This window comes from Paracoccus indicus (genome assembly GCF_003056335.1).
Taxonomy (GTDB): Bacteria; Pseudomonadota; Alphaproteobacteria; order Rhodobacterales; family Rhodobacteraceae; genus Paracoccus; species Paracoccus indicus.
Window position 1 is genome coordinate 1 of the sequence record NZ_PYWA01000001.1, and the last position, 220288, is coordinate 220288.

The following is a 220288-nucleotide window of genomic DNA, read 5'->3' on the forward strand; positions in this document are numbered from 1 at the left end:
GTAGGCGCGGAAGTCGCCGAAGTACTTCGTGATCGCAGCCGTCAGCGTCGTCTTGCCGTGGTCAACGTGACCGATGGTCCCGATGTTGACGTGCGGTTTGTTCCGTTCAAACTTTGCCTTTGCCATGAGGGCCTCCTGATCCGCGGGGCATGGCTGTTCGGCCCCGAATTTGACGTGCGCAGCGATGTATAAGGCGGCCGGGGGAAAATCAAGGGCCGGAACAGCGATGCTTGACGCGATAAGGCATGCCGAACACAGCAGACACAAGACGTGATCGGACGCGCAAGGATTGTTCGGAACCGCAGGCCCCCCATATCATTGGTCACTGACGCCCGACCGGGCACCTGACAACATGAAGGGGGATTCGCATGAGCCTGATGAGAAGTCTGACGAAGGTCGCTGCCGGCGTGATGCTGGCCAAGGGCATTGGTGCCGTGATGAACAAGGGCCAACAGGGCGGCACGTCCGGCCAGTCGGGATCAACGCAGGGCGGGTTGCTGGGCAGCCTGCTGGGCAACAATACCGGCGGGTCGTCAGCCGGTGGCAGCCTGTCGGAGACCTTGGGACGTGCGCTCGGCGGGCGCTCGGGGCAGGCAGGCGGCGGACTTGGCGGTCTGCTGGACAGCCTTTCCGGCAAATCGGGTGCCTCGGGTGGCGGTCTTGGCGGAATGCTGGGCGGCCTGCTGGGGGGCGCTGCGGCAGGCGGCGCGGCGGGTAGCTTGGCGCAGAAGGGCGCGCAGCCCTCGAACAACGCGACCTTCGGCGAGCTGTTCAACGACTCCATCGCCAATGGAGGCGAGCCGACGACCGCCCCCACTGCCGAACAGAATGCCATTGCTGGCCTGATGCTGCGCGCGATGATCCAGGCGGCCAAATCGGACGGCAAGATCGACGACGCCGAAAAACAGCGCCTTCTGGGCCATGTGGGCGACGATCTGGACGATGACGAACGTCAGTTCATCCGCGACCAGATGGCTGCGCCCGTCGATGCCAAGGGTCTGGCGGCCGATGTTCCCAAGGGCATGGAATCGCAGGTCTACCTGATGTCCCTTCTGGCCATCGATTTCGACAGCGAGGCCGAGGCCCGCTATCTGAACGATCTGGCCGTCGCGATGGGTCTGGACCGCCCGACCGTCAACGGCATCCACGAGGAAGCGGGCGTCATGCCGCTTTACAACCAGGGCTGATGCCCCCTGACCGCTGCCCCGACCACGGGCAGCGGTCTTTCGCATTCGCGTGATGGCCCGCACGCCGGATTGATCCATGGCCGCCCCTCTGCCAAGCTGCCATCACGGATCAGTCATCGACAGGAGCCTTCCATGCGCCAGCCAATCCTTGTTGCAGCCCTCTGCCTTGCCGGCAGTGCAGTCCTTGCGTCGCCTGCCGAAGATGCGCTGGAGGCGCGTCACGGTTACATGAAGATGATCTCGATCGAGATGTCGACGTTGGCCGGGATGGCCAAGGGCGAGGTCGATTACGACGAGGCCGCCGCCAGTGCCGCCGCGGCCAACCTGATGGCCCTTGCTCAATACGACGCCCCCAAGCTGTTCGTCGAGGGCACCTCCTCGGACGATATGGACGGTTCCGATGCCCTCCCCGCAATCTGGGAGGACAAGGAAGATTTCAACGCCAAATTCGCCGCCTTTGCCGATGCCACGGCAGGCATCGACCAGGCCGTGATGGGCGATCAGGGCAATGTCGGCCCGGTCCTGCAGAAGCTGGGCACCACATGCCGCGACTGTCACAAGCCTTACCGCATGGATGACTGATGGCGCCCGCTGAGGCCAAGCGCGTCAAGGTCTGGGACCCGGCGCTGCGTATCTTCCATTGGTTGCTGGCGGGGCTTGTCATCGCGAACTGGCTTCTGGGCAAGTTCGGGCCCCCGGTCATGACGGTGCACTTCTGGATTGGCTACACGATCCTGGGGCTGGTGATCTTCCGCATCCTGTGGGGGATCATCGGCCCCGGCCCTGCCCGCTTTGCCAGCTTCATCCGCGGGCCGCGGGCAACCCTGGCCTATATGCGCCACCTGCCCAAACGCCGCCCCAGTCTGTCGCCCGGCCATAACCCCATGGGCGCGCTATTGGTAGTGGCGATCCTGCTGGTGCTGCTGTGGCAGGTCGGGACAGGGCTGGTGATGGACCCCGACGACTTCATCAATGTCGGCCCGCTGGCCGATCAGGTCAGCCGAGACGTGAACCGATCGGCCGTCGGCTGGCACGATCTGGGGTCGAACCTGATCTTCGCGCTGGTCGTCCTGCATGTGGCGGTCATCCTGTTCTACCGCATCTGGAAGCACGAGGATCTGATCCGGCCGATGATCACCGGCTGGAAGTGGGTTCGCAAAGGTTAAGGCCCCTTACAGGAACCACCTTGGACCGCCATCGTTGGCCTCGTGCAAATCAAGCGCACGAGGTCATCATGTCCGACGATTCCACGAACCCTGTGTTCCGCAGCGGAGCCATCGACAACCCCAGCCTGCCAAAGCCCGATTTTCCCTCGCAGGAACAGCGCTTCCCCGGCCTTGCCCGCGAGATGTCCCCCCTGCCCGACCATGGTGAGACCAGCTATCGCGGCAGCGGGCGCCTGAAAGGCAAGCGCGCCCTGATCACCGGTGGCGACAGCGGCATCGGCGCGGCCGCGGCCATCGCCTTTGCCCGCGAAGGTGCCGATGTCGCCATCACCTATCTGCCCGACGAACAGCCCGATGCCGACCGTGTCGTGGCCACCATCCGCGCCGAGGGCCGCACCGCCGTCGCCATACCCGGCGACCTGCGCGAGGAAGCCTTCTGCAAGGAGATGGTCGAAAGCGCCGCCTCGCAGCTGGGCGGGCTGGACATTCTGGTCAACAACGCCGGTCGTCAGCAATTCTGCAACAACCTCGAGGACCTGACGACCGAGGATTTCGACGCCACGATGAAGACCAACATCTATGCGCCCTTCTGGGTGACCAAGGCAGCTCTGCCGCATATGGGCAAGGGCGGTTCGATCATCGTGACTTCGTCGGTGCAGGCGTTTTCACCCTCGGCGCATCTGTTCGACTATGCGCAATCCAAGGCGGCCAACGTGGCCTTCGCGCAATCGCTGGCCAAGCAGCTGGCCCCGCGCGGCATCCGCGTGAATGCCGTCTGCCCCGGTCCCTATTGGACCGCGCTGCAGATCAGCGGTGGCCAACCGACGGACAAGGCAATGGAACACGGCAAGAGCCAGCCCTTGGGGCGTCCCGGCCAACCGGTCGAGATCGCGCCGATCTATGTGCTGCTGGCCTCGGACGAGGGCAGCTACATTACCGGCGAATACTTCGGATCGGTCGGCGGCGGCGGTCTTTGACGAAAAAGGGCGGGGATCATCCCCGCCCTTTCATCATCATGCGAACCTGTTGTCGCGCGGGAAGCCGCGCGGCGCCATCCGGCCCGTGGATCCGCGCTTGCCCAGCCATTCGGTCAGGTCCGGCTCGGTCCGGGTCTTGCCGCCGGTCATCGGCCAGGACAGCCCCTCGGCCAGCGTCAGGCAGATCGCGTCGCTCAGCATGTCGTCGCGGATCAGCCCGCCACCCTTACCATAGCGTTGCAGCCGGACTCCCTTGCCGCGGGACATCTCGGGCAGTTCGGCCAAGGGGAAGACCAGCATCTTGCGGTTGTCACCGACAACGGCCACGTGATCGCCCCGCACGGGACGGCACAGCAGCGCATCGCCGTTCAACACCTGCTTGCCGGTCTTGGTCTGCGCCAGGATATCGCCGGCATTGACGACGAAGCCGTCGCCCGCCTTCGAGGCGACCAGATATTTCTCACCCTCGCGCCAGGGGAACATGGCGATGATCTCGGCCTCGTTGGGCAGATCGACCATCAGGCGCAGCGGTTCGCCCATGCCGCGTCCACCGGGCAGCGTGCTGGTCGCCAGCGTATAGAAGCGCCCGTTCGAGGCGAAGATCATCAGCTTGTCGGTCGTTTCGGCATGCACCGCCAGGCCCGGACCATCGCCATCCTTGAACTTCAGCTCAGCGTCCAGCGGCTGATGGCCCTTCATGCTGCGGATCCAGCCCATCTTGGACAGGATCACCGTCACCGGCTCACGCTCGATCATGGCTTCCAGATCGATGACGACGGTTTCGCCTGCTTCCTTGATCAGCGTGCGACGCTGGCCTTCGGGGGTGGATTTGCCAAAGAGGTTGCGGACCTCCTTCAGTTCGTCGGAAATCCGCGACCACTGGGCATCCTCGCTGCCCAGCATGGCCTCCAGCCCGGCGCGTTCTTCCAGCAAGGCATCGCGTTCGGCACGCAGTTCGATTTCTTCCAGCTTGCGCAGGGCGCGCAGGCGCATGTTCAGGATCGCCTCGACCTGAACCTCGGACAGGCCGAACTCGGCCATCATCACGGCTTTCGGCTCATCCTCGTGGCGGATGATCTCGATCACGCGATCAAGGTTCAGATAGGCGACCAGATAGCCTTCCAGCACCTCAAGCCGACTGGCGATCTTGTCCAGCCGGAACCTCGTGCGGCGCAGCAGCACCTCGCGGCGGTGGTCCAGAAAGGCGCGCAGGACTTCCTTGAGGCTGCAGACCTTGGGCACGCGCCCGTCGATCAGCACATTCATGTTCAGGTTGAAACGGATTTCCAGATCGCTGGACCGGAACAGGGCGCCCATCAGCTGTTCGGGATCCACGGTGCGGTTCTTGGGTTCCAAGACAATGCGGATGTCCTCGGCCGATTCGTCGCGGATATCGGCCAGGATCGGGATCTTGCGGGTCTGTATCAGTTCGGCCAGACGCTCGATCAGCTTGGACTTCTGGACCTGATAGGGGATCTCGGTGACGACGATCTGCCATTGGCCGCGGCCCAGATCCTCCTGCTCCCACTTGGCGCGGACGCGGAAGGCGCCGCGGCCGTTGCGATAGGTCTCGGCGATGGTCTCGCGGCTTTCGACGATGACGCCGCCGGTGGGGAAATCGGGGCCCTGGATAATGCCGGCCAGCGTGTCGTCGCGGGCCTCGGGCGTCTTGATCAGATGCAGGCAGGCGTCCACGACCTCGTGCAGGTTGTGGGGGGGCACATTGGTCGCCATGCCGACCGCGATGCCGGACGATCCATTGGCCAGCAGGTTCGGGAATGCCGCGGGCAGCACGACCGGTTCATTCAGCGTGCCGTCATAGTTCGGGCGGAAATCGACCGAATCCTCGGCCAGCCCAGCCAGCAGCGATTCCGAGGCCTGCGCCAGACGCGCCTCGGTGTATCGGGCGGCGGCGGGGTTGTCGCCGTCGATGTTGCCGAAGTTGCCCTGACCGTCGACCAGCGGATAGCGCATGGCGAAATCCTGCGCCAGGCGCGCCATCGCGTCATAGATCGCCGCATCGCCATGCGGGTGATAGTTGCCCATCACGTCGCCGGTGATCTTGGCCGATTTGCGGAAGGCGCCGTTGGGTGACAGGCGCAATTCGCGCATCGCGTAAAGGATGCGGCGATGCACCGGCTTCAGCCCGTCGCGGGCGTCGGGAAGGGCACGATGCATGATCGTGGACAGCGCATAGGTCAGATACCGTTCACCGATCGCGCGGCTTAGCGGTTCTGTCTGGAAACCCTTGTCGGGTGCGGGAAGTTGATCATCGGACATGGGCATTGGATAGGCCGCGCGGCGATGACGGTCCAGACGGAAATGAACGGGCCGCGGTTGGCGTCTGCCACGGCTTTCGGTTAACCTGCGGGACGACGCGAAGCGAAGGGCTGCGATATGATCCGACTTGGACTGCTGATGCTGGCGACGCTGCTGGGACTGTTCCTGGTGCTGCAGAGCCTCGGGTCGGAAAACCTTCGCGCCGAGCGCAGGCCCGAACCCGCCCCTGCCGCCAGTGCGGCGCAGGATGCGGGGGGCGCACCCCTGACCGACAGCCCGCCCGAGGACAGCCAGCCGACCGCCCCCGTGGTCCAAGCCGAGGCGCAGACCCCGGAGAAGACGATCGACTATCCCGGCCCCGAGCTTGAACCCTCGCCGGAATATGCCGGGCAGACCCCCGACGAACCGGTGGTCGAACTGGGCGAGGACGGCCAGATCATGTATGTCACGGCATCGCGCCTGAACATGCGGTCGGGACCGGGGACGCAGAACAGCGTGCTGGACAGCCTGACGCGCGGCACCAGGGTCGAGGCGCTTGGTCCGCCCGAGGGCGATTGGGTGCAGATCCGCACCGCACAGGGGGTCGTCGGCTATACCTCGGGCGAATTCCTCTCGGCCGAGGCGCCATGAGCGCCGGACGCGTCCTGATCACCGGCTGTTCCTCGGGGATCGGCCTTGATGCCGCCCGTCGCCTGCAGGCCGAGGGCTGGTCCGTGGTCGCCACCTGCCGCAAGCCTGACGACATCGCCGCCCGTCAGGCCGAGGGGATGGAGTGTCTGCATCTGGACCTGTCCGACGAAGACAGCGTCACCACCTGCGTGATGCAGGCCTTGGCGGGTGGTCCCGTCGATGCGCTGGTCAACAACGCCGCCTTCGCTCTGCCCGGCGCGGTCGAGGATATGCCTCGCGGTGCCATGCGTGCCATCATGGAAACCAACCTGCTTGGGACCCACGACCTGACCACGCGGCTGATCCCGCATTTCCGCCAGCGCGGCGCGGGGCGGATCGTGACAATTAGTTCTGTCTTGGGGCTGGTGGGCATTCCTTGGCGCGGGCCCTATGTCGCCAGTAAGTTCGCGCTGGAGGGGCTGACGGACGTGCTGCGGCTGGAAATGCACGGCACCCCCGTCAGGGTCGTCCTGATCGAGCCCGGCCCCATCACCAGCCGCATCCGCGAAAACGCCATCCCGCATTTCGAACGATGGGTGAACTGGCAGGACAGCCCGCGCGCCGACCAGTATCGCGCCAGCCTGCTGAAGCGGCTATACGAACCCTCGGGCAAGGATCGGTTCGAGCTGCCCCCCTCTGCCGTCAGCGACCGCATCCTGACGGCGCTGACCGCCCCGAACCCCAAGGCGCGCTACTATGTCACGGCTCCGACGCGGATTTCGGCGGTCGGGCGGCGGGTTCTGCCCGGACGTGCTCTGGACTGGTTTGCGCGCCGCAGCTAGGGTCGGCGCGAAAGGTGGTGCGCCATGGAAGACAAAAGCCTGATGATCGTATCCCTGCTGGCGATCGGTGTGGTCGTGGCCATCCTGATGACCGGCATCGGCGGCTTTGCCCGCGGCGGGGATTTCAACAAGAAACACGCGAACAAGGTGATGCGCTGGCGGATCTATGCGCAGGCAGCGGCCATCGTCATCATGCTGGCATTCGTCTGGTGGAGGGCCTGATCGATGGTCGTGCTGAACAAGATCTATACCCGCACTGGCGACAAGGGCGACACCGCCCTGTCGGATGGCAGCCGCGTCGCCAAGCATGACCCGCGGGTCGAGGCCTATGGCACCGTGGATGAGCTGAACGCCACGCTCGGCCTCTGCCGTCAGCACGCGACGGGCGAATTGGCCGAACGTCTGGCCGTCATCCAGAACGACCTCTTCGATCTGGGGGCCGATCTGTCGCGTCCGAACATGGCCGCCGACGATCAGGCGGGATATCCGGTGCTGCGCATCGTCGATGCCCAGGTCGACAGGCTGGAGGCCGAGATCGACGCGATGAACGCCGATCTGCAGCCGCTGCGCAGCTTCATCCTGCCCGGTGGCAGCGCGCTGGCGGCCCATCTGCACCTGTCGCGCACCGTCGCCCGCCGCGCCGAGCGCCGCGCCACCGAGATGCTGGCGGGGGGCGATGTGAACACCGCCGCCATCCGCTATCTGAACCGCCTGTCGGACTGGCTGTTCGTGGCGGGTCGCGTGGCCAACAACGGCGGTGCCGATGACATCCTCTGGGTGCCCGGAGCCAGCCGTTAGCGCCTGAAATCAATGAGGTTCCGGCGGCATACAGCCGTGAACGCAACGTCTTGTGACGTTTTTGCCCTGTTACTGCCGGTTTCTCATGTCTAACACTTTGCCCAGACAGATGACGCAACAAAGGGAGAGAGGCCGATGAAGGTGCTCGTGCCAGTCAAGCGCGTGATCGACTATAACGTGAAGGCCCGCGTGAAAGCGGACGGATCGGGGGTCGATCTGGCCAACGTGAAGATGTCGATGAACCCATTCGACGAGATTGCCGTCGAAGAGGCCATCCGTCTGAAGGAAAAAGGCGTCGCAACCGAAGTCGTCGCCGTATCGGTGGGCGTCAAGCAATCCGCCGAGACGCTGCGCACCGCGCTGGCGATGGGCGCGGATCGCGCCATCCTGGTCGTGGCGGCCGATGACGTCCATCAGGACATCGAGCCGCTGGCCGTCGCCAAGATCCTGAAGGCCATCATCGACGAGGAACAGCCCAAGCTGGTCGTCGCTGGCAAGCAGGCCATCGACAACGACATGAATGCCACCGGCCAGATGCTGTCGGCCCTGCTGGGCTGGAGCCAGGCGACCTTCGCCAGCAAGCTGGAGATCGAAGGCGAGGCCGCGAAGGTCACCCGCGAAGTCGACGGCGGCCTGCAGACCATCGAGGTCACGCTGCCTGCCATCGTCACCGCAGACCTGCGCCTGAACGAACCGCGCTATGCGTCGCTGCCCAACATCATGAAGGCGAAGAAGAAGCCCCTGGATGAAAAGACCGCCGCCGATTACGGCGTCGATGTCACGCCGCGCCTGACCGTCGTCAGCACACGCGAACCCGAAGGCCGCAAGGCCGGGATCAAGGTCGGCTCGGTCGATGAGCTGGTGTCGAAACTGAAAGAAGCGGGGGTCGTGTGATGGCAGTTCTTCTTCTTGCCGAAGTCACCAATGGTGAACTGAGCCGTGACGCGACCGCCAAGGCCGTCGCCGCCGTCAAACCCCTGGGCGATGTGACGCTGCTGTGTGCAGGGGCATCCGCCCGTGCCGCCGCCGACGAGGCCGCCAAGATCGACGGCGTGGCCAAGGTGCTGGTCGCCGAGGATGCACGTTACGGCCATCGTCTGGCCGAACCGACCGCCGCGCTGATCGTCAGCCTGGCGGGCGATTACAGCCACATCGTCGCGCCCGCGACGACCGATGCCAAGAACGTCATGCCGCGCGTTGCCGCGCTGCTGGACGTGATGGTGCTGTCGGATGTCTCGGCCGTCATCGACGCCGATACCTTCGAGCGTCCGGTCTATGCCGGCAACGCCATCCAGACGGTGAAATCCTCGGATGCGACCAAGGTCATGACCATCCGCACCGCCAGCTTCGATGCGGCTGGCGAAGGCGGATCGGCCGATGTTTCGGACGCGGCACTGGCCGATGATCCGGCGCTGTCGAAATGGGTCTCGGACGAGGTTGCCGAAAGCGACCGCCCCGAGCTGACCTCGGCAGGTCGTGTCGTCTCGGGCGGTCGTGCGCTTGGGTCCAAGGAACAATTCGCCATCATCGAGACGCTGGCCGACAAGCTGGGCGCCGCCGTCGGCGCATCGCGTGCCGCCGTCGATTCGGGCTATGCCCCGAACGACTGGCAGGTGGGTCAGACCGGCAAGGTTGTCGCCCCCGAGCTTTATGTCGCCATCGGCATCTCGGGCGCGATCCAGCACCTTGCGGGCATGAAGGACAGCAAGGTCATCGTCGCGATCAACAAGGACGAAGAGGCTCCGATCTTCCAGGTGGCCGATTACGGCCTGGTCGGCGACCTGTTCCAGATCGTGCCGGAACTGACCGAAAAGCTGTAAGCCGCAAAGCTGCAGCCCGACTGCGGGAAACCGCCCCCGGTGTGACCGGGGGCGGTTTTGCATTGCAGCACCTGCCGCCCCGCCCTATCGTCCGGCCCAAGAAGGATGGGGGTGCGGAATGGCAATTCAGTCGGTTGGCGTGATCGGTGCGGGTCAGATGGGCAACGGCATCGCCCATGTCTTTGCCTTGGCCGGGTTCGACGTGCTGATGAACGACATCAGCCAGGACGCGCTGGACAAGGCCGTATCCCTGATCGACCGCAATCTGGAACGCCAGGTCAGCCGCGAGAAGATCACTGCCGAAGCCAAGGCCGCGGCCATGGGGCGCATCAGCACCACGCTGAAGCTGTCGGATCTGGGCCGCACCGATCTGGTGATCGAGGCCGCGACCGAGCGCGAGACCGTCAAGCAGGCGATCTTCGAGGATCTGGTCCCGCATCTGAAGCCCGACACGATCCTGACCTCGAACACGTCGTCCATCTCGATCACCCGTCTGGCCAGCCGCACGGACCGCCCCGAGAAGTTCATGGGCTTCCACTTCATGAACCCCGTGCCCGTCATGCAGCTGGTCGAACTGATCCGCGGCATCGCCACCGACGAGCCGACCTACAAGGCGCTGCACGAGGTGGTCGAGAAGCTGGGCAAGACATCGGCCACCGCCGAGGATTTCCCCGCCTTCATCGTGAACCGCATCCTGATGCCGATGATCAACGAGGCGGTCTATACGCTTTACGAAGGCGTGGGTTCGGTCAGTTCGATCGACAGCGCCATGAAGCTGGGCACCAACCATCCGATGGGCCCGTTGGAGCTTGCCGATTTCATCGGGCTGGACACCTGCCTTGCCATCATGAACGTGCTTCACGACGGTCTGGCCGACACGAAATATCGCCCCTGCCCGCTTCTGACCAAATACGTCGAGGCGGGCTGGCTGGGTCGCAAGACCGGCCGCGGTTTTTACGACTATCGCGGGGATACGCCGGTTCCGACCCGCTGAGGTCCCCGATCTTTTCCGGTCCTGCTGCGGGATGCAGTCTGTCCCGCGACAGGCAACCCAACAGGAGCGACCATGAGCAGACCCATCACAGCCGCAGTCATCGCGCTGATCGCGATCTCCTCCTCGCCGGCACTCGCCGATGACGCCGGAACCTGCGGCACCGTCCGCCTGTCCGACCCGGGTTGGAGCGACATCTCGGCCACGAACGGCGTCGCCGCCGTCCTGCTGGAGGGCCTGGGCTATACGCCCGACATCGCGACGCTGTCCGTTCCCGTCGGCTACGAGGCGCTGAAAGGCGCGCAGACCGATGTGTTCCTTGGCAACTGGCTGCCCGCCCAGCAGGAATTCCGCGCCGATCTGGATGCCGATGGCAGCGTGACGGAACTGGTCCAGAACCTCGAAGGCGCCAAGTTCACGCTGGCCGTCAATCCCGCCGCCGCCGAACTGGGGGTCAAGGATTTCGCCGATCTGGACGCCCATAAGGACGCCTTCGAGGGCAAGATCTATGGCATCGAACCGGGCGCCCCGGCCAACCTGAACATCCAGTCGATGATTGACGCCGACGAATTCGGTCTGGGCGATTGGGAGCTGGTCGAAAGCGGCGAACAGGCCATGCTGGCGCAGGTCCAGCGCAACAGCGACACGCCCACCGTCTTTTTGGCCTGGGCGCCCCACCCCATGAACGAGGCCATCGACATCACCTATCTGTCGGGCGGCGACGACCGCTTCGGTCCCGATTACGGTGGCGCGACGGTCCACACCCTGGCCCGCAAGGAGTGGGTCGAGTCCTGCCCGAATGCCGCCAAGCTGTTCACCCAGCTGACCTTCGACGTGAAGATGGAAAACGTCCTGATGGGCGCCATCCTGAACGACGGCGAATCCCCCACCGATGCGGCCCGCGACTGGCTGGAAGCCAATCCCGAACAGCTGTCCGTCTGGCTGGAGGATGTGACCACGCTGGATGGTCAGCCCGGCCTGCCCGCACTCAAATCCGAACTGGAGGGCTGATGACCGACAAGCCGAACATCCTGATCCTGATGGCTGACCAACTGTCGGGGGTTCTTTTCCCCGACGGCCCCGCCGACTTCCTGCACACGCCGAACCTGAAGCGTCTGGCCGAGCGGTCCACCCGCTTTGCCAACGCCTATACCGGCAGCCCGCTTTGCGCACCGGGGCGGGCCAGCTTCATGTCGGGGCAGCTGCCAAGCCGCACGCAGGTCTATGACAATGCGGCGGAATTCGCATCCGACATCCCGACCTATGCCCACCATCTGCGCCGTGCGGGCTATCACACCAGCCTGTCGGGCAAGATGCATTTCGTCGGTCCCGACCAGCTGCATGGCTTCGAGGAACGCCTGACCACCGACATCTATCCCGCCGATTTCGGCTGGACGCCAGATTACCGCAAGCCCGGTGAACGGATCGACTGGTGGTATCACAATCTGGGGTCCGTCACCGGCGCGGGCGTGGCCGAGATCAGCAACCAGCTGGAATACGACGATGAGGTCGCCCATCACGCACGCCGCAAGCTCTATGATCTGGCGCGTGGGCATGACGACCGCCCGTGGTGCCTGACGGTCAGCTTCACCCACCCGCACGACCCCTTCGTGGCGCGACGCAAGTATTGGGATCTGTACAACGACGCGCCGGAACTGGCCGCGCCCGTACCGATCCCCTATGAGCAGATGGACAACCACTCGCAGCGCCTGATGGACGCCAGCGACTGGCGTGCGCTGGAAATCACCGAGGATCACATCCGCCGCGCAAGGCAGGGATACTTTGCCAACATCAGCTATGTCGACGACAAGATCGGCGAGATCCTGGACGTGCTGGAGGCGACCCGCCAGGATCCGATCATCCTGTTCCTCTCGGACCACGGCGAGATGCTGGGCGAACGCGGCATGTGGTTCAAGATGAGCTTCTTTGAACAATCCGCCCGCGTGCCGCTGATGATCTCGGCCCCCGACATGCCCGCGGGGCTGGTGGAACAGCCGGTCAGCACCATCGACGTGCTGCCGACGCTGTGCGATCTGGCAGGGCTGCCGATGGATGAGATCGCGCCTTGGACCGATGGCGTATCCCTTGCCAAGGGCGGCACGCGCGAACCCGTGCCGATGGAATATGCCGCCGAGGGAAGCATCACCCCGCTTGTCGCGCTGCGCGACGGACGCTGGAAATACATCGCCTGCATGGCCGATCCGGAAATACTGTTCGATCTGGAGGCCGATCCCGACGAACGGGTGAACCTTGCGGGCGATCCCGAACATGCCGAGACGCTTGGCCATCTGCGCTCGCTGGCGCATCAGCGGTGGGATCTGGAGGCCTATGACGGCCAGGTGCGCCAATCGCAGGCGCGTCGCTGGATCGTCTATGAGGCGTTGCGCAACGGGGCCTATTACCCTTGGGACCACCAGCCGCTTCAGCTGGCGTCCGAACGCTATATGCGCAACCACATGGATCTGAACGTGCTGGAGGAAAACCAGCGCTTCCCGCGCGGGGAATGATCAGGCGGCGGGGCCGGTCATCCCGGCCCCGCTTATCGCGTCAGGCAGCGTCCTTGGGACCGCGGCTGTCCATGAACTGATCGAATTCGGCCTTGTCCTTGGCTTCGCGCAGCTTCTGCAGGAAGTCGACGAATTCGTTGTGCTCATCCTCAAGACGCTTCAGCGTCTGTTCGCGATAGGCGTCGAAGGCGTGATTGCCCGTGCTGGGGGCGGTATAGCGGGTCCGCGCGGTGGCGGTGCGTTTGCTGCATCCGAACATGCGATTGCTCCAGATCATATAGACAAGAAGTGCGAGGCCCACGGGCCAGGCGGCGATGAAGCCAAGGATCATGGCGGCGATCCAGGCGATGCGGCCCTTGCTGTCCAGCCAGTCGCGTCCCCGTGCAAGGAAGTCGCCGAAGCGGGCCTTTGCGGGTTCGGCCGGATAAAGGGCCTGGGTGGCGGTGTTCATTTGTCATCTCTCCTAATGTTAATGTTAATCACATTTACATAGATTGGGGTTGAGCATGGCTTCGTCAAGTATCGGGCGACGAATTTTACTCGGGGATCAGGCCAAGCCCGCGCAGATAGATGATCGCGCCGCTTTCCAGCATCTCGGAGGGGGCGACGGGGCTGCGGCTGCCGGGCTTGCCGCGGGAAAACAGCTCGACCACGCCATGGCTGAGGGCCCAGATGTGGTTGGCGACCATCCGCGCCGGCGGACGCTTGTCGGCGGGCAGACGGGTGGCCAATGCCTCGGCTGCCGAGATCAGCACCCCCTGCGCACGATCCGATGCCGCCGCCAGATCCGGATTTCCCGCGACCGAGATGCCGGATTCGAACATGGCCATGTAATATCCGGGGCGGTCGGCGGCGAAATCCAGATAGGCCTGCCCCGTGCGCAGGAACGCGGTCAGGGCGCGGGGCTTGCCGTCATCAAAGGCTGCGGTCAGCCGGTCGGCGAAATCGACGAAGCCCTGGCGGGCGACCTCTTCCAGCAGGTCGTCGCGGCCCTTGAAGTGGCGATAGGGGGCGGCGGGGGACACGCCGGCAAGACGCGCAGCCTCGGCCAGCGTGAAGGCCTGCGGACCTTTTTCCTGGATCAGGGCCGCAGTGGCATCGACCAGCGCCTGTCGCAGGTTTCCGTGGTGATAGGATTTGCGGTCGGCCACTACATGCCTTCGCCGAAGCAGTCCTTGACCAATGCTTCCAGCGCGTCCGCCAGTTCGACCGCCTGCGGGCCGGTGGTGGTGACGCGGATGTCGCTGCCGCGCGAGGCTGCCAGCATCAGCAGCCCCATGATCGAATCGCCGGAAACCGAATGACCGTCCTTTTCCACCTGCGCCTGCGCATCGAAATTCTCGACCACGTCGACGAACTTGGCGCTGGCCCGCGCATGCAGGCCCTTGACGTTGATGATGGAGAGGTCGCGTTCAATCGGTCCGGTCATCGGGCGTGGGTTCCTGTAGCGATCCCCGCCTCGGGCGGGACGTTATAGGAATTGATGTACTTGCGCCCGGCCTCCTTGGCAAATGCCACGGCATCGGCGACCCGAAGCTTGCGCGACTTTGCCAGTTTGACCAGCATCGGCAGATTGGCACCATAAAGGATGGTGCGATCCTCGACCGCGCAGGCGGGAAGGGCAAGGTTCGCGGGCGATCCTCCGAAAAGATCGGTGACAAGGACGACCCCGTCGCCCAAGTCGACGGCATTGGCCGCCGCCTTGATTTCCGCAGTCTTGGCCGCGCGGTCGTGATCGTCCTCGATCGCGACGGCAACGATGCCAACCTGCGGACCCACGACATGTTCGACCGCCGAGAGATATTCCCGTGCAAGGCCGCCATGCGCTACGATGACAATTCCGATCAACGCGCCCCACCAAGTCCAAAAGCCCGCGTCCTCATGACGCCTGCCTCTGCGTCGGTCGTGCCTCGCCACTGGGCGGAGCATCTCCGGCAGAATGCAGCGCCGCATTGCGACGCTCGAGTTCCCTATGTCTTATTGACACCGGCCAGCCAGCATCCGCAAGCGCCACGGCCATCTTTTCGACCAAAGTGACGGAACGGTGTTGTCCGCCGGTACAGCCGAACCCTACGGCAAGATGGGATTTACCCTCTTGCAGATGTGCGGGCAGCAGGAATTCAACCAAACCGCGGGTTCGTTGAAAAAACTCGTCGAATCGGGCGTCGGCTGTCACATGGTCCTGAACGCGCACGTCGCGACCGTCCAAGGCGCGCAAGGCAGGCTCCCAATGCGGGTTGGCAAGGAAGCGGCAATCGAACATCACGTCGACGCCCCGCGGCACCCCGCGCTTGTAGCTGAAGGAATGCAGCGACACGCTGAGGCTCTTGCCGGGGCGCAGATCGAACCAGCGGGTCAGCTCGGCCTTCAGATCGTGGGGTGACAGCTCGGACGTATCCAGCAGCACGTCGGCCCTTGCACGGATCGGGGCCAGAATGTCGATTTCGGCCAAGACGCCTGCCATGGGTTCGCTGTCGGGCGTCAAGGGATGGCGGCGGCGGGTTTCGTTGAAACGTCGGACCAGCACGTCGGCCGCGCAATCGAGGAAAAGCACCTCGGGCGAATAGCCGGGCATGCGTGTCAGCCGGTCGATCAGCTCGATCACGTTCGAGGATGAGAAGTCGCGGTTGCGCACGTCCAGACCAAGCGCCAGCGGCACGGGCCGCGCAGGACCGTCCAGCAGGCGCGGGATCAGGGACAGGGGCAGGTTGTCGATGGCCTCGAAGCCCAGATCCTCGAGCACATTGATGGCGGTGGACCTGCCCGCGCCGGACGGGCCGGTGACCAGCACCAGTCGTTGCACGCCCTGAGGCGCATCATCGGGGGTCGGATCGTCTTGGGCCATCCGTCTTCCTTCGCATGTCGGGTCGGGCGGCTATGCCAGGCGTCGGCCCAGCATCAACTGCCGCAGCGCAGCGTAAAGATGCGGGCGATACGGTCCCGATACAAGCAAAACCCGGATGCCCAGCCATTCGCGATGTCGCACCTGTGGCAGACGATCCTTTTCCTCCAACCCCAGATCGACCGCTGCATGTACCGGAACCGGAGCGGAGGGCACTGCCGAAAGGATGCCCACGCCCCGCGCCTCGATCTTGCCCAACAGCGGTCGCGGCGCCTGGGCAATCAACTGCCCGGCAGACAGTCGCAGGTCGGTCCTGTCATCGGCTACCAGCTGTGCCCCCACGGCCATCAACTGCAGGGCCAGCGTCGATTTCCCACTGCCCGAGGGACCGATGATGACCAGTCCCCGGCCTTCGAATGCGACACAAGTGGCGTGAATCTGATGCATGCGAATCACCTTAGGGAAAAAATGGCTTCCGTTCCGGTGATGATCCACCTCACAGGGGCCGAAAACCATGCTGATGGCGATAACATTCACAGTTTGCGCTAACCGTTTGCGCTGACTTGTTTCGCGCGAAAACCGCCATGCTATAGCCGATTCCATTGCATAGCACTTGACGGCGAACATTCATGGATCAGGAGCCCCAGATGACAACGCGCGTGAACCCGAACTGCCGGTTGGAAGATCAAGGCATCACCGGGCTGGGCCAGGTCCATTACAACCTTCTGGAACCCGCCCTGATGACCGAGGCTGTCGCCCGCGGCGAAGGCAAACTGGGGCTTGGCGGCACCTTCCTGGTCTCGACAGGCGCGCACACGGGGCGGTCCCCCAAGGATAAATTCGTCGTCCGTACCCCTTCCGTCGAAGACACGATCTGGTGGGAAAACAACGCCCCCATGCAGTCCGACGCCTTTGATCGCCTGCATGCCGACATGTTGGAGCATATGAAGGGCGGCGATTACTTCGTCCAAGACCTGTTCGGTGGCGCCGACCCCGCGCATCGCCTGGATGTCCGCGTCATCACCGAGCTGGCATGGCACGGGCTGTTCATCCGCCACCTGCTGCGCCGCCCCGAGGCGGACGAGCTTGCGACCTTCGCGCCCGAATTCACCATTATCAACTGCCCGGGCTTCAAGGCCGATCCGGCACGCCACGGCTGCCGTTCGGAAACGGTCATCGCGCTGAACTTCGACAAGAAGCTGATCCTGATCGCCAATACCGCCTATGCCGGCGAGAACAAGAAATCGGTCTTCACGCTGCTGAACTACATCCTGCCGGGCAAGGGCATCATGCCCATGCATTGCAGCGCCAACCACGCCCCCGGCGACCCCGAGGACAGCGCCATCTTCTTCGGCCTGTCGGGCACCGGCAAGACGACGCTTTCGGCCGATCCGTCGCGCGTGCTGATCGGTGACGACGAACATGGCTGGTCGGACGATGGCATCTTCAATTTCGAAGGTGGCTGCTACGCCAAGACCATCAACCTGTCGCCCAAGGCCGAGCCCGAGATCTTTGCCACCACCTCGCGCTTCGGCACCGTGATCGAGAACATGGTCAGCGATCCCGACAGCCTTGAACTGGATTTCGAGGACAACTCGATCACCGACAACATGCGCTGTGCCTATCCGCTGGACGCGATCTCGAACGCATCGCCGACCAGCTTGGGTGGCAATCCGAAAAACGTCATCATGCTGACCTGCGACGCCTATGGCGTGCTGCCGCCCATCGCGCGGCTGACACCCGCGCAGGCGATGTATCACTTCCTGTCGGGCTTCACCGCCAAGACGCCGGGAACCGAGGTTGGCGTGGTCGAGCCGATCCCGACCTTCTCGACCTGCTTCGGCGCGCCTTTCATGCCCCGCCGCCCCGAGGTCTATGGCAAGCTGCTGCAGGAAAAGATCGCCCAGCACGGCGCGTCCTGCTGGCTGGTGAACACCGGCTGGACCGGCGGCGCCTTCGGTACCGGGTCGCGCATGCCCATCGCAGCGACGCGCAACCTGCTGTCGGCGGCCTTGGACGGCAGCCTGAACGACGCGGAATTCCGCAAGGATCCAAACTTCGGCTTCGAGGTTCCCGTCAGCGTCCCCGGCGTTAGCGACGTTCTGCTGGACCCGCGCCGCACCTGGGACGATCCCCTGGCCTATGACGCGCAGGCCAACAAGCTGGTGCAGATGTTCTGCGACAACTTTGCGCAATACCTGGACGGCATCGACGAAGAAATCCGCGCTGCTGCCATCGGCTGAGCGTGAAAGACCCGGATCACCGTCACGGTGACCCGGGCCCGAAAATAAGCGGCATTCAAATGAAATGCCCCGACGCGGCATGATCAGGCGCGTCGGGGCATTTGTCCATCATGACGCGTGCTACCGTTGCAGGCAATGGCGCATGATCGCTTTTTGGGCATGCAGCCTGTTTTCCGCTTCGTCGAAGATCACGGAATGGCGGCCGTCCATCACCTCGCTGGTGGCCTCGTCGTCGCGATGGGCGGGCAGGCAATGCATGAACAGCGCATCCTCGCGCGCCTTGGCCATCAGGTCGGCGTTCACCTGATATCCGCGCAGCTGGTTGTGGCGGCGTTCCTTGGCCGATTGCGGGTCGTGCATGCTGACCCAGGTGTCGGTCACGACCAGATCGGCGCCGACGACGGCCTTGTTGGGATCACGCTCGATCGTGATCGGATGCCCCTTCGAGGCCGCGTAATCCAGCCATTCGCGTTCCGGGTCCAGCGGCGGCGGCCCGGTGAAGGTCAGATCGAAGCCGAACTGCCCGGCGGCATGGGCGAAGCTGGCGAAGACATTGTTGCCGTCACCCGACCAGACCACCTTCTTGCCCGCGATGGGGCCGCGATGTTCCTCGAAGGTCATGATGTCGGCCATGATCTGGCAGGGGTGGGTGCGGTTCGTCAGTCCGTTGATGACCGGCACGGTGGCATGTTCGGCCATCTCCAGCAGGGTCGCCTCTTCGAAGGTGCGGATCATGATCAGATCGACATAGCGCGACAGCACGCGGGCCGTGTCCGCGATGGTCTCGCCGTGGCCCAGCTGCATTTCCGATCCCGACAGGATCATCGTCTGCCCGCCCATCTGGCGCACGCCCACATCGAAGCTGACGCGCGTCCGGGTCGAGGGCTTTTCGAAGATCAAGGCCACCATGTGTCCGGCCAGCGGCTGGTCCTGGTCGGGCGTTCCTTTCGGAAGACCGCTGCGGGCCTGCTTCATCGCCTTGGCGTTGTCGATGATGGTCCGCAGATCATCGCGGTCGGTCGTGTGGATATCCAGGAAATGGGTCATCTGTCTGTCTTTCGGCGATTTTCGCAAGCAAGCCCGCTTGAGGCCCCGGGGTCAAGAGGTGCCTGCCCCCGGGGAAAGGTTTCACGACACGGATGCCCTCATCGGAGGCGGCGATGCGACGGGCCGCCCATCTCAGGCCGCCAGGGCGCTGGCGGCGCGGTCCAGACGGGCCACGGCCTCGGCGATATCCTCATCCGTGATGTTCAGTGGCGGCAGCAGGCGCAGCGTGTTGTCGGCGGCGGGCACGGTCAGGATCTGCTGGTCATAGCCCGCCTTGACCAGATCGACCGGCGCGATCTTGCATTTCAGACCCAGCATCAGCCCCTGCCCGCGCACGGCCTCGAAGACATCCGGATGGGCGGCGATCAGCCCCTCCAGCTTTTGGCGGAACAGACCGCCCTTGCGGTTCACCTCCGACAGGAACTGCGGGTCGGCGACGATCTGCATCACCCGGTTGCCCACCGCGCAGGCCAGGGGGTTGCCGCCATAGGTCGATCCGTGGCTGCCCGCCGCCATGCCCGAGGCGGCCTCTTCGGTGGCCAGCACGGCCCCCAGGGGGAAACCGCCGCCGATGCCCTTGGCAACCATCATCACGTCAGGGGTGATGCCTGCATATTCATGCGCGAACAGACGCCCGGTCCGGCCAACGCCGCATTGCACCTCGTCCAGAACCAGCAGGGCGCCGATTTCGTCGCACAGCTCACGGATGGTACGCAGGTCTTCATCGGGGATGGGGCGGATGCCGCCCTCGCCCTGCACGGGTTCCAGCATGACGGCTGCAGTGCGGTCGGTGATGGCGGCCTTCAAAGCCTCCAGATCGCCCCAGGGCAGCGTGCGGAAGCCGGGCATCAGCGGGCCGAAGCCCTTGACCATCTTTTCCGCCCCCGATGCCGCGATGGCCCCGGTCGAGCGTCCGTGGAAGGCGCCTTCGAAGGTGATGATCTCAATCCGCTCGGGGTCGCCTGCGTGGTCCCAGTATTTGCGGACCATCTTGATGGCCAGCTCGGCGGCCTCGGTGCCGGAATTGGTGAAGAAGACGGTATCGGCGAAGGTGTTTTCCACCAGCGCAGTCGCCAGCTGTTCCTGCTGGGGTATCTGGTACAGGTTCGAGACATGCCAGATCCGGCCCGCCTGTTCGGTCAGCGCCGCCACCAGGTCGGGGTTGGCATGGCCCAGCACGTTCACGGCAATCCCCGCGCCCAGATCCAGGTATCGCGTCCCGTCGGCGGTGAAGGCCCAAGCTCCCTCGCCGCGTTCAAAGGACAGGGGTGCGCGATTATAGGTCGGCAGGACATGCGAAATCATGGAAATGCTCCGGCAGCGGGATCAGGGGAGGCGTTCAGGCAAACGGGGGCGGGACACGGCCCGCGGGGGCTGCGTCAGCGTCGGTTGATGCGGGCACGTCGTTTGCTCATGCCCGGAAAGATGCGCAGGATGGCCCCGCGACGCAAGCGCTATTTGCGCGCCCGTCACGGTTTCATGCGATAGCCGGTCTTGAGCCAGCGCCACGCGATATACAGGACGACCGCAGCCACTGCCGTGCAGATCAGGGCGCCGCGCAGGGGCGGTGCGTCGCTGACCCCCGTGACGCCATAGCGTGCGCCGTCAATCAGGTAGAAGATCGGGTTCCAATGCGACAGCGTGTTGAAGGGCTGCGGCAGGGTCTGCACCGAATAGAACGTCCCCGACAGGAAACTGAGCGGCGTGATGATGAAATTCGTGATTGCCGCCATCTGATCGAATTTCTGCGCCATGATCCCGGCCAGGATGCCAAGCCCGCCCAGCAGCACCGCCGCCAGCAGCACGAAGCACAGCGCCCACAGCGGATGGCTGATGCCGCGCTGCGTCACCAGCATCATGCCGGTGCCGATCACGGTTGCGACAAGTCCCGCCCGCACGACCGACCCCGACAGGTATCCCGCCAACAGTTCCCCCGCCGACAGGGGCGGCATCAGCGTGTCGACGATATTGCCTTGGACCTTGGCGGCGGTGATGCTGCTGGAGGTATTGGCAAAGCTGTTCTGGATGACCGTCATCATCAGGATGCCCGGTCCCAGGAAGACGAGGTAGGGCAGGCCCATGATCTGACCGCGTCCCTGCCCCAGGGCCAGCGCGAAGACCACCACGAACAGCCCCGCCGTCATCAGCGGCGCAAAGATGGTCTGCTGCCAGACGGCCATGAAGCGCATCACCTCGCGCGTGGCCAGGGTTCGCAGGCCAAGCCAGTTCACGCGGCCAAAACGGCGGACACCCATCGCGGGGCGGTCGGGGATCATTTGCGGGGTCATCATGCGGTCCTTGAATTTCTGCGCACCGACAGCTAAATCTCGGCATCCCGTTTCTGACGGGACCAATCGCAGGTTACAAGATGGGGCGGCAGGTCAGACCCGCCCGGAAAGGCAGCCATGTCCTGGACGGATGAACGTGTCGAGACGCTGAAGCGCATGTGGTCCGAGGGCCAGTCGGCCAGTGCCATCGCAAAGGAACTGGGGGGCGTCACCCGGAACGCCGTGATCGGCAAGGTGCACCGCCTTGGCCTGTCCAACCGCAACGAGGAGGCAGAGGCCACCCCTGCCCCCGCAGCGGCAGCCCCCGCACCCGAACCCGCGGCGCCCAAGAAACCCGCAGCCCCCAAGGCCGCGGCCCCCGCGCCCCAGCCCGCGGCCCCGGCACCCAAACCTGCCGCCCAGCCAGAGCCTGAGCCCGAGGAAGACGAGGAAGCCGCGCCGCAGCCGGTCTTCACCCCGGTGCCGCGCCGCCCGATCGTGCCCGCAGGCCAGCCCCTGCCGCCGCAGCCCTCGGCGAATGAGATCAGCCCCGAAGCGCTGGCCTCGGTTCGCGAAGTTGAAAAGCGCGCCCGCAAGCTGTCGCTGATGGAATTGACCGAGCGGACCTGCAAATGGCCCATCGGCGATCCGGCGACCGACAAGTTCTGGTTCTGCGGCCTGCCCAGCCAAGCGGGCAAACCCTATTGCGAGGCCCATGTCGGCGTCGCCTTCCAACCCATGAGCTCGCGTCGCGACCGTCGTCGCTGAGGCATGTCGGAAATGATGAAAGCCGCCCCTCGGGGCGGCTTTTTCACGCGCGGTGCCGGTTGTTGCCGATCAGGATGACCGCCTGCAGGATCAGGATCGCGGCGATCAGCTCCAGCGCCTCTTCGCTGCGGCCGGCGACCTTGTTGGTCCAATCGGCCAGCTCGATCCCCCAAGGGGCCAGCTTGCGACCCAGCCCGTCCAGCGACTTGGCGACCGCGTGCAGCGCAAGGATCAGCGCGATGGTCCACGCAAGCATCTGTCCGGCCCGCAGCCCGCGCAGCCACGGCACCAGATCGCGGCGCAGCAGCCGGATACCCGCGGTGATCAGCACCGCCAGCACCAGCAAGCCGACGACCTTCTGCACCAGCGGCGCTTCCCCCGAATAGAGGCGCAGCGACAGCACGCCGCTGTCGGTGAAAGCCTTGTCCCAGTCCAGCTCGCGCAGTCCGGCGGCCGCGACCAACACCACCTGATGCCAGCGCGAGGAACCGGGCAGCACCGCCAGAAGCAATGCCGAAAGGATCAGGTAGGCCGCCGAGAGACGCTCGATCGGGCCGCTTTCGGCAAAGACCTCCTTGGGGGTGTGGGACAGGACCAGTCCGGCCATCAGGACCACCAGCGTGATCATGCAGGTGGCGGCCAGGGTCAGACGCGGGTCGGGGAATCGAAAGGGGGTGCTATGCGCCAAGGGAACTCTGTGACAGTTGTGTGAAAGCTTGCGCTTGTGCCGCATCGGGCCGGATTCTGCAATCGGCACCGCCTGCTGACGTCAGGTAAGACACCCTTGGCCGCGCATCTGCCCCGCAGATCAGCGCGGATCTTTCATTTGCGCCCCACAAGGGCTAGAGATGCGCCGACTGAAAAGGACGCATTCCATGGCCCGCCATCTGATCACCTCTGCCCTGCCCTACATCAACGGCATCAAGCACCTGGGGAACCTTGTCGGGTCCCAGCTGCCCGCCGATCTGTTCGCCCGCTATCAACGCGCGCGTGGCCACGAGGTGATGTTCATCTGCGCCACCGACGAACACGGCACCCCCGCCGAACTGGCCGCCGCCAAGACCGGCGAGGCCGTGGCCGATTACTGCGCACGGATGCATGCCGAGCAGGCGGAACTGGCGCGCGGCTTCGGGCTGTCCTTCGACCACTACGGACGCTCCTCCAGCGACCGCAACCGCGCCCTGACCCAGCATTTCGCAGGCCAGCTGGCCGATCGCGGCTATATCCGCGAAGTGTCCGAAAAGCAGGTCTATTCCATCACCGACGGCCGCTATCTGCCCGATCGCTATATCGAGGGCACCTGCCCCAATTGCGGGTACGACAAGGCGCGCGGCGATCAATGCGAAAACTGCACCAAGCAGCTGGACCCCACCGACCTGATCGACCCGCGCAGCGCCATCAGCGGCAGCACGGATCTGGAGGTGCGCGAGACCAAGCACCTCTATCTGCGTCAGTCGGAACTGAAATCCGACATCGCCGCCTGGATCGACAGCAAGACCGACTGGCCGATCCTGACGACCTCGATCGCCAAGAAATGGCTGAACGACGGCGACGGCCTGCAGGATCGCGGCATCACCCGTGATCTGGACTGGGGCGTCCCGGTCAAGCATGGCGACAAGGACTGGCCGGGGATGGAGGGCAAGGTCTTCTATGTCTGGTTCGATGCGCCCATCGAATATATCGCCGGAACCGCCGAATGGGCCGATGCGAACGGTCGCAGCGATGCCGACTGGCGCAGCTGGTGGCGCACGGACGAAGGCGCCGACGACGTGACCTACACCCAGTTCATGGGCAAGGATAACGTCCCCTTCCACACGCTGTCCTTCCCCGCGACCCTGATCGGATCGGGCGAGCCGTGGAAGATGGTCGATTACATCAAGTCCTTCAACTATCTGACCTATGACGGCGGGCAGTTCTCGACCAGCCAGGGACGCGGCGTCTTCATGGACCACGCGCTGTCGATCCTGCCTGCGGACTACTGGCGCTGGTGGCTGTTGTCCCATGCCCCCGAGTCGGGCGACAGCGAGTTCACCTGGGAGAACTTCCAGCAGTCGGTGAACAAGGATCTGGCCGACGTGCTGGGCAATTTCGTCAGCCGCATCACCAAGTTCTGCCGCAGCAAGTTCGGCGAGACCGTCCCCGAGGGTCCGGCCTACGGCCCCGAGGAAGATCAGCTGATCGCCGATCTGACCACCCGCATCCGCAACTATGAGCGGATGATGAACGACATGGAGATCCGCAAGGCCTCGGCCGAATTGCGCGGGATCTGGGTGCGGGGCAACGAATACCTGCAGGCTGCGGCCCCTTGGGCGGCCTTCAAGACCGACCCCGAAAAGGCCGCGATGCAGGTTCGCATGGGTCTGAACCTGATCCGCCTTTACGGCGTGCTGTCCGAACCCTTCATCCCCTTCGCCGCGAAATCCACGCTGCAGGCGATGAACGCCGAGGACGCCGGCTGGCCCGACGATGTCGCCGCCGCGCTGCAGGTCCTGCCCGCGGGTCATGCCTTCACCGTCCCCGAGGTGCTTTTCGCCAAGATCTCGGACGAAAACCGTGCCGAATGGGAAGAACGGTTCAAGGGCGTCCGCAGCTGAGGTCGCATCCTTCCCGACCTTGGCCGGGCTGACCCAGGTAACGCGGTTTGTCTCTCTGGCCGCCGACCCCAGGCATTCTTGCTGTCGGAATGCCCCCGCAGGTGATGCGGGGGCGAAGTTCCCGGCCGCATTCACGCCGCGCGGTGGACATTCGCCGTCCCGGCGGGTCTTATCCGGGTATCAAGAACGGAGATCCGGATGACCCATTGCATCCTCATCGGCGCGCCCGTGGACGAAGGGCAGCGCCGCCCCGGCTGCCTGATGGGCCCTGCCGCCTATCGGACCGCAGGGCTGGCGGGCACCCTGGCCGCCCTTGGCCACAGCGTCGAGGACCGCGGCGATGTCGTCCCCGACGCCCCCGGCGACCAGACCTGCGACAACCCCGCCGTCCATCATCTGCCCGAAACCATCGCCTGGACGCAGGCGCTGTCTACCGCCACGCAGGCGGCGCTGCCGGACGGCATGCCGATCATCATGGGGGGCGATCATTCGCTGGCGCTTGGAACCGTCGCGGGGGTGGCTTCTCATGCGGCCAACATCGGACGTCCACAGTTCGTGATCTGGCTGGACGCGCATAGCGACTTCCACACGGTCGCCTCGACCACCTCGGGGAACCTGCACGGCACCCCGATGGCCTATGCCAACGGCCAGGCGGGCTTCGATCCCTTCCCGGCCTTCCCCAACCCGATACCCGGCGAGAATATCTGCATGTTCGGCATCCGCAGCGTCGATCCGGCGGAATATGCCGCGATGCAGGAAACCGACATCACCGTGAACGACATGCGCGTGCTGGACGAACAGGGCATCGTCGCGCCCTTGCGGGATTTCCTCGACCGTGTTCGCGCGGCGAACGGGCTGCTGCATGTCAGCCTTGATGTGGATTTCCTTGACCCCTCGATCGCGCCTGCCGTCGGCACCACGGTCCCGGGGGGTGCCACCTTCCGCGAGGCGCATCTGGTGATGGAACTGCTGCACGAATCGGAACTGGTCACATCGCTGGATCTGGTCGAGCTGAATCCGTTCCTTGATGAACGCGGGCGAACGGCCAAATTGATGGTCGATCTGGTCGGCAGCCTGATGGGCCGCAAGGTCTTCGACCGTCCGACCCGCAGTTACGGATGACCGTCACGGAAAAGGGGCAGGCAACCGCCCGCCCCTTTCCGGATGACACATCGGGGGCATCGCGCCCCCGGCTGTCAGCTTACCAAAGCTTTCCCTCGCGGGCATAGAACCGCATGGCTGCCGCCTTGACGAAGGCATCGGCATCAAGACCCGTCACACCGTCATCGGGTTCGACACCGGCCGCCTTCAGCAGCGGCGCCGCCGCATCGTCGCAACCGATCGCCTTGAGGTGCGCGAAGGCATCCGAGACGAAATCGATGGCCGGCTTGTACTTGGCGAACTTCGCCCCGTCGTCCTGCCCCAGAACCAGCGCTACCGCGTCCAGCAGAACCGAGGGCGTCCCGGCCAGCTGCGCTTCGGCCTTGCCGCGTTCCTTGGCGATCATGGTGACCATGCCGCCCTGTGCCTCGACCGCAGTCTTGATGGCATCGGCCTTGGCCATGTCGCCGCCATCGCCGATCAGGATGCCGACATTGCGGCCCTTCAACGTGTGCTTGGCGCTTTTCACGATCGACAGCGCGTCTGAGACCGGCATGTCCACCACCTCGCGGTGCGGCTTGGCGGGTTCGGGCAGATCCTCGGCCAGACCTTCGGCAACCATCTGGGCCAGATCCTCGTCGATGACGCGCAGATGGCTCAGGACGCGCTGGATCACGTGACCCAGACCAACCTTCGACAGCTCGAAGGTGATCGCGTCGGCGATGTGGCGCTGTTCCGGTTCGGTTTGGCTGCGATAGAACAGCCGGGCCTGGCTGTAGTGATCGCCGAACAGTTCGGGGCGCACGCGCAGCTTCTGGTCGGGTTCATTGCCCAGATCGGTCATCTTCTCGACCGTCTTGAAGCCCTGATCCGTAGCGCGGGGACCGGGATCCTCGCCCGCCTGATGCAGGCTGTTAGGTTCATAGTTCGCGCGACCCTTGGGGACGGCCATCTGCATCATGCCGTCGCGCTGGAAGTTGTGCATCGGGCATTTCGGCGCGTTGATCGGGATCTGGTGGAAGTTCACCGTCCCGAGACGCGACTTTTGCGTGTCCAGATAGCTGAACAGACGTCCCTGCAGCAGCGGATCGTCGGTGAAGTCGATGCCGGGCACGATATTGGCGGGGCAGAAGGCCACCTGCTCGGTCTCGGCGAAGAAGTTGTCGGGGTTGCGGTCCAAGACCATGCGGCCGACGATACGGACGGGGATGTCCTCTTCGGGGATCAGCTTGGTCGCGTCCAGCACGTCATAGGGCTGCTTGGCGGCCCATTCGGCGTCGAAGGTCTGGATGCCCAGCTCCCACTCGGGATAGTCGCCGGCCTCGATGGCCTCCCACAGATCCTGACGGTGGTAATCCTGGTTCGCTCCGGCGGTCTTGACGGCCTCGTTCCAGACCTGGCTCTGCAGGCCCAGCTTGGGCTTCCAGTGGAACTTGACGAAGGTGGATTTTCCCTCGGCATTGACCAGCCGGAAGGTGTGGATGCCGAAGCCCTCGATCATGCGCAGGCTGCGCGGGATGCCGCGGTCCGACATGGCCCACATGACCATATGCATGGATTCCGGCATCAGCGACACGAAGTCCCAGAAGGTGTCATGGGCACTGGCGGCCTGCGGGTAGCCCTTGTCGGCCTCCATCTTGACCGAGTGGATCAGGTCGGGAAACTTGATGGCGTCCTGAATGAAGAAGACGGGGATGTCGTTGCCGACCAGATCCCAGTTGCCTTCCTCGGTATAGAATTTGACGGCGAAACCCCGCACGTCACGGGGCGTATCGACGCTGCCCGCGCCGCCTGCCACCGTGGAAAAGCGCGTGAAGACCGGGATCTTGGTCTTCTTCGACAGCAGGCTGGCAGTGGTCAGTTCCGGAATGGGATCGGTGCATTCGAAATAGCCATGCGCACCCGAACCGCGGGCGTGGACGATCCGCTCCGGGATGCGCTCATGGTCGAAATGGAAAATCTTTTCGCGCAGAACGAAGTCTTCCAGCAGGGTCGGACCCTTGGCCCCGGCCTTCAGGCTGTTCTGGTTGTCGGAAATGGGAATGCCCTGGTTGGTGGTCAGCGTTTCGCCGCCTCGCTGGTGCAATTCGCCTGCTTTGCCGTGCTGATCGGTGATGTCGGACATGCTGGCCTCCTTGGTGCTGCTTGCGCATCTGGGTGGACAACTGGCGGGCAAGGACACCAGTTCCCGTCGATGATGCATGATAATGATCAAGTCCCTTGCCGAAGGAGGCGAGCTTTGCCATACGCAGGAATGGTCACGCGGACGTGGCGAAATCGGTAGACGCACCAGACTTTAAGGATTTGGAGTGCCCGTCGGGAAACCGGCGGAGTAGAACCGCTCAAATTCGGGGAAAGCTGAGGGGGGACCCCCCCTGCCAATCCCGAGCCAAGCCCGAGCGATCGGGAAGGTGTAGAGACTAGACGGGCGGCACCTGGGACCCCAGGCGGGGTGACGGTGAAGGGATAGTCCAGACCACGAACGCCCCGACGGGGCGGCGGCGAAAGTCGAAGTGGTACGAAAATCTGTTTTCCGTAAGGAAGTGCGGGTTCAAGTCCCGCCGTCCGCACCACCACTCTGCCGCTATCGACGCCCCGATGACATGGCGGTGGCCTGCGGCAGGCCGCGCAGGCGCAGCATGGCCCATGTGCCGATCGCGGGGCCGGGCAGCAGCGCCAGGAAAGCCCAACGCCAGCCGTCCAGCAGCACCGCCACATGCGGCATCAGCCAGATCGCCACGACCGTCAGGGCAAAGCCCACCGCCAGTTGCATCGTCAGCGCAGTGCCGACAAGCCGCGGGTCGGACAGTTCGGTGACGGCGGCCGAGAACTGGGCGCTGTCTCCGATGATGCTGATGCCCCAGATAACGGCCACTGCCACCAGCAGCCACGTCGGGCCGCCCCACGCCAGGCCGATCAGCACCGTGCAGGCGCCCGAGACCGTCATCATGCCCGCCGTCGTCAGGCACCGCCCGATGCGGTCCGACAGCCAGCCGCCAAGCGCGCAGCCGAACACCCCGGCAGCGATCACCAGGAAGGTCAGGACCGAAGCGCTGCCCGCAGGCAACCGTCCCGCCTGCATGGCCGCGATGGCGAAGGACAGGAACCAGGCCCACATGGCGTAAAGCTCCCACATGTGGCCGAAGTATCCCAGGTTGGCCAGGCGGACGGGGCGGTCGCGCAGCACTGCCAGCGTCTGGCGCGGATCGAAGCTGGCGCGGGCGAAGCCGTGCGGCCCCTCGCGGACCGTCAGGCCGAAGATGGCGGCCGAGGTCAGGGCAGCGATGCTGGCCCCGGCGACGACGATCCGCCAGTCCAGCCCTTGCCCCAAAGCGCGCAGCAGGTGCGGCATGGCGGACCCAAGCGCCAGGGCGCCCACCAGCAGACCCATTGCCAATCCGCGCCCCTTGACGAACCACGTCGCCATCAGCTTCAGCGCCGGTGGATAGACACCCGCCAAGGCAAAGCCCGTGGCCAGCCGCGCCAGCAACAGCCCGCCAAAGCCCGGTTCAAGAAGCACCGCACCATTGGCCAGCGCCGTCAGCAGGGCGGCGATGGTGATCAGCCGCGTCATCGGCATGATGTCGGGAAGGTTCACCGCCGAGGCCACCAGCGCCCCCAGCACGAAGCCGATCTGCACAGCATTGGTCAGCCAGGCGGCTTGGGTCGGCGACAGCCCCCAGTGCAGTGCAAGGTCGGGGCCGATGGCCGTGGTGGAAAACCAGCACGCCATGGCACCGATCACGCCGGCGCAGATCAGCGCCAGCGCACGCCAGCGATCTGGGGCGGCGGGGGTCAGGTCTCGACCTGTTGGGGTTCGCGCGGCGGGCGACCGATGATGTCGCGCAGGGCCTCCAGCTCGATGAAGTTGTCGGCTTGGCGGCGCAGGTCGTCGGCGATCATCGGTGGCTGGCTGCGGATCGTGGATACGACGGAAACCCGCACGCCCTTGCGCTGCAGCGCCTCGATCAACGGGCGGAAATCGCCATCGCCCGAGAAGATGACGACGTGATCCAGATGCGGCGCCAGTTCCATCGCGTTGACGGTCAGCTCGATGTCCATGTTGCCCTTGATCTTGCGACGACCTTGGGCATCGGTGTATTCGCGCGCAGGTTTGGTCACGACGCAGAAGCCGTTGTAATGCAGCCAGTCGACCAGGGGACGGATGGGCGAATATTCGTCACCCTCGACCAGGGCGGTATAGTAATAGGCGCGGGTCAGCTTGCCGCGCCGGTCGAATTCCTGCCGCAGCAGCTTGTAGTCGATATCGAAACCAAGCGCTTTCGCGGCCGCATAGAGGTTCGCGCCATCTATGAATATTGCCAATCTGTCATCTTTGTAAAACATCGTGTTGCCTTTGGTGGACTTGCTAGGTCAAGGCGCCTATCGAAGGTTCGGGGTGAGGGGCCCGATCGTATTCAATCCACGCCATGTTACCTGTAGGACGAAGGGGAAACGGTGGTTAACCTGTCTTTTGGTATTGTTGCGCTTGGCGCAAATCTTCCCGGCACGTCGCAGGACCTGTGGGACAGCCTGCGCAACGCATTGACTATTTTGCACGAACATCGTGATATTTCAATATCTTCCGTCAGCCGTTTCTGGCGGACCCCGGCATACCCGGCAGGCAGCGGACCCGATTTTGCCAATGCGGTGGCTGTCGTTGCATCACCCTTGGCCCCGGCAGACCTGCTGACGGCGCTGCATGAAATCGAGGCGGATTTCGGGCGCGACCGCAGCACCGGCCGCTGGTCGGCGCGGGTTCTGGACCTGGACCTGATCGCCCTGGATGCGGTGATCGCCCCCGATGCGGCGACGCTGAGCGACTGGATCGACCTGCCCGCGGACCAGCAGCGCCTCCGCGCACCCGACCGGCTGATCCTGCCCCACCCGCGCCTTCAGGACCGCGGCTTCGTCCTTGGACCGCTGGCCGAGATCGCGCCGGCCTGGCGCCACCCCCTGACCGGGCGCGACGTGGCCGTAATGCTGGCCGATCTGCCACCCGGCGCAATGGACGGAATGACGCCGCTGAACGCCCGCGACATGACAGCCCCGGCTTGACAAACGGCCCGCTTCTGCCCATCAGTCCTTTTTCGCCCCGAATATCCGATTCGCAACTGCACAGGTGATTCATGGCCCGCGTAACGGTTGAAGACTGCGTCGACAAAGTTCCCAACCGCTTTGATCTGGTGATGCTCGCCTCGCATCGCGCCCGCGAAATCACGGCCGGCTCTGCCCCGACCGTCGATCGCGACAACGACAAGAACCCGGTCGTCGCTCTGCGCGAGATCGCGGATGAGACCCAGCCCGTCGATGATCTGCGCGAGCGGATGATCGAATCCACCCAGACCCAGATCGAGGTCGACGAGCCGGAAGAAGACGCCATGGCGCTTCTGCTGGGCGCCGAGGTGGACAAGCCCAAGCCCGCCGACGAGGAATCCGAGGAGCGGATGCTGCGGATGATGCTGGAAGCCAACCAGCGCGGCTGATAGCAAACGAACGAAAGCACAGGGCAGACGAGGTCTTCGACACTATCATGATTGACGTCGAGGATCTGCTTGCCCTGGTGCGAAACTACAACCCGCGCAGCAATGCCGCGCTGATCCGCGACGCCTATGAATACGGCATGCGGATGCATGAGGGCCAGTTCCGCCATTCGGGCGAGCCCTATTTTACCCATCCCATCGCCGTCGCCGCCATCCTGACCGAAATGCGGCTGGACGATGCCACCATCATCACCGCCCTTCTGCACGACACGATCGAGGATACCCGCTCGACCAAGGAAGAGGTCGCGGGCATGTTCAGCCCCGAGATCGCGGAACTGGTCGATGGCGTCACCAAGCTGACCAACCTGGAACTCTCCAGTACCCAGTCCAAGCAGGCCGAGAACTTCCGCAAGCTGTTCATGGCCATGTCGCGCGACATGCGGGTGATCCTGGTCAAGCTGGCCGACCGGCTGCACAATATGCGCACCATCCGCTCCATGCGCCCCGACAAGCAGGTCAAGAAGGCGCGCGAGACGATGGACATCTATGCCCCCCTCGCGGGCCGGATGGGCATGCAGTGGATGCGCGAGGAGCTTGAGGACCTGGCCTTCAAGGTCATCAACCCCGAGGCCCGCAGCTCGATCATCCGCCGCTTCGTCAGCCTGCAGAAGGACAGCGGCGACATCATCGGCCAGATCACCGCCGACATCCGCGCCGAGCTGGAGCGCGAGGGGATCGAGGCGACCGTCTTCGGCCGCGCCAAGAAGCCCTTCAGCGTCTGGCGCAAGATGCAGGAAAAGCAGCTGGCGTTCTCGCGCCTGTCGGACATCTACGGTTTCCGCATCATCACCCGCAACGAGATGGACTGCTATCGCGTGCTGGGCATCATCCACCACCGCTGGCGCGCCGTGCCGGGGCGGTTCAAGGATTACATCAGCCAGCCGAAATCGAACGGCTACCGGTCCATCCACACGACGGTCTCGGGGCGCGACGGCAAGCGGGTCGAGATCCAGATCCGCACCCGCCAGATGCACGAGGTCGCCGAGGCGGGCGTCGCCGCGCATTGGGCCTATCGCGACGGCGTGCGGACCCGGAACCCCTTTGCCGTCGATCCGGCCGAATGGATCGCCAGCCTGAACGACCGCTTCGACACCGAGGACCACAACGAGTTCCTGGAACACGTCAAGCTGGAGATGTATCAGGACCAGGTCTTCTGCTTCACCCCCAAGGGCGACGTGATGCAGCTGCCGCGGGGCGCCACCCCTATCGATTTCGCCTATGCGATCCACACGCGGCTTGGAAATTCCTGCGTCGGTGCCAAGATCGACGGCATCCGCGTGCCCTTGTGGACCCGCCTGCGCAACGGGCAGTCGGTCGAGATCATCGCCGCATCCGGCCAGCGCCCGCAGATGACCTGGCTGGACATCGTGGTGACGGGCCGGGCCAAGGCCGCGATCCGGCGGTCGCTGCGCGAGGAAGACCGCGATCGCTTCATCCGCTTGGGGCGCGAGCTGGTGCGCGTCAGCTTCGAACATGTCGGCCGCAAGGTGACCGACAAGGCGCTGCGCACCGCCGCCAAACAGATGGGCCTGCCATCCGCCGAGGAACTGCTGGCCCGCATCGGCAGCGCCGAGAACTCCGCCAAGGAGGTTCTGGGCGTCCTCTATCCCGAACTGGCCGACCACGAGGATGAAATCGACAGCAAGCGACCCTTCGCGGGCCTCGAGGCCGACGCGAACTTCAAGCGCGCGCCCTGCTGCAACCCGCTGCCCGGCGAACGCATCGTCGGCATCACCTATCGCGGGGCGGGTGTCGTCATCCATGCCATCGACTGTCCCGTCCTGGCCGAATTCGAGGACAGCCCCGACCGTTGGGTGGACCTGCAATGGCGCGAAGGCCGCCATCCCGCCGCCTATTCCAGCATGCTGCATCTGACCATTCGCCACGATGCGGGCGTGCTGGGACGCATCTGCACCTTGATCGGGGCGCAGGGGGCGAATATCTCGAACCTGGAATTCATCACGCGCAAGTCGGATTTCTATCGCATCGAGGTCGATCTGGAGCTGCGGGACCACGAGCATCTGCACAACCTGCTGACCGCGCTGGAGGCGGAAAGCGATGTCGCCCATGTCGAACGGATCCGCGATCCTGCGCTGAAACCCTAGGGCCGGCGGGCCATCACAGATCGGGTGTCACTTGTTCAAACGACGCAAACCGCGCAGCTACGGGCAGATCGCCACCGAGATGATCTATCCGCGCGGCGGATGGCGTCGGGCCACGCGCTATGTGATGTACCGCCTGCGCCGGCTGCCCGACCATCCCCATCGCATCGCGCGGGGCGTGGCTGCGGGCGTCTTCGTGTCCTTCACGCCGCTCTTCGGGTTCCACTTCCTCTCGGCTGCGGCGACGGCATGGATCATCGGCGGCAACATCCTTGCAGCCCTGCTCGCGACCTTCATCGGCAATCCGGTGACCCTGCCCTTCATCGCCTTCGCCTCGACCGCCGTAGGGCGTCACATCTTGGGGCTGAAGGGCGATCTGTCGCCGCATTTCATCTTTCGCGAATTTTCGCGCGCCACGGGCGAGATCTGGCACAACATCCGGTCCATCTTCGGACCCGAGGTCGCGCATTGGAACATGCTGCACGATTTCTTCTTCCAGATCTTCTGGCCCTATGTGGTGGGCGGGACGATCCTGGGGCTGATCGTCTCGGTTGGGGTGCATTACGTGACCGTGCCGGTCTTTCGCGCCTATCAGCGGCGGCGCGAAAAGAAGATGGCCGACCGGATCGAGCGTGCCTCGCAGCGGGCGGCGGCGTTGGCGCTGCAGCGCGCGGCGGCGCTGCGGGACAAGGACGAAACTCCGCCCCGCCCCTAGTATCCCTTGGCGCGATCGACCAGGTTGGCGACCGGCTGCCCCGACATGGCACGGCGCAGGTTCTGGACGGCAACCCGTGCAGCCGTTTCGGGGCGCGTGTCTGCGGCGACATGCGGGGTGACGGTCACGCCCGGATGCGACCAGAAGGGATGGTCGCGGGGCAGCGGCTCGGTCCGGAAGACATCCAGCACCGCATGGGCGGGGCGACCGTGCTGCAACCCCTGCAGCAGCGCGTCATCGTCGATCAGTGTGCCGCGACCTGCATTGATGATCCACGCCCCCTTGGGCAGCAGGGCCAGCCTGCGGGCGTCCAGCAGGTTGCGCGTATCCGGCGTGTCGGGCAGCAGGCAGATCAGGATCTGCGATGCGGCCAGCACCCGATCCAGATCGGCCAGCGGATGCATGGCAATCCCCGGCACCGCCTTTCCCGATCGGCTGACGCCCGTGACCGCGAAGCCCACGCCCCTCAGCATGGCCGCGACAGCCTGCCCCAATTCCCCCACGCCAAGAATGGTGACCGCCCGTTCCGTCGCCAAAGGCGGGATCTGCCCGTTCCGCCATGTGCCGTCCTGCGCATAGCCGTCCATGCCCAGATGCGCCCGCATCGCCCAGCCCGTGCAATACTCGGCCATGCCCTGCGCCAGCCCCGGATCGACCATCCGCGCCAGCGGCTGCGTCAGGCTGTCATTGGTGACGATCCGTTCGACCCCGGCCCAGAGGCTCTGGATCAGGCGCACGTTCGCATAGGGGGTGAAATCGGTGATGTCACCGCCCGGCGCATAGATGATGGCGTCGAAGCTGGCCGGGTCGCCGTCGCGCTGCAGGTCCATCTCCGGGTCGGCGGCGCGCAGGGCGGGCGCCCATTCGTCCCAGGCTGCGGGGGATGCGGAAAAGCGGACCTTCATGGCGTCACCTCGGTCTGTGGACATGCGCGGATTGCACCAGGCCGAAACCCAGCATCAGGATCATCAGCGAGGTGCCGCCATAGCTGACCAGCGGCAGGGGCGATCCCTTGGCGGGAAGCAGCCCCATGACGGTCGCCATGTTGATGGCGAAATACAGGAAGAACGTGCCGCTGATCCCGATGGTGATCAGGCTGGCAAAACGGTCCCGGTTCGACAGCGCCGAATAGAGACAGAACCCCACGATGAGCATATAGAGCGTCAGCAGGGAAAAGGCCCCGATGAAACCGAACTCTTCTGAAAGAACCGTGAAGATGAAATCGGTATGCTTCTCGGGCAGGAAATTCAGCCGCGACTGCGTGCCCTGCATGAAGCCGCGCCCCGACCAGCCCCCTGACCCAAGCGCGATCTGGCTTTGGATGATGTTGTAGCCCGCGCCCAAGGGGTCGGCGGTGGGGTCCAGGAAGGTGTCGATGCGGCGGAACTGGTATTCCTTCAGCAATTGCCAATCGGTGCCGCGCGATTGCATCACGGCATAGACCATGCCCACGCCCGCCCCGATCACGACCGCGAAATACCACAGCGACACCCCGGCAGCGAACATCACGATGCCGCCCCCGGTGATCAGCATGATCGAGGTGCCAAGGTCCGGCTGCATCAGCACCAGCGCCGTCGGTGCCAGGATCAGCACCACCGGGATCAGCACCCACAGCGGGCGCGACACCTTCTTCAGATCTAGCCAGTCGTAATAGGCCGCCAGCAGCAGCACTTGCGAAATCTTCATCAGCTCGGACGGCTGGACGCGGATCGGCCCAATGTCGATCCAGCGCTGCGCCCCCATGCCGATGGCCCCGAACAGGTCCACCGCCACCAGCAGCAGGAAGCAGACCACATAGGCCGAGACGGATATCCCGCGCCAGAACCACATCGGCACGAAGGCCAGGCCCAGCATGATGACCATGCCGACCGCAAAGCGGTACATCTGCGGCTGCGCCCATGTCTCGATCTGACCGCCCGCCACGGAATAGAGCATCAGGAACCCAATGCAGCAGACGGCGGTGATCAGCAGGACCAGCGGCCAGTTGATGAAGAAGACCTTGCGCAGCCCGGTGGGGACCTGTGCGACCTTGTAGTCCAGATATGACATGGGCCCCTCAGGCGCGGCTGCGGCCGGGGCGCGGGGCCTCCGGCGTGTAAAGCTGCATGGCGTTGTGACGTTCTTCCATGGCGGCGCGCTGGTTCGAGGGCACGGCATCCAGCGGCGGCAGGCCGCCGTTCAGCGCGAACAGCAGGATGTCGCGGGCGATGGGCGCCGCGACGGTCGATCCGCCGCCGCCATGTTCCACCACGACCGACACGGCATAGCGCGGCGCCTCATAGGGCGCATAGCAGACGAACAACGCATGGTCCCGGCGTTCCCAAGGCAGTTGATCGTTCGAGATCACGCCCCGCGCCCGTTCGGCGGCGGTGATGTTGCGAACCTGGCTGGTGCCGGTCTTGCCGACCATGCGCCATTCCTCGCGCTCGATCCGGGCCTTGCGGGCCGTGCCGCGGGCGCTGTTCATCACCGCGTCCATGCCCGCGCGCGCCACCTTCAGCGAGGCCTCGCTGATGTCCAATGGCGGGAAATCCTCGGGCAGTTTCCTGACCCCGTCGATGGATCGGATCAGCTGCGGCTCGATCGCGCGGCCCGAAGCGACACGCGCGGTCATCACCGCCAGCTGCAGGGGCGAGGCCAGCACGTATCCCTGCCCGATCGAGGCGTTCAGGCTGTCGCCGATCTGCCAGGCCTGATCATAGCGCGCCTGCTTCCACGCACGGTCGGGTGCGATGCCTTCGGACACCGCCGACATCGGCAGGTCGTGCTTGACCCCGATGCCCAGCTTGCGCGCCATGATGGCGATGCGGTCGATGCCCACCCGCTGCGCCAGTTCATAGTAATAGACGTCACAGCTTTCCTCGAGGCTCTTGACGGCATCGACCGAACCATGGCCGCCCCTGCTCCAGCAGTGGAAGCGGCGACCGCCAAGTTCGGTATAGCCCGGACAGAAGAAACGGCTGCCGGAATTGATGACCCCGGCCTCGAGCCCTGCCAGCAGCGTCACCAGCTTGAAGGTGGAACCGGGGGGATAGACGCCTTGCACGGTCTTGTCGGCCAGCGGGCGGTGGTCGTGATCCATCAGCCCGCGATAATCCTTGGTGGAAATGCCGCGCACGAACTTGTTGGGATCGAAGCTGGGCGAGGAACAGATCGCGACCAGCTCGCCCGTGTGGCAATCCATGACGACGGCCGCGGCGCTTTCCTCGCCCAAGCGCTGCGCGCAATAGTTCTGCAATTGGGCATCGACGGTCAGCTGCACGGTCGCGCCCTGTTCGCCTTCCTGGCGCGACAGCTGGCGCATTTCTCGGCCGGTGCTGTTCACTTCGACCCGGCGGGCGCCGGCCTTGCCGCGCAGGACTTCCTCAAGCCGGCCCTCGACGCCGATCTTGCCCAGCTGGAAGTCGGGCAGGCGCAACACGGGGTCAGGATCCTCGATCCGCGACAGGTCGTAATCCGACACTGGCCCGACATAGCCCATGACATGCGCCAGATCGCCCGCCCGCGGATAGGCCCGCGACAGCGCCGATTCCGGCGTCACGCCGGGCAGCGAGGGCGCATTGACGGCGATGGTGCTGAACTGTTCCCAGGACAGGCGGTCGGCCAAGACTATGGGGGTGATGGCGCTGCGCTTGGAAAACTCGTCGCGCAGTTCGGACATCCGGGCGTCGCTGATGGGGATCAACTGTGCCAGCCGCTGCAGGACGGGTTCGACGTCGCCGCCCGCTTCCTCGCGGGTCAGGGTCACGCGGTAATTCTGTTCGTTCCCTGCCACGATCAGGCCGGTCCGGTCCAGAATCAGCCCGCGCGAGGGCGGCAGCAGCCGGATCTTGATCGAGTTGCCGTCCGCCAGCATGCGGTATTCATCGGCATGGTCCAGCTGCATCGACCGCATCTTCAGCGCCAGCGTGGTGACCGTGCCGATCTGGATGCCCGCCAGCAGCAGGCCCCGGCGCGTGATGCCACGGTTGCTGTCGACGATGTCACGTTGCGATTTCTTCATCGCGGAACCCTTCCTACGCGCCCTCGGGGCGACCCGTGCGGCGCAGGCCCAGCAACCACCGCGCCGCAAAGATCACCAGGGGATAGACCAGCACCGTCGCCAGAAACTGCAGGATCACTTGTCCAAGCGCCGGGACGGGCAGCATGAACAGGATCTGGACGAGACGGTTTCCCAGCATCATCAGACCGATCAGCATGGTCACCCGCAGCCATTCAACCATGAATGGCTGGTCGCGCCAACGGTGCTCTCGAACTCGTGCGGCCTCGCTGCCCATCAGGACGAAGGCGGTCCAGAGGCCAAGCGGGCGCATCAGCAGGACATCCTCGATCAGCACGGCGACGACGATGACGGGTGCGGACAGCTGGTCGGGACGGCGCAGTACCCAAGCCAGGATCAGCGCCAGCATCATGTCGGGACCGGGCCAGCCCATGATGCCACCCTTCAACGGCAGCAGGCGGATGAACAGCAGCACCGCGGCTGCCAGCAGGAACACCGCCGTGCCGGTCACGAAGCTGCGGCTTGGCAGTTGGATCATGGCGAGGTGCCCGGATCCAGCGCATCGGTGGCGGATGCGGCCTCGACGGGGCTGTCGGGCAGCATGGGGCCGATGAAGCCCTCGGGGCCGCGGCGGATGACGGCGGTGGTATCGACGACGGCCTCGGCGGAGTGGGATCGCAGGACGCGCAGGAATTCCAGCCGGCCATAGTCGGCGGCCATGCGCACGCGCATCCGGCCATCCGTGCCCTGCGCCACCTGCCCCACCAGCAGACCCGGCGGGAAGACCCCGCCATCGCCCGAGGTGACGATCCGGTCGCCCGGCCGCACGTTGTCGCCCGATTCGATGAATTCCAGCACCGGCAGCGGCGTGTTGTCTCCCGTGGCCAGCGCCCGTTCGCCCGTAGGCTGGACCACCACCGGGATGCGCGAAGACGGATCGGTCAGCAGCACGACGCGGCTGGTCCGCTGCCCCACGCCCGCGATGCGCCCCACCAGCCCAAGGCCGTCCATCGTGGCCCAGCCCTCGATGATGCCGTCGCGCGCGCCGACGTTCAGCAGCACCGACTGGCGAAAGGCCGATCCGCTGTCCATCGTCACCACGCCGGTGACGCTGGTCAACGCCGGATCAAGGCGCACGTTGTTCTGGGCCAACAGCTTGCTGTTTTCCTGTTCCAGCTGGACGGCGGCTTCCTTCCAGGCGGACATGCGCTGCAATTCGCGGCGCAATTCCTGGTTCTGTTCGTAGAGCCGGGCATAGCTCTGGAAGCCCGCGACCATTTCCGAGACGCGGGTCACCGGCACCAGCGCCCATTCGAAGCGCGGCACGATCCGGTCGATCATCGCGGTGCGCATCTGTTCGGCGCGCGGGCTGTCGATGCGCCAGAACAGGAACAGCGCCAGCAGGGCAAGCGCCATCACCGCGATCAGGACGCGCCGAACGGGGGTCGCGAAATCTGGTCCCTTGCGGGCCATATGCGATCAGCTGTCGTAGTCGATGACGTGGCGCAGCTGCTTCTCGAACTCCAGCGCCTTGCCGGTGCCAAGCGCGACGCAGCTCATGGGCTGGTCGGCAAGGCTGATCGACAGGCCGGTCTGCTCGCGCAGCGCCAGGTCCAGCTCGCCCAGCATGGCGCCGCCACCGGTCAGCATCACGCCGCGATCGACGATGTCGGCGGCCAGATCCGGCGGGGTCGCCTCCAGCGCGACCATGACGGCCTCGCAGATGGCCTGGACCGGCTCGGTCAGGGCCTCGGCGATCATGGCCTGGCTGACCTCGATCTCCTTGGGGATGCCGTTCAGCAGATCGCGGCCGCGCACCATCAGCGTGGCGCCGCGCCCGTCGTCGGGCATGCGGGCGGTGCCGATGCTGGTCTTGATGCGTTCGGCGGTCGAATCGCCGATCAGCATGTTCTGGTTGCGGCGCAGATAATTGATGATCGCCTCGTCCATGCGGTCGCCGCCGATGCGGACGGAACGGGCATAGACCACATCGCCAAGCGAGAGAACCGCGACCTCGGTGGTGCCGCCGCCGATGTCGACGACCATGCTGCCGGTGGGTTCGGTGATGGGCATGCCTGCGCCGATGGCGGCTGCGATGGGTTCGGCAATCAGGCCGGCCTTGCGCGCGCCTGCGGACAGGACCGACTGGCGGATCGCACGCTTTTCAACGGGGGTCGCGCCATGGGGGACGCAAACGATGATCTTGGGCTTCGAGAAGGTGGTGCGCTTGAACACTTTCTTGATGAAATGCTTGATCATCTGCTCGGCGCTGTCGAAATCGGCGATGACGCCTTCGCGCATGGGGCGGATGGCCTCGATGCTGCCGGGCGTGCGGCCCAGCATCAGCTTGGCGTCCTCGCCCACGGCCAGGACCTGACGCTTGCCGTCCTTGACGTGATAGGCCACGACCGAGGGCTCGTTCAGGATGATGCCCTTGCCCTTCACATAGATCAGCGTGTTCGCCGTCCCGAGGTCGATTGCGATGTCGGTCGAAAACAAACCGCCGAATGCCATGCCCGTATCCTTTTCGCGCCGGTTGGCCCGGCCTGCCCTGTTTTGAAATTTAGTCCAAGGGGCCGTGAAAGGCCCTGAATCGCCTTGCGGGTCCGGGTTCCGTATAGAACCCAGACCCGCAGCCGAAAAGCCCCGATACGCGCGAAACGCGGCAAAGGCGGCTTCTTGCGCGCAACGAAAAGGCCCGGACCCCGCAGGTCCGGGCCTTGGCCGATCAATGCGAATACATGCTGATCTGCTTGGCGTCGCTGCCCTGTCCGGTCATCGCGCGACGCAGGATCAGCCGGTTCAGCGCACCGACATAGGCCTTGACCGATGCCAGAATGGTATCCGTGTCGGCGGCCTGACCGGTGACGATGCGGCCCTCCTCCTCCATCCGGACGCTGACGGTGGCCTGCGCGTCGGTGCCCTCGGTCACGGCGTGGACCTGATACAGCTGCAGCCGTGCTTCGTGCGGGAAGATCTGGCGCACGGCCTTGAAGCAGGCATCGACCGGGCCGTCGCCGGTGGTCTCGGCCTGCTTTTCCTCGCCGTCGACCGTCATGGTCAGCTGCGCGGACTGCCCGTCGCTGCCGCAGACGACGCGCAGATGCTTGACCTGCAGGTGGTCGTCCTGGGTGTTGGCGGCGGCGTCCAAGACCAGGGCGACGATGTCCTCGTCGAAGACCTCCTTCTTGCGGTCGGCCAGCGCCTTGAACCGCACGAAGATGTCCTTCAGCTGGTTGTCGCCAACCTCGTATCCCAGATCGGCCAGCTTGGCGCGCAAAGCGGCGCGGCCCGAATGCTTGCCCATGGCGATATTGTTTTCGGTCAGGCCGATGTCGGCGGGGCGCATGATCTCGAAGGTCTCAACGTTCTTCAGCACACCGTCCTGATGGATGCCCGATTCGTGCAGGAAGGCGTTCTTGCCGACGATGGCCTTGTTGAACTGCACCGGAAAGCCCGACACCGAGGCCACGCGGCGCGAGATGCCCATGATCTTGGTGGTGTCGATGCCGGTCTGGAAGGGCATGATGTCGTTGCGGACCCGCATGGCCATCACGACCTCTTCCAGCGCGGTATTGCCGGCGCGTTCGCCCAGACCGTTGATGGTGCATTCGATCTGGCGGGCGCCCGCCTCGACGGCGGCCAGGGCGTTGGCGGTCGCCATGCCCAGGTCGTTGTGGCAATGGGTGGCGAAGATGATCTCATCGGCGCCGGGAACACGTTCCAGCAGCATGCGGATCAGATCGGCGCTTTCGCGCGGAGCGGTATAGCCGACGGTGTCGGGGATATTGATCGTCGTGGCACCGGCCTTGATGGCGATCTCGACGACGCGGCACAGATAGTCGTGCTCGGTCCGGGTGGCGTCCATGGGCGACCACTGCACGTTGTCGCAGAGATTGCGGGCATGTGTCACCGTCTGGTGGATGCGTTCGGCCATCTGGTCCATGTCGAGGTTCGGAATGGCGCGGTGCAGCGGCGAGGTGCCGATGAAGGTGTGGATGCGCGGGCTTTTGGCGTGCTTCACGGCCTCCCAGCAGCGGTCGATGTCGGGCAGCTGGGCGCGGGCCAACCCGCAGATGGTGCTGGTCTTCGCCAGCCTGGCGATCTCGCTGACGGCGGCGAAGTCGCCTTCCGAGGCAATGGGGAAGCCTGCCTCGATCACATCCACGCCCATCTCGTCCAGCATGCCGGCGATTTCCAGCTTTTCGGCATGGGACATGGTGGCGCCGGGCGATTGTTCGCCGTCGCGCAGCGTGGTGTCGAAAATCACGACGCGGTTCTTGTCGGTCATCTGTCTGGGTCTTTCTTACGGCCCGTCATCGGGCGTCATGCGTGTCTTGGGATGAACCCGGACCATGAACCTGACTGAGCGGCGGCCCGGACGACCCGCTCAGCGCAGCGTAAGACGCAACAGACCACGGGGATGCACGGCCGAAAGCGCCCCTTGGGGCGGCAGGATGGCGGCGGCAATGTCGTGCTTCCGGGTCATGGGGGCGAATATGCAGGGACGACCCGCGATTGGAAAGTCAAAAATGCGCCCCGTCGTCGCCGCGCGGCTGGAACGGGCTGCGCGAACGACAGGCAGATGTCCGGCATCGGTGCGCGGCGCGATATGTATCGCTACATTTCCTCTGGCCCTTGGCAAAAGCTGTGCCTATCCTTTCAGCACCGACATAACAAAACGAAAACCAACAGATGAGGGTAAGATGTCACGCAAACTGGTCGTCGGTTTCGACGGCAGCGATGCCTCGCTGCGGGCGCTTGATTTCGCCATCACACGGGCGCAGGCGCAGGGGGACAGCCTGCTGATCGCCCATGTCCTGGAATGGTCGCCCTACAGCTTCCTGACCCCGAGCGAGCTGGAGGAACGCCACCGCCGCCGCAAGGAGGAACTGCTGCGCGCCGAAACCGCCGTGATGCGCCCCGTGATGAAGCGCATGGAGGACGCCGGCATCCCTTTCGAGACGACCATGCGCTATGGCCATATCGCCGAAACGCTGTGCCGCGTCGCCAAGGACGCCGATGGCGCCATGATCTTCATCGGCCGGATGGGCAATTCGGGCTTTGCCACCCGCATCTTCGGATCGGTCGCGGCCACGCTGGCGCAGGTGGCGCCGGTGCCGGTCGTCATCGTTCCCTGAAGCCAGCGCGTCATCAATCAAGGACATCCATATCATGGAACATTCCACAAGGGCGCTGATGACGGCGGGCATGGCGGCAGGTCTGACCGCAGGCCCCGCCGCCGCGCAGGGGATCGACGAGACCATCAACACGGTGTTCGCCAATTCGACGGGCTGGTTCGTCAGCCTGATCTTTTCCAACTTTCCGGGCACCAGCTTTCCCTGGATCGTCGGCTGGCTGGTGATCGCGGCGATCATCTTCACCATCTACTTCGGCCTGGTGCAGCTGCGCTTCTTCGGCCATGCCATCGCGCTGGTGCGGGGCGATTATTCCGACCCCAATGACGCGGGCGAGGTCAGCCACTTCCAGGCGCTGACGACTGCCCTTTCAGGCACCGTGGGCCTTGGCAACATCGCGGGCGTCGCGGTGGCCGTGGGCATCGGCGGTCCGGGGGCGACCTTCTGGATGATCCTGGCGGGCCTGCTTGGCATGGCCACCAAGTTCACCGAATGCACCCTGGGCGTGAAATACCGCAACGAGTATGCCGACGGCACCGTCTCGGGCGGTCCGATGTACTACATGACCAAGGGCTTTGCCGAGCGCGGCAAGCCGGGCGGCAAGATCCTGGCCGTTCTGTTCGCGATCTTCTGCATTCTCGGGTCCTTCGGTGGCGGGAACATGTTCCAGTCGAACCAGGCCCATGCCCAGATCATCAACGTGGTGGGCGACTATCCGGGCTGGATCACGGGCGTCGTCATGGCGGTCATCGTCTTCCTGGTCATCGTCGGCGGTCTGAAGTCCATCGCCAGCGTGACCGAGAAGATCGTGCCCTTCATGGCCGCGCTCTATGTCGGCACGGCGCTGATCATCATCGCCATGAACTACGACATGATCGGTTCGGCCTTCGGCCAGATCTTCGCGGGCGCCTTCACCAATGACGGTGTCGTGGGCGGGGCCATCGGTGCGCTGATCCAAGGCTTCCGCCGGGCCGCCTTCTCGAACGAGGCGGGCGTCGGTTCGGCCGCCATCGCCCACAGCGCGGTGCGCACCAAGGAACCCGTGACCGAGGGCGTCGTGTCCCTGCTGGAGCCATTCATCGACACGGTCGTCATCTGCACCATGACGGCGCTGGTGATCATCATCACCGGCCAGCTGGTCACCGATCCCGAAACCGGGCTGTTCGTCATGAACGAGGCCGGCACCGCGATCCGCACCGTCGGCGACAACAGCGGCGTGGCCCTGACCTCGGCGGCGTTCAGCAGCTCGTTCGGGTGGTTCCGCTACATCCTGGTCGTGGCGGTCGTGCTCTTCGCCTTCTCGACCATGATCTCCTGGAGCTACTACGGGTTGAAGGCCTGGACCTTCCTCTTCGGCGAGGGACAGACCAAGGAGCTGGTCTTCAAGATCATCTTCTGCATCTTCGTCATCATCGGCGCCTCGGCCGGCCTGGGCCCGGTCATCGACTTCTCGGATGCGGCGATCTTCGCCATGGCCGTCGTCAACATCATCGCGCTCTACATGCTGATGCCCATCGTCAAGGCCGAGATGTCGCGCTATGCGGCGCGGCTGAAGTCGGGCGACATCCGCAAGTACGACTGACCGTCCATCGGACGCACAACCTTGGGGCGGGCGCGGTTTGCGCCCGCCCTTTTCGTTGCGATCGCCAGTGGCCCCTTCCGCGAATATGTGGCAAGGACGCGACCTGGTTGCACGCGAGAGAGAGGATCGGGACGTTGACCAAACCCAGTTTCGTTTATCAGGGGATGCGCCTGCCGTTCGCCCTTTTGGTCACGTGCTTTGCAGCATGGGGCATCGCCGCGAACATGACCGACCCCCTGGTGCAGGTCTTTTCGCGCGTCTTCTCGATGTCGACGCTGCAGGCGTCCTTCGTGCAGTTCGCCTATTACGGGGCGTATTTCCTGCTGGCCCTGCCCGCAGCCTTCATCAACCGCCGGTTCTCGTATCGTACGGGCATCCTGACGGGACTGGGCTGCGCGATCCTGGGCGCCTTCATGTTCTATCCGGCCGCCCATGCGATGACCTTCGGCTTCTTCCTGCTGGCGCTGTTCCTGCTGGCGGGTGGCCTGTCGATCCTTGAAACCTCGGCCAACCCTTTCGTCATGGCCATGGGCCCCGAGGCCAATGCCACGCGCCGCCTGAACTTCGCGCAGGCCTTCAACCCGGTCGGCACCAACATCGGCGTCTTCCTGGCTGCGACGCTGATCCTGCCGCAACTGAACACCGCTTCGGCCGAGGATCGCGCCTCGATGGCCCCCGAGGCCCTGCGCGCCGTCCAGCAGGCCGAACTGCAGGCCGTCATGGTCCCCTATGTCGGCTTCGCCTTCGTGCTGCTGGCCATCTGGATCGCCATCGCGCTGAAACGCATGCCCACCCGCTATGAGCAGGTCGTCGAGAACGAGACGCCGGTGCATTTCGGCGCCACCCTGCGCCGCCTGCTGTCGAACCGCCATTACGTCTTCGGCGTCGCGGCCCAGTTCTTCAACGTCGCCGCGCAGACATGCGCATGGACCTTCACCATCCAATACGTGATGGAGACCCTGCAGAACACCGAGGCTCAGGCCGGATGGTACCTGCAAGCCAGCCTGATCGTCTTCCTGATCTCGCGCTTCGTGATGGTCGGGCTGATGGGCGTGGTGCGTCCGGCGCTGCTACTGATGGTGATGGCGCTTGCGGGCACGGCGCTGTGCTTCTTTGCCGCCAGCGGACCGGGCATCCTGGGTGTCTGGGCCGTGGTCGCGCTGTCGGCCTGCCTGTCGCTGATGTTCCCCACCATCTACGGCCTTGCCCTGCACGGGCTTGGCACCGACACCAAGTTCGGCTCTGCGGGTCTGGTCATGGCCATCCTCGGCGGTGCCGTGATGCCGCTGGTGCATGGCGGGGTGATGGACGCCTATGGTGCGGCAGTGTCCTATGTGGTGCCGGGCCTGTGCTTCCTGGTGGTCGCCGGCTATGGCCTGTTCGATCTGAAATCGACCGACCGCATGGGGTGATCCCCCTGCGTGCCGCCATGCGGTGGGTGCAAGGCGGACCTGTCCGTTATCCGGCTTGTCCCCACCGCCGATAGCGCCAACATTAGGGGTGAACCTGAAAGGAAAGGAACGCCCCATGCTTGGACAGTTCGGAATCTACAACTCGGCACAGGGCCAGCGCCTGATCGCGCAGAAAAGCCCGCAAGGCCGCCGCTTCATGCTGCTGCCGCACGAGATCGGCGCCCTGAACGCCGCCTTCTCCACGCTGCGCCGCCTGCGCAAGCGCTTGGCAGAACGCAACCGCAACCGCATGCAACCCGCGCAGGCCTGAGACCCTCAGGCCTGACGCTTGTCCTGCCGTTTCTGCGGGACCAGCTGTTGGACGGCACCCGCCAGCAACAGCCAGACGGACGTCAGCACCAGACCCCAGATCGCCCAGCTTGACGGATGGAAATCGACCCATGCCGCACGCCCCGCGAACAGCACCCACAGAATGGCAATGGTCAGCGACACGGGGCGCCAACGCTCGGTCCTGACAGGGTGGATGAACTTGATGTTCGTGAACATTGCGATGCTCAGCGCGGTCACGATGGCCAGGATCACGGTCCAATGCGGCTGCGTGGCAAACAGCACCAACACGACCATGTTCCAGCAGCCCGGAAAGCCCGCGAAGGAATTGTCCTTGGTCTTCATCCGCGTATCCGCGAAATAGACGACGCTGCCGAAGACGATGACGATGATGGCGAACCAGCCCGTCCAGCCCGACAGCAGCCCCGACTGGAACAGCGCGAAGGCCGGGATGAAGACATAGGTCAGATAATCGATGATCAGATCCATCAGCACCCCGTCATAGGCGGGGAAGTTCGTCTTGACGTCATAGCGACGCGCAAGCGGGCCATCGATGCCGTCGACCACGAAGGCTACGACAAGCCACAGGAACATCAGCGCCCATTCGCCATTGGCGGCCGCCAGCATGGACAGCATGGACAGGACCGCGCCCGTGGCGGTCAAAAGATGGACGAACAGGGCTTTGTGTTGGATCTGCATGCGCAGGTTGTCGCAGGTTGCGCGGCGCGGTGCAACTGGACAGCAGGCGGCCTAGCGCAGGATCGGCGGTCCCTTGGGCTTGGGCGGGGCCACGACCGGTTCGGGTGGGGTCAGATCGAAAATCAGCGCGCCCCTGGGTGCGACGGCCTCGGCAAAGCTGATGTCCACGCCGCCCGGTTGCGGGGGCAGAAAGGCCAGTGCCTCGGACAGGGCCTTGGCGATGGCGGCCTGGCGGTCCGCCGGCGCCCCCGAGATCAGCAGCAGGTGCGAGGTCACCTGCCCGTCCTGCCCCGCGACACCCACCAGCGCCGCCCCCGCGATCAACCCGCGCATGTCCGCCAGCCGGTCGCCAAGCGGGCCGGACAGCGCTTCGACCGTTGCGGCATCGGGTGTGACAAGACGCAGGCGGGCCTCATCCTCTTGCGGGGCGCTTTCCAGCGCGCCGGTCAGCCAGTCCAGCGTCGCCGCATCCAGCATCATCTGCGAGGGATGGCCCGGGTTGACCAGCAGCCCCGCCCCGTCGGCCTTCAGCAGGGCCGCCAGCACCCGCCCCGGCATCGCGGCATAGGCCACCGCCTGCCCGAAGAAATCCGCCAGCCGATCCTCGCCGTCGCAGGCGATGGCCATGCGCGCGCCCTCCAACTCGAACAGCTTCAGCTCGACCTGGTCGCGCAAAGGCTCGCGCATCAGGGCAACCGAAACCTCGGTATCGGCCAGCCGCGAGAGCATGCGGGCCCGCTGCGGGGCATCGGCATCGTGGAAGGGAACGGTCGCAAGATCATCCAGAGCGGTCATCGCAAAGGCCCTCGGCTTGGGGTTTTCCCTGCCCTAATCGCGGGGCGGGGGCGGAACAAGTCCCGCAAGGATATTGCATGATTGCGTCGCGTGCAAAAATCCGACCATATTCCTTGGATGAATCGACGCACCCTTATCCTGACCGCCGCACTGGCGCCCGCCTTGGCCGCACCGAATCTGGCCCGCGCCGGGCTTGGCCCCATTCTGGATCAGGCCGAAGAACTGCAGGCCCTGCGCAATGTCGCCATCTGGTGCGACGACGACGACGGCGGCCATGAGGTCGCGGCCCAAGGCTATCACGGCTTCACCCCCGATGAGGCCACGAACATCAAGTCGGCCTCGAAATCCATCATCTCGGCAATGGCCGGCATCGCCATCGGCAAAGGCCTGCTGGAGGGGCCGGACCAGAAGATCGCGCCCTTGCTGCGATCCGACCTGCCCGCCGACCCCGATCCGCGCCTGGCCGAGGTGACCATCGGCCAGCTGCTGTCCATGCAGGCGGGGCTGGAACGCCAGTCGGGGCCGAACTATGGGCGGTGGGTCGGCAGCAGCAATTGGGTCCGTGCCGCACTGGCCGCACCCTTCACGCAGGATCCGGGCGGGCGCATGCAATATTCGACCGCCTCGACGCATCTGGTGGCGGCGATCCTGACCCGCGTGACGGGCCGCCCATTGCTGGAGGTGGCACGCGACTGGCTGGGACAGATACCGGGGTTCCGCATCACCGGGTGGGACCGCGATCCGCAAGGCATCTACATGGGCGGAAACCAGATGGCGATGACCACGCGGTCGCTGCTGGCCTTCGGCGCGTGCTGCGCGCGGCAGGGCAAGGCGGCGGGGCGGCAGGTCATTCCGGCATCTTGGCTGCACGACAGCTGGCAGCGCCGGACGACCTCGGTCTTTACCGGGCAAGGCTATGGATACGGCTGGTTCCTGACCCGCATCGGCAGCAGGCCCGCGCGTTGTGCCTGGGGATACGGCGGCCAGATGCTCTACGTCATGCCCGCGACGCTGACGCGTCCCGCCGTGGCGATCGCCATGACGTCGGACCCTGATCAGCCCTCGGCGGACAACGGATATCGAATCAGCCTGAACCGATTGGCAGACAGCATGGTGCGCGCCATCTGAACGGCGCGCCACCCGCCCGATCGTCAGTCGACGAAATCCGCCGCCTGGAAGTTGCCCAGGTTGCCCAGCAGCTGGCCGATCAGCGACACCTCGGTGATGCTGCCCTCGGTCACGCGGCGCGACAGGGTGACGACACGGCCGCGTTCCAGCCCGAAGCGTTCGACATTGCTGACGACGCCGCCCTCGGTGAAGGAAACGGCGACGACCTGACGCTCGACCTCGCGGGCGGGGGCGGCGCCGTAACGGCGCCAGCGCGATCCGACGTAATACCAGCCCGAACCCGTCAGAAGACCCTGCGCCGAGGGGCGACCGATCAACCCGGGCAGTTCGTCCATCGTGGTCTGCCCCACGACGACCTGCGCCAGATCCAGTTCGGGGGGCACATATCCGTGGTTGCGATAGACCGGAGCGCAGGCGGCAAGCCCGAGGACGGCAAGAAACGCCAGTGTCATCAGGCTTCTGATGGCGGTCATGGGCAGGTTCCCTCCTTGGGGCGGTTGACGCGGCCCGCCCTGCCTAGCAAACTCGGGCACCCTGCTCAAGAATATCAATCGGCGGGGCAAGCCGGTGCATCGCGCAGCCTGTCCTCCACATCCGCACAAGAACCCCCGAGGCCCCCATGACAGCCCCCGAATCGCATCCGCAACGCCTGCGCGTCGCGCATCTGAACCCGAACACGGCGACCACCTTCCATCTGCGCCCCGGCGACCAGCCGCGCGCCGACATCGCCAACGAACTTGGACTGGACGGGCTGTCGCGGCTGGACTTCCAAGGAAAGGTCACCGCCGAGGGCCGCGATGGCTGGTTGCTGACCGGCAAGCTGCAGGCCCGCGTGACCCAGCCCTGCGTGGTCACGCTGAAGCCGGTGCGCAGCGACATCTCGGATGATGTCCGCATCCGCTTTACCCCGCATATGCCCGACGTCGAGGCCGAAGAGGTCGAGATGCTGGACGAGACGCTGGAACCGCTTGGCAACTTCATCGATCTGACCGCCATCATGGTCGAGGCCCTGAGCCTTGCCCTGCCCGAATATCCCCGGGCCGAGGGTGCACGCCTGGACCAGGTGGCCCCCGATGTGGCGGCAGAACCGACCCCCGACACCCGCCGCCCCTTCGCGGGGCTGGACCGGCTGCTGAAGAAGGACGGCGGCGAATCCTGACACCGCCCGGGCTCGGCGGCGTGATGCGGGCGTGGCACGGGGGCCACAGCGCCCCCGGAAAATGCCGCCGATCCCCTGCCCGACCGCCGATATCACGTTATTTGCCGCGTGACCCTGCGCAATTCGCCCCATGGCACCCCCACGAGGGCTTGCGGGCGCGGCCGTGATGCCGTATCTGCGCGGTTCATTTACGAATTCAAATCCACGGTGTTCCTGCGTTTCGGCGCCGCACCCTGACAACTCGAGGTGGTGACATGGCTGTCCCTCAGAATCGCGTAACCCGCTCGAAGCGTAACATGCGCCGCGCGCATGATGCCCTGGTTGCGGGCAACCCGAACGAATGCACGAACTGCGGCGAACTGAAGCGTCCACATCACGTTTGCCCGTCCTGCGGCCATTATGCCGACCGCGAAGTCGTCGCGCAGGCCAGCGAGATCGATCTGGACGACGACGCAGCCTGATAGGGCCTGCGCCGGATCCATATGATCGACGAAGCAGCGACCGCAGATACAACGCGCCCCTTGGATGACAAGGGTGGCTTGGTGATATCGGTTGACGCCATGGGCGGCGACCGCGGCCCATCGGTCGTGGTTGCCGGCATGGCCGAAAGCGCCGACAAGAATCCCGAAATTCGCTTCATCGTCCATGGCGATGAAGCTGAATTGCGTGGCTTGATTGCGCGGCGCAAGTCGCTGGAGGGTCGCTGCGATATCCGCCACACGGAATCGGTCGTCACGATGGACGACAAGCCCAGCCAGATCGTCCGCAAGGGCGCTGGCACCTCGATGTGGTCGACCATCGAATCGGTCAAGCAGGGCGAGGCGCAGGTCGCCGTGTCCTGCGGCAACACCGGTGCGCTGATGGCGCTGTCGATGCTGCGGCTGCGCAAGCTGCCGGGCGTCAACCGTCCGGCCATTGCCTGCCTCTGGCCGTCGCTGAACCCGCAGGGCTTCAACATCATGCTGGACGTGGGCGCCGACATCCGCGCCGATGCGCATGACCTGCTGCAATACGCGCTGATGGGCACATCCTATGCCCGCAACGGCCTGGGGCTGACCAACCCGCGGGTCGGCCTGCTGAACGTCGGCACCGAGGAACACAAGGGCCGGCCCGAGCTGAAGCAGGCGCATGAACTGATCGAACAGGCGGCCCAAGACGGCAACTTCGACTATGTCGGCTTCGTCGAGGGCGGCGATCTGCCCTCGGCACGCGTGGATGTGATCGTCACCGACGGTTTCACCGGCAATGTCGCATTGAAGACCGGCGAGGGCACTGCCAAGCTGGTCGGTGCGTTTCTCAAGGATGCCTTCTCGAATTCCGTCATGTCGAAATTCGCGGCCGTGCTGGCGATGACCTCGCTGAAGCGCCTGCAGAAACGCATCGATCCGCGCCGCGTGAACGGCGGGATCTTCCTTGGCCTGAATGGCACCGTCGTGAAATCGCACGGCTCTGCCGATGCGACGGGCGTTTCCGCCGCGATCAAGCTGGCCTTCACTCTGGCCAAGTCGGGCTTTCAGGACCGTCTGGCCGCCCGCGTCGCCCAGAGCGCAGCAGCCTCGGCCGGCGCGGCCGAGACAGGAGCATCGTCTTGATTCGACGTTCGGTCATCCGGGGCAGCGGACATTATCTGCCCGAACGCATCGTGGAGAACAGCTGGTTCGAGGAACGGCTGGACACCAGCGACGAATGGATCCGGTCCCGCACCGGGATCGAGCGTCGCCATTTCGCCGCCGAAGGCCAGACCACCAGCGATCTGGGCATCCGTGCCGCCCGTGCGGCGCTGGATGACGCCGGGCTGGTCGCGGATGACATCGACGGCATCGTGGTCGCGACCTCGACGCCGGACCTGACCTTCCCCTCGGTCGGGACGATGGTTCAGGCGGGCCTGGGCATCAAGCGCGGCTTCGCCTATGACGTTCAGGCGGTCTGCGCGGGGTTCGTCTTCGCTCTGGCCAATGCCGATGCGATGATCCGCGCCGGCATGGCCGAACGCATCCTGGTCATCGGCGCCGAGACGTTTTCCCGCATCATGGACTGGACCGACCGCAGCACCTGCGTGCTGTTCGGCGATGGCGCTGGCGCCGTCGTGCTGGAGGCGCAGGACGCCGCCGGCACCAGCAACGACCGCGGCATCCTTGCGGCGGATTTGAACAGCGACGGCACCCATCGCGATCTGCTTTACGTCGATGGCGGCGTATCCTCAACCGGCACGGCGGGACAGCTGCGGATGCAGGGCAACCTGGTTTTCCGCCACGCGGTGGAAAAGCTTTCCAAGACGGCGGCGACATCCTTGGGCAAGGCTGGGCTGACCGACAAGGATGTCGATTGGCTGGTCCCGCATCAGGCGAACCTGCGCATCATCACCTCGACCGCACAGAAGATGGGCCTGCCGATGGAGAAGGTCGTGCTGACCGTGGCCGATCACGGCAATACCTCGGCGGCCTCCATCCCTCTGGCGCTGTCGGTGGCCAATCAGCAGGGGCGCTTCAAGCAGGGCGATCTGCTGGTGACCGAGGCGATCGGCGGTGGCCTCAGCTGGGGCTCGGTGATCCTGCGCTGGTAGACGACACGACCGGACGACACGAACGGCCCCTCGCGGGGCCGTTTTTCATTTCAGCAAAGCGTCTTTGCTGGCACGCCTGTTCATGCCGCCCGCAACGCGGCGCGATTTGTCATGGCCGCCCTGACAATACACGCATAGCTTGACCCCCGGCAGCGCCTTGCGCCGCGCATCGGGGATGGGTTCGTCGCATTCGGCGCAGAATTCCGCGCTGTCGCCCTGGGCCGCCCGTCGCGCCGCGTTCTGTCGCGCGCGAGCGATCGCCTCGGCGGTGCTGATCTCGATCTGTTCGTTGACGGCGCCGTCGTGGGCCCAACCTCCAGCCATGATTGCCTCCTGTCCTGTTGAACCACAGATGGGGACTGCCCCTGCCGGTTGCAATTGCCGCGATGCAGTTGACACCTGCGTGAGCATTGGAAACACTGACCCGTGCAGGTGCAGAAAAACGCACCCGCGACTCTGGGGAGGGTCCATAATTTGCCGATTATCCGTCTGATCGACGGTATCAATGAGATCGTTGGACGGATCGTCTCTGTCGTCGCGCTCATTTTTGCCGCCATGATCATCTATGACGTCTTCATGCGCTATGTGCTGGGACAGCCGACGCGTTGGGCCTTCGACGTGACCAAGCAGCTTTACGGATTTTATTTCGTGATGCTGGGCGGTTACGCGCTTCGCCACCAGGCCCATGTCCGCGTCGATCTGGTCACCTCGCATCTGACCGGCCTGACCCGCCGCCTGGTCGAAATCGCGGGCTACCTGATCTTCTTCTTTCCCTTCGCATGGGTCTTTGCCACCCGCAGCTGGGATTTCGCGATCACCTCGTGGCGTCAGGGCGAGCTGACCTATGGCGCGGTGCAGCTGCCCGTCTATCCGCTGAAGATGGCCATGTTCGTGGCCGCCGTCCTGCTGCTGATCCAAGGCGTCGCCGAGGTTCTGAAACTGGTCCTGAACCGGGCCGAACATCTGGAGCCGCATGATGTCGGGTGAAACGATAGGTCTGATCATGTCGGGCCTGCTGCTCTTGGGCCTGTTCATGGGGCATCCGCTGGCGATGGTGCTGGGTGGCACCGCCGTTCTGGGCGCGCTGATCGCGGGCAAGCCGATGGTGCTGGGCATCGTCATCAACCGCATCTTCGGCGACGTGCTGGACAATTACGTGCTGATCGCCATTCCGCTGTTCGTCCTGATGGCGCGCTTCCTGTCCGACAGCGGCGTCACAGACCGCATGTTCGAGGCGTTGCGCCACCTGATGTCCCGCGTCACCGGCGGGCTGGGGCTTGCGGTGGTCTTCATCTCGATCCTCCTGGCGGCGACGACGGGGATCATCGGCGCGTCCATCACCGTGATGGGCATGATGGCCCTTCGCCCGATGCTGCAATACGGATACGACAAGCGGCTTGCCACGGGGCTGATCGGCGCGTCGGGCTGCCTGGGCATCCTGATCCCGCCCTCGATCATGCTGATCCTGATGGCCTCCTATGCGCCGGGCCTGTCGGTGGGGCAGCTGTTCGCGGGCGCCATGGTGCCCGGCATGCTGCTGGGGCTGATGTACGCGATCTATGTCGCCGTCATCGCCTGGATCAAACCCGAATGGGCCCCTAAGGTCACCGAGGAGGAGAAGATCAGCCGCGGCGCCATGTGGCGCATGCTGATCGTCGAGGCCGTGCCGCCGCTGATCCTGATCCTGGGCATCCTGGGATCGCTGCTGGCTGGCATCGCCACCGCGACCGAGGCCAGCGCCATCGGCGCCGTCCTGGCGCTGCTGATCGTCATCATGCGCGGACGATTCGAATGGAAGACCTTCTATTCCGCCCTGACCGAGACCGGTCGCACCAGCGCCATGATCCTGTTCATCGTCGTGGGTGCAACGGCCTTCACAGGTGTCTTCAACATCACCGGCGGCCTTCGCGCCAGCCAGGACCTGATCCGCGGGCTGGCCGACGATCCCTATACGCTGATCGCAGTGATGCTGTTGGTCGTCTTCATCCTGGGGATGTTTCTGGACTGGACGGGCATCGTGCTGCTGTCCTTCCCGATCTTCCTGCCGCTGGTGGGCGAGATGGGAATCGATCCCCTGTGGTTCGTCGTCCTGATGGCGGTCGTGCTTCAGACCAGCTTCCTGTCACCGCCCTTCGGATACGCGCTATTTTACATGCGCGCCATCGCCCCGCCCGAGATCAAGACCGCCGACATCATCATGGGCGTCCTGCCCTTCATCGGGCTGGTCCTCTTGATGTGCGTGATGATGATCCTGTTCCCGGCGCTGGTCACCTGGTTGCCTGCCGTCCTGTACGGCTGAGAATTTTCACCCTGAGGAGGATAACATGAAACACCTGCTGACCACGGCCGCCCTTGCGCTGACCGTCGCCACCCCGGCCCTGTCCGAAAACTGGACGATGACCACGACCTGGCCTTCCAGCCTCGAATTGATCGAGCTGGACAAGCATTGGGTCGAACTGGCCAACAAGCTGGTCGACGACGACAAGCTGACCATCGAATTCTTCGACGGCGGCAGCCTGGTTCCGGCGGGTGAGGTCTTCGGCGCCGTCGAATCGAACACCATCCAGGCGGGCGGCGATTGGCCGGGCTATTGGGCGGGCCGCGACAGCGCCTTTTCGCCCCTTGCCACCACGGCAAGCCTGTTTAACGCCGTCGATTACGTGAACTGGATCCAGGAATGGGGCGGCAAGGACCTCTATAACGAGGTCTATGGCAAGTTCGGCATGGTCTATCTGCCCTATGGCGTGACCAACAACGAATCGGGCTTCCGCACCGTCAGCCAGCCGATCCGCACGCTGGACGACCTGCAGGGCCTGCGCCTGCGCCTGTCGGGGCTGGAACAGGGCAAGCTGCTGGAGAAGCTGGGCGGCAACCAGGTCAGCATGGCCGGCGGAGAGATCTATCAGTCGCTGGAACGCGGCGTGATCGACGGGGCCGAATTCTCGACCCCGAACGTCGATTTCTCGGGCGGCTTCCAGCAGGTGACGAAATACTGGTCGACGCCGGGCTGGCACCAGTCGTCCTCGATCTTCGGCGTGATGATCAACAAGGGCGCATGGGACGCGCTGGACGACGAAACGCGCGAGCGTCTGGAAATCGCGGCCGACGCCACGCTTCTGTGGTCGCTGGCCTTCACCGAAAAGCGCGCGACCGAAGCCTATGCCCAGTTCCAGGAGGCCGGGACCGAGATCACGCGCTTGGACGACGCCGCGCTGGAGCAGGTCCAGAAGATGGCCAATGAGACCATCACCGAGGTCGCCTGCGAAAACCCGCTCTCGGCCAAGGTCTATGCCAGCCAGCTGTCCTACCTGCAGGACTATGGCAGCTGGCGCGAAGCCTCGGCGCCCTTCAACCTGGGCCGCACCCCGAACGGCCCCGACCTGGCCGAGATCCAGGCCTGCGCCGAGTGATCTGACGCCCGTTCAAACATGGCCAAGTATCGGGCGGGGAACAGTTTCCCCGCCCTTCTCGTTGACAGGGGACGCAAACAGACCCATCCTTCCCCCCAATCCAAGAGGACTGACCATGGGCTACAAGACTCTGACCCGCATGGACCTGGCCGAGGCGGTATTCCGCGAAGTCGGATTGTCACGGCACGAATCGGCGCAATTGGTCGAAAGCGTGCTGGACCACATCTCGGACGCGCTGGTGCGCGGCGAGCAGGTCAAGATCTCGTCTTTCGGGACCTTCTCGGTCCGCGACAAGAACGAACGCATCGGTCGCAACCCCAAGACCGGGGAAGAGGTGCCGATCACGCCGCGCAGGGTCTTGTCCTTCCGGCCGTCGCATCTGATGAAGGACCGCGTGGCCGAGGGCAACAAGCGATAGGATCTGACCGACAAGATGGCGAAAAGCGCAGAGGCATTCCGATCGATCGGCGAGGTCGCCAAGCTGGTCGGCGTGGCGCCCCATGTCCTGCGCTATTGGGAAACGCAGTTCACCCTGCTGCGCCCGATGAAACGGGGTGACGGGCGACGCTATTATCGCCCTGCCGACATCGCGCTGGCGGCCGGCATCTGCGAATTGCTGCGCGACCAAGGCCTGACGATTCGCGGGGCCCGCAAGCGGATCAGCGACGACAAGGGACAGGCGGTCCGGTCGCTTGGAACATCCCGCCTGCTGCGTCTGCGCGAACCCATGTCGCCCCCTGTCACCGTCGACTGGCTGACCCGCCTGACCGATCTGGGCCGCAGATTGCGCCATATTGCCCCCCGCGACGCCCGCTGGCAGGCCGCCCGCCCCGCCGCCATGCGCCTTGCGCGGGTCATGACACGGAATTCGTGACAGGTCGTTGCGATTTCGCGAAGATTTCCGCCTTGGGGGCCTTGTGCATCCCTGCCGGATCGCACTATACGAAGCGCGTCGGGCCGTGGCGCAGCCTGGTTAGCGCGTCCGTCTGGGGGACGGAAGGCCGCGAGTTCGAATCTCGCCGGCCCGACCATTCCGAAAACGCCCATTCTCATCCGAGAGTGGGCGTTTCCCTTATCTAGCCCTGCGATCAGGAGAAGCCTTGGATGAACGGTGTCCTTCCCGACAGTGAGATCCAGCAGCTGATCGCATCCGGCGTCATCAGCGCCGATGCCCCGATCATTCCCGAACAGATTCAGCCCGCCTCGCTTGACCTACGGCTTGGGCAGACGGCCTATCGCCTGCGTGCCAGCTTCCTAGCCGGGCGCGGCAAGCGTATTGCGGACCGGCTGGACGATCTGCAGATGCACCAGATGGACCTGACCGGCGGCGCCGTGTTGGAACGCGGCTGCGTCTATCTTGTGCCGCTGCAGGAACGCATCGCCCTGCCGCATGGGCTGACGGCGGTGGCGAATGCAAAATCCTCGACCGGGCGGCTGGATCTGCTGACGCGGCTGGTGACCGACGACGGCACCGAATTCGACCGCCTGCCCGAGGGCTATGACGGCCCCCTCTATGCCGAGATCTGCCCGCGCAGCTTCTCGGTCCTCGTGCGTCCCGGCATGAGGCTGAATCAGCTGCGCCTGCGCCGTGGACAGGCGGTGCTGAACGACGACCAGCTGCGCGACCTGCATGACGATCAGCCCTTGGTGGGCGACGGTCAGCCGCTGATCGATCAGGGCTTGGGTTTCTCGGTCGATCTGCGCCCCGCGACGGGCGATCTGGTCGGCTATCGTGCACGCCCCCACAGCGGCGTCATCGACCTGGACCGCATCGGCGAATACCCGGCATCCGAGTTCTGGGACGAACTTCACAGCACCGAAGGCCGCCTGATCCTGGACCCCGGCGCCTTCTATATCCTGGTCAGCCGCGAATCGGTGGCAATTCCCGCCGATTACGCCGCCGAGATGGCCCCCTATCTGGCGATGGTCGGCGAATTCCGGGTGCACTACGCAGGCTTCTTCGATCCGGGCTTCGGTATCGGCGACACGGGCACCGGCGCGCGCGGCGTGCTGGAGGTCCGCTGCCACGAGGCCCCCTTCGTGCTGGAACACGGGCAAGTCGTCGGGCGCCTTGTCTATGAACGCATGGCAACCCGCCCCGAACGCCTTTACGGCGAGGGGATCAAGTCGAACTATCAGGGTCAGGGCCTTAAGCTGGCCAAGCAGTTCCGTTAAAGCGGGCCGGTCTGCCACAGGCGGACCTTCAACCCGCCATGTGCCACGATGGGCCCTGCGGGCTTGAAGGGCAGACCCGTCGCCTTGGCCAAGCCAGCCTCGCTCGTGACGATGCCAATGCGCCAGCCTTGGAAGCGGCTGCGGAAAACCTCGCCCATGGTGGCGTGCAGACCGAACAGCGGCCCCTTGTTGCCGATCCGCGCGCCATAGGGCGGGTTCAGGATGACGATGCCCGGTTCGCAATCGGGGCGCTGCAGATCGGCTATCTGGCAAGCCTCGAAGGTGATCAGGTCATCGACGCCGGCGCGTTCGGCATTGGCGCGGCTCATCCGGATGGCGCCGGGGTCGCGGTCGAACCCCAGGAAACTGGCTTTGAAGGGGCGGCGGGCGACTTGCGCCTTCATCCGGTCCCATGCATCGGGGTCGTGGTTGGCCAACCCTTCGAAGGCGAAGCTGCGGCTGCGACCAGGGGCCAGGCCTGCGGCAATCTCGGCGGCCTCCAGCAGGAAGGTGCCCGACCCGCACATAGGGTCCAGCACCGATTGCGTGCCGTCAAAGCCCATCTCGGACAGGAACATCGCGGCCATGGTCTCGCGCATGGGAGCCTTGGCGACGGCGACCTTGTGGCCGCGCTTGTGCAGCGATTCGCCTGTCGTATCGATGCTGAAGGTGACCAGATCATCCTCGATCCTGGTCTTGATCGTCATCGGCGCGTCGGCGGCGATGGGGGCGCCCAGTTCTTCGGTGATGGCGCGTTCGATCCGCTGCGTCGCCGCACCCGCGTGATAGATCTTCGAGGCCTTGCAGACGGCCTCGACCTTCACGGGCTGATCGGGGCGCAGGATCTCGGCCCAGGGGAACTTGCGGGCGCGCTTGTCCAGCTGCGCCAGATGCATGGCGCGGAACCCGCCGATGCGCGCCAACACGCGGGTCGCACCGCGCAACATCAGGTTGGCGCGGCGGATATCGCTCCAACCGCCCTGGATGGTCACGCCGCCCGGCTGGATCACCGGCTGCCAGCCCAAGGCGGCGGCTTCGGCTGCCAAGGGGGCTTCAAGTCCCGGTGTCGCCACCAGGAAGATATCGAAATGATTGTCGCTCATGCCCGCAGCCCTAGCGCGGGTCGCGGGGAAAGCAAAGCCTCAGCGGCGCGTCATGCGGCCGAGGGTCTTCATCCGCTTGGCGATATCCTTGGTCTGCTGGTTCGGGCGCTGTCGCTTGCCGCCCGCATTCTGGGCATTACCCTTGCGGGAAAGGGTATCGACACCCTTGTTGATGCCCCAGTTCATCGCCCTGCGTGCGATCAGCTTGGTAAACATGTTGATCAGCATGTTCATGTTCATTGGCGCGCCCCTTCATTCATCCTCGAACAGATCCTCGGGGGGATCCACCGGATCAATATCGTCATCCCCACCGTCCCGGGCAAGGGGCATGGAGAGCCCTTCGGCGGGCGGACGCGAATCCAGCAGGCCGGCGGCCCGCAATTCCGACAGGCCGGGCAGATCGCGCGAGGATTCCAGTCCGAAGTGGTCCAAAAAGCCGTCGGTGACGACGAAGGTGGCGGGACGGCCCGGCGACATGCGGCGGCGGCCCATGCGGACCCATTCCATCTCGATCAGCTGGTCCAGCGTGCCGCGGCTGACGGCGACGCCGCGGATCTCCTCGATCTCGGCGCGGGTGACGGGCTGGTGATAGGCGATGATGGCCAGCGTCTCGATGGCGGCGCGCGACAGGCGGCGGGTATCGACGGTCTCGGTCTGCAACAGGAAGGACAGATCGGGCGCGGTGCGGAAGGCATATCCGTCGCCCAAGCGTTCGACCACGACCCCCCGCCCCTGATAGGTCCGGCGCAGGGCGGCCACTGCCTCGGCCGGATCGCAGCCTTGCGGCATGCGGGCGATCAGGTCGCGCATGGTGACGGGGGCGGTCGCCGCGAAGAGGATCGCCTCGACCATACGTTCCTGCTGATCCATGGGGGGCGGCGGGAAATCAGGGCTCATGGGGTCTCTGGCGATAGCTGATGGGGGCGAAGGTCTCGGCCTGCCGTATCTCCAGCCGGCCCTGGCGCGCAAGCTCCAACGAGGCCGCGAAGGTGGCCGCCGTCGCGCTGCGCCTGCGCGGGGTGTCGGCCTCCCACCCCTGGGGCAGAAAGACCGACAGATCGGTCCATTCCCCCGCAAAGCCGATCATCTTGCGCAACCGGTCCAGCGCCTGCTCCATCGTGAAGATGTCCTTGCGGTCGAAGGCATAGGGGCGGAATTCGTCGCGTGTCTTCAGCCGCGCATAGGCGCGCATCAGGTCGATCAGGCTGGCGGTATAATGCGTACGCCTTGTGCGGGCGACCTTGTCGGGCGCACCCCGGGCAAAGCGGCTGATGCCAAGGCGATCGCGACCCATCAGCTGCTCCGCCACCTGACGCATGGCGGACAGGCGTTCCAGCTGGAAGGCCAGATGATCGGCCATCTCCTCGGCCGAGGGGCCGTCATCCTGCGGGTCGGGGGGCAGCAGCAGCCGCGATTTCAGAAAGGCCAGCCAGGCGGCCATGACAAGGTAATCCGCCGCCAGTTCGATCCGCAGTCTGCGGGCCTTTTCGACGAAGGCCAGATATTGCTCGGCCAGTTCAAGGACCGAGATGGTCATCAGGTCGACCTTCTGCGACCGCGCCATGGTCAGCAGCAGGTCCAGCGGGCCTTCATAGCCGTCCACATCGACAATCAAGGCCTCATCCGCGCGACGTTGGGCCACGGCGTCCGGCCCGTCGGGAACAGGGGTCAGATAGGGCACATCTGCGGGTTGCTTGGGCACGAAGCCTCCTGTTTGCGGGTGCAGGGTCCGGCCTGCACCCCGGCCTGTCAAGCAGGCGTGCCGGTCAGCGCGCGCCATTCGGCCATCAGGGCCTCGATGTCGGCGTCCTGCGGGGCGTGGCGGCGGGCCAATGCGGCCTCGGCACGGCGCAGGGCATCGGGCGTCATCGCGCCCGCGGCCTGCACCACAGGCTCCATATCCGCGATCGAACCATTGCAATGCAGCACGATATCACAGCCCGCCGCGATGGATTGCGCGGCACGTTCGGCCTGTGTCCCCGACAGCGCGTTCATGGTGATGTCGTCGGTCATCAGCAAGCCGTCGAAGCCGATATGGTCGCGGATCAGGCCGATCATCCGGCGCGATGCCGTGGCGGGCGCATCATCCAGATCGGTAAAGCGGATATGCGCGGTCATGCCCATCGGCAGGTCGGCCAGATCGCGGAAGGGCGCGAAATCGAGGCTGTCCAGATCCGCCTCGGCCGCCGTGACGGTCGGCAGGTCGTGATGGCTGTCGGCGATGGCGCGACCGTGGCCGGGCATATGCTTGACCACCGGCAGAACGCCCGCGGCCAGCATTCCGTCCGCCGCTGCCCGTCCCAGTTCCGCCACGCGCGCCGGATCGGTGCCAAAGCAGCGGTTGCGCAGGAAGGGATGCGTGTCGGCCTGCGCCACATCCAGCGTCGGCGCGCAGTTGCTGTCGATGCCCACCGCGCGCAATTCCTGCCCGATCAGGTGATAGCGCAGCCATATGGCCCGCACCCCTGCCCTGGCCTGATCCAGCGGCGCGGGCCAATCCATCCAATGCGGGCCACGCAGACGCTGCACGCGACCGCCTTCCTGATCGACGGTGATGACGGCATCGCGGCCTACCGCATCGCGCAGATCGCCGGTCAGGCGGCGCAGCTGGTCGGGGTTATCGACATTGCGCCCGAAGAGGATAAATCCCCAAGGGTCGGCATCGCGGAAAAAACCGGCCTCGTCGGGCGTCAGAGACGTCCCGGCGATGCCGCCCAGAATCGTGGCATTATGGGTCATGCGGTCGCGATCACCCGCCCAGGGCCAGGCAGTCGGTCCCCGAGGATTTCAGCGCCGAACAGAACTGCCGCGCCTCGCTGAGCGAACCGAAGCCCGCGACGCGCAAGCGCCAGAAGCTGCGCCCGTTGCTGTCGTGCTGCTGGATCACGGGCGACTTGCCCGAGAACAGCGAGGAATTCTTGCCCGACAGGCGCGCCCATTGGTTTTCGGCAATCGCGCTGCTGTCGAAGGCACCGACCTGAACGACCGGACCGCTGGCCGAGCTGGCGATGGCGGTTGCCGGCTTGTCAGCGGGCGTTTCGGCAGGTGCGGGCTTGGCCTCGGCCTGCTGGGCGACGGCTGCGGCGGGGGCTGCCGATGCGACGCGGGTCACACGGGGACGCGGGGCGGGACGGGTCGAGGCGACCAGCACGCCGGGGTTCGCCTCGGCCTGTGCCTGAGCCAGCGCCTCGGCGATGGCATCGGCTTGGGTCGGGACGCCGTTTTCATCGGTCACGACACCGGTGACGGCGCCTTCGCTGGCGGGGGCGTCGATGATGGCGGCCTCGGCCACGGCCTGGTCGGCCAAGGCACGCTCGGCCTCGGCTGCGGCCTTGGCGGCGGCTTCGCTGTCTGAAAGCGGAACGATGGGATCGCCCGCGAAGGTCAGCGGCGTTTCCGAGGTGTTCGAGGGTTCGCGCGCCGTGGCGCCCAATTCGCCCATGGCGACATCGTCATCGGCCAGATCGGTCCCGCCGGGCGCGATGGCGACCTCTTGCGCGGGGGTCGCGGTATTTCCGCCGGCAACCGTGTTCACGGCCAGACCGGTGTGGTTGGTCAGCTGTCCGCCCGGCTCGTCCGGGGTGGTGCGGGCCTCGCCCTGAACGGCGCGAATGACCGGCACGCCCGAGACGTCGCGCGACACCAGCTGCCAGCCCCAAGCCAGCAGGCCGACCATCAGCCCGACCGAGGCGACGGCACCGACGTAATGGGTCAGCCGCGCCAGCCGGACCTGCAGCCCGTCGCCCGCCACGGATGCGCCGTGCCGGGGATCGGCCTGGGTCTGGGCATCGTCCCATCCCTGCTGGTCATACTGGAATTCGCGCTTCACCTTGTGACGCGAGAACACATAGCCGCCTTCGCGGAAATCCATCACTGCCATGTCTGTCTGCCTGCCTGCCGGTTGTTCCGGATTAACGTTGTGACTGCTCTAGCACGTCCCGCAGCGGCACCGTTCGTCAGCGCATTTCTTCTGCAGGAGCAACGCCAAGAATACCCAGACCGCATGAAATAACAACGCCAACCGCCCGAACCAGTGCAATTTTTCCTTGGCTGGTTGCAGCATCGCCATCCTGCACGAAGCGCAAGGAATGGTCATCATTCCCACGATTCCAAAGGGAATGCAGGTCGGATGCGATCTCATAAAGGAAGAAGGCGACGCGATGGGGCTCATGCGCGCGGGCGGCGTGTTCGACCAGGCGCGGCCATTCGGCGACCTTGCGGGCCAGTTCCAGTTCCGCAGGATGGGCCAGAACCGACAGATCGGCGGCGGCCAGGGCAGAATCGCTGACGTCGATTCCCGCCTCGGCGGCGCGGCGCAGGACCGAATTCACCCGTGCACTGGCGTATTGGACATACCAGACCGGGTTGTCCTTGGACTGTTCCAGCACCTTGGCGAAATCGAAGTCCAGCGCTGCGTCGTTCTTGCGCGTCAGCATGATGAAGCGGGTGACGTCTGCGCCCGCTTCCTCGACCACGTCGCGCAGGGTCACGAAGGTGCCGGCGCGCTTGGACATCTTGAACGGCTCGCCGTTCTTATAGAGCTTCACCAGCTGGATCAGCTTGACGTCCAAGGGCACGCGACCGTTCGACAAGGCCTTCACGGCGGCGTTCATGCGCTTGACGTAACCGCCGTGATCGGCGCCGAAGACGTCGATCAGCTGGTCGAAGCCGCGGTCGATCTTGTCCCAGTGATAGGCGATGTCGGGTGCGAAATAGGTCCAGGCCCCGTCCGATTTCTGGATCGGGCGATCCACGTCGTCGCCATGGGCGGACGAGCGGAACAGCAGCTGTTCGCGGGCCTCCCAATCCTCGGGCAGCTTGCCCTTGGGGGGTTCCAGCACGCCGCGATAGATCAGGCCCTGGCTTTCCAGCCGCGCGATGGCATCCTCGATCCGGCCGGTGCCGTAAAGCGCCTTTTCGCTGGAATAGACGTCCATCTGCACGCCGAGGGCTGCCAGATCCTCGCGGATCATCGCCATCATGGCCTGGGTGGCGAATTCGCGGATGTCCTGCAGCCATTCGTCCTCGGGGCGGTCCAGCAGGCTGTCGCCGTATTTTTCCTTCAGCGCCTCGCCGACGGGGATCAGGTAGTCGCCGGGATAGAGACCCTCGCGGATCTCGGGCTCCAGCCCGTTCGCCTCGCGGTAGCGTTCGAAGGCCGAACGCGCCAGCACGTCGACCTGAGCGCCACCGTCGTTGATGTAATATTCCCGCGTCACGTCATGGCCCGAGAAATCCAGCAGCCGCGCCAGCGCATCGCCGAAGACCGCGCCCCGGACGTGGCCCACATGCATGGGGCCCGTAGGGTTGGCGCTGACGAATTCGACGTTGATCTTCAGGTTCGCGCCCATGTCCGAGCGTCCGAAATCCGCACCCTTGGTCAGGGCCGAGGCGACGACGCACTGCCAGACGGCGGGCGACAGGCGCAGGTTCAGGAAGCCCGGGCCCGCGACCTCGGCCGCAGCGATGCGCGGATCGGTCAGGCGGGCGGCCAGCTTTTCGGCAATGTCGCGCGGCTTCATGCCCGCGGGCTTGGCCAGCACCATGGCCGCGTTGGTCGCCATGTCGCCATGCGCCGGATCGCGCGGAGGTTCGACCGTGACGTTGCCGTAATCGAGGCCCTGGGGCAGTTCGCCAGCCCCGGCCATCTGGTCAAGCGCCTCGACGACGACGCCGCGAAGATCGGTGAATAGGTTCATCATAAGCTTCCTGATTGATCCCTGCGGGTTAACGCCACAGATCGGGTAAGGTCAACCGAAAGCCCCGTGACGCAAGCCTCAGGTGCCCTTTTCCTTCTTTTCGCGCTGCTCCTTGGCCACGTCGCCAGCCTCTTCGGCCAGGGCCTGGGCCGCGGCATCGCGCGCGGCCGACAGCTCGGGCGGCAGGAAGGCGGTAACCCAATCGCCCGCCTGCGCACCCACCGGCTGGTCCGGCCCGATGAAGCGCAACCCGCTGGATTTCGACACCACGACGAAAGGCTCGGCGCCGGGGCGTTCGGCCTCCCATGCCTCCAGGTCGTATTCCTCGGTCAGGCGGGTGCTGCGCAAGCTCCAACCTTCGGCAAGGCGCTGGTTCACGTCCTCGAAGGTCAGCTTGCCGTTGACGCGCTGGCCGCCCAGCTGCGCGGGCAGCGCGTGGCGGGAGTTGTCCTTGATGCGGCTCAGTTGCCAGATGGCGTCGCGGCCCATTTCCGGCCCCAGATCGGTGGCCACCAAGGTGTTGTAGGCGTCATTGTCCGAAGCCGTCAGCACCGAAGGATAGGCGATGAATTCGACCTGATGCTCGGCAGCCTCACCCAGGATATCGCCATAGAAGGTGGTGATCCCCGCGTGACGGGCCTTGGTCAGATGCTGGCGGTTGGTATCGGCGATCAGGGTTTTCACCCCGGCCTTCTCCAGCGCCTGTGACAGGGCGACCGCAAAGGGCGATCCGCCGACGATCAGCAGGCCGGGGCTTTCGGCGCCCGACAGATCCATGCGCCGCGCCAGCGGTGCGAGCGTGAACCCGTGAATGATGACGGTCGCCAGCACGATGATGAACGAGAGGGGCGCAAGCAGGCCGCCATCCTCGATGCCCGCCGCGACAAGCTGGTCGCCGAACAGCCCCGAGATCGCGACCATCACCACGCCGCGCGGGCCGGTCAGCGCGATCAGCCAGCGCTCTTTCATGGGAAGGTTGCTGCCGATCAGCGGCAACAGCACCTGCAGCGGACGCACCAGCGCCACGGTCAGGATGACGAACAGCGCCGCCCGCCACGTCAGCTGCGTCAGCGTCGAGAAATCGAGCGAGGCCGCCATCAGCACGAAGACGCCCGAGACCAGCAGGATCGTCGCATGTTCCTTGAAGCGGTGCAGTTCGGTATAGGAGGAGAGGTTCGCATTCGCCAGGAACATGCCCATGATGGTCACGGCCAGCAGGCCCGATTCATGCAGGATGCTGTCCGAGACCGCGAAGATCGCGATGACGGTGACGAAAAGCACCGGCACCTTCATGTATTCGGGCACCCATGCGCGGCGGAAGGCGATCTCCATCCCCTTGCCCGAGGCAAGACCCGCGATGATGGCAAAGCCGATGCCCGATCCCAGGACCCAGATCGCCTCGCCCGCCGAAAGGCCGGTTTCCAGCACCATGACCAGTTCCAGCACCAAGACGGCGATCAGCGCCCCAAGCGGGTCGTTGATGATGGCCTCCCATTGCAGCACCTGCGCGGGGCGCGCGCGCAGCCGCGCCTGCCGCAGCATGGGCGCGATGACGGTGGGACCGGTCACGACCATGACGCCGCCGAAGACCGCCGCCGATTGCCACGACAGGCCGACCGCCAGCCACAGGACCAGCGTGGACAGCAGCCAGCCAAGCGGCGCGCCCAGATAGACAAGACGCCGCACCGGCCCCTTGGCATCGCGCAGTCGGTGGTATTCCAGTGTCAGCCCGCCCTCGAACAGGATGATGGCGACGGCGACGCTGATCAGCGGCTTGTAGATGGGGCCAAGGTCGCGGTCGGGCAGGAACAGTCCCATGACGGGGCCGACCAGCAGGCCGATCCCCAGCATCAGCACGATCGCGGGCAGGCGGAACCGCCATGCCACCCATTGCGCACCCACGCCAAGGACGCCCACAAGCGCCACCACCTGCACAGGGCTAAGCACCTGCATCACACCACTGTCCATTGCCGCCCTTTCGCGTTGGTTCCGTTCCAAAGCCCTGAATAGCATCGGGGGTTCCGAACGTCTGCCATCTTAGGGATAGATTGACGTGGCAGCGGCTTTGGTCTAGGCGATGCGGGCCTGCATCCGGCAGGCAAGAAGGCGGGGCGTCCGAAATTGCGTCCCAACTTTGCCGCGCTTGCGCCATTCAGGCGCGCGGCATGGAACGCATCGCGCCACGGATGGCGTGGCCAATGGAAAGCCCCCTATGACAAAATTCTCTGATCTGAAGCTTGATCCCAAAGTGCTGAAGGCCGTGACCGAGGCCGGCTATGAAAGCCCGACGCCCATTCAGCAGGGCGCGATTCCGCCCGCGCTGGAAGGCCGCGACGTGCTGGGGATCGCGCAGACGGGGACCGGCAAGACCGCCAGCTTCACGCTGCCGATGATCACCATGCTGGGCCGTGGCCGCGCCCGCGCGCGCATGCCGCGCAGCCTTGTGCTGTGCCCGACGCGCGAACTGGCAGCCCAGGTGGCCGAGAACTTCGATACCTATGCAAAGCACACCCGCCTGACCAAGGCGCTGCTGATCGGCGGTGTCAGCTTCGGTGAACAGGACAAGCTGATCGACCGCGGCGTGGACGTGCTGATCGCCACCCCCGGTCGCCTGCTGGACCATTTCGAACGCGGCAAGCTGCTGCTGACCGGCGTGCAGATCATGGTCGTGGACGAGGCCGACCGCATGCTGGACATGGGCTTCATCCCCGATATCGAACGCATCTTCCAGCTGACGCCCTTCACCCGTCAGACGCTGTTCTTCAGCGCCACCATGGCCCCCGAGATCGAGCGCATCACCAACACCTTCCTGCACGCGCCCGAACGCATCGAGATCGCGCGCCAGTCCAGCGCCAGCGAGACCATCACGCAGCGCCTGATCGAACTGACGCCCGCCCGCCGCGATACCGCCGCCAAGCAGAAGCGCGACCTGCTGCGCACCTTGATCGAGGCCGAGGGCGAAGGCCTGAAGAACGCGATCATCTTCTGCAACCGCAAGACGGACGTGGACATCGTCGCCAAGTCGCTGGCCAAATATGGCTATGATGCGGCGCCCATCCACGGCGACTTGGAACAGAGCCAGCGCACCCGCACGCTGGAATCCTTCCGCGACGGCAAGCTGCGCCTGCTGGTGGCATCCGATGTCGCGGCCCGCGGCTTGGACATTCCCGCCGTCAGCCATGTCTTCAACTATGATCTGCCCACCCATGCCGAGGATTACGTCCACCGCATCGGCCGCACCGGTCGCGCAGGGCGTCTCGGGACCGCGATCAGCATCTCGACCCCCTCGGACGAGAAATACCTGACCGCGATTGAATCGCTGCTGAAGACCAGCCTGCCGCGGGGCGAAACCCCCGGCGCGGCGGCTCCGAAGGCCGCCGATCCCGCCGAGACCGGCCCCGAGGAGCGCAAGCCCGCCAGCCGCCAGCGCAGCCGTCGCGGCAAGCGTGACGACAGCGAACAGAAGTCCGAAAGAACGCCCGAGGCGACTGCCGCGCCCCGCCCCGCCGAAACCCCCACGCCAGAAGCCGTCAAACCCGAGGTTGCCATGCCCGAGGCCGTCGATCAGCCCCGCAAGGAAAGCCAGCCGCGACAGGACGCCCGTCCCGCCGCCGAACCTGCCCGCCGCGATGACAACCGTCGCGACAGCAACCGCCGCGACAACGGCAACCGCGAAGGGCGCCGGGGCGGCAACGACGGCAACCGCGGTCAGCAGATCGTCGGCATGGGCGACCACGTCCCGCGCTTCATGACGGTCGAGCTGCGCATCTCGCCCATGCCCGAGGAACGCGAGGAACGCCCCGAGGAGACTCCAAAGGCCCAGCCCGAGGCTGCAACCCCCGAGCAGAAGCCCAAGCGCACCCGTAGCCGCCGCAAATCGGCCGCCGAAAAGGCAGCCGAGGCTGCAGCCACCGAGGAATCGGCGCCCGAAGCCCCCGCAGCCGAGGCACCCGCTGCTTCGCAGGACGCAGCCCCCGCTGCCCCGACGGGCGAAGAAGCCGAGGCCCCTGCCAAGCCCAAGCGCACCCGGACCCGCAAGAAGGCCGAGCCTGCCGCCGAAGCACCGGCCGAACCCCAGACCGAGGCCGAGCCTGCCGCCGAAAAGCCCAAGCGCACCCGGACCCGCAAGCCCGCGGCCAAGACCGCGCCCGAGGCAGAGACCGCAGCCGAGGAGGCCCCCAAGCCCAAGCGGACCCGCCGTAAGAAGGCTGACGACGCCCCCGAGGAAGCCGCGGCCGAAAAGCCCAAGCGCACCCGTCGCAAGAAGGCCGATGTCGAGGCGACCGCCGAGGCCTCTGCCGGGGACACGACCTCCGACGCCTGATGACCCCGCGTCGATCCGGCCAGATTCCGCCACGCCTGCATCGCAGGGGCCGACCGCCCCTGCGACAGCTGTGGCCCGATCTGCTGCTGGGCGCGATCGCCGCCTTGGGCCTTGCGCCCTTCGGCATCTGGGCGGCGACGCCCATCGCATTCTCGATCCTGATCTGGCGGCTGGCGCGAGGGCGACCGGCCGCCGTTTTCTGGCACGCTCTGGCCGCCGGCTTCGGCTGGTTCGCCTTGGCGCTGTTCTGGATCGTGGAGCCGTTCCTGGTCGAGCCCGAGGTCTATGGCTGGATGGCCCCCTTCGCGCTGGTGCTGATGGCACTGGGCGGGGCCCTGTTCTGGGCTTTGCCCGCATGGCTGGCGGCGATCTGGTCGCGCAGTTGGCGTTGGCAGGCGGTGGGCATCGCCTGCGCGCTGGCGCTGTCGGATTGGCTGCGCGGATGGATCTTCACCGGCTTTCCCTGGGCGCTGATCGGCCATGCCTGGATCGACACCCACGTGGCTCAGATTGCGGCCTGGGGCGGCGCCTTGGGCCTTTCCACGCTGACGCTGGCCATGGCCACCCTGCCCGCGCTGCTGTGGCGTCCCGCGTGGCACCGGCTGGCGGCGCATCTGCCCGGCGCGGTCGCGGTCATCCTGACCATCGGGGCGGCTTGGGCCTTCGGCCTGTCGCGGCTGGCGGCCCCCGAGCCTGCCGATACCGATCTGACCATCCGTATCGTCCAGCCCGACGCCACCCAGCACCTGAAATGGGACCCCGAATGGTCGCAGGTCTTCTTCGAGCGCCTGCTGACTCTGTCTGCCGAACCGGGTCCGCGCGATCTGGTCGTCTGGCCCGAGACAGCCGTGAATTTCCTGCTGGAGGATGCGACGCCGATCCTGCCCGCCATATCGCAGGCGGCAGGTGCACCCCTGGCCATGGGCATCCAACGGCGCGACGGCATGCGCTATTACAACAGCCTGGCGATGGTGGAACCCGGTGGTCGGGTCGGCCAGGTCTATGACAAGTTCCACCTTGTGCCCTTCGGCGAATACATCCCTTGGGGCGATCAGCTGGCGCGTTTCGGCATCGGGGCCTTCGCGGCGCAACAGGGCAACGGCTATGCCTCGGGCCCCGGCCCGCAAGTCATCGATCAGGCGAACATCCCGCCCTTCCAGCCGTTGATCTGCTATGAGGCGATCTTCCCCCAACACCTGCGCAACCTGCCCACGCGCCCCGCATGGATCCTGCAGGCGACGAATGACGCGTGGTTCGGCAATATCTCGGGGCCGTATCAGCATCTGGCGCAGGCGCGGCTGCGGGCGATCGAAAGCGGGCTGCCGGTGGCGCGGGCCGCGAACACCGGCGTCAGCGCCATGATCGACGCCAAGGGCCGCATCCGCGACAGCTTGGGCATGCGGCAAATGGGCAAGATCGACGCGGCCCTGCCTGGCGCATTGCCCCCGACCTTCTGGATCAGGATGGGCAATGCGCCTTTGCTGGTGCTGCTGGGGGTTATGCTGCTGGCGACGCTGCGCCTGCGCCCAAGGCGGGCATAGGGGCGGACGACCGCCCCTGCCATGATCAGTCGCGGATGAAGCGACTGTCCTTGATCTGATCCCATGCCCAGACAACCTCGGACAGGCGATCCTCGTCGGAACGGTCGCCGCCGTTCATGTCGGGGTGCAGATCCTTGACCAGCGACTTGTACTTCTTGCGGATCTCGGGGCGGGTCCAGCTGTCCTTGGCTTCCAAGATGTCCAGCGCGCGACGTTCGGTGGGCGGCAGCTTGCGGGTGCTGACCTGGGCGCGGGCCTCGGGGGCGGTGCCGTTCGCGCCCAGGATCTCATGCGGATCGCTGACGCCGTGGCGGGCCCATTTCTGTTCCTCGGTGCTTTTGCGGAAGGGCTTGGTGGGCCGTTCCCAGACCGTGGCATTGTCGATGAACTGCTGGAATTCCTCCTCGGACTGACCTTGGAAGTAGTTCCAGTTGGCATTGTATTCGCGGACGTGTTCCTTGCAGAACCAGAAATAGTCGTCCAGATTCCGCGGGTTCTTGGGCGCGCGATACTGGCCGGGTTCGTCACAACCCTCGCGTTCGCACACGCGGGTCGAGGTTTCGAAGGCACCGGACATCCCTCGGCGGCCTTTGGACTTGCGCTTCTTGTCCTTGGCAGCCGAAATGTCGAAACCAAACGGGTCGTTCTTGCTCATGGTTGGGGCACCTTTGCGACTCGGAGGCGGCAGTTTATGCTATTTGACGGCACATGAAAGGGCTTGACGAAAGGTTATGCGGATGATCGCGGATGAGATGACAGAGCGGCTGCAAGGCCTGACCCCCACGCAGCTGGAAATCTTCGACGAAAGCGAAAGCCACCGCGGCCATTCGGGCTTCCGCGAAGGGGGCGAAAGCCATTTCCGCATCCGCATGGCCAGCCCGGCCTTCGCGGGTCTGACGCGGCTGCAGAAGCATCGGCTGGTCCACGACACGCTTGGCGACATCGTGCCCCGCATCCACGCCCTGGCGCTGGAGCTTGGCGAAAGCTGAGCCGTTAGCGCGCCCAGCCTTGTTGCCCTGCCGCAGCCCCCCTAGAAGCGGTGGGGGATGAGGACAAGGGACGGGGACGATGACGGCGCCCAGGGATTTCAACGACCGACTGCTGTCGCTGGCGCTGGCCCGCGTCAGCGAGGCTGCGGCCCATGGCGCGGCGCGCTTCATCGGGCGGGGTGACGAACGCGCCGCCCATCAGGCCGCAGCCACCGCCATGCACGACCAGCTGATGCAGATGGACATCAAGGGCCGCATCGTCATCGGCGAGGGCGATCCGGGCCAGACCCCGCGCCTGTTCACCGGCGAGGAGGTAGGCACCGGCAACGGCCCCGCAGTGGATATCGCGCTGGACCCGCTGGAGGGCAGCACCCTGACCGCGAAGGGCATGGCCAATGCGATGACAGTCGTCGCCATGGCGCCTGAAGGCTGCCTGCTGCAGGTGCCGCAGCTTTACATGGAAAAGCTGGCCATCGGTCCGGGCTATGCGACCGACCTGATCGGGTTGGACATGCCCCCCGCCGAACGCGTTCGCGTGCTGGCACAGGCGCGCGGCTGCGATGTCGGCGACATCACCGTCTGCATCCTGGAACGCCCCCGCCACGAAGACATGATTGCCGAACTGCGGCAGGCGGGGGCGGCGATCCGGCTGATCTCGGACGGCGACATTCCGGGCGTCATCCATGTCGCCGAACCCGAACTGACAGGCATCGACGTCTACATGGGCATCGGCGGCGCCCCCGAGGGCGTGCTGGCGGCCTCTGCGCTCAAATGCATGGGCGGGCAGATCTGGGGACGACTGGCCCTGCGCCGCGAGGATGAGCGCACGCAGGCCCGCGCCGCGGGGCTGACCCGGCCCGACCGCATCTTCGGGTTGGACGACATGGTGCGCGGCGATGTCATCTTTGCCGCGACGGGGGTGACGGACGGCCATGTCGTGACGGGCGTCCAGCGCGAGCAGGGCTTCCTGACGACCGAGACCATCCTGATGCGATCCGCCACCGGATCGGTCCGGCGCATGACCTACCGCAACCCGATGAACTAGGTTAAGGACGGGCGACTTCATTCGTTTCAAGACAAGGTGGGCGCGACGTGGCATTCCTGGGCATCGACACATCGGTCACGGGGCGGCGCTGGATCGGCCCTGCCGCCGACCTGGAACGCCGCGCAGAAGGCCTGGCGCAACAGGCCGCCCTGCCCCTGCCCGTCGCCCGCGTGCTGGCCGAACGCGCGGTCGAGCCGATGGAGGCGCAGGCCTTCCTTTCGCCCAAGCTGCGCGACCTGCTGCCCGATCCGCTGAGCCTCCGCGACATGAAGACCGCCGCCGAGCGCATCGTCCAGGCCGCAGTGGCGGGCGAACGCATCGCCATCTTTGCCGATTACGACGTCGATGGCGGCACATCCGCGGCGCTGCTGATCGACTGGCTGCACCAGCAGGGCCGCAAGGCGACGCTTTATATCCCCGACCGCATCGACGAGGGTTACGGCCCGAACGAACCCGCCATGGCGGCGCTGGCCGCGGAACACGACCTGATCATCTGCGTCGATTGCGGCACGCTCAGCCATGACGCGCTGGCGGCGGCCAAGGGCGCGCAGGTCATCGTGCTGGACCATCACCTGGGCGGCGAGACCCTGCCCCCCGCCTTGGCCGTCGTGAACCCCAACCGCGTGGACGAGGACGGCAGCCTTGGCCACCTCTGCGCGGCGGGTGTCGTCTTCCTGACGTTGGTGCAATGCGGGCGCATCCTGCGCGACAAGGGCCTGCCGCAGCCCGACCTGATGGCGATGCTGGACCTGGTGGCCTTGGCGACCGTGGCCGATGTCGCGCCGCTGGCCGGCGTTAACCGCGCCTTCGTGCGGTCGGGGCTGGCGGTCATGGCGCGGCGACAGCGGCCTGGGCTGGTGGCGCTGTCGGACATCGCCCGTCTGGACGGCCCGCCTGCGGCCTTCCACCTTGGGTTCCTGCTGGGGCCGCGCATCAATGCCGGGGGGCGCGTGGGCCGGGCCGATCTGGGCGCGCAATGCCTGGCCGCCCGCGATCCGGCGCAGGCGGCGCAGCTGGCCAAGCAGCTGGACGATCTGAACCGCGACCGCCGCGCCATCGAGGCCGCCGTCCGCACCGAGGCGCTGGCCCAGGTCGAGGCCCGCATGAACAGCCGCCTGTCATGGGCCGCCGGTCAGGGCTGGCATCCGGGCGTGGTCGGCATCGTGGCCGCCCGCGTAAAAGAGGCCACCGACCTTCCCTCGGTGGTGATCGGGGTCGAGGGCGGCATCGGCAAGGGCTCGGCCCGCTCGGTCCCCGGCGTGGATCTGGGCCGTGCGATCCAGCGGTTGGCCCGCGAAGGGCTGCTGATCAAGGGCGGCGGTCACGAAATGGCCGCCGGCCTGACCGTGGCCGAGGATCAGATCCCCGCCGCCATGGCGCGTTTGTCGGACCTGCTGGAACGCGATCTGGCGGGCCGCACGGGCGCGGGCGATCTGCGCATCTCGGGGCTGCTGGAAACGGCGGGGGCCACGCCGCAGATGTTCAAGATGCTGGAGGACGCGGGCCCCTATGGTCAGGCCGCCCCCGCCCCGCGTTTCGCCTTTGCCGATCAGGTGATCGACAGCGCCTCGACCATGGGCGACCGGCACCTGCGCCTGTCCTTCCGCACCCCCGGCGCCCCCGCGATGGAGGCCGTCGCATGGGGCGCCATGGACGGCCCGCTTGGTCCTTCGCTGATCGGGGCCAAGGGCCGCCGCTTTCACCTTGCAGGCAAGCTGGAGCTGTCGACCTGGGGCGGGCGCGAACGCCTGCGCCTGCGTCTGGACGATGCCGCCCCCGTGACCTGAAGCGACTTGGCCCGAGGCAACCCTTGGGGACGTTGCGGGTTGGGGTCACTGCGCCTAACCTGCCCGCAACATTGCCAATACCACAGGAGCCCATGATGAAACTGACCTGGCTTGGACACTCCAGCTTTCGCCTGGAAACCGGGGACGCCGTGATCCTGATCGATCCCTGGATGACCGGAAACCCCGCCTTTCCGCAGGACCAGCGCGATCAGGCCATCCAAGGCGCGACCCATATTTTGCTGACCCACGGCCATGGCGATCACAGCGGCGACGCCCTGTCCCTGGCCCGCGAATTGCAGATCCCGGTTGTGGGCATCTTCGACCTGATCAGCTTCTGGGAATCCGAACACAAGATCCCGGGCATCGGCTTCAACAAGGGCGGCACCGTCGATCTGGCGGGCGTGCAGGTGACCATGGTCAACGCCTGCCACTCCAGCTCGCTCAGCGGTCCGAACGGGCCGATCTATGCGGGGGCCGAGGCCGGCTACATGATCGCCGCCGAAGGCCATGTCATCTACCTGTCGGGCGATACCGACATCATGGCCGACATGGACTGGATGGGCGATCTGCACAAACCCGACATCGGCATCCTCTGCGCGGGTGGTCATTTCACCATGGACATGAGCCGCGCCAGCTATGCCGCCAAGCGCTATTTCAACTTCAAGACGGTGATCCCCTGCCATTACAAGACCTTCGACGCGCTGGAACAGGACGCCTCGGTGATGGTGCAGGCCCTGCCCGGCGTGCAGGTGATCGAGCCGCAGATCATGAAGGCCATCGACCTATGAGCCGCTTCCAGACGTTCGAGGCGCCCTCGGGTGGGGACGACCACCCGCAGCGCCTGTCCGACCTGCGCGGGGCCCTGCGGGAACAGGATCTGGCAGGCTTCATCGTGCCCCGTGCCGATGCGCATCAGGGCGAATATGTGGCCGATGCCGATGCCCGGCTGGCCTGGCTGACCGGCTTCACCGGAAGCGCGGGCTTTGCCATCGTCACGATGGACCGCGCGGGCGTCTTCATCGACGGGCGATACCGCGTGCAGGTGCGCAGCCAGATCGACGCCGCGCATTTCACCCCCGTTCCGTGGCCCGAAACCCGCCCCTCTGACTGGCTGCGCGAGGCACTGCCCAAGGGCGGTCGCGTGGGCTTCGATCCCTGGCTGCACACCCGCAAGGAAATCGAGGGGATGGAGCGCGCGCTTGAAGGCAGCAACATCGGCCTGATCGCCATCGCCCAGAACCCCGTCGATGCCGTCTGGCCCGATCGCCCCGCCGCCCCCATCGGGCAGGCCCGCATCCACCCTGCCGAATGGGCTGGCGAAACCGCCGCCGACAAGCGTGCCCGCCTTGCCGCCGAGTTGAAGGCCGAAGGTCAGGCTGCCGCCTTCATGTCGCTACCGGATTCGATATCCTGGATGCTGAACATCCGCGGCAGCGACGTTCCGAAGAACCCGATCGTGCAGTCCTTTGCCGTGCTGTCCGATCACGGCGATCTGGCGCTCTTCGCCGATCCCGCCAAGTTCAATGAGGCCACCCGCGCCCATCTGGGCAATCAGGTCACCATCCTGCCGCCCGAGGCGCTTTCCGCCGCGCTGACCGACCTGGAAGGCCCCGTCCGCCTTGATCCCGCCACCGCCCCCGAGGCCGCCTTCCGCATCCTCGAAGCCGCAGGCACCGAGATCGCACGCGGCCCCGACCCCGCCATCCTGCCCAAGGCCCGCAAGAACGACCCCGAGTTGGCCGGCATGCGCAAGGCCCACCACCAGGACGGCATCGCCATGGTGCGCCTGCTGTCATGGCTGGACCGTCAGCCCCCCGGCACGCTGACGGAAATCGACGTGGTCCGTCAGCTCGAGGAGTTCCGCCGTGATCAGGGCATCACCGACATCAGCTTCGACACGATCATGGGCGCAGGTCCGAACGGTGCCATCGTCCATTACCGCGTGTCCGAAGCCACCAACCGCGCGATCGCGGATGGCGAGCTGCTGCTGATCGACAGCGGTGGGCAATACGACTGCGGCACCACCGACATCACCCGCACGGTCCCCATCGGCAAGGTCGATCCCGATGCCGTGGTGCCCTTCACGGCGGTTCTGCGCGGGATGATCGCCCTCAGCCGGGCGCGCTTCCCCAAAGGCGTCTCGGGCGGTCATCTGGATGCATTGGCGCGGCAGCATCTCTGGGCGCAGGGGCTGGATTTCGACCATGGCACCGGCCACGGCGTCGGCGCGGCGCTTTGCGTCCACGAAGGCCCGATCCGCGTCAGCCGCGCCAGCGACATCGCGCTGGAGGCGGGGATGATCCTCTCGAACGAGCCCGGCTATTACCGCGAAGGCGCCTTCGGCATCCGGCTGGAGAACCTGATCGCCATCCAGCCGGTCGATGCCGAGCCGGGGCGTGATATGCTGGGGTTCGAGACGCTGACCCTCTGCCCCATCGACCGCCGTCTGATCGACGTGGCGGCATTGGCATCCGATGAACGGGATTGGCTGGACGGCTATCATGCGCAGGTGCGCGCGGCTCTCTCCGACGCCTTTAACGACACTGACCGCGCGTGGCTGGAACAGGCAACCCGCCCGCTGACTTAATGGCGCGAGGCCCGGGGGGTGCGGGGGGCGGGCAGCCCCCCGCCCGTCGCGGGACGCAATACTACAGCGCGTTCAGGATGCGCTTGGCCTCGGACTGACAGGACGTCAGCTTGTCGCGATCCTCGCCGGGGAAGAACCGGGCGCGGGTCGCGGTGGGCATCGGCGCGGGGCTGTCGATCACCACGCGCGGCCCCATGCGGGCGGTCTCGGCCTGCCACGACCGGGCCAGCGCGATCTGCGCGGCCTTCGTCGCCCCATAGGCGCCAAAGAATTTCTGCCCGCCACGCGGATCGTCGAAGAACAGCGACGTGCCGCCATTACGGCGCAGCAGAGGCTCCAGCAGGGCGATCAGGCCGCGCGTCACCTCGACGTTCATCAGCATCGACTTGGACCAGTCGCGCCCCTCGATATGGGGGGCGGGTGACATGGGGGCCGCATGAACGGCACAATGCGCCCAGAGGTCCAGACCGCCCCAACGCCCTTCGATGGCCTTCGCCATCTGCTGCATCGCGGCCGCGTCGCCGATATCCATGGGCGCCAAGGTCGCCTGCCCGCCCGCCGTGCGGATGCGGTCGTCCAGCTCCTCTAGGCCGCCCACCGTCCGGGCCACGGCCAGCACGTGATAGCCCCGCGCCGCCAGTTCCTCGGCCAAGGCCGCCCCCAGCCCGCGCGAGGCCCCCGTCACCAACGCCAGCTTGGGCGCTTTCGCCTGATCATCTTCACTCATGCCCGATCCATTGCCATCGCCGCGCCCGCCGTGCAAGCCCTTCGTTGCCGCATGAAAAAGGGGCCCGCGAACGGACCCCTTTCAAACCTTCAGCCGATCTCAGCGCTTCGAGAAATCGACGTAATCGCGCTTGTCGGAACCGACATACAGCTGGCGCGGACGACCGATCTTGTTCTGCGGATCGCCGATCATCTCTTTCCACTGGGCGATCCAGCCGACGGTGCGCGACAGCGCGAAGATCGGCGTGAACATCGAGGTCGGGAAGCCCATCGCCTCGAGGATGATGCCCGAGTAGAAGTCGACGTTCGGATACAGCTTCTTGCTGACGAAATACTCGTCCTCAAGGGCGATGCGCTCCAGCTCCTTGGCGACCTGCAGCGTCGGGTTGTCGCCCACGCCCAGCAGGTCCAGAACCTCGTCGGCCGATTCCTTCATGACCTTCGCCCGCGGGTCGAAGTTCTTGTAGACGCGGTGACCGAAGCCCATCAGGCGGAAGGGGTCTTCCTTGTCCTTCGCACGGGCGATGAACTCGGGGATGCGGTCGACGGTGCCGATCTCGCGCAGCATCTCCAGGCAGGCCTGGTTGGCGCCACCATGGGCCGGACCCCAGAGACAGGCGATGCCGGCCGCGATGCAGGCGAAGGGGTTGGCGCCCGACGACCCGGCCAGACGCACCGTCGAGGTCGAGGCGTTCTGTTCGTGATCGGCATGCAGCGTGAAGATGCGGTCCATGGCGCGTGCCAGGGCCGGGTCGACCTTGTATTTCTCGGCCGGGACCGAGAAGCACATGTTCAGGAAGTTCGAGGCGTAATCCAGCTCGTTGTCGGGATAGACGAAGGGCTGGCCGATCGAATATTTATAGGCCATCGCGGCGATCGTCGGCAGCTTGGCGATCAGGCGGATCGAGGCGACCTCGCGCTGCCAGCTGTCGCCGATGTCGGTGCTGTCGTGATAGAAGGCCGACATGGCCCCCACGACGCCGACCATCGTGGCCATCGGATGCGCGTCGCGGCGGAACCCGCGGAAGAAGTTGTGCATCTGCTCGTGCACCATCGTGTGGCGCGTGACGCGGGTGCGGAAATCCTCCATCTGCGCAGTCGTGGGCAGTTCGCCGTAGAGCAGCAGGTAGCAGACTTCCAGATAGTTCGACTGGCTGGCCAGCTGTTCGATGGGATAGCCGCGGTACCACAGCTCGCCCTTGTCGCCGTCGATGAAAGTGATGGTGCTGTCGCAGCTGGCGGTCGAGGTGAAGCCGGGGTCATAGGTGAAGACGTCGGCCTGGCCGTACAGCTTGCGGATGTCCAGCACATCCGGTCCCTGCGTCGGGCTGAGGATCGGAAGTTCGTAATCCTGATCGTTGATTCGCAGTTTGGCGCTCTTGTCTGCCATCCTGTACGTCCTTTCCGGCTAAGCCGCACGACCCGTCGTCAAAACAGGCAGGCCATGCGGACAAGTGAAAGCAGGCTTCAGCCTGCCAAATCGGTCTGGTCCTGAAGCCGGGCCAGCGTTTCGTCGCGGCCAAGCGCGATCATCATGTCGAACACACTGGGGGTTGCGCTGGTCCCTGCCAGGGCGGCCCGCAAGGGGCCGGCGATCTTGCCAAGGCCCACGCCGTGTTGTTCCGCGATCTGCTTGGCAGCCCCCTCCAGCTCGTCTCGGGTCCAGCTAGCATTCTGCACTGCGGCAGTCAATGATTTCAGCATACCACGGGATACCGAGTCCAGATTCTTGGCCGCCTTCTCGTCGACCTGGATGGGCCGCTCGACCAGTGCAAAGCGTGCCTGCGTCAGCAGCGCAGGCAGGGTTTTCGCCTTTTCCTTCAGCGCGGGCATGGCTGCCTCGATGCGCTGGTCCTGCACGGGCTTCAGCGGCTCGCCCTTCGATTCCGTAACGTAATCATGCAACGCCCGCATGACATCTTCATCGGCCATCCGACCGATGTGGAAGCCGCTGACATGCTCCAGCTTCTTGAAGTCCAGACGCGCGGGCGCACGGCCGATGCCCGACAGGTCGAACCATTCGCGGGCCTGCGCGTCGTCGAACAGCTCGTCGTCGCCATGGCTCCAACCAAGCCGCGCCAGATAGTTGCGCATGGCGGCGGGCGGATAGCCGAGCGCCGCGAATTCATGCAACCCAACCGCGCCGTGACGCTTGGAGAGCTTCTTGCCGTCCTCGCCATGGATCAGCGGAATATGGGCGAAGACCGGGCGATCCCAGCCCATCGCGTCATAGATCTGGATCTGGCGGGCGGTGTTGGTCAGGTGATCGTCGCCCCGCACGACATGGGTGACGCCCATATCGTGATCGTCCACCACCACGGCCAGCATATAGGTCGGCGTGCCGTCGCTGCGCAGCAGGACCATGTCGTCCAGCTGGTCGTTGGCCACGCGCACGTCACCCTGCACCTGATCGGCAATCACCGTCTCGCCGTCGCGGGGGGCCTTCAGGCGGATCGCATAGGGCGCATCGGGCAGATCGGTCGCGTCGCGCCACGGGCTGATGAAGGGCTGGCGGGGGTTCTCCTCGCGCCAGGCGGCGATCTCGTCGGTAGTCGAGAAGCACTTGTAGGCCGTGCCCGCCGCCAGCATCTGGTTGGCGACCTCGGCGTGGCGGTCCTTGCGTTCGAACTGGCTGACGGGTTCGCCGTCCCAGTCCAGCCCTAGCCATTCCAGGCCCTTCAGGATGGCGGCAGTGGCCTCGGGGGTGGAACGGGCGCGGTCGGTATCCTCGATCCGCAGCAGGAACTTGCCGCCCCGGCCACGGGCATAAAGCCAGTTGAACAGGGCCGTGCGCGCGCCCCCGACATGCAGATACCCGGTGGGCGAAGGGGCGAAACGGGTGACGACAGAGGGGGTATCGGACATGGGAGCCTTCGGAAAATATCGTGATGCGACACGGGCGGTCGGACGTTAACGCTTTGGTAACGGTCGCCGTGCCATCCTTGCGCGCAAGTGATAGTCAACAGGCCGCGAAAGGACAAGGATGTTGCCCCAGCAGGGCGCGGCCCCCACGAACGCCTTTCGCCCCCGCCCCGCCGCCGCCGCGCGTGCGGGGCTGTTTCCATGGGTGCCTGTGCTTTTGTCGATGGGGATCGCCCTGTGGTTCTGGCGGCCGGCGCTGCTGGGCGCGGGGCAATGGGTCGCGCTGGCCATCGTGGTCGCGGTATCGCTGGCGCTGGCGCTTTCGGCGCATCGCATCGCGGCGCGGGGCAGGATCGGCTGGCCGATGGCCGATGCGCTGCATCTTGGGGCGCTGGCGGTGATGCTGGTGGCGCTTGGGGTCGGTCTGGCGGGCTGGCGCGCGGCCCATGTTGCGGCCCCCGTGCTGGAGTGGCGATACTACGGCCCCGTCGAGGGGCGCGTGACCGAGATCGACCGATCCTCGCGCGATCGGATGCGCGTGACGCTGGATCAGGTGATCCTGCGCGACCTGTCCCCCGACCGCACGCCCGCCAAGGTGCGCCTGTCGCTGATGGACCCCAAGGCCGATCTGCCGCCCCTTGGTCAGCGGGTGATGCTGACGGGGCATCTGGGACCGCCCTCCCCGCCCGCAGCGCCGGGCAGCTTCGATTTTCGCACCTATGCCTGGTTCCAGCAGTTGGGGGCCGTCGGCTATTCCCGCACGCCGATCATGGCGGTGGCGCAGCCCGCGGGGGGCATCTGGTGGCTGCATCGGGCGCGGCTGAAGGTCAGCGCCGCCATCCGCGACCGGATCGGCGGACAGGCGGGCGGCGTGGCCTCGGCGCTGATGACCGGCGACCGGTCGGGCATTTCCGAACAGACGAACGAGGTGATGCGGGCCTCGAACCTCTATCACATCATCTCGATTTCGGGGCTGCACATGGGGATGCTGGCGGGCTTCGTCTATTCGGGGCTGCGGCTGCTGACCGTGGCGGTTCAGGGCGCTGGCATCGGGCTGGGCCGACCTTTGCACAAATGGGCCGCGGGCGGAGCCTTGGCGGCGGCCGCGGCCTATCTGTGGCTGTCGGGCGGCGGCGTGGCGACGGAACGCGCCTTCGTCATGGTCGCCGTCATGCTGGGGGCGATCCTGGCCGACAGGCGGGCGATATCCTTCCGCTCGGTCGCGCTGGCAGGAACCGTCATCCTGATCCTCACCCCCGAGGCCGTCACCGGCGCGGGTTTCCAGATGAGCTTTGCCGCCACCATTGCGCTGATCATCAGCTATGGCCCCTGGTCGCGCATCGCGCCTTGGTTCCCGTGGTGGATCAAGCCCGTCGCGATGCTGGTGGTGTCGTCGCTGGTTGCGGCGCTGGCGACCTCGCCCATCGCCGCGGCGCATTTCAACCGGATGGCGCAATACGGGCTGCTGGCGAACCTGCTGGCGGTGCCGGTGATGGGCACGCTTGTCATGCCCGCAGGCGTCATCGGCGCGGTTCTGGCGCTGGTCGGGGCCGAGGCTCCGGCGCTGTGGGTCATGGGCATCGGCACCAAGTGGATGCTGCTGGTGGCGGAATATGTCGCAGGTCTGGGCGGGTCGGTCATGGCCGTTGCCAAGCCCCCCGCCGCCGTCATCCCGATGATGGAATTCGGCGCCGTGCTGACCATCCTGTGCTGGCGCGACAAGGCCCATCGCAACATGGCGCAGACCTGCGGGCTGGCGGTGGGCATGGCGATGATGGTCGCATCCGCCGCCATCTGGGCCACCGCCCATCGCCCCCTGATCCTGATCGCCCCCGAGGGCGAGGCCGTGGGCCTTATGACCGATCAGGGGCGCGCGGTGTCGAAACCCAAGGGCGGCGCCTTCGTCATCTCATCTTGGCTGCAAGAGGATGGCGACATGGACACGCAGGAGACATCCGCCGCCCGCCCCGCATGGCAGGGCGACAAGCGGGACCGTTGGGCCGCGCTGCCCGATGGCTGGCAGCTGTGGCATCTGACCGGCAAGGGGTCCGGCGACCGTGCCCGCGATGCCTGCGAGCCCAAGCGCATCGTCGTGGTGGCTGAAAAGCCGGACCTGAAGCGCCCCGCCTGCCTGCTGTTCGATCCCGCCAGCCTGCGTCGCACGGGGGCCGTGGCGATCGACTTCAGCCAAGGGACGCCCCTCTGGCGGCAGGGCAAGATGGACCCCCTGCGCCCGCAGTGAAACGACGAACGCCCGGCCGTTTCACGGGCCGGGCGTCTGGATGTCGTGGCGGCAGGATCAGGCGACTTCGGCGAAGACTTTGCCCAGCGCCTTGTCCAGCTTCTCGAACATCTCGTCCATCTGCGGCTCGGTCATGATGAAGGGCGGGCAGAGGACGATGGACTGGCCCAAGGGGCGACAGATCAGGCCCATGTCGGTGCAGGTGTTGGCAATGCGTTCGCTGACCGAAAGCGATCCGTCGAAGGGGGTCTTGGTGGCCTTGTCCTTGACCGCCTCCAGCGCCCACATGAAGCCCACGCCGCGATATTCGCCGATGTTGGGGTTCTGGGCCAACTGGCGCAGATTATCCTCGAAACGTGGCGCCAGATTGCGGACGTTTTCGGCCAGCCCCTCGTTCTTCACCACGTCGATGGCCTTCAGCGCGACCGCGCAGCCCACCGGATGCCCCGAGGCGGTGAAGCCATGCGGGAATTCCTCGATCTTCTCGATCGCGGCCTGCAGGCGCTCGGCCAGTTCCGGCCCCAGGATCACCGCGCCCATCGGGAACAGCCCCGCCGTCAGGTTCTTCGAGCTGATGATCGCATCGGGCGTGAAGTCATAGGTCTGCGCGCCCCAGGTGTTGCCCGTGCGCCCGAAGCCGGTGATCACCTCGTCCGAGATCATGGGGATGCCGTATTTCTTCAGGATCGGCATGACCGCCTGGAAATATCCCTTCGAGGGCGGGATGACGCCGCCTGCGCCCTGCACCGGTTCGGCAAAGAAGCCCGCGATGGTGTCGGCGCCTTCCTTCTGGATCGTCTCCTCCAGTTCGCGCGCAAGGCGGGTGGTGAACTGATCCTCGGTCTCGCCCTCGGCGCCATAGCGCCAGTAATGCGGGCAGCCGACGTGGATGAAGCCCGGCAGCGGCAGGCCGAAGACCTCGTTGTAGGGCTTGCCGGTCATGCTGGCCGACACCGCCGTCACGCCGTGATAGGCGTTCCAGCGGGTGATGATCTTGCGCTTCTGCGGATTGCCTTCGGAGGCATGCATGAACCACAGCATCTTGACCATGGTGTCGTTCGCTTCCGACCCCGAGTTCGTATAGAACACCTTGCCGCTGGAAAACGGCGAGACCTCGACCAGCTTTTCCGACAGCATCACCGTCTGGTCGGACATCCGCCCGAAGAAGGCGTGATAGCCTGGAAAGCGGTCGTATTGGTCCTTGGCGGCCTGCGCCAGGCCCTTGTGGTCGAAACCCGCGACCATGTTCCACAGGCCGGAATTGGCATCCAGGTAACGGTTGCCGTTCACATCGACCACATAGGGGCCTTCGCCATGCGTCAGCACGACCGCGCCGCGCTTGTGCACGCTTGGCAGGTCGGTGAAGCCGTAAAGGGAATATTCGTCTGCGCGCGCTTCCCAGCTTTGCGGTGTCGTCATGGTGATGCTCCTCAACCGGATCTTGGGGGCAGGCTATCCGCGCCGCCCTGCGCGTTCAATGGGGCCTTTCGACAGCGACCGCCCGCACGCGGGTCGTGCTTGTCACGAGGCCTGCCGATATGCACAGTCTGCACATGACCCGAGGAGGAGACCCTATGAAACGACTGATGATGGCCGCCGCCATGATCGCCTGCGCCGCGCCGCTGGCCGCCGAGCAGACACCCACAGCCCCGCAGGAGGCGCAGGTGAACCGCATCGACATGATCCGCCCCGACGCGCCGGAACTGGCCCCCTATGGCCCCTTCCCCGTGGGCGTGAGGGCGGCGGAATTTACCGACCCCGACCGCATCGACGTCAAGGCCACCATGGCGACGGGCACGCCGCCGCGCGGTCCCCGCACCCTGCCCGCCGAGATCTGGTACCCCGCAGCCCAAGGCACCGCACCCGGCGTCGCCTATGACACCATGCTGCGCGACGGCGAAACGCAGATCCAGCTGCATGGCCGCGCCAGCCGTGACGCGACGCCCGCGGACGGCAACTTCCCCCTGCTGATCGTGTCCCACGGCTTTCCCGGCAACCGCTATCTGCTGAGCCACCTGGCCGAGAATATGGCGTCCAAGGGCTATGTCGTCGTGGCCGCCGATCATCCCGAAAGCACCTATGACGACATGGGGCCCTTCACCTCGACCCTGGTGAACCGGGCGGTGGACCAGCGCTTCCTGTTGGACAGCATGGCCGGGCTGGACGACGACATCGGGGCGATCACCGATGCCGAGAATACCGGTGTCGTCGGCTATTCCATGGGCGGCTATGGCGCGATGATCTTCGGCGGCGCGGGCCTGACGGAAACCGCCGTTCAGCGCGACCAGCCCGAACGCTTCATTCCGCCACAAAAGCTGCTGTCGCGCCTGCAGGCGGGCAGTAACGAACACGCCGATCTGGTCGATCCGCGCGTCAAGGCCGTGATCGCCATCGCCCCCTGGGGTCGCCAATACGAGTTCTGGGACGCCGAGGGCTTGGCCGGTTTCGAAAAGCCGCTGATGCTGGTTGCAGGCAGCGCCGACGACGTGTCGCAATATGACGCGATCCGCCAGATCTTCGACCAGACCACCGGCACCACGCGCCACCTGCTGACCTTCAACGATGCCAACCACAACGCCGCCGCCGCCATGCCCGCGCCGGTCGAATCATGGGAGCATTCCGAAAGCTTGGGCCGCGCGCCCTTCGACCATTACGCCGATGCGGTCTGGGACACGGTGCGGATGAACAACATCCTGCAGCATTTCGCGACGGCCTATTTCGACCTGCACCTGAAGGGCGATCAGGACAAGGCGCGCTTCCTGGATCTGACGCCAGCCTCGGACGACGGCATTCAGGCACTGGATGACAATGGCAAGCCGACTGCCGACAACACCTATTGGGCGGGCTTCCCCGATCGCAGCGCCAAGGCTCTGCGCTTCGAGACGCATCAGAAGGGCGAATGACCCGCAGGGGGGCGGCGCAACCCGATGGCATCCAATTCCGCCTGGATGCCCGACAGGGGGCCGCCCCGTACATCCGCGACCAACGCGTCGAAACGCGCCCGCAGGGCGGCCTTCTCGTCGCCCTTGCAATCGTTCCACGGGCGCCCCTGCAGGGCCATGTGCATGACGTAATAGCCGATGAAATGCGGACGCTCGCCCTGCGCCAGCAACGCGCGATAGGCCGCATCGGCCCCCATCGCCCGCAGCGTCGCCGCATCGGGGATGCCCGCCGCGATCAGCGATCCTGCCGTCGCGGGGCCGATATTCCTGATCGTGACCAGATCGCTGTCCATGCCAGCCTTCCCAAAAGCCCTGCTTTTGTGTATCAGCGCGCGAACCCCAAGGACAATGTGGCATGACCGATCAAGCCGGGACCGCAGCCGCGGCCAAGAAACTCTTCATCAAGACCTATGGCTGCCAGATGAACGTCTATGACAGCCAGCGCATGGCCGAGGCGATGGGCGCTGAGGGCTATGTCCTGACCGAGGATCAGTCGGACGCCGACATGGTCCTGCTGAACACCTGCCATATCCGCGAAAAGGCGGCCGAGAAGCTCTATTCCGACCTTGGACGTCTGAAGCCGCTGAAAGCCGCGAAACCCGACCTGAAGATCGGCGTCGCGGGCTGCGTGGCCCAGGCCGAGGGCGCCGAGATCACCCGCCGCATGCCCTTGGTCGATCTGGTCGTAGGCCCGCAGTCCTATCACCGCCTGCCCGCCATGGCGCGCGGCGAAGGTCCGAAGATCGACACCGACTTCCCGGCCGAGGACAAGTTCGACCACCTGCCCGAACGCATGGCCACCCGCCGCGCCCCCGCCGCCTTCCTGACCGTGCAGGAGGGCTGCGACAAGTTCTGCGCGTTCTGCGTCGTCCCCTATACTCGCGGGGCCGAGGTCAGCCGCCCCGTCGAACGCATCCTCTCCGAGGCGCGGGGCCTAGTCACGCGCGGCGTGCGCGAACTGACGCTTCTGGGCCAGAACGTGAATGGCTGGCACGGGGTCGGGCCCGATGGCCGCGAATGGGGCTTTGGCCGCCTGATCCGCGCCATCTCCGAGATCGAGGGCCTGGACCGCATCCGCTATACGACTAGCCATCCCAACGACATGGCCGATGACCTGATCGAGGCGCATCGCGACATCCCCGCGCTGATGCCCTATCTTCACCTGCCGGTGCAATCGGGCAGCGACCGCATCCTGAAGGCGATGAACCGCAAGCATACGGCGGACCAATACCTGCGGTTGATCGACCGTATCCGCGCCGCCCGCCCCGACATCCTGATGACCAGCGATTTTATCGTCGGCTTCCCGGGCGAGACCGATCAGGATCATGCCGACACGCTGCGACTGGTCGAACAGGTAGGCTTCGGCACGGCCTTCAGCTTCAAATACTCGCCCCGCCCCGGCACCCCCGCCTATGACCGCCCCGAGGTCGAGGCCGCCGTCGCCGATGCCCGCCTGCAGGAATTGCAGGCATTGCTGACGCGTCAACAACGCGCCGTTCAAAACGACATGGTCGGCCGCACCCTTGGTGTCCTCTTCGAGAAACAGGGCCGAGATGCGGGCCAGATGATCGGCAAGTCCGATTACCTGCATTCGGTCTTCGTTGATGCGCCGCAAGGCCAGATCGGCGATCTGGTGCAAGTGCGCATCGTCGAAAGCGCCACGAATTCACTGCGCGGCGAACTGATCAGCTAAGGCGAGGGCAGCGGGGGGTCCGGGGGACAGCAGCCCCCCGGCGTCGCGGGACGCAATCACACCCCGCGCAGGTTTCCCCACAACATCACATGCAATTGCGGCAGGACCCGGGGCCGGAACCAGCGATCCGCCGTCACCTTCTCGACCAACCACAGCAGCCTGTCCGCCACATCCTGCGCCGCGACCGGCACATCGGGGTCGACTTCGGGGTTGCCGGGCTGCAGGTAAAGCGGCAGGTCGGGATAGCGGACGGCGGCATCCTGCGCCCACGCATAGTCGCGGTCGTCGAAGATCACGATCTTCATCACGGTCTGCCCCGCGTCCCGGCCCGCCTGAACGCAGGCGTCGAAAGCCTCCCAATCCACCACCTGATCGCTGGAGGGCGGCTTGGGGCTCAGCACCAGCATGTCCAGATCCGCAAACCACGGACGCGCGACCGAGCCTTGGGTCTCGCAGGCAAAGCGGTATCCTTGGGCCTTTCCCATGGCGATCACCGGGGCGAAATCCTGGATGGCCGGGTTGCCCCCCGAGATCGAGACGGTCAGCGGCACGCCCCCCGACAGATCGCGCACCTGCTGCCAGATTTGCGCTGGCTCCATCGGAGCCCATGTGTCGCGAAAGGCGCTGTCCACGGCATGCATCGAATCGCACCAGCTGCAACGGTAATCGCAGCCGCCTGCGCGGATGAAGACGGTGGGTTCGCCGATCAGGGCACCCTCGCCCTGGATGGTGGGGCCGAAGATCTCGGCGATGCGCAGACGGGTCATGGGCGGTACTCGGCCCAGGTCTTGGGCGTCTCGCTGATCCTGACGGCGGTGGTTTCGGGCCAGCGGGCGGCGCACCAGTCGAAGAAGTGCCGCGCCATGTTCTCGGCCGTCGAGGGGCCGTCCAGCACGTCGTTCAGGTGGCGGTGATCGAAGGTCCCGTCGATGTAATCCTTCAGCGGCTTCAATTCATGGTAATCGCGCACGAAGCCGTCCGCGTTCAGATCGGCGGATGCTAGTTCGACCACGACGATGTAGTTGTGCCCATGCAGCCGCGCGCATTGATGGTCGTCCGGCAGATGCGCCAGCTGGTGCGAGGCGCTGAAGTGGAACTCTTTGCTGATCCGGTACATCACGCCCCCTCATGCGCGGCGATGGCCGCCTGCCAGTAATCGGGATCGGCGTAATCGGTGGGATCGGCCACGCCCGCCAGATGGAAGGCCTCGCGCCGTTCGACGCAGGTGCCGCAGCGTCCGCAATGCCAATCGCCGCCCTTGTAGCAGGACCATGTCTCCGCGAAGGGCGTTGCATGGCGCGCGCCCTCGGCCACGATATCGGATTTGGTCGCATGAACGAAGGGCACATGCAGGACAATATCGGCATAGCCGTCCAGTGCCGCCTTCTGCATCGCGCCGAAGGCGTCGGTGAAGGCCGGGCGGCAGTCCGGATAGATGAAGTGATCGCCCCCATGCACCGCCGCCGCGACCGCATCATCGCCATTGGCTGCCGCGATACAGAAGGCGATGGTCAGCATGATCGGGTTGCGGTTCGGGACGACGGTGATGCGCATCGTCTCCTCGGCGTAATGGCCGTCGGGGACGTCGATGTCATCGGTCAGGGCCGATCCCGACAGCGCGGCACCCAAGCCCGACAGATCGACCAGATGGAACGGCACGCCAAGGCGGCGGGCGCAGGCGGCAGCGAAGTCCAGCTCCCTGCGATGGCGCTGGCCGTAATCGAAGCTGACGATGCGCGAAAGTTGCCCCTGCCCGGCAAGGCTGTGCGCCAGCGAAACGGAATCGAGTCCGCCGGAGCAGACAAGTGTGGTCTTCATATCTGTAACCCTTGTTTTTGTGACCCGGGTAGGCTGCGACCGGGTGCGTGCCGATTATCAGCGGATGCGCCGAAAGTGAAGGGCGGGGAAGACCCCGCCCTTTATGGGTATTTGGACAACCGAGAAATGCGGGCCTTAGTGCGCGTCGGCCCAGTTCACGCCCTGTCCCGCATCCACCGTCAGGGGAACCGAAAGCTTCAGGACCGGCTCGGCGGCGTTTTCCATGATGTCGCGGGCTGTCCTGATCAGGTCGTCGACGGCGTCGTCGCGCACCTCGAAGACCAATTCATCATGAACTTGCAGCAGCATCCGCGCGGGCAGGTCCTTGATGGCGTCCGGCATACGGATCATGGCGCGGCGGATGATGTCGGCGGCAGCCCCCTGAATCGGCGCATTGATGGCCGCGCGGCGCGCACCGCCTGCGGCAGGGCCCGACTGGTTGATGCCGGGCGTGTTGATGCGGCGGCCGAACAGGGTCCGCACGAAGCCGTCCCGTTTCGCGTCGGCCACCGTCTTGTCCATGAAGGCACGAATTTCCGGGAAGCGTTCGAAATAGGTGTCGATGAAGCTTTGCGCCTCGGCCCGCGGGATGCGCAGGTTGCGCGACAGCCCGAAGCCCGAGATGCCATAGATGACCCCGAAGTTGATCGCCTTGGCCTGACGCCGGATCATCGGGTCCATGCCCTCGACGGGCACGCCGAACATCTGGCTGGCGGTCATGGCGTGGATGTCGATATCGTCGCGGAAGGCCTGCTTCAGCGCCGGGATGTCGGCGACATGGGCCAGGATGCGCAGCTCGATCTGGCTGTAGTCCAGGCTGACCAGCTTGTAGCCCTCGGGCGCGACGAAGGCCTGACGGATGCGGCGGCCTTCCTCGGACCGGATCGGGATGTTCTGCAGGTTCGGCTCGCTTGAGGCCAGGCGCCCCGTCTGTGCGCCGGTGATGGAATAGCTGGTGTGCACCCGCCCCGTTTCAGGGTTCACATAGGTCTGCAGCGCATCGGTATAGGTCGATTTCAGCTTGCTGATCTGGCGCCAGTCCAGGACGCGTGCGGGCAGGTCGTGACCTTCGGCGGCCAGATCCTCCAGCACGTCGGCGCTGGTGGAATAGGCACCGGTCTTGCCCTGCTTGCCGCCTTGCAGGCCCATCGTCTCGAACAGGATCTGGCCCAGCTGCTTGGGGCTGCCGATGTTGAACTTCTCGCCAGCCAACTCGTGGATCTCATCCTCCAGCTGGGCCATCTTCTGGGCGAAGGCGTTGGACATCTGGTTCAGCGTGGCCCCGTCGACGCGGATGCCCGCCATCTCCATGTCGGCCAGCACCGGGATCATCGGGCGTTCCAGCGTCTGATAGGCGGTCATCACCTGCTGGTCGGGCAGCATCGGCAGGAAATGCTGATAAAGGCGCAGCGTGACATCCGCATCCTCGGCGGCATAGGGGGCGGCCTTGTCGATGGCGACCTGGCCGAAATGGATCTGGCTCTTGCCCGACCCGATCAGCTCCTTGATGGGGATGCATTTATGGCCCAGATAGCGTTCGGCCAGTTCGTCCATGCCGTGATTATGCGTGCCCGCGTTCAGCGCATAGGACATCAGCATCGTATCGGCCAGGGGCGTCATGCGGATGCCCATGCGGGCCAGGATCTTCCAGTCGTACTTAAGGTTCTGCCCGATCTTCAGGATCGCGGGATCTTCCAGCACCGGCTTCAGCGCAGCCAGCACGGCCTGCGCATCCAACTGGCCTTCGACCAGCGCGGATTTGCCAAACAGATCGTCGCCCCCCGCCACATGGCCAAGCGGAACATAGCAGGCCTTGCCCGGTGCCACGGCCAGCGAGATGCCGACCAGATCGGCGCGCATCTCGTCCAATCCGGTCGTTTCGGTATCGATGGCCACCTGCCCTGCCTCGCGGATGGCGGCGATCCAGCCGTCCAGCGCCTCCATGTCGGTCACGGTCTCATAGGCGGCGGTGTCGATGGCGGGCTGTTCGGGCGCGGCCGGCGCATCGGCTACGGGCGGGGCGGTGATGACAGGGGCCTCGGCCCCCAGCTTTTCGGCGATGCGGTTCGACAGAGTCCGCATCTCCATGGTGGACAGAAACTCCAGCAGGGTCTGCGGATCGGGGTCGCGCACCTCGAGGCTGTCCAGCGTGAAATCCAGCGGCGTGTCGCAATCCAGCGCGACCAGACGGCGGCTGATGCGGATCTGTTCGGCGTGGTCGATCAGCGTCTGGCGACGCTTGGGTTGCTTGATTTCGCCTGCGCGTTCCAGCAGCGCGTCCAGATCGCCGTATTCGTTGATCAGCAGGGCGGCAGTCTTGATGCCGATGCCAGGCGCGCCGGGGACGTTGTCGACCGCGTCACCTGCCAGCGCCTGCACGTCGATGACCCGGTCGGGGCCGACGCCGAACTTCTCCATCACCTCATCGGGGCCGATCAGCTTGTTCTTGATCGGGTCCAGCATGTCGACGCCGTTGCCGACCAGCTGCATCAGGTCCTTGTCGCTGCTGATGATGGTGACGCTGCCGCCCGCATCGCGCGCCTTGCAGGACAGGGCGGCGATGATGTCGTCGGCCTCGTACCCTTCGGTCTCGATGCAGGCGATGTTGAAGGCGCGGGTCGCGTCGCGGGTCAGCGGGAACTGCGGGCGCAGATCCTCGGGCGGTTCGGGGCGGTTGGCCTTGTAGTCGGGGAAGATCTCGTTGCGGAATGTCTTCGAGGAATGGTCGAAGATCACCGCCGCATGGGTGGGGGCGCTGCTGCCGTCCTCGTTCTGGACATAGCGCCACAGCATGTTGCAGAAGCCCGCAACGGCGCCCATCGGCAGCCCGTCCGATTTCCGCGTCAACGGCGGCAGCGCGTGATAGGCGCGGAAGATGAAGGCCGATCCGTCGATCAGATGCAGGTGGCAGCCCTTGCCGAATGCGTCGCTCATGCTCAACTTCCCCTCTGGTCAGAGATGTCTTCTGACACGCCCGCGCCGAAATCTCCAGATGCCGATGGGAACCAGCCGATGCCCAAGATGCGCCGCAAGGCCGACCTGCCCCACAAGACCTGCGCGACCTGCGGGCTGCCCTTCGCCTGGCGCAAGAAATGGGCGAAGGATTGGGATCAGGTCAGATATTGTTCCGACCGCTGCCGGAACGCCGCACGAAGGTCGGGGAAAGGTGGCGAAGCCACCCGGCCTTGACGGCCCCCTCGATGGGGGCTGGCAAGGCCTGCCGCTTGGGCGTCAGGGGCCGGGACGGATCAGTGATCGTCGGCGGCGTGGGCGCGGTCGATGATGAAACGCTTGTCGCAATAGCCGCAATCGACGAAGCCCGCCTCCGGCGCGATGGCCAGCCAGACGCGCGGATGGCCCAAGCCCGCGCCGTCGTCGCCATCGCAGCTGACGCGCCACTTGGTCACCACCTCGGTGACGGGGGCGGGCGAATTCATCGCCTCGGGGCCGGTTTCGGTCGACAGAGGCGTTTCGGGCGTGACGTGCTGGGTCATGGGCTGGCCTTCTTGTGGCGGCGGGCTTCATCTGGTCTAACCCCCAATAGCGCAGCGCCGCCTGCCTTCGCAAGCACTGCAAGGATGACCCCATGCCCGATGCACTTCAGATCACCGGTCTACGCAAGACCTACGCCGCCCAAGGCAACGCCCCTGCCAAGCACGCCCTGAAAGGCGTCGACCTGACCATCAAGGCGGGCAGCATCTTCGGCCTGCTGGGTCCGAACGGGGCGGGCAAATCCACCATGATCAACATCCTGGCCGGTCTGGTGAACAAGACCGCGGGTCAGGTTGTCATCTGGGGCTTCGATCAGGATGTGAACCCGCGCCAGTCGCGGGCCGCCATCGGGGTCATGCCGCAGGAGCTGAACATGGACCCCTTCTTCACCCCCCGCGCCAGCCTCGAGGTGCAGGCGGGCCTCTACGGCGTGCCGAAATCCGAACGCTGGACGGATGAACTGCTGGAACTGGTCGGCCTGACCGATCAGGCCAATGCCTATGCCCGCAACCTTTCGGGCGGGATGAAGCGACGCCTGCTGCTGGCCAAGGCGCTGGTCCACCGCCCCCAGATCCTGGTGCTGGACGAACCGACCGCGGGCGTCGACATCACCCTGCGCGAGATGCTGTGGTCCAACGTCCGCAAGCTGAACGAGGCGGGCATGACCATCATCCTGACCACGCATTACCTGGAAGAGGCCGAACAGATGTGCGACGAGATCGCCATCATCAATCACGGCGAACTGGTCGTGCGTCAGAACACCCGCGACCTGCTGTCGCGCACCGACGGCAAGACGCTGGTACTGGATACGGGCGGGCCGGTCACCCTGCCCCCCATGCCCGAGGGTGTGCGCCACGAACGCCGCCCCGACGGGCGGCTTGCGATCACCTATCCGCCCTCGCGGCTGCGGGCCGATCAGCTGCTGGACGCGCTGCGGGGCGCGGGCATCCCGATTCTGGACGTCGCGACCGAACAGCCGGATCTGGAAGACGTCTTCGTGGAACTGACGCGCGACAAGTGATCCTGACGAGCGCCCCGCAGGTCAGTCGCGCAGGCTGACCATCGGCCCCATCATCCGGCCACCCATGATGTGCAGGTGGAAATGCGGCACCTCCTGCACGCCATGTTCGCCGGCGTTGGTGATGGCGCGGAAACCCTTGCCATCCTCAAGCCCCACACCTTCGGATGCCACGACCTGCGCGCAAAGCCGCATGAACCCCGCGATCTCGGCGTCCGAGGCATTGGTCGAGAAATCGTCGAAGCTGACATAGGCGCCCTTGGGGATCACCAGCACATGGGTCGGAGCCTTGGGCGAGATGTCGCGGAAGGCCAGCGCGTGATCGTTCTCGGCCACGGTGTCGTTCGGGATCTCCTTGCGCAGGATCTTGGCAAAGATGTTGCTGTCGTCATAGGCGATTGCCATGGGGGAACCTTTCTAGTCTTCGAACAGATGCGGCGTTTCCGCCAGTTTTCGGGCCTGATCGGCCGGGATCTTGAAGAAGCTGGCCAAGGCGGCGGCATTCGCCTCGGGGCCAGCCTGTTCCGAGATGATGGACAGATGGGTGAAGCCGGCCTCCTTCAGGCGGTCGGCCTCGTGCTGCAGGTCGCTGCGAACGATGGGCAGCAGGCTTTCGATCTGCGCCTGCGGGGCGTCATCGGCCACCAGCCCGACGCGTCCCATGTGCCCGCGCACGTATTCGTCGTCGAACGCGCTCTCGATGAACAGCACGCGCACCTCCGACCGGTCGTTGTTGAAATCGCGCACAAGGCTCAGCGCCGAGGGATCGACGCAGAAGGCCAGCTGCCGGGTGTCGAACTGTTCGAACATCAGCTTGACCAAGGCCCGCCGGTGCCTTTCGCGCTTGCCGAGCGAGGATTCGACACCCCCCATCTCGGGCAGGTTGGCCTCGGTTTCGTTGAACAGGTAATCCACGGCGGGAATATCGGTGTGATGGCGGGTCGCCGCCGTCAAGCGCTTGGCGACATGCCATTTCTTGGCCACGATGATATGGGCGATGCGGTTGTTGCCCAGGCTGCCGTCGGTTTCCCAGAAACGCGGGGCGAAACGCCGCCCGATGCGCCCCCGCCCCGTCAGGAAGCTGAACAGGCGACGCCCCTCAGCGGCGATGGGGAAATTCTGCCCGATGGTCTGCCACAGGGCGCCCAGCCTCTCGCGCAGCTCCAGCGCCTCGGGGCTGATCTTGCGGGCGAACAGGTAATCCTGGCGTAGCAGCAGGTCGTAGTGGTCGTTGTAGAAGGTCACCGGCATCCCGTAGTCGGTGAAGATCAGGAAGGTCAGCGTGCGGGTGCGGATCTGGGTCCTGGGCACCACATGGGCCACGAGCGTCTGGAAGAAGGTCTCGTCGGGGATCCAGGTGGTGCTGAAGAAGCGCGGGATCTCGGGTCGCTGGCGGATCAGGTCCAGGATCGCCTCGATGGTCTGGCGGCGCAGGCACCACCATTGCGATCCGATCATCACCTGCAGATCGCGGGGCACCTCTCGCGTGATGCCAAAGCGTTTCTGCAGTTCGAAGCTGGTATAGAACAGCCACTTCTGGGTGCGTTCGTTGAACCAGTGGCGATAGATCAGCCGCTCTTCCTTGAAGCCGGTCTTGATCCAGTCGCTTTTGAAATAGTCGAAGCTTTCGATATAATCGCAATCCTCGGCATCCAGAAAGGACCGCGCGAATTCGCCCGACTTGATGGGCATGCAATCGCCCGACAGCATGTAGAAATGCGTGGCCTGCGGAAAGGCGGCCTCGGCCGCGCGGACGGCTTCCAGGGTGGCCGCGACCAGCGACCATTCTCCCCATCCGCATTTCAGCCTGCGCTGCGCGAAGGTGACGCCGGGGTGATCGCCAAGCGCGTCCTTGATCTGCTGGAACATGGCGGCGGGCGCACGCTTGTCGAAATGGATCGAGACGAAATCCCCGGTGGCGGTCAGCCGCCTTGCCTGATCGATGACGCCCTGCGGGTCCTTGTGCGTCAGCAGAATGAAGGCAATCCGCGCCATGTTTCGATGACCCCTCTCGGACTGATTGCACGCGCCTTGACGTAAGACGTTGAAAAACTCTGTCAGTTTTGCTTTGAGTGTGTAACGATTTTTAACGTTGGGACAAGCAGCACGACCCGCCAGTCCAATTTCATCGGGTCGGATGCCGGCAATTTCGGAGTGGTACGCACATGGGTTTTCCCGGCGTCTGGATGACGGAAAGTGAAAGCATGATCTATCGGGTCGTGCCGAAATGCGCGTGCTCGACCATCGGTCAGATCATGTTCCATTCGGATCACGGTCGCTTCTTCGACGGCGATATCCACGATGCGACCGAGGGCATGCACAAATGGGCCCAGGAACACAGCCACGACCCCATCGAACGCGCCGTCCGCGCGCATGAGGCGGTTACCTTCACCTGCGTCCGCAACCCCTATGCGCGCATCCTGTCGTCCTTCTTCGACAAGATCGCCGGCATTCAGCGCAATGGCCGCCGCTATCGCGGCAACCTGGTGCCGCAGTTGATCCAGCGTTACGGCATCGACGTGGGCAGCCCCGAAAACGACTTCGAATTCGACCAGGTTGCCAGCTTCCGTCGTTTTCTGCTGTTCGCCCGCGATACCATCCGCTTCCGCAAGCCGATGGAGCCCGACATCCATTGGTCCGCCATGTCGGGTCATATCGCAACCTTCATCGTGAACGGCGGCCGCTACGATCAGATTTTCCACACCGAATCCTTCAACGAGGGCATGCGGAAGGTGCTGGACCAGGCCGATACCAAGGTGCAGATGGACCTTGAGCAGGTGCCGCGCTTCAACGAATCCGAAGGGCATGGCTCCAAGCGCGCCCATAAGGTCAGCGAATATTTCGACGATCTGTCACGTCACCTGATCTGGGAAATCTACAAGGACGATTTCCAGCTGTTCAAATACGACTTCGACGATCCCGACAACAAGTTCGCCGTGGCCGAGGTCGACATCGACGAGGTTCACGCCAAGCTGGGTCGCTGAACCCGACGTCAGAAACGAAAAGGGCGCCCGGCAGGGGCGCCCTTTTCCACTGGGTCGGCGGTTATTCCAAGTGGCTTTCCAGGAACCACAGATCCTTGTCCGCCGTCCGCGAGGCGGCGGTGAAGATGTCGGCGGTATCGGCCTCGCCGGCTTCGTCGGTGATGTCGATGGCCTTGCGCAGGTTTTCACCATGGTCGCGCAAGCGGTCGCACAACTCCTTGATGTGGTCGTTCACCTTGGTCACATCGGTCGGATAGGGCTTCAGCGTCGATTCCCTGGCGATGTTTTCAGCCGTTCCGATGGCCACGCCGTCCAGGATCTGGATGCGTTCGGCGAAGGTGTCCAGGTGTTCGTTCAACCGGGCATTCACTCCGTCGACGAATTCATGGACGGCGATGAAGTTGATGCCCTTCATGTTCCAATGCGCCTGCTTGATGGCCAGCGACAGCGCCAACCCGTCGGCCAGACGGGCGTTCAGTTCCGAGATCGCGGTCTTGCGGGCGTTGTCGGTCAGCCCCTTCAGGTTCACAGCCATGGTAAGCTCCTTTGTCGTCATTCGGGCCTACAACCCGAAGGACAGGACGCAGGTTCCACCACAGGTGCGGGGCCGGGGAACCGGGCATGAAAAAACGGCGCCCCCTTGCGGGAAGCGCCGTCTTGGACGTTGCCCCTTGGCGGGGCAACCGCAAGCGTCGGATCAGACCGCGCCCTTGATGAAGCTCACTGCATCGCCAACCGTCTGGATGGTTTCAGCGGCGTCGTCGGGGATCTCGATCCCGAACTCTTCTTCGAAGGCCATAACCAGCTCGACGGTGTCGAGGCTGTCGGCACCCAGATCGTCGATGAACGAAGCGGATTCGACCACCTTGTCTTCGTCAACACCCAGGTGCTCGACTACGATCTTCTTCACGCGATCAGCGATATCGCTCATGTCATATCCTCATTTCGCGGGCATCCGCCCATTTTTTGCTCGGGCAAGCGGCCCGATTCAGCACAGGGCGGTTCCCCTGCTGCTAAAGCCGGGGATATAGCACCCATGAACCTTCATGCAACCGCTTTCGCATCAGATCCGGATCGGCGTTGCATGCAGGTCAAAGCCCGTCAGATCATCGCCATGCCGCCGTTCACGTGCAAGGTGGTGCCGGTGACATAGCCTGCCTGCGGGCTGGCCAGATAGAGGACCGCCGCGCCGATGTCGTCGGGGCTGCCCATCTGGCCCGCGGGGATCTGGGTCAGGATCTTGGACTTCTGGTCATCGGTCAGCTTGTCGGTCATGGGCGTTGCGATGAAGCCCGGCGCGACGCAGTTCACGGTGATGCCGCGGCTTGCGACCTCATAGGCCAGCGATTTCGACATGCCGACCAGACCGGCCTTGGCGGCGGCGTAATTGCCCTGCCCCGGATTTCCCGTCGATCCCACGACCGAGGTGATGTTGACGATCCGTCCCCAACGCGCCTTCATCATGCCGCGCAGGACACTGCGCGACAGCTTGAAAACGCTGGTCAGGTTCACGTCCATCACCTGCGCCCATTCGTCGTCGGACATGCGCATGAACAGGTTGTCGCGCGTGATGCCCGCGTTGTTGACGAGCACATCGATGCCGCCCATCGCCTCGGCCGCGGCCTTGGGAAGCGCCGCCACCGATTCGGGATCGCCCAGGTTCGCCAGAACCACATGCGCGCGGTCGCCCAAGGTATCGGCCAGTTCGCGCAAGGGGGCCTCGCGCGTGCCGGACAGGGCGACGGTCGCCCCCGCACCATGCAGCGCCGTGGCGATCGCGCCGCCGATACCGCCCGAAGCGCCGGTCACCAGCGCCGTCTTACCCGTCAGATCGAACATCTTCGCCTCATCCAGTCGTGTCATGTCTTATGCCTTCAGCGCCGCGATATCGGCGGGTGCGCCGATGTTGCGGACGGTCGCATCCTTTACGATGCGCTTGATCATGCCCGACAGCGCCTTGCCTGCGCCGATCTCCCAGAACTCGGTCACGCCGCCCTCGGCCAGGTTGGCCATGGATTCGCGCCAGCGCACGGTTCCGGTCACCTGTTCGACCAGCAGACGGCGGATGGCGCCCGGCTCGATCACGGGTTCGGCGCGCACGTTGGCGATCAGCGGCACGGCGGGGGCCTGGATGTCGACGCCGGCCAGCGCATCGGCCATGACGGCGGCGGCAGGCTGCATCAGCACCGAATGGAAGGGCGCCGAGACGGGCAGCAGCAGCGCCCGCTTGGCGCCGGCTTCCTTCATGGCGGCCATGGCCTGTTCGACTGCCCCTTTGTGGCCCGAGATCACCACCTGCGCCGGGTCGTTGTCATTGGCGGCCTGCACGACCTCATCGCCGCCCACATCGCGTGCGATGCGGTCCACGGTCTCGAAGTCAAGGCCCAGGATGGCGGCCATGGCACCGACGCCCACGGGCACGGCCTCTTGCATGGCCTGGCCGCGCAGGCGCAGCAGGCGGGCGGTGTCCGACAGCGTCAGCGCGCCCGCGGCACACAGTGCGGAGTATTCGCCAAGCGAATGGCCGGCCACGAAATCGGCGTCGGTGATGTTGATGCCCTCGGCCTCCATCGCGCGGAAGGCCGCGATCGAGGTCGCCATCAGCGCCGGTTGCGCGTTCTGCGTCAGGGTCAGCGTCTCGGCGTCACCTTCCCAGATCAGCTGCGACAGCTTTTCGCCAAGCGCCTCGTCGACCTCGTCGAAAACATCGCGTGCGGCGGGATAGGCCTCGGCCAGTTCGCGCCCCATGCCGACGGTCTGCGCCCCTTGTCCCGGAAACACGAATGCCCGCATCTTGATCCCCAATTTGTTTGATCGTTGCCCAAGGCAATAGCCTGCCCGCCATCTTCCCGCAACCAAGCCCACGATCGGCGCATGAAAAAGGGCCCCCGAAGGGGCCCCTTTCCGATCCGTCGCAGGTGGCGATCAGCCGACCAGTTCAAGACCCGAGAAGAAGAAGGCGATCTCTTCCTTGGCGGTTTCGGGGGCGTCCGAACCGTGGACCGAGTTCTCGCCCATCGACAGCGCGAATTCCTTGCGGATGGTGCCGGCATCGGCGTTCTCGGGGTTGGTGGCGCCCATCACTTCGCGGTTCTTTGCGATGGCGTTGTCACCTTCCAGAACCTGCACGACGACCGGTTCCGAGGCCATGAACTCGACCAGCTCGCCATAGAAGGGGCGGTCCTTGTGGACTTCGTAGAACTTGCCTGCCTGCTCGGCCGACAGCTTGATGCGCTTCTGGGCGACGATGCGCAGGCCGGCATCCTCGAACTTGGCGTTGATCTTGCCGGTCAGGTTGCGGCGGGTGGCGTCGGGCTTGATGATGGAAAGCGTGCGTTCGGTGGCCATTGGGTCATCCCTTGTCTGACGGGCGGGAAAGGCCCGCCGTGAACTGAAATCCGCGTCCGCATAACAGGGTCGCCCGCATCGGGCAAGACGGGCCATGGGTTTCGCAGGCCCCCCGTGGAACATCTGGCGGCGGCAGCGGTTGGAAGGCCATCACCCCGACGCGCAGGACCACCATGCCCGATCAATCGCCCATCCGACATGACGCCGAACCCCGCCGCCTGACGCTCGGGACCATGACCACCGCGGCCGCATTGGCGATCCTGATCGCGGCCGCCTGGTTCTGGTCGAACATCCTGATGCTGGCCTTCGGCGCGGTGCTGATCGCCATCGCGCTGCGGGCGGGTGCGCAGGGGCTGCACCGTCACCTGGGGCTGAACATCAAGCTGGGCGTGCTGACCGTCGTCTTGGCCTTCGTGGCGGTCGTGGCGCTGGTCGTCATGCTGGCCGGTCAGCCCGTCGCCGATCAGTTCGGGCAGCTGGTGCAGGGCCTGCCGAAGTCCTGGGACCGGGTGCGGGAATGGGCCTCGGGCAATCCCATCGCCTCGGTGATCCGCGAGCAGGTTGAGGCCTCGGACCAGATGGAACAGGGCGCCTCGAAGCTGGCGGGCAACATTCCCGACATCATGGGCAAGCTGACCGGCATGCTGAACATGATGCTTGGTGGGCTGTCGTCGGTCCTGCTGATGATCATGGTGGCGATCTTCGTAGCCCTCGACGCGCCCACCTATCGCCGCGGCGCCATCCGCCTTGTGCCGCCCGCGCACCGCCCGCGCGCCCGCCACATCCTGGCCGAGCTGGGCGACCAACTGGGCCGCTGGATGGCGGGACAGGCGCTGGACATGGCCATCGTCGCCGTGCTGGCGGGGGTCGGGCTGTGGCTGCTGGGGGTGCCGCTGGCGTTGCTGCTGGCGCTGATCGCGGGCATCACCAACATCGTGCCGATCATCGGGCCGGTCTTCTCGGGCGGGATCGCGGCGCTGTTCGCCCTGTCGCAGGGCTTCGATTCGGCGCTTTACGTCGCACTTCTGTTCACCGCCATCCAGATGTTCGAGGGCAACATCCTGATGCCCCTGATCCAGAGCTATGCGGTCCATCTGCCCCCGGCGCTGACCATCATCGCCATCATGGCCTTCGGTGCGCTCTTCGGCTTCGCCGGGGTGATCCTGGCCGCCCCCCTGCTGATCGTGACGATGCTGCTGGTCCGCCGCATCTACGTCGAGGGCATGCTGGGCGATACCGGAAGTGACGAGGACTGAGGCAGATCGCGCGTCTTTTTCCGGCCACGCGTCGGCAATTCGTGATTTCGACACATGGGCGGGTTATACTGTCCGCAGCTTCAGCCAAGGGGTCACGCCATGCAGCCGATCACCAGGGGTCTCTACCGGGCACGTCTGGCCGAAACGCCCGCCGACCTGCAGGCCACCCAGAGGCTGCGCTGGACCTGCTTCATGGCCCGCGAAGGGCAGGATGACGACGGCGTCAGCCTGGACCGCGACGCGCTTGACGACGATTGCAGCCACATGATGATCGAACAGGTGGCGACGGGGCGGCTGATCTGCTGCTTCCGCTTCCTGCCGCTCAGCGACGGCTCGCAGATCGCGCGCAGCTATTCGGCGCAATTCTACGACCTGGCCGCCCTGGGCCGCTTCGACGGCCCGATGGTCGAGATGGGGCGCTTCTGCATCCATCCCGACATCCACGACCCCGACATCGTGCGGCTGGCATGGGCGGCGCTGACCCGCTTCGTCGATCAGACCGGGGTCGAGATGCTGTTCGGATGCTCAAGCTTCACGGGCTGCGAACCCGAGCCCCATGCCGAGGCCTTCGCCATGCTCAAGGAACGCCACCTGGCCCCGCGCCGCTGGTGGCCCCGCGTCAAGGCGCCCAAGGTCTTTCGCTTTGCCCGCGCCCTGCGGCTGCGCAAGCCCGACCCGCGGCAGGCGATGGCCGCCATGCCGCCGCTGCTGCGCAGCTATCTGGCGATGGGGGGCTGGGTCAGCGATCACGCCGTAGTCGATCCGACGCTGCGGACCATGCATGTCTTCACCGGGGTCGAGATCCGCGCCATCCCCCCGGCCCGTAAGCGCCTGCTGCACGCCATGCTGGACCAGCCAGCCTGACACCGCCCATCGTGCAGGCATGTTGCCCATTCCATATGCATTCGGTCAGGCGATGCCCGCCTGACAAGCAAATTCAAGGCCGAACGCAGTTGACCTTGCACGTCCCCGCGCGCCCCTTGCCCATATGTTCGACACGGCCACACAAGCGACCAAGATGCAGCGCAGCCATGGGGCGGCGCATGTCGTCATGGGACCGCGCGGGCTGATCGATCTGGCGCAGCAGGGCTCGGCCAAGGCGCAGCTGCCGCGCATGACCAAGGGCCTGCCCGAGATCGTCTTCCTGAACACCTCGGGCGGGTTGGCATCGGGTGACCGCCTGCGCTTCGCGGTCGATCTGCGGGACGGCACGCGGGCCCTGGCGACGACCCAGACCGCCGAACGCGCCTATCGCGCCAATGATGCCCCAGCCCGTGCGCAGCTCGCGCTGAGCGTCGGCAAGGGCGGCTGGCTGGATTGGCTGCCCCAGGAAACCATCCTCTATGACAATGCCCGGCTGGAACGCGACACGCAGGTCGATCTGACGGGCGACGCGGGCTGCATGTTGTTGGAGATCCTGGTCTTGGGCCGTCTGGCCATGGGTGAGACCGTCAGCCGCCTGCATCTGCGCGACCGCCGCGTGGTACGCCGCGACGGCCGGGTGATCCACCATGACGCATTGGCGTTGGATGACGCCGCCCTGCCCCGCCTGAACGACCCTGCCATGCTGGCCGGCGCGCGGGTCATGGCCAGCATGGCGGTCATCGCCCCCGATGCCGCCGATCTGCTGCCGCGTGCGCGGGCGGCGCTGGACGAACCGGGCGTGACCGCCGCCGCCAGCGCCCTGCCGGGGCGGCTGTGCCTGCGCATCCTGTCCCATGACAACTGGCCGCTGCGGCGGCAGGTGAACCGACTGCTGGGCGCGCTGCGTCCCGATCCCCTTCCCCGTATCTGGCAGGTCTGACATGAACCTTTCCCCCCGCGAACGCGAGAAACTGCTGATATCCGTCGCGGCCATGGTCGCGCGTGGCCGCCTTCAGCGCGGCGTCAAGCTAAACCACCCCGAGGCCATCGCCCTGATCACCGATTTCGTCGTCGAGGGCGCGCGCGACGGTCGCAGCGTCGCCGACCTGATGCAGGCTGGTGCCCATGTCATCACCGCCGATCAATGCATGCCGGGCATCCCGCAGATGATCGAATCCGTGCAGGTCGAGGCCACCTTTCCCGACGGCACCAAGCTGGTCACCGTCCACCACCCGATCCGCCAGGAGGCCTGAATGAGAAAACTGTCCGCAATCGCCGCCGCGACCCTGCTGCCCGCCACGGCCTTCGCCCATCCCGGTCACATCGACCATGGCAGCCCGCTGATCCAAGGGCTGTCCCATCCCGTCTCGGGGGCGGATCACCTGCTGGCGATGCTGGCGATCGGTCTGCTGGCCGCCCAGATGGGCGGACGGGCGATCTTGGCGCTGCCGGTCAGCTTTGTGGGCGCGATGATCGCGGGCGGGCTTCTGGCGGGGGGCAATCCCCTGGCCGGGGTCGAGCCGATGATCCTGGCCTCGGTGGTGATCCTGGGCGTGCTGGTCGCCATGGCGATGCGGCTGCCGATGGTGGCCCTAGTGCCGATGGTGGCAGTCTTCGGCGCGGCCCATGGCTGGGCCCATGGCGCGGAAGGTCCCGCTCAAGGCGCGGCGCTTTACGCGGCAGGTTTCGCCGCGGCGACCATGGGGCTGCATCTGCTGGGCATCGCGCTTGGGCGTGCAGCACGCAGTGCCCTGGCGCTGCGGATGCTGGGCGGGGCGACCTCGGTCGCGGGCCTGGCCCTTGTCATGGCGGGCTGAGCCATGATCCCCGGAGAGATCCTGCCCGCCCCCGGCGACATCACCCTGAACGAGGGCCGCCCGACCATCGACCTGATGGTGGCCAATACCGGCGACCGGCCCATCCAGGTCGGCAGCCACTACCACTTCGCCGAAACCAACCCCGGTCTGGACTTCGACCGGAAAGCCGCCCGCGGGATGCGTCTGGCGATTCCGGCAGGCACCGCCGTGCGCTTCGAACCGGGCCAATCGCGGCAGGTCACGCTGGTGGGTTACGCCGGTGACCGCATCGTGCAGGGCTTTCGCAAGGACATCATGGGGGCGCTGACATGACCACGCTTTCGCGCGCCGATTACGCGGCGCTCTACGGCCCCACCACAGGCGACCGCATCCGCCTTGCCGACACGGAACTGCTGATCCAGGTCGAACGCGACCTGACCACCCCCGGCGAAGAGGTCAAGTTCGGCGGCGGCAAGGTTGTCCGCGACGGCATGGGGCAGTCTCAGGTCACGCGGGCCGACGGCGCGATGGACACGGTCATCACCGGCGTCGTCGTCTTCGACCATCAGGGCATCATCAAGGGCGATGTCGGCCTGCGCGACGGGCGCATCGCGGGCATCGGCAAGGCGGGCAACCCCGACACCCAGCCCGGGGTGACGCTGATCATCGGTCCGGGGACCGAGATCATCGCAGGCGAGGGCCGCATCCTGACGCCCGGCGGCTTCGACTGCCACATCCACTACATCTGCCCGCAACAGGTCGAACACGCGCTGCATTCGGGCGTCACCACCCTGCTGGGCGGCGGCACGGGGCCCGCGCATGGCACGCTGGCCACCACCTGCACGCCGGGACCGTGGCACATCGCCCGCATGCTGGAGGCCTGCGCCGAACTGCCCGTCAATATCGGCATCGCGGGCAAGGGCAACGCCAGCCAGCCCGCGCCCCTGGAGGAACAGGTCCGCGCCGGTGCCTGCGCCCTGAAGCTGCACGAGGACTGGGGCACCACCCCCGCCGCCATCGACACCTGCCTGACCGTGGCCGACCAGATGGACGTGCAGGTGATGATCCACACCGACACGCTGAACGAATCCGGTTTCGTCGAGGATACGATGGCGGCGATCAATGGCCGCACCATCCACGCCTATCATACCGAAGGCGCGGGCGGTGGGCATGCGCCCGACATCATCCGCATGGTCGGCATGGGCAACGTCCTGCCCTCATCCACGAACCCGACGCGGCCCTATACCGGCAACACGATCGAGGAACACCTCGACATGCTGATGGTCTGCCACCATCTGGACCGCCGCGTTCCCGAAGACGTGGCCTTCGCCGAATCCCGCATCCGCCGCGAGACCATCGCCGCCGAGGATATCCTGCACGATCTGGGCGCGTTCAGCGTCATCTCATCCGACAGCCAAGCCATGGGCCGGATCGGAGAGGTGATCATCCGCACCTGGCAGACCGCCGACAAGATGCGCCGCCAGCGCGGCCGGCTGGAGGGCGAGACGGGCGACAACGACAATCTGCGCGCCCGCCGCTATATCGCGAAATACACCATCAACCCCGCCATCGCCCATGGCGTCAGCGCCCATATCGGGTCAATCACACCGGGCAAGCGCGCCGATCTGGTCCTGTGGTCGCCCGCCTTCTTCGGCGTCAAGCCGGAAATGGTGCTGGTCGGCGGTCAGATCAGCGTGGCGCAGATGGGTGATCCGAACGGGTCCATCCCCGTGCAGCCGGTCTTCAGCCGTCCCATGTGGGGGCATACGGGTCGCGCCTCGGCGATGTTCGTCAGCCGGGCGGGGCTGGATGCGGGGGCCGCGGGCAATCTGTCCAAGACCTTGATTCCCGTGGAACATACCCGCGACATCGGCAAATCCGACATGGTGCTGAACGACGCCATGCCCGACATCGAGGTCGACCCCGAAACCTACGAGGTTCGCGCCGACGGGCAGCTGCTGACCTGCGAACCCGCCAGCGAACTGCCGATGGCGCAGCGCTATTTCCTGTTCTGAGGACAAGACATGACGATCCATTCCCATTCCATAATCCGCGCGGCCCACGGCCCCTTCGACGGAGAGGTCAGCCTGGATTACGACGCCCGCCTGCTGCGCCGCAAACGCCTGGCCTTCGATGGCGGCGACTTCCTGCTGGACCTGCCCGAGGTCACCAGCGTCAACGACGGCGATGCCTTCGCTCTGTCCGATGGCCGCCGCATCGCGGTCGTCGCCGCCCCCGAACCGGTGATCGAGGTGCGCGGCCCCCTGCCGCGGCTGGCATGGCATATCGGCAACCGCCACACGCCCTGCCAGATCATGGACAACCATCTGGTCATCCGCCAGGACCACGTCCTGCAGGCCATGCTGGAACAGCTGGGTGCGGATCTGACCCTGACGACCGCCCCCTTCACCCCCGAGGGCGGCGCCTATGGCCATGGCCGCACCTTCGGTCATGACCACGGTCCGGACACCCACAGCAACGATCATGGGCACGACCACCACCATCATGACCACGCCTGAAACAGCCCGGCTGCAACTGGTGCAATTCCTGTCGCCCGCCTTTCCGGTGGGCGGCTTTGCCTGGTCGCAGGGGCTGGAGCAGGCGATGGATCAGGGCGCCGTCACCCGCGCGGCCCTGCCACAATGGCTGTCGGACTGGCTGGACCACGGCGCGGGTTGGACCGATGCCGTGCTGGTGGCGCTGGCACTGTCCCCCGACGCCGACCACGCGGCGCTGGACGACCTGGCCCGCGCAGCCTGCCTGACCTGTGAACGGCTGTCGGAAACCGTTGAACAAGGCACCGCCTTTAACGCCAATGTCACCGCGCTGACGGGGAACGACCAAGCGCCCGCCGCCCTGCCCGTCGCCTTTGGCCGCGCCTGCGCCGGAATGCCCCTACCCGCGCCCGAGATCATCGCGGCCTTCCTGCTGGCTCAGGTGCAAGCGCAGATCAGCGCCGCCGTGCGCTTCATGCCGCTTGGACCGGTGCAGGGTCAGGCGATGCTGGCCGCTCTGCACCCCGCCATCCTGACCCGCGCAACCGCAGCTGCCACCGCCACCCCCGACGATCTGGCCAGCGCCACCTGGGGGGCGGATATCGCCCAGATGCGTCACGAAACCATGACCACAAGGATCTTTCGATCATGAGCCTGAACGGACCCCTTCGCGTCGGCATCGGCGGCCCTGTCGGTGCGGGCAAGACCACCCTGACCGAACAGCTGGCCCGCGCGCTGGCCCCGCGCCTGTCGATGGCCGTCGTCACCAACGACATCTACACGCGCGAGGATGCCGAGGCGCTGATGCGCGCGCAGGTCCTGCCCGTCGAACGCATCCGCGGGGTGGAAACCGGCGGCTGTCCCCATACCGCCATCCGCGAGGATGCCAGCATCAACCTGGCCGCCATCGCCGATCTGAACGCGGCCTTTCCCGATCTGGACCTAGTGCTGATCGAATCGGGTGGTGACAATCTGGCCGCGACCTTCAGCCCCGAACTGGCCGATCTGACCATCTATGTCATCGACACGGCCGCCGGTCAGGACATTCCGCGCAAGCGGGGACCGGGGCTGGCGCGATCCGATCTGCTGGTGGTGAACAAGACCGATCTTGCCCCCCATGTCGGCGTCGATGCCACCCTGCTGGAAAGCGATGCGCGGGCGGCACGGGGCACGCGGCCCGTTGTGATGGCTCAGCTGCGGCATGGCGGCGGCGTCCAGCAGATCGTCGATTTCCTGATCGAACAGGGCGGGCTGACCCCCAAGCCACTCTGATCTGCCCAAGGCGCAGGCAGCTGCCCAGCAGCTTGCCTGCCCGCGCGTCACATTGCGCAGCTGCCCCAAAAACACTGCCCCTTTCCTGTCCAACTGCACGGTTTTCACGTCCTTTTGAAACCGCGAGGGCAAACCCCCTCAAAAGTTCGACAGGGAGACCGGCCGCAGAGCCGGCAGGAAAGGGTGACAATGACCGGATTTACCAGAATGTTGTTGCTGACCAGCGCCTTGACGGCAGCAGGCGGCGCTTGGGCCCAAGAGGGCGAACCCATCAAGATCGGCGTGCTGCATTCGCTCTCTGGCACGATGGCGATTTCCGAAACCACGCTGAAGGACACCGTCCTGATGCTGGTCGAACAGCAGAACGCCAAGGGCGGCGTCCTTGGCCGCCCGCTGGAGGCGGTGGTCGTCGACCCCGCATCCGACTGGCCTCTGTTCGCCGAAAAGGCGCGCGAGCTGCTGACCGTCAGCGACGTGGACGCGATCTTCGGCTGCTGGACATCGGTCAGCCGCAAATCCGTCCTGCCGGTGATCGAGGAGCTGAACGGCCTGCTGTTCTATCCCGTGCAATACGAGGGCGAGGAATCCTCGAAGAACGTCATCTATACCGGCGCCGCCCCGAACCAGCAGGCGATCCCCGCCGTCGATTACATGACCGAGGAACTGGGCGTCGAGAAATGGGCGCTGCTGGGCACGGATTACGTCTATCCCCGCACGACGAACAATATTCTGGACGCCTATCTGAAGTCGAACGGCGTCGCGGATGAGGATATCTTCGTCAACTACACCCCCTTCGGCCACAGCGACTGGTCCAAGATCGTGGCCGACGTGGTCGCGCTTGGCGCGGATGGCAAGAAGGTCGGTGTCGTATCCACGATCAACGGCGATGCGAATGTCGGCTTCTACAAGGAACTGGCGGCGGCTGGCGTTTCCGCCGACGACATCCCCGTCATGGCCTTTTCCGTGGGCGAGGAAGAGCTGTCGGGTCTGGATACCACCAACCTTGTCGGCCACATGGCGGCCTGGAACTATTTCCAGACGGCGGAAAGCGAACAGAACGATGAATTCATCACCGCCTGGCATGAATTCACCGGCGACGACAAGCGCGTGACCAACGACCCGATGGAGGCCACGATGATCGGCTTCAACGCATGGGTCGCCGCCGTCGAGGCCGCAGGCACCACCGATGTGGACCCGGTCCTTGATGCCATCGTCGGGGTCGAGGTCCCGAACCTGACCGGCGGCACCGCGCAGGTCCTGCCCAACCACCACATCACCAAGCCCGTCCTGATCGGAGAAATCCGCGAAGACGGCCAGTTCGACATCGTCAGCCAGACCGACCCCGTGCCGGGTGATGCCTGGACCGACTATCTGCCTGAATCCGCCGTGCTGGACGCCGATTGGGCGGACAAGGATTGCGGCATGATCAACACCGATACCGGTGCCTGCGTGCAGCAGCAGTCGAACTATTGACCTGATATCGGGCGGCTCCGCGCCGCCCGATCCCTGATTTCGGAAGGATACCCCCACAGTGCCTCGGTTCCGCCTGATTGCAGCCCTTGTCGTGGCGCTGCTGATGCCCCTTGCCGTCATGGCGCAATCGCTCGATGCGGTGGTAGCTGACAGCATCGACCAGATCGAAAAGCCCTCGCGCCGGACGGTGGGACCGCTGGTCGACCGGATCGCGGCCACCGGCCCGCAGGGGCTGGCACTGTTGCAGGCATGGGCGGACCGCAAGCTGGTGTTGACCGACGCGGGCGATCTGCTGATCGTCGATGGCGATGACGCGGTCGATGCCTTGACCGGTGATCGCATGGCCGCCCCCGACGACCGCCCCCTGCGTCCCAATTCCGGTGTGCGGGGCGTGATCGAAAGCGCGCTGGTGGCCAGCCAGCTGACCGACCCCGACCCCGCCCGCCGCGCCATGGCGCTGGACACGCTGGCACGGTCGGGCAATGCCGATCAGCTGCCCCCCCTGCGCGCCGCGCTGGACGACCCCGACCCGGTGCTGGCGGCCCGCAAGGCGCGGCTGGAAAAGCTGATGACGATCCAGCACGGCACCGACCCCGCCGCCCGCATCGCCGCGATCGAGGCGATGGCCGGCGATGTCGCGCTGGATTTCCGTGCCGTGCTGAACCCGCTGCTGGCCACGCGGCTGGTGGCCGATACCGACGCGCCGCAGGGCAATGTCGCGCGCGAATTGCGTGTCGGCGACGACCTGCCCCGCGCCGATGCGCTGGCGGCTCTGGTGGACAAAGGCGCGCTGCAGCCCTTCATGACCTCGGACGAACAACGCGCGGCGCTGGCCGCCAACATCGTCGATGGCCGCGTCGCAGGCACCCCCGTCGCCGATCTGGGCGACCCCGACATCCGCGATGCCACCTATGACGCGCTGGAGGCCTCGGGCGCCGTCCCCCCCGCCGCCACCGAATCCGAGGCGCGCGAGGCGCTGGAGGCCCACCGCTTCTTCCAGCTTTACGCCGAACCCGACAGCGATGTGACCGACGCCGCCCGCGCCGCGCAGGTCAGTGCCGAGGTCCGCCTTGGCGCGATGAAGGGCGTCGACCTGGGGCTGGACGCGCTGTCGCTGGCCTCGATCTATTTCCTGGCGGCGATCGGGCTGGCCGTCACCTTCGGCGTCATGCGGGTCATCAACATGGCGCATGGCGAATTCATCATGCTGGGCGCCTATACCGCCTATACCGTGCAGACGCTGATCGCGGACCGCACGCTGTCGCTGGTGGTGGCGCTGCCCTTGGCCTTTGCAGTGACCTTCGCAGCGGGGGTGATCCTTTACCGCTTGGTCATCCGCCATCTGGCCCATCGTCCGCTCGAGACCCTGCTGGCGACCTTCGGCGTCTCGATCGCGTTGCAGCAGCTGGCCAAGAACATCTTCGGGACGCAGGCCCGTCCGCTGACCGCGCCCGCCTGGCTGGAGGGGTCGATTACCATCAACGACGTCATCTCGATCAGCTCGATCCGCGTGGCGATCTTCGTGCTGGCGTTGCTGTTCCTGGGGCTGTTCCTGTTCATCATGAAGCGCACCCGCCTCGGCCTCGAGGTCCGCGCCGTCACCCAGAACCCCGGCATGGCGGCATCCATGGGCATCAACCCCGACCGCATCGCCATGATGACCTTCGGCCTTGGGTCGGGCATCGCGGGCATTGCAGGCGTGGCCATCGGGCTGTTCGCGCAGGTCACATCAGAACTGGGCCAAGGCTATATCGTGCAAAGCTTCATGACGGTGGTCGTCGGCGGTGTCGGCAACATCTGGGGCACGCTGGCCGGTGCCGCGCTGATCGGCGGGCTGTCCAAGATCATCGAATCGCTGAACCCGGCCAACACGCTGGCGGCGCAGACCTTCATGATCCTCTTCATCATCATCTTCATCCAGTTCCGGCCCCGTGGGATCATCCCGCAAAAGGGCCGCGCGGCAGAGGCCTGATCCATGACGCGAACCCCCTTCATCCTGCGCAACCGTTCGGTCTTGCCGGTGCTGGCCGTGCTGACGGCCTTCACGATCGCCGTCACCCTGCTCAGCCACGCCTATGGCAGCGGCGTCATCCCGACATCGATGGTCAAGGTGCTGGGCAAGACCCTCTGCCTGGCGCTGGCCGCCGTCGCCATGGATCTGGTCTGGGGCTATCTGGGCATCCTGTCCCTGGGCCAGATGGCGTTCTTCGCCTTTGGCGGCTACATGATCGGGCAGTGGCTGATGTATGCCCGGACCGAGGATATCGTTGCCGCATCCCTGGCACAGAACCCCATCCCCCCGACGCCGTTAGAGCTGCAGCAGGCCACCGCAAACCAAATTTTCGGCGTCGTCGGATCGGCTGATCTGCCGACCACATGGGCGTTTGCGCATTCGCTGCCGCTGCAACTGATGCTGGTCGTCGCCGCGCCCGGATTGCTGGCGCTGGTCTTCGGCTGGCTGGCCTTCCGCAGCCGCGTGAACGGCGTCTATCTGTCGATCCTGACGCAGGCGATGACGCTGGCGCTGGCTCTGTGGCTGTTCCAGAACGACAGCGGCTTTCGCGGCAACAACGGTCTGTCGGGGCTGCAGAACCTGCCGGGGCTGGAGGGCGTCGGTCAAGCCAAGGTCTCGGTCTGGTTCCTTTGGGCGTCGGCTGCGGCCCTGGGGCTGTGCTATGTGCTGGCCGCCTGGATCGTCAGCGGCAAGTTCGGCAGCGTGATCCGCGCCATCCGCGACGACGAGACCCGTGTGCGTTTCCTTGGCTATCCGGTCGAGGGGTTCAAGCTGCTGGTCTTCACCCTTGCGGCCATGATCACCGCCATCGCGGGCGCGCTCTATTACCCGCAAGCGGGCATCATCAACCCCGCCGAACTGATGCCCATCGCCTCGATCTATCTGGCGGTCTGGGTGGCCATCGGCGGGCGGGGGCGGCTGTATGGCGCGATCATCGGCGCGGTGGTCGTGTCGCTGCTGTCCAGCTGGTTCACCGGCGGACGTGCGCCCGACATCGCCCTGCCCGGCTATGTCATCAAATGGGTGGACTGGTGGCAGGTAGCATTGGGCCTGTCCTTCGTGCTGGTCACCCTCTTCGCCCCCAAGGGCATCGCCGGCATCTTCGACCTGATGCCCGCACGAAAGGACAAGGCATGAGCGCGCTTCTGGAAGTCAGCGGAGTCTCCGTCAGCTTCGACGGGTTCCGCGCCATCAACGACCTGTCCTTCAACATCGGCGAGTGCGAATTGCGCGCGGTGATCGGCCCGAACGGTGCGGGCAAGACCACCTTCATGGATATCGTCACCGGCAAGACCCGCCCCGACAAGGGACAGGTCCTGTGGGGCGAAACCTCGAAATCCCTGCTGAAAATGACCGAATCGCAGATCGCCCGCGCCGGTGTGGGCCGCAAGTTCCAGCGCCCCACCGTCTTCGAGGATCAGACGGTCGAGGACAATCTGATCATGGCGCTGAAGGCCAACCGCAACCCCTTTGCGGTGCTGGCATGGCGCCCCGCCCCCGTCACCGGCGCCCGCGTCACCGAACTGGCCGCCGAGGTCGGCCTCTCCGACCACATCCACCGTCAGGCGGGCCAGTTGAGCCATGGCCAGAAGCAATGGCTCGAGATCGGCATGCTGCTGGCGCAGGAACCGCGCCTGCTGCTGGTCGACGAACCCGCCGCGGGCATGACGCTGGCCGAACGCGAGTTGACCACCGCGCTGCTGGTGCGGCTGGCGCAGACGCGCGCGGTGGTGGTCGTCGAACATGACATGGATTTCGTGCGCCGCCTGAACTGCAAGGTGACCGTCCTGCATCAGGGATCTGTCCTGGCCGAGGGTTCGCTGGACCATGTGACCCGCAATCCCGACGTGATCGAAGTCTATCTGGGGCGATGAAGATGCTGAACGCGACCAACCTGACCCTGCATTACGGCGGCAGCCAGATCCTGCACGGAATCGACATTGCGGCCCGCCCCGGCGCCGTCACCTGTGTCATGGGCAACAACGGCGTGGGCAAAACCAGCCTGATGAACCTGCTGGCCGGACGGCACCCGCGTTCGGGCGGAGAGATCACCATGGACGGCAAGCCCCTGGGCCGCGTCACCGCCCAGCAGATGGCGCAGCTTGGCGTCGGCTACGTCCCGCAGGGCCGCGCCATCTTTCCGATGCTAACCGTTCGCGAGAACATGGAGACCGGTTTTGCCTGCCTGCCCCGCGCCGAACGCCGCATCCCCGACGAGATCTTCGACAGCTTCCCGGTTCTGGCCGAGATGGCGCATCGGCGCGGCGGCGACCTGTCGGGGGGTCAGCAGCAACAGCTGGCCATCGCCCGCGCCCTGATCACCAAACCCCGCGTCCTGCTGCTGGACGAACCGACCGAGGGCATCCAGCCCAACATCATCGCCCAGATCGGCCGCGTCATCGCCGCCCTGCGCGACCGGGGTGACATGGCCATCGTGCTGGTCGAACAGTTCTTCGACTTCGCTTGGGATCTGGGCGACGATTTCCTGGTGATGGAGCGTGGCCGCGCCGTGATGCAGGGCCCCAAGGCCGATCTGCGGCGCGAGGATCTGCATGCGCGGCTGGCAGGCCACGCCGCAGCCTAGCGCTTGCGTTCCCAACGGCCCGATTCCTCAGACCAATATTGCGCCTCGATCCCCGCGCCGGTCAGTTCGCGCCATTGATCGCGGGCGCGGGCGGTCGCGCTGTCGTCGCCACCGTCGAAGATGATGCAGGCGCGGTCAAGGCGGGCCATTTCGTCGGGCGTGACAGCCACACCGTCCAACGCCATCAGGCAGGCCGGATCATTGGCCGCCTGTTGCCCCGCCACCGTCAGCAGTACCGGCTGACGCGCGTCATGCGGACCGCCCGCCATGCCGTGGGGCAGAAAGCCCTCGCCCTGCCACAGGTGCTGGTCCAGACGTTCCAGCCGCTGCGCCTCAGCGGCGCGCAATTCGCAACGCCATCCGGCAGCCATCGCCTTGCCCAGAAGGACAGGCACCAGCTGTTCGGCGGGCGAGCGTGTCAGGTGATAGAACAGCGCGTTCCCCATCGGATCACGCAGCCCCCCGCGTCCGGCAGGTGCCGGACGCGATGATGATCGGAAGCAGGATCACTTGGCTTCGAACTGGTCGCGAACCAGACGATCCAGCGTCATCACGCCCCAACCCGTCGCGCCCTTCGGCGCCAGATCGGTGGCCGAGGGCGGCAGCGCAACGCCCGCGATATCCAGATGCGCCCAAGGCTGACCCGGCTTGATGAAGCGCTGCAGGAACTGCGCCGCGGTGATGGACCCCGCCGCGCGGCCGCCGGTGTTCTTCATGTCGGCCAGACGCGACTTGATCAGATCGTCATAGGGCTTGCCCAAGGGCAGACGCCATGCGCCCTCGCCCTCGGATTTGGCGGCAGTCAGGATCTGGTCGGCGAAGGTGTCGTCGTTGCAGAAGACGCCCGCATTGTCATGGCCCAGGGCGATGATGACCGCACCCGTCAGGGTGGCCAGATCGACGATGGCCTTGGGCTCGAAGCGTTCCTGCGCGTACCAAAGCACATCGGCCAGAACCAGGCGACCCTCGGCGTCGGTGTTGATCACCTCGATCGTGTCGCCCTTCATGGATTTCACGATGTCACCGGGGCGCTGCGCCTTGCCGTCGGGCATGTTCTCGACCAAGCCGACCAGACCCACGACATTGGCCTTGGCCCGACGCAGCGCCAGCGTGCGCATGACGCCCGCCACGACGCCCGCGCCGCCCATGTCCATGGTCATGTCCTCCATGCCCGCAGCGGGCTTGATGGAAATGCCGCCGGTGTCGAAGACGACGCCCTTGCCGATCAGCGCCAAGGGGGCCTCATCCTCGCCGCCGTTCCAGCGCATGACCACGACCTTGGATGGCGATTCGCTGCCTTGGCCGACAGCCAGCAGGGCGCGCATGCCCAGGGCCTCCAGCTCGTCCTCTTCCAGAACCTCGACCTCCAGGCCGATCTCCTCCATCGCGTGCAGGCGGTCGGCGAAATCCGTGGTGGTCAGCACGTTGGCGGGTTCGTTGACCAGGTCACGGGTGAAGAAGACGCCCTCGGCCAGGGCTGCAGCGTCGGATGCGACGCGGGCCAGTTCCTCGGGCTTCTTGACCAGGAAGGTGACCTGCGGGCGGGCCTCATCCGCATCCTCGCGGTCGGTGTGATAGACCCCGAAGTCATAGCTGCGCAGCGCCAGCCCCAGCGCCACGTCGTTGGACAGCTTGTGCGCCCCGGCCATCACCAGCATGTGACCCCGGCCCAGCTTGGCGCCGATGGCGGCGCCAGCGCGGCGTGCCTCGGACTGGGTGGCGGAATGCGGCAGCAGGATCAGCAGCAGGCTCTCGGCCTCCATCCCGGCGGGAAAGGCCAGTTCCAGCGCCTGTCCGGGCTTCAGCGCCTGCCCCGCCTTCGAGGCCAGCGCGCGGGTCGCGGCCTCGCGTGCGGGGCGGGGCAGCTTGCCGGGCAGCCGGTCGGTCGCCGTCAGGATCAGCGCGATGCGGCCCTGCAGTTCGGCGATCTTTTCGGGGACATTGTCGGTGAAGTTGATCTCAACAGGCTGGGTCATCGAAAAAGGATCCTCGTGTCGTGTTGAACTCGAACCTAGACCCCCGCCCGCCTCTTTTCCAGAGCCGCCCTTGCCGCTAAGCAGGAATGAACGTCACGCAGGAAAAGGCCGTCCATGCCCCGGATCGACAAATACGTCCTTGGTCTGATGCTGACATTGTTCGGCTTCTTCGCGCTGGTGCTGGTGTCCGTCTATTGGATCAACCGCGCGGTCAGCCTGTTCGACGACCTGCTGAACGACGGCCAGACGGCGCTGGTGGTGCTGGAATTCACGGCGCTGACGCTGCCCCTGGTGATTTCCGTGGTGCTGCCGGTCGCGGCCTTCGCCGCCACCGCTTACGGGACCAACCGCCTGTCGGGCGAATCCGAGCTGGTGGCCATGCAGGCGGCGGGCCTGTCGCCCTGGCGGCTGGCGCGGCCGGTCCTGGTCTTCGGCCTGACGGTGGGGCTGATGGTCGCGGTGCTGGTCCACGGGCTGGTGCCCATGGCCCGCGCCCGACTGGCCGACCGGTCGTCCGAGATCGCCGAGAACGTGACCGCCCAGTTCCTGCGCCCCGGTTCCTTCCAGTATCCGGCAGACAACGTGACGCTGTTCATCCGCGACATCGCATCCGACGGACGACTTCTGGACCTGTTCATCGAGGACGACCGCGATCCCGACCGGCAGGTCACCTATACCGCACAAGAGGCGCTGGTCGTGCGGACCGATACCGGTCCCGTGCTGGTGCTGCTGGAAGGCATGGCCCAGACCATGACGCTGCGCGCGACGGGACCTGACCTGTCCGTGACGCGTTTTCAGGAATTCAGCTATGACATCGGCGGCATGTTCGCAGGCAGCAGCAGCAAGGGGCGCGACCTTCGCGACTATGGCACGCTGCGCCTGCTGAACCCCGACGCGGAACTGCTGCAGGCCACCGGCGAGACCGCCGCCGCCGCAAGACGCGAGGCGCATGAGCGGATCGCCCAGCCCCTGCTGTCGCCGATTGCCGCGATGCTGGGCTTTGCCACGCTGCTGATCGGCGGCTTTTCCCGGTTCGGCGTCTGGCGACAGGTGGGATGGGCAATCCTGGGTCTGATCCTGGTCCAGTTCCTGTCGAATGCCGCCGCCAACCAGGTAGGGCGCAACCTTGCGCTCTGGCCGCTGCTGTATCTGCCCGCGCTGGTGGGGGCGCTTCTGTGCATGGCCCTGTTGTGGCTGGCGGCGCGGCCCCGTGGACCCAAGGGGGTTTCGGCATGATCCTGGCCTGCTATGTCGCGCGGCGCTTCCTGCGCAGTTTCCTGATGGTGGCGGGGGTCTTTCTGCTGATCCTGTTCCTTGTCGACATGATCGAGATGATCCGCCGCTTTTCCGACCGCGACATCGGCCTGTCCGGAGCCGCACGTCTGTCTGCGCTGAACATCGCCGACAGCTTCTATTCCATCCTGCCTTTGGTGACGGTCCTGGCGGCCATCGCCATGTTCCTGAACCTGGCCCGCAGTTCGGAAATGGTGGCGATCCGCGCATCGGGGCGGTCGGGCATCAAGCTGCTGCGGGCACCGGTCACAACGGCCATCCTGCTGGGCTGCCTGATGGTCGGACTGATCAACCCGCTGGTCGCCGCCACCGGCCAATATTACGACGAGGCCGTGGCCCAGATCGACCGGCAGGGTCAGCAGACCGTCAGCGTCGGAGACAGCGCCGTCTGGTTGCGCCAGGGCATGCAGACCGACGGCCAGGAAAGCGGCCAGATCGTCATCCGCGCCCGCCGCACCAGCCCCGATGCAGTCACGCTCTATGATGCCAGCTTCCTAGTCTTCGGCCCCGACGCGGGTCCCATCCGCCGCATCGAGGCGCGCGAGGCCCGCCTGACCCCCGGCGCATGGGAGCTGACGGATGTCAGCGATTTCGCCTTGGATCAACCGAACCCGCAGGCCTCCGTCACCCGCAGCGACAGCATGCGGCTGGCCAGCGACCTGACCGCACAGCGCATCCGCGACGGCTTTGGCCGCCCCGAATCCGTGCCCGTCTGGCAGTTGCCGGCCTTCATCGCCGGGCTGGAGCGTGCGGGCTTTTCCGCCGCCCGCCACAGCACCTGGTTCCAGATGGAGCTGGCCCGCCCCTTCCTGATGGCCGCCATGGTGATCATCGCCGCCGCCTTCACCATGCAGCATGTGCGTGGCCGAAATACCGGGGTCGCCGTCCTGATGGCCTTCGCCGCGGGGATTGCCCTGTTCTTCCTGCGCAATCTGGCGCAAATTCTGGGGGACAACGGGCAGATCACCCCGGCCATGGCCGCATGGACCCCGCCCTTGGTCGGCGCGTTGTTCGCCCTGGCCCTGATACTGAAACGAGAGGACGGATGAGCTTGCGCATTCACGCTTCGGGACTGGGCCCTGCCCTTGCGATGGCGATGCTGGGTGCGACCGCCCTGATGGCCCCTGCCGCCGCGCAATCGATGTTCGACGAGGGCACGGGCATGCCCGCGATGCCCGACATGCCGGGAACGGCGCTGACGGCGACGCGCGGGGTCTCGGCGCTGGCGCCCGCCTCCCAGCAGCTGGGCAGCAATCCGGTGGGCGACCGGACGCCGACCTCGAACGCGCCCGCGACGGCGGAACCCGATGCGGCCGTGACGCTGGACGGCAACCGCACGGATGGCGGTCAGGGGGCGGCGACGGTCCTAGCCGACAACGTGCTGGTCAAGGGCGACCGGACGCTGATTGCCGCCGGGGGCGTCGTGGTCTGGCACCAAGGCAACCGGCTGATCGCATCGCGCATCATCGTGGACGGCGCATCCGGCGATCTGACCATCGAGGGACCGATCCACCTGTCCCGCCCCGGTGCCGACCCGGACGAAAATCCGATCCTGATCGCCGACAGCGCCCAGCTGGACCGCGAATTGCAGGACGGCATCGTCAACGGCGCCCGGCTGGTGCTGAACCGCGAACTGCAGATGGCCTCGAACCGGCTGGAGCGGCGCGACGATGGCCGCATCACCGAGCTGACCGATGTCGTCGCCTCATCCTGCCAGGTCTGCGCATCGAACCCGACGCCGCTGTGGGAAATCCGCGCCCGCAAGATCACCCATGACGCCGAGGCGCAGCGCATCACCTTCGACCACCCGCAGCTGCGCGCCTTCGGCATCCCCATCGCCGCCGCACCCTTCACGGTCTCGGCGCCCGATCCGACCGTGGACCGGCAATCGGGCTTTCTGCGACCGATGATCCGAACGACCTCGGGGTTGGGGTTCGGGGTCAAGCTGCCCTATTTTCAGACGCTTGGCGACAGTGCCGACGTGACGCTGACGCCCTATCTGTCGGTCAACCGCACCACCACGCTGGAGCTGCGCTATCGTCAGGCCTTCGCCAACGGCGGGCTGGAATGGAACGGTGCGATCAGCCGCGACGACATCCGCCCGGGCGACACGCGAGGCTATTTCTTCGGCGCGGCACGTTTCGACATTCCGCGCGGATATCGCCTTGGGGTACAGATCCAGACGGCCTCCGACCGGGCCTATCTGCTGGATTACGACGTCACCGACGCCGACCGCCTCTGGAGCGGGGTTTCGCTGGAACGCGTGCGCCGCGACAAGCTGGTCTGGGGACGGGTCGGCAATTACGACAGCCTTCGCGACGACGAAGATGACGCCACATCCCCCGCGCAGGTCGCGGACGTCATCTGGCGCCGCCGCCTGTCGCCCGCCTATCTTGGCGGCGAGGCCGTGCTGGAATGGTCTGCCCATGCCCACCGCCGCCCCTCGGACGACGATATCATCGGACGCGACGTCGCGCGCGGGTCGGTGGGTGTCGACTGGCGGCGCAGCACCATCCTGCCCGGCGGGGTGGTGGCGGCCGCACTGGCGGGGGTCGACGCCGACATCTATCGCATCGGCCAGGACAGCCGCTTCGACCGGCTGGTCACCCGCGTCGATCCGCAGGTCGGCGTCGAATTGCGCTGGCCGCTGTCCACCACGCGCGGCAATGCCACCCATATCGTCGAGCCGGTGGTGCAGGTGCTCTATTCCCCGCGCGACGACGATCGCGACATCCCCAACGAGGACAGCCGCCTGATCGAGTTCGACGAGGGCAACCTGTTTTCCGACAACCGATTCCCCGGCTATGACGTGCGCGAAACCGGGTTGCGGGCCAATATCGGTGCCACATGGACGCGGATCGATCCGACCGGCTGGTCGCTTGGCGTGACAGGCGGCCGGGTGGTGCGTGCCGATGATGCGCGCGAATTCGGTCCCGATTCGCCGCTTGGCGGGTCCCGGTCGGATTGGCTGCTGGCGGCGCATTACGACAGCGGCACCGGGCTGGCCGTGGCCAACCGCGCGCTTTTCGACGACAGCTTCCGCATCTCGCGCAACGAATTGCGCATGGGGTGGCTGCGCAGCGACCTGCAGGTGTCCGCCGGATACCTCTGGATCGACAGCAGCGAGGATGAGGGTCGCGACGACGACGCCAGCGAACTGGCCGCCAACATCGGCTGGCAGATCAAGGACGGCTGGTGGGGGACGGCGGAAACCCGCTACGACTTCGTAGCCGACCGCGCGCAGGAGGCCAGCCTGGAGATCGCCTATCGCAACGAATGCATCACCGTGGAAACCGGCCTGTCGCGGCGTTTCACCAGTTCCGATACGGTCAGGGCGGAAACCAGCTTCGACCTCTCGGTGCGATTGGGCGGCTTCGGACAGCAACAAGACGGACCCGGCACGGTGGCGCGGCGCAGCTGCATGCGCTAATCTGCCGGCCAAGAACCAAGATTGAGGGCAGCAGATGCGGCATTTCCTATCCGGTATCGCCTTGGCGGCGGTGGTGGCCACCGGCGCGATCACGCCCGTCATGGCACAGAACCTGTTCCAGCCGGTCGTCTACGTCAACGACAGCGCCGTCACCCGCTATGAGGTCGACCAGCGCCAGCGCTTCATGCAGGTGATCGGCGCACCCGACACCTCGGCCGCCGAGGCCGAGAAGGCGCTGATCGACGACCGCCTGCGCGTGCAGGCCGCAAAGCAGATCGGCGTGACCATCACGCCCGAGAACCTGCAGCGCGGGATGGAGGAATTCGCCGGGCGTGCCGGTCTGGATTCGGCCAGCTTCATCGCGCGCCTGGAAAGCGCGGGGATCGAGGCCGGCGTCTTTCGCGACTTCGTCGAGGCGGGCACCGTCTGGCGCGATGTCGTGCGGGCGCGGCTGGTCAGCCAGATCGAGGTCTCGGACGCGGAAATCGACCAGCAACTGAAGCGGGTGATCGAAACGCCGATCATCGACCGCGTGACCCTGGCGGAACTGATCATCCCCGCGCCTCCGGGTCGCGAACAGCAGGCGCTGCAACTGGCGCAGCGGATCGTCGCATCGCGTCCCACGCCCGAACAATTCGCCCAGGCCGCGCGGCAGTATTCGGCCGCACCCTCGGCGCAGGCCGGGGGGCAGCTGGGCACCCTGCCGCTGGACAATCTGCCGCCCTCGCTGCGGCCGATCCTGACGGCGCTGCAGCCCGGTCAGGTCACCCAGCCCCTTCCCGTCGATGGCGCGGTGGTGCTGTTCCTGCTGCGCGATGCGCAAGGATCGCTGCGTCCGGGCGCGCGTGAACAGGTGCTGGACTATCTGACGCTGCGCATGGCCTCGGTCGCAGAGGCGCAGGCCCTGGCCGCCCGCACCCGCAGCTGCGACGAGCTTTATTCCGATGCCGGTCCGCAGGCCGCCGTCCAGCGCCAGACGCAATCGCAGGGTGCCATCCCGACGCTGATCGCATCGCGGCTGGCCTCGCTTGACGCGGATGAAGCGGGGGTCGTCCCGATGGGCGCGGGCGCCGAGCTGGTGATGCTGTGTTCGCGCCAGCCCGCCCTTGCCGCCCAAGCCGAGGTTCCCACCACCGCCCTGCCCGAGGACGGCGTCGAGAACGCCATCCCCCGGACCGGCGGCATCCCCGACCGCGAGGCCGTCAAGGACCAGCTGTTCAACGACAAGATCAACACCGCCGCCGAGGGCCTTCTGGCCGATCTGCGCGCCGATGCGGTCATCCGGCGGCCCTGATCCGATGGCGCAACGCATCCTGCTGACCTGCGGTGAGCCCGCGGGCATCGGCCCCGAACTGGCTCCGCTGGCCTTGGCCTGCGGGGTCGATCTGGTCTGGATGGGCGATCCGCGCCACCTGCCCGATGGAACGCTGTGGACTACGGTGGATCATCCGGGCGAGGCGGTTCCAGCGGGCCATCTGCCGGTCCTGCGCCATGATTTCGCGGCCCCCGCCACGCCGGGACGCCCCGATCCGGCCAATGCCCAAGGGGTGATCGACGTCATCGCCCGCGCCGTCGATCTGGCGATGCAGGGTCAGGTCGCAGGCATCACCACCGCGCCCATCAGCAAGCAGGCACTGAAGGAAGGCGCGGGCTTCCCCTTCCCCGGACATACCGAATATCTGGCGCATCTGGGCGGCGATGTGCCGGTGGTGATGATGCTGGCCTCGACCACGGTGACGCCGCCCTGCCGCGTAGTGCCCGCGACGATCCACATTCCGCTGGCCGACGTGCCCGCGGCCCTGACCCGCGACGTGCTGGAACAGGCAATCCGCATCACCCATGCCGCGATGATCCGCGATTTCGGCATTCCGGCCCCGCGCATCGCAGTGGCGGGGCTGAACCCCCATGCGGGCGAAGGCGGCACGATGGGCACGCAGGAACGCGACATGATCATCCCGCTACTGGAGGATCTGAGCGACCAGGGGCTGAACCTGACCGGCCCCATGCCCGCCGACACCATGTTCCACGCTCCCGCGCGGGCGGGTTACGATGCGGCGGTCTGCGCCTATCACGACCAGGGGCTGATCCCCATCAAGACGCTGGATTTCGCAGGGGGCGTCAATGTGACGCTTGGCCTGCCCTTCATCCGGACCTCGCCCGATCACGGGACCGCCTTCGACATCGCGGGCAAGGGTCTGGCCGATCCCTCATCCACCATCGCCGCGCTGAGAATGGCGCGCGACATGGCAAAGGCCCGCAAATGATCGACAACCTGCCGCCGCTGCGCGACGTCATCACCATGCACGACCTGCGGGCCAAGAAGCAGCTGGGCCAGAACTTCCTGCTGGATCTGAACCTGACCTCGAAGATCGCGCGGCAGGCGGGCGATCTGAAGGATTGCGACGTGCTGGAGATCGGCCCCGGCCCCGGCGGCCTGACGCGCGGCCTGCTTGCCCAAGGGGCGCGCCACGTGCTGGCGATCGAGAAGGACCCCCGCGCCCTGCCCGCGCTGGAACAGATCGCCGAGGCCTATCCGGGCCGCCTGACCGTCATCAACGGCGACGCGCTGGAGATCGACCCGCTGGCGCATCTGACCCCGCCGATCCGCATCGCAGCCAACCTGCCCTATAATGTCGGGACCGAACTGCTGATCCGCTGGCTGACACCGCGCGCATGGCCGCCCTTCTGGCAGTCCCTGACGCTGATGTTCCAGAAGGAAGTGGCCGAGCGGATCACCGCCAAGCCCGGCTCCAAGGCCTATGGTCGTCTGGCCTTACTGGCCCAATGGCGTGCGGACGCGCAGATCGTCATGCATCTGCCCCCCGAGGCTTTCGTTCCCGCCCCCAAGGTCCATTCCGCCGTCGTCCATCTGACCGCCCTGCCCGAACCGCGCTTTCCCGCCGATCCGGCCGTGCTGTCGCAGATCACCGGCGCGGCCTTCAACCAGCGCCGCAAGATGCTTCGGGCCAGCCTGAAGGGTCTGCACCCCGGCATCGAATCGCTGCTGCTGACCTGCGACATCCCCCCGACCGCCCGCGCCGAGGAGATCGACCTGGAACGCTTCTGCGCCCTGGCCCGCGCCCTGTCCGAGGCCCGCGCCACGGGCTGAGACCACGCACGACCGCATGAAGAAGGGGCCGTCAGCGATGCTGCGGCCCCTTCGTTGTTCTCGGTGTCAGACGCGGATCACTCGGCGTCGCTGCCGCCCTTGGGCGCCTCGGCGGCCGCTGCGGCGCCATCCTCGGCCACCGGCTTGCGGCGGCTGCGCGTCGTCGTTCCCGTGGCGCTGCGCGGCGTGCGCGGACGCGAGCTGCGGGTGCGGGCGGGTTTGGGCGCAGGTTCGGTTTCCGGCGTTGTCACGGGTGTCGCCTGATCCTCGTCGCCGGCGGCGACGGCATCGGGCAGGCTGGGCTGCTGCTGGGGCGCGGGGGCCGGGGCGGCCTCGGGCGCGGCTTCGGTCTGCTGATCGGCCTGATCGCCCCGCGGCTGGCGGTTCTGCTGGTCGCGGTTGTTGTCGCGGCGCTGGTTCTGGCCACCATTGCCGCCGTCGCCCTGCTGGTCGCCGCGCTGATCGTTGCGCGATCCCTGATTGCCGTTGTTGTTGTGATTGCTGGCGTTATGACCGGTGCCATAGCCGTGGTTCGAATAGCCGCCGTCGTCGTCCTGGCGGTTGTTCTGACCGTTCGACTGGCCATTCGACTGGCCCTGGCGTTCGGCCATCTCGCGCTGCGCCTCACCCAGCATGCGGGTGTAATGTTCGGCATGCTGCAGGAAGCTCTGCTCGGCCACGCGGTCGTGGGACAGCTGCGCATCACGCGCCAGCGTCAAATATTTCTCGATGATCTGCTGAGGGGTGCCACGCACCTTGCCCTCGGGCCCCGAGCTGTCGAAGACACGGTTGACCACATTGCCAAGCGAGCGTTGGCGATTGGATTTGCTACGCGAACGGGATTTTGATGATCTCATCAGTCTGTCTGTAATGTTTCTGATCGCAGGGGTGCCAGAGTGAACTGGACGGCGGTGTCGGATGGCTACGGGGGCGTGATTGTCCTCTCCGTTCAGCCCTGCCTCGCCCCAGCAACGGCGCATCGCGCGCCCTGTCGGAATCGGCAGTGTCAGGCTGACCGTACAGTGGCTGTCGGCCTGCTGCACGAAGCCGACTAACCACGCCACCCCAGATATGACAAGCAAAAACTGCCAAAAATGCAGCATCTGCGCGGGAAAGGGCTGATCAGCGGCCGAATTCCGCAAGCACCACCCTGTCGCGCCCGTCCAGATCGGGCAGCACGGCGGTCGCGGCACCTTGGTCCGCGAAAAGCGCCGCGACCGCCCGGCCTTGGGTGGGGCCGATCTCGGTCAGGAGGATGCCGCGCGGGGCAAGAACCGACCGCGCCCCCGTCGCGATGGCGCGATAGGCGGTCAGCCCGTCGGCGCCATCCGTCAGCGCCTGGCGGGGTTCCCAATCGCGAACGTCCGACGACAGTCCCGCCATTTCATCCGCCGCGATATAGGGCGGGTTCGAGACGATCAGGTCGAATTCGCCGGTGACGCCCTGATACCAGTCGGCCTGCCGGAACCGCGCGTTGACGCCGATGCGACGGGCGTTGTGGCGTGCGACCTCCAGCGCCTTTTCCGAGATATCGGTGCCGACGCCCGTCGTCCCGGCCCGCGCCGCCAGAAGCGAGATCAGGATCGCCCCCGTCCCCGTCCCCAGGTCCAGCACCGTCTTCCACGGGCGGGCCAAGGCGGCCTCGACCAGGGCCTCGGTCTCGGGGCGCGGGTCCAGCGTGTCGCGGGTGACCTTGAAGCGATGCGCCCAGAAATCGCGAAAGCCCACGATCTGCGCCACCGGCTGGTGCAGGGCGCGGGCGGCGATGCCCTTGTTGAAGCGCGCGGCCTCATCGGCGGTCAGGTCGCGATCCTCGGTGATGCGCAGGCGGCCCGGCTCCATGTCCAGAACGGCGGCCAGGATGCGGTCGGCGTCGCGCGATGCACCCTCGATGCCGGCCGCGCGCAGCAGGGCGGCGCCATCCGCCTGCGCCTGCGACAGCTTCATTCGGCGTCCGCCAGACGGGCCGCCTGGTCATGGGCGGTCAGGGCGTCGATGATTTCGGACAGATCGCCCGCCATGATCTTGTCCAAGGCATAAAGCGTCAGGTTGATGCGGTGATCGGTCATGCGGCCCTGCGGAAAGTTGTAGGTGCGGATGCGTTCGCTGCGATCGCCGCTGCCGACCTGAGACTTCCGGTCGGCGGCGCGTTCGTCATCGGCCTTCTGGCGCTGCATGTCGTAAAGCCGCGCACGCAGCACGGCCATGGCATTGGCGCGGTTCTGGTGCTGGGACTTTTCGCTGCTGGTCACCACGATGCCGGTTGGCAGGTGGGTGATGCGCACGGCGCTGTCGGTGGTGTTGACGTGCTGGCCGCCCGCGCCGCTGGCCCGCATGGTGTCGATGCGTATGTCGGTCGCGGGGATGTCGATTTCGACATCCTCGGCGGCTTCGGGCAGGACGGCGACGGTGGCGGCGCTGGTATGGATGCGCCCGCCCGATTCGGTTTCGGGCACGCGCTGGACGCGGTGCACGCCGGATTCGTATTTCAGCCGCGCAAAGACACCGTCACCGGCAATGCGGGCCATGGCTTCCTTGACGCCGCCCAGTTCTGTCTGGGTCAGTTCCAGCATCTGAAAATCCCAGCCCTGCTGTTCGGCGTGACGGCGATACATGGACAGAAGGTTGCCCGCAAACAGCGCAGCCTCATCCCCGCCGGTGCCGGGGCGGATTTCCAGGATGGCGGGGCGGGCATCTGCGGCGTCCTTGGGCAGCAGGGCCACGCGCAGCCGCTGTTCCAACTCGGGCAGTTCGGCGTTCAGTCGGCGCAGCTCATCCTCGGCCAGTTCGCGCATCTCAGGGTCGGCCAGCATGGCGCGGGCCTCGGCCAGGGCCTCGGTAGCCTCTCGCCAGCGGGCGATGCCTTCGACGACAGGCTTCAGCTCCGCATATTCGCGACTGATCTTCGCGATCTGGTCGGGCGCGGCACCAGCGTTCAACTGCGCTTCGAGATACTCGAACCGTTGGGTGATCTGGGCAAGGCGGTCTGGGGGCAACATGGTTTCGGGTTACCCGCGCCTGTTCCAACCGTAAAGCGCGATCAGCTCGAAGGCGACATGCGAGCCTGCAATGGCCGTCGCGCCGGTGGTGTCATAGGGGGGCGAGACCTCGACCACGTCGCCGCCGATCATGTTGATACCCGCCAGCCCGCGCAGCAGCGCCGCCGCCTGCCAGCTGGCCAGACCGCCCCAGACGGGCGTGCCGGTGCCGGGCGCGAAGGCCGGGTCCAGCGCGTCGATGTCGAAGGTGACATAGGTGGGGCGGTCGCCCACCACGGCGCGGATACGCTCCAGCGTGGCCTGCACCCCGTCCTGATGCACGGAAGGTGCATCAAGAATGGTCACGCCCAATGTGTCGGGATTGTCGGTGCGGATCCCGACGCTGACGCAGGCCGCCGGATCGACCAGCCCCTGCCTGATCGCCTTGTAGAGGAAGGTGCCGTGGTCGATGCGGTCGGGGTCGTCATCGACCCAGGTGTCGGAATGGGCATCGAACTGGATCAGCGCGACCGGGCCATGGCGTTCGGCCATGGCGCGCAGGATCGGCAGGGTGATGAAATGATCGCCCCCAAGCGTGATGGGCGCGGCCCCCGCATCCATGATCGCGCCGATATGGGCGGTGATGCGCGCAGGCACATCGCGGATATTGGCGTAATCGAAGGGCATGTCGCCGTAATCGGCCACGTTCAGCAGGCTCAGCGGATCATAGCCCCAGCCATAGGGCGCGTCGAAGGCCTGCAGGCTGGATGCCTCGCGGATGGCACGGGGGCCGAAACGCGTGCCGGGACGGTGGGTGACGGCCTGATCGAAGGGAATGCCGGTGACCGCCACATCCACGCCGGTCAGATCCTTTGTATAGCGGCGGCGCAGGAAGCTGGTGGCGCCACCGAAGGCGTTCTCGAACGACAGGCCGCGCGGGTCGGCCCGCGTGAAAGCCTGATCCACCTGCGTCTTCGCGTCTTCAAGCGCCATCATCATCCCCTTTTGTTGCGGCGCTCAGACTGCCCCGACGCCCCCGCCCCCGCAAGAGGTCATCAGCCGGACTTGGCGGCTGGCGTCACGACCGGCGCACCCGATGCCATGTCCGTGCCGCGATAGGGCTGGCCCGCCTCTTTCCAGGCCGCGAAACCGCCGTCCATATGGGCGATCCGATCGGTCACCCCCGAGGCCAGGATCTGCCGCGCGACCTTTTCGGACCGCTTGGACGACCCGCAATAAAGCACCACCGGCTTGTCACCGCCCAAGGGCAGCCGTTCGGGCACGATGAAGGCCATAGGTGCCAGCAGCGCACCCTGGATCTGTTCGAACATGTATTCCGCGGGGGTCCGCACGTCGATCATAGCGATTTCATCGGACCTAAGGGCGGCGGCGACCTCGGCGACCGTCCAGGTTTCCAACCTGCCCGATCCGGTATCTTCTGTCTTCATCGTCTGGCTTCCTTGAACTTGTTGGCAGCTGTGTGATGACAACTCGGGGCGCGGGCATCGGGGTCCATGCCCGATCGGCGCCGGACAAGGCGGGCGTGTTCCGCCGCGTCGCCCGCAGGCAACGCATTACCCGAATCACCTTGCATCGTCAGCAATCGCTGCTATGAAGCCCCATCCTTCCGCCTGCATCCAGAAACTGCGCAGCCTCTCGTGACGGGTGCGGAAGGGACGACCCGTCGATGAAATGCGCCGAAAACCGAAAGGATCGCCATGTCTCTGTATGAGCATGTGCTGATCGCCCGCCAGGACCTGTCGAACACGCAGGCCGAAGGGCTGATCGAACACTTCTCGACCATTCTCGCCGACAACGGTGGCAAGGTCGTCGAACACGAATACTGGGGTGTGCGCACCCTGGCCTACAAGATCAACAAGAACCGCAAGGGCCATTACGCCTTCCTGCGCACCGACGCCCCGTCGTCGGCCGTGCTGGAAATGGAACGCCTGGCCCGCCTGCATGATGACGTGATGCGCGTGATGACCATCCGCGTGGACGAGCATCAGGAAGGCCCCTCGGTCCAGATGCAGAAGCGCGAAGAGCGTGGCGACCGTCCCCGTGGCGGCGACCGTGGTGACCGCGGCGACCGCCGCGAGCGTAACTGAGGAGATCTGAGACATGGCGAACAAACCGTTCTTCCGTCGTCGCAAAGTCTGCCCCTTCTCGGGCGACAACGCACCTGCGATCGACTACAAAGACACCCGTCTGCTGCAGCGCTACATCAGCGAACGCGGCAAAATCGTGCCTTCGCGCATCACCGCTGTCTCGGCCAAGAAGCAACGTGAGCTGGCTCGTGCCATCAAGCGCGCACGCTTCCTTGCCCTGCTGCCCTACGTCGTGAAGTAAGGAGACTAACACATGCAAGTCATCCTGCTGGAACGCGTGGCGAAACTTGGCCAGATGGGCGAAGTCGTCAACGTGAAACAGGGCTATGCCCGCAACTTCCTGCTGCCGCAGAAGAAAGCTCTGCGCGCTTCGGAAGCCAACATCAAGGCGTTCGAAGGTCAGAAGGCACAGCTGGAAACCCGCAACGCGGAATCGAAAGCCGAAGCCGAGAAGATCGCGGCCAAGCTGGACGGCGAAGTCTTCGTCGTCATCCGTTCGGCATCCGATTCGGGCGCGCTCTACGGTTCGGTCACGACCCGTGACGCGGCCGATTCCGCAACCGAAGCCGGCTTCTCGGTCGATCGCAAGCAGGTCGTCCTGCGCGAGCCGATCAAGTACCTGGGCATGCACGACGTCACCGTCGTCCTGCACCCGGAAGTCGAAGCGACGATCACCATGAACGTCGCACGTTCCAACGAAGAGGCTGAACTGCAGGCGCAGGGCAAGTCGATTCAGGACATGGCTGCCGAGGCAGATGCCGAAGCCGAATTCGAGATCGCCGAGCTGTTCGACGACATCGGCGGCGCGAACGAAGATGACGGCGACGACGATCGCAACTGATCGGCCGATATCTTCGCACTAAATCGACCGCGCCGGGAAACCGGCGCGGTTTTTCATACGTTCGTGTGAAAATTCTTTCACGACACGGCGTTATACGACATGGACCTGATGCTTGCGGATCCCGACACGGGGTCGATGACCCTGCCTGCGAAGGACAAGAAGATGACCGATGCCCTCAGTCTGATGCTGGAAACTGCGCCCTTCGTCCTGGCCGACGGTGCGACGGGAACCGCGCTGTTCAACATGGGGCTGGACGGCGCGACCCCGCCCGAGATGTGGAACGCCGATCACCCCGACCGCATCGCCGCCCTGCACCGCAGCGCCATCGAAGCCGGATCCGACCTGTTCCTGACCAACAGCTTTGGCGCCAACGCCAGCCGGCTGCGCCTGCAGGGCGCATCGCATCGCGTGACCGAGCTGAACCGCCTTGCCGCCAGCATCGCCCGCGATGAGGCCGACCGCGCGGGCCGCAAGGTCATCGTGGCCGGCAGCATGGGCCCCATCGGCGAATTCATGGCCCCCATGGGCAGCCTGACCCGCGCCCGCGCGACCGAGATGTTTCATGAACAGGCGCAGGCCCTGAAGGATGGCGGGGCCGACATCCTCTGGGTCGAGACGCTGAGTTCCATCGACGAGATGAAGGCCGCCGCCGAGGCCGCGCGCCTGGTCGACATGGCCTGGTGCGGATCGCTCAGCTTCGACACGGCGGGGCGCACGATCATGGGCACCACCTCGGCCGAGCTGTCTTCGGCGGTGGAACGCATGCCGAACCCGCCCGTCGCCTATGGTGCGAATTGCGGCATCGGGGCATCGGATCTGCTGCGCACGGTGACCGGGTTTGTCGCATCGGGCAATGAACGCCCGATCATCGCCAAGGGCAATGCGGGCGTCCCGCACATGCATGACGGCAACATCCATTACGACGGCACGCCCGAACTGATGGCCGATTACGCCGTGCTGGCCCGCGACATGGGCGTGCGCGTCATCGGTGGCTGCTGCGGGACCATGCCCGAACATCTGCGCGCCATGCGCGAGGCGCTGGAAACGCGTCCCGCCGGACCCCGCCCGACGCTGGAACAGATCACCATGCTGTTGGGGCCGTTCAGTTCGGCCAGCGACGGGACCGAGGGCCAGATCATCGGCCGCCGTCACTAGAACAGCGACATCTGGTCGCCTGCCTTGGGTGGGCGGCCAAATCGGCTGCAATCCAGCGCCGGTTGTCCTTCGCGATAGCCAAGCCGTTTGCGGGCCAGCCGGAAGCGCTGCATCGCCAGCTGCGCCTCGACCCCCTCGCCCCGAAACCTGTGACCAAAGCGCGGATCGTTGTCCCGCCCGCCGCGCATGGCCTGAATGCGGTTCATCACATGCGCGGCCATGCCGGGCCGGTGGCGTTCCAACCAGTCGCGAAACAGCGGCGCGACCTCGTGCGGCAGGCGGATGGGGATCATGCTGGCGGTGGTGGCCCCGGCCTCGCGGGCGGCGGTCAGGATGGCCTCGATCTCGGGTTCTGTCAGCACGGGGATGACGGGGGCGACCATGACGCGGACCGGAACGCCCGCGCGGGCCAGGTCGCGGATCATGCGCAGGCGCGTCTCGGGCGCAGGGGCGCGCGGCTCCATTGCGCGGGCCAGCGATGCGTCCAGTGTCGTGATGCTGACCCCCACCGTCGCCATGTCGCGCGCCGCCATTTCCGCCCAGAGGTCCAGATCGCGCAGCACCGTCTGCCCCCGCGTAATCAATGTCGCGGGGTGGTTCCAATCGCGCAGCACCCTCAGGATACCGGGCATGATCGCCAGCTTGGCCTCGGCCGGCTGATAAGGGTCGGTGTTGGTCCCAAGCGCGATCGGCGCGGGCTTGTAGCTGGGCCGCCCCAGTTCACGTTCCAGCAGGTCCGCCGCGCCTTCCTTGGCGGTGATGCAGGTTTCGAAATCCAGTCCCGGCGACAGGCCCAGATAGGCGTGGCTGGGCCGCGCATAGCAATAGATGCAGCCATGTTCGCAGCCGCGATAGGGGTTGATCGACCGGTCGAACGGCACATCGGGCGAGGTATTGCGCGTGATGATGCTGCGCGGACGCTCCATGGTGATCTGCGTGCGCAGCAGATGCTGATCCTCGGGGATGTCCCAGCCATCGTCATGACGTTCGCGGGCCTCGGCCTCGAACCGTCCCGCGGGGCGGGTGTCGGCACCACGGGCCTTCAGGCGTTCGTCGGGATCGCGCGGGAGAAGCATGCCGCGATCATAGAACATATGCGGAACATTTGCCAAGACCTCGTGCCGGGTTGATGTTTGGCAAACCCCACCACATCTTGAGGGTCAGTCAGCGACAGGACATCACATGACCGAAGACTATACCCCACCCAAGGTCTGGACGCCGAACAAGGAAAACGGCGGCAAATTCGCCAGCATCAACCGCCCCACCGCCGGCAAGACGCACGACAAGGAACTGTCGGTCGGCAAGCATCCGCTGCAGCTTTACTCGCTGGCGACGCCGAACGGCCAGAAGGTCACCATCATGCTGGAGGAGCTGCTGGAGGCAGGCCATACCGGCGCGGAATACGATGCCTGGCTGATCGACATCGGCGAGGGCGACCAGTTTTCCAGCGGCTTCGTGGATGTGAACCCGAACTCGAAGATCCCGGCGCTGATGGACCATTCGGTGACGCCCGCGCAGCGCGTCTTCGAAAGCGGCTCGATCCTGCTGTATCTGGCCGAGAAATTCGGAGCCTTCCTGCCCAAGGACTCCGCCGCGCGGACCGAGACGCTGAACTGGCTGTTCTGGCAGATGGGCGCGGGCCCCTATCTGGGTGGCGGCTTCGGGCATTTCTATGCCTATGCGCCGGTCAAGATCGAATACGCCATCGACCGCTTCACGATGGAGGTCAAGCGCCAGCTGGACCTGCTGGACCAGCGTCTGGCCGACAACCGCTTCATCGCGGGCGAGGAATACACCATCGCCGACATGGCGATCTTCCCCTGGTATGGCCGCCTGATCACCGGTGGCGCCTATGGCGATGCCGCGACCTTCCTTGATGCCGCCAGCTACAAGAACCTGCACCGCTGGCAGCAGGAGATCGCCGCCCGCCCCGCCGTCCAGCGCGGCCAGATGGTCAACGCGACCTCGGGCGATCCGTCCAAGCAGCTGCGCGAACGCCACGACGCCTCCGACTTCCAGACCCGCACGCAGGACAAGCTGGAAGCATGAAAAAAGCCCGGGCGATTGCCCGGGCTTTCCAATTCGGCAGGTCCGCGGATCAGTTGCGGGCCTTGTCGACCATCTTGCCCTTCGAGATCCAAGGCATCATCTCGCGCAGCTTGGCACCGACCTGTTCGATCTGGTGTTCGTCGTTCGCACGGCGCGAGGCTTTCAGCGTCGGCTGGCCGACCTGGTTTTCCAGCATGAAGTCGCGGACGAACTTGCCCTGCTGGATGTCGGTCAGAACCGCCTTCATACGGGCCTTGGTTTCCTCGTAGGGCAGGATGCGCGGGCCGGTGACGTATTGGCCGTATTCGGCGGTGTTCGAGATCGAGTAGTCCATGTTGGCGATGCCGCCTTCATAGATCAGGTCGACGATCAGCTTCACCTCGTGCAGGCATTCGAAATAGGCCATCTCGGGGGCATAGCCCGCCTCGACCAGCGTCTCGAAGCCGCAGCGGATCAGCTCGACCAGACCGCCGCACAGGACCGCCTGTTCGCCGAAGAGGTCGGTTTCGCATTCCTCGCGGAAGTTGGTCTCGATGATGCCCGAACGACCGCCACCGATGGCCGAGCAATAGGACAGGCCGATATCCATGGCCTTGCCCGAAGCGTCCTGATGGATCGCGACTAGGCAGGGCACGCCGCCGCCTTTGACGTATTCACCGCGGACCGTGTGGCCGGGGCCCTTGGGGGCCATCATGATGACATCGACGCCGGGCTTCGGCTCGATCAGGCCGAAATGCACGTTCAGGCCGTGGGCGAAGGCGATCGCCGCGCCGTCGCGCAGGTTGTCATGGACGTATTTCTTGTAGGTCTCGGCCTGCAGTTCGTCGGGCATGGTGAACATGATGACATCGCACCATGCGGCCGCTTCTGCGATGCCCATGACCTTCAGGCCTTCGCCTTCGGCCTTGGCGGCCGAGGGGCTGCCTTCGCGCAGTGCGACGACGACGTTCTTGGCACCCGAATCGCGCAGGTTCAGCGCATGGGCATGGCCCTGGCTTCCGTAACCCAAAATCGCGACCTTCAGGTCCTTGATCAGGTTCACGTCGCAATCGCGGTCGTAGTAAACGCGCATGATGAAATCCTTCTTGTCTGCTGACATGGTTATAGCCCGATGACACCGATGACTTCATTCAATCGCAACAAGATATTCGGGCTTTCCGAAAGGATCATGTCCGCGTATGGATTTAACGATGAAATTGATGCCCGATGATACGGATCGCCGCATACTCCGCCACATGATGGCGGACCCTTCGGCATCGAACGCCCAGCTGGCCGAACGGGCAGGCGTCACCACCGCCAGCCTGTGGCGGCGCATCGAACGCCTGCGCGAGGCCGGCGTGCTGAAGGGCGTGCAGGCCCGCATCGACTGGCGCGCCCTGGGGTGGGAGGTTCAGGTCAGCTTGCGCTTCACCCTGGACAAGACGAACCCACGCGCCTTCGATGAATTCTTGGCAGCCGTCCGCGCCGTCCCCGAGGTGATCGAGATCCAGAGCTTTCTGGGTAGCGTCGACTGGCGTCTGTCGGTGATCGCCCGGGACATGGCGCATTGGCAGCAGGTCTATCGGGACCGCATCCTGACCCTGCCCCATATCGCCGATATCGATGCGCTGATGCTGGTTTCCACCATCAAGGACAGCGAGGATCTGGCCCTGTGACCGATCTGGACGACACCGACCGCGCCATCCTGCGCATCCTGGTGCATGACGCCACCCAAAGCGCCGCGCAGGTCGGTCGAGCCGTGGGCATCGGCCAGCCCGCGGCCTGGCGGCGCATCAAGCGGCTGACCGATCACGGCATCATCGCGGGTCGGCGGGTGATGCTGGACAACGCTGCTTTGGGCTTTGGCGTGACGGTCTTTCTGGGCATCCGGCTTGCCGCCAAGGGCCGCACCAGCCTTGAGGATTTCGAGCGCGCCGTCACCGCCATCCCCGAGGTGCAGCTGGTCCAGCATGTCTTAGGGCAGTTCGACTATCGTCTGCGCATCACCGCCCGCGACATCACCGATTTCGAGCGCATCCTGCGCCGTCGGATCATGACCCTGCCCGGCGTGGGTCAGGTCGAGGCGAATGTCATGCTGTCAGAGGAAAGGCGCCCCGGCCCGTTGGGATAGCGCAGGCCCCGAAGCCGCATCGCGGGGGGCCTGCGTTGATTGGGTATTTGGGCAACCGAGAAGATCAGTCCGGGATCACCCGGACCGCTCCTTTGGCCGCGCTGGTGGTCATGGCCGCATAGGCCCGCAGCGCGGTCGAGACCTGACGCTTGCGCGGCTTTTCGGGCTTCCATCCGGCAGCTTCGCGCTTTTCGCGACGGGCGGCCAGGGTGGCGTCATCGACGACCAGCTCGATCAGGCGGTTCGGAATGTCGATGCGGATCAGGTCACCCTGCTCGGCCAGACCGATGGTGCCGCCTTCTGCCGCCTCGGGTGAGACGTGGCCGATCGACAGCCCCGAGGAGCCGCCCGAGAAGCGGCCATCCGTGACCAGCGCGCATTCCTTGCCCAGGCCCTTCGATTTCAGATAGCTGGTCGGATACAGCATTTCCTGCATCCCCGGCCCGCCGCGCGGACCTTCATAGCGGATCAGCACGACCTCTCCGGGCTTGACCTTGCCGGTCAGGATGGCACTGACGCTGTCATCCTGGCTTTCGAAGATATGGGCGGGGCCTTCGAATTTCAGGATCGATTCGTCCACGCCCGCGGTCTTCACGATGCAGCCGTCCTCGGCCAGGTTGCCGTAAAGCACGGCCAGCCCGCCGTCCTTCGAGAATGCGTGTTCCGCGCTGCGGATGACGCCCTTTTCGCGGTCCAGATCGACGTTCTCGAACCGCTGGCTTTGCGAGAATGCGACCTGCGTCGGCACGCCACCGGGTGCCGCGCGATAGAAGTCGTGCACGGCCTCGGATTGCGTACGCGACACGTCCCAACGGTCCAGCGCCTGCGCCAGCGTGCCTGAGTGAACGCTGTTAACTGTCGTATCCAGCAGGCCCGCCTTGTCCAACTGACCAAGGATGGCCATGATGCCGCCAGCGCGATGGACGTCCTCCATGTGGACGTCGTCCTTGGCAGGTGCGACCTTGCAGAGGACCGGCACCTTGCGCGACAGGCGGTCGATGTCGGACATGGTGAAGTCGATCCCGGCCTCATGCGCGGCGGCCAGAAGGTGCAGGACGGTGTTGGTGGAGCCGCCCATGGCGATATCCAGCGTCATCGCGTTCTCGAAGGCCGCAAAACTGGCCACGTTGCGCGGCAGCACCGATGCATCCTCGCCTTCGTAATACCGCTTGGCCAGATCGACGATCAGATGGCCCGCCTCGACGAACAGGCGCTTGCGGTCGGCATGGGTGGCCAGCGTGGACCCGTTTCCGGGCAGCGACAGGCCAAGCGCCTCGGTCAGGCAGTTCATCGAATTGGCGGTGAACATGCCCGAGCAGGACCCGCAGGTGGGGCATGCCGAACGCTCGATCGCCTCAACCTGTTCGTCGGAATAGGCGTCGTCGGCGGCGGCGACCATGGCATCGACCAGGTCCAGCGCCTTCAGCTTGCCGTCTTCCAGCACCAGCTTGCCAGCCTCCATAGGGCCGCCCGACACGAAGACGGTGGGGATGTTCAGGCGCAGCGACGCCATCAGCATGCCCGGCGTGATCTTGTCGCAATTGCTGATGCAGACCATCGCATCGGCGCAATGCGCGTTGACCATGTATTCGACCGAATCCGCGATCACCTCGCGCGAGGGCAGCGAATAGAGCATGCCGTCATGGCCCATCGCAATGCCGTCGTCGACGGCGATGGTGTTGAATTCCTTGGCGATGCCCCCGGCGGCCTCGACCTCGCGGGCGACCATCTGGCCCAGGTCCTTCAGATGGACGTGGCCGGGAACGAACTGGGTGAAGCTGTTGACGATGGCGATGATCGGCTTGCCGAAATCGCTGTCCTTGACGCCGGTCGCACGCCACAGGCCACGCGCGCCTGCCATGTTGCGGCCATGGGTGGTTGTGCGGGAACGATAGGCGGGCATGGCTGATCTCCTTTGGCTGCCGTTGCGTTTAGCACCGTGCTTGGCGGAATGAAATTACCCAAAGCACGTCGTTTGCATGGTTTTCGGTCCCTTTGGGGTCGGAAGCGCCCTGCAGGGGGTCCGGGGGATGCAGTCCCCCGGGCGTCGCGGGACGCAATGGCGGTGTCAGGACGCGACCTTCATCAGGACGATCCCCGCCAGAATCAGCGTCGCCGCCAGGATGCGCAAGGGGGTGATCGGCTCGCCCATCAGCGCCATGCCGACGGCCAGGCTGCCGATGGCCCCGATGCCGGTCCAGACCGCATAGGCCGTTCCCAACGGCAGGCTGCGCATGGCCAGCGACAGCAGCCAGAAGGATGCGACCATCCCGACCAGCATGACCGCCGTGGGCGCAAGCCTGCTGAAGCCATGCGACTGCTTCATGGCGGTGGACCAGACGACCTCCAGAAGGCCTGCGAAGAAAAGCTGGATCCAGGGCATCATCCGCTCCGGTTCGGACCGGGCCGTCCCGGAGGTTCAACATCGTGCCGGGGTCGTCCCCGGGCACCCGACCTATGTGCGGCTCCGGCGCCGGTCAAGGTCAGCGCAGACCCAGTCCCGCCTTCATCATCAGCCGACGGACCGGCGCGACGCCATAGAGCCCGCCCAATGCCGCCGCGCGCAAATCGCGCAGGGGGCGCATCTGTGCCTGGCTGGCCCGGTTCAGCGCATCGATGCCCAGCATCCGCGCATAGGCCTCGGGGCGGCGCGTGCGTTCGAATTTCGCCAGCGATTCCGCGCTGCCGGGATCGGCCTTCGACAGCTCCAGCAGCGCACCCAGATCGGCAAGGCTCATGTTCAGCCCCTGGGCGCCGATGGGGGGCAGGACGTGGGCGGCCTCGGCGATCAGGGCGGTGCGGGGACCGGTGAAGCGGTCGGCGATCTGGCTGATGATCGGCCATTCGGTCAGGCGGGTCGCCACGCGCAAGGGGCCCAGCACGCCTGCAGAGCGGGCATTCACCTCGGCCTCGAATTCCTCGGGCGGCAGGTCGGCGAGGCGGGCGGTCTCGCGGCCGTTCTCCATCCAGACGATCGCCGACGACGGTTTGCCGTCCCGATCCGGCAGCGGCACCAGCGTGAAAGGCCCACCGGAGCGATGCACCTCGGTCGAGATGTTGTGATGCGGCTGCTCATGCGTCACCGCGAAGGCCAGCGCCTTCTGACCATAGCGCAACGTACGGACCCCGATGCCAAGCGCCTGCCGCACCGGCGAATTGCGCCCGTCCGCCCCGATCAGCAGCCGCGCCTTGACCCGGCGGCCATCGGTCAGGGTCACGATGGCCCCTTCGTCGCGGGCCACCACGCCCGCCGTTCCGGTGCCGGGCTGGAAGCGCACCGTCTGCAACTGCTCCAAGCGGGCCGAGATCTCGCGCCGCAACAGCCAGTTGGGCAGGTTCCATCCAAAGGGCTGGTCGCCGATCTCGGAGGCGTCGAAATCGCGCGTCATGCGCGGCGTCGGCTCCGCCCCGCCCGCATCGACGATCCGCATGACCTGCAGGGCCGTCGCATGGGGTGCCAGCCGTTCCCACAGCCCGATCTGTTCCAGCATCTTGACTGAGGGCGTCAGGAAGGCCGTCGACCGCAGGTCGGCCCCTGCCGCCCCCTCATCGGTGACGGGCGGCGCCGGATCGACGCAGAGGACCGAGAACCCTTCGGCCCCGAAAGCCGCCGCCGTGATCAGACCGGCGATGCCCCCGCCCGAGATCAGGATGTCGATGTCTTCGATGTCGCCCGTCATGGCCTTGCCCCTTTGCTGGCATCCATCCTGTCCCCATTCCTGCGCAGGGGCCAGATGTCCGGCTGTCGCAGGTCGTCAGTCACGCGTCAGACCGCGCAGGAATACGGTCAGATCGTCGGTCCGATATTCCACATGCGGCCCGTGATCGATCACGCCCTCCAGCGCGTCGGGACCATGCCGCCCCTGCCCCACCAGGACCGTCCGCATCCCCAACGCATGGGGGATCGCCAGGTTGCGGGGGTCATCCTCGAAGAAGGCCGCCTGTCGCGGGTCGATTCCAGCCGCATCCAGCACGCGGTCGAAGGCCGTGGCGGCGGGCTTGGGGTGAAAGCCCGTCTCCTCGATCCCGAAGACGGCTTCGAAGAGGGCCGGGTCGGCCAGCCCCCGCGCGGCCAGAACGCGCCGCGCATAGGCGGCATCGCCATTGGTGTGGATGATCCGCCGCCCCGGCAGTGCGGCGATGGCATCCGCCAGATCGGGGGCGGGGGCCAGCACAGAAAAATCGATGTCATGCACATCGGCCAGGTAATGCCCCGCATCCACGTCATGTTCAGCCATCAGCCCCGCCAGCGTGGTGCCATGCAGCCGCCAGTATTCGGCCCGCAACCGGTCGGCATCGCCTTGGGGCACGCCCAGCACGCGCATCATATAGGCCGTCATCCGCAGCTCGATCTGGGAAAACAGCTGCGCCTCGGGCGGGTAAAGCGTATTGTCCAGATCGAAGATCCAGACGCGAACATGCGAAAAATCCATGTCCGTCCCATAGCTTGGCGCGCACGCGCTTGCAATTCGCCGCCGCAGGGCCAATCGTGTCGTCCATGAAAGACGCCTATTCCCTGATCCTGACCGCGATCGAAAGCGGCACCTATCGCCCGGGCGACCGGCTGGTCGAATCCGAACTGGCGGAACGTTTCGGCGTGTCGCGCACCCCCGTGCGCGAGGCGCTGCAGCGGCTGGAAACCCAGGCCATGCTGGTCCGGGACGGGCGCAGCCTGATCGTGGCCTCGCTGGACCACAACCAACTGGCCGAACTCTATGTCGTCCGCGCCGAGCTGGAGGCGCTGGCCGCCCGCCTGGCCGCCCGCCACGCCACGCCCGAGGAAACCCGCGTCTTGGCCCATATGGTCGAGGAGGATCACAAATCCGCCCGCGACCCCGAGGCATTGGCCCGCGCCAACAAGCGCTTCCACCGCCAGATTCATCTGGCATCCCACAACCGCTATCTGGTGCAGCAGCTTGATCTGGTCCACCGCACGATGGCGCTGATGGCCCGCACCTCGCTGGCCGCCGAAGGGCGCAGCGAAACCGCGCTGGCCGAACACGCCCGCATCGTCGAGGCGATTGCCGCGGGCGATGCCGATGCCGCCGATCAGGCGCTGCGGCAGCATATCTCGATGGCATGGGAAACGCGGCTGAAGCTGGAAGCCCGCGAAGGTGCCTGAGGGGCGGATCATCGCCACCCAGGCCGACATCGACGAAGGCTGCGCATATCTGGCCAGCACCTGCCCCATCTGGGCAAAGACCCTGTCGGACCTCGGCCCCCTGCCTCTGCGGCGGCGCGACGACGGGTTCGAGGCCATCGCCAGCGCCATCGTCGGCCAGCAGATCTCGATCGCGGCGGCGGGCGCCATCTGGGGGCGGATGCAGGATGCGGGACTGTTGACCGAAGCCGCCCTTCGCGATGCCAGCGACGACGACCTGCGCGCCGTCGGCCTGTCCCGCCCCAAGCAGCGATACCTGCGCGGCATCGCCAATGCCGGGATCGACTGGCACGCCCTTCGCGCCATGCCCGATGACGAGGCCATCGCCCGACTGGTCGCCCTGCCCGGCATCGGCATCTGGACCGCCGAGATCTATCTGAAGTTCGCCCTTGGCCGCGCCGATGTCTTTGCCGCCGGCGATCTGGCCCTGCAAGAGGCCGCGCGCATCATGTACGACCTGCCCGCCCGCCCCACGCCCGCCGTCCTGCGGCAGCTGGCCGAACCGTGGCGGCCATGGCGCGCGGTTGCGGCGCGGGGGCTCTGGGCCTATTACCGCTTGGCAAAAGGACGCGAGGGAACATCATGACCGCACCGCTGACATCCGCCCGCAAGGGGCCCGCCAAGGCCCGCTCGGTCGTGATCTTCGTGCATGGCTATGGCGCCGACGGGGCCGACCTCTTGGGCCTCGCCGATCCGCTGGCCCCGCATCTGCCCGACACCGCCTTCTATGCCCCGAACGCGCCGCAGCCCTGCACCGGCAATCCGATGGGCTTCCAGTGGTTCCCGATCCCTTGGCTGGACGGATCCTCCGAGGCGCAGGCCCAGGCCGGCATGGCCGAAGCCGCCATCGCCCTGAACGCCTTCATCGACAAGGTGCTGGCCGACGAAGGCCTGACCCCCGACCGGCTGGCGCTGGTGGGCTTTTCACAAGGGACGATGATGTCGCTGCATGTCGCCCCCCGCCGCGACGCGGAAATCGCGGGCATCGTCGGCTTCTCGGGCCGCCTGCTGGCCCCCGAAACGCTGCAGGCCGAAACCCGCGTCAAGCCGCCGGTGCTGCTGATCCACGGCGATCAGGACCCGGTCGTCCCCTTCGCGGACATGGATCTGGCGGGCAGCGCCCTGCAGCAGGCGGGCTTCACCGTATATGGCCATGTCATGAAGGGCACCGCGCACGGTATCTCTCAGGACGGGCTGTCGGCGGCGCTGTCCTTCCTGCACGAACGGCTGCCGCGCTAGGCAGCCTTACGCCTTTCGCCTGTCACGCTGCTGTCACCCCGGGCATCTAATCTGGCCCCAGGGCCGGATCGGACGCGCAGGCTTGCCAGATGCCCGTCGCGATATATAGTCGAGCCATGGATTTGACGGGCGCGCTGGTCACATCACCACCGCGCAGGTGGAAGGGCGACATGCTGGACGATCATCACCACACCGAATTCCGGACGCAATTCGTGCGCGAACCGGCCAATCTGCGTCACTTTCCGGCGCTGGTGCTGAACGCCGACTACCGGCCGCTCAGCTATTACCCCCTGTCGCTCTGGCCTTGGCAGGAGGCCATCAAGGCCGTCTTCCTGGACCGCGTGCAGATCATCGCCGAATACGACCAAGAGGTCCGAAGTCAGCGCCAGGCCTTCCGGATCCCTTCCGTCGTCGTCCTCAAAGATTATGTCCGACCCCAGAAGCGCGTGGCATTCACGCGCTTCAATTTATTTCTGCGGGACGAATTCTGCTGTCAGTATTGCGGCGCAAAGGGCGATCTGACCTTCGACCATGTCGTGCCCCGGTCGCGGGGTGGGGTCACCAGCTGGGAAAACGTCGTGGCTGCCTGTTCGCCCTGCAACCTGCGCAAGGCCAACCGCAGCCTGCGCCATTCCGGCATGCATTTGCGCAAGCCCGCCAAGCAGCCCACGGCCGAGGAAATGCACGCCATCGGGCGACGCTTCCCGCCGAACCATTTGCACGACAGCTGGATGGATTTCCTTTACTGGGACGCCGAACTGGACAGCTGATCAGCCATCATGGTCGTGTCCGTTCCGGTGGTTCAGATGCACCAGCAGCGCCGCGCTCAGCACCAGCAGCGGCACCGCGACGGGCGACCAGCCTGCGGCAATGCTGATCCACAGCGTCAGGGCGGCCCCCAGAACGACTGCGGCGATCAGCATCAGGAAATGGGTCAACGGCATGGGACACTCCTCTCCTTGCGATCAATATGGGACCTATCGACGCCGTTGAAAAGCCCATGCGGCATATCGCCGGAACTTCCCCGCCCATCGCCCTACCAGCGCAGCAGACGTCGCCCCGCCAAGGCCCCTGCCGCGGTCACCAGCCCGATCCCCAAGCCGTACCACAGGATGAAGAACAAGGGCGCATCCTCGTGGCAGTGCAGCGCATAGATGGCCGTGGCCGCCCCCGCCACGCCAAGCCCTGCCAAGGCGCCGCTGGCCATCGGTGCGGGACTGGCCCCCGCCCGCAGCAGGAACAGCACCGCCGCCAGCGCCGGACCCGAGATCACCGTGATCGACCCAAGGCAGACCGCCGCCGAACTGCCCAAGCTGCGTGGCATGACCTGATCGTCCGGCAGCCCCATCGCCAGCGCCAGCCACCACGCCACCGCGCCGATCGCGATGACAGCGATCAGGATCCGGGCCAGAACGGGGGTGGATCGTTCGGGATGCGTCAACCGGATCGCCGCGAAAGCGCCCGCCGCCATCAGCGCCAGCGGCATCAGCCACTTCAGCGCCGTCACCGGATCGGCCATCGCGGCCATCAGATCCGCCCGCAAACCCAAAATGCCGATGACGAGGGCGCCCGTCACGGCCAGCAAACCTGCCGCCACGCCGATCACCCTGGGCGCCAAGGGGCCCTGCGTGGCATCGTCCATCGCAATCAGTTCGACCAGATCGTCGGTCTTCACAGCCCGCCCTCCTGCCGTAGTTTCGCCAGCCGCTGCAGGGCGCGATGCAGCGCCACCCGAAGCGTTCCGGGGGTCAGCCCAAGCCGCTGGCCGCATTCGTCCTGTCCCCGCGCCTCGAGTGCCAGACACCGCAGAAGCGCAGCGTCGCGGTCCTGCAGTCGGTCGATCAGCAGGCCGGCATCGCGCAGCTCAAGCCCGTCGGGGGCCTCTGCGGCAGGCAATGTCTCGGCGAAATCCTCGACCGGCAGATGCACCGCCCGCCCGCGCCTGCGGAAGGCGTCGATCAGCTTGTGGCGCGCGATGGCATAGACCCAGGGACGCAGCGGCATGGCCGGGTCCCAGGTCGCACGCTTCAGATGTATCGCCAGAAGGGTCTCCTGCACCACGTCCTCGCACCAGTTGGCGTCCATGGCACCGGCACGCGCGCGGACGATCCCGCGCAGCACCGGCGTCATTGCCGACAGAACCCGGTGATAGGCAGCCTGGTCGCCCGCGATGGCCGCACGCATCCATGTCGACCAGTCGTCGTCCCTGCCGTCCTTCACCGTCATTGAGTGTCCTTACGCATGCCGCGGCCATCGCGTTACACCATGGCACGCAAATTTCGAAAGGACAGCACCCCGATGACGGCTTGGGGGCCGGAACCGCCTTAGATCAGCCCCGCATGTTCCAGCGCGGCGTCGATCAGGCGGCGCGTCGGCTCGGTCAGGGGCGTCAGCGGCAGGCGGACGCGTTCGTCGCACAGCCCAAGGCGGGACATGGCGTATTTCGCACCGACCAGACCCGGCTCGATGAAGATGGCGATATGCAGCGGCATCAGCTTGTCCTGATATTCCAGGGCGGCGGCGTAATCGCCGCGCAGCGTCGCCTCCTGGAACTGCGAACACAGCTTGGGGGCGACGTTGGCGGTGACGCTGATGCAGCCCACGCCGCCATGCGCGTTGAAGCCGAGGGCGGTCGCATCCTCGCCCGACAGCTGGACGAAATCCTTGCCGCAGGTGATGCGCTGGCTGCTGACACGCTCCAGCTTGCCGGTGGCGTCCTTTACTCCGACGATCGAGGGGATCTGCGCCAGCACGCCCATGGTTTCGGGCATCATGTCCACGACCGAACGGCCTGGGATGTTGTAGATGATGATCGGCACGTCGCAGGCCTCGGTCAGGGCGGTGTAATGCGCGATCAGACCCGATTGCGTCGGCTTGTTGTAATAGGGCGTGACGACCAGCGCCGCATCCGCGCCCACCTCGGCCGCGTGCCGGATCAGGCCGATGCCTTCGCGGGTCGAATTCGACCCTGCGCCCGCGATGACCGGAATGCGACCGGCGACGGCCTGCACGACCTCTTCGATGACAAGGCGGTGTTCGGCATGGGTCAGGGTAGGGCTTTCGCCGGTGGTCCCGACGGGCACCAGCCCGTGGCTGCCTTGGTCGATATGCCATTCGACCAGTTTCTTCAGCGCGACCAGATCCAGTTCGCCGTCCTGGTCGAACGGCGTGACGAGGGCTGGCAGTGACCCTTTGAACATGACACGCTCCTGTGATTGGTCTGCAAGGCTAGACGTTGATTTCGCGGACCTCACTATCCCCGGACGGGGAACTTGCCAAGGTTGTGAATTGCGCAGCCTGCGTTTGCCGATCAGACAGGATGCCGATGCGACTTATGCGTGACATGTTCTATGCGGGGCTGTTCGCGGTCCTTCCCCTTGCCGCCGCCCCCGCGCTGGCCGAGGACGCTGGCGCCATGGCGCTGGCCCTTGCCGCCGCCGACAGCCGCGATTGGGTCACCGCCCGTGACGCGGCCCTGCGCGCAGGCCCCCTGGCCGAGGCGATGGTCGGCTGGCAGGCGCTGCGTGCGGGCCATGGCAGCTTTGCCGATTACGCCGCCTTCCTGCGCGAGAATCCGGGCTGGCCGGGCCTCGAGAGCATCTATCGTCAGGGCGAGGCGAAGCTGCGGGCCGGTGACGACCCCGATGACATCCGCGACTGGTTCGAGAACCGCCACCCGACGACGCTCTCGGGGCTGAACGCTCTGACCGCGGTGCTGTCCGACCGCAAGGCCAAGGCCGAACGCGCGCTGTTCTTAACCCTGGCCCCGATGACCGCGGCCGAGGAAACCGCCCTGCTGGACGACCCCGAGACCGAGCTGACGCCGCTGATCCCCGCCCGCGCCACCGCCATGCTGGACGCGGGCGAATGGGAACAGGCCGAGCGTTTGATCCCCCGCCTGTCCCCCGCCCTGCAACCGCTGGTCCGGGCGCGCGTCGCCCTGCAATCGGGGCGGCAGGGCGTGGACGACCTGATCCTTGCCCTGCCCGAAGGCCAGCGCGCCGATGCGGGGCTGACCATGGACCGCTTTCTGTGGCGGGTCCGCGCCAAGATGCATGACGCCGCGCAGGACCTGATGCTGCAGGCATCGACCGCCGAAGACCTGCGCAACCCCGACCGTTGGGCGCAGATGCGGGTCGATTACGCGCGGCTGGCCATGCGGCAAGGCCAATGGCAGCGCGCGCTGGATCTGGCCGCGCCGCATCATCTGGACCCCGACAACCGCCATTATTCCGATCTGGAATGGCTGGCGGGCTTCGCCGCGCTGAAGACCGGCCAGCCGCAGGTTGCGCTGGATCACTTCCTGCATCTGGAGACCGTGGTCGGATCGGCGATCAGCAAGGCCCGCGCGTTCTACTGGCAGGGCCGCGCGCATCAGGCGCTAGGAGATACCCGCGCCGCCCGCCGCGCCTTCGAGGAGGCCGCAGCCTTCCCCGGCGTCTATTACGGTCAGCTGGCGATGGAGCAGGTGGGCACCCCCCTGCCCCCCGAATATGCCGTCACCGGCCCCGCCATCGACACCCTGCCCGACTGGCGCGGCAGCGATCTGCGCGAGAACGGCTTGTTTCGCGCGGGCCTGTGGCTGATCGCATCGGGCAGGCGGGACGAGGCGCAGAGGTTCTTCCTGCATGCGGCCCAGACCGCCGAGCCCGAAGACATCGCCCGCATGTCCCGCCTGATGTTCGAGGCAGGCGCCCCCTGGCACGCCCTGCGTCTGGCCAAGCAATCGGCCAATCAGGGCGTCATCTGGCCCGCGGCGCAATTCCCGCTGACGGGGCTGGAGAACCGCGACCTCGGCCCGCCGCCCGAGCTGGTCATGGCCATCGCGCGGCAGGAATCGGAGTTCAACTTTGCCGCCAGCAGCCATGTCGGCGCGCAGGGGCTGATGCAGCTGATGCCCGGCACCGCCGAACAGATGGCCCGCAAGCTGGACCTGCCCTACGATCTGGCGCGGCTGTCGTCTGATGCGGCCTATAACGCCAGCCTCGGGTCGGCCTATCTGATGGGGCTGGAGGATCGCTTCGGGTCCTCGGTGGCGCTGATCGCCTCGGGGTATAACGCGGGGCCGGGGCGTCCGGCGCGATGGCTGGACGATTTCGGCGACCTGCGCCGCGATGCCGATCCGGTGGAATGGGTCGAGCTGATCCCCTTCGACGAGACCCGCAACTATGTCATGCGCGTGGCCGAGGCCTTGCCCGTCTATCGCGCCCGCATCCACGGCAAGCCCGCGCCGGTGGTGACCCGTTGGGACCTGTCGGGGGGCGGGCTGATGCCGCCGCCACCGCTGCGTCTGACGCTGGCACTGTCGGGGCGCCCGCCCGCACGGCCCGTCATCGGGCCGCGCCAGCCGGTGTTCTTCGGGCCTAACCTGCCTTCTGACGCTGACGCCACAAGGTGAAGATCCCCGCAGCCACGACGATGGCGGCCCCCACCACGACATTGTGGCGCAGTGTTTCGTCAAAGACCCAGACCCCGATGAAGCTGACCCAGACCAGCTGGGTATAGGCGAAGGGCTGCAGGGCCGATGCCTCGGCCAGCTCATAGCTGCGGATCATCAGGTAATGCGAGGTCATGCCGCAGACGCAGAGACACCCCATCCAGATCCAGTCGGTTGGCGCCAGCCATTGCCAGTCCCAGATGCCGACCAGCGTGATGGCGAGCGCGCCGCTGATACCGGTCCAGAAGAAGCTGACCATCGCCGGATCGTCGCGCGACACATGGCGCGTCAACAGCCCGTAAAGCGCAAACATCCCCGCCGCCGCAAAGGGCAGCAATGCGGCCGGCGAGACGACGCCTCCGCCGGGGTTCAGGATGACGATGATGCCCGCAAAGCCCAGGCCGATGGCCGTCCAGCGCCGCCAGCCGACCTTTTCGCCCAGGACCGGCCCGGACAGTGCCGCGACCAGCAGCGGATAAACGGCGAAGACGGCATGCGTCTCGATCAGGCCAAGGCGGACGAAGGCCTCGACCATCAGCAGCACCTCGAGCGCCAGGATGACGCCGCGGGCGATTTGGGTCAGGGGCCGCTTGGTGCGGATCGCGCGCCTCAAGCCGCCGGGCTGGCGCGACACCAGCGCAATGACGAACAGGGCAAAGACCCAGTACCGGATCATCACGATCAGCACCGGCGGATATTCCGACCCCAGCACGCGCGAGAAACCGTCCTGCAAGGCGAAGATGAAGCTGACCGCGCACATCAGGAAGATGGCCAGCCCAGTGCGGTCCTTGGCGGGGCGCGCCGTCAGCGGTGGCAGCGGCGGCGGGGCCGAGGCGGTGGCGGCGGATGCGGCATAGGGGGGCTGGGAATGATCTTCGGGCATGTAATCGCTTTCAGGAACACGGCCCCCTGTTGCGCCCCATGCGACCCAAGGTCAAGCGCGGGCCGGCTTGCATGAACTGCAAGCCGGCCCGCGTGTCATGTCTGCATCTGTCCGGGTCAGTCGCGGCTGCGGATGACCTTGGCGAAAGGCTCCAGCAGGGTCGGGTTGGCGGCGATGATGCGACCCGATTCCAGCGGGCTGTCGCCTTCGCGGATGCCCTCGACGAAGCCGCCGGCCTCGCGGACCATCAGGATGCCGGCCGCGACCTCCCACGGTTTGGCACCGCGTTCCCAGGAACCGTCGAAGCGACCGGCCGCGACATAGCAGAGGTTCAGCGAAGGCACGCCGAAGCTGCGCACGCCGCCCGAGACGGGCATCAGCCGCGCCAGATCCTGCAGCGATGCGGGCAAGGGACCGCTGCTGGCATGGGGGATGCCGGTCGAGAAGACCGATTCGCCCATCCGCGTGCGACCCGAAACGCGCAGGCGCTGGTCGTTCATGAACGACCCGCTGCCCTTTTCGGCCACGAACATCTCGTCCTTGGCGGCGTCGAAGACGACGGCGGCGACGATCTCGCCCTTGTGCTCCAGCGCGATGCTGACGGCCCAATGCGGCAGGCCGTGCAGGAAGTTCGAGGTCCCGTCCAGCGGGTCCACGATCCAGCGGCGGGTGGGGTCGTCGCTGGCCTGTTCGCCGGTTTCCTGGCCCAGCCAGCCATAGCTGGGACGAGCGTTCTGCAGCTCTTCCTTGATCAGGCGTTCGGCCTCGCGGTCGGCGCGGGTGACGAAATCACCGGCGCCCTTGACGCTGACCTGCAGGTTCTCGACTTCACGAAAGTCCTTGACGAGGCCGCGCCCGGCCTTGCGGGCGGCCTTGACCATGACGTTCAAATTGGCGCTTGCCATCACATGCTCCGGAAAAAGGGGTTGGCGCGTCATAGAGGCTGTGGCGCGGAATGTGAAGCGAAAGGGACGTCACGCGGCGGCACCACGCAGCATCCGCAGGGGTTCGGTGCGCGAAAGCCGCAACACATGGGCCATGTAGGGCTGCGACAGGTCGTCCTCGCGCACCGCCGCATAGAGCCTGCGCCGCACCCCGCCCGCCCCAAGCGGCAGCAGCGCCAGTTCCGGATTGGCACTTTCGCGGCGCAACACCCAGTCCGGCATCACCGCCACCCCGCGCCCCGAGGCGACCAGCATCACCGCCACGGCGGTCAATTCCACCGTGCGGGTGCGGGCGGGCTCGACGCCCGCGGGTGTCAGGAACTGGCTGAAGACGTCCAGCCGCGCGCGGTCCATCGGATAGTGGATCAACGTTTCACCGGCCAGATCCTCGGGGTCGGCATGCCCCTTGGCGACCAGCGGATGCCCGGCGGGTACCATCAGCGTCGGCGCGTAATCGAAGAGCGGCTGGAAGGTGATGCCCGGCAGATCCTCGGGGTCCGAGGAGATGACCAGATCGACCTCCTCGCGCACCAGGGCAGGCAACGCACCGAAGGCCAGCCGCTGGCGGATGTCCACGTCCACGTCCGGCCAGGCGCGGCGGAAGATGTCCAGCACCGGCAGCAGCCAGTCAAAACATGCGTGGCATTCCATGGCGATATGCAGCCGTCCGATGCGTCCGGCCTCGACGCCCTTGAACTCGGCCTCGGTGGCAGCGACCAGCGGCAGCACCTGTTCGGCCAGCCGCAAAAGGCGCATGCCCGCCGCCGACAGGCGCATGGGCTTGGCGCGGCGGACGAACAGCTCGACCCCCGCCTGTTCCTCCAGCGCCTTGACCTGATGCGAGAGCGCGCTTTGGGTGATGTTCAGAACCTCGGCCGCGCGGGCCAGACCGCCCTGGGCATGGATGGCGTGAACGGTGCGCAGATGGCGCAGTTCCAGATGCATGATGAATTCCGCTCAGGTTTATCTTGAGGATTATGAATTTGTCTCACGCGACGCGGCATGGCACAAGTCCTGCGAACCGAAAGGATACCGACATGAGCCGCCAGACCCCCAAGATCAGCTTCGAGTTCTTCCCGCCCAAGACGCTGGATGCCTCGTTCCGGCTGTGGGAAACCGCGCAGGCGCTGGCACCGCTTGGGCCGGAATACGTGTCCGTCACCTATGGCGCGGGCGGCACGACCCGCAAGCTGACCCATGAGGCCGTGACCACCATCAACCGTCAGTTCGGCCTGAACGTCGCGGCACATCTGACCTGCGTCGAGGCGACCCGCGAAGAGACCATGAAGATCGTCCAGGATTACGCCGATGCCGGCATCCGCGAGATCGTGGCCCTGCGCGGCGATGCACCGAAAGGCAGCGACGGCTTCACCGCCCATCAGGACGGCTTCAATAATTCGGTCGAGCTGATCGAGGCGATCGCGGCGCGCGGCGACATGACCATCCGCGTCGGCGCCTATCCCGAACCCCATCCCGACAGCCCCGATACCGACGCCGATGTCGCTTGGCTCAAGCGCAAGATCGAGGCGGGGGCCAGCAGCGCCATCACCCAGTTCTTCTTCGACGCCGACACCTTCTTCCGCTTCCGCGACAAATGCGCGGCGGCCGGCATCGATGCCCCCATCGTGCCGGGCATCCTGCCGATCCAGAGCTGGGCGGGCACCAAGCGTTTCGCCGCCATGTGCAACACAACCGTTCCCGATTGGGCGCATGAGGCCTTCGATCTGGCGGCCCTGGACGGGGCGGACGCCGAACGCCAGCTGGCGACCGGCATCTGCGTCGACCTGTGCGAGAAGCTGATCGCGGGCGGCGTGGACCGGCTGCATTTCTATACGCTGAACCGCCCCGAACTGACCCGCGACGTCTGCGCTGCCCTTGGCGTGCGCCCCAAGGCGGGGCTGGAGGCCGTCGCCTGATCAGCCGGCAGACCTGATGTCGGTGGGCATCGGCTGATCCACCGCATCCTGCGGCGGTGACCGGACCGGCTGCGCCAGGTGATCGACCAGCTGCGCGGGGCCGTCATAGGGCAAGGTGACGGTCGGGTGCAGAGCCTCGGACCGATATCGGCCCGCAAGGCGCGGCGTGCGGGCCAAGAAGGCCTTGCCCCAGTTGCGCCACGACCCGATGGCCGGAGCCTGGGGGTCGCAGGCAAACATCCCGCGCCAGCCGACCGGCAATTCCAGCCCCACGCCCTCGGCGCATTCCAGCATCCATGTCAGCGGGATGTTCGCCAAGGGCCGCGCGAATTCGAATCCCGACAGCTGGCCACCGATGTCGGGATGGGCGCCGCGGAACCACATCTGCTCGATCCGGCCAGCGGCGTGATCCTCGTCCCACAGCATCGGGGCGAAGGCGGCTCGGGTTTCGTCCAATGCAAGGGCTTGGAAGGCGTGCTCGATCCCCTTGCCCAGATGGGCGTCATGGAAGCGAAAGCGCGGCTCGGTCAGCATCCACAACAGCGGCAGGCGGATGCCAAGCGCCATGACCGTGTCGAAGCAGCCCACCATGCGGATGGGCGCCGCCGAATGACAGCGCCGCGCAAAGCCCGCCAACGCCCTGTCGGAACCACCGCGCTGATACAGCCGCCAGGCCAGCCGGATGTTGCGTTCGGTCGCGTGGCGGGGCGCCAGCAGGCCAAGCCGCCCGATCATTCCCGCCAGGCTGCGCACCGCGAAACCGCCCCGCGAATAGCCCATCATGAAGATCCGGTCCCCCGGCTGATAGGCCGTCGCCAGCCAGCCGTAGGCGCGGGTGATGCGCGATTCGAGCGTGGTGCCCATCATCAGTTCATGCAGCGTGCGCCAATGGTTCCACTGCTGCCCCATGGCGTAATGGATGCGAGTCCGCCCCGCGATGGGCGGCAGACCCAGTTGTCCCGTCAGCAGGCGATGGATGCGTCCGATGGAACTGCGCCGCCCTTCGGCAAGCGAGGCGAAAGTGCCGTCCATCAGGATGATATGGGTCGTCGCGGGTCGAATCGTCATCATGCCCCCAAGCCTAGCATGGGGGCATGAACCGATGGTTATGACAGTTGCATCACCGTCGCGCGCGTCATGGCGCCAAAGCCGTTGAAGCGGGTGTTGGTGACGGTCGAATAGGCACCCGCTCCGTGGAAGATGACATAGTCGCCTTCCTGCGTATCGGCGGGCAGGCCCAATTCGCCCGGCAGGCGGTCGACGCTGTCGCAGGTCGGCCCGAAGATCACCCGCCCCGAGGCATCGCCCCCGCGCGGATTGCCCTGCGGGTCCAGCACCTCGATCCGGTCGATATTGCCGATGATCGGCAGCTCGGCCAACCCGCCATAGACGCCGTCGTTCAGGAAGACGTCCACCCCGTCGCGGATGCCCTTGACGCGGGTGATCAGCGAAAACGCGTCGGCACAGAGGCCGCGGCCCGGTTCGCAGACCAGCGCGGGGGCGTCATCGCCGAACATCTCGGTCGTGGTGTCGCCGATCTCCTGGAAGATCGAGGCCAGATCGGGCTCCACCCCCACCACGCGATGCGAGGGGAAGCCGCCGCCCACGTTCAGGCGCACGGCGCGCACGCCTGCCTGGTCGCAGATGTCCTTAGCGACGCGGATATAGCTTTCCCATGCGATGGGGTCGGTGCATTGCGTGCCCGGGTGGAAGGTCAGCGAGGGGACGTATCCGCGCCGCGCCACCTCGGCCAGCAGCTCGGCGGCCAGTTCCGGGCTGGCGCCGAACTTCGACCCGAAGTCATAGGCAGCCCCCAGCACCGGCAGCTTGAAGCGGGGCGAGATCTCGACCCCCTCGCCGTCGACCTCGGTGGGCACCTGGTCGAACAGCTTGTCCAGCTCGGACCGGCTGTCCACGGACCATGAGGTGATGCCCACCTCGACTGCATGTGCGATTTCCGAGCGACCCCGGACGGGGTTGTGATAATGGCGTGCGGCATCGGGGGCCATGCGGCCGATCAGGTCGATCTCGAAGGGGGATGCGACGTCGAAACCCTTGATGCCCGCCGTGACCAGGTTCTGGATCACGACCTCATCGGGGTTCGATTTGACCGCATAGGTCACAAGCCCCGGAAAACCGTCGATGAACTGCCGCGCCCGATCCTGCAGGACCGTCGGTGCAAAGACCATGACCGGATGTTCCGGAGCGAGATGGCGAATGACATCCGCCGGATTGTCCCAGACGGTCTTCTGTTGTCCCATTGCGGTTCCTTTCGCACAGGCAAGCTGTCGCAGATATGTGATTCAAAACCCTAGGCCGCGCCTTAAGGTTCCGGACCCCGCCTTGCAAAGCCCGAAACGCGACTTGGCGCAGATGTTACGACGACAAGCACGGCGGTTGCATGAAATCAACAGTCGCGGGCAGCGGACGGCCATATTTCGCGCGACATGCAGGATGCGTTGGACTTGGCCTTTCGCCCCGCATTCGCTAATCCACCCTCAACAAAGGGGATCGCGACGATGACGATGGACAAAAGCTTTGACGCCAAGGCCGCCGAGGCCCGGATCAGCGCCGAATGGGAACGCACCAATGCCTTCGCGGCAGGGGCCAATGCCAAGCGCAGTGAAACCTTCACGGTGATGATCCCGCCCCCCAACGTCACGGGCAGCCTGCATATCGGCCACGCCTTCAACAACACGCTGCAGGACATCCTTGTCCGCTGGCACCGGATGCGCGGCTTCGACACGCTGTGGCAGCCCGGTCAGGACCACGCGGGCATCGCGACGCAGATGGTCGTCGAACGCCAGATGGCGCAGCGCGGCGAACCGGGCCGGCGCGAGATCGGCCGCGACGCCTTCGTCGAGAAGATCTGGGCCTGGAAGCAGGAATCCGGCGACACGATCATCAACCAGTTGAAGCGCCTTGGCGCATCCTGCGACTGGTCGCGCAATGCGTTCACCATGTCCGGTGCGCCGGGTGCCCCGGCCGGTCAGGAAGGCAACTTCCACGACGCCGTGATCCGCGTCTTCGTGGATCTGTACAACAAGGGCATCATCTATCGCGGCAAGCGGCTGGTGAACTGGGACCCGCATTTCGAGACCGCGATCAGCGATCTGGAGGTCGAGAACCGCGAGGTTCCCGGCCATATGTGGCACTTCAAGTACCCGCTGGCCGGCGGCGAGACCTATGAATACGTGGAACGCGACGAGGATGGCACCGTCACCCTGCGCGAGACGCGCGACTATATCGCCATCGCCACCACCCGCCCCGAGACGATGCTGGGCGACGGCGCGGTCGCGGTGCATCCGGACGATGCCCGTTACGCCCCCATCGTCGGCAAGCTGGTCGAGATCCCCGTCGGTCCCAAGGAACAGCGCCGCCTGATCCCGATCATCACCGACGAATATCCCGACCCCGATTTCGGGTCCGGCGCGGTCAAGATCACCGGCGCGCATGACTTCAACGATTACGAGGTCGCCAAGCGCAACAACATCCCGCTGTTCGCGCTGCTGGACACCAAGGGCGCGCTGCGCACCGACGGTCTGTCCTATGACGAAAGCGCCGCCATCGCATCGCGCGCCGCGCGGGGCGAGGATGTGGGCGACGTGTCGAACGTGAACCTCGTCCCCGAGGATCTGCGCGGGCTGGACCGCTATGACGCGCGCAAGCGGGTGATCGACCAGATCACCGCCGACGGCCTTGCCGTGACCTATCTGCATAAGGAGATCGAGAAGGAGACCGGCGCCGAGCATCTGGAGCGCCGCCCCGTCATCGAGAACAAGCCCATCATGCAGCCCTTCGGTGACCGCTCGGGCGTGGTGATCGAACCGATGCTGACCGACCAGTGGTTCGTCGACACGCAGCGCATCGTCGGCCCCGCGCTGGATGCGGTGCGCGATGGTCGCACCCAGATCCTGCCAGAGCAGCACAAGAAGGTCTATTTCAACTGGCTTGAGAACATCGAGCCTTGGACCATTTCCCGCCAGCTGTGGTGGGGCCACCAGATCCCCGTCTGGTACGACGAAGAGGGCAACCAGTATTGCGCCCCGACCGAGGCCGAGGCCCAGGCCAAGGCGCCGGGCAAGGTGCTGACCCGCGACCCCGACGTGCTGGACACCTGGTTCAGCAGCGGATTGTGGCCCATCGGCACGCTTGGCTGGCCCGAGCCGACCGAGGAATTGAAGAAGTATTTCCCGACCGACGTGCTGGTCACCGGTTTCGACATCATCTTCTTCTGGGTCGCCCGGATGATCATGATGCAGCTGGAGGTGGTGAAGGACATCCCTTTCCACACCGTCTATGTCCACGGGCTGGTGCGCGACGAAAAGGGCGCCAAGATGTCCAAGTCCAAGGGCAACGTGATAGACCCGCTGACCTTGGTCGATGATTTCGGCGCCGACGCGCTGCGCTTTACCCTGACCGGCATGGCGGCGATGGGCCGCGACCCCAAGCTGGGGCCGAAGCATGTCGAGGTGAACCGCAACTTCGTCACCAAGATCTGGAACGCCAGCCGCTTTGCGGAAATGAACGGCGTGCGCGGCGGCGCGGCACGTCCCGCCCCGACCCACACCGTGAACCGCTGGATCATCGGCGAAACCGCCCGCATCCTGATGGCGACCGACGAGGCGCTGGCCTCCTATCGCTTCAACGATGCGGCGATGGGGCTTTATGCCTTTGTCTGGGGCAAGGTCTGCGACTGGTACGTGGAATTCGCCAAGCCGCTGTTCGACGGTGAACATGCCGAGGAAACGCGCGCCACGATGGGCTGGGTGCTGGACCAGTGCTACCTGATGCTGCACCCGATCATGCCCTTCGTCACCGAGGAACTTTGGGCGCTGACGGGTGACCGCAAAGGCATGCTTGTCCACGGTGACTGGCCCGAACTGGGGGCCGATCTGATCGACGCGGATGCCGACGCCCAGATGAACTGGGTCATCGCCCTGATCGAGGCGGTGCGTTCGGCCCGTTCGCAGATGGGCGTTCCGGCGGGGGCAAAGCTGGACCTGATCGTGACCGAGGCCGATGCCGCCGCCCGCGCCGCCCTGCAGGCCAACGGCCCGCTGATCGAGCGTCTGGCGCGCGTCAACACGCCCGTCGATGGTCAGGCCGGCAAGGGCATGATCGCCGTCTCGGCTCAAGGGGCCAGTTTCGCGCTGCCGATCGGAGACGTGATCGACGTTGCTGCCGAGACCGCGCGTCTGCAGAAGGCGCAGGCGAAATCGGCCAAGGATGCTGACGGGCTGCGCAAGCGTCTGTCGAACCCCAAGTTCGTCGAGAATGCCGAAGCCGAGGTGATCGAGGAAACCCGCGCCAAGCTGGCGGCGCTGGATGACGATATCGCGCGGCTTGCGGCGGCGCTGGGCCAGCTGGCGGCGATGTGATCACGACCCCTCGCCGGGGACGCCTGTCTTGATGGCAGGTGCCTCCGGCGGGGGTATTTGGACAACCGAGAAGCTTCAGGCGGGGCTGATGTCGTCCAGCGCCTTGGGCAGGACGACGGACAGCAGGTCCAGTTCCTCTGCGGGACCGCAGCTGATGCGGATGCAGCGGTTCAGGGGCACGACGCCCGGCATGCGGATGAAGACGCCGCGATCCTGCAGGGCCTTGACCAGATTTGCGGCAAAGCTGCCGTCGCGGCCCGTGTCTACCGCGACGAAATTCGTGGCGGTGGGCAAGGCCGTCAATCCGTTCTGGCGGGCGATCTGGCCGATGCGGTCGCGTGAGATCGCCACCTGTTGCTGCACATGGGCCAGCCATTCGGTATCGGCCAAGGCCGCCAGTGCGCCTGCCTGCGCGATGCTGTTCACGCCGAAATGGTTGCGGATCCGGTCGAAGCCCGCGATCAGGTCCGGCGCGCCGATGGCATAGCCGATGCGCGCGCCCGCAACGCCGTAAGCCTTGCTGAAGGTGCGCATGCGGATGACGCGCGGATCATCGGCACCGATCGTGGGGATGGCGTCCTGCGGGGCGAATTCGACATAGGCCTCGTCTAGGACCAGCAGACAATCGGCGGGCAGCTGGTCCAGCATCGTCTCGATCACCTGGCCGGAATGCCAGCTGCCCATCGGGTTGTCGGGATTGGCCAGATAGACCAGCCGCGCGCCCGTCTGATGGGCCAGTTCGATCAGCGCCTGCGGGTCTTCGTGGTCGTCCTTGTAAGGTGCCTTGTGCAGCACGCCCGCGTAGCCGTTCACGTGATAGTTGAAGGTCGGATAGGCGCCCTCGGACGTCACGACAGCATCGCCCGGCCCGATCATCAGCCGGACCAGCACGCCCAGCAGCCCGTCTATCCCCTCGCCCACGACGATGTTTTCGGGGCCGGCGCCCAAATGGGCGGCCAGCGCATGGCGCAGGTCGTGGCTGGGCGCATCACCATATTTCCAGACCTGCGTTGCAGCATCCTGCATGGCTTGAATGGCGCGAGGGCTGGGGCCGAAGCCGTTTTCATTCGCGCCCAATCGCGCGCCGAAGGGCTTGCCGCGCTGGCGTTCCAGTGTTTCGGGTCCGACAAAGGGGACGGTCGAAGGAAGCGAGGCGGGGATGGGGGCGAATCTGGTCATGGGTGCTAGATGCCCGCAACCCGTGCCGCCTCGCAAGGGGTCAGAAGGCCCGGAAGGTCATCGTGGTCAGCGTCCGGCTGATATGCGGGATGTCGAACAGCTTGTCCGACAGGAAACGGCCCACATCCTGATCCTCGGGGATGTAGACCTTGGCCATCAGGTCGTAATCGCCGGATGTCGAATACAGCTCGGACACGATCTCGCGGTCATAGATGGCCTCGGCGACCTGATAGGTCCGGCCGGGCTCGCAGCGGAACTGGACGAAGACGGGGCGCATGATATCCTCCGGTATGTCGTGTCGCGGCAGGTTAGACCGCGGCGCGCAGCAGGGTCCAGTCCCCCCGCGCATGGCCGCGCCAGAACCGCCACATCAGCAGGATAGACGCCAGCGTCAGCCCGACGCACAAGCCCAGCCACAACCCCGCGGGCCCGAAGCCAAGCGGGAAGGCCAGCAGATAGGCGACCGGCATGCCGACCCCCCAGTAGCTGAAGCCCGCCATCCACATCGGCACATTCGTGTCATGGACGCCGCGCAGGAAGCCAAGCGCGATGACCTGGAAGGCATCGGTCAGCTGGAACAGCGCCGCATAGAGCAGAAGGCTGGCCCCGATGGTGACGATCAGCGCGGCCTGTGGGTCATTGGGGTCCAGATACATCCGTACCAGCTGATGGCGGAACAGCAGATAGATCGAGATGGCGATGGCGGCGAAGACCAGCGACATCCAGATGACGGTGATGGCGGCATCGCGCATCCACGCGCGGTCGCCCCGCCCCTTGGCCTGCCCCACCCGCACGGTGGCGGCATTGGACAGCCCCAGATGCGCCATGAAGGTGATCGAGGTGATCTGCAGCGCGATCCCATGGGCCGCCAGTTGCGGGATGCCGATCCAGCCCATCATGATGTTCGAGGCGACGAACAGCCCGCCCTCGGCCACCATGGTGACGCCGATCGGCCAGCCGATGCGGGCGATCTGGCCCATGGCCTGCCAGTCGGGGCGCCAGAACCGCTGGAACAGGTTGTACTGCCGGGCGATGGGCAGCCATTGCGCGTAAAGCACCAGCAGGATCAGCTGGACGATCTGGACCGTCAGGCTGGCGATGGCCGCGCCCTGCACGCCCAGTTCCGGGGCGCCGAGGTTGCCGAAGATCAGCACCCAGTTCAGCGCAACGTTCAGCGGCAGGCCCGCCAGCGTCACCCACATCACCACCTGCGTGCGTTCCAGCGCCGCCAGATAGCTGTTCAGCGTCAGTTGGCCCAGCACGATCCCCAGGCCCCAGCCCGCGATGCGCAGGTAATCCTGCGCCAGGGCCGAGACCATCGGCGTCTGGCCAAGCGACAGCAGGATCGGTTCGGAAAACCACATCAGCGGCATGACGGCCAGCGCGAAGCCCGCCGAGAGCCAAAGCGCCATGCGGGCACCGCGGCGGACCTCGGTCTGGTTGCCGGCGGCGATATGGCTGGCGATCAGCCCCATCACGCCGGTGCCGAAGCCCATCCCCAGGAAGAACAGGATGTGGAAGAAAGACCCCGCAATGATCAGGGCGGCAAGGGGCTCGACCCCGTACCAGCCCACCATGACGGTATCGCCCACGCCGATGGCCATGCGGGCAAGATGGCTGCCGATCAGCGGCAGGCCAAGCGACAGCGTCGCAAGGATATGGGGGCGATAGCGGGACATCTGCATACCGCCCGCAATATCCCCGCGGACCCCACCGGGCAAGCGATCTTTGCACCACCTGCAAATCCCCTGCCCGCTTGCCGCACGGCCTCCCATCTGCGATAGAACGCGCACCCCCGACTGAAAGGCTGAACATGAGCTTTCGCGCCCGTCACCTGCTGGGCATCGACCATCTCAAACCCGCCGAGATCGTGTCGCTGCTGGACCTTGCCCAGGACTATGCCGCGCTGAACCGCAGGACCGTCAAGCACTCGGATGCGCTGGCGGGCATGACCCAGATCAACATGTTCTTCGAGAACTCGACCCGCACCCAGGCCAGCTTCGAACTGGCGGGCAAGCGGCTTGGGGCCGACGTGATGAACATGGCCGTCAGCCAGTCATCGGTGAAGAAGGGCGAGACGCTGATCGACACCGCGCTGACGCTGAACGCCATGCAGCCCGATCTGCTGGTCGTGCGCCACCCCAATTCCGGCGCGGTGAACCTGCTGGCCGAAAAGGTGAATTGCGCGGTCATCAACGCGGGCGACGGGCGGCATGAACATCCGACGCAGGCCCTGCTGGACGCGCTGACCATCCGCCGCGCCAAGGGCCGGCTGCACCGCCTGACCATCGCCATCTGCGGCGACATCGCCCATTCCCGCGTGGCGCGGTCGAACCTGATCCTGCTGGGCAAGATGGAAAACCGCATCCGCCTGATCGGGCCGTCGACGCTGATGCCCTCGGGCGCGGCCGATATGGGGGTCGAACTGTACGAAGACATGCGCGAGGGCCTGAAGGGTGCCGATGTCGTCATGATGCTGCGCCTGCAGCGTGAACGCATGGACGGGGGTTTCATCCCCTCGGAACGCGAATATTACCACCGTTGGGGTCTCGACGCCGAAAAGCTGGCGCTGGCTGCGCCTGACGCCATCGTGATGCATCCGGGGCCGATGAATCGCGGCGTGGAAATCGACGGCACCATTGCCGACGACATCAACCGCAGCGTGATCCAGGACCAGGTCGAGATGGGCGTTGCCGTCCGCATGGCCGCACTGGACCTGCTGGCACGAAACCTGCGCGCCGAACGCGGCCGCATTGCCGAAGGCGAGGCGTGATCATGGACCAGTTCTTCACCAATGCCCGCCTGATCGACCCCGAAACCCAGACCGACGAGATCGGCAGCCTGCTGGTGCGCGACGGCACCATCGTCGGACGCGGCGGGCCGGGCGATGCCGCCCCCGAAGGCGCAACCGTCATCGACTGCGATGGTCGGGCGCTGGCCCCCGGCATCGTCGATTGGGGCGTCAAGATCGGCGAACCCGGCGAGCGTCACAAGGAAAGCTTCCGCAGCGCCGGTCTGGCCGCAGCCGGTGGCGGCGTCACGACCATCATCGCCCGTCCCGACACCCTGCCCCCCATCGACACCCCCGAGGCGCTGGAATTCGTCGCCCGCCGCGCCGCCGATGCCCCCGTCAACATCCACCATATGGCCGCCCTGACCAAATCGCGCGAAGGCCGCGAGATGGTCGAGATCGGTTTTCTGACCGATTTGGGGGCCGTGGCCTTCACCGATGGCGTGCGCGTCGTGCGCGACACCAAGCTGCTGACCCGCTGCATGACCTATGCGCGCGGGCTGAACGCCCTGATCGTCGGCCACCCGCAAGAGGCCGGTCTGTCCGCAGGAGCTGCCGCGACCAGCGGCAAGTTCGCATCCCTCTACGGCATCCCCGCCGTATCGCCGATGGCCGAGGTGATGGGCCTTGACCGCGACCTGGCTTTGGTCACCATGACCGGCTGCCGATGGCATGCCGACCAGATCACCACGGCGGCCTCTCTGCCGGCGCTGGAACGCGCACGCAAGGCGGGGCTGGACGTGACGGCGGGGATCTCGATCCACCACCTGACGCTGAACGAATTCGATGTGGGCGATTACCGCACCTTCTTCCGCTTCACCCCGCCCCTGCGGTCCGAGGATGACCGTCAGGCAATGGTGCAGGCTGTGGCCGATGGCGTGATCGACGTGATCGCCAGCTTCCACACCCCACAGGACGAGGAATCCAAGCGCCTGCCCTTCGAGGCCGCCGCCCCCGGCGCCGTCGGCCTTCAGACCCTGCTGCCCGCCGCGTTGCGTCTCTATCATCAGGGCGGGCTGAGCCTGCCGCAACTGTTCCGCGCCATGTCGCTGAACCCCGCGCGCAGGCTGGGCCTGTCTGCAGGCCGCCTGTCGGAGGGCGCCCCCGCTGACCTGATCCTCTTCGACCCCGACGCGCCCTTCCTGATGGACCGTTTCGCGCTGTTGTCGAAGTCCAAGAACACGCCCTTCGACGGCGCCCGCATGCAGGGCCGCGTGATGGGCACATGGGTCGCGGGCCGCCGCGTCTTCGGAGAAAGCGCATGACCCTGATCCTCTGGACGCTCTTCGGTTACCTGCTGGGATCGGTGCCCTTCGGGCTGGTCATCACGCGTGCCCTGGGTCTCGGCGATCTGCGCCAGATCGGGTCGGGCAATATCGGCGCGACTAACGTGTTGCGGACCGGAAACAAGCCAGCAGCCCTTGCCACCCTGCTGCTGGACAGCGGCAAGGGGGCCATCGCCGTGCTGCTGGCGCGCCATTTCGCGGGCGATACGGCAGCGATGCTGGCGGGGGGCGCGGCCTTCCTGGGGCATTGCTTCCCCGTCTGGCTGGGCTTCAAGGGCGGCAAGGGCGTGGCGACTTTCCTGGGGACGGTGCTGGCGCTGCATTGGCCCTTGGGCCTGATCGCCTGCGCCACCTGGGCGCTGACCGCCGCCATCACCCGCATCAGCAGCCTCAGCGCGTTGGTGGCCGCCGTGGCGGTGCCGATCGTCGCGCTGATGACGGGCCGCGGCGATCTGGTAGCCGTCACCTGCTTCATGGCGGCTCTGATCCTGATCCGCCATCACGCCAACATCCGCCGCCTGATTGCAGGGACCGAACCTCGCATCGGCCGCAAATAAGGTCTCAGCGTTCTGCAACCAGCGACCGCCCCGCCGGACGCGCAGGCCGCACCGGGGCAGGTTGCTGGGGGGCCGCCGCCGGGGCCGCAAAGCTGGTCGGCGTGAAGGGCGCCGCCGCTTCGGTCGCCGGACCCACGGCCCGCAATTCGCCCCCGCGCAGCGACATGCGGCGCAGCGCCTCGGCACTCTGACGCGCCGAGGTCGCGATCGAGATCAGCGCAAGGCAGGCTCCCGCCAGCAGGATCAGCATGGCAAGCCCGGTGACGCCCAGAAAGACCGACATCGGCGGCACGCCCTCGGCCTGGCGGACCTGTAGGACAATCGCAGCAACCAGCGAAGCCACGCCAAGCACGAAGACCACGGCGACCAGTCGGCCTACCCATTGCATCAAACTTGCCCGCATCGCCTTGCCCCACATGCTGTTCAGGTCCCGCCTCACGCGTGCCACCAAGCGGCAGCCATTTCAAGCGGGACCCATGTCACCTTCGCGTGCGGCCTCGGGGGGTCCGGGGGGCGAAGCGCCCCCGGCCGTCGCGGGACGCAATCGGCGCGTCAATAGGAGTACTCGTCATAGATGCGGCTCAGATCGCCGGCCCATTCGCCGCGATACTTCTCCAACAACTCATCCGAGGGCACCTTGCCGCTGTCGACGCTTTCCTTCAGCGCGTTCAGGAAATGCGTCTCATCCGGCACCAACCCGTCATTGCCGGGGCGGGCGCGGTTCTTCAGGCCCTGCTCGGCGATGGCCAGCACCTCGCGCGACAGATCGTGCAGGTTGATGTCACCCACCTGCCCCTGCAATCCGTCGCGACCGGCGGCAATGCGCAGACCTTCGCGGGTCTCGGCGTCCCAGCCCTTGATCAGATCGGACGCCGCATCCAGCGCCTGCTGGTCATAGGTCAGCCCGACCCACAGCGCGGGCAGCGCGCAAAGGCGGCGCCACGGGCCGCCATCGGCGCCGCGCATCTCGATGTATTTCTTGACGCGGGCTTCGGGGAAGACGGTGGTCATGTGGTCGGCCCAATCCGACAGGGTCGGCACCTCGCCCGGCAAGGCGGGCAGCTGGCCCTTCAGGAAATCGCGGAAGCTCTGGCCAAGGGCGTTGATGTATTTCCCGTCGCGATAGACGAAATACATCGGCACATCCAAGACGTAGTCGACCCAGGCCTCATATCCGAAGCCATCCTCGAAGACGAAGGGCAGCATGCCGGTGCGGGCCGCATCCAGGTTCTGCCAGATATGGGCGCGCCAGGATTTCATGCCGTTAGGCTTGCCGTCCAGAAAGGGCGAATTGGCAAAAAGTGCCGTCGCCACCGGTTGCAGCGCAAGCGCGACCCGCATCTTCTGGACCATGTCGGCTTCGGACGCGAAATCGAGGTTCACCTGAACCGTACAGGTCCGATACATCATCTGCGTGCCAAGCGTGCCGACGCTGCCCATGTAGTCGGTCATCAGGCGATAGCGGCCCTTGGGCATCATCGGCATCTGGTCCTGCCCCCAGATCGGGGCTGCGCCAAGACCGATGAAGCCCGCGCCGATGTCGGCGGCCACGGCCTCGACCTCGGCCAGATGGCGGTTCACCTCGTCGCAGGTTTGGTGGATGGTTTCCAAGGGGGCGCCCGACAGCTCCAGCTGGCCGCCCGGTTCAAGGCTGACATTCGCGCCGTCGCGTTCCAGCCCGATCAGGTTTCCCGCTTCCAGCACCGGCGTCCAGTTGAAGCGGTCGCGCAGACCTTCCAGCATGGCCGTGATCGAGGTCGGACCTTCGTAAGGTAAGGGCAACTTCCGGGCATCGTCATAGCCGAACTTCTCATGCTCGGTGCCGATACGCCATTGATCCTTGGGCTTTTCGCCGCTGGCGATATAGGCAGCCAGCTGATCGCGATGTTCGATGGGGCCTCCGCCCTGCTGTGGAATGGACATGGGTCTGAGGCCTCTCTGGCGTTTCCGTGTCGGTCACAGGTGGCAATCGTGGCAGGCCAAGTCAAGTCGCCTCAGACCGGCCTCCGCCAAACGGTGCGGATTGCATCATCCTTGTCGGCCACCTGCGCCAACGCGTTCGACACCATCCCCATGTTCAGCCCCGGCAGTGCGGTGAAGGCATCGGCCAGCGTCGCCGCCCCCGCCGCATCCGCGGGGATCAGCAGGGCCTGGGCATCGATGCTGCGCAGCCGCCAATGGGCGCGACCTTCGACCCGCAGCAGGCGGATTTCCGACAGGTCGCGCAGGGCGATCTCTCCTCCGCGTTCGGTAGCGCCGTAATAGCGGATGGCGCCCTCGACGACCTCGACCACGCCCGGCGCGCCGATGGGGCGGCGGAACGGGCTGCGACGGAAGGCGCCGATGGCCAGGACGCCGCCGATCAGCATGACGCATCCCCCGACCAGCGCCAGGAACCAGCCGCCCAGCAGCGCGACATAGAGCCCGGCCAGAAAGACGGCGGCAAAGGCCAGCATCTCGGCCCGTTCGGACAACCATTGGCGCAGTTCGGGTCGGATGGGCTGGCTCCTGTGGGAAGGGCGGGATCGGGGTATTTGGGCAACCGAGAAGATCACCAGCGGTTCAATGCATCCTCATCGGTGGATTTGGCATCGACCCAGGTGGCGGTGCCGTCCTGCGCGATTTCGCGCTTCCAGAAGGGCGCACGGGATTTCAGCCAGTCCATCAGGTAGTCTGCGCCTTGGAAGGCCGCATGCCGATGGCGGGCGGCGGTGGCGACCATCATGATCGTGTCGCCCACGGGGATGCGGCCATGGCGGTGGACGATGCGCCAGTCGGTCAGGCCGAAGCGATCGGCCGCCTGCCGGCAGTAATCCTGCAAGGCGCGTTCGGTCATGCCGGGGTAATGTTCGATATCCAGCGCAGCCATCAACCCGGTATCGTCGCGGACCACACCGGTGAAGGTGACGATGGCCCCTGCTCCCGCGCCGAAGCCGTCGATTTCAGCGGCAAGATCGAAGGGGGCCGTCTGGACGCGGGCGGTCATGGGGTCAGCCGCCGGTCATGGGCGGGAAGAAGGCGACCTCGCGCGCGTCGGTGATCGGGCTGTCCAGATCGGCAAGCTGCTGATCGACCGCGCAACGCAGCGATGCCATGTCGGAAAATGCAGCGGCGTGGCCTTCCGAGGCCGCCGTCAGTTCCGCGATCAGGTCACGAACGGTCGCGGCATCGGTGGTCACCGTTTCACGCGGCTGGCCCACGCGTTCGCGCAGCCAGGCGAAATAGAGGATATCAAGCGTCATTGGCCGGTTCCCGCAGATAAGGCAGCGCCTTGATGAAATAATCCCAGCCCGTCCATGCCGTCAGTCCCGCCGCGATCCAGATCAGGATCAGGCCCACATGGGTGGCCAGGGCATCAAGGCTGGCCGACCAGATGATACCGGTCTCGCCGACGCGCGGCGACTGGCCTTGGGCGACATAGGACAGGCCGGTGCCCAGAAACAGAACCGCGATGGCCACCATCTGCAGCGTGGTCTTCCACTTGGCCAGATTGGTCACGGCCAGCTTGCGGGATTTGTCGCCCAGGAATTCGCGCAGGCCCGAAACGAAGACCTCGCGGAACAGGATGACGGTCACGGGCAGGATCAGCCAGGGGTTCATGCCGGAATAGCCGGTGATGACGACCAGCGCGATCACCACCATGGCCTTGTCGGCGATGGGGTCCATGGCGGCGCCGAAGCGGCTTTCCTGTTTCCAGGCGCGGGCAAGGTAGCCGTCGAACCAATCGGTGACAGCCGCCAGCAGGAACAGCGTCAGTGCCGCCCAATCCGCCCAAGGCCGTTGAAAATACAGGAACATCAACGGCACGGCCGGGGCCGCGCAGAGACGCATAAGGGTCAGGATATTCGGAAGGGTCCAGCGCATGACCGCAAGCTAGTCCCTGCCGCGACGGTTTGAAAGAGGCAAGGCAGCCGCCGTCATCAACTTGTTGTCCGACAACGCGGCCCTGCGCTCAGCCCTTGACGTGGAAATGGTCATAGACCTTCTGCGCGATGGCCGCCGAGATGCCGTCCACCGCCTGCAGATCGGCCAGACCGGCGCGGCCCACGGCCTTGGCGCTGCCGAAATGAGTCAGCAGTGCGCGCTTGCGGGCCGCCCCCACGCCCGCGATTTCGTCCAAGGGGTTGGCCATGGCCGACTTGGCGCGCTTGGCGCGATGGGTGCCGATGGCCCAACGGTGCGCCTCGTCCCGCAGGCGCTGCAGGAAATAGAGCACGGGGTCGTTCATGCGCAGGGCGAAGGGGCGCTGGCCGATGCGGTGGAACTCTTCCTTGCCGTGGTCGCGGTCCTGGCCCTTGGCGACGCCGATCATGGCGATGTCCTCGACGCCCATCTCGGCCATGATCTCGTGGACGGCGCTGACCTGACCGGCGCCGCCGTCGATCAGCAGCAGGTCGGGCCAGGCCTCGGACTGGCGGTCGGGGTCTTCCTTCAGCAGGCGGGCGAAGCGGCGGGTCAGGACCTCCTTCATCATGCCGAAGTCGTCGCCGGGGGTGATCTCGGTCCCCTTGATGTTGAACTTGCGGTACTGGCTCTTGATGAAGCCCTCGGGGCCGGCGACGATCATGCCGCCGACGGCATTGGTGCCCATGATATGGCTGTTGTCATAGACCTCGATCCGGCGCGGGGCTGCGGGCAGATCGAAGGCCTCGGCCACGCCCTCCAGCAGGCGCATCTGGGTGGCGCTTTCGGACATGCGCCGCGCCAGGCTTTCGCGGGCGTTGCGGGTGGCGTTGGTGACCAGTTCGGACTTCTCGCCACGCTGCGGGACCAGGACCTCGACCTTGCGGCCTGCGCGTTCGGACAGCACCTCGGTGGTCAGATCGGGGTCTTCGGCGGGGTGGGACAGCAGGATCAGCCGGGGAGGCGGCTTGTCGTCGTAGAACTGCATGATGAATGCCTGCATCACCTCATCCGGGCTTTCCGCCCCGCCAAGGCGCGGATAGAAATCGCGGTTGCCCCAGCTTTGATTGCCGCGGATGAAGAAGACCTGCACGCAGGCCTGCCCGCCTTCCATGTGCAGGGCGATGATGTCGGCCTCGGCCACGCCCTTGGGGTTGATGGCCTGCACCGATTGCACAGCGGTCAGCGCCTTGATGCGGTCACGCAGCGCGGCGGCGCGTTCGTATTCCATGTTCTCGGCGGCCTGGGCCATCTCGGTCTTGAGGTCGGCCTGGATGGTCGTGGACTTGCCCTGCAGAAAACGTTCCGCGTCATTGACCAGTGCGTTGTAATCGGGCGCGCTGATCCGCCCTACGCAGGGACCGCTGCAGCGCTTGATCTGGAACAGCAGGCAAGGGCGCGTGCGCGATTCGAAGGTGCTGTCGGTGCAGTTGCGCAGCAGGAAGACCCGCTGCAACTGGGTCAGCGTGCGATTGACCGCACCCGCGCTGGCGAAGGGGCCATAATAATCACCCTTCTCGGACCGCGCTCCGCGATGCTTCTTGATCTGCGGGTATTCATGCGACTTGGCCACAAGAATGTTCGGGAACGACTTGTCGTCGCGCAGCAGCACGTTGTAGCGCGGCTTCAGCTGCTTGATCAGGTTCTGTTCGAGCAGCAGGGCCTCGGTCTCGGTGTTCGTGGTCAGGAACATCATGCTGGCGGTTTCGCGGATCATCCGCGCGATGCGTCCCGAATGCCCCGAGGGCCGGGCGTAATTCGACACCCGTGCCCGCAGATCACGCGCCTTGCCGACATAGAGCACCGCCTGGTTCGCATCCAGCATGCGATAGACGCCGGGGCTGCCGTCGATGGTGCGAAGATAGTCGTGGATCAGGTCGTGGCCGGTTTTCTGGGTCATGTCGCTAAGAAAGTGATTCTGGGGGGCTGCTGCAAGTTCCGGGATGCCGGTGCAAGGCGAAAGCTTTCCACGGAATCTGTGGATAATTCTGTGGGCCACCTGTGAGGGATAGCCGAGTCGCCCAGCAAACGTTACAGTTCCGTGAAACTGCCTGCAATTTAAGCAATTACAAAGGCCCTTGATTTCATTGGATAATTATTATTCAACGCCGTTGTGGATAGAAATCGGCCCTCCGTTTCGCAAGATATAGGCGCTTGACCGGTTCGGGTGGACAAGATGCAGCGAACGGCCCGTTTCGGTCCTAATCGCGGCCGATGATGTCGGGGGTCTGCCAGGCAAGATGTTGCCCGCCGTCCACACAGATCAGCTGACCTGTCACTGCCCGTGCGTCCAGGAAATAGCCAAGTGCCTGCGTGATGCCTTGCGGGTCGGAACCGCGCTTCAGGACGGTACCCGCCCGCTGCGCGTCGAAATGCGCCTGGCTTTGACGGGCCCCGATCAGCGTCGGACCGGGGCCGATGGCATTCACGCGGATGTCGGGGGCCAGCGCCTGCGCGGCGGTTCGGGTCAGCGACCACAGCCCCGCCTTGGCCAGCGAATAGGTCATGAACTCGGGCGTGGGTTTCAGGACGCGCTGATCGACCATGTTGACCACCAGCGCTTTTGCCTGCGGTTCGCCGTTCTCGTCGGGCTGGGCTTTGGGCGCCTGGGCCGCGAAGGCCTGGATCAACTGGAAGGGCGCGCGCAGGTTTGATCCGATGTTGCGGTCCCAATCGGCCATCGTCGCGCTGTGGATGTTGTCGTAATCGAAGATCGAGGCATTGTTGACCAGCACGCCCAGCTGACCCATCGCCTGCGCCACCTGCGGGACCAGCGCCGCCGTGGCATCGGGATCCAAGAGGTCCGCCCGAAAGGTCCGTGCAGCCACGCCAAGGGCGCGGGCATCTGCGGCAGTGCGCTCGGCCTCATCCTGCGAACCGGCGTAATGGATGGCGATGTCATGGCCACGCTCGGCCAGATACAGCGCCATCGCGCGGCCAAGCCGTTTTGCGGCCCCGGTGATCAGCGCGACGCTCATAGCAGCACCCAGACATAGGCGGCGTAACCCGCCAGCAGGGCGGCCCCCACCGGGCGGGTCAGCGCGATCCCCTTGAACAGGAAGGGTGCCAGCAGGGCCGAGGTGCCCAGCATCACCCAGAGGTCCAGACGCAACATCTCGGGCGGGATCGGCAGCGGCGTCACGATCGAGGTGATGCCCAGGATTGCAAGGATGTTGAAGATGTTGGACCCCACCACATTGCCAAGCGCCATGTCCGCCCGCCCCTTCAGCGCCGCCGCAACCGAGGCCGCCAGTTCGGGCAGCGAGGTGCCGATGGCCACCAGCGTCAGCCCGATGACCGTGTCGCTGATGCCGAATTCCTGCGCGATCTGCGTGGCACCGTTGACCAGCAGGTTCGCCCCAAGCGGCAGGGCGATCAGCCCGCCACCCAGCCACAAGGCGATGCGAAACCCGCGGGCACCCGGTTCGGCGCCCTCGATCTCATCCTCGTCCACGCGGCCTGTGGACAATTGACGCCACAGAACGGCGGCCAGCGCCAGCAGCAGGACGATGCCGCCCCACATGCCGATCCGCCCCGTCACCGCCAGCCCGATCAGCAGGACCGAGGCCCCCATCATCATCGCCCAGCTTTCGCGCAGGTCGTGCCCCTTGGTGGTGATGACGGATACAAGCGCGGTAAAGCCAAGGATCACCAGCACGTTTGCGATGTTCGACCCGACGACATTGCCAAGCGCGATGCCGCTGGACCCGCCAAGCGCCGCCGAGAGCGACACCAGCAACTCTGGCGCCGAGGTGCCGAAGGCCACCACCGTCAGACCCACGACCAAAGGCGTGATACCAAGCCGCAGGGCTAGGTTGACGGCCCCCTTCACCAGCAGGTCGCCGCCCAGAACCAGCAGGGCAAGTCCGCCCAGCACAAGCAAGATGTCAACGATCACGACGTCCGATCCCCAGATATTCCCTCAGCGTCCGGCGAAAGGCCGGGCCGCGCACAAGCGCCATGACCACCATGACCAGCAGAAAGAGAAGAACAATGCGAATGCTCATCCGCGGGTGCCGAAGCTTTGGAAGGCCGCGCGTTCCTCGGCAGCATCGATCAGCGCCTCGGCCGAAAGGCCAAGGCGGCGGAACAGGGGCTTGCGGATGCCGTGCACTTGGAAGGCCACCTTGTCACCGAACAACGCCTTCATCTTGGGCACCAGATGCGCAATGCCATCGGCCAGCCCCAGTTCCACCGCCTGACGCCCGGCCCAGAATTCGCCGGTGAAGAGGTCGCGGTCACCCGCCAGCCGCATGCCGCGGCGGTCGCGGACATGGGCCTTGAAGGCCTCGTGGATGGGTTCCAGGATGGCATGCAGCCGTGCCACATCCTCGGGGTTCTGGGGGCGGAAGGGGTCCAGCGTCGATTTCGACGCACCCGCCGTATGCACGCGCCGTTCGATCCCCCAACGCTCGATCAGCTGGTTGAAGCCGAACCCGGCCGAGATCACCCCGATCGACCCCAGGATCGAGCTGTCATCGGCCCAGATATGATCCGCGGCGCAGGCCAGCCAATACCCGCCCGAGGCGGCCACATCCTCGACGAAGGCATGGACGGGGATGTCGCGCTCATCCGCCAGACGACGGATGCGGGCGGCGATCAGGGATGACTGGACGGGCGATCCGCCAGGCGAATTCACGATCAAGGCCACCGCGACGGGCTTGCCCTTGCGGAAGGCGCGTTCGATCATGGGGGCAAGGGCGGCGTCGTTCAGACCGCCCCCCCGTCCCGATCCACCAATGGTGCCGGAGAGGCGAATGACCGCGATACGCGGCCGGCGGGACATCAGGCGGCTGACAAACGGAATATCCATGGCTGACAGATAGGGGCCTGCGGGCCTTACCACAAGCCGTTGCGATCAGGCTGGAATGTCGCGGTCCAAAGGCGCGCGCGATCCGGGATCGCGGATGGTGTCGCCGGGGATGAAGGTCGGGTTCAGCGCGATGATGCGGTCCTCGGGGCCGGCATCCTTGCCCGCGACCAGCCGTGCCGCACGCCGCCCGATATCGACGCGCCGCGCATCGGTCGTGGCCAGCCGCATCGGCAGCCCGTCCAGCAGATCGACACCGTTGAAACCCGCCAGCCCGATCCGTCCCGGCACGTCATAGCCCTTGTCGATGCAATGCAGCAGCCCGCCCGCCCCGATCATGTCGTTCGAGAAATAGAGGAAATCCAGTTCCGGCGCGCGCGACAGGATGCGTTCGGTCAGTTCGCGGCCCTTCAGCAGCGACGATCCGCCCTGATAATACTCTCGCGCCTCCAGCTGGACGCCGGCCCGCGACAGGCCTTCCTCGAAGCCCAGCAGGCGTTTGCGGGCCCGGTGGTCTTCGGGCATATGGGTGCCGACAAAGCCGATCCGGCGATAGCCTGCGGCCAGGATGCGGTCGGCCATTTCCCGGCCCGCGCGGATATGGCTGATGCCGACCAGGGTATCGATGCCCTCGCCGTCCACATCCATGATCTCGATCACGGGGATGCCGCTGTTCTGCAGCATGGCACGCGATGCCTTGCTGTGTTCCAGCCCCGCAAGGATCACCCCCGAGGGCCGCCAGGACAGCATGTCGTAGAGCACCATCTCCTCGCGCGCGGGGGAATAGTTGGTGACGCCGATCACCGGCTGCAGGCCCGTGTCGTCCAACTCCGCCGAGATGCCCCCCAGCACGTCGGGAAAGACCAGGTTCGACAGCGAGGGGATCACCACCGCGATCAGGTTCACCCGCTGGCTGGCCAGCCCGCCCGCGATCTTGTTGGGAACGTATCCCAGCATCTTGGCCGCGGTCAGCACCTTCTCGCGCGTCGCGGCCGAGACATCGCCGCGGTTGCGCAGCACGCGGCTGACGGTCATCTCGGAGACGCCCGATGCCTCGGACACGTCACGAAGGGTCAGAGGGCGGCGCGGGCGTGTGGGGATCATGGGACCGGTTCTTCAAATGGGTCCGACGATGTTAGCGAAACCATCACGCAGCGACAACCGTGACGAAGCTGCCGCTTGCCAAAACCCCGCCCGGCCCGTTAAACGTCGCCTCAGGCGGCCCCGTGGCTCAACTGGATAGAGCAGCCCCCTCCTAAGGGGCAGGTTACAGGTTCAAGTCCTGTCGGGGTCACCAATGAAATCAACAGCCTATAAGAATACAACAGCTTCTTAGGGATTTGCCCTTAGGTTCACCGAACCAACTGAGGGGGCCAAATTCGATCTAGTTTACATGACCACTAGAATTGGACTATGCGGCGCTCTAGGGTTTTGATGACGGCAGGCAGGCCGCTGATTGGGGAGAACACTGATGTCCTTTAGTCCCGTTGCAGGCCATCATGCTATCATAGAGGTGGTTTTTGAACTCGCCTTCTCTCGGCCTTGGAGCGGTGAAGAACTTCAAAAAATCGAAGCTGCACATCCCGAATGGGAAGATGATCTTCCCAGATCCTCCAAAACCCAGACACACAAACTCACTATGGATAACGGCGGCACGCCTGTGTGGACCCCTGGGAATGGCGTCGCCTTCGAGAGCTTTCAACGAAACGGCCAAGTTGCATGGCGAATGATGTTCGAGAACAACATCGCTGTGGTCAATTGTCTAGTTTACGACGGCTGGCGAAATGTCTGCCCGACCTCAATTCGCCTACTTAGATCGGCACTGAATTCCGCAAATATTGGCGGCGACCAACATATAAACAGTATCTCTTTGCAGTATATAAATGCCTTCGCTTGGGAAGGGCCTATTGAGGAATATCAGATTTCTGATTTGCTCAGAGACAACTGTAGAGAGCTTCCTGCTGCAATATTTGATCGATCAAGTCACCTGTGGCACCAATATTCCGGATGGTTCGAGCAAGGCGATAATGGCATTGCCGGTCGAACCCTGAAAAAAGTTCATTTTGATGGTTTGGAAGATCTAAATGGCGCGGCTCATGTAAGATGCGATGCTACGTTAAGGCGCGATTGTGCTACGCCAGTCAACGCCAAGTTTGCTATCAAAAATGAACTGGCGCAGATTGAAGAAACATTTTCTGATCTCCATCTTGAACTTAAGGCGTTGATGAGAACGCTGCTAAGCGACGGAATGGTCGGAAAAGTAAGTCTAGGTGAGTGAGTGTCATGTATCAAACGTTTGCACCGAACAACGGAAGCTTAGGATTTGTGTTGGCCGATGGTGATCACGCCCTCTCGCGACATGAGCCAACGGTTTCACATGCACTTACCATTGCACGAGGCTACCCAGCCCCGCCCAGATCTGTATCAAATGCAACAGGCGTCCAGGCGCTTGCAGGAGCGTTGGTAGTCTTAACGGTATGTTTACCAAACTCCACCCATGCTTCTCCTCGAAACGTTGAGGTAGTTAGGGCGAACGCGCCGATTGTCGCGGCTTGGTCGCCTTTGCGGAGACAAGCTCGGATGGAAATGGAGTCGTATTTTGGTTTGTCGGATGGTTGGGATGGCAACGATAGCGTTGGAATACCTCGCCAAACTATAGGTGATGCTCTTGCGTTCTTGGCCCGCCTCCCAAGTTCCGTTTCGGAACCTAGCGCGGGTGCCACCGAGGATGGACAGGCAGAATGGTACTGGAAATCGGAACGTGGCCTAGCAACGGTAAGTTTCCGAAATGGCCGAATGAGCTACTACGCTAGAACGCATGAACAGCTGGTTCGCGGTTCGGAGACCTCGAATTCAATGACCTTGCCTCAGGACCTTATCGACGCTCTAAAGAATATTTGAGACTTTTATGACTTGGTCAGCGCCTCGGGACGAGAGCGAACCGGCTCACAACACTGTTTATGGCCCCGTCGACCACACTGAAGCGGTTGGCAGGGTAGTGTGCAATCCTAGGCATGTACGCAAGGATGGATCTGTGAAGCCTTGCTGCTTTGGAGAAACCGATGTGAAGCAGCGCGGCCTTTCTTTATTTCGCTTGCAGTATATGGACGAAGAGTTCCAAACATCTCAAGCCTCAGCAATATGCCAAATTAAGCCGGGCGAATGCTTCGAAAAGATACTGGTTAGCGATGCATCAAGAATTCGTTCTCTAGTGATACCTAATGAAGTTCAGGCCTTGGCGGTCTTGGATGACCCCGCGCCCGAGGCAGGCACGGTACCGGCAAATGATGCTCATGCTATTGCGGTGGCAAAGGTCGAAATGAATGAGGAAGACTTATTGATGATCCGCACGGAGCTTCAGCTAGTCTTCACCTAACTAATGGACACATTAATGATCTTCGTAGTCTCACTTATACAAAAAATTTAAGTACTTACCCCACTTCCAATGCACCGGCGGCGGCGCGTAAATATGTGGGCGAAAACCTAGCATACGTTGAGCGCGTTATAGAAGGGTTGGTATGCCCTAGGTACTGAGCAATCTCTTCCATTGGGACGCCTGCTTCAGCCATCAATCGTCCTGCAGTCCGACGCAAATCATGGGGCGTACAGTGTTCAATCCCTGCCCGCTTCACCGCAGCATTGAACCCTGTCTTGATCGACCCGACTGGTCGGCCGCCCCATTCGATCACGTAACGCGACAGCGCCGCCTCTTGGGCTGACTGGAGTGCAGCCATAAGGGTGCCGTTGATTGGCACGGTCGCCCTACCCTTCTTCGGCCCTATGTCATTCGTGGCTAGTTTGATCAGTCTACGGTCCAGATCGACGCGATCCCAGGTGAGCTCAAGCAAAGCGCCGATCCGCCCGGCCGTCGTCACCATGAGCAAGATCGCCAAGCGAATGTGAGGATCTCCAGTAGCCGCCAGCAGCCGGACCAGTTCATCGCGGTCCAGATAGCGTTCGCGCGGTGGTGGGGTCTGCGGCATTTCGATCCGCGGGGCGCTGCGGATCAGCTTGGACTTGACGCCCCAAGATAGTGCCGTGCGCAGACAGCCCATTTCCGTGCGGATCGTGCCATCCTTGCGGCCAGCCTGGCGTCGCCCGGCCATGAAGCGACGGCAATCATCCACCGTGATCTGTTCCGGTGTCAGGTGGCCGAATACGGGAAGGACGTTTTTGCCAACCTGCGCGAGTTTCGCCGCTTGGCGCCGGCCTTCGACTTCGGCCTGATAGGCCATCCATATTTGCTCGACCGTCACACCAGTCGGTGGCGCGGCCAGGCGAAGGATCAGGTCCCGGGCTTCGCGCTCGGCATCCTTCTGCGTGTGTGCCTCAAGGCGATAACGTCGCCGGGTTCCGTCCTCGTCGTTCCACATGACGACGAATCGTCCTTTGAGACGTCCGATCCGATAATCCCGCATTCGTAATCCTCTACCGCCTTCGCCGTTATCCGCATCATCCGACCGACTCGGAAAGCGGGCAAGGTCCCACTACGGATCATGGCCCGGACCGTCTCGCCACTGCAATCCCAACGATCGGCCAACATTTCAGGGGTGTAAGGTCGTACGGTCATCCAACCATCTCCTTAGCTTCGGCGGCATGACCGCCCCATTGAATGGCACACGCATCAGCCACGCCGTGGAAGGTGCGGCTGCGGATCTTCCAACGATTTGGCCCCGGAGGCGCGCGGTGGATCGCGCTCCACGCTTTCCATTCATCACTGCCTCGCTCTGGCTCGGGCAGGCGGTTCGTAGCCGTCAGCGATGGGAGGCCCCTCAGATAGAAGCCTGTCGCCTTGTAGGCCGGCTCGCCGAACCAGAAAGGCTGGACGATCTGCGGGGCTGGCAGGTCAGACGGCATCCGTTCGCGCGCAAGGTCGTTCATCTCGGGGTTCTCGATCGCCACGCGTTCGATAGGCGCGCGCCAGCAGTCGATGAACAAGCTGACGCCCTCCTCGAACTCTGCCCTCATGCACTCAACCGTGCGTCCCTTCGGCAGCTGCTTGGGCTGGGTCCATTTGCCGGGACCAGACATCCACCGGCGGCCAGACCGGCACAGGCGCGTGCACGGCGGATGCATCACGGCCATCAGATCCCAGCCATCGTCCAAGATCTCGCGCACGTCGCCCCGGATGTGGCGGTTGCTGCCATCCTCGGCCGGCAGCAGGTCGCAGGACCAGACGTCGTGGCCGCGCGCGGCAAAAGCGCGGCGCATGACGCCGGACGTCTCACAAGCGATCAAGATGCGCAGGGCGGTCACGCTGCCTTCCCCTGCAGGTTCATCCGCATCACGGCGCCCGCAAGGGTGTCGAGATTGCCCGCGTCGATCCAGCGCGACACCGTTCCGGCGGGCACGCCCAAGGCCCGATCCAACGCGCTTTGTGACGGCCATTCATGGCTGCCGACGCGAACCGGCTTGCAGCGGCTGGTGTTTGGCCTGCCGGGCTTTGCGCCAAGCCGATCGAGGTTGCCATGCTGATTCAGGTGATAGGAGATCGTGCTTTTCGACCTGCCGGCGGCCAAGGCTGCCTTCACCTGGCTGGCGAAGGCCTTGCCCCGCAGCTGGCAGGGATTGCCAAGCGGAAGGACACCTCTGCGACGGCGCTCGACCCGGCACGTGTCGCGGTTCGCCTTTCGGCAGGCACTGCACCTGCACCCGCGGCCTTTATAGGCGTAGATCGTGCCATGCTTGATGGGACCGGGGCGGCGGCTCATGACTGGCGACCCCTCACACTCCGATCACGCGCCTCGATGATGCGGCAGCATTCGGCGCCAAGCTCGCGGGCCAGCGGCATGTCAATCGGGTCAAGGCCGCAGTAGCGGTCGATGACGCCGACCATGGCGGCGGTGATCTCGTTGCGTTCATCGGCGCTAAGCCGAATAGGCATTTTCTGACTGGTGGCGTTGGTCATTCCGGCTTCCTTTCCGCAGGGTGAAGGGCGTCCTTGACGCGCTGATGCAGCATCAGGTTTTCGGTCATCAGCTTGCCGAGGATGTCAGGACGAATTGGCAGGTTTTCGAGGATGGTCATGCGCTGAACCTCAGTTCGGTCGGATCGGCCATGCCGTGCAGGGTCTGTTCGATGTCCGCGCCACGTTCGGTGCGGCTGCTGCGCGCCCTGTCGGTCCAATTCTTTTCGCGCAGAACCCGCGCAACGTGGCGGCCAGACAGGTTCCAAGCACTGGCGGCGGGATACCGGCTGGACAAATCCTCGGCGATTTGGGCCGCGCTGCGGGACCAACCGTGCAGATCGCAATCGTGCTTGATGAACGCCGCCAGGGCCATGCTGCGCGGGCTCATGCGAAGATCCACCAGACGAAGGCACCGCCGCAGAATGTTCCCAGAATTCCAGCCATGAAGGCGAGCATGTCGCCCTTGGTCAGCACGGGGCGCAACGGATCGGGAAAGCTGTCGACGGCGGGCAGGTCGATGGGCAGGTGGCCCCCTGCCCCATCCGGGCTGTCATCGATCTTGTCGCGCACATCCATCAGAGCGGCCTCCGCGTAACGTTCGCCGCGCTGCGTCGCTGGACGATGCGGAAGCCCGCGTGATTGGCGGCGACCAGCCATGCCATGCGGCGGATGCTTTCGGGCAGGCGGGCAGCCAGATCAGGCGACGCCACGAGCGCCATCGCATCGGCGACAGCGGCAGGCGTCACAGGAAGGGACAGGTTCAGGGTCGGGCGCATGGCCGTGATCTCCATCGGGTTGCGATAGGATCAAAAGCTATGTTGGCAAATGCCAAACGTCAATCTCTAAAGTTGGCAATCGCCAAATTTCGATCTAGGATTGGCAATAGGGGTGAAGCTTGTGCAGTATGCGCATGTTCGCTTAATGTTCTTATTGAGAGGGTATCGAGGACACCATGATTAGCGGAGGCAGCTTCAAAGACATCCTGGATCAGCTATCAGACGAATCACTGATCAGTCTTGCGCGCTGCCTTCGCTTTCCTGCTGAGCCAAAAGAAACCGGGCAAATCCTTCCAACTGCTTCTGCTGATCTGGTGCCAACCGGTCGAAAGTCGACAAAATCCAGTTCTTAGCAGACTGCGGATCCGGCTCATCACCATAAATCAGGTAGCTTACCGTCACGCCTAGCGCGACTGCTACTCGCTCAATGTCGGGCCCGTTTGGCTTCGCGTTATCGCGAATGAACCATGGGTTAAGACGGTGATATGGTATGTTTGTCCGGCGCGCCAATTCGGCCCGGTTCAAGCCCTGCTGGTTCATAAGCGCGTCAATGCGCTGAGCTATTGCACTCATTTTCATAGATTAAGAATAGCTTTAGGCGATTGCCAAGCGCAATTTGGCAATCGCCTATTGACTATAGTTGGCAATTGCCAAATATAGCACACATGGATGCAAACACGATCATCTCTGAGATTGAGCAATATAGCGCCGCCAGCGGCCTCAAGGCTTCTACGGTCTGCCAACGAGCCTTTGGCAACGCGCGTTACTTGAACCGCCTTAATTCCCGCCTTGAGCGACTGAACGAGGAATTGGAACGGTTCAGATTGTTCGCGGCAAACAACCCGCCAAATGCGGATGGTGTGAGAACGCAACCTGATCATCAACCTTTTAACCAAGAGCCCTCTCATGACACTTCCCCTGCAAAGACTGCGCCTGACGCAGCCTGACGGCGCGTGCCGTCAAATGTCCCAGGCCAACCCGTTTGACGGTCGCGGTCGCGGTCGCGATGCCGCCCGCCGCGCCCATCTGGATCACGGCGCCGATCGCGCTGCCTTCTTGCGCCGCTGGTCGCTGCTGATGATCGCCAGCTTTGCCAGCCGCGAGGTCTGCGCCGTGCATTTCGGCGTCACCTTCCAGACGGCCTGCAATTGGTTCGACGGGCTGAACGCGCCCTATGGCCACCATGTCGATCACGCGACGCGGACCTTGGCCCGTTACGCCGAGATCATGCAGGGCGAATGATGGTTTTCGGGACATCAGGACACCCGAAGGTGGATGAGATGGGCAGGAAGCATGGCCCGTCCAGGGGTATCACCCCCCACCCAAGCCGCAATTCCGCCCGCCTTCGGGTGAAGAACAGGAAGACCGGGATTGCGGAACCTGCGGCTGGCCCGGCCGAGAGCTGCCCCTTGGCAGCAGGGCATCCTTTTCCGGTCCGGGCACAGCCTGTCCTGCACCGGCACCTGGCGCGGCGGTCCTAGACGCCGCCGCGTCCTTTTCATTCCCATCCGCACCGTCCCACCGGCGCGGTTTCCCCGGGGCGCCTGTCCCTCCTCCCCCATGCAGGCGTCCCGGCCGAGTTCCAGAGGTCCAGATGGCATATCGCAATCGTATCGCTGCCCGGCTGATCACCCTGGGCCTGGCCCTGCGCGCCAAGCTGGGCGAGCCGGACCCCGAGACGTTGGCCCGCGCCGTCGTGACGATCGGCGAAAGCTTCGATCACGATGACCCGCTGGCGGTCGAGCTGCGGCGCTTTGCCGAGATGTTCCCGCTGGCCCGTCGCAATCCAGAGCTTTTGAAAACCGCTGGCGAAGCGCTGTTTCGTGCCGTCGAGCGGTCCTGCTGGCCCGCGCGCACCCTGCGCGCCGATATCGAGGGTTGATCCATGAAGCTGACGCATTTCGATCGCGCGCTGATCCATGGCCTTGCCGTGCTGTCGCGCCCGCCGCTGATCCCGGATGATGGTGAGCACCGCATGCTGACCGCCATCGTCGAAGAGTGCGCCGCGAGGGCCAGCAAGGAAGGCGCGATGATCCCGCTGATCGGCGCTGCCGGTATGGTCGGGCGCACCTGCCAGATCCACCGCGGCGTCGTTCATCAGATCGCAGCCGCCATGAACGATTTCGACCGGTGGGCGCTTGGCGCGCATTGGGATGCGGCGCGGGGGCAGAAATGACCCGTCTCACGCCCCGCCCCACCCTGATCCCGCTTGCCCTGCTGCGCGACCTGGCCGCTGTGGTGCTGGACCCGATGCGCCCCGCCCAGTTCGTGGACCTGGCCGAGATGATGGCAGGTTGCAGCCAGCAGGTCGCGTCCCTTCCCTTGCCTGCAGCTGCTGTCCCCGTTCCCGAGCTTGCCTCGACAACCGGCAAGAAGGGTCTGCCCTGGACCATCGAGGAACTGGAAAGCGCCCGCGCCATGCTGAACGCGGGCAAGGGCCCGTCCGAGGTCGCGCGCCATCTGGGGCGTCCAGTTGCGGCCACGCAGGTCGCCATCAAGCGCTATGGCGTTCGTGGCGACACCCCCATCATCGCGCCCGGGCGGCCCAAGGGTCGCTTCCAACCGAAGGCCGAGACTGCTGCCCGCGCGCCGGAAGCTGGCAAGACGTCCCAGAGAGGCCGCTTTGCGGGGGTGAAGCCCGAGGATCGCAAGGCTGATATCCGCATCGATGCCTGGTCGGAGGAGGATCGGGCGCAGCTGTCGAAGATGAAAGAAGAACGTCAAAGCCTGTCCAAGATCGGCAAGGCACTGGGGCGTTCTCCCGAAGCATGCCGGGGGCAGCTGAAGCTGATGCGTGCGGCAGATGCCCCGGTCGCATCGGCCAGCGCTACCTGGACCGAAGGCGAACGTCAGCACCTGTTGGAAGCCCGCGCCAAGGGTGTCCCCTTCAAGGTCATCGCAGAAGAGTTGGGAAGGACGGTCCGGGCCTGCGAACAACGCTTCGCCAAGCTGTGCAAAAGCACACACGCACCTGCGCCCAAGGTGACCGCATCGACATTGGATAAGCCCGCGCGACCCGTTCAGCCCAAGGCTGTTCTGCCTGCCCCCGTGGCCCAAGCAAACGCCGCTTATGCCACCACCCCGGCGAAGGCGTCAGCAAAGGCCGAGGTTGCCCCGCATGCTGCGACCTTGAATGAAAAGCAGCGCCGCATCCTCGACGGTCTTTGCAAGCTTTCGGACGACTTCGAACCCGAAGATGACCTGCTTCTGGCGGAAGGTCTGATCGGGCGCCGGGCGCTTGAGCTGATCGCCGACGAGTTGGGTTGCGAGACCAAGGACGTCAAGGATCGCTGGAGGGCGATGATGTTCGAGGATGTCGTCGATTGGCGTGGCCACCCGACCATCGGCGGTCAGTCCGATCTGCTGACCGCGCTGCGGGCGCGTGTTCAAGCCGGAGACGCGGCACATGGCTGATGATCCCCGCATCCAGGAGGCCCACCGGATCCCGATGTTGGATCTGGTCGATCGGCTCGACCTGCGCGGTCTGGTCCGGACCAGCGGTGAACTGGTCGGGCCATGCCCCGGATGCGGGGGCAAGGATCGGTTTTCGATCAATCCGCAGAAGGCGGTGATCTATTGCCGCAAATGCGACGCAAGGGGCGATCAGATTGCGCTGGTGCGCCTGGCGCTTGGTCTGGATTTTCGGGCCGCGCTGGAATGGCTGGTCGGGCCGGTGCAGGAACTGACCCCGGCACAACGCGATGAACGCCAGCGCCGCGCCGATGAGGCCAAGCGCAAGCAGCGCGACTATGAGCGCAAGGCCCGCGAAAGTTCGATCCGCACCGCCCGCGACATCTGGTTCGCAGCCAAGCCCGCCGAGGGCAGCCCTGTGCGGGATTATCTGGCAGTGCGCGGCATCACCGCCGCTCTGCTGCCCATCCTGCCGCACTGCCTGCGCTTCGAGCCGGAAGCACGCTATGTCATTCCGGTCGAGGGTCAGCAGAACCGCTGGCAGACCCTGCATGTCGGCCCGGCCATGGTTGGCGCGGTCGTCGATGCGCAGGGTCGCGTGACTGCCGTCCATCGCACCTGGATCGACCTGACCCAGCCCAAGGGAAAACTGGTCATTCCGGATCCCCGCAAGCCGGGCGAAACGCTGCCGGCCAAGAAGGTGCTTGGGTCGAAGAAGGGCGGCGCGATCCGCCTGAGTGCCCCGCGCGAGGCCCGGATGATGGTCATGGGCGAAGGTCTTGAAACCACGGCCACCGCCCTTGTGGCGCACCCTTATGACGAACCCGTCGCCTATTGGTGCGGGGTCGATCTGGGCAACATGTCCGGGATCCGCATGAAGGGCAAAGGCCTGAAGTACGACGGCATCCCCGATCTGACCGACACCGAGGCATGGGTGCCGCCGCCATGGGTGCAGCGGCTGGTCTTCCTGCAGGACGGCGACAGCGAGCCGCGCCTGACCCGCGCCAAGCTTCTTTCCGGCCTGCGCCGTGCCATCGCGCACCGCCCTGGCCTGACCGCCGCCATCGTCCATCCGGGCGAAGGCATCGACATGAATGATCTGCTGATGGGTGCCGCCCCCGTCGGCATGGAAGGCGAATGATGACGAACGGAATCGACAAGGTGCGGGCCGCGCTGACCCCGCAAGAGGAAGTCGCCCTGCCCGAGGGCATGGAGATCCCGCAGGAGGACGAAACCGTCCCCGAGGATTACATGCCGCCCCCGCCGCCCCCCGAGGATGACGGGCGGGGATCCTCGGACGAGCCTCTCAATCCGATCGAACTGGCCGCCCGCGAACCGTTGAACGACATCGGCAACGGCAACCGCTTCCGCATCCATTTCGGCCAGGACATCTGCTATGTCGCGCAGGTCGGCTGGCACATCTGGGACAGCCGCCGCTGGCTGAAGGATGCCGAGATCAGCAAGGGCGTCTCGCCCCGCATCCGGCAGCTGGCCCAGAAGATGTCCGCGCTGATCGAGCAGGAGATCGACTTCATCCAGCCGTCGAAACGCGACCGCCAGCTGCTGGACGAGGAACGCGCCCTGCGCCAGCGTCGGATCGAGATCGAGGGCACGGCAGCCTATGCCGACGACGAGGCGCTGACGACCGAGTTGGGTAACATCGCGGGTCGCCTGCGGGCCATCGATGGCGCCCTGAAATCGCACAAGTCCCTGATCGGCCGGCGGCTGACCCATGCCAAGAACGCCGGCAATTCGGGGCCGATGACCAACATGGCAGCCGAGGCCCAGGTCGAGCTGGCCCGAAGCGTTGACGAGATGGACCGTGGCGATCTGGACATCAACACCCTCTCGGGCGTGTTGCGCTTCAGCAAGGCCCCCGACCCCACCTCTGGCATGTCCAGCATGCCCAGGGTCGAGCTTGTCGCCCATGACCGGACGCAACAGCTGACGAAGATCATGCCGGTCGAATACGACCCTGCGGCCAAATGCGAACGCTTCGATGCCTTCCTGAAGCAGATCCAGCCCAATATCGAGATGCGCCGCTTCCTGCAGCGCTGGTTCGGCCTGAGCATGACCGGCCTCGATGTCCAGAAGCTGGCCTTCTTCCATGGCGGCGGCGCGAACGGCAAGTCGGTCCTGGTCGACCTGATGGCGCGGATCTTCGGCGATTATGCCGCGACCGCCAAGATCGAGTCGCTGACCGGCAAGAACAAGAAGTCCGGCTCCGATTCACAGCCAGACCTGATCCCGCTGATCGCCGCGCGCTTCGTGCGGACCTCGGAGCCCGAGGAAGGCGAGCGGCTGCAGGAAGGGCTGGTCAAGGCGCTGACCGGCGGCGAGCCGATGATGATCCGGGATCTCTTCTCGGGGATGATCACCTTCCAGCCGATCTTCAAGCTGACCATCTCGGGCAACCACCTGCCCGACATCCGCGGCGGCGACGACGGGATCTGGCGGCGCGTCATGCTGGTCCAGTTCCCCGTGCAGATCCCGGTTGAGAAACGACTGCCCAAGAAGCAGTTGGACGACATGCTGTGGCAGGAGCGGTCCGGCATCCTGAACTGGCTGGTCGAGGGGCTGATCGATTACCTGGACGGCGGGTTGCAGGAGCCGATCGAGGTCACCTCCGCCACCGATGGCTATCGCAAGGAAAGCGATCCGATCGGCACCTTCCTGACCGATGCGACCGAGGTCACCGGTTACGAGGGCGACTTCATGACCGCCAAGGAGCTGATCGAGGCCTTCAACTTCTGGATCGAGGAACGCGGCGAGACCCGATGGGGCAACCGCACGGTGTCGCTGCGCCTGAAGAGCAAGGCCGACGCGTCCTGGCGCCATCCGGAAAGCCAGAAGACCTTCAGCCCCGGCAAGTCCGGCGTCACCGGCTATCGCGGCATCCGCCTGACCTACGAGTTCTCGGGCCGCATGCGCGATGCCGAGGCACGGGAGAGCGCGTCCGCATGGCCCAGATGACCCCGCACCCCCTCTTCGATGGAACCACGACTTGGCGGGCCTGCGGGCCCGTCACGCATGTCAGGGCCGGTGTTTGGGCCGGACGGGCGCGAGTGAGAAGGCCGCAGGGCGTGACAACATGCGGGGTCAGGGGGCCGACGAATGAATAAGATCAAGGTGTTAAGGGTAAAATCTGGGCTTGAGGGCCTGACGGGCCTGAAATTGCGAGGCACGTGCGCGCGCGTATTCCCCAAGGGGTCAGGGAGAAAGCCATCCTTCACATAACTGGAAATCTCAAGCCTTTCAGACCCTCAAGCCCAAAAACAAGACCTAACCCATTGATAAGAAAAGAACCGGGCCAAGAAAAACCCCGATCAACTCAAACCCTGTTTCTCAGCTTCAAGCCCGTCAAGCCCAAGTCCCAAACGATGAAATCCAAAGGTAGTGTTCAGATGAAACCGAACCACAACATGAAGTGCAAAGCCGATCAAACCGGGACGTATCTGGACCGGCTGGCTGCCGAAGCGGACGCTGCTGCGCAGGGTGCCGCCGTTCGCCCCGTGGTGGCCGAGGCGCTGCGCCTGCGGGCGGCACAGGCGGCGGCAGCCATCCCTGCGGCCTGTGGCCCGGACATCGCCCCCGCGCCCGCACGGGGCGGCTTCGTGCTGGTCCGGAACGTCGAGCTGCTGCCGGTCGGCACCGACAAAGTGGAGGCCGTCCATCGCGGCTATGGCGGCCGCGAGGCCATCCGCCGGGCCGATGCCTTCGACGCCATGCTGGCCGCGGCTGCACGACGAAAGCAACCTGCGCCCCTGACGCCCGGGCAGATCGCCATCGGTCGCCGCTATCACGACCTGGTCGAACTGCTGAGCGCCGACGGCACCAAGCTCTCCAGCCTGCAGGCCCGCAAGGGTGGCCCGGATGGCCGCGACTGGATGGATCGGCGGCTGGAGCTGTCAGCCGAGCTGGAGCGCATGCGCAAAAGCATTGGAGCGGGCGTGGCCATGAGTGTCCGCCGGGTGCGGCCATCGGCGCGGGGTGCGACGTCTGCCAGGATCATCACCGATCGATCACTGCTTGATGCCGTATGCCTTAAAGGGCGCGGGTTGGCAGATGTCTTGGTTTTCCATGGGTGGTCTGTGAAGGGCGCGCATCGCGATGCGCTGTCACAGGCGCTGAGCGCCGCACTGGACCGCATGATCGGATATCGGGGCTGAAAAAGCTCTTGACCGCTTAGGTCCGTCTGTGAGAGAGAAATAAATATTATCCAGACGTGCGCCCGCCGGGAAGTTCCCTAGCGGGCGTTCGTCTTTTCGAAGTGCTTGCAAGGTCATCTTGAGTTCATAGGCTACTTCTCTCCGCAGTCTTAGTTCCTCAGGAGCTCGATTGGCTAAGGCAGCGCCGTCCGTTTGCTAGAAGCTATAGCATCTGAAGTGCCTGCCAAGGTTCGCGGCGAAGGATTTCGGTTGCCACGTGCCGCCCAGAGTATCGACTCTGCATTCAAAAATGCTCATCATCGTTGAACTGCGTCACGACGGCGTGGGAGGAGAGGCATGACGCGTCAAACCAGAACGTCCGACAGCCCAGCTGATATGGATGGTCGGCGGCAGAAGTTGCTGCGGTATCTGATGAAGAGGCGCCGTCGTTTGCTGAAAGAAGCAGATGAGGTTTTGAGTGACGTCGAGAAAGCAGAGCGAGACATCCGACAAGGAGCAAGGCGAGCAGGTTCAAAGTTCCGTCTATGATTTTCTATATCACGATGGGCGACGAATTGCTTCGTTCCTGGCGCAGTTCGATTCATCCGGGGCGCTGACGCAGATCACAGAAGGCCGACACGTCGAGAAAGCGACAGGCGACCTTAGTCGCCTTGAAGGCAGTGCTAGTGCGATGGGTCTTGCAAAAGGATTGATTTCCTCGACAGCCGACATTCGGAAGCGCACCCAAGATGATGTGATGCGCGTATATGATCCTACTTGGGCGAATGCGCGCGAATTTCTTGATCTTGCTGAAGGTGCGGGCCTCATTCAGCGCGATGTTTCGACTGCCTCGGTGGGACAACTCGTCCTATGTCAAGGTTCCCTTACGGTGAAAAATCTGCAGCTTCTGACCAGCATCTGGAGTTCACCTTCTGCTAAGAAAATGATGGCCGATGGGGTGAAGCAGAATTCGGTTCCACCCCTAGGACGGAATGGGCAGAAAGATCCAAATCTGAGGGCCCTGCATGATGCTGCAGTACAAGCAGCTAAAACTATGCGTAATGGGTTGGATTTGTTCATGGACCTGGTGCCCACCTTCCCGCACACGGTTCAAGCAACCATATCGGGAGATGAAGCCGTGTGGTGTAGCCTTCTTCCAGACGGGCTGACGTTCGATCCATCAGACATCACTCTGAAATTTTCGAAACACCTCCCCGGGACTTGGTCTGCTATTGGAATACTTGACGCATTGCCTGACGAACAGCCAGATGGGGACATCAAACAGGTCGACTATCTGAGCGGCGCCGCTATGGCAAAGTTAGACGATGCTATTACGCCAATGATTAGGATGTTTTTAGGCCGCCCATATGAAGCCTACGGAATCACGCCTCTTCTAGTCTTTCGTGAGATTGGAGCACGCTGATTTCCACTTTGAGATCTTGAGCTCTACGGCCCCTCTTATACCGCACCCAACAATGTTCAAGCTCTTGGCCCACCCGGCCTATCCTTTGGCCGGGCAGATAAGCTTCAGACCGGCACTTGAGGGTCCGTGTCCGTGAGACTTGCATCTCCCGCAATCAAAGGCCGTAAGAGCTCTATAGAAACGAGGCGTCGATGCTAAAGCTCGCGATCAACGACGCCGACCTGCAGCGGAACCTGCGCCAGCTGGCAGACAAGGATGCACGACAGGCAGCGGCATGGGCACTGAACGACACGGCTGCCGATGTCCTGACGCATGTCCAGAACCGGATGGACGCGGTCTTCGACCGGCCCACGCGGTTCACCAAGAACGCATTCATGGTCTGGCGGGCCAAGCCGAACAGTCTTGAAGCTTCCGTCATGGAACGACCCTCGGTCGGGCGACGGCATTACCTGAAGATGCAGGAGCTGGGCGGTGCACGGGGCCAGACGGGGCTCGAAGCGCTGCTGTCCTCGCGGCTGGCTTATGACGGCATCATCCAGTCGGCCATCCCGGCGGAGGGTGCCAAGCTGAACGCCTATGGCAACTGGCAGACGGGAGAGCGCAACCAGGCACTGTCGGCGGTCCAGGCGCAGCGCGACGACCGGACCAATACCACGGCCACGGCACGCAAACGCCATCGCAAGCGGGCCGGCTTCTTCGTGCCGAAGTCCGGATCGGGTCTTTCGCCGGGGATATGGAAGCGGGCACCGGATGGCACGATCAGCAAGGTGCTGCACTTCAGTGCCGTCGCTCCGGTCTATTCGGAGCGGCTCGGGTTTCAGGACGGTGCAGCCGAGGTCTATCGGGCCCGGCTGCCGGAACACCTGACCCGCACCTTCGCGCGGATGGTCCAGAGGGTGGCCGAACGCGGCTGACCGCCCTGCCCCCGCGGGTCCTTCCTGGCAAGGAACCGCACGGGGGTAATTCGCACCCCGGTACATTCCTGATCGCGATCCTGGTCCGGGGTTGTGGTTCGGGTTGTTGTTGTTGTCATTACAGGAAAGCTCATGACCACCATCACGCTCGAGGATGGGAGCGTGCTGGATGTCGGGCGCCATCCGCTGCCGGATGGGGTCGTCGATGACGGCACGCCCCTCAACAGATCGCAGCTTGCCCGCGCCTTCGGCGTCTCGGAGAACACCGTGGCCAAGTGGATCGGGCTTGGCCTGCCCGCGATCACCACCGGCGCGAACGGGGTCGCCTACGAGTTCCGGCTGTCTCACTGCTGGGCCTGGAAGCAGGACCGCGACGAACGCCACCGGGCGGCCAAGTCCAGGGGCGACCAGCTGGCCGCGCAGGCGGCGCTGGCCTTCCGCAATCTCGACGAGGACCAGGCCGAGGAAGAGGGCGAGCTGACCGCCGACGATCTGCGCAAGTGGTCGGAGGCCGAGTATCACCGCAACCGCGTTGCCGAACAGCGCGGCGATCTCTTGCGCGCCGACCGGATGCGCCAGCTGGTCGAGGACATGTTCGTGACCTTCGGCGCCGAGATGGACACGCTGCCCGATTTTGCCGAGATGACCTTCGGCCTCTCCGCCGCGCAGGTGGCGCAGCTCGAGGAGCGCTGCGACCAGATGCGCGCCGAGGTGCGCCGCCTGATCGAGGCGCGGCTCGGGCGCCCCGGCGCCGTGGTCGCCCTGCCCGGTCGCCAGTCGGAGCTGGATGTCTGATGGTCGAGATGATGGACCGGGGCTTTTCCGCACTGACGCGCATCCCGCCGCTGCCGCCGTTCCTGACGCCGGAGGAGCTGGTCGCGGATGCGCTTCCGCTTCTCGATCCGCCAAGCCGGGTGACGGTCACCGATGCCGCCGAGCGCGCACTGCGGGTGCCGGTGGCCGGCAAGTGGTCGGCGTATGACCGGGCCGTCGCGCCCTACACGATCGAGCCGCAGGACATGTCGCAGTCCCGGCGCTTCAAGGCGGTGGTCTTCGTCGGCCCCTCGCAGAGCGGCAAGAGCCAGATGCTGCTCTCGGTCTCGGCCTATGCGATCACCTGCGCGCCGGGCCCGGTGCAGCTGATCCACATGACCAAGACCGATGCGGATGCCTGGGTCGAGGAGAAGCTGGACCCGGCCATCATCAACAGCCCGCTGCTGCTGGAGCGGCTTGGTCGGGCGCGCGATGACAGCACCTTCAGCCGCAAGCGGTTCAAGGGGATGCGGCTCGGCATCGGCTATCCGGTACCGAACCAGCTGTCGTCCCGCTCGCAGCGGCTGGTGCTGCTGACCGATTACGACCACATGCCCCAGAGGCTGGGGCCGAAGGATGCCCCCGAAGCCTCGCCCTTCAGCATGGCGCTGGCGCGGATCCGGACCTTCCTGTCGCGCGGATGCGTGATGGCCGAAAGCACGCCCGCCTTTCCGGTTGACGAGGCCAAGCAGCGGCCCGTGACCGGGCTGGACCCGCATCTGCTGCCGCCGACCACGGCGGGGATCGTGAACCTCTACAACGAGGGCACGCGGGCACGCTGGTACTGGGAATGCCTCGACTGCGCCGGGCTCTTCGAACCGACCTATGATCGGCTGGACTACAACCGCGACCTGGACCCCGGCGAAGCTGCCGACAGCGCGGTCATGGTCTGCCCGCATTGCGGGTCGGTGATCGAGCATCGCCAGAAGGCAGAGATGAACCGTCGCGCCTCCGAGGGCCAAGGCGGCTGGCTGCATGAGAGCCGGATCGTCGACGCGGATGGCAAGCGCCAACTCTGCCGGATCGACGATCCGCAGATCCGCAACGTCTCGATCGTCAGCTATGCGCTGAACGGCGTCGTGGCAGCCTTCGCATCCTGGCAGGGACTGGTCGAGCGCTACGAGGCCGCGCGCCGGGTGCTGGAGGCCACGGGCGACGAGACCGACTTTGCCGGCGTCCACTACACCGAGCTGGGCATCCCCTATCAGCGCCCAAAGGACGAGGACGAGAACGCGGTCACGGTCGAGAGCCTGACCGGCAACGCGATGAAACTGCCACGCGGGGTCGCCCCGCATTGGGCGCGGTTCGTTACCGTGATGGTCGACGTGCAGGGCAACCGCTTCGAGGTCATGGTCATGGCCTGGGGCGCGGAAGGCGAACGGGTGGCGATCGAGCGCTATGCGATCCACCAGCCGCCCGACGATGCGCCGCGCGCCAGGGGCGAGGATGGCAAGTATCGCGGGATCGATCCCGGCCGTTACGCCGAGGATGCCCAGGTGCTGACCGAACTGGCCGAAAGGGTGTTTGCGGTCGATGGTGCGGCCTGGGGCCTGAAGCCCGTGGGCGTGGTCATCGACTTCAACGGCCCCAAGGGCTGGTCGGACAATGCCGAAAAGTTCTGGCGTGCCCGCGCGCGCGAGGGTCTGGGCGGGCGGTTCTATCTCTCGATCGGCCGATCGGGGCTGAACCAGCGCGACCGGGTCTGGCACGAAGCCCCCGAACGCGCCTCGGGTGGCAGGAAAGCCCGGGGCATCAAACTGCTGAACATGGCTGTGGACCGGCTGAAGGACAGCGTCTCGGCGGCACTGGCGCGGACCGACACGGCGACCAACGCCCAGCATGTTCCCTCCTGGATGGAGGCCGAGCATGTGGCCGAACTGCTGGCCGAGGAGCGCGGCGAGAAGGGTTGGGTCCTGAAGCCCGGCCAGACCCGGAACGAGAGCCTCGATCATTCGGTGCAGGGCCTGGCGCTGGCCGAGTTCCTGGGCCTGAACCGCGTCAACTGGGAGGCCCCGCCCGCCTGGTGCGTGCTCGGCCCCGACAATGCCAATGCCGTTCCGCTGGAGCGGCCCAATGATCCGGGCAGCGCGCGCGATCTGCCCGCGCCGTCGCGCCCCAAACGCATCGGCTACCTGAGGAGATGACATGGCCTATACCCAAGCCGATGCCGACCGGCTCCGCGGCGCCATTGCCAAGGGCGTGGCCTCGGCCGAGCTGAACGGCGAGAAGCTGACCTTCCGGTCGCTCGCCGACATGCGCGCCACGCTGGCGATGATCGAGGCCGAGCTGGCCGGCGCGGTGGGCGGTGCGGCCCGCGTCAGCTATCCCCGCACCACGCGGGGTCTCTAAATGAACCTGATCGACCGCACCATCGGCTTCTTCGCGCCTGCCGCGGGTCTGCGGCGGGCGACGGCACGCGCGCAGACCGCGGTGGTGATGAACTACGACGCCGCCTCGCGGGGGCGCCGCACCTATGGCTGGAAGGCCCCGGCCACATCGGCCGATGCGGCGGCCTTCGGGTCGCGCGAACGCCTGCGCCAGCTGTCGCGCGACATGGTCCGCAATCGGGCCTATGCGGCGCGTGCCCGCGATGTCATCGTTGCCAATGTCGTAGGTGAAGGCATCGTTCCTTCGGTTCGTGCCGGCAGTGACGACATCAAGGCGCTGGTGAAGGATCTGGTCGAGCGTCACCTCCTGAACGTGCGCTTCGACGCGGGTGAGGAATATGACCTGCTGGAGATGCAGCAGATCTGCATCTCCACCGTCTTCACCGATGGCGAGGTGCTGATCCGCCGGCGCATGCGGCGTGGCGGATTTGGTCGGCATCTGGCTTTGCCCTATCAAGTCGAGCTGGTCGAGGTGGATTGCCTGGACACCACGGTCCAGAGCTGGGGCGAGAACCTGGTGGTCGAGGGGGTCGAATACGGGCCCACCGGCGCGATCGAGGCCTATCATCTCTTCAACGAACACCCCGGTGCGGTGCGACACCGCAAGCCGCTGCAATCGACCCGTGTGCACTGGTCCGACATCATTCACCTGCGCCGCTTCGATCGTCCCGGCCAACTGCGCGGCGTGCCTTGGCTGGCGCCCGTGATGATGACCTTGGGCGAGCTCGGCGATTACCAGGAGGCGCAGATCCTCAAGCAGCGCATCTCGGCGCTGATGGCGATCGTTCTTAAATACGCGACCGGCTCGACCCGGCCCGCCAATGCCGGATCGGGGCTGGAGGATCTGGCCCCCGGCGCGGTGGTCGAACTGCCCGAAGGGGCAGAGCCCACCGTGGTGCAGCCGCCCTCCGTCGATGGCTATGACGAGTTCATGGGGCGCGGGTTGCGCACCGTCGCAGCGGGGCTTGGCATCACCTACGAGGCGCTGACCGCCGATCTGCGCGGGGTGAACTTCTCGTCCGGCCGCATGGGGCGCAACGAGATGGACCGGCTGGTGCGCATGTGGCAGCGCGGCTTGATGATCATGCAGCTGGGCGAAGGCATCGAGCGCTGGTTCCGCGAGGGCCTGCTGCTGGCCGGATATCGCGATCTTGACTTTACCCTCGACTGGACGCCGCCCCGTCGCATCCTGGTCGATCCTGTCAAGGAGATCCCGGCGATGATCGAGGAGGTCGACGCCGGGCTGAACAGCCGCCAGGGCGTCCAGCGCGAACTGGGTCGTGATCCCGACCGGATCCGCGAGGAGCGTCAACAGGACGCGGAGGCCGATCGCAAATACGGCATCGCAGCAGACAAGACAGCCAAACAACGGTCGGACCCCAAATCGGAAAAGGACGATGATGATGCGAACGGGCAGTGACCTGATCTTCAACGGCGAGCTGATCCTCAGCGGCAGCGTGATCGACGATAGCCAAGTCGGCTGGATGTGGGAGGAGGATGTGTTCTTCGCGCCATCGCTCGTCCGCCAGGCGCTTGGGCAGTTGAGCGAAGGCCGCGTGACGGTCCGGATCAACTCGGTCGGCGGTCACGCGAATGCGGGTGAACAGATCCGCGCCATGCTGGCCGCCCATCCCGGTGGCTGCCGGATCATCGTCGAGGGGCTTGCCGCCTCGGCGGCCTCCCTGATCCTGATGGCCGGGGTCGAGCGGATCATGTCGGCAGGTTCGCATATCATGATCCACGATCCCCTGGGCGTGATCATCGGCAACGAAGACGATGCCCGCCGGCATGCGGACCATCTCTCGCTGGAAGCCAATACCTATGCCGCCGTCTATGCGGCCGCATCCGGAAAGACGGTCGAGGAGGTCCGCGCGCTGATGAAGGCCGAGACCTGGTTCGGCCCGGAAACTGCGGTCGCGGAGGGTTTCGCCGACCGTGTTGAGGAACCCGTGACGGCCATCGCAATCGAGGTTCCCCGCGAAATGACCGCCGCCCGGCAGCATTACATGGCTGGCTGCGCCCAGCTGCGCGAGCGGCTGGCGGCCAACAACCCACAGTCGCGTGCTGCACGGCCCGCGTCTTCCCCCGCCGCCGCTGGCGGTCAATCCACCATGGAGGGCAACATGCCTCAGGACGACACGAACCCGACGCCGGCGGCAAACCCGGCCACCCCGACGCCGACCCCTGCTCCGGCTCAGATGCAGGCCAGCCCCGACAGCATCGTCGCCCAGGAACGCGCCCGCGTGCGCGCCATCCGCGAGATGTCCGCCCCTCATGTGACCTCGGGTCGCCTGATGCAGGCCGATGTCGATGCCTTGATCGATGAAGGGGTCGGGGCGAACGAGGCTGGCACCCGTCTGATGGCCACGATGGCCGCGCAGGAACCCCTCGGCCGCAGCGCGCCGCAGGGCAACGGCCCGCGCAGCAGCATCCAGCGCGATGAGGGCGAGACCCGCGTCACCGCGATGATCGGCGCGCTGATGGGCGAGACCGAGGGACCCGCTACCCAGTTCCGCGGCATGCGCCTGCGGCATCTGGCGATGGAGCTGGCCGGATCGGGTCGTGGCTACAACGATACCGACACGATCCGCCGTGGCATGCGCGCCACATCGATGATGGGCGGGGCTTACGGCGTCAGCGACTTCGCCTATATCACCACCGAGGTGATGAACCGATCGCTGCAGCAGGCCTATCAGCGCCGCAATGCCAGCTGGCAGCTGGTGACCGGTGCCCCCCTGACCGCGACCGATTTCCGCGAGTTGCACTCGGTGCGCTTCGGTGGCGACTTCAGCCTGAAGCCGGTCAAGGAAAACGGCGAATACCAGTCGGCAGTCCTTGCCGATGAAACCGAAGGCCTGAAGGTCGAGCGCCGGGGCCGCACCATCAACCTGACCTTCGAAGCGGTGGTGAACGACGACATGGGGGCCTTCCAGCGCATCCCCACCGAGTTCGCCATGGCCGCGCGCACCATGGAGAACAGCATGGTCTGGTCGCTGCTGCGCGCCAACGCCAAGCTGAAATCGGATGGCAAGGCACTGTTCCACACCGATCATGGCAACCTGGCCGGATCCAATGCCGCCATCACCGCCGCTGCGGTCGCCGCCGCGCGCAAGGCCATGTGGGAGCAGCGTGCCTTCGGCACCGCCGACAAGGACGACTTCCTGCAGATCGAGCCGGACCGCCTGATCGTGCCGCCTGCGCTGGAGCTGGTGGCGCTGCAGTTCGCCACCCTGACCACGCCGGCAACCGACGGCACGACCAACCCCTACAAGGCCAGCCTGACCCCTGCCGTGGTGCCGAACCTCGGCGCGGCGGCCGGCGGATCGGACACGGCCTGGTATCTGATCTCGTCGGACATGCCGCCGATCGCGCATGCCTATCTCGAGGGCTACGCGGCTCCGACCGTGCAGACCATCGAAGGCATGAACCCCGACATGGTCGTCATGAACGCCCGCCATATCTTCGGGGCCGCCGCCGTCGAGCACCGTGGCGCCTACAAGAACGCCGGCGCGTAAGACCGCCCGCATCCAGGCTCGATGACCGCGCCGCCCTCGGGCGGCGCTGGTCGTTCACCCCCATCATGAGGACTGCGAAATGAAGAATTACGTGCAACCGGGTGAGAACATCACCCTGACCATGACTGCGGACGTTGCCTCGGGTGCAGGCGTGCTGATCGGTTCCATATTCGGCGTCGCCCAGGGCAAGGCGCTGGCCGGTGAAGACCTGGTCCTGGTACGCCGCGGCATCTTCGACATGCCGAAGACCGCGGCGCAGGCATGGACCGTCGGTGCGAAGATCTACTGGGATGACACCAACAAGGTCTGCACCACGACCGCGACCGGCAACACACTGGTGGGTGCCGCGGTCGATGCGGCGGCGAACCCCTCGGGCGTGGGCCGGGTGCTGCTTGACGGCGTGATCCGCTGATGACCGGCTTCTTCGACGGCATGGCGGGTACGCTGTCGGGGATCTTTGGCGCCACCGTTCAATACGCCCCGCAGCGGGGCGTGTTGCGCGACATCGGCTCGATCTTCCGCGAGCAGCCGATCGAGGTGACCGGCGCGGATGGCCAGGTAGTGCTGATCGATGCGCCGACCTGGCGGGTCGAGCGGCACCTGGTGCCGGAACTGGCCCGCGATGACCAGATCCTCCTGCCCGATGGGCGGCTCTTCAAGGTGACGACGGTGCATCGGAGCGGATCGCCCGCGGAAGATGCCTTCGTCATTGCCGAGCTGCACCGGGTGGAGCTCTGATCATGGCCCATTACCGCAGCACTTTCCGTGCCACCGCGCGGGCGGCTCTGGCCGCCCATCCGCATTTTGCCGGCGTGCAGATCCTGAAGGTCTGGCCGGGCAGCGTCGATGCCGCCAGCCTGCCGGTGATCGGCGTCCTGACGCCCCAGGAACCCAGCCAGCGCGACAGCCAGCGATCGGTCACCCGTCGCACGCTCTTGCAGATCGCGCTGCGCCGCATCGGCGGCGACGAGATCGAGGACGTGCTGGACGAGGACAGCGCCATGATCGAGGCGATCATCAACGATGCCCTGCGGTCTGGCGAGACCCGCGCCCAGCTGGAGGAGACCTCGATCGTCAGCCACAGCCAGTCGGAGGCATTCGTCGGCACCCTTGTGATGAGCTTCCGGCTGCAAACCTGGCAGCCGGAAGCGACCCTGACCTGAACCCAAACCAAGGAGCATGACGCATGGACGGCATGATCGGCTATGAATCCACGGTGCGCATCGGGCGCACCCCCTCGGGCGGCGGTGCGCCCGTGATGACCGAACTGGCGCTGGTGGGCGATATCGAGGCCCCCGACGAGCAGGTCGACGAGGTGCAGGTCACCCATATGAAGTCGCCCGGCCGACGCCGCCAGTTCATCGCCGGGCTGATCGACAGCGGCGAGGTGACCGTGCCGATGAACTACATCCCCGGATCGCCGACCCATCTGCTGCTGAGCGAGATCAAGGCATCGGGCGAAGAGGTGCTGATCGAGTTCACGCTCGGGAAGACCGGCGAGCCGGAGACCTTCAGCGGCTTCCTGAAGGGCTATGCCCGCACTGCGCCCATCGACGACAAGATGACGGCCAGCGCCACCTTCCGCCTCTCCAGCTTCATCATCGCGGAGTGATCCGCATGGCAAACGTGACGGGCATCATCGAGACGAAGCATGCCGGCGCGACGTATCGGCTGACGCTCGGCATGTCGGGGCTGGCCAAGCTGCAGGAGGAATATGGCAAGGGTCTGGAGCCGCTGATCGCCATGGCCGAGGAGGGGCAAGTGCCGGACTTCGCCGTGCTGCTGCGGGTCACGCAGGTCGCGCTGGAACGCTTTCACTCCGACGCCGACCCCTACCTGGCCGATGACCTGTTGGCAGCCGACATGGGCGTCGCCGTCGCGGTCATGAATGCCGCTTTTGCAGGGCTTCAGGCGGCCACGCCGGGAAAGGCCGGGGGCGCGACCGCGTCGGGAAAGGCCACCGCGCCCCGCGGCAAGGCAAAGCCCGGCAAGCGGGGCTGAACATTCCCGAGCTCTACGAGGCCTGGCTGACCTTGGGCCTCGATCCCGACCGCTTCTGGCTGATCACCCCCGGCCTCTACATGATCGAGACGGGGGCCGCGCGCGCTCGTCTCGAGCGGCGGGACGAGATGACCCTGACCGCTGCCTGGCTGACCGCCAGCCTGCAGCGGGCCAAGAAAATCCCGCCGCTGAAGACGCTGCTGGGACGGGCCGATGCGAAGTCCGATATCGGCTTCTACCTGGCCGGGGCCAAGGCCGCCCTGCCCAAGGTCAAACTGAGCGACTGGATGGCCCGAAAGGCCAAGGTCCCGCCCCCTGAATAACGGAGAGTTCCATGTCGTCATCGCGTCTGATCGGTCGGCTTCGCGTCGTCATGGGGCTGGACGATGCGCGCTTCCGGCAGGGGCTTGGCGATGCCGCAACGGGGATGCGCCGGCTTGGCCAGGATCTGCAGCGGGTCGGGGCCGGCATCTCGGCCCGGGTGACGGCCCCAATCCTGGCGGCCGGTGCGGCAACGACGGCCGCATTCGTCAGCAGCGCCGACAACTTGGCCAATCTGCAGCGGCAATCCGACTTGGCGGGCATGTCCGCGCAGGACTTCAAGATCGCCGCGATGACCGTGCAGGATTACGGCATCGAGCAAGACAAGCTGGCCGATATCCTGAAGGACGTGAACGACAAGTTCGGCGACTTCGTGGCCACGGGCGCCGGGCCTTTGGCCGACTTCTTCGATAATATCGCACCGCAGGTCGGGCTGACCATCGACAGCTTTGAGGGGCTGTCATCCTCGGATGCGCTGGCGCTCTATGTCACGGCACTGGAAGACGCCAATGTCAGCCAGGCCGAGATGACCTTCTACATGGAGGCCTTGGCCAGCGATGCGACAGCGCTGATCCCGGCCTTCCGCAACAGCGGTGAAGAGATCCGCCAGACCGCCAAGCGCGCCCGCGAGCTGGGCCTCGAGATCAACGAGAGCCTGATCCAGGGCGCGCGCGATGTCCGCAAGGATTTTTCGCTGGTCTCCGGGGTTCTCTCGACGCAGCTGCAGCAGGCGATCATCGGTCTCGCGCCGGTCATGGCCACGCTGATGACCGAGCTGACGCCGCTCCTCGAGGGGATGATGCAGGGGGTGGCGCGGCTGGCCGAGTTCACCACCAAACTGGCTGCGGCCAGCCCGGAGGCGCTTGGCTGGGGCATCGGCCTCACGGTCGCGGCCGCGGCCATCGGTCCCTTCCTTGCGGGCTTGGGCTTCATGATCAGCGGCATCGTCTCGGTGGGCAGTGCGCTCGCGAAGGTCACGGCGCTTCTGCTTGCCAACCCGATCGGGCTGGCGGTGGCCGGCATCGCAGGGGCAGCCTATTTGATCTATCGCAACTGGGAGGAGGTCGGGCCTTGGTTCACGCGGCTTTGGGCCGACGTGCGTCAGATCTTCTCGGGCTTCGGGCAGTTTCTCTCAGGGGTCTTCAAGGGTGACTGGTCGGGTGCTATCGACGGGCTGAAGACGGCATGGGACGGTCTCAAATCCTATTATCAGACCCTGTGGGACGGCATCAGGGGCGTCTTCACCGCTGCTTGGGAACAGGGCATCAAGCCGATCACCGACAAGCTGGGGATGACCGAGGCGATCGAGCGTGGCTGGGAACGCCTGAAGAACTTCTTCACCACCCTATGGGACGGCATCGTTGCATCCTTCGAGGCGGCATGGGCGCGGATCGAGCCGATCGTCACCAAGGTCTCGAACGCCGTCACCGCCGTCACCGATGGCCGCAACCGCCTGCAGGGCAGCCGCGACGGGCCCATCAGCAGCGGCTATGACCCTTCGACCGATCCCGGCGATGCTGGACTGATCCTGCCGCCGGCCGGGGGTGATGTCGCCGCTGGATACGCCGATGGCGTGAATGCTGGCCAAGGGGCCGCTTATCAGGCCGGGGCTGCGCTTGGTGCGGCCACCGAAGAGGGGCTGCGCGATCAGACCGAGACGCGCTCGCCCTCGCAGCTGATGAAGCGCATTGGAGGCTATCTTAGCCAAGGTCTGGCACTTGGCATCGACGAGGGGGCCGTGTCGGTCAACGCAGCCGGTGCCGGGCTCGGGCAATCCTTCGCCGATACCATGACGCCTTATTTCCAGCGGGTGATCGATGGCACGATGAGCGTCAGGGATGCCTTTGCCAGCATGCTTTCCGATATGGCTTCACGGCTGATGTCGAGTGGCCTGAACAACCTTCTGAATGGCATCGGCGGGGCCTTGTTTGGAGGCGGCGATGCGCTCGCTGGTGCGCTGCAAGGCGCAGGCCTGAACGCCATCCCCGCATTCGCGCGCGGCACGCCCTTCTCTCCTGAGGGCCTTGCGCGGCTGAACGAACGCGGCGGCGAGATCCTGAACCTGCCGCGCGGCACCCAAGTGATCCCGCATGACATCTCGAAGCGCATGGCCGATGGCGCGGCGGGCGGTGGTCATATGCGGGTCAGCCTGTCGCCCGAACTGGTCGGAGAGGTCCTGGATCAGGCCGGGCAGAACAGCATGCGCATCATGCAGGAAGCCGCGCCGGGGATCCGGCGGGCGGCGGTCAGCACCGTCCAGCGGGGCAGCGCCAAGACCAAATCCTTCCTCGGGAGCCACGGATGAGCATCTTCGTCTATCCTTGGCCGCCGGTCGGGGCGGTGGGGTCGGAATGGACCTCGGACCAGCCCGTCTCGCGGCTGCGTTCGGGCATCACGGGGCGCGATGTCATGCAGGCGTCTCAGCGCCGCCGCCGCATGGCCACGCTGATCGTGTCGTCGCTGGCCAACGGGCGCGCGGGCGCGGGCTACTGCGAGATGCTGAAGCAGCTCTTGGACGGGGGCGTGCATGCCGTGCGCCTGCAATCATCGCCGATCAACTGGTGGCTGGACGAGCTGGACCGCCAGAGCCCGGAGCTGAACCCGACGCTTATGACCTGGCAACGCCCGCCCGAGGCCATCGCCTGGCAGCAGGACGGTGCACCCATCACCTGGGTGGTCGGCGGCTCCGTCCTTGGCGGCACGCCCACCACCTCGGGGCCGTGGGGATATCTGCCGGTCACAGGCCTGCCCCCCGGCGTCACGGTGGCGCGTCCGGGTGATTTCATCCGCATCACCTCGATGAGCGATCCCGGGATCTGGGAGATCGCAAGGGTGATGCGGCCCGCCACGACGAACGGCGCGGGCGCCGTGACGCTCAAGCTGGACCGCACGCCGACGATCGCGGGCGGCAGGGTGAACATGGCCGGCCAGGACGAGGGCGTCTTCCGGGTCGAAGGCGATCTGCCCCGCGCCGTGCAGCCCGTCAGCGGCGACTGGCAGTACAGCTGGACCTTCCGCGAAATCTTCGCCGATGAGGTCGGTGGCTTCGAGGAAAGGCCCGGCACATGGACCTGAAGCGCGGCACGCCCGCCGCCATGCTGGCCGCCATCGCGGGGCCGTGGTTCCACCCGGTCATCCTGGCCGAGATCGACTGGCCCGGCGCCCCGCTGTTCGCCCATAGCGGCGAGGGCGAGATCCTCCATGCTGGCAGGACATGGCAGGGCGTCGGCAAGTTCGGATCCGTGGACATCCCCGAGGAAGTGATGACCGCCGTTCCGTCCGAGTTCACCATGGAGCTGGTCTCGGACTTCCCGGACCTCGAACCCTATACCGACACCGTGATCCGCGGACGCCTCGGGCGGGTGCTGCTGGGGGCCACGACGACGCCCGGCGGCAACGACCTGATCGGCGCGGTCGAGATCATCACCGGCACCGCCGACGGCCTGGTAATGCGCGTCGAGATCGAGGACGAGAACGGCAGGCGTCGCGTCTTCTACCGGTTGACCGTGACGATGACGACCGGACCCTCAATGCGCAGCGCCGCCGCCATCGCCCATAGCGACGAGGACCAGCGGCGGGCCTTCCCGAACGACACCGCAGGCCGCCACCTGATCCTGGCCGAGGCCACCGCCCAGAAGACGCTCTGGCCGGAACCGTGACGCCGGACAGGGTGATGGCCGAGGTCGAGCGGGTGATGCTGCGCCCTTTCGAATGGGGCCCCTGCGATTGCTGCAGCGCCGCCTGCGCGGTCTTCCATGCCCTCTGGGGCATCGACCCCATGGCGCCCTTCCGGGGCTACCGGGGGGCGCTGTCTGCCGCGCGGCTGATGCGGCGGCACGGCGGCCTGGAAGTGATGGCCGGGATGATGGCCGACCGCGCGGGGCTGATCCCCGGCCATCGCATCGGCGGGTTGGCCATATCGCCTGCCGCCCTGCGCCACCGCGCGATCCTGATCTGCATCGAGCCCGGTCTCTGGGCAGGTAAATCCAAACACGGCTTCGCGATGCTGCGGGCCGCCGCGAAGGGCTGGCATGCATAGACTGCTGTTCATCACCACGGCATTGGTCGGCGTGACCCTTGCCACACCCGCGCCCGCGGCCCCTGTGGGAACCTGGGTGGCCACTGCCATCTTCGGGGCGGCGGCTGCCGGGACGGCGACCTTCGCCCTTGTCGCGGGCGTCGTTTCCATGGCGATCTCGGTCGGCATCAGCATGATCGTGCAGGGCATGCGTAGCAAGCCAAGGCAAGAGGCCGTCCGGCAGGAACTGACACGCCCGACCTCCCTGCCCGCCTATCGCTTCGTCTATGGCAAGACCTGGGCGCCGGGGACGCCGGTGGCCTGGACCGTCAGGGGCAAGCGGCTCTATATCTGCTACCTGCTGAACAGCCGCCCCTCGGCGGGACCTTTCACCGTGCTTTTCGACAAGCGCGAGGTCGAGAAAGAGGGTGACGAGTTCGACTTCGGGCCGAACGGCGGCGCGGTGGCCACGAACGAACCCTTCGGCAAGACCCTGACCGGCAGCGTCATCAGTCCGGGCATCGATGACGTCGTCACCTATTGGATCGGCCGTGGTGACCAGACCACCTGCCCCGCAGCCATCGTGGCCGAGACCGACGGGCATTTCAGCGCTACCGATGCCTGACAGGGCCGCACGGTCCTCTGGGCGCGACTGAACTGCGGCAAGGACGAAGATCGCCAGCAGCGCTGGCCGACCACGCCACCCGAGCTGAACGTCGACGGGAACTGGTCGATCGTCACCGATCCGCGCGACGGCCGGCAGAAGTTCAGCCGCAACCAGGCGCTGATCGTGCTGGACGCGCTGCGCACCAACCCGCTGCGGCCCTATGCCGACGATTACCTGCGGCTGGACAGTTTCGAATGGGGCGCCGATGTGGCGGCCGAGGCGATCGGCACCCGCGCCGGCGGCACCATCCCGCGATACCGTGTCGACGGCGTGCTGGTCTTTTCGGACGGCACGGAACTGGAGGACCAGCTGCAGCCGCTTCTGGATGCGGGCGCGTCGCGGTTCTCCCGCATCGGCGGGCGGCTGGCGCTGGTCCCGGCCACGCCGCGGGCCAGCGTGGCGACGATCACCGATTTCACCACCGGCCAGCCGCCCGAGTTCATCCGCTGGCGGTCCGCCGACCAGCTGGTGACCGAGGCCGTCGCCCGCTATCCCGCCCCCGACCGCGCCTATGAGAGCGCCGAGACGCCGGTTCATGTCATCCCCGGCGCGCAGGCGCAGGACGGGGGCATGCCGAAGCGCCTGACGGTCGACCTCGATTTCGTGACCGATGGTCGCCAGGCGCAGCGGATCGCCAAGATCATGGCGATGCGGTCGCGGATGCAGCGCGGCATCACGGCCGAGCTGTTCCCCGACAGCTTCGACCTTGTGTCGGGGTCGATCGCCACGGTGCAGCTGGGCCCGCCCTATGGATCATGGGACGGGCTCTACGAGGTCGAGCAGATCGCCCCCGCCGCGGGGGCCAACGACGAGACCTCGGTCACCATCCGCCTGCCGACCGTCCTGCGCGAGGAAAGCCCCGCGATCTATGCTTGGAACCCGGGCAGCGAAGAGCAGGTGATGAACGATGCGGGCGATCTGCCCACCCTGCAGAAGGTCCAGCCCCCCGCCGCCGTCTCGGTCGTCACCGGCACGCCCGCGGCCGAGACCAGCGGCGATACCGTCATCCCGGGGGTCACTGCCGCATGGTCGGCATCGGCTTCCGCCTCGGCCACCGGATACCTGTGGGAATGGCAGACCCGTCCGCCCGGGGGATCATGGAGTGTCTGGCGATCGGGCGGCGCGCTGGATCTGTCGGCCGCCGATGGCGTCGGCGTCTATGCCGCCACCCTGCAATGGCCACGCATCGACAACGACTATCGCCTGCGCGTCCGCACCTTGGGCACCTGGGGGCAATCGGCATGGCGGCTGTCGGATGTCATCACCGCCGCCGGTCCCGCCGACAGCGTCGATGATCCGCCCGCACCGTCCGCCAAGGCGCAGGGCGGCACGCGCATCGACATCACCGCCACGCAGGCCTCCGACAACCGGGCCCGCAAGCTGTTGATCTACGGCAACGACGTGGACAGCCCGCTGACCGCCACCCTGCTGGTCATCGTCGATGCCGGCGCATCCGCCAGCGTCACCCGGTCCGAGACCGGCCTGACGAGCGGCACCACCCGCTTCTACTTCGCCCGCGCCCGCGACCAATGGGGCAACCTGTCCGGCTTCTCGGGCAGCGGCTCCGCCACCACCGCCTGACATCCAAAGGAGCTGCCATGCCGGCACCAGCCTTCTCTCCGACCCTGACCGGGTCGGCCACGCTCAAGACTGCCTCCTGGACGGAGTTCGTCGCCGAGGTGCAACGCGTCATCGATCTGCTGCAAGCGGGAAAGGCCGACATCGCCGACTCGGGCAAGCTGTTCAACAACCGCCTGTCGGCGGTCATCGCGGGGCAGGAGAACCTACCCGCCCAGATCGGTCGGATCCTTGTGTCCGAAGGCGACTACCTGGTGGTGCGCGGGCAAGGGCTGACCGACGACGATCCGCTCTTCGAGACGCAGCCTTCGTGGGGCGTGGCGGCCCGCTACCCTTCGGTCGGCTTCATCGACGCGCTGCTGCGCGTGACGAACCCGGCCCCCGCCATGGTGCCGCTGTTCAGTGATGCCGCCGCGAATGTGGCCGTCTGGCTGAACGAGGGCATGCTGGACGCGGCAGGCATGGCCCCCGGCCTTCGCGATCTGGCCGTGCAGGACGTGTCGCGCAAGGTGACGCCAACGGCGGCGCTGGTGCCGGTCCTTGGCGCTGGCGGTCAGGTCCTGATCTGGGCGGACGCCGAAGGTCTGGTTATCCCCGGCTACCGCCGCGACGGCGATGGCGGGGATCGGGCAGCCAGCGTGACCGATGGCGCATCGCTGCACCGCGTCCGCACGCGCCTGGCGCAGATCCGTGCGGGCGTTCCCGGTGCGAAGCTGAAGATCGCGGGCATCGGCGACAGCTGGTGGGAAATGCCCATAATTTCGCGTGCGTTTCGGGCGCGGCTCGACGAACGCCTCGGCCTCTCGGGGGAAGGTTTTCGGCCTGCGGCGAGTGGCAGCACTGTCGGTCCCGCGACGTGGTCGCAGTCTGGATGGTCTGGAACCGACGGCAGCTCGTTCGACTTCGACCCCATTTATGGATCTGGGCCTGATGGAAATACGGTTTGGACGAATACTGCATCCGCGACCATGGCATTGGTAGGCGTTGTCGCAACAGAAATGCAGATCTACAGCTACGAGCACGGTGGAACTTGGCGATATCGCGTTGACGCCGGTCCATGGGTGACGGTCAACAACACGTCCTCAGGGGCGTTCAAGACGACGTTGATCGGTGGCTTGTCGGACGCTGCCCACACGCTCGAAATCGACACCACGGGCAATGCCGGTGTTGTTTCCATGGCGGGCATCTACACCACGCGCAATGTCAACGGCGCGGAAGTCCTGAAGTTCGGGAACGGCGGAACCATCGGCGCAAGGATGATTAACTACATCGACTATGTGACCGCTCCGATGGCAGACATGCAGCCCGATGTCGTGGTTCTGATTTTGGGAACCAACGATTACCGAAACTCACTGTCGACGCCCCAAAACTACATTGCAGCGCTCGATGCCATGGTCTCGGCATGTCGTGCGGCAGTTCCTGACATTGGTTTCATCATCTGCGTCCCTCCGCAGACCGATGGCGTGGCAAGGATCCCCCTGTCCGAATATCGCGACGCAGCGAGGATGTGGTGCGCTGAAGAAGGGCACGAATACATTTCCCTGTTCGACCGTTGGTCGGATTACGCGACTGCAAACGGCCATGGGCTGTTCCTCGACAGCCTGCATGTCACCCAAATCGGTGCCGATGTGCTGGCCGAGGACATCCTGACAAACTTCATCTTCAAAGGATAAGCGCCCCATGGCACGCATGATCTATCTTGGCGACGACGTCACCCTGCCCGGCACCGGCTATCCGCCGCTGGCGGCGTTCCAGGTCCCCTACCCCGCCAACCTGAAGGGCGCCTTCTTTCTCGGCAATGGTGAGAAGATCGGCCTGCGCAACTGGGCAGGCGGCGCCGATGCGGTGCCAGTCGGATCGCCTGCATGGGGCGGCAACTTTGCGACCCTGTCGCAGGACGGCTATCTGCAGACCGATATCGACGAGACGCTGGCCATGTCGCTCTTCGTCGTGACGCGGGAAACATCTTCCGATCCCGTAGGTTTCATCGGAACTTACGGAGGGGGAACAACCAGGGGCATATCCCTTTATGCGGGAAGCGGCGCAACGTCCATGACGGCATCCATTGGAAGGGTTGGTGGCGGGGGATCTGTCGGTGTGACCTCCAATACGACCTCCTGGGGTGTTTATTCTTTGCAAGTGCCAAGCACCGGCGCGGCGACGTTGAAAAATCACACGACAGGGAACGCCAACAATTCTGCGGGAACCGAAGATCGTGTCGCAAACGGTGCGGGTCTGATCAGACTCGGGCGGTTGTATGACAGTGGTTTTATTGGCCAATCCGACATGGCGCTGGCGCTGATCTACGACCGGGCGCTGTCGGATGCCGAGGCGGGCGTCGTCGCCGCCTTCAGCCGCGACTACGCGGTCGGCCGGGGCATCGCCCTGAACCTGGCCTGAGGGCGGGTTCAGCCATGACCACCATCCCCTACAAGCCCGGCGCGTCGGAGCCCTTCATTGTCAGCTTCGAGAACGAGACCGGCGGGCAGGAACGCTATGCCGCCGCCCAGCTGCGCATCGAGACGGCTTCCGCCTGCGTCCGGATCGACGGGGCGGGAGCGGTGGACGGCTATCAGTTCATCCTGCCCGCCCTGCCGCCCCGGCTCTACACCGCCACGGTCTATGTGGATGCCGGCGCGGGCTGGCGGTTCATGGACCGTCTCTATCTGCTCTCCGAAGGAGGTTGCTGATGACCGTTCACGTGATCAAGGCCGGCTTCCGCGGCCTGCAGGGCGTCCCCGGACGCGGTCTGACGATCAAGGGCACGCTGCCCGATACCGCCGCCCTGCCGGATGATGCGGCGCCGGGCGACGGCTGGCTCATCGCGGGCGATCTGCATGTCCGGACCGACGATGGATGGGAGAACACCGGCCCCGTCCAGGGACCGGCAGGCCGAGGCATCGCCGCCTGGTCCCATGATCCGGACACGGGCGTCCTGACGCTGACCTTCACCGATGGCGCGATCCTCTCGACCGGCGATCTGCGCGGCGGGCGGGGCGATGACGGGCGCGGCATCTCGGGCCAGTCCTATGACCCCGAGACCGGCGTGCTGACCCTGAGCTTCACCGACGGGACCAGCTACCAGACGCCCGACCTGCGCGGCGGACGTGGCGAGGCGGGTCGCGGCATCGCCGACGAGAGCTATGACGCCGCCACGGGGATCCTGACGCTGAGCTTCACCAATGGCACGAGTTTCGCCTCCGGCGATCTGCGCGGCACGAATGGCCGCGACGGGCGCGGCATTGTCGATGAAGCCTATGACGAGGCCAGCGGCATCCTGACGCTGACCTTCAGCGACGGCGGCATTTACCGGACGCAGGACCTGCGTGGCGGGCGGGGCGAGGCCGGGCGCGGCATCGTGGATGAGAGCTATGACCCGGCGACAGGCATCCTGACGCTGAGTTTCACCGACGGCACCACCTATGCCAGCGCCGATCTGCGCGGCACGGGCGGCAGCGACGGGCGGAGCATCACCGACGAGACCTATGACGCCGCCAGCGGCATCCTCACCCTGAGCTTCTCTGACGGCAGCACCTACCAGACGCAGGACCTGCGCGGTCCCGCCCCGCCCGTGGTCAGGACCGCTACCCTGCCCGCCAGTCCCGATCCCTCGACCTCCTACGTGGTGACCGGATGAGCGTGCTGGACCTGAGGAATGAGCCCCGGCTCTTTTACGGCAGTGCCGAGGCTCGGGCACTTTATCGCGGCGCAGAGCGAGTCTGGTCGAAACCAGCGCCGCCGATCAGCACCTGGTACGGCATCGGGCCCGGGCAGGTCCCCATGGACCACAAATATGCCCAAGGGGTGGCAAATGGCGGCTTGATCACCTCGGTACCAAATCTCGGTGGTGCGGGAGCCATGTTCAACCTGACCGTCAACGGGACGGTGCCGATTGTCGGCAATGGGGTCGATCTCGATCCAAACGACTATTTCTCGCTCGCAAGCCAGGCCGACGTGGTCGGCACGAGATTGTTCGTCGTGGTCGATTTCCGCAGCGTCGACGTCAACCAGTTCATCGCAGGCCAGGGCGAGACAAACGCCGATGGCGGAAAGACCAACCTTCTTCTGCTGGCAGGCGGCGGCTCGCTTCGATTGGCAAAGAACGACGGGACGAACGTGAACGCGACGATCCCGCTGAGCCCGCCTGTTGCGCCGCTCATCCGCCTCTACGAGATCGAGGACGTTCCGGGCGGGAATGTTTCCGTCTGGATCAATGCGGAGTTCCGTGGATCCACGCCGAACCCACACGCGAGCTACCTGATCAAGCGCATCGCGGCGGGGCAATCGACAGGCGGCGGCATCAACGGCGTGCTCTATCGCACCCTGTCGCTGATCCAGGGCGGGGATTATGCCGCCCGGGTGCAGGCCATCCGGGCGCGACTGAACCAGGAATACGGGCTGGGGATGGCGGCATGATCGACCTTCTGCGCGAGATGTTCGCCACCCCTGAAGCCCAGCTCGACCCCTATGTCTGGGGCGCGGCGCTGCTGGGCCATTTCTCGATCGGGATCTTCCTCACCGCCGTCATCGGCTGGATCTGCGGCGCATGGCGCGGCGCTCTGATTGTGACTCTGGCCTATCTCTTCCTCTGGGAGGGTGGCCAGCTGGTCTTTGCCGGATCCGGGTTTACCGACAGCCTGGTCGATGCCACGGCGGTCGCCTGCGGCGCGGCAGTCGCCGCCGGGGCCTGGCGCAACCGCGGCGCTGTCGTGGGGCTGGCGATGCTGATCCTGGCCATCATCGGCACCGCAGGCGTGACCCGGAGGAACCGATGAACCCCGAAAGCATCATCGAGGAGATGGGCGGCGGGCTTCCCGCCGTCGTCATCGTGGGCATGGGCTTCGTGGCCATCGCGCTCTGGCGTGAGATCCGGCGGCTGAACGAGGCCCGGATGGAGGACATGAAGGACGCCAACAGGGCGCATTCCGATCTGACAAAGGAAGTCGCGCGGACGCTGGACGACCTGGCGGAGAACATCCGCCAGGCGCGACGGGAGTGACGGCCATGTCCTGGTTCCGCCCCAAGCGCGAAACATGCCGCCAGATCCGGCAGCGCGAGCTGGCCGAGATGGAGGACCGTAACCGCGAGGTTGCCAGCAAGGTGGATGATCTTGCCCGGCTGCTGGATGAACTGAAGGAAAGGAAGCGTGGTGACAACAATCCTTGAATTGGCGGCATGGGCTGTCGCGCTGATGCTGGCCACGACCATGGCGCTGGTCGCCCGCGGCTTCCTGCCCGTGGCGATGCGGGCCGACGGATCGCCCGTCTATCACCTCTCGGCCGGCGTGGTGCTGATCTTCACCGCCTCGGCGCTGCGGGCGCTCTATTGGGATGTCATGCCGCTGGCGCTGGATGCGGTGCATGAGGGCAGCTGGTCGGCCTGGCATGCCCTGGTGGGGCGTCCCATCCCCAACATCATTCTGGGCCTTCTGTTCATCTGGGGCGGCCGTCACCTGCTGGTGCTGTTCTGGCTGCTGATCCCCGATCACGCCCGAGGGCGGTACAGCATCCTGACCGCCCCCTTCTATCCCCGCGCCGCGCCGATGTGCCGCGCCATCGTCGCGCTGCTGGTTCGCTGGCGGCGGTGACCCCTTCCCTATACTCGCAGTTTGTCCCGGCACCTGATGGTCCTGCCTTGGGTCGCCTCGGGACGGGTCACGGTCAACCTGAGCCTAGAGCTCGGTTGCGTCGGTGATGACGCCATCCGCTACAAGGTGGTGACGTGACCCGAATGAGCGGCGACCCTGGTACCCTCACAGTGCAGGGTCGCCTTGCTGGCATGGCCGGAATAGCGCGCATGCCAGCGTAAGCCACAAACAATTCCTTCCCATGCAGTCATTCAACCCCAGCCCCGCCATCGTGCGGGGCTTTTTCATGTCCGGAGATCCTCATGAGTTACCAGATCCGCGCACGCCAGGCGCGCTGCGCCGCCTTGGGCTTCTGGCCCGGTCCCATCGATGGCATCGATGGCCCGCGCACCCGGTCAGCCTATGCCGCCGCCTGCGCGGCGCAGGCGGCCAAGGGGCTGCCCTTCGCACATCCGACCGGCATCACCCGCATCCACTGGCACTGGACGGCTGGCAATCACCACCCGAACGCCACCGACCTGCGGTCCTATCACTGCCTGATCCCCGGCGAAGGTGCGCCGCGCTGGCCGGTCGAAGCCACCGCCGGTCGATCCCACACCCTGAATGCCAACAGCGGCGCCATCGGTGTCTCGCTCTGCGCCATGGCCGGCGCGCAGGAACGCCCCTTCGACCCGGGCCGCGCGCCGATCACGCCGTGGCAGGTCTGCCAGCTGGCCCGCGTCACCGCGCGGCTCTGCCGGGACTATGACATCCCCGTCTCGCGCTGGTCGACCCTGTCGCATGCCGAGATCCAGCCCGCCCTCGGCATCGCGCAGCGCCAGAAATGGGACATCACCTGGCTGCCGGGAATGGCGGGGCCTGCCGATCCGGTCGCGGTGGGCGATCGTCTGCGCGACCTGGTGTCCCGCGAATTGCAAACCCTCTGACCCCATGGAGATCCTGATGACACGCATCACCCCCACGCTGGCGGCGCTGGCCGCTGCCCTGATGACCGCCCCCGTCGCAGCTTTGGCCGCCGAGGGGATCCCGCAGCTGGTCGACCAAGGCATCGCTTGGCTGGCCGCGCTCTTCGCCTCTGCCGCGGCCGGGTTCATCGCCGCCGTGGTGACCAAGGTGACCGGCGCAGCGCTGGACGCCAAGGCCCGCGACACCATCCAGACCGCCATGGAGCGTGCTGCCCGGCTTGGGCTGGAATGGCTGCTGGACCAGGCAGCCGACCTGCCGATCGGCCAGCGGCTGAGTGCCGCGGCACGCGCCATGCTGCCCTATGTCGATGAAGGTGCCGGCGATGCGCTGAAGCGCTTCGGTCTTGACCGATCCCAAGGCGCCCGTCAGCACCTGCAGGACATGGCCCGCGCCGAGCTGATCAAGCAACTGGGGAGCGTCGCCCCCGACAAGCTGAGTGTGGCATTGGCGCAGGCCACGGCTAACGCCGCCCGCTGAGGCACCCGGCTATCCCAAAACCAGACCGGGATGGCGGTGCGGATCGCCCACCATTCCGGCCCTTTGATTGCCCCTCCGCGTCGCGGCAGGGGACCGGACCTCGCGGTCCGATCCGTGCGGCTGCTTTTCGAGGGCCAACCGCACCGACCTGAAGGTGTTTATGGTCGCCTGCACCCCGCGCGGGGCAGGTGTCGCCTAAGCGAGAATCACACCGTGAAACAAGTCAAACCCGCCGCCCCTGTCGCACCTTGGCTGGGGGGCAAGAAGCGCCTGCACGGGCGCATCATCCAGCGGATCGAGGCGATCCCGCACCGCACCTATATCGAACCCTTCGTAGGAATGGGGGGCGTGTTCCTGCGCCGCCGGTTCCGCCCGACCCTCGAGGTGGCCAATGACCTGAATGGCGAGATCATCAATCTGTTCCGGATCCTGCAGCGTCACTATCCGCAGCTGATGGAGGTGATGCGCTTCCAGCTGGCCAGCCGGCGCGAGTTCGAGCGCCTGCGCGCCACCGATCCCGCCACCCTGACGGATCTGGAGCGGGCCGCCCGGTTCCTCTACCTGCAGCGCCTGGCCTTCGGCGGCCAGGTGGGCGGTGTCTTCGGCGTGGCGGCCACGAACGGCCCGCGCTTTTCCCTGGCGCGTCTGGAGATCATCCTCGAGGAGGCACGCGAGCGCCTGGATGGCGTGGTGCTGGAGAGCCTGGACTGGGCGGACCTGATCGACCGCTATGACAGCGACCGGGCGCTCTTCTATCTCGACCCGCCGTATTTCGGGGGCGAGGCGGATTACGGCAAGGGCATGTTCGATCGCGGCCAGTTCGCGAAGATGGCCGACCAGCTGGCGCAGATCAAAGGCGGCTTCATCCTGTCGATCAACGACACGCCCGAGATCCGCGAGACCTTTGCCGCCTTCCGCTTCGAGGAGGTGTCCCTGACCTACACCATCAGCGCCGGAGCGGGGACGCAGGCCAAGGAGCTGATCATCTCGAACAGGGCAGAGGAGGCACGGCTGATCTAGCGTGATTTGACAGACCGCCATGCCGCGGACTATCCGCTACGGCATGGCCCACACTGTCGAGATCTTCTGCACCTGCGGTCATCGCGCACAAGTGGCTTTTTCCGAATTCAGGTACCGCAACGAGATCCTAGCGCGAGCCCGGTGCAGGCGCTGCGGACGGGTTGGTCAGCAGGACCTAATTGTCGTCAGGGACGAGCTTTCATATTGGATGGTCAGGGAGGATGGGCAGGGGAACGGTAGATGTACCACTAAGTAAATTTAGCTAAATCTGGAGCGCTAGCTAGCAAAACTAGTGATCATCATGCAGGTGCCAAGACCGCATAAAATCCAGACAAAAATCGAGAAAAAGCCCCGCAAGTGCGGGGCTCTACAAAGGGAACAGGTAGATGAATTCAGGCGCACTTACGCAGGCGAACGCCAGTCGTGACGGTCAGACTCGCCTGCTTAGGAGAAGGACGGCTAATCATGTCCCGCACGACAGCGTCTTTCTTCCACTTTTCTAGTCGCTCATCCGAGCGCTGCTTAGCATTTTTCATGATCTCAATCTGAAGTTCGCGATCGACTGGTGCCTTCATGTTCCTTGTCTCCCTCCGGAGCTGTATGCGGAAGCAACGTGTAGGGTTCGGTCAAGTTTCGTCCGTGATTCGATTCATAATCCAAATCTGCGTTCCATGGAAAGGGCTATCACGTCTCGCAACGTACCCCATTTCGTTCATAGCCTTGCAGACTGCCCAGTACTTACCTAGTGCTTTTGGAGGAAGATGGGGAGTGATCGTAGTCATCACAATAGTGTCAGGGTTGAGTTCAGATGCCAGTTGAGCAATGGCAGTGATGATGCAAGACAGTGCGACCCGACGAGCCTTCTTGTCTAAAAATCTTGTTTCGAGTCCATCACGATGTGCGTATTCGAGCTGCTCTCCGTCTTCGAACACTACTTCCGTGATAGTGAAATGGACATCGCGACCATTGGGTTCAGGTAGGTAGCGCGGCATGTCCACGAGGACGCTGTAGATAGCACCCGTCAGATCGTCATGCCCGAGACAGATTCGAGCGTACGCATCTTCGTCGGAGATAGAGACGGTGATTTCAACTTGATCAGCGTCCTCATCTACTGCGCAAATAAACGCCACTGAAACCTCTTACGCTACCGCTGCACAGCCTCCTATATAACGACCCAACATCTAGTTTCTAGCTGAGATCATATGATCACATTTAAAGATTAAGGGCAGGTTAAAGCCGAGTTCGCAGAGTTGCGGGCCACTCCTGTCAATGGCAATCATTAATACTTTATTGTACTGCACCGTGGGGTTTGCTTTTTGGTTCGGCGAACCTGCAAATATCATCCTCGGCTGTCCAAACCGAGAACGGGCATGCATGGGGGCTTCTTTTCTGCACAGATTTGCAGGATCTGCGGGGGAACCCAGCCCCTCCTAAGGGGCAGGTTACAGGTTCAAGTCCTGTCGGGGTCACCATTCCTACCAACCTGTGGCGCAAGGTCGGCTAGCCGCCGCCGGTTCCTCGACGGCGCATCGAAAAGCAAATGTCGTGACGGCAGACTGTACGAGCGCGATCACGTCATGCCGAATTGCATCTTGCCCACTTGCGAAGCGCCAAGGATCTGTCCGGCAGAATGGTCTGGCCGGGAAACGGTCCCGGCGATCCGAGAACTGCTCGTCATGGCCAGTTGCCGAAACCTTGTTCCGGCGTCCGTCAGTTTTCTTATCCAGAGATCAGGCCTTCAGCGCGCGTTCTGTCCTGATCCTGCCGTCCGAAAGCCGTGGTGACGATATGATCAGAACAAGCGGCGTTTGTGCGCCGGGCGAAGCTGTCGCACATACACGTCTTGCTCCCCTTCCGCCCCATCATCCAGCTTGGTGGTGCCAAGGCTGGCTCAGGAGCCCGCTTAGGGGAATAGAGCACGGGTAAAACTGTTTGAAAATGCTGTGGCCGGATGCCAGAAACCGGACAGGAACGGCTGGTGTATCAACATCCGCTCGGGTCGGGACATCACTGCAAGCCCTCGGCTGTCGTCTCGGCCGATCCGTTTCCATGCGATCTAGCCCATCCCTTGGATCGACGCGGCCCCGCCTTGACCCCTTGGCAGCTATTGCCTGGTGCCGATCTCATGCGCCCGGCCGACCTGAACTGCGACCGCGACGGATGACTGCCCCTTCACCTTTCCGGGCGGCTCTGAAAAGCTGCGCGGTGAATTGCAAGGCGGCCCGGTCCGCACCAAGGAATGCCGCCCCATGAAAGTTGCCCCCGCCCTGCCCGACATCATCGCCCGCATCTGCATCTGCGTGGTGATCGCGACGGGGCTGATCCAGATCTTTCAGCCGATCGAGTGGATGGCCTTTGCGGCGGGGGCCGCGCTGGTGGTCTTCTTCGCGATGACATGGCGGCAACTGACCGCCGTCAGCATCGTGCCGATGGTGCTGGCGGCCGCCTTGGTCGCGATCGGCCTGTGGCAGGGCGTCGGCGTGCATGCCTTCGGCCATGCGTCGGAACGCGCGGTCTTCCTTGCCTCGCTGCTGGCGCTTCTGGGGGTGCTGCGCAGCGCCGCCGCCGCCGCCCCCGAGATCGAGCGGGCCGGTCGCTATCTGACCGCGCAACCGCCCGGACGGCGCTATCTGGCCTTGAACTTCGGCGGCCATATCTTCGGCACGCTGATCAACCTTGGCGGGCTGGCCATCCTGCTGGACATGGCGATGCGTGCGATGGCGACGGGGTCGTCGCATCTGCCGCCCGACCTGCAGGAGGTCAAGTTCCGCCGCATGACCCTGGCCGTCACGCGGGGGTTTTCGCTGGTGGCGCTGTGGTCTCCGATGGGGTTCGCGGTCAATTCGCTGCTGATCTCGATGCCCTCGCTTGATTATCTAGATTTTGCGCCGCTCGGGTTCGCGCTGTCGTTCCTTTGCGCGGGCTATGGCTGGATGCTGGACCGGGTGACCGCGCCGCGTGGTCGGGTCGTGGCGCAAAGGGCCGCACCCCCTGATCCCGCCGACGGGCGGGCGGTCTGGCTGCTGATGCTGCATGTGACCTTGCTGGGTGCTGCGGTCATCCTGCTGAATGCACAGACCTCGCTCTCGTTCCAGCAATCGCTGCTGCTGGTGGTGCCCAGCTACAGCATCGGATGGGCCGCCTGGACCGGAGGTCGCCGCGCCCTTGCCGCCACGACGCAGGTGCTGGGCGTTTCCGTATCACGCTTTCCGCTGGCCGCGTCCGAGCTGGGGGTCTTTGCCTCGGCCGGGCTTCTGTCGGTCCTCGTGGTCGAGGTCATGCCGACCGAGGCGATCCGCCTGCTGGCCATCGACATGCAGCTGACCGCCCTGCCCGTCCTGTGGATCTTTGCGGGATTGCTGTTCGGGTTGGGCTGCATCGGGATCAACCCGATCATCACGGCCTCGGTCCTTGGCAGCCTTGGCAGTCAGTTGGCGATCCCGGGGCTGTCCGACGTCGCCATCGCGGTGCAGCTGATCGGGATATGGTCGGCGGTAATGTGCTTTTCGCCCTTCATCACCACGGTGGCCTATGCCGCATCGCTGGTCGGGCGGTCCGCCTTCACCGTGGGCCCGCGGTGGAACTGGACCTACAGCATCGGCGTCGCGGTGATCTGGACCCTGGGCACCTCGGCGGCAGTGGCGATCGGCGTTCTGTAGCGCGGCGGCCCCTGCGCATGGAAAAGGCCGGACGTAATGGCCCGACCTGTCCATGTGTTCTCAGGCCGATCGCTCAGTTAGTGCTGTCGCCACCTTCGGACCCGTCATCCGAACCGCTGTCGCCATCGGCGTCTGATCCCGTGTCGGTGCCCGCATCGCCGGTGCCGTCACCGCCCAGATCGGCGCCCGCATCGGTGCCAGTGCCGGTGTCGGTTCCGGTGGTGCCGCCCAAGGTATCGGTGCCCATGGCCTCATCCGCCGTTTCGGCATTGCCATCGCCATCGGCCACATTGTCCATCATCCGATCCGCGATCGAGGGGGTGCCATCGACCGTGCGGTCCTGCGTCTCGACGCCGTCCACCGAGATCAGGCGGCCGTTGGCGGTGCTATAGACCAGTTCGGTGGGCACACCGGCACGTTGACCCGTCACGGTCAGCATCGGCCCCTTGCGGGTAATCTTCAGGTCGGTGAAGCCCTGCGCGATCATCGTGTCGATGATGGCGTCGTTATTCTCGACTTCTTCCAGCACGGGAAAGTCGTCGGCCCAGACAATGCCCTTGGACGGCTCGGCGTCCATCGCGCTTTCGGTGGCCAGAACGTCGTTGCCCGTGGGGGTCGAGATGATGGTGGTTTCGGCCATTGCCGTGCCTGCCATCAGTGCGGCAATGGCCGCAGCCTTGCCGCCCAGCATCAGGGTCTTGATCGAGGAATTGAACATCTGCGTTCTCCGTCATGTGATTGCAGTGATAACGCCGATGAAGGCCCAGGTCGTTCCCTGTCCTTTACGACAGCCTTGCCCGTCGGACGGCCCGACATCACGCGCCGATCACCTGAACGTGCTTGAAAACAGGGGGTTTTTCAGGTTCCGCCTAGGCCTATGGCCGGAACTTGCCGATCAGCCCCCGGCTATAAGGCCCTACGCGGCAAGCTTTCGCCAGAATCCCCGACGCGCCGATTTCGGACGGGCAATCCCCGGAAAAGACACCTAGCTGATTGTCATGCGCCGCAAAGCCGAAAGGCCGGAAGACGCACAGATGACGGAAAAGGAGAAATCGCATGATCCGCCATATCGCATTGGCCGTTGGCCTTGGACTGACCGCCCCCGTTGCCGTGATGGCGCAGGGTACCGAAACCCCGACCGAGGCCCCCGCTGCCAAGGCCGAAACCGCCGAGGCACCCGCGCCGCAGCCGATGGATGCGGCCGCAACCTACGAGGCCGCGCGGAACCAGCTTGGCATCCTCAAGTACTGCCAGAATCAGGGCTTTTCCGGGCAAGAGGCCGTCGATGCGCAAGCCAGCCTGATCGGCATGCTGCCCGAAGGCGATGAGGCTACCGGCAAGACCGCCGAGGAGAAGGGCGCAGCAGGCACCGTGGCCATCGGAGATGCGGAAATGTCGCTGAGCGATGCCGCCGCCAGCCAGAACAGCAACGTCGAACAGACTTGCAAGCAGATCGAAGCCGCCGTCAATCACGCGGCCCCTGCGAACCCCGCAGGCTGATCCGCCAAGCATGATATTCTCGGACGCGGGCAGTCATCACGGCCCGCGTTTTTCGTATCAGGGGTCTGCGGCGTCCGGGGCGCCATGGGTGCGGGCAACTTCGGCGGTGACTTGGCGGGCCGATGCTTCATCTTCGGCCTCGGCCCCGGCCTCGACCAAATCGCGGGCGTCCTCTTGATCGTCATCCTCCAACGCGGGGGGTTCGTCACCGGCAAGGAAGTTGCCGAATTTCTCCCACCCCGGGATGTGATCGGCCAAAACGCGCAGGACCACCAGAACCGGAACGGCGATGACCATGCCGATCACAGACCACAGCCATGCCCAAAGCGCGACGGCCAGAAAGACCACCACGGTGTTCATCTGCAACCGGCGCGACACGAAATAGGGCGTGATGATCTGCCCCTCCAGCGAGGTCAGACCCAGATAGGTCAGCGCCACCATGCCCGGCCAGAACAGTCCCGGCATCACCACCAGCGCCACCAGCCCCGAAATGGCGACGCCCGTGATCGCGCCCAGATAAGGGATGAAGTTCAGCACGAAGGCCCCAAGCCCGAACAGAAGCGCCCCCGGCATGCCCCAGGCCCACATCGCCAAGCCGACGACCAGGCCCAACCCCGCGTTGATGACGGTGATGGCACCCAGATAGTTGCCAAGCGAGTCCTCGATCTCGCGCAGGGCCAGATAGGCACCGCGCTTGTCGCGCATCCGGTCGAAGCTCTGGACGATCTTCAGGTACAGAAGATCGCCCGAGGCAATCATGAAGAACAGCAGGATCATCGTGAAGAAGGTCTGACCCAGTAGTAGGGGCGCCGATTTGACGACGGTGCCAAGCGTAGTCTGGCCCTGCTGTTCGATCTTGATGGCGGGGGCTTCGCCCTCTTCGGGGGCCACCTCCTGCGCTTCCTCGATACGTTGCGCCGCGTCGCGCAGATCCGAGACGGAGTCGCGGACGCTGTCGAACTTGGCCTCCAACTGCTGGCTGATGATCGGCATGTTGTTCATCGCGCGGCTGATCGGGCCACTGGCCGCATAGGCCAGGATCGCCACGGACAGCAGGATTGAGACCGTCACGCCAAGCGCGGTCGCGCCGTCCGGTATGCCGCGCCTGCGCGCGAAACGGCGAAGCGGCGTGAAGACGAAGAACAGCAGCAACGCCATCGTCACCGGCATCAGGAAATCGCGCCCTGCGGCCAGGGCCGAAAAGCCCAGGATCAGAAAGATCCCGATCACGGCCCAATTGGCCATGCGCGGAACCGAGCTGTCTTCCTTTCGCGGTACGCGCGGAAAGAGATGTCCATCAGGACCAGGCATCATAACCCCCGTTCAGCACCGCGTCCCCCAACGCCTCTGGTGCATGTCATTCGGGTGCGAACGCAAACAGCGGGCCGGATGTTCCGACCCGCCGCAGCGGAAGCCAAGGATGATCTCTTCGGGCGAAACCCTCAGATGGGGTGATCGCCCGTGGCGTCGATGACACGGGTCGGCAGACCCATGTCGCCCAGCAGTTCCAGGAAGGGCCGCGCAGGCAGATCCTCGACGTTGGCCATCTTCTTGACGTCCCAAGGGCCACGCGCGATCAGGATTGCGGCCGCGACCGGCGGCACGCCCGCGGTATAGCTGATGCCTTGGCTGCCGACCTCGGTATAGGCGTCCTTGTGATCGGCGACGTTGTAGATGAAGACCTCGCCCGGCTTGCCGTCACGGGTGCCCTTGACCAGATCGCCGATGCAGGTCTTTCCCTCGTAATCGGGCGCAAGGCTGGCGGGATCGGGCAGCACGGCCTTGACGACCTTCAGCGGCACGACCTCTTCGCCATTGGCCAGCTTGACGGGCTGTTCGGACAGCAGGCCAAGGTTCTGCAGCACGGTGAAGACGTTGATGTAATGTTCGCCGAAGCCCATCCAGAAGCGGACGTCGGCGTCCTTGTAGCGGGCCGACAGGCTGTGAACCTCATCATGGCCCGAAAGATAGGCGTTGCGCTTGCCGACAACGGGCAGATCCCATTCGCGGCCGACCTCGAACATCTTGTTCGTCTTCCATTCACCGCCCTGCCAGGAATAGACCGTGCCGGTGAATTCGCGGAAGTTGATCTCGGGGTCGAAGTTCGTGGCGAACCAGCGGCCGTGCGAACCGGCGTTGATGTCGACGATGTCGATGCTGTCGATCTTGTCGAAATATTCATCCTCGGCCAGGCGGGCATAGGCGTTCACCACGCCGGGATCGAAGCCCGCGCCCAGAACGGCCGTGATGCCGGCCTTGGCGACGTCTTCGCGGCGCTTCCATTCGTAGTTGCCGTACCAGGGGGGCGTCTCGCAGATCTTGGCGGGATCTTCATGGATGGCCGTGTCGATATAGGCGGCACCGGTGCGGATGCAGCCCTCAAGCACGGTCATGTTGATGAAGGCCGTGCCCACGTTGATGACGATGCCCGCATCGATCTTGCGGATCAGCGCCTCGACCGCATCGCTGTCCATGGCATCCAGCGCGTGGCTGGTGAAGGGCATGTCATGGCCCTTGTCGCGCAGGCTGTCGATGATGGCATCGGCCTTGGATTGCGTGCGGTTCGCGATATGCAGATCGCCGAATTCGCCCGCCCATTGCGCGACCTTATGGGCGGTGACTTGCGCCACGCCCCCGGCACCGATGATGAGCACGTTCTTTTTCGCCAATTCTGTCTCCTTTCACAGGGTGGCAGAGGATGGGTGGCCTTTACGACAGGCTGCCTTTGTAATCGTCATAGGAAAAGCTGCGAACGGTGCGGATCGTTCCGTCATCTTCCTTCAGGGCAATGGCGGGCATGGCCACGCCGTTGAACCAGTTCTTCTTGACCATCGTGTATCCGGCCGCATCCTGGATGCTGATCCGGTCGCCGATCTGCAGGGGCTTGTCGAACCGCGCCTCGCCGAAGATGTCGCCCGCAAGGCAGGTCTTGCCCGCGATCTGATAGGCGTGATCGCCCGATTGCGGCAGCTTGGCATCCTCGCGATAGATCAGCAGGTCCAGCATGTGCGCTTCGGTGCTGCTGTCGACGATGGCGACGTCCTTGCCATTGTTGATGATGTCCAGCACGCTGACCTCCAGCGTGGTCGTCTTGGTGATGCTGGCCTCGCCCGGTTCCAGATAGGCCTGAACGCCGAAACGCTCCTGGAAGGCCTTCAGCCGGTCGGCAAGGCGCTGCAGCGGATAGCCTTCGCCGGTGAAATGGATGCCGCCCCCAAGCGAAACCCAGTCCAGGCGGTGCAGCAGCGGGCCGAACTCATCCTCGATCCGGGTCAGCTGGCGGTCGAACAGGTCGAAATCGCCGTTCTCGCAGTTGTAGTGGATCATCACGCCGCTGATGCGGTCCAGCGCGGTTTCCAGACGTTCCATGTCCCATTCGCCAAGACGGCTGAAGGGACGCGCGGGGTCGGCCAGATCGAAGCCGCTGGTGGAAAACCGCGGGTTCAGGCGCAGGCCCATCGCGATGCCCTTGGCCTTCTCGGCATAGCGGTCCAGCTGCGACAGGCTGTTGAAGATGATCTTGTCGGCGTAACCCACCGCCTCGTCGATCTCGTGGTCGGCCCAGGCCACCGAATAGGCATGGGTTTCCTTGCCGAACTTCTCGTGCCCCAGGTGCAGTTCATAAAGCGAGGAAGAGGTGGTGCCGTCCATGTAGTCGCGCATCAGGTCGAAGGTGGACCAGGTGGCGAAGCATTTCAGCGCCAGCAGCGCCTTGGCGCCCGACGCCTCGCGCAGCCATGCGACCTTTTCCATGTTGGCGCGCAGCTTCGCCATGTCGATCAGATAGTGGGGCGTCGAAGGCAACGTCATGGGCGAACCTTATCATACAGGCACTGGCAAGCGCGGGGCGGTCACGAAGCCTGCGATATAGCCATGCCCCCCGCTTTTCGCAAGGAAGCATGACATCCCGGTAAAGGCGCCC

At 65.4% G+C, this 220288-nt stretch carries 233 protein-coding genes, 2 tRNA genes and 1 pseudogene; 132 read left to right on the top strand and 104 right to left on the bottom strand.

Annotated features, from left to right (window positions below; all coding sequences use genetic code 11):
* Nucleotides 1-126: GTP-binding protein (locus DDE75_RS00005; RefSeq protein WP_240758241.1), on the bottom strand; the 126-nt coding region annotated here is incomplete at its 3' end.
* 242 nt (nucleotides 127-368) lie between these two features.
* On the opposite strand from DDE75_RS00005, the gene DDE75_RS00010 reads away from it, so the two are divergent.
* The 4 genes from DDE75_RS00010 to DDE75_RS00025 all read left to right on the top strand — a co-directional run bounded on the left by DDE75_RS00010 (nucleotide 369) and on the right by DDE75_RS00025 (nucleotide 3330).
* The gene (locus DDE75_RS00010; RefSeq protein WP_108500356.1) at nucleotides 369-1187 is read left to right on the top strand and encodes a tellurite resistance TerB family protein; all 819 of its coding nucleotides are present in this window, start codon (nucleotides 369-371) and stop codon (nucleotides 1185-1187) included.
* 132 nt (nucleotides 1188-1319) lie between these two features.
* Nucleotides 1320-1769: a c-type cytochrome gene (locus DDE75_RS00015; RefSeq protein WP_108500357.1), complete on the top strand. Its 450-nt coding sequence runs from the start codon at nucleotides 1320-1322 to the stop codon at nucleotides 1767-1769.
* On the top strand, nucleotides 1769-2353 hold the full coding sequence (locus DDE75_RS00020) for a cytochrome b/b6 domain-containing protein (RefSeq protein WP_108500358.1): 585 nt from the start codon (nucleotides 1769-1771) through the stop codon (nucleotides 2351-2353). Before DDE75_RS00015 ends, DDE75_RS00020 begins: the two co-directional genes overlap by 1 nt.
* A 68-nt stretch (nucleotides 2354-2421) precedes the next feature.
* Nucleotides 2422-3330: an SDR family oxidoreductase gene (locus DDE75_RS00025; RefSeq protein WP_108500359.1), complete on the top strand. Its 909-nt coding sequence runs from the start codon at nucleotides 2422-2424 to the stop codon at nucleotides 3328-3330.
* Nucleotides 3331-3366: 36 nt separating this feature from the next.
* Here DDE75_RS00025 and parC read toward each other — a convergent pair whose 3' ends face one another.
* Entirely contained in the window at nucleotides 3367-5610 is a 2244-nt protein-coding gene (parC, locus tag DDE75_RS00030) for a DNA topoisomerase IV subunit A (protein ID WP_108500848.1), read from the bottom strand.
* Nucleotides 5611-5727: 117 nt separating this feature from the next.
* Here parC and DDE75_RS00035 point away from each other — a divergent pair, with 117 nt between their 5' ends.
* The 9 genes from DDE75_RS00035 (at nucleotide 5728) to betC (ending at nucleotide 13177) form a co-directional block, all read left to right on the top strand.
* Entirely contained in the window at nucleotides 5728-6240 is a 513-nt protein-coding gene (locus DDE75_RS00035) for an SH3 domain-containing protein (RefSeq protein WP_108500360.1), read from the top strand.
* The gene (locus DDE75_RS00040; RefSeq protein ID WP_108500361.1) at nucleotides 6237-7061 is read left to right on the top strand and encodes an SDR family NAD(P)-dependent oxidoreductase; all 825 of its coding nucleotides are present in this window, start codon (nucleotides 6237-6239) and stop codon (nucleotides 7059-7061) included. The genes DDE75_RS00035 and DDE75_RS00040 overlap by 4 nt, the downstream gene beginning before the upstream one ends.
* A gap of 24 nt (nucleotides 7062-7085) precedes the next feature.
* Entirely contained in the window at nucleotides 7086-7283 is a 198-nt protein-coding gene (locus DDE75_RS00045; RefSeq protein WP_072296372.1) for a twin transmembrane helix small protein, read from the top strand.
* Nucleotides 7284-7286: 3 nt separating this feature from the next.
* Nucleotides 7287-7859 carry a cob(I)yrinic acid a,c-diamide adenosyltransferase gene (locus DDE75_RS00050; RefSeq protein ID WP_108500362.1) on the top strand — a complete coding sequence of 191 codons (573 nt, stop codon included), beginning with the start codon at nucleotides 7287-7289 and terminating at the stop codon, nucleotides 7857-7859.
* A 135-nt stretch (nucleotides 7860-7994) separates the two neighbouring features.
* On the top strand, nucleotides 7995-8753 hold the full coding sequence (locus DDE75_RS00055; RefSeq protein ID WP_108500363.1) for an electron transfer flavoprotein subunit beta/FixA family protein: 759 nt from the start codon (nucleotides 7995-7997) through the stop codon (nucleotides 8751-8753).
* A complete protein-coding gene (locus DDE75_RS00060) occupies nucleotides 8753-9679 on the top strand; it encodes an electron transfer flavoprotein subunit alpha/FixB family protein (protein ID WP_108500849.1) in 927 nt (308 codons plus the stop codon). Before DDE75_RS00055 ends, DDE75_RS00060 begins: the two co-directional genes overlap by 1 nt.
* A gap of 118 nt (nucleotides 9680-9797) precedes the next feature.
* The gene (locus tag DDE75_RS00065; RefSeq protein ID WP_108500364.1) at nucleotides 9798-10673 is read left to right on the top strand and encodes a 3-hydroxybutyryl-CoA dehydrogenase; all 876 of its coding nucleotides are present in this window, start codon (nucleotides 9798-9800) and stop codon (nucleotides 10671-10673) included.
* Nucleotides 10674-10745: 72 nt separating this feature from the next.
* On the top strand, nucleotides 10746-11681 hold the full coding sequence (choX, locus tag DDE75_RS00070) for a choline ABC transporter substrate-binding protein (protein ID WP_108500365.1): 936 nt from the start codon (nucleotides 10746-10748) through the stop codon (nucleotides 11679-11681).
* Nucleotides 11681-13177 (top strand): choline-sulfatase, encoded by a 1497-nt coding sequence (gene betC, locus DDE75_RS00075; protein WP_108500366.1) that lies wholly within the window; start codon nucleotides 11681-11683, stop codon nucleotides 13175-13177. Before choX ends, betC begins: the two co-directional genes overlap by 1 nt.
* A 40-nt stretch (nucleotides 13178-13217) precedes the next feature.
* On the opposite strand, the gene DDE75_RS00080 is transcribed toward betC, so the two are convergent.
* The 6 genes from DDE75_RS00080 to DDE75_RS00105 all read right to left on the bottom strand — a co-directional run bounded on the left by DDE75_RS00080 (nucleotide 13218) and on the right by DDE75_RS00105 (nucleotide 16646).
* Nucleotides 13218-13628 (bottom strand): DUF2852 domain-containing protein, encoded by a 411-nt coding sequence (locus tag DDE75_RS00080; RefSeq protein ID WP_108500367.1) that lies wholly within the window; start codon nucleotides 13626-13628, stop codon nucleotides 13218-13220.
* Nucleotides 13629-13713: 85 nt separating this feature from the next.
* Nucleotides 13714-14328 (bottom strand): TetR/AcrR family transcriptional regulator, encoded by a 615-nt coding sequence (locus tag DDE75_RS00085; RefSeq protein ID WP_108500368.1) that lies wholly within the window; start codon nucleotides 14326-14328, stop codon nucleotides 13714-13716.
* Complete coding sequence (locus DDE75_RS00090) at nucleotides 14328-14606, bottom strand: HPr family phosphocarrier protein (RefSeq protein WP_108500369.1); 279 nt, start codon at nucleotides 14604-14606, stop codon at nucleotides 14328-14330. The genes DDE75_RS00085 and DDE75_RS00090 overlap by 1 nt, the downstream gene beginning before the upstream one ends.
* Nucleotides 14603-15025, bottom strand: a complete 423-nt coding sequence (locus DDE75_RS00095) for a PTS sugar transporter subunit IIA (RefSeq protein ID WP_108500370.1) — start codon at nucleotides 15023-15025, stop codon at nucleotides 14603-14605. The genes DDE75_RS00090 and DDE75_RS00095 overlap by 4 nt, the downstream gene beginning before the upstream one ends.
* A gap of 31 nt (nucleotides 15026-15056) precedes the next feature.
* Nucleotides 15057-16022, bottom strand: a complete 966-nt coding sequence (gene rapZ / locus DDE75_RS00100) for an RNase adapter RapZ (RefSeq protein WP_108500371.1) — start codon at nucleotides 16020-16022, stop codon at nucleotides 15057-15059.
* A gap of 30 nt (nucleotides 16023-16052) precedes the next feature.
* Complete coding sequence (locus DDE75_RS00105) at nucleotides 16053-16646, bottom strand: HPr kinase/phosphorylase (RefSeq protein ID WP_245894563.1); 594 nt, start codon at nucleotides 16644-16646, stop codon at nucleotides 16053-16055.
* A 20-nt stretch (nucleotides 16647-16666) separates the two neighbouring features.
* Between DDE75_RS00105 and DDE75_RS00110 the strand changes: the two genes are divergently transcribed.
* A complete protein-coding gene (locus DDE75_RS00110) occupies nucleotides 16667-18262 on the top strand; it encodes a phosphoenolpyruvate carboxykinase (protein WP_108500850.1) in 1596 nt (531 codons plus the stop codon).
* 120 nt (nucleotides 18263-18382) lie between these two features.
* On the opposite strand, the gene argF is transcribed toward DDE75_RS00110, so the two are convergent.
* The 3 genes from argF to DDE75_RS00125 form a co-directional block, all read right to left on the bottom strand.
* Nucleotides 18383-19309: an ornithine carbamoyltransferase gene (argF, locus tag DDE75_RS00115; RefSeq protein WP_108500373.1), complete on the bottom strand. Its 927-nt coding sequence runs from the start codon at nucleotides 19307-19309 to the stop codon at nucleotides 18383-18385.
* Between the two features lie 132 nt (nucleotides 19310-19441).
* Nucleotides 19442-20614, bottom strand: coding sequence for an aspartate aminotransferase family protein (locus DDE75_RS00120; RefSeq protein WP_108500374.1), 1173 nt, complete (start codon nucleotides 20612-20614; stop codon nucleotides 19442-19444).
* A 164-nt stretch (nucleotides 20615-20778) separates the two neighbouring features.
* Nucleotides 20779-21597, bottom strand: coding sequence for an ABC transporter permease (locus DDE75_RS00125; protein ID WP_245894564.1), 819 nt, complete (start codon nucleotides 21595-21597; stop codon nucleotides 20779-20781).
* 117 nt (nucleotides 21598-21714) lie between these two features.
* Here DDE75_RS00125 and DDE75_RS00130 point away from each other — a divergent pair, with 117 nt between their 5' ends.
* Nucleotides 21715-22344: a GcrA family cell cycle regulator gene (locus tag DDE75_RS00130; protein WP_108500375.1), complete on the top strand. Its 630-nt coding sequence runs from the start codon at nucleotides 21715-21717 to the stop codon at nucleotides 22342-22344.
* Nucleotides 22345-22387: 43 nt separating this feature from the next.
* Here DDE75_RS00130 and DDE75_RS00135 read toward each other — a convergent pair whose 3' ends face one another.
* Nucleotides 22388-23032: a hypothetical protein gene (locus DDE75_RS00135; RefSeq protein WP_108500376.1), complete on the bottom strand. Its 645-nt coding sequence runs from the start codon at nucleotides 23030-23032 to the stop codon at nucleotides 22388-22390.
* Nucleotides 23033-23219: 187 nt separating this feature from the next.
* Here DDE75_RS00135 and metG point away from each other — a divergent pair, with 187 nt between their 5' ends.
* A complete protein-coding gene (gene metG / locus DDE75_RS00140) occupies nucleotides 23220-24938 on the top strand; it encodes a methionine--tRNA ligase (protein ID WP_108500377.1) in 1719 nt (572 codons plus the stop codon).
* 192 nt (nucleotides 24939-25130) lie between these two features.
* Entirely contained in the window at nucleotides 25131-26060 is a 930-nt protein-coding gene (gene rocF / locus DDE75_RS00145; protein WP_162798881.1) for an arginase, read from the top strand.
* A 79-nt stretch (nucleotides 26061-26139) separates the two neighbouring features.
* Here the strand turns inward: rocF and DDE75_RS00150 are convergent, their stop codons facing one another.
* From DDE75_RS00150 to DDE75_RS00160, 3 genes are all read right to left on the bottom strand, one after another.
* Entirely contained in the window at nucleotides 26140-28164 is a 2025-nt protein-coding gene (locus DDE75_RS00150) for a catalase (protein WP_108500379.1), read from the bottom strand.
* A gap of 459 nt (nucleotides 28165-28623) precedes the next feature.
* On the bottom strand, nucleotides 28624-29784 hold the full coding sequence (locus DDE75_RS00155) for an MFS transporter (RefSeq protein WP_335672026.1): 1161 nt from the start codon (nucleotides 29782-29784) through the stop codon (nucleotides 28624-28626).
* 50 nt (nucleotides 29785-29834) lie between these two features.
* Entirely contained in the window at nucleotides 29835-30386 is a 552-nt protein-coding gene (locus DDE75_RS00160; protein ID WP_108500380.1) for a LabA-like NYN domain-containing protein, read from the bottom strand.
* Nucleotides 30387-30497: 111 nt separating this feature from the next.
* On the opposite strand from DDE75_RS00160, the gene folK reads away from it, so the two are divergent.
* From folK to DDE75_RS00180, 4 genes are all read left to right on the top strand, one after another.
* Nucleotides 30498-31097 (top strand): 2-amino-4-hydroxy-6-hydroxymethyldihydropteridine diphosphokinase, encoded by a 600-nt coding sequence (gene folK / locus DDE75_RS00165; RefSeq protein ID WP_108500381.1) that lies wholly within the window; start codon nucleotides 30498-30500, stop codon nucleotides 31095-31097.
* Nucleotides 31098-31168: 71 nt separating this feature from the next.
* Nucleotides 31169-31525: a DNA-directed RNA polymerase subunit omega gene (gene rpoZ, locus DDE75_RS00170; RefSeq protein ID WP_108500382.1), complete on the top strand. Its 357-nt coding sequence runs from the start codon at nucleotides 31169-31171 to the stop codon at nucleotides 31523-31525.
* A 47-nt stretch (nucleotides 31526-31572) separates the two neighbouring features.
* Nucleotides 31573-33687: a RelA/SpoT family protein gene (locus tag DDE75_RS00175; protein WP_108500383.1), complete on the top strand. Its 2115-nt coding sequence runs from the start codon at nucleotides 31573-31575 to the stop codon at nucleotides 33685-33687.
* 31 nt (nucleotides 33688-33718) lie between these two features.
* Nucleotides 33719-34399, top strand: a complete 681-nt coding sequence (locus DDE75_RS00180; RefSeq protein WP_108500384.1) for a DUF2062 domain-containing protein — start codon at nucleotides 33719-33721, stop codon at nucleotides 34397-34399.
* Here DDE75_RS00180 and DDE75_RS00185 read toward each other — a convergent pair.
* The 7 genes from DDE75_RS00185 to DDE75_RS00215 all read right to left on the bottom strand — a co-directional run bounded on the left by DDE75_RS00185 (nucleotide 34396) and on the right by DDE75_RS00215 (nucleotide 42690).
* Complete coding sequence (locus tag DDE75_RS00185; RefSeq protein ID WP_108500385.1) at nucleotides 34396-35304, bottom strand: 2-hydroxyacid dehydrogenase; 909 nt, start codon at nucleotides 35302-35304, stop codon at nucleotides 34396-34398. The genes DDE75_RS00180 and DDE75_RS00185 overlap by 4 nt on opposite strands.
* A gap of 4 nt (nucleotides 35305-35308) precedes the next feature.
* The gene (gene rodA / locus DDE75_RS00190) at nucleotides 35309-36448 is read right to left on the bottom strand and encodes a rod shape-determining protein RodA (RefSeq protein ID WP_108500386.1); all 1140 of its coding nucleotides are present in this window, start codon (nucleotides 36446-36448) and stop codon (nucleotides 35309-35311) included.
* A gap of 7 nt (nucleotides 36449-36455) precedes the next feature.
* On the bottom strand, nucleotides 36456-38402 hold the full coding sequence (mrdA, locus tag DDE75_RS00195) for a penicillin-binding protein 2 (protein WP_108500387.1): 1947 nt from the start codon (nucleotides 38400-38402) through the stop codon (nucleotides 36456-36458).
* Between the two features lie 13 nt (nucleotides 38403-38415).
* Nucleotides 38416-38937: a rod shape-determining protein MreD gene (locus DDE75_RS00200; RefSeq protein ID WP_108500388.1), complete on the bottom strand. Its 522-nt coding sequence runs from the start codon at nucleotides 38935-38937 to the stop codon at nucleotides 38416-38418.
* Nucleotides 38934-39872: a rod shape-determining protein MreC gene (gene mreC / locus DDE75_RS00205; protein WP_108500389.1), complete on the bottom strand. Its 939-nt coding sequence runs from the start codon at nucleotides 39870-39872 to the stop codon at nucleotides 38934-38936. The genes DDE75_RS00200 and mreC overlap by 4 nt, the downstream gene beginning before the upstream one ends.
* A gap of 6 nt (nucleotides 39873-39878) precedes the next feature.
* Complete coding sequence (locus DDE75_RS00210; protein WP_108500390.1) at nucleotides 39879-40913, bottom strand: rod shape-determining protein; 1035 nt, start codon at nucleotides 40911-40913, stop codon at nucleotides 39879-39881.
* A 214-nt stretch (nucleotides 40914-41127) separates the two neighbouring features.
* Nucleotides 41128-42690 carry a 2-isopropylmalate synthase gene (locus tag DDE75_RS00215; protein ID WP_108500391.1) on the bottom strand — a complete coding sequence of 521 codons (1563 nt, stop codon included), beginning with the start codon at nucleotides 42688-42690 and terminating at the stop codon, nucleotides 41128-41130.
* A gap of 415 nt (nucleotides 42691-43105) precedes the next feature.
* Here DDE75_RS00215 and DDE75_RS00220 point away from each other — a divergent pair, with 415 nt between their 5' ends.
* The 4 genes from DDE75_RS00220 to DDE75_RS00235 all read left to right on the top strand — a co-directional run bounded on the left by DDE75_RS00220 (nucleotide 43106) and on the right by DDE75_RS00235 (nucleotide 46841).
* A complete protein-coding gene (locus tag DDE75_RS00220) occupies nucleotides 43106-43540 on the top strand; it encodes a universal stress protein (protein ID WP_108500392.1) in 435 nt (144 codons plus the stop codon).
* 34 nt (nucleotides 43541-43574) lie between these two features.
* Nucleotides 43575-45119, top strand: a complete 1545-nt coding sequence (locus DDE75_RS00225; protein ID WP_108500393.1) for an alanine/glycine:cation symporter family protein — start codon at nucleotides 43575-43577, stop codon at nucleotides 45117-45119.
* Nucleotides 45120-45283: 164 nt separating this feature from the next.
* The gene (gene fucP / locus DDE75_RS00230) at nucleotides 45284-46531 is read left to right on the top strand and encodes an L-fucose:H+ symporter permease (protein WP_108500394.1); all 1248 of its coding nucleotides are present in this window, start codon (nucleotides 45284-45286) and stop codon (nucleotides 46529-46531) included.
* A 115-nt stretch (nucleotides 46532-46646) separates the two neighbouring features.
* On the top strand, nucleotides 46647-46841 hold the full coding sequence (locus tag DDE75_RS00235) for a hypothetical protein (RefSeq protein WP_162798843.1): 195 nt from the start codon (nucleotides 46647-46649) through the stop codon (nucleotides 46839-46841).
* Nucleotides 46842-46846: 5 nt separating this feature from the next.
* On the opposite strand, the gene DDE75_RS00240 is transcribed toward DDE75_RS00235, so the two are convergent.
* Complete coding sequence (locus tag DDE75_RS00240) at nucleotides 46847-47557, bottom strand: CDP-alcohol phosphatidyltransferase family protein (protein ID WP_108500396.1); 711 nt, start codon at nucleotides 47555-47557, stop codon at nucleotides 46847-46849.
* A 51-nt stretch (nucleotides 47558-47608) separates the two neighbouring features.
* Entirely contained in the window at nucleotides 47609-48352 is a 744-nt protein-coding gene (locus DDE75_RS00245) for an SseB family protein (RefSeq protein WP_108500397.1), read from the bottom strand.
* A gap of 117 nt (nucleotides 48353-48469) precedes the next feature.
* Between DDE75_RS00245 and DDE75_RS00250 the strand changes: the two genes are divergently transcribed.
* The gene (locus DDE75_RS00250) at nucleotides 48470-49480 is read left to right on the top strand and encodes a serine hydrolase domain-containing protein (protein WP_108500398.1); all 1011 of its coding nucleotides are present in this window, start codon (nucleotides 48470-48472) and stop codon (nucleotides 49478-49480) included.
* 23 nt (nucleotides 49481-49503) lie between these two features.
* Here DDE75_RS00250 and DDE75_RS00255 read toward each other — a convergent pair whose 3' ends face one another.
* Complete coding sequence (locus DDE75_RS00255) at nucleotides 49504-49953, bottom strand: outer membrane protein assembly factor BamE (RefSeq protein WP_108500399.1); 450 nt, start codon at nucleotides 49951-49953, stop codon at nucleotides 49504-49506.
* Nucleotides 49954-50099: 146 nt separating this feature from the next.
* Between DDE75_RS00255 and DDE75_RS00260 the strand changes: the two genes are divergently transcribed.
* The 4 genes from DDE75_RS00260 (at nucleotide 50100) to DDE75_RS00275 (ending at nucleotide 53202) form a co-directional block, all read left to right on the top strand.
* Nucleotides 50100-50639 (top strand): YceD family protein, encoded by a 540-nt coding sequence (locus DDE75_RS00260; RefSeq protein ID WP_108500400.1) that lies wholly within the window; start codon nucleotides 50100-50102, stop codon nucleotides 50637-50639.
* 254 nt (nucleotides 50640-50893) lie between these two features.
* Nucleotides 50894-51100 (top strand): 50S ribosomal protein L32, encoded by a 207-nt coding sequence (gene rpmF / locus DDE75_RS00265; protein ID WP_108500401.1) that lies wholly within the window; start codon nucleotides 50894-50896, stop codon nucleotides 51098-51100.
* A gap of 21 nt (nucleotides 51101-51121) precedes the next feature.
* On the top strand, nucleotides 51122-52231 hold the full coding sequence (gene plsX, locus DDE75_RS00270; protein WP_108500402.1) for a phosphate acyltransferase PlsX: 1110 nt from the start codon (nucleotides 51122-51124) through the stop codon (nucleotides 52229-52231).
* Nucleotides 52231-53202: a beta-ketoacyl-ACP synthase III gene (locus tag DDE75_RS00275; protein WP_108500853.1), complete on the top strand. Its 972-nt coding sequence runs from the start codon at nucleotides 52231-52233 to the stop codon at nucleotides 53200-53202. The genes plsX and DDE75_RS00275 overlap by 1 nt, the downstream gene beginning before the upstream one ends.
* Before the next feature lie 45 nt (nucleotides 53203-53247).
* Here DDE75_RS00275 and DDE75_RS00280 read toward each other — a convergent pair whose 3' ends face one another.
* Nucleotides 53248-53526 carry a DksA/TraR family C4-type zinc finger protein gene (locus DDE75_RS00280; RefSeq protein WP_108500403.1) on the bottom strand — a complete coding sequence of 93 codons (279 nt, stop codon included), beginning with the start codon at nucleotides 53524-53526 and terminating at the stop codon, nucleotides 53248-53250.
* A gap of 150 nt (nucleotides 53527-53676) precedes the next feature.
* Here DDE75_RS00280 and DDE75_RS00285 point away from each other — a divergent pair, with 150 nt between their 5' ends.
* From DDE75_RS00285 to DDE75_RS00315, 7 genes are all read left to right on the top strand, one after another.
* A complete protein-coding gene (locus DDE75_RS00285) occupies nucleotides 53677-54189 on the top strand; it encodes a TRAP transporter small permease subunit (protein WP_245894566.1) in 513 nt (170 codons plus the stop codon).
* Nucleotides 54179-55501: a TRAP transporter large permease gene (locus DDE75_RS00290; RefSeq protein WP_170310905.1), complete on the top strand. Its 1323-nt coding sequence runs from the start codon at nucleotides 54179-54181 to the stop codon at nucleotides 55499-55501. The genes DDE75_RS00285 and DDE75_RS00290 overlap by 11 nt, the downstream gene beginning before the upstream one ends.
* Before the next feature lie 25 nt (nucleotides 55502-55526).
* On the top strand, nucleotides 55527-56612 hold the full coding sequence (dctP, locus tag DDE75_RS00295; RefSeq protein WP_108500405.1) for a TRAP transporter substrate-binding protein DctP: 1086 nt from the start codon (nucleotides 55527-55529) through the stop codon (nucleotides 56610-56612).
* A gap of 115 nt (nucleotides 56613-56727) precedes the next feature.
* Entirely contained in the window at nucleotides 56728-57030 is a 303-nt protein-coding gene (ihfA, locus tag DDE75_RS00300; protein ID WP_108500406.1) for an integration host factor subunit alpha, read from the top strand.
* 15 nt (nucleotides 57031-57045) lie between these two features.
* Entirely contained in the window at nucleotides 57046-57486 is a 441-nt protein-coding gene (locus DDE75_RS00305; protein WP_108500407.1) for a MerR family transcriptional regulator, read from the top strand.
* A 79-nt stretch (nucleotides 57487-57565) separates the two neighbouring features.
* A tRNA-Pro gene (locus DDE75_RS00310) sits at nucleotides 57566-57643 on the top strand.
* A gap of 73 nt (nucleotides 57644-57716) precedes the next feature.
* A complete protein-coding gene (locus DDE75_RS00315; RefSeq protein WP_108500408.1) occupies nucleotides 57717-58787 on the top strand; it encodes a 2'-deoxycytidine 5'-triphosphate deaminase in 1071 nt (356 codons plus the stop codon).
* Here the strand turns inward: DDE75_RS00315 and DDE75_RS00320 are convergent.
* The 8 genes from DDE75_RS00320 to DDE75_RS00355 form a co-directional block, all read right to left on the bottom strand.
* Complete coding sequence (locus DDE75_RS00320) at nucleotides 58784-59890, bottom strand: THUMP domain-containing class I SAM-dependent RNA methyltransferase (protein WP_108500409.1); 1107 nt, start codon at nucleotides 59888-59890, stop codon at nucleotides 58784-58786. The two genes, DDE75_RS00315 and DDE75_RS00320, sit on opposite strands and share 4 nt — an antisense overlap.
* Nucleotides 59891-59929: 39 nt before the next feature.
* Nucleotides 59930-60130, bottom strand: coding sequence for a hypothetical protein (locus tag DDE75_RS00325; protein ID WP_108500410.1), 201 nt, complete (start codon nucleotides 60128-60130; stop codon nucleotides 59930-59932).
* A 12-nt stretch (nucleotides 60131-60142) separates the two neighbouring features.
* Entirely contained in the window at nucleotides 60143-60787 is a 645-nt protein-coding gene (gene scpB, locus DDE75_RS00330; RefSeq protein ID WP_108500411.1) for an SMC-Scp complex subunit ScpB, read from the bottom strand.
* Nucleotides 60777-61592: a segregation and condensation protein A gene (locus DDE75_RS00335; RefSeq protein WP_245894567.1), complete on the bottom strand. Its 816-nt coding sequence runs from the start codon at nucleotides 61590-61592 to the stop codon at nucleotides 60777-60779. Before DDE75_RS00335 ends, scpB begins: the two co-directional genes overlap by 11 nt.
* A gap of 47 nt (nucleotides 61593-61639) precedes the next feature.
* Complete coding sequence (locus DDE75_RS00340) at nucleotides 61640-62629, bottom strand: glycoside hydrolase family 3 N-terminal domain-containing protein (protein WP_108500413.1); 990 nt, start codon at nucleotides 62627-62629, stop codon at nucleotides 61640-61642.
* 10 nt (nucleotides 62630-62639) lie between these two features.
* On the bottom strand, nucleotides 62640-63770 hold the full coding sequence (locus tag DDE75_RS00345; protein WP_108500414.1) for an SPOR domain-containing protein: 1131 nt from the start codon (nucleotides 63768-63770) through the stop codon (nucleotides 62640-62642).
* Nucleotides 63771-63846: 76 nt separating this feature from the next.
* On the bottom strand, nucleotides 63847-65589 hold the full coding sequence (gene argS, locus DDE75_RS00350; RefSeq protein ID WP_108500855.1) for an arginine--tRNA ligase: 1743 nt from the start codon (nucleotides 65587-65589) through the stop codon (nucleotides 63847-63849).
* A gap of 78 nt (nucleotides 65590-65667) precedes the next feature.
* Nucleotides 65668-67542, bottom strand: coding sequence for a cation:proton antiporter (locus tag DDE75_RS00355; RefSeq protein ID WP_245894568.1), 1875 nt, complete (start codon nucleotides 67540-67542; stop codon nucleotides 65668-65670).
* Between the two features lie 259 nt (nucleotides 67543-67801).
* Here DDE75_RS00355 and DDE75_RS00360 point away from each other — a divergent pair.
* Nucleotides 67802-69340: pseudogene (locus tag DDE75_RS00360) on the top strand (DEAD/DEAH box helicase); the annotation flags it as partial.
* A gap of 572 nt (nucleotides 69341-69912) precedes the next feature.
* Entirely contained in the window at nucleotides 69913-71454 is a 1542-nt protein-coding gene (lnt, locus tag DDE75_RS00365; RefSeq protein ID WP_108500417.1) for an apolipoprotein N-acyltransferase, read from the top strand.
* Nucleotides 71455-71479: 25 nt separating this feature from the next.
* Here the strand turns inward: lnt and DDE75_RS00370 are convergent, their stop codons facing one another.
* Nucleotides 71480-72109 carry a J domain-containing protein gene (locus DDE75_RS00370; protein WP_108500418.1) on the bottom strand — a complete coding sequence of 210 codons (630 nt, stop codon included), beginning with the start codon at nucleotides 72107-72109 and terminating at the stop codon, nucleotides 71480-71482.
* 82 nt (nucleotides 72110-72191) lie between these two features.
* Between DDE75_RS00370 and DDE75_RS00375 the strand changes: the two genes are divergently transcribed.
* The 5 genes from DDE75_RS00375 to DDE75_RS00395 all read left to right on the top strand — a co-directional run bounded on the left by DDE75_RS00375 (nucleotide 72192) and on the right by DDE75_RS00395 (nucleotide 77862).
* Entirely contained in the window at nucleotides 72192-72443 is a 252-nt protein-coding gene (locus DDE75_RS00375) for a BolA family protein (protein ID WP_108500856.1), read from the top strand.
* 79 nt (nucleotides 72444-72522) lie between these two features.
* Nucleotides 72523-73488: a class II fructose-bisphosphatase gene (gene glpX, locus DDE75_RS00380; protein ID WP_108500419.1), complete on the top strand. Its 966-nt coding sequence runs from the start codon at nucleotides 72523-72525 to the stop codon at nucleotides 73486-73488.
* A gap of 47 nt (nucleotides 73489-73535) precedes the next feature.
* The gene (gene recJ, locus DDE75_RS00385) at nucleotides 73536-75275 is read left to right on the top strand and encodes a single-stranded-DNA-specific exonuclease RecJ (RefSeq protein WP_108500420.1); all 1740 of its coding nucleotides are present in this window, start codon (nucleotides 73536-73538) and stop codon (nucleotides 75273-75275) included.
* 95 nt (nucleotides 75276-75370) lie between these two features.
* The gene (locus DDE75_RS00390; RefSeq protein WP_108500857.1) at nucleotides 75371-76063 is read left to right on the top strand and encodes a metal-dependent hydrolase; all 693 of its coding nucleotides are present in this window, start codon (nucleotides 75371-75373) and stop codon (nucleotides 76061-76063) included.
* Nucleotides 76060-77862, top strand: a complete 1803-nt coding sequence (locus tag DDE75_RS00395) for an aminopeptidase P family protein (protein WP_108500421.1) — start codon at nucleotides 76060-76062, stop codon at nucleotides 77860-77862. Before DDE75_RS00390 ends, DDE75_RS00395 begins: the two co-directional genes overlap by 4 nt.
* 61 nt (nucleotides 77863-77923) lie before the next feature.
* Here DDE75_RS00395 and DDE75_RS00400 read toward each other — a convergent pair whose 3' ends face one another.
* From DDE75_RS00400 to gltX, 3 genes are all read right to left on the bottom strand, one after another.
* Nucleotides 77924-78589 carry an SDR family NAD(P)-dependent oxidoreductase gene (locus tag DDE75_RS00400; RefSeq protein WP_108500422.1) on the bottom strand — a complete coding sequence of 222 codons (666 nt, stop codon included), beginning with the start codon at nucleotides 78587-78589 and terminating at the stop codon, nucleotides 77924-77926.
* A gap of 99 nt (nucleotides 78590-78688) precedes the next feature.
* A complete protein-coding gene (locus DDE75_RS00405) occupies nucleotides 78689-79978 on the bottom strand; it encodes a citrate synthase (protein ID WP_108500423.1) in 1290 nt (429 codons plus the stop codon).
* A 77-nt stretch (nucleotides 79979-80055) separates the two neighbouring features.
* Nucleotides 80056-81453 (bottom strand): glutamate--tRNA ligase, encoded by a 1398-nt coding sequence (gene gltX / locus DDE75_RS00410; RefSeq protein WP_108500424.1) that lies wholly within the window; start codon nucleotides 81451-81453, stop codon nucleotides 80056-80058.
* Nucleotides 81454-81571: 118 nt separating this feature from the next.
* Here gltX and DDE75_RS00415 point away from each other — a divergent pair, with 118 nt between their 5' ends.
* Nucleotides 81572-83692, top strand: coding sequence for a ComEC/Rec2 family competence protein (locus tag DDE75_RS00415; RefSeq protein WP_108500425.1), 2121 nt, complete (start codon nucleotides 81572-81574; stop codon nucleotides 83690-83692).
* A 57-nt stretch (nucleotides 83693-83749) separates the two neighbouring features.
* Here DDE75_RS00415 and DDE75_RS00420 read toward each other — a convergent pair whose 3' ends face one another.
* Nucleotides 83750-85111, bottom strand: a complete 1362-nt coding sequence (locus DDE75_RS00420; protein ID WP_108500426.1) for an aminotransferase — start codon at nucleotides 85109-85111, stop codon at nucleotides 83750-83752.
* A gap of 155 nt (nucleotides 85112-85266) precedes the next feature.
* Between DDE75_RS00420 and DDE75_RS00425 the strand changes: the two genes are divergently transcribed.
* On the top strand, nucleotides 85267-86595 hold the full coding sequence (locus tag DDE75_RS00425) for an alpha/beta hydrolase family protein (RefSeq protein WP_108500427.1): 1329 nt from the start codon (nucleotides 85267-85269) through the stop codon (nucleotides 86593-86595).
* On the opposite strand, the gene DDE75_RS00430 is transcribed toward DDE75_RS00425, so the two are convergent.
* Nucleotides 86580-86927, bottom strand: coding sequence for a TfoX/Sxy family protein (locus DDE75_RS00430; RefSeq protein ID WP_108500428.1), 348 nt, complete (start codon nucleotides 86925-86927; stop codon nucleotides 86580-86582). The genes DDE75_RS00425 and DDE75_RS00430 overlap by 16 nt on opposite strands.
* Before the next feature lie 62 nt (nucleotides 86928-86989).
* On the opposite strand from DDE75_RS00430, the gene miaB reads away from it, so the two are divergent.
* Entirely contained in the window at nucleotides 86990-88327 is a 1338-nt protein-coding gene (miaB, locus tag DDE75_RS00435; protein WP_108500429.1) for a tRNA (N6-isopentenyl adenosine(37)-C2)-methylthiotransferase MiaB, read from the top strand.
* A 56-nt stretch (nucleotides 88328-88383) separates the two neighbouring features.
* Here the strand turns inward: miaB and queE are convergent, their stop codons facing one another.
* From queE to polA, 4 genes are all read right to left on the bottom strand, one after another.
* On the bottom strand, nucleotides 88384-89094 hold the full coding sequence (gene queE / locus DDE75_RS00440; protein ID WP_108500430.1) for a 7-carboxy-7-deazaguanine synthase QueE: 711 nt from the start codon (nucleotides 89092-89094) through the stop codon (nucleotides 88384-88386).
* Complete coding sequence (gene queD / locus DDE75_RS00445; RefSeq protein ID WP_108500431.1) at nucleotides 89091-89444, bottom strand: 6-carboxytetrahydropterin synthase QueD; 354 nt, start codon at nucleotides 89442-89444, stop codon at nucleotides 89091-89093. The genes queE and queD overlap by 4 nt, the downstream gene beginning before the upstream one ends.
* Nucleotides 89444-90145, bottom strand: a complete 702-nt coding sequence (queC, locus tag DDE75_RS00450) for a 7-cyano-7-deazaguanine synthase QueC (protein WP_108500432.1) — start codon at nucleotides 90143-90145, stop codon at nucleotides 89444-89446. Before queC ends, queD begins: the two co-directional genes overlap by 1 nt.
* 135 nt (nucleotides 90146-90280) lie before the next feature.
* Nucleotides 90281-93079 carry a DNA polymerase I gene (gene polA, locus DDE75_RS00455; RefSeq protein ID WP_108500433.1) on the bottom strand — a complete coding sequence of 933 codons (2799 nt, stop codon included), beginning with the start codon at nucleotides 93077-93079 and terminating at the stop codon, nucleotides 90281-90283.
* Between the two features lie 87 nt (nucleotides 93080-93166).
* On the opposite strand from polA, the gene DDE75_RS00460 reads away from it, so the two are divergent.
* The gene (locus DDE75_RS00460) at nucleotides 93167-93334 is read left to right on the top strand and encodes a DUF2256 domain-containing protein (protein WP_418304167.1); all 168 of its coding nucleotides are present in this window, start codon (nucleotides 93167-93169) and stop codon (nucleotides 93332-93334) included.
* A 59-nt stretch (nucleotides 93335-93393) separates the two neighbouring features.
* Here the strand turns inward: DDE75_RS00460 and DDE75_RS00465 are convergent, their stop codons facing one another.
* The gene (locus DDE75_RS00465) at nucleotides 93394-93582 is read right to left on the bottom strand and encodes a zinc-finger domain-containing protein (protein ID WP_108500858.1); all 189 of its coding nucleotides are present in this window, start codon (nucleotides 93580-93582) and stop codon (nucleotides 93394-93396) included.
* A gap of 149 nt (nucleotides 93583-93731) precedes the next feature.
* Here DDE75_RS00465 and DDE75_RS00470 point away from each other — a divergent pair, with 149 nt between their 5' ends.
* Nucleotides 93732-94658: an ABC transporter ATP-binding protein gene (locus tag DDE75_RS00470; RefSeq protein WP_108500435.1), complete on the top strand. Its 927-nt coding sequence runs from the start codon at nucleotides 93732-93734 to the stop codon at nucleotides 94656-94658.
* A 21-nt stretch (nucleotides 94659-94679) separates the two neighbouring features.
* Here the strand turns inward: DDE75_RS00470 and DDE75_RS00475 are convergent, their stop codons facing one another.
* Both DDE75_RS00475 and DDE75_RS00480 read right to left on the bottom strand, forming a co-directional pair.
* Entirely contained in the window at nucleotides 94680-95060 is a 381-nt protein-coding gene (locus DDE75_RS00475; protein WP_108500436.1) for an HIT domain-containing protein, read from the bottom strand.
* Between the two features lie 12 nt (nucleotides 95061-95072).
* Nucleotides 95073-96650, bottom strand: coding sequence for a DUF5928 domain-containing protein (locus DDE75_RS00480; RefSeq protein ID WP_108500437.1), 1578 nt, complete (start codon nucleotides 96648-96650; stop codon nucleotides 95073-95075).
* 170 nt (nucleotides 96651-96820) lie between these two features.
* Here DDE75_RS00480 and DDE75_RS00485 point away from each other — a divergent pair, with 170 nt between their 5' ends.
* Entirely contained in the window at nucleotides 96821-97639 is an 819-nt protein-coding gene (locus tag DDE75_RS00485) for a sulfotransferase family protein (RefSeq protein ID WP_108500438.1), read from the top strand.
* 61 nt (nucleotides 97640-97700) lie between these two features.
* Here the strand turns inward: DDE75_RS00485 and dps are convergent, their stop codons facing one another.
* The 5 genes from dps to ndk all read right to left on the bottom strand — a co-directional run bounded on the left by dps (nucleotide 97701) and on the right by ndk (nucleotide 100987).
* Nucleotides 97701-98195 (bottom strand): DNA starvation/stationary phase protection protein Dps, encoded by a 495-nt coding sequence (gene dps / locus DDE75_RS00490; RefSeq protein WP_272482556.1) that lies wholly within the window; start codon nucleotides 98193-98195, stop codon nucleotides 97701-97703.
* A gap of 141 nt (nucleotides 98196-98336) precedes the next feature.
* Nucleotides 98337-98570, bottom strand: a complete 234-nt coding sequence (locus DDE75_RS00495; RefSeq protein WP_072296443.1) for an acyl carrier protein — start codon at nucleotides 98568-98570, stop codon at nucleotides 98337-98339.
* A gap of 170 nt (nucleotides 98571-98740) precedes the next feature.
* Nucleotides 98741-99478: a 3-oxoacyl-ACP reductase FabG gene (gene fabG, locus DDE75_RS00500; RefSeq protein WP_108500440.1), complete on the bottom strand. Its 738-nt coding sequence runs from the start codon at nucleotides 99476-99478 to the stop codon at nucleotides 98741-98743.
* Between the two features lie 27 nt (nucleotides 99479-99505).
* Nucleotides 99506-100432: an ACP S-malonyltransferase gene (fabD, locus tag DDE75_RS00505; protein ID WP_108500859.1), complete on the bottom strand. Its 927-nt coding sequence runs from the start codon at nucleotides 100430-100432 to the stop codon at nucleotides 99506-99508.
* A gap of 132 nt (nucleotides 100433-100564) precedes the next feature.
* Entirely contained in the window at nucleotides 100565-100987 is a 423-nt protein-coding gene (gene ndk / locus DDE75_RS00510; protein ID WP_108500441.1) for a nucleoside-diphosphate kinase, read from the bottom strand.
* A gap of 233 nt (nucleotides 100988-101220) precedes the next feature.
* On the opposite strand from ndk, the gene DDE75_RS00515 reads away from it, so the two are divergent.
* The 15 genes from DDE75_RS00515 to urtE all read left to right on the top strand — a co-directional run bounded on the left by DDE75_RS00515 (nucleotide 101221) and on the right by urtE (nucleotide 114741).
* Nucleotides 101221-102243, top strand: a complete 1023-nt coding sequence (locus tag DDE75_RS00515) for an AI-2E family transporter (protein WP_211659273.1) — start codon at nucleotides 101221-101223, stop codon at nucleotides 102241-102243.
* 99 nt (nucleotides 102244-102342) lie between these two features.
* Complete coding sequence (locus DDE75_RS00520) at nucleotides 102343-103107, top strand: GNAT family N-acetyltransferase (RefSeq protein WP_108500443.1); 765 nt, start codon at nucleotides 102343-102345, stop codon at nucleotides 103105-103107.
* A gap of 124 nt (nucleotides 103108-103231) precedes the next feature.
* Nucleotides 103232-104047 (top strand): urease accessory protein UreD, encoded by an 816-nt coding sequence (locus tag DDE75_RS00525; protein WP_108500444.1) that lies wholly within the window; start codon nucleotides 103232-103234, stop codon nucleotides 104045-104047.
* A gap of 1 nt (nucleotide 104048) precedes the next feature.
* Complete coding sequence (locus DDE75_RS00530; RefSeq protein WP_108500445.1) at nucleotides 104049-104360, top strand: urease subunit gamma; 312 nt, start codon at nucleotides 104049-104051, stop codon at nucleotides 104358-104360.
* Nucleotides 104361-104924: a HupE/UreJ family protein gene (locus DDE75_RS00535; RefSeq protein ID WP_108500446.1), complete on the top strand. Its 564-nt coding sequence runs from the start codon at nucleotides 104361-104363 to the stop codon at nucleotides 104922-104924.
* Between the two features lie 3 nt (nucleotides 104925-104927).
* Nucleotides 104928-105236, top strand: a complete 309-nt coding sequence (locus tag DDE75_RS00540; protein ID WP_108500447.1) for an urease subunit beta — start codon at nucleotides 104928-104930, stop codon at nucleotides 105234-105236.
* The gene (ureC, locus tag DDE75_RS00545; protein WP_108500448.1) at nucleotides 105233-106918 is read left to right on the top strand and encodes an urease subunit alpha; all 1686 of its coding nucleotides are present in this window, start codon (nucleotides 105233-105235) and stop codon (nucleotides 106916-106918) included. The genes DDE75_RS00540 and ureC overlap by 4 nt, the downstream gene beginning before the upstream one ends.
* Nucleotides 106919-106927: 9 nt before the next feature.
* Nucleotides 106928-107422, top strand: a complete 495-nt coding sequence (locus tag DDE75_RS00550) for an urease accessory protein UreE (RefSeq protein WP_108500449.1) — start codon at nucleotides 106928-106930, stop codon at nucleotides 107420-107422.
* Nucleotides 107409-108050 carry an urease accessory protein UreF gene (locus DDE75_RS00555; protein ID WP_245894569.1) on the top strand — a complete coding sequence of 214 codons (642 nt, stop codon included), beginning with the start codon at nucleotides 107409-107411 and terminating at the stop codon, nucleotides 108048-108050. Before DDE75_RS00550 ends, DDE75_RS00555 begins: the two co-directional genes overlap by 14 nt.
* Nucleotides 108047-108670: an urease accessory protein UreG gene (ureG, locus tag DDE75_RS00560; protein WP_108500451.1), complete on the top strand. Its 624-nt coding sequence runs from the start codon at nucleotides 108047-108049 to the stop codon at nucleotides 108668-108670. The genes DDE75_RS00555 and ureG overlap by 4 nt, the downstream gene beginning before the upstream one ends.
* Before the next feature lie 207 nt (nucleotides 108671-108877).
* Nucleotides 108878-110143, top strand: coding sequence for an urea ABC transporter substrate-binding protein (urtA, locus tag DDE75_RS00565; protein ID WP_245894570.1), 1266 nt, complete (start codon nucleotides 108878-108880; stop codon nucleotides 110141-110143).
* A gap of 103 nt (nucleotides 110144-110246) precedes the next feature.
* On the top strand, nucleotides 110247-112115 hold the full coding sequence (urtB, locus tag DDE75_RS00570; protein WP_108500860.1) for an urea ABC transporter permease subunit UrtB: 1869 nt from the start codon (nucleotides 110247-110249) through the stop codon (nucleotides 112113-112115).
* 3 nt (nucleotides 112116-112118) lie between these two features.
* A complete protein-coding gene (gene urtC, locus DDE75_RS00575) occupies nucleotides 112119-113294 on the top strand; it encodes an urea ABC transporter permease subunit UrtC (protein ID WP_108500453.1) in 1176 nt (391 codons plus the stop codon).
* Nucleotides 113291-114031 carry an urea ABC transporter ATP-binding protein UrtD gene (gene urtD / locus DDE75_RS00580; RefSeq protein ID WP_108500454.1) on the top strand — a complete coding sequence of 247 codons (741 nt, stop codon included), beginning with the start codon at nucleotides 113291-113293 and terminating at the stop codon, nucleotides 114029-114031. The genes urtC and urtD overlap by 4 nt, the downstream gene beginning before the upstream one ends.
* Before the next feature lie 2 nt (nucleotides 114032-114033).
* Entirely contained in the window at nucleotides 114034-114741 is a 708-nt protein-coding gene (gene urtE / locus DDE75_RS00585; RefSeq protein ID WP_108500861.1) for an urea ABC transporter ATP-binding subunit UrtE, read from the top strand.
* On the opposite strand, the gene DDE75_RS00590 is transcribed toward urtE, so the two are convergent.
* Nucleotides 114738-115187 carry a DNA polymerase III subunit chi gene (locus DDE75_RS00590; RefSeq protein ID WP_108500455.1) on the bottom strand — a complete coding sequence of 150 codons (450 nt, stop codon included), beginning with the start codon at nucleotides 115185-115187 and terminating at the stop codon, nucleotides 114738-114740. The genes urtE and DDE75_RS00590 overlap by 4 nt on opposite strands.
* Before the next feature lie 60 nt (nucleotides 115188-115247).
* Nucleotides 115248-116717, bottom strand: coding sequence for a leucyl aminopeptidase (locus tag DDE75_RS00595; RefSeq protein WP_108500456.1), 1470 nt, complete (start codon nucleotides 116715-116717; stop codon nucleotides 115248-115250).
* A gap of 114 nt (nucleotides 116718-116831) precedes the next feature.
* On the opposite strand from DDE75_RS00595, the gene lptF reads away from it, so the two are divergent.
* Genes lptF through rsmA form a run of 6 tightly spaced genes read left to right on the top strand, consistent with a single transcriptional unit; the run spans nucleotide 116832 to nucleotide 124549 of the window.
* Nucleotides 116832-117953: an LPS export ABC transporter permease LptF gene (lptF, locus tag DDE75_RS00600; protein ID WP_108500457.1), complete on the top strand. Its 1122-nt coding sequence runs from the start codon at nucleotides 116832-116834 to the stop codon at nucleotides 117951-117953.
* Nucleotides 117950-119059 carry an LPS export ABC transporter permease LptG gene (gene lptG, locus DDE75_RS00605; RefSeq protein ID WP_108500458.1) on the top strand — a complete coding sequence of 370 codons (1110 nt, stop codon included), beginning with the start codon at nucleotides 117950-117952 and terminating at the stop codon, nucleotides 119057-119059. The genes lptF and lptG overlap by 4 nt, the downstream gene beginning before the upstream one ends.
* On the top strand, nucleotides 119056-121440 hold the full coding sequence (locus DDE75_RS00610; protein WP_245894571.1) for an LPS-assembly protein LptD: 2385 nt from the start codon (nucleotides 119056-119058) through the stop codon (nucleotides 121438-121440). Before lptG ends, DDE75_RS00610 begins: the two co-directional genes overlap by 4 nt.
* A 34-nt stretch (nucleotides 121441-121474) precedes the next feature.
* Entirely contained in the window at nucleotides 121475-122734 is a 1260-nt protein-coding gene (locus tag DDE75_RS00615) for a peptidylprolyl isomerase (RefSeq protein WP_108500460.1), read from the top strand.
* A gap of 4 nt (nucleotides 122735-122738) precedes the next feature.
* Nucleotides 122739-123704: a 4-hydroxythreonine-4-phosphate dehydrogenase PdxA gene (gene pdxA / locus DDE75_RS00620; protein WP_108500461.1), complete on the top strand. Its 966-nt coding sequence runs from the start codon at nucleotides 122739-122741 to the stop codon at nucleotides 123702-123704.
* Nucleotides 123701-124549, top strand: a complete 849-nt coding sequence (gene rsmA, locus DDE75_RS00625) for a 16S rRNA (adenine(1518)-N(6)/adenine(1519)-N(6))-dimethyltransferase RsmA (RefSeq protein ID WP_108500462.1) — start codon at nucleotides 123701-123703, stop codon at nucleotides 124547-124549. The genes pdxA and rsmA overlap by 4 nt, the downstream gene beginning before the upstream one ends.
* Nucleotides 124550-124626: 77 nt before the next feature.
* On the opposite strand, the gene DDE75_RS00630 is transcribed toward rsmA, so the two are convergent.
* The 5 genes from DDE75_RS00630 to DDE75_RS00650 form a co-directional block, all read right to left on the bottom strand.
* Complete coding sequence (locus DDE75_RS00630; RefSeq protein ID WP_108500463.1) at nucleotides 124627-125406, bottom strand: DUF4167 domain-containing protein; 780 nt, start codon at nucleotides 125404-125406, stop codon at nucleotides 124627-124629.
* A 265-nt stretch (nucleotides 125407-125671) separates the two neighbouring features.
* Nucleotides 125672-126496 carry a peptide chain release factor N(5)-glutamine methyltransferase gene (prmC, locus tag DDE75_RS00635; protein ID WP_108500464.1) on the bottom strand — a complete coding sequence of 275 codons (825 nt, stop codon included), beginning with the start codon at nucleotides 126494-126496 and terminating at the stop codon, nucleotides 125672-125674.
* A complete protein-coding gene (gene prfA / locus DDE75_RS00640) occupies nucleotides 126493-127548 on the bottom strand; it encodes a peptide chain release factor 1 (protein WP_108500465.1) in 1056 nt (351 codons plus the stop codon). Before prfA ends, prmC begins: the two co-directional genes overlap by 4 nt.
* 9 nt (nucleotides 127549-127557) lie before the next feature.
* On the bottom strand, nucleotides 127558-128520 hold the full coding sequence (gene speB, locus DDE75_RS00645; RefSeq protein WP_108500466.1) for an agmatinase: 963 nt from the start codon (nucleotides 128518-128520) through the stop codon (nucleotides 127558-127560).
* A 62-nt stretch (nucleotides 128521-128582) separates the two neighbouring features.
* Nucleotides 128583-128975, bottom strand: a complete 393-nt coding sequence (locus DDE75_RS00650) for a rhodanese-like domain-containing protein (RefSeq protein ID WP_108500467.1) — start codon at nucleotides 128973-128975, stop codon at nucleotides 128583-128585.
* A gap of 270 nt (nucleotides 128976-129245) precedes the next feature.
* Here DDE75_RS00650 and rpsF point away from each other — a divergent pair, with 270 nt between their 5' ends.
* The 4 genes from rpsF (at nucleotide 129246) to bmt (ending at nucleotide 131631) form a co-directional block, all read left to right on the top strand.
* On the top strand, nucleotides 129246-129635 hold the full coding sequence (rpsF, locus tag DDE75_RS00655) for a 30S ribosomal protein S6 (RefSeq protein WP_108500468.1): 390 nt from the start codon (nucleotides 129246-129248) through the stop codon (nucleotides 129633-129635).
* Between the two features lie 13 nt (nucleotides 129636-129648).
* Complete coding sequence (rpsR, locus tag DDE75_RS00660; protein ID WP_042247758.1) at nucleotides 129649-129876, top strand: 30S ribosomal protein S18; 228 nt, start codon at nucleotides 129649-129651, stop codon at nucleotides 129874-129876.
* A 12-nt stretch (nucleotides 129877-129888) separates the two neighbouring features.
* The gene (rplI, locus tag DDE75_RS00665; RefSeq protein ID WP_108500469.1) at nucleotides 129889-130476 is read left to right on the top strand and encodes a 50S ribosomal protein L9; all 588 of its coding nucleotides are present in this window, start codon (nucleotides 129889-129891) and stop codon (nucleotides 130474-130476) included.
* A 162-nt stretch (nucleotides 130477-130638) separates the two neighbouring features.
* Nucleotides 130639-131631, top strand: a complete 993-nt coding sequence (gene bmt, locus DDE75_RS00670) for a betaine--homocysteine S-methyltransferase (RefSeq protein WP_108500862.1) — start codon at nucleotides 130639-130641, stop codon at nucleotides 131629-131631.
* On the opposite strand, the gene DDE75_RS00675 is transcribed toward bmt, so the two are convergent.
* Nucleotides 131628-132707, bottom strand: coding sequence for a PA0069 family radical SAM protein (locus tag DDE75_RS00675; RefSeq protein WP_108500863.1), 1080 nt, complete (start codon nucleotides 132705-132707; stop codon nucleotides 131628-131630). The two genes, bmt and DDE75_RS00675, sit on opposite strands and share 4 nt — an antisense overlap.
* 106 nt (nucleotides 132708-132813) lie before the next feature.
* On the opposite strand from DDE75_RS00675, the gene yghU reads away from it, so the two are divergent.
* On the top strand, nucleotides 132814-133680 hold the full coding sequence (gene yghU, locus DDE75_RS00680; RefSeq protein ID WP_108500470.1) for a glutathione-dependent disulfide-bond oxidoreductase: 867 nt from the start codon (nucleotides 132814-132816) through the stop codon (nucleotides 133678-133680).
* A 49-nt stretch (nucleotides 133681-133729) separates the two neighbouring features.
* On the opposite strand, the gene ilvC is transcribed toward yghU, so the two are convergent.
* Nucleotides 133730-134752, bottom strand: a complete 1023-nt coding sequence (gene ilvC, locus DDE75_RS00685; protein WP_072296473.1) for a ketol-acid reductoisomerase — start codon at nucleotides 134750-134752, stop codon at nucleotides 133730-133732.
* 127 nt (nucleotides 134753-134879) lie between these two features.
* On the opposite strand from ilvC, the gene DDE75_RS00690 reads away from it, so the two are divergent.
* Both DDE75_RS00690 and DDE75_RS00695 read left to right on the top strand, forming a co-directional pair.
* Complete coding sequence (locus tag DDE75_RS00690) at nucleotides 134880-135335, top strand: Lrp/AsnC family transcriptional regulator (RefSeq protein ID WP_108500864.1); 456 nt, start codon at nucleotides 134880-134882, stop codon at nucleotides 135333-135335.
* A complete protein-coding gene (locus DDE75_RS00695) occupies nucleotides 135332-135790 on the top strand; it encodes an Lrp/AsnC family transcriptional regulator (RefSeq protein ID WP_108500471.1) in 459 nt (152 codons plus the stop codon). Before DDE75_RS00690 ends, DDE75_RS00695 begins: the two co-directional genes overlap by 4 nt.
* 64 nt (nucleotides 135791-135854) lie before the next feature.
* On the opposite strand, the gene ilvD is transcribed toward DDE75_RS00695, so the two are convergent.
* The 4 genes from ilvD to DDE75_RS00715 form a co-directional block, all read right to left on the bottom strand.
* Nucleotides 135855-137693: a dihydroxy-acid dehydratase gene (ilvD, locus tag DDE75_RS00700; protein WP_108500472.1), complete on the bottom strand. Its 1839-nt coding sequence runs from the start codon at nucleotides 137691-137693 to the stop codon at nucleotides 135855-135857.
* A 165-nt stretch (nucleotides 137694-137858) separates the two neighbouring features.
* Complete coding sequence (locus DDE75_RS00705) at nucleotides 137859-138176, bottom strand: DMT family transporter (protein ID WP_472462633.1); 318 nt, start codon at nucleotides 138174-138176, stop codon at nucleotides 137859-137861.
* Nucleotides 138177-138273: 97 nt separating this feature from the next.
* Nucleotides 138274-139470, bottom strand: coding sequence for a UbiH/UbiF family hydroxylase (locus DDE75_RS00710; protein WP_108500473.1), 1197 nt, complete (start codon nucleotides 139468-139470; stop codon nucleotides 138274-138276).
* Between the two features lie 75 nt (nucleotides 139471-139545).
* Nucleotides 139546-140223, bottom strand: a complete 678-nt coding sequence (locus DDE75_RS00715; protein ID WP_108500474.1) for a pyrimidine 5'-nucleotidase — start codon at nucleotides 140221-140223, stop codon at nucleotides 139546-139548.
* Between the two features lie 65 nt (nucleotides 140224-140288).
* Here DDE75_RS00715 and DDE75_RS00720 point away from each other — a divergent pair, with 65 nt between their 5' ends.
* The 4 genes from DDE75_RS00720 to DDE75_RS00735 all read left to right on the top strand — a co-directional run bounded on the left by DDE75_RS00720 (nucleotide 140289) and on the right by DDE75_RS00735 (nucleotide 142960).
* Nucleotides 140289-140912, top strand: a complete 624-nt coding sequence (locus DDE75_RS00720; RefSeq protein ID WP_108500475.1) for a GntR family transcriptional regulator — start codon at nucleotides 140289-140291, stop codon at nucleotides 140910-140912.
* Nucleotides 140905-141537: a DNA-3-methyladenine glycosylase family protein gene (locus DDE75_RS00725; protein ID WP_108500476.1), complete on the top strand. Its 633-nt coding sequence runs from the start codon at nucleotides 140905-140907 to the stop codon at nucleotides 141535-141537. The genes DDE75_RS00720 and DDE75_RS00725 overlap by 8 nt, the downstream gene beginning before the upstream one ends.
* On the top strand, nucleotides 141534-142190 hold the full coding sequence (locus DDE75_RS00730) for an alpha/beta hydrolase (RefSeq protein WP_108500477.1): 657 nt from the start codon (nucleotides 141534-141536) through the stop codon (nucleotides 142188-142190). Before DDE75_RS00725 ends, DDE75_RS00730 begins: the two co-directional genes overlap by 4 nt.
* A gap of 170 nt (nucleotides 142191-142360) precedes the next feature.
* Nucleotides 142361-142960: an HNH endonuclease gene (locus DDE75_RS00735; RefSeq protein WP_108500866.1), complete on the top strand. Its 600-nt coding sequence runs from the start codon at nucleotides 142361-142363 to the stop codon at nucleotides 142958-142960.
* On the opposite strand, the gene DDE75_RS17150 is transcribed toward DDE75_RS00735, so the two are convergent.
* The 4 genes from DDE75_RS17150 to dapA all read right to left on the bottom strand — a co-directional run bounded on the left by DDE75_RS17150 (nucleotide 142961) and on the right by dapA (nucleotide 145390).
* Nucleotides 142961-143134 carry a hypothetical protein gene (locus DDE75_RS17150; RefSeq protein ID WP_162798845.1) on the bottom strand — a complete coding sequence of 58 codons (174 nt, stop codon included), beginning with the start codon at nucleotides 143132-143134 and terminating at the stop codon, nucleotides 142961-142963. It lies immediately after the preceding gene.
* 92 nt (nucleotides 143135-143226) lie between these two features.
* Nucleotides 143227-143865, bottom strand: a complete 639-nt coding sequence (locus DDE75_RS00740) for an NrsF family protein (protein WP_162798846.1) — start codon at nucleotides 143863-143865, stop codon at nucleotides 143227-143229.
* Entirely contained in the window at nucleotides 143862-144416 is a 555-nt protein-coding gene (locus DDE75_RS00745) for a sigma-70 family RNA polymerase sigma factor (protein WP_108500479.1), read from the bottom strand. The genes DDE75_RS00740 and DDE75_RS00745 overlap by 4 nt, the downstream gene beginning before the upstream one ends.
* Nucleotides 144417-144514: 98 nt before the next feature.
* Entirely contained in the window at nucleotides 144515-145390 is an 876-nt protein-coding gene (gene dapA, locus DDE75_RS00750; RefSeq protein WP_108500480.1) for a 4-hydroxy-tetrahydrodipicolinate synthase, read from the bottom strand.
* A 134-nt stretch (nucleotides 145391-145524) separates the two neighbouring features.
* Between dapA and DDE75_RS00755 the strand changes: the two genes are divergently transcribed.
* Nucleotides 145525-147588 carry a lytic transglycosylase domain-containing protein gene (locus tag DDE75_RS00755; protein WP_211659274.1) on the top strand — a complete coding sequence of 688 codons (2064 nt, stop codon included), beginning with the start codon at nucleotides 145525-145527 and terminating at the stop codon, nucleotides 147586-147588.
* Here the strand turns inward: DDE75_RS00755 and DDE75_RS00760 are convergent.
* From DDE75_RS00760 to DDE75_RS00770, 3 genes are all read right to left on the bottom strand, one after another.
* On the bottom strand, nucleotides 147554-148510 hold the full coding sequence (locus DDE75_RS00760; protein WP_108500482.1) for a DMT family transporter: 957 nt from the start codon (nucleotides 148508-148510) through the stop codon (nucleotides 147554-147556). The two genes, DDE75_RS00755 and DDE75_RS00760, sit on opposite strands and share 35 nt — an antisense overlap.
* Nucleotides 148511-148626: 116 nt before the next feature.
* Complete coding sequence (locus tag DDE75_RS00765) at nucleotides 148627-149418, bottom strand: inositol monophosphatase family protein (RefSeq protein WP_170310913.1); 792 nt, start codon at nucleotides 149416-149418, stop codon at nucleotides 148627-148629.
* Nucleotides 149419-149484: 66 nt separating this feature from the next.
* Nucleotides 149485-150399: a LysR family transcriptional regulator gene (locus DDE75_RS00770; RefSeq protein ID WP_108500483.1), complete on the bottom strand. Its 915-nt coding sequence runs from the start codon at nucleotides 150397-150399 to the stop codon at nucleotides 149485-149487.
* A gap of 92 nt (nucleotides 150400-150491) precedes the next feature.
* Here DDE75_RS00770 and metF point away from each other — a divergent pair, with 92 nt between their 5' ends.
* On the top strand, nucleotides 150492-151370 hold the full coding sequence (gene metF, locus DDE75_RS00775; protein WP_108500484.1) for a methylenetetrahydrofolate reductase [NAD(P)H]: 879 nt from the start codon (nucleotides 150492-150494) through the stop codon (nucleotides 151368-151370).
* Here metF and DDE75_RS00780 read toward each other — a convergent pair whose 3' ends face one another.
* Both DDE75_RS00780 and DDE75_RS00785 read right to left on the bottom strand, forming a co-directional pair.
* Nucleotides 151371-152438 carry a DUF2235 domain-containing protein gene (locus DDE75_RS00780; protein WP_245894572.1) on the bottom strand — a complete coding sequence of 356 codons (1068 nt, stop codon included), beginning with the start codon at nucleotides 152436-152438 and terminating at the stop codon, nucleotides 151371-151373. It abuts the gene before it with no gap.
* 38 nt (nucleotides 152439-152476) lie between these two features.
* A complete protein-coding gene (locus DDE75_RS00785; protein ID WP_108500485.1) occupies nucleotides 152477-153631 on the bottom strand; it encodes a type III PLP-dependent enzyme in 1155 nt (384 codons plus the stop codon).
* 258 nt (nucleotides 153632-153889) lie between these two features.
* Here DDE75_RS00785 and DDE75_RS00790 point away from each other — a divergent pair, with 258 nt between their 5' ends.
* Nucleotides 153890-156751, top strand: coding sequence for a valine--tRNA ligase (locus tag DDE75_RS00790; RefSeq protein WP_108500486.1), 2862 nt, complete (start codon nucleotides 153890-153892; stop codon nucleotides 156749-156751).
* A gap of 75 nt (nucleotides 156752-156826) precedes the next feature.
* Here DDE75_RS00790 and DDE75_RS00795 read toward each other — a convergent pair whose 3' ends face one another.
* From DDE75_RS00795 to DDE75_RS00805, 3 genes are read right to left on the bottom strand one after another with little or no spacing between them, the layout of a single operon-like run.
* Nucleotides 156827-157930 carry a pyridoxal phosphate-dependent aminotransferase gene (locus DDE75_RS00795; RefSeq protein WP_108500487.1) on the bottom strand — a complete coding sequence of 368 codons (1104 nt, stop codon included), beginning with the start codon at nucleotides 157928-157930 and terminating at the stop codon, nucleotides 156827-156829.
* Between the two features lie 40 nt (nucleotides 157931-157970).
* On the bottom strand, nucleotides 157971-158207 hold the full coding sequence (locus DDE75_RS00800) for an Lrp/AsnC ligand binding domain-containing protein (protein ID WP_072296492.1): 237 nt from the start codon (nucleotides 158205-158207) through the stop codon (nucleotides 157971-157973).
* Between the two features lie 31 nt (nucleotides 158208-158238).
* Entirely contained in the window at nucleotides 158239-159615 is a 1377-nt protein-coding gene (locus DDE75_RS00805) for an MATE family efflux transporter (protein WP_108500488.1), read from the bottom strand.
* 128 nt (nucleotides 159616-159743) lie between these two features.
* Here DDE75_RS00805 and DDE75_RS00810 point away from each other — a divergent pair, with 128 nt between their 5' ends.
* Genes DDE75_RS00810 through plsY form a run of 3 tightly spaced genes read left to right on the top strand, consistent with a single transcriptional unit; the run spans nucleotide 159744 to nucleotide 162564 of the window.
* Nucleotides 159744-160703, top strand: coding sequence for an aspartate carbamoyltransferase catalytic subunit (locus DDE75_RS00810; protein ID WP_108500489.1), 960 nt, complete (start codon nucleotides 159744-159746; stop codon nucleotides 160701-160703).
* 2 nt (nucleotides 160704-160705) lie between these two features.
* Entirely contained in the window at nucleotides 160706-161986 is a 1281-nt protein-coding gene (gene pyrC, locus DDE75_RS00815; protein ID WP_108500490.1) for a dihydroorotase, read from the top strand.
* The gene (gene plsY / locus DDE75_RS00820) at nucleotides 161983-162564 is read left to right on the top strand and encodes a glycerol-3-phosphate 1-O-acyltransferase PlsY (RefSeq protein WP_108500491.1); all 582 of its coding nucleotides are present in this window, start codon (nucleotides 161983-161985) and stop codon (nucleotides 162562-162564) included. Before pyrC ends, plsY begins: the two co-directional genes overlap by 4 nt.
* A gap of 4 nt (nucleotides 162565-162568) precedes the next feature.
* Here the strand turns inward: plsY and DDE75_RS00825 are convergent, their stop codons facing one another.
* From DDE75_RS00825 to DDE75_RS00875, 11 genes are all read right to left on the bottom strand, one after another.
* On the bottom strand, nucleotides 162569-162952 hold the full coding sequence (locus DDE75_RS00825; protein ID WP_162798848.1) for a hypothetical protein: 384 nt from the start codon (nucleotides 162950-162952) through the stop codon (nucleotides 162569-162571).
* Between the two features lie 164 nt (nucleotides 162953-163116).
* Nucleotides 163117-164487 (bottom strand): glutamate--cysteine ligase, encoded by a 1371-nt coding sequence (locus DDE75_RS00830; RefSeq protein WP_108500493.1) that lies wholly within the window; start codon nucleotides 164485-164487, stop codon nucleotides 163117-163119.
* A gap of 71 nt (nucleotides 164488-164558) precedes the next feature.
* Nucleotides 164559-165038: a hypothetical protein gene (locus tag DDE75_RS00835; RefSeq protein WP_162798849.1), complete on the bottom strand. Its 480-nt coding sequence runs from the start codon at nucleotides 165036-165038 to the stop codon at nucleotides 164559-164561.
* Nucleotides 165039-165115: 77 nt separating this feature from the next.
* Complete coding sequence (locus DDE75_RS00840) at nucleotides 165116-165550, bottom strand: molybdenum cofactor biosynthesis protein MoaE (RefSeq protein ID WP_108500495.1); 435 nt, start codon at nucleotides 165548-165550, stop codon at nucleotides 165116-165118.
* Nucleotides 165551-165554: 4 nt separating this feature from the next.
* A complete protein-coding gene (gene moaD / locus DDE75_RS00845) occupies nucleotides 165555-165806 on the bottom strand; it encodes a molybdopterin converting factor subunit 1 (protein ID WP_108500496.1) in 252 nt (83 codons plus the stop codon).
* Complete coding sequence (pgsA, locus tag DDE75_RS00850; RefSeq protein WP_108500497.1) at nucleotides 165796-166428, bottom strand: CDP-diacylglycerol--glycerol-3-phosphate 3-phosphatidyltransferase; 633 nt, start codon at nucleotides 166426-166428, stop codon at nucleotides 165796-165798. Before pgsA ends, moaD begins: the two co-directional genes overlap by 11 nt.
* Before the next feature lie 88 nt (nucleotides 166429-166516).
* The gene (gene uvrC, locus DDE75_RS00855) at nucleotides 166517-168367 is read right to left on the bottom strand and encodes an excinuclease ABC subunit UvrC (RefSeq protein ID WP_108500498.1); all 1851 of its coding nucleotides are present in this window, start codon (nucleotides 168365-168367) and stop codon (nucleotides 166517-166519) included.
* A 301-nt stretch (nucleotides 168368-168668) separates the two neighbouring features.
* Nucleotides 168669-169445, bottom strand: a complete 777-nt coding sequence (locus DDE75_RS00860; protein WP_108500499.1) for an SDR family oxidoreductase — start codon at nucleotides 169443-169445, stop codon at nucleotides 168669-168671.
* A complete protein-coding gene (locus DDE75_RS00865; RefSeq protein ID WP_108500500.1) occupies nucleotides 169442-170365 on the bottom strand; it encodes a calcium/sodium antiporter in 924 nt (307 codons plus the stop codon). The genes DDE75_RS00860 and DDE75_RS00865 overlap by 4 nt, the downstream gene beginning before the upstream one ends.
* A gap of 105 nt (nucleotides 170366-170470) precedes the next feature.
* Nucleotides 170471-171280, bottom strand: coding sequence for a S49 family peptidase (locus DDE75_RS00870; protein WP_108500501.1), 810 nt, complete (start codon nucleotides 171278-171280; stop codon nucleotides 170471-170473).
* Nucleotides 171281-171325: 45 nt separating this feature from the next.
* Complete coding sequence (locus DDE75_RS00875) at nucleotides 171326-172381, bottom strand: LacI family DNA-binding transcriptional regulator (RefSeq protein ID WP_108500502.1); 1056 nt, start codon at nucleotides 172379-172381, stop codon at nucleotides 171326-171328.
* 116 nt (nucleotides 172382-172497) lie between these two features.
* On the opposite strand from DDE75_RS00875, the gene DDE75_RS00880 reads away from it, so the two are divergent.
* From DDE75_RS00880 to DDE75_RS17155, 3 genes are all read left to right on the top strand, one after another.
* Nucleotides 172498-172574, top strand: a tRNA-Arg gene (locus tag DDE75_RS00880).
* Nucleotides 172575-172748: 174 nt separating this feature from the next.
* A complete protein-coding gene (locus tag DDE75_RS00885; RefSeq protein WP_108500503.1) occupies nucleotides 172749-173555 on the top strand; it encodes a TIGR04255 family protein in 807 nt (268 codons plus the stop codon).
* A gap of 786 nt (nucleotides 173556-174341) precedes the next feature.
* Nucleotides 174342-174653, top strand: a complete 312-nt coding sequence (locus tag DDE75_RS17155; protein ID WP_162798850.1) for a hypothetical protein — start codon at nucleotides 174342-174344, stop codon at nucleotides 174651-174653.
* Between the two features lie 55 nt (nucleotides 174654-174708).
* Here the strand turns inward: DDE75_RS17155 and DDE75_RS00890 are convergent, their stop codons facing one another.
* The 10 genes from DDE75_RS00890 to DDE75_RS00930 form a co-directional block, all read right to left on the bottom strand.
* Nucleotides 174709-175650 carry a tyrosine-type recombinase/integrase gene (locus DDE75_RS00890; RefSeq protein ID WP_418304163.1) on the bottom strand — a complete coding sequence of 314 codons (942 nt, stop codon included), beginning with the start codon at nucleotides 175648-175650 and terminating at the stop codon, nucleotides 174709-174711.
* Nucleotides 175563-175847 (bottom strand): helix-turn-helix domain-containing protein, encoded by a 285-nt coding sequence (locus tag DDE75_RS17825; RefSeq protein WP_108500505.1) that lies wholly within the window; start codon nucleotides 175845-175847, stop codon nucleotides 175563-175565. The genes DDE75_RS00890 and DDE75_RS17825 overlap by 88 nt, the downstream gene beginning before the upstream one ends.
* Nucleotides 175844-176488: a hypothetical protein gene (locus DDE75_RS00900; RefSeq protein ID WP_108500869.1), complete on the bottom strand. Its 645-nt coding sequence runs from the start codon at nucleotides 176486-176488 to the stop codon at nucleotides 175844-175846. Before DDE75_RS00900 ends, DDE75_RS17825 begins: the two co-directional genes overlap by 4 nt.
* Nucleotides 176489-176529: 41 nt before the next feature.
* Nucleotides 176530-176988: a hypothetical protein gene (locus DDE75_RS00905; RefSeq protein WP_108500506.1), complete on the bottom strand. Its 459-nt coding sequence runs from the start codon at nucleotides 176986-176988 to the stop codon at nucleotides 176530-176532.
* The gene (locus tag DDE75_RS00910) at nucleotides 176985-177185 is read right to left on the bottom strand and encodes a hypothetical protein (protein ID WP_108500507.1); all 201 of its coding nucleotides are present in this window, start codon (nucleotides 177183-177185) and stop codon (nucleotides 176985-176987) included. Before DDE75_RS00910 ends, DDE75_RS00905 begins: the two co-directional genes overlap by 4 nt.
* Nucleotides 177182-177304: a hypothetical protein gene (locus tag DDE75_RS17730; RefSeq protein WP_272482557.1), complete on the bottom strand. Its 123-nt coding sequence runs from the start codon at nucleotides 177302-177304 to the stop codon at nucleotides 177182-177184. Before DDE75_RS17730 ends, DDE75_RS00910 begins: the two co-directional genes overlap by 4 nt.
* Entirely contained in the window at nucleotides 177301-177573 is a 273-nt protein-coding gene (locus DDE75_RS00915) for a hypothetical protein (RefSeq protein WP_108500508.1), read from the bottom strand. The genes DDE75_RS17730 and DDE75_RS00915 overlap by 4 nt, the downstream gene beginning before the upstream one ends.
* Entirely contained in the window at nucleotides 177570-177761 is a 192-nt protein-coding gene (locus tag DDE75_RS00920) for a hypothetical protein (RefSeq protein ID WP_108500509.1), read from the bottom strand. Before DDE75_RS00920 ends, DDE75_RS00915 begins: the two co-directional genes overlap by 4 nt.
* Nucleotides 177761-177976 carry a hypothetical protein gene (locus DDE75_RS00925; RefSeq protein ID WP_108500510.1) on the bottom strand — a complete coding sequence of 72 codons (216 nt, stop codon included), beginning with the start codon at nucleotides 177974-177976 and terminating at the stop codon, nucleotides 177761-177763. Before DDE75_RS00925 ends, DDE75_RS00920 begins: the two co-directional genes overlap by 1 nt.
* A 219-nt stretch (nucleotides 177977-178195) precedes the next feature.
* Nucleotides 178196-178501 (bottom strand): helix-turn-helix domain-containing protein, encoded by a 306-nt coding sequence (locus DDE75_RS00930; protein WP_162798851.1) that lies wholly within the window; start codon nucleotides 178499-178501, stop codon nucleotides 178196-178198.
* A 125-nt stretch (nucleotides 178502-178626) separates the two neighbouring features.
* Between DDE75_RS00930 and DDE75_RS17470 the strand changes: the two genes are divergently transcribed.
* The 39 genes from DDE75_RS17470 to DDE75_RS01115 all read left to right on the top strand — a co-directional run bounded on the left by DDE75_RS17470 (nucleotide 178627) and on the right by DDE75_RS01115 (nucleotide 211207).
* On the top strand, nucleotides 178627-178908 hold the full coding sequence (locus tag DDE75_RS17470) for a hypothetical protein (RefSeq protein WP_211659275.1): 282 nt from the start codon (nucleotides 178627-178629) through the stop codon (nucleotides 178906-178908).
* A 16-nt stretch (nucleotides 178909-178924) separates the two neighbouring features.
* The gene (locus DDE75_RS00935; protein WP_108500512.1) at nucleotides 178925-179203 is read left to right on the top strand and encodes a hypothetical protein; all 279 of its coding nucleotides are present in this window, start codon (nucleotides 178925-178927) and stop codon (nucleotides 179201-179203) included.
* Between the two features lie 352 nt (nucleotides 179204-179555).
* The gene (locus DDE75_RS00940) at nucleotides 179556-179843 is read left to right on the top strand and encodes a hypothetical protein (RefSeq protein WP_108500513.1); all 288 of its coding nucleotides are present in this window, start codon (nucleotides 179556-179558) and stop codon (nucleotides 179841-179843) included.
* A gap of 3 nt (nucleotides 179844-179846) precedes the next feature.
* Entirely contained in the window at nucleotides 179847-180137 is a 291-nt protein-coding gene (locus tag DDE75_RS00945) for a hypothetical protein (protein ID WP_108500514.1), read from the top strand.
* On the top strand, nucleotides 180134-181375 hold the full coding sequence (locus tag DDE75_RS00950) for a hypothetical protein (RefSeq protein ID WP_108500515.1): 1242 nt from the start codon (nucleotides 180134-180136) through the stop codon (nucleotides 181373-181375). Before DDE75_RS00945 ends, DDE75_RS00950 begins: the two co-directional genes overlap by 4 nt.
* The gene (locus DDE75_RS00955) at nucleotides 181368-182513 is read left to right on the top strand and encodes a DUF7146 domain-containing protein (protein ID WP_108500516.1); all 1146 of its coding nucleotides are present in this window, start codon (nucleotides 181368-181370) and stop codon (nucleotides 182511-182513) included. The genes DDE75_RS00950 and DDE75_RS00955 overlap by 8 nt, the downstream gene beginning before the upstream one ends.
* A complete protein-coding gene (locus tag DDE75_RS00960) occupies nucleotides 182513-184345 on the top strand; it encodes a DNA primase family protein (RefSeq protein WP_108500870.1) in 1833 nt (610 codons plus the stop codon). The genes DDE75_RS00955 and DDE75_RS00960 overlap by 1 nt, the downstream gene beginning before the upstream one ends.
* A 431-nt stretch (nucleotides 184346-184776) precedes the next feature.
* Nucleotides 184777-185541 (top strand): hypothetical protein, encoded by a 765-nt coding sequence (locus DDE75_RS00965; protein WP_108500517.1) that lies wholly within the window; start codon nucleotides 184777-184779, stop codon nucleotides 185539-185541.
* 457 nt (nucleotides 185542-185998) lie between these two features.
* On the top strand, nucleotides 185999-186943 hold the full coding sequence (locus DDE75_RS17160) for a hypothetical protein (RefSeq protein ID WP_162798853.1): 945 nt from the start codon (nucleotides 185999-186001) through the stop codon (nucleotides 186941-186943).
* 191 nt (nucleotides 186944-187134) lie between these two features.
* Nucleotides 187135-187857, top strand: a complete 723-nt coding sequence (locus tag DDE75_RS00975) for a hypothetical protein (protein WP_245894573.1) — start codon at nucleotides 187135-187137, stop codon at nucleotides 187855-187857.
* Between the two features lie 132 nt (nucleotides 187858-187989).
* Nucleotides 187990-188652 carry a hypothetical protein gene (locus DDE75_RS00980; RefSeq protein ID WP_108500519.1) on the top strand — a complete coding sequence of 221 codons (663 nt, stop codon included), beginning with the start codon at nucleotides 187990-187992 and terminating at the stop codon, nucleotides 188650-188652.
* Nucleotides 188652-190814 carry a terminase gpA endonuclease subunit gene (locus tag DDE75_RS00985; RefSeq protein WP_108500520.1) on the top strand — a complete coding sequence of 721 codons (2163 nt, stop codon included), beginning with the start codon at nucleotides 188652-188654 and terminating at the stop codon, nucleotides 190812-190814. Before DDE75_RS00980 ends, DDE75_RS00985 begins: the two co-directional genes overlap by 1 nt.
* A 1-nt stretch (nucleotide 190815) precedes the next feature.
* The gene (locus DDE75_RS00990; protein WP_108500521.1) at nucleotides 190816-191019 is read left to right on the top strand and encodes a phage head-tail joining protein; all 204 of its coding nucleotides are present in this window, start codon (nucleotides 190816-190818) and stop codon (nucleotides 191017-191019) included.
* Nucleotides 191020-192477 carry a phage portal protein gene (locus tag DDE75_RS00995; RefSeq protein ID WP_108500522.1) on the top strand — a complete coding sequence of 486 codons (1458 nt, stop codon included), beginning with the start codon at nucleotides 191020-191022 and terminating at the stop codon, nucleotides 192475-192477.
* On the top strand, nucleotides 192461-194572 hold the full coding sequence (locus DDE75_RS01000; protein WP_162798854.1) for a head maturation protease, ClpP-related: 2112 nt from the start codon (nucleotides 192461-192463) through the stop codon (nucleotides 194570-194572). Before DDE75_RS00995 ends, DDE75_RS01000 begins: the two co-directional genes overlap by 17 nt.
* A 79-nt stretch (nucleotides 194573-194651) precedes the next feature.
* Nucleotides 194652-194984: a DUF2190 family protein gene (locus tag DDE75_RS01005; protein WP_108500524.1), complete on the top strand. Its 333-nt coding sequence runs from the start codon at nucleotides 194652-194654 to the stop codon at nucleotides 194982-194984.
* On the top strand, nucleotides 194984-195310 hold the full coding sequence (locus DDE75_RS01010) for a head-tail joining protein (RefSeq protein ID WP_108500525.1): 327 nt from the start codon (nucleotides 194984-194986) through the stop codon (nucleotides 195308-195310). Before DDE75_RS01005 ends, DDE75_RS01010 begins: the two co-directional genes overlap by 1 nt.
* Nucleotides 195311-195312: 2 nt before the next feature.
* Nucleotides 195313-195735, top strand: coding sequence for a hypothetical protein (locus DDE75_RS01015; protein ID WP_108500526.1), 423 nt, complete (start codon nucleotides 195313-195315; stop codon nucleotides 195733-195735).
* Nucleotides 195736-195758: 23 nt separating this feature from the next.
* Nucleotides 195759-196184, top strand: a complete 426-nt coding sequence (locus DDE75_RS01020) for a phage tail tube protein (protein ID WP_108500527.1) — start codon at nucleotides 195759-195761, stop codon at nucleotides 196182-196184.
* Nucleotides 196185-196189: 5 nt separating this feature from the next.
* Nucleotides 196190-196573 (top strand): hypothetical protein, encoded by a 384-nt coding sequence (locus DDE75_RS01025; protein ID WP_108500528.1) that lies wholly within the window; start codon nucleotides 196190-196192, stop codon nucleotides 196571-196573.
* A gap of 32 nt (nucleotides 196574-196605) precedes the next feature.
* Entirely contained in the window at nucleotides 196606-196896 is a 291-nt protein-coding gene (locus DDE75_RS01030; protein ID WP_108500529.1) for a hypothetical protein, read from the top strand.
* An 11-nt stretch (nucleotides 196897-196907) separates the two neighbouring features.
* Complete coding sequence (locus DDE75_RS01035; protein WP_162798855.1) at nucleotides 196908-199199, top strand: phage tail tape measure protein; 2292 nt, start codon at nucleotides 196908-196910, stop codon at nucleotides 199197-199199.
* Entirely contained in the window at nucleotides 199196-199969 is a 774-nt protein-coding gene (locus DDE75_RS01040) for a hypothetical protein (protein ID WP_108500531.1), read from the top strand. The genes DDE75_RS01035 and DDE75_RS01040 overlap by 4 nt, the downstream gene beginning before the upstream one ends.
* Complete coding sequence (locus DDE75_RS01045; RefSeq protein ID WP_108500532.1) at nucleotides 199960-200553, top strand: hypothetical protein; 594 nt, start codon at nucleotides 199960-199962, stop codon at nucleotides 200551-200553. The genes DDE75_RS01040 and DDE75_RS01045 overlap by 10 nt, the downstream gene beginning before the upstream one ends.
* Nucleotides 200550-200933: a DUF6950 family protein gene (locus DDE75_RS01050; RefSeq protein ID WP_162798856.1), complete on the top strand. Its 384-nt coding sequence runs from the start codon at nucleotides 200550-200552 to the stop codon at nucleotides 200931-200933. Before DDE75_RS01045 ends, DDE75_RS01050 begins: the two co-directional genes overlap by 4 nt.
* Nucleotides 200926-201537 carry a hypothetical protein gene (locus tag DDE75_RS01055; protein ID WP_108500534.1) on the top strand — a complete coding sequence of 204 codons (612 nt, stop codon included), beginning with the start codon at nucleotides 200926-200928 and terminating at the stop codon, nucleotides 201535-201537. Before DDE75_RS01050 ends, DDE75_RS01055 begins: the two co-directional genes overlap by 8 nt.
* Nucleotides 201538-201702: 165 nt before the next feature.
* Complete coding sequence (locus DDE75_RS01060; RefSeq protein ID WP_108500535.1) at nucleotides 201703-203160, top strand: phage tail protein; 1458 nt, start codon at nucleotides 201703-201705, stop codon at nucleotides 203158-203160.
* Between the two features lie 98 nt (nucleotides 203161-203258).
* Nucleotides 203259-204830, top strand: coding sequence for an SGNH/GDSL hydrolase family protein (locus tag DDE75_RS01065; RefSeq protein WP_162798857.1), 1572 nt, complete (start codon nucleotides 203259-203261; stop codon nucleotides 204828-204830).
* Nucleotides 204831-204837: 7 nt separating this feature from the next.
* Nucleotides 204838-205557: a hypothetical protein gene (locus DDE75_RS01070; protein ID WP_108500537.1), complete on the top strand. Its 720-nt coding sequence runs from the start codon at nucleotides 204838-204840 to the stop codon at nucleotides 205555-205557.
* Between the two features lie 14 nt (nucleotides 205558-205571).
* Nucleotides 205572-205847 (top strand): hypothetical protein, encoded by a 276-nt coding sequence (locus tag DDE75_RS01075; protein WP_108500538.1) that lies wholly within the window; start codon nucleotides 205572-205574, stop codon nucleotides 205845-205847.
* Nucleotides 205847-206794: a hypothetical protein gene (locus DDE75_RS01080; RefSeq protein WP_108500539.1), complete on the top strand. Its 948-nt coding sequence runs from the start codon at nucleotides 205847-205849 to the stop codon at nucleotides 206792-206794. Before DDE75_RS01075 ends, DDE75_RS01080 begins: the two co-directional genes overlap by 1 nt.
* Nucleotides 206791-207573, top strand: coding sequence for a hypothetical protein (locus tag DDE75_RS01085; RefSeq protein ID WP_162798858.1), 783 nt, complete (start codon nucleotides 206791-206793; stop codon nucleotides 207571-207573). Before DDE75_RS01080 ends, DDE75_RS01085 begins: the two co-directional genes overlap by 4 nt.
* Nucleotides 207570-207932 carry a hypothetical protein gene (locus tag DDE75_RS01090; RefSeq protein ID WP_108500541.1) on the top strand — a complete coding sequence of 121 codons (363 nt, stop codon included), beginning with the start codon at nucleotides 207570-207572 and terminating at the stop codon, nucleotides 207930-207932. Before DDE75_RS01085 ends, DDE75_RS01090 begins: the two co-directional genes overlap by 4 nt.
* The gene (locus tag DDE75_RS01095) at nucleotides 207929-208156 is read left to right on the top strand and encodes a hypothetical protein (RefSeq protein WP_108500542.1); all 228 of its coding nucleotides are present in this window, start codon (nucleotides 207929-207931) and stop codon (nucleotides 208154-208156) included. Before DDE75_RS01090 ends, DDE75_RS01095 begins: the two co-directional genes overlap by 4 nt.
* Before the next feature lie 5 nt (nucleotides 208157-208161).
* Complete coding sequence (locus DDE75_RS17165) at nucleotides 208162-208323, top strand: hypothetical protein (protein ID WP_162798859.1); 162 nt, start codon at nucleotides 208162-208164, stop codon at nucleotides 208321-208323.
* Nucleotides 208307-208744, top strand: a complete 438-nt coding sequence (locus DDE75_RS01100; RefSeq protein ID WP_162798860.1) for a hypothetical protein — start codon at nucleotides 208307-208309, stop codon at nucleotides 208742-208744. The genes DDE75_RS17165 and DDE75_RS01100 overlap by 17 nt, the downstream gene beginning before the upstream one ends.
* 302 nt (nucleotides 208745-209046) lie before the next feature.
* Nucleotides 209047-209670, top strand: a complete 624-nt coding sequence (locus DDE75_RS01105; protein WP_108500544.1) for a peptidoglycan recognition protein family protein — start codon at nucleotides 209047-209049, stop codon at nucleotides 209668-209670.
* 16 nt (nucleotides 209671-209686) lie between these two features.
* Complete coding sequence (locus tag DDE75_RS01110) at nucleotides 209687-210187, top strand: hypothetical protein (protein WP_162798861.1); 501 nt, start codon at nucleotides 209687-209689, stop codon at nucleotides 210185-210187.
* A 213-nt stretch (nucleotides 210188-210400) separates the two neighbouring features.
* Nucleotides 210401-211207, top strand: coding sequence for a DNA adenine methylase (locus DDE75_RS01115; protein ID WP_108500546.1), 807 nt, complete (start codon nucleotides 210401-210403; stop codon nucleotides 211205-211207).
* Nucleotides 211208-211599: 392 nt separating this feature from the next.
* Here DDE75_RS01115 and DDE75_RS17170 read toward each other — a convergent pair whose 3' ends face one another.
* Nucleotides 211600-211782, bottom strand: coding sequence for a hypothetical protein (locus tag DDE75_RS17170; protein ID WP_162798862.1), 183 nt, complete (start codon nucleotides 211780-211782; stop codon nucleotides 211600-211602).
* A 51-nt stretch (nucleotides 211783-211833) separates the two neighbouring features.
* On the bottom strand, nucleotides 211834-212337 hold the full coding sequence (locus DDE75_RS17175) for a hypothetical protein (RefSeq protein WP_162798863.1): 504 nt from the start codon (nucleotides 212335-212337) through the stop codon (nucleotides 211834-211836).
* A 1119-nt stretch (nucleotides 212338-213456) separates the two neighbouring features.
* Here DDE75_RS17175 and DDE75_RS01130 point away from each other — a divergent pair.
* Nucleotides 213457-214866, top strand: a complete 1410-nt coding sequence (locus tag DDE75_RS01130) for a hypothetical protein (RefSeq protein ID WP_162798864.1) — start codon at nucleotides 213457-213459, stop codon at nucleotides 214864-214866.
* 73 nt (nucleotides 214867-214939) lie between these two features.
* Here the strand turns inward: DDE75_RS01130 and DDE75_RS01135 are convergent, their stop codons facing one another.
* The gene (locus DDE75_RS01135) at nucleotides 214940-215584 is read right to left on the bottom strand and encodes a hypothetical protein (protein ID WP_108500549.1); all 645 of its coding nucleotides are present in this window, start codon (nucleotides 215582-215584) and stop codon (nucleotides 214940-214942) included.
* Nucleotides 215585-215922: 338 nt separating this feature from the next.
* Between DDE75_RS01135 and DDE75_RS01140 the strand changes: the two genes are divergently transcribed.
* Nucleotides 215923-216366, top strand: a complete 444-nt coding sequence (locus DDE75_RS01140; RefSeq protein ID WP_108500550.1) for a pore-forming ESAT-6 family protein — start codon at nucleotides 215923-215925, stop codon at nucleotides 216364-216366.
* Nucleotides 216367-216423: 57 nt separating this feature from the next.
* On the opposite strand, the gene DDE75_RS01145 is transcribed toward DDE75_RS01140, so the two are convergent.
* The 3 genes from DDE75_RS01145 to nspC form a co-directional block, all read right to left on the bottom strand.
* The gene (locus DDE75_RS01145) at nucleotides 216424-217611 is read right to left on the bottom strand and encodes an AI-2E family transporter (RefSeq protein ID WP_245894574.1); all 1188 of its coding nucleotides are present in this window, start codon (nucleotides 217609-217611) and stop codon (nucleotides 216424-216426) included.
* A 197-nt stretch (nucleotides 217612-217808) separates the two neighbouring features.
* Nucleotides 217809-219035: a saccharopine dehydrogenase family protein gene (locus tag DDE75_RS01150; RefSeq protein ID WP_108500552.1), complete on the bottom strand. Its 1227-nt coding sequence runs from the start codon at nucleotides 219033-219035 to the stop codon at nucleotides 217809-217811.
* Between the two features lie 40 nt (nucleotides 219036-219075).
* Nucleotides 219076-220170, bottom strand: a complete 1095-nt coding sequence (gene nspC, locus DDE75_RS01155; protein WP_170310914.1) for a carboxynorspermidine decarboxylase — start codon at nucleotides 220168-220170, stop codon at nucleotides 219076-219078.
* Between the last annotated feature and the right edge of the window lie 118 nt (nucleotides 220171-220288).

What these genes read in the sequence shown, in the direction of transcription:
- DDE75_RS01035 (WP_162798855.1), top strand. Translation starts at nt 196,908, where the DNA reads ATGTCGTCATCGCGTCTGATCGGTCGGCTTCGCGTCGTCATGGGGCTG.
- DDE75_RS00340 (WP_108500413.1), bottom strand. Translation starts at nt 62,629, where the DNA reads ATGACCCATAATGCCACGATTCTGGGCGGCATCGCCGGGACGTCTCTG.
- DDE75_RS00980 (WP_108500519.1), top strand. Translation starts at nt 187,990, where the DNA reads ATGACCACCATCACGCTCGAGGATGGGAGCGTGCTGGATGTCGGGCGC.
- DDE75_RS00790 (WP_108500486.1), top strand. Translation starts at nt 153,890, where the DNA reads ATGACGATGGACAAAAGCTTTGACGCCAAGGCCGCCGAGGCCCGGATC.
- argF (WP_108500373.1), bottom strand. Translation starts at nt 19,309, where the DNA reads ATGACCCATTTCCTGGATATCCACACGACCGACCGCGATGATCTGCGG.
- DDE75_RS00525 (WP_108500444.1), top strand. Translation starts at nt 103,232, where the DNA reads ATGTTCGACACGGCCACACAAGCGACCAAGATGCAGCGCAGCCATGGG.
- ilvC (WP_072296473.1), bottom strand. Translation starts at nt 134,752, where the DNA reads ATGCGCGTTTACTACGACCGCGATTGCGACGTGAACCTGATCAAGGAC.
- DDE75_RS00590 (WP_108500455.1), bottom strand. Translation starts at nt 115,187, where the DNA reads ATGGGGAACGCGCTGTTCTATCACCTGACACGCTCGCCCGCCGAACAG.
- DDE75_RS00010 (WP_108500356.1), top strand. Translation starts at nt 369, where the DNA reads ATGAGCCTGATGAGAAGTCTGACGAAGGTCGCTGCCGGCGTGATGCTG.
- scpB (WP_108500411.1), bottom strand. Translation starts at nt 60,787, where the DNA reads ATGAGCCCTGATTTCCCGCCGCCCCCCATGGATCAGCAGGAACGTATG.
- bmt (WP_108500862.1), top strand. Translation starts at nt 130,639, where the DNA reads ATGACCGATGCCCTCAGTCTGATGCTGGAAACTGCGCCCTTCGTCCTG.
- DDE75_RS00020 (WP_108500358.1), top strand. Translation starts at nt 1,769, where the DNA reads ATGGCGCCCGCTGAGGCCAAGCGCGTCAAGGTCTGGGACCCGGCGCTG.
- rpmF (WP_108500401.1), top strand. Translation starts at nt 50,894, where the DNA reads ATGGCTGTCCCTCAGAATCGCGTAACCCGCTCGAAGCGTAACATGCGC.
- DDE75_RS00080 (WP_108500367.1), bottom strand. Translation starts at nt 13,628, where the DNA reads ATGAACACCGCCACCCAGGCCCTTTATCCGGCCGAACCCGCAAAGGCC.
- DDE75_RS00595 (WP_108500456.1), bottom strand. Translation starts at nt 116,717, where the DNA reads ATGACCCAGCCTGTTGAGATCAACTTCACCGACAATGTCCCCGAAAAG.
- DDE75_RS00810 (WP_108500489.1), top strand. Translation starts at nt 159,744, where the DNA reads ATGAGCTTTCGCGCCCGTCACCTGCTGGGCATCGACCATCTCAAACCC.
- DDE75_RS00780 (WP_245894572.1), bottom strand. Translation starts at nt 152,438, where the DNA reads ATGACGATTCGACCCGCGACGACCCATATCATCCTGATGGACGGCACT.
- DDE75_RS00025 (WP_108500359.1), top strand. Translation starts at nt 2,422, where the DNA reads ATGTCCGACGATTCCACGAACCCTGTGTTCCGCAGCGGAGCCATCGAC.
- DDE75_RS00705 (WP_472462633.1), bottom strand. Translation starts at nt 138,176, where the DNA reads ATGATGCCCTGGATCCAGCTTTTCTTCGCAGGCCTTCTGGAGGTCGTC.
- DDE75_RS01140 (WP_108500550.1), top strand. Translation starts at nt 215,923, where the DNA reads ATGATCCGCCATATCGCATTGGCCGTTGGCCTTGGACTGACCGCCCCC.
- DDE75_RS00105 (WP_245894563.1), bottom strand. Translation starts at nt 16,646, where the DNA reads ATGTTCGCCGTCAAGTGCTATGCAATGGAATCGGCTATAGCATGGCGG.
- choX (WP_108500365.1), top strand. Translation starts at nt 10,746, where the DNA reads ATGAGCAGACCCATCACAGCCGCAGTCATCGCGCTGATCGCGATCTCC.
- DDE75_RS01020 (WP_108500527.1), top strand. Translation starts at nt 195,759, where the DNA reads ATGGACGGCATGATCGGCTATGAATCCACGGTGCGCATCGGGCGCACC.
- rapZ (WP_108500371.1), bottom strand. Translation starts at nt 16,022, where the DNA reads ATGGCCCAAGACGATCCGACCCCCGATGATGCGCCTCAGGGCGTGCAA.
- fabD (WP_108500859.1), bottom strand. Translation starts at nt 100,432, where the DNA reads ATGCGGGCATTCGTGTTTCCGGGACAAGGGGCGCAGACCGTCGGCATG.
- queE (WP_108500430.1), bottom strand. Translation starts at nt 89,094, where the DNA reads ATGACCCGTCTGCGCATCGCCGAGATCTTCGGCCCCACCATCCAGGGC.
- plsX (WP_108500402.1), top strand. Translation starts at nt 51,122, where the DNA reads ATGATCGACGAAGCAGCGACCGCAGATACAACGCGCCCCTTGGATGAC.
- urtA (WP_245894570.1), top strand. Translation starts at nt 108,878, where the DNA reads ATGTTGTTGCTGACCAGCGCCTTGACGGCAGCAGGCGGCGCTTGGGCC.
- DDE75_RS00990 (WP_108500521.1), top strand. Translation starts at nt 190,816, where the DNA reads ATGGCCTATACCCAAGCCGATGCCGACCGGCTCCGCGGCGCCATTGCC.
- queD (WP_108500431.1), bottom strand. Translation starts at nt 89,444, where the DNA reads ATGTACCGGATCAGCAAAGAGTTCCACTTCAGCGCCTCGCACCAGCTG.
- betC (WP_108500366.1), top strand. Translation starts at nt 11,681, where the DNA reads ATGACCGACAAGCCGAACATCCTGATCCTGATGGCTGACCAACTGTCG.
- DDE75_RS01105 (WP_108500544.1), top strand. Translation starts at nt 209,047, where the DNA reads ATGAGTTACCAGATCCGCGCACGCCAGGCGCGCTGCGCCGCCTTGGGC.
- DDE75_RS00550 (WP_108500449.1), top strand. Translation starts at nt 106,928, where the DNA reads ATGACGATCCATTCCCATTCCATAATCCGCGCGGCCCACGGCCCCTTC.
- DDE75_RS00840 (WP_108500495.1), bottom strand. Translation starts at nt 165,550, where the DNA reads ATGACCGCCCGCGTCCAGACGGCCCCCTTCGATCTTGCCGCTGAAATC.
- DDE75_RS00915 (WP_108500508.1), bottom strand. Translation starts at nt 177,573, where the DNA reads ATGAGCCCGCGCAGCATGGCCCTGGCGGCGTTCATCAAGCACGATTGC.
- DDE75_RS00235 (WP_162798843.1), top strand. Translation starts at nt 46,647, where the DNA reads ATGCTTGGACAGTTCGGAATCTACAACTCGGCACAGGGCCAGCGCCTG.
- DDE75_RS01135 (WP_108500549.1), bottom strand. Translation starts at nt 215,584, where the DNA reads ATGTTCAATTCCTCGATCAAGACCCTGATGCTGGGCGGCAAGGCTGCG.
- mreC (WP_108500389.1), bottom strand. Translation starts at nt 39,872, where the DNA reads ATGGCCCGCAAGGGACCAGATTTCGCGACCCCCGTTCGGCGCGTCCTG.
- DDE75_RS00160 (WP_108500380.1), bottom strand. Translation starts at nt 30,386, where the DNA reads ATGTTTTACAAAGATGACAGATTGGCAATATTCATAGATGGCGCGAAC.
- DDE75_RS01095 (WP_108500542.1), top strand. Translation starts at nt 207,929, where the DNA reads ATGAACCCCGAAAGCATCATCGAGGAGATGGGCGGCGGGCTTCCCGCC.
- DDE75_RS00785 (WP_108500485.1), bottom strand. Translation starts at nt 153,631, where the DNA reads ATGGGACAACAGAAGACCGTCTGGGACAATCCGGCGGATGTCATTCGC.
- DDE75_RS01045 (WP_108500532.1), top strand. Translation starts at nt 199,960, where the DNA reads ATGGACCTGAAGCGCGGCACGCCCGCCGCCATGCTGGCCGCCATCGCG.
- DDE75_RS00800 (WP_072296492.1), bottom strand. Translation starts at nt 158,207, where the DNA reads ATGCGCCCCGTCTTCGTCCAGTTCCGCTGCGAGCCCGGCCGGACCTAT.
- DDE75_RS00615 (WP_108500460.1), top strand. Translation starts at nt 121,475, where the DNA reads ATGCGGCATTTCCTATCCGGTATCGCCTTGGCGGCGGTGGTGGCCACC.
- DDE75_RS00975 (WP_245894573.1), top strand. Translation starts at nt 187,135, where the DNA reads ATGCTAAAGCTCGCGATCAACGACGCCGACCTGCAGCGGAACCTGCGC.
- DDE75_RS17165 (WP_162798859.1), top strand. Translation starts at nt 208,162, where the DNA reads ATGTCCTGGTTCCGCCCCAAGCGCGAAACATGCCGCCAGATCCGGCAG.
- DDE75_RS00320 (WP_108500409.1), bottom strand. Translation starts at nt 59,890, where the DNA reads ATGAGCGACAATCATTTCGATATCTTCCTGGTGGCGACACCGGGACTT.
- lptG (WP_108500458.1), top strand. Translation starts at nt 117,950, where the DNA reads ATGATCCTGGCCTGCTATGTCGCGCGGCGCTTCCTGCGCAGTTTCCTG.
- speB (WP_108500466.1), bottom strand. Translation starts at nt 128,520, where the DNA reads ATGGCGCTTGAAGACGCGAAGACGCAGGTGGATCAGGCTTTCACGCGG.
- DDE75_RS00045 (WP_072296372.1), top strand. Translation starts at nt 7,086, where the DNA reads ATGGAAGACAAAAGCCTGATGATCGTATCCCTGCTGGCGATCGGTGTG.
- DDE75_RS01145 (WP_245894574.1), bottom strand. Translation starts at nt 217,611, where the DNA reads ATGGCCAATTGGGCCGTGATCGGGATCTTTCTGATCCTGGGCTTTTCG.
- DDE75_RS00905 (WP_108500506.1), bottom strand. Translation starts at nt 176,988, where the DNA reads ATGAGCCGCCGCCCCGGTCCCATCAAGCATGGCACGATCTACGCCTAT.
- DDE75_RS00995 (WP_108500522.1), top strand. Translation starts at nt 191,020, where the DNA reads ATGAACCTGATCGACCGCACCATCGGCTTCTTCGCGCCTGCCGCGGGT.
- DDE75_RS00415 (WP_108500425.1), top strand. Translation starts at nt 81,572, where the DNA reads ATGTTGCCCCAGCAGGGCGCGGCCCCCACGAACGCCTTTCGCCCCCGC.
- DDE75_RS00465 (WP_108500858.1), bottom strand. Translation starts at nt 93,582, where the DNA reads ATGAATTCGCCCGCCCCCGTCACCGAGGTGGTGACCAAGTGGCGCGTC.
- DDE75_RS01015 (WP_108500526.1), top strand. Translation starts at nt 195,313, where the DNA reads ATGGCCCATTACCGCAGCACTTTCCGTGCCACCGCGCGGGCGGCTCTG.
- ndk (WP_108500441.1), bottom strand. Translation starts at nt 100,987, where the DNA reads ATGGCCACCGAACGCACGCTTTCCATCATCAAGCCCGACGCCACCCGC.
- DDE75_RS00430 (WP_108500428.1), bottom strand. Translation starts at nt 86,927, where the DNA reads ATGGACAGCGATCTGGTCACGATCAGGAATATCGGCCCCGCGACGGCA.
- DDE75_RS00185 (WP_108500385.1), bottom strand. Translation starts at nt 35,304, where the DNA reads ATGAAGGTCCGCTTTTCCGCATCCCCCGCAGCCTGGGACGAATGGGCG.
- DDE75_RS00060 (WP_108500849.1), top strand. Translation starts at nt 8,753, where the DNA reads ATGGCAGTTCTTCTTCTTGCCGAAGTCACCAATGGTGAACTGAGCCGT.
- DDE75_RS00515 (WP_211659273.1), top strand. Translation starts at nt 101,221, where the DNA reads ATGACCACCGCGGCCGCATTGGCGATCCTGATCGCGGCCGCCTGGTTC.
- uvrC (WP_108500498.1), bottom strand. Translation starts at nt 168,367, where the DNA reads ATGACCCAGAAAACCGGCCACGACCTGATCCACGACTATCTTCGCACC.
- DDE75_RS00675 (WP_108500863.1), bottom strand. Translation starts at nt 132,707, where the DNA reads ATGCTTCTCCCGCGCGATCCCGACGAACGCCTGAAGGCCCGTGGTGCC.
- rpsR (WP_042247758.1), top strand. Translation starts at nt 129,649, where the DNA reads ATGGCGAACAAACCGTTCTTCCGTCGTCGCAAAGTCTGCCCCTTCTCG.
- DDE75_RS00960 (WP_108500870.1), top strand. Translation starts at nt 182,513, where the DNA reads ATGACGAACGGAATCGACAAGGTGCGGGCCGCGCTGACCCCGCAAGAG.
- parC (WP_108500848.1), bottom strand. Translation starts at nt 5,610, where the DNA reads ATGTCCGATGATCAACTTCCCGCACCCGACAAGGGTTTCCAGACAGAA.
- plsY (WP_108500491.1), top strand. Translation starts at nt 161,983, where the DNA reads ATGACCCTGATCCTCTGGACGCTCTTCGGTTACCTGCTGGGATCGGTG.
- DDE75_RS01110 (WP_162798861.1), top strand. Translation starts at nt 209,687, where the DNA reads ATGACACGCATCACCCCCACGCTGGCGGCGCTGGCCGCTGCCCTGATG.
- DDE75_RS00420 (WP_108500426.1), bottom strand. Translation starts at nt 85,111, where the DNA reads ATGACGACACCGCAAAGCTGGGAAGCGCGCGCAGACGAATATTCCCTT.
- argS (WP_108500855.1), bottom strand. Translation starts at nt 65,589, where the DNA reads ATGAACCTATTCACCGATCTTCGCGGCGTCGTCGTCGAGGCGCTTGAC.
- lnt (WP_108500417.1), top strand. Translation starts at nt 69,913, where the DNA reads ATGACCCCGCGTCGATCCGGCCAGATTCCGCCACGCCTGCATCGCAGG.
- DDE75_RS00255 (WP_108500399.1), bottom strand. Translation starts at nt 49,953, where the DNA reads ATGACCGCCATCAGAAGCCTGATGACACTGGCGTTTCTTGCCGTCCTC.
- DDE75_RS00280 (WP_108500403.1), bottom strand. Translation starts at nt 53,526, where the DNA reads ATGGCTGGAGGTTGGGCCCACGACGGCGCCGTCAACGAACAGATCGAG.
- glpX (WP_108500419.1), top strand. Translation starts at nt 72,523, where the DNA reads ATGACGGCGCCCAGGGATTTCAACGACCGACTGCTGTCGCTGGCGCTG.
- DDE75_RS00540 (WP_108500447.1), top strand. Translation starts at nt 104,928, where the DNA reads ATGATCCCCGGAGAGATCCTGCCCGCCCCCGGCGACATCACCCTGAAC.
- DDE75_RS00770 (WP_108500483.1), bottom strand. Translation starts at nt 150,399, where the DNA reads ATGCATCTGGAACTGCGCCATCTGCGCACCGTTCACGCCATCCATGCC.
- DDE75_RS00245 (WP_108500397.1), bottom strand. Translation starts at nt 48,352, where the DNA reads ATGACCGCTCTGGATGATCTTGCGACCGTTCCCTTCCACGATGCCGAT.
- DDE75_RS00110 (WP_108500850.1), top strand. Translation starts at nt 16,667, where the DNA reads ATGACAACGCGCGTGAACCCGAACTGCCGGTTGGAAGATCAAGGCATC.
- DDE75_RS00290 (WP_170310905.1), top strand. Translation starts at nt 54,179, where the DNA reads ATGTCGGGTGAAACGATAGGTCTGATCATGTCGGGCCTGCTGCTCTTG.
- DDE75_RS01040 (WP_108500531.1), top strand. Translation starts at nt 199,196, where the DNA reads ATGAGCATCTTCGTCTATCCTTGGCCGCCGGTCGGGGCGGTGGGGTCG.
- DDE75_RS00860 (WP_108500499.1), bottom strand. Translation starts at nt 169,445, where the DNA reads ATGAGCGTCGCGCTGATCACCGGGGCCGCAAAACGGCTTGGCCGCGCG.
- rpoZ (WP_108500382.1), top strand. Translation starts at nt 31,169, where the DNA reads ATGGCCCGCGTAACGGTTGAAGACTGCGTCGACAAAGTTCCCAACCGC.
- pdxA (WP_108500461.1), top strand. Translation starts at nt 122,739, where the DNA reads ATGGCGCAACGCATCCTGCTGACCTGCGGTGAGCCCGCGGGCATCGGC.
- DDE75_RS00935 (WP_108500512.1), top strand. Translation starts at nt 178,925, where the DNA reads ATGTCCCAGGCCAACCCGTTTGACGGTCGCGGTCGCGGTCGCGATGCC.
- DDE75_RS00760 (WP_108500482.1), bottom strand. Translation starts at nt 148,510, where the DNA reads ATGCCCGAAGATCATTCCCAGCCCCCCTATGCCGCATCCGCCGCCACC.
- DDE75_RS00055 (WP_108500363.1), top strand. Translation starts at nt 7,995, where the DNA reads ATGAAGGTGCTCGTGCCAGTCAAGCGCGTGATCGACTATAACGTGAAG.
- DDE75_RS01130 (WP_162798864.1), top strand. Translation starts at nt 213,457, where the DNA reads ATGAAAGTTGCCCCCGCCCTGCCCGACATCATCGCCCGCATCTGCATC.
- DDE75_RS00370 (WP_108500418.1), bottom strand. Translation starts at nt 72,109, where the DNA reads ATGAGCAAGAACGACCCGTTTGGTTTCGACATTTCGGCTGCCAAGGAC.
- DDE75_RS00460 (WP_418304167.1), top strand. Translation starts at nt 93,167, where the DNA reads ATGCGCCGCAAGGCCGACCTGCCCCACAAGACCTGCGCGACCTGCGGG.
- DDE75_RS00555 (WP_245894569.1), top strand. Translation starts at nt 107,409, where the DNA reads ATGACCACGCCTGAAACAGCCCGGCTGCAACTGGTGCAATTCCTGTCG.
- DDE75_RS00985 (WP_108500520.1), top strand. Translation starts at nt 188,652, where the DNA reads ATGGTCGAGATGATGGACCGGGGCTTTTCCGCACTGACGCGCATCCCG.
- DDE75_RS00375 (WP_108500856.1), top strand. Translation starts at nt 72,192, where the DNA reads ATGATCGCGGATGAGATGACAGAGCGGCTGCAAGGCCTGACCCCCACG.
- DDE75_RS00355 (WP_245894568.1), bottom strand. Translation starts at nt 67,542, where the DNA reads ATGCAGGTGCTTAGCCCTGTGCAGGTGGTGGCGCTTGTGGGCGTCCTT.
- DDE75_RS00630 (WP_108500463.1), bottom strand. Translation starts at nt 125,406, where the DNA reads ATGAGATCATCAAAATCCCGTTCGCGTAGCAAATCCAATCGCCAACGC.
- DDE75_RS00250 (WP_108500398.1), top strand. Translation starts at nt 48,470, where the DNA reads ATGAATCGACGCACCCTTATCCTGACCGCCGCACTGGCGCCCGCCTTG.
- dps (WP_272482556.1), bottom strand. Translation starts at nt 98,195, where the DNA reads ATGACGACAAAGGAGCTTACCATGGCTGTGAACCTGAAGGGGCTGACC.
- DDE75_RS00390 (WP_108500857.1), top strand. Translation starts at nt 75,371, where the DNA reads ATGAAACTGACCTGGCTTGGACACTCCAGCTTTCGCCTGGAAACCGGG.
- prfA (WP_108500465.1), bottom strand. Translation starts at nt 127,548, where the DNA reads ATGTTGCCCCCAGACCGCCTTGCCCAGATCACCCAACGGTTCGAGTAT.
- DDE75_RS00710 (WP_108500473.1), bottom strand. Translation starts at nt 139,470, where the DNA reads ATGACGGGCGACATCGAAGACATCGACATCCTGATCTCGGGCGGGGGC.
- DDE75_RS00405 (WP_108500423.1), bottom strand. Translation starts at nt 79,978, where the DNA reads ATGGCAGACAAGAGCGCCAAACTGCGAATCAACGATCAGGATTACGAA.
- DDE75_RS00885 (WP_108500503.1), top strand. Translation starts at nt 172,749, where the DNA reads ATGTCCTTTAGTCCCGTTGCAGGCCATCATGCTATCATAGAGGTGGTT.
- DDE75_RS00650 (WP_108500467.1), bottom strand. Translation starts at nt 128,975, where the DNA reads ATGAAGACAGAAGATACCGGATCGGGCAGGTTGGAAACCTGGACGGTC.
- DDE75_RS00220 (WP_108500392.1), top strand. Translation starts at nt 43,106, where the DNA reads ATGTCACGCAAACTGGTCGTCGGTTTCGACGGCAGCGATGCCTCGCTG.
- urtD (WP_108500454.1), top strand. Translation starts at nt 113,291, where the DNA reads ATGAGCGCGCTTCTGGAAGTCAGCGGAGTCTCCGTCAGCTTCGACGGG.
- ihfA (WP_108500406.1), top strand. Translation starts at nt 56,728, where the DNA reads ATGGGCTACAAGACTCTGACCCGCATGGACCTGGCCGAGGCGGTATTC.
- DDE75_RS01090 (WP_108500541.1), top strand. Translation starts at nt 207,570, where the DNA reads ATGATCGACCTTCTGCGCGAGATGTTCGCCACCCCTGAAGCCCAGCTC.
- DDE75_RS00930 (WP_162798851.1), bottom strand. Translation starts at nt 178,501, where the DNA reads ATGAACCAGCAGGGCTTGAACCGGGCCGAATTGGCGCGCCGGACAAAC.
- DDE75_RS00535 (WP_108500446.1), top strand. Translation starts at nt 104,361, where the DNA reads ATGAGAAAACTGTCCGCAATCGCCGCCGCGACCCTGCTGCCCGCCACG.
- DDE75_RS00215 (WP_108500391.1), bottom strand. Translation starts at nt 42,690, where the DNA reads ATGACCGACAAGAACCGCGTCGTGATTTTCGACACCACGCTGCGCGAC.
- fabG (WP_108500440.1), bottom strand. Translation starts at nt 99,478, where the DNA reads ATGTTCGATCTGACGGGTAAGACGGCGCTGGTGACCGGCGCTTCGGGC.
- rodA (WP_108500386.1), bottom strand. Translation starts at nt 36,448, where the DNA reads ATGTCATATCTGGACTACAAGGTCGCACAGGTCCCCACCGGGCTGCGC.
- DDE75_RS00745 (WP_108500479.1), bottom strand. Translation starts at nt 144,416, where the DNA reads ATGACGGTGAAGGACGGCAGGGACGACGACTGGTCGACATGGATGCGT.
- DDE75_RS00955 (WP_108500516.1), top strand. Translation starts at nt 181,368, where the DNA reads ATGGCTGATGATCCCCGCATCCAGGAGGCCCACCGGATCCCGATGTTG.
- DDE75_RS00050 (WP_108500362.1), top strand. Translation starts at nt 7,287, where the DNA reads ATGGTCGTGCTGAACAAGATCTATACCCGCACTGGCGACAAGGGCGAC.
- DDE75_RS00345 (WP_108500414.1), bottom strand. Translation starts at nt 63,770, where the DNA reads ATGGCAGTGATGGATTTCCGCGAAGGCGGCTATGTGTTCTCGCGTCAC.
- DDE75_RS00870 (WP_108500501.1), bottom strand. Translation starts at nt 171,280, where the DNA reads ATGGATATTCCGTTTGTCAGCCGCCTGATGTCCCGCCGGCCGCGTATC.
- DDE75_RS17730 (WP_272482557.1), bottom strand. Translation starts at nt 177,304, where the DNA reads ATGACCATCCTCGAAAACCTGCCAATTCGTCCTGACATCCTCGGCAAG.
- polA (WP_108500433.1), bottom strand. Translation starts at nt 93,079, where the DNA reads ATGAGCGACGCATTCGGCAAGGGCTGCCACCTGCATCTGATCGACGGA.
- DDE75_RS17470 (WP_211659275.1), top strand. Translation starts at nt 178,627, where the DNA reads ATGGATGCAAACACGATCATCTCTGAGATTGAGCAATATAGCGCCGCC.
- yghU (WP_108500470.1), top strand. Translation starts at nt 132,814, where the DNA reads ATGACCGAAGACTATACCCCACCCAAGGTCTGGACGCCGAACAAGGAA.
- dctP (WP_108500405.1), top strand. Translation starts at nt 55,527, where the DNA reads ATGAAACACCTGCTGACCACGGCCGCCCTTGCGCTGACCGTCGCCACC.
- DDE75_RS00175 (WP_108500383.1), top strand. Translation starts at nt 31,573, where the DNA reads ATGATTGACGTCGAGGATCTGCTTGCCCTGGTGCGAAACTACAACCCG.
- gltX (WP_108500424.1), bottom strand. Translation starts at nt 81,453, where the DNA reads ATGTCCGATACCCCCTCTGTCGTCACCCGTTTCGCCCCTTCGCCCACC.
- DDE75_RS00495 (WP_072296443.1), bottom strand. Translation starts at nt 98,570, where the DNA reads ATGAGCGATATCGCTGATCGCGTGAAGAAGATCGTAGTCGAGCACCTG.
- DDE75_RS17825 (WP_108500505.1), bottom strand. Translation starts at nt 175,847, where the DNA reads ATGACCGTACGACCTTACACCCCTGAAATGTTGGCCGATCGTTGGGAT.
- DDE75_RS00610 (WP_245894571.1), top strand. Translation starts at nt 119,056, where the DNA reads ATGAGCTTGCGCATTCACGCTTCGGGACTGGGCCCTGCCCTTGCGATG.
- lptF (WP_108500457.1), top strand. Translation starts at nt 116,832, where the DNA reads ATGCCCCGGATCGACAAATACGTCCTTGGTCTGATGCTGACATTGTTC.
- DDE75_RS00475 (WP_108500436.1), bottom strand. Translation starts at nt 95,060, where the DNA reads ATGGCAATCGCCTATGACGACAGCAACATCTTTGCCAAGATCCTGCGC.
- queC (WP_108500432.1), bottom strand. Translation starts at nt 90,145, where the DNA reads ATGAAGACCACACTTGTCTGCTCCGGCGGACTCGATTCCGTTTCGCTG.
- DDE75_RS00400 (WP_108500422.1), bottom strand. Translation starts at nt 78,589, where the DNA reads ATGAGTGAAGATGATCAGGCGAAAGCGCCCAAGCTGGCGTTGGTGACG.
- DDE75_RS00315 (WP_108500408.1), top strand. Translation starts at nt 57,717, where the DNA reads ATGAACGGTGTCCTTCCCGACAGTGAGATCCAGCAGCTGATCGCATCC.
- metF (WP_108500484.1), top strand. Translation starts at nt 150,492, where the DNA reads ATGAGCCGCCAGACCCCCAAGATCAGCTTCGAGTTCTTCCCGCCCAAG.
- DDE75_RS01075 (WP_108500538.1), top strand. Translation starts at nt 205,572, where the DNA reads ATGACCACCATCCCCTACAAGCCCGGCGCGTCGGAGCCCTTCATTGTC.
- DDE75_RS00910 (WP_108500507.1), bottom strand. Translation starts at nt 177,185, where the DNA reads ATGACCAACGCCACCAGTCAGAAAATGCCTATTCGGCTTAGCGCCGAT.
- DDE75_RS00735 (WP_108500866.1), top strand. Translation starts at nt 142,361, where the DNA reads ATGCTGGACGATCATCACCACACCGAATTCCGGACGCAATTCGTGCGC.
- DDE75_RS00480 (WP_108500437.1), bottom strand. Translation starts at nt 96,650, where the DNA reads ATGGCGCGGATTGCCTTCATTCTGCTGACGCACAAGGACCCGCAGGGC.
- ureC (WP_108500448.1), top strand. Translation starts at nt 105,233, where the DNA reads ATGACCACGCTTTCGCGCGCCGATTACGCGGCGCTCTACGGCCCCACC.
- DDE75_RS00830 (WP_108500493.1), bottom strand. Translation starts at nt 164,487, where the DNA reads ATGTCCATTCCACAGCAGGGCGGAGGCCCCATCGAACATCGCGATCAG.
- miaB (WP_108500429.1), top strand. Translation starts at nt 86,990, where the DNA reads ATGACCGATCAAGCCGGGACCGCAGCCGCGGCCAAGAAACTCTTCATC.
- DDE75_RS00720 (WP_108500475.1), top strand. Translation starts at nt 140,289, where the DNA reads ATGAAAGACGCCTATTCCCTGATCCTGACCGCGATCGAAAGCGGCACC.
- DDE75_RS00015 (WP_108500357.1), top strand. Translation starts at nt 1,320, where the DNA reads ATGCGCCAGCCAATCCTTGTTGCAGCCCTCTGCCTTGCCGGCAGTGCA.
- DDE75_RS01010 (WP_108500525.1), top strand. Translation starts at nt 194,984, where the DNA reads ATGACCGGCTTCTTCGACGGCATGGCGGGTACGCTGTCGGGGATCTTT.
- DDE75_RS17150 (WP_162798845.1), bottom strand. Translation starts at nt 143,134, where the DNA reads ATGCCGTTGACCCATTTCCTGATGCTGATCGCCGCAGTCGTTCTGGGG.
- metG (WP_108500377.1), top strand. Translation starts at nt 23,220, where the DNA reads ATGGCCCGCCATCTGATCACCTCTGCCCTGCCCTACATCAACGGCATC.
- DDE75_RS01055 (WP_108500534.1), top strand. Translation starts at nt 200,926, where the DNA reads ATGCATAGACTGCTGTTCATCACCACGGCATTGGTCGGCGTGACCCTT.
- DDE75_RS00875 (WP_108500502.1), bottom strand. Translation starts at nt 172,381, where the DNA reads ATGATCCCCACACGCCCGCGCCGCCCTCTGACCCTTCGTGACGTGTCC.
- DDE75_RS00530 (WP_108500445.1), top strand. Translation starts at nt 104,049, where the DNA reads ATGAACCTTTCCCCCCGCGAACGCGAGAAACTGCTGATATCCGTCGCG.
- DDE75_RS00730 (WP_108500477.1), top strand. Translation starts at nt 141,534, where the DNA reads ATGACCGCACCGCTGACATCCGCCCGCAAGGGGCCCGCCAAGGCCCGC.
- prmC (WP_108500464.1), bottom strand. Translation starts at nt 126,496, where the DNA reads ATGAAGCTGTCGCAGGCGCAGGCGGATGGCGCCGCCCTGCTGCGCGCG.
- fucP (WP_108500394.1), top strand. Translation starts at nt 45,284, where the DNA reads ATGCGCCTGCCGTTCGCCCTTTTGGTCACGTGCTTTGCAGCATGGGGC.
- DDE75_RS00950 (WP_108500515.1), top strand. Translation starts at nt 180,134, where the DNA reads ATGACCCGTCTCACGCCCCGCCCCACCCTGATCCCGCTTGCCCTGCTG.
- DDE75_RS00925 (WP_108500510.1), bottom strand. Translation starts at nt 177,976, where the DNA reads ATGGAGATCACGGCCATGCGCCCGACCCTGAACCTGTCCCTTCCTGTG.
- DDE75_RS00470 (WP_108500435.1), top strand. Translation starts at nt 93,732, where the DNA reads ATGCCCGATGCACTTCAGATCACCGGTCTACGCAAGACCTACGCCGCC.
- DDE75_RS00325 (WP_108500410.1), bottom strand. Translation starts at nt 60,130, where the DNA reads ATGAACATGAACATGCTGATCAACATGTTTACCAAGCTGATCGCACGC.
- pyrC (WP_108500490.1), top strand. Translation starts at nt 160,706, where the DNA reads ATGGACCAGTTCTTCACCAATGCCCGCCTGATCGACCCCGAAACCCAG.
- DDE75_RS01080 (WP_108500539.1), top strand. Translation starts at nt 205,847, where the DNA reads ATGACCGTTCACGTGATCAAGGCCGGCTTCCGCGGCCTGCAGGGCGTC.
- DDE75_RS00965 (WP_108500517.1), top strand. Translation starts at nt 184,777, where the DNA reads ATGAAACCGAACCACAACATGAAGTGCAAAGCCGATCAAACCGGGACG.
- DDE75_RS00305 (WP_108500407.1), top strand. Translation starts at nt 57,046, where the DNA reads ATGGCGAAAAGCGCAGAGGCATTCCGATCGATCGGCGAGGTCGCCAAG.
- rpsF (WP_108500468.1), top strand. Translation starts at nt 129,246, where the DNA reads ATGTCTCTGTATGAGCATGTGCTGATCGCCCGCCAGGACCTGTCGAAC.
- DDE75_RS00940 (WP_108500513.1), top strand. Translation starts at nt 179,556, where the DNA reads ATGGCATATCGCAATCGTATCGCTGCCCGGCTGATCACCCTGGGCCTG.
- DDE75_RS00040 (WP_108500361.1), top strand. Translation starts at nt 6,237, where the DNA reads ATGAGCGCCGGACGCGTCCTGATCACCGGCTGTTCCTCGGGGATCGGC.
- rplI (WP_108500469.1), top strand. Translation starts at nt 129,889, where the DNA reads ATGCAAGTCATCCTGCTGGAACGCGTGGCGAAACTTGGCCAGATGGGC.
- DDE75_RS00485 (WP_108500438.1), top strand. Translation starts at nt 96,821, where the DNA reads ATGGGTTTTCCCGGCGTCTGGATGACGGAAAGTGAAAGCATGATCTAT.
- moaD (WP_108500496.1), bottom strand. Translation starts at nt 165,806, where the DNA reads ATGACGCTTGATATCCTCTATTTCGCCTGGCTGCGCGAACGCGTGGGC.
- DDE75_RS00130 (WP_108500375.1), top strand. Translation starts at nt 21,715, where the DNA reads ATGTCCTGGACGGATGAACGTGTCGAGACGCTGAAGCGCATGTGGTCC.
- DDE75_RS00150 (WP_108500379.1), bottom strand. Translation starts at nt 28,164, where the DNA reads ATGTCCGACATCACCGATCAGCACGGCAAAGCAGGCGAATTGCACCAG.
- DDE75_RS01025 (WP_108500528.1), top strand. Translation starts at nt 196,190, where the DNA reads ATGGCAAACGTGACGGGCATCATCGAGACGAAGCATGCCGGCGCGACG.
- DDE75_RS00090 (WP_108500369.1), bottom strand. Translation starts at nt 14,606, where the DNA reads ATGACCGGACCGATTGAACGCGACCTCTCCATCATCAACGTCAAGGGC.
- DDE75_RS00200 (WP_108500388.1), bottom strand. Translation starts at nt 38,937, where the DNA reads ATGATCCAACTGCCAAGCCGCAGCTTCGTGACCGGCACGGCGGTGTTC.
- DDE75_RS00795 (WP_108500487.1), bottom strand. Translation starts at nt 157,930, where the DNA reads ATGACCAGATTCGCCCCCATCCCCGCCTCGCTTCCTTCGACCGTCCCC.
- ilvD (WP_108500472.1), bottom strand. Translation starts at nt 137,693, where the DNA reads ATGCCCGCCTATCGTTCCCGCACAACCACCCATGGCCGCAACATGGCA.
- DDE75_RS00395 (WP_108500421.1), top strand. Translation starts at nt 76,060, where the DNA reads ATGAGCCGCTTCCAGACGTTCGAGGCGCCCTCGGGTGGGGACGACCAC.
- DDE75_RS01005 (WP_108500524.1), top strand. Translation starts at nt 194,652, where the DNA reads ATGAAGAATTACGTGCAACCGGGTGAGAACATCACCCTGACCATGACT.
- DDE75_RS00125 (WP_245894564.1), bottom strand. Translation starts at nt 21,597, where the DNA reads ATGACCCCGCAAATGATCCCCGACCGCCCCGCGATGGGTGTCCGCCGT.
- urtB (WP_108500860.1), top strand. Translation starts at nt 110,247, where the DNA reads ATGCCCCTTGCCGTCATGGCGCAATCGCTCGATGCGGTGGTAGCTGAC.
- DDE75_RS17170 (WP_162798862.1), bottom strand. Translation starts at nt 211,782, where the DNA reads ATGAAGGCACCAGTCGATCGCGAACTTCAGATTGAGATCATGAAAAAT.
- DDE75_RS00520 (WP_108500443.1), top strand. Translation starts at nt 102,343, where the DNA reads ATGCAGCCGATCACCAGGGGTCTCTACCGGGCACGTCTGGCCGAAACG.
- DDE75_RS00065 (WP_108500364.1), top strand. Translation starts at nt 9,798, where the DNA reads ATGGCAATTCAGTCGGTTGGCGTGATCGGTGCGGGTCAGATGGGCAAC.
- dapA (WP_108500480.1), bottom strand. Translation starts at nt 145,390, where the DNA reads ATGTTCAAAGGGTCACTGCCAGCCCTCGTCACGCCGTTCGACCAGGAC.
- rsmA (WP_108500462.1), top strand. Translation starts at nt 123,701, where the DNA reads ATGATCGACAACCTGCCGCCGCTGCGCGACGTCATCACCATGCACGAC.
- DDE75_RS00805 (WP_108500488.1), bottom strand. Translation starts at nt 159,615, where the DNA reads ATGCAGATGTCCCGCTATCGCCCCCATATCCTTGCGACGCTGTCGCTT.
- DDE75_RS00210 (WP_108500390.1), bottom strand. Translation starts at nt 40,913, where the DNA reads ATGGCATTCGGCGGTTTGTTTTCGACCGACATCGCAATCGACCTCGGG.
- DDE75_RS01000 (WP_162798854.1), top strand. Translation starts at nt 192,461, where the DNA reads ATGCGAACGGGCAGTGACCTGATCTTCAACGGCGAGCTGATCCTCAGC.
- DDE75_RS01070 (WP_108500537.1), top strand. Translation starts at nt 204,838, where the DNA reads ATGGCACGCATGATCTATCTTGGCGACGACGTCACCCTGCCCGGCACC.
- ureG (WP_108500451.1), top strand. Translation starts at nt 108,047, where the DNA reads ATGAGCCTGAACGGACCCCTTCGCGTCGGCATCGGCGGCCCTGTCGGT.
- DDE75_RS00900 (WP_108500869.1), bottom strand. Translation starts at nt 176,488, where the DNA reads ATGCGCCGCGCTTTTGCCGCGCGCGGCCACGACGTCTGGTCCTGCGAC.
- DDE75_RS00120 (WP_108500374.1), bottom strand. Translation starts at nt 20,614, where the DNA reads ATGATTTCGCATGTCCTGCCGACCTATAATCGCGCACCCCTGTCCTTT.
- urtC (WP_108500453.1), top strand. Translation starts at nt 112,119, where the DNA reads ATGACGCGAACCCCCTTCATCCTGCGCAACCGTTCGGTCTTGCCGGTG.
- mrdA (WP_108500387.1), bottom strand. Translation starts at nt 38,402, where the DNA reads ATGAAGAAATCGCAACGTGACATCGTCGACAGCAACCGTGGCATCACG.
- DDE75_RS01085 (WP_162798858.1), top strand. Translation starts at nt 206,791, where the DNA reads ATGAGCGTGCTGGACCTGAGGAATGAGCCCCGGCTCTTTTACGGCAGT.
- DDE75_RS00425 (WP_108500427.1), top strand. Translation starts at nt 85,267, where the DNA reads ATGAAACGACTGATGATGGCCGCCGCCATGATCGCCTGCGCCGCGCCG.
- DDE75_RS00240 (WP_108500396.1), bottom strand. Translation starts at nt 47,557, where the DNA reads ATGCAGATCCAACACAAAGCCCTGTTCGTCCATCTTTTGACCGCCACG.
- DDE75_RS00225 (WP_108500393.1), top strand. Translation starts at nt 43,575, where the DNA reads ATGGAACATTCCACAAGGGCGCTGATGACGGCGGGCATGGCGGCAGGT.
- DDE75_RS00690 (WP_108500864.1), top strand. Translation starts at nt 134,880, where the DNA reads ATGCCCGATGATACGGATCGCCGCATACTCCGCCACATGATGGCGGAC.
- DDE75_RS00260 (WP_108500400.1), top strand. Translation starts at nt 50,100, where the DNA reads ATGACAGCCCCCGAATCGCATCCGCAACGCCTGCGCGTCGCGCATCTG.
- DDE75_RS00715 (WP_108500474.1), bottom strand. Translation starts at nt 140,223, where the DNA reads ATGGATTTTTCGCATGTTCGCGTCTGGATCTTCGATCTGGACAATACG.
- DDE75_RS00825 (WP_162798848.1), bottom strand. Translation starts at nt 162,952, where the DNA reads ATGCAATGGGTAGGCCGACTGGTCGCCGTGGTCTTCGTGCTTGGCGTG.
- pgsA (WP_108500497.1), bottom strand. Translation starts at nt 166,428, where the DNA reads ATGCGCTGGACCCTTCCGAATATCCTGACCCTTATGCGTCTCTGCGCG.
- DDE75_RS00890 (WP_418304163.1), bottom strand. Translation starts at nt 175,650, where the DNA reads ATGTGGAACGACGAGGACGGAACCCGGCGACGTTATCGCCTTGAGGCA.
- DDE75_RS00920 (WP_108500509.1), bottom strand. Translation starts at nt 177,761, where the DNA reads ATGGATGTGCGCGACAAGATCGATGACAGCCCGGATGGGGCAGGGGGC.
- urtE (WP_108500861.1), top strand. Translation starts at nt 114,034, where the DNA reads ATGCTGAACGCGACCAACCTGACCCTGCATTACGGCGGCAGCCAGATC.
- DDE75_RS00035 (WP_108500360.1), top strand. Translation starts at nt 5,728, where the DNA reads ATGATCCGACTTGGACTGCTGATGCTGGCGACGCTGCTGGGACTGTTC.
- DDE75_RS00755 (WP_211659274.1), top strand. Translation starts at nt 145,525, where the DNA reads ATGCGTGACATGTTCTATGCGGGGCTGTTCGCGGTCCTTCCCCTTGCC.
- DDE75_RS00945 (WP_108500514.1), top strand. Translation starts at nt 179,847, where the DNA reads ATGAAGCTGACGCATTTCGATCGCGCGCTGATCCATGGCCTTGCCGTG.